191 protein-coding genes, 3 tRNA genes and 7 pseudogenes (2 of these 201 running past the window's edge) are annotated in these 226738 nt (G+C 65.7%); 101 read left to right on the top strand and 100 right to left on the bottom strand.

Features of this window, described 5'->3' with window-relative positions; genetic code table 11:
- Window positions 1–537 carry the 3' portion of a universal stress protein gene (locus ABNX08_RS26945; RefSeq protein ID WP_022538756.1) on the top strand. The gene continues 297 nt to the left of window position 1, outside the view, so only the last 537 of its 834 coding nucleotides appear in the window; its start codon lies beyond the left edge, outside the window; its stop codon occupies window positions 535–537.
- 39 nt (window positions 538–576) lie between these two features.
- On the opposite strand, the gene paoC is transcribed toward ABNX08_RS26945, so the two are convergent.
- The 3 genes from paoC to paoA are packed head-to-tail and all read right to left on the bottom strand — an operon-like array spanning window position 577 to window position 4368.
- Window positions 577–2772 carry an aldehyde oxidoreductase molybdenum-binding subunit PaoC gene (gene paoC, locus ABNX08_RS26940; protein ID WP_022538755.1) on the bottom strand — a complete coding sequence of 732 codons (2196 nt, stop codon included), beginning with the start codon at window positions 2770–2772 and terminating at the stop codon, window positions 577–579.
- A 4-nt stretch (window positions 2773–2776) separates the two neighbouring features.
- On the bottom strand, window positions 2777–3727 hold the full coding sequence (locus ABNX08_RS26935) for a xanthine dehydrogenase family protein subunit M (RefSeq protein ID WP_022538754.1): 951 nt from the start codon (window positions 3725–3727) through the stop codon (window positions 2777–2779).
- Window positions 3724–4368: an aldehyde dehydrogenase iron-sulfur subunit PaoA gene (paoA, locus tag ABNX08_RS26930; RefSeq protein WP_349605906.1), complete on the bottom strand. Its 645-nt coding sequence runs from the start codon at window positions 4366–4368 to the stop codon at window positions 3724–3726. Before paoA ends, ABNX08_RS26935 begins: the two co-directional genes overlap by 4 nt.
- A gap of 455 nt (window positions 4369–4823) precedes the next feature.
- Here paoA and ABNX08_RS26925 point away from each other — a divergent pair, with 455 nt between their 5' ends.
- Complete coding sequence (locus ABNX08_RS26925; RefSeq protein ID WP_022538752.1) at window positions 4824–5726, top strand: LysR family transcriptional regulator; 903 nt, start codon at window positions 4824–4826, stop codon at window positions 5724–5726.
- Window positions 5727–5732: 6 nt separating this feature from the next.
- On the opposite strand, the gene ABNX08_RS26920 is transcribed toward ABNX08_RS26925, so the two are convergent.
- The 7 genes from ABNX08_RS26920 to ABNX08_RS26890 all read right to left on the bottom strand — a co-directional run bounded on the left by ABNX08_RS26920 (window position 5733) and on the right by ABNX08_RS26890 (window position 12326).
- Complete coding sequence (locus ABNX08_RS26920) at window positions 5733–6050, bottom strand: non-heme iron oxygenase ferredoxin subunit (protein WP_022538751.1); 318 nt, start codon at window positions 6048–6050, stop codon at window positions 5733–5735.
- A 9-nt stretch (window positions 6051–6059) separates the two neighbouring features.
- Window positions 6060–6530, bottom strand: a complete 471-nt coding sequence (locus ABNX08_RS26915) for an aromatic-ring-hydroxylating dioxygenase subunit beta (protein ID WP_022538750.1) — start codon at window positions 6528–6530, stop codon at window positions 6060–6062.
- Between the two features lie 2 nt (window positions 6531–6532).
- Window positions 6533–7786: an aromatic ring-hydroxylating dioxygenase subunit alpha gene (locus ABNX08_RS26910; protein WP_022538749.1), complete on the bottom strand. Its 1254-nt coding sequence runs from the start codon at window positions 7784–7786 to the stop codon at window positions 6533–6535.
- A gap of 85 nt (window positions 7787–7871) precedes the next feature.
- A complete protein-coding gene (locus ABNX08_RS26905) occupies window positions 7872–8861 on the bottom strand; it encodes a 2Fe-2S iron-sulfur cluster-binding protein (RefSeq protein WP_022538748.1) in 990 nt (329 codons plus the stop codon).
- 96 nt (window positions 8862–8957) lie between these two features.
- Entirely contained in the window at window positions 8958–9923 is a 966-nt protein-coding gene (locus ABNX08_RS26900) for a D-2-hydroxyacid dehydrogenase family protein (RefSeq protein WP_022538747.1), read from the bottom strand.
- Window positions 9924–9925: 2 nt separating this feature from the next.
- Window positions 9926–11296: an MmgE/PrpD family protein gene (locus ABNX08_RS26895; protein WP_022538746.1), complete on the bottom strand. Its 1371-nt coding sequence runs from the start codon at window positions 11294–11296 to the stop codon at window positions 9926–9928.
- A gap of 49 nt (window positions 11297–11345) precedes the next feature.
- Complete coding sequence (locus ABNX08_RS26890) at window positions 11346–12326, bottom strand: tripartite tricarboxylate transporter substrate binding protein (protein WP_041681792.1); 981 nt, start codon at window positions 12324–12326, stop codon at window positions 11346–11348.
- Window positions 12327–12465: 139 nt separating this feature from the next.
- On the opposite strand from ABNX08_RS26890, the gene ABNX08_RS26885 reads away from it, so the two are divergent.
- Complete coding sequence (locus ABNX08_RS26885) at window positions 12466–13413, top strand: LysR family transcriptional regulator (RefSeq protein WP_022538744.1); 948 nt, start codon at window positions 12466–12468, stop codon at window positions 13411–13413.
- Between the two features lie 105 nt (window positions 13414–13518).
- Here ABNX08_RS26885 and ABNX08_RS26880 read toward each other — a convergent pair whose 3' ends face one another.
- Both ABNX08_RS26880 and ABNX08_RS26875 read right to left on the bottom strand, forming a co-directional pair.
- On the bottom strand, window positions 13519–14298 hold the full coding sequence (locus tag ABNX08_RS26880; protein WP_022538743.1) for a DUF2182 domain-containing protein: 780 nt from the start codon (window positions 14296–14298) through the stop codon (window positions 13519–13521).
- An 8-nt stretch (window positions 14299–14306) separates the two neighbouring features.
- Window positions 14307–15086, bottom strand: coding sequence for a DUF899 domain-containing protein (locus ABNX08_RS26875; protein WP_022538742.1), 780 nt, complete (start codon window positions 15084–15086; stop codon window positions 14307–14309).
- A gap of 116 nt (window positions 15087–15202) precedes the next feature.
- On the opposite strand from ABNX08_RS26875, the gene ABNX08_RS26870 reads away from it, so the two are divergent.
- The 3 genes from ABNX08_RS26870 (at window position 15203) to ABNX08_RS26860 (ending at window position 17821) form a co-directional block, all read left to right on the top strand.
- Window positions 15203–16423, top strand: a complete 1221-nt coding sequence (locus ABNX08_RS26870; RefSeq protein ID WP_041681791.1) for a hypothetical protein — start codon at window positions 15203–15205, stop codon at window positions 16421–16423.
- Window positions 16424–16436: 13 nt separating this feature from the next.
- Complete coding sequence (locus ABNX08_RS26865; protein ID WP_041681790.1) at window positions 16437–17123, top strand: PQQ-binding-like beta-propeller repeat protein; 687 nt, start codon at window positions 16437–16439, stop codon at window positions 17121–17123.
- 104 nt (window positions 17124–17227) lie between these two features.
- Window positions 17228–17821 (top strand): NYN domain-containing protein, encoded by a 594-nt coding sequence (locus ABNX08_RS26860; protein ID WP_374063716.1) that lies wholly within the window; start codon window positions 17228–17230, stop codon window positions 17819–17821.
- On the opposite strand, the gene ABNX08_RS26855 is transcribed toward ABNX08_RS26860, so the two are convergent.
- Window positions 17740–19890, bottom strand: a complete 2151-nt coding sequence (locus ABNX08_RS26855; RefSeq protein WP_041681789.1) for a phosphocholine-specific phospholipase C — start codon at window positions 19888–19890, stop codon at window positions 17740–17742. The genes ABNX08_RS26860 and ABNX08_RS26855 overlap by 82 nt on opposite strands.
- A gap of 354 nt (window positions 19891–20244) precedes the next feature.
- On the opposite strand from ABNX08_RS26855, the gene ABNX08_RS26850 reads away from it, so the two are divergent.
- On the top strand, window positions 20245–21096 hold the full coding sequence (locus ABNX08_RS26850) for an HAD-IIA family hydrolase (RefSeq protein WP_022538738.1): 852 nt from the start codon (window positions 20245–20247) through the stop codon (window positions 21094–21096).
- On the opposite strand, the gene ABNX08_RS26845 is transcribed toward ABNX08_RS26850, so the two are convergent.
- The 10 genes from ABNX08_RS26845 to ABNX08_RS26800 all read right to left on the bottom strand — a co-directional run bounded on the left by ABNX08_RS26845 (window position 21083) and on the right by ABNX08_RS26800 (window position 32290).
- The gene (locus ABNX08_RS26845; protein ID WP_041682092.1) at window positions 21083–21916 is read right to left on the bottom strand and encodes a MurR/RpiR family transcriptional regulator; all 834 of its coding nucleotides are present in this window, start codon (window positions 21914–21916) and stop codon (window positions 21083–21085) included. The two genes, ABNX08_RS26850 and ABNX08_RS26845, sit on opposite strands and share 14 nt — an antisense overlap.
- Window positions 21917–22084: 168 nt before the next feature.
- Window positions 22085–23221 (bottom strand): DSD1 family PLP-dependent enzyme, encoded by a 1137-nt coding sequence (locus ABNX08_RS26840; RefSeq protein ID WP_041682091.1) that lies wholly within the window; start codon window positions 23219–23221, stop codon window positions 22085–22087.
- A 30-nt stretch (window positions 23222–23251) separates the two neighbouring features.
- Window positions 23252–24790 carry a M81 family metallopeptidase gene (locus ABNX08_RS26835; RefSeq protein ID WP_022538735.1) on the bottom strand — a complete coding sequence of 513 codons (1539 nt, stop codon included), beginning with the start codon at window positions 24788–24790 and terminating at the stop codon, window positions 23252–23254.
- A 14-nt stretch (window positions 24791–24804) separates the two neighbouring features.
- On the bottom strand, window positions 24805–25788 hold the full coding sequence (locus ABNX08_RS26830; protein ID WP_022538734.1) for a tripartite tricarboxylate transporter substrate binding protein: 984 nt from the start codon (window positions 25786–25788) through the stop codon (window positions 24805–24807).
- Between the two features lie 159 nt (window positions 25789–25947).
- Window positions 25948–26919: an ornithine cyclodeaminase family protein gene (locus ABNX08_RS26825; RefSeq protein ID WP_022538733.1), complete on the bottom strand. Its 972-nt coding sequence runs from the start codon at window positions 26917–26919 to the stop codon at window positions 25948–25950.
- Entirely contained in the window at window positions 26909–27538 is a 630-nt protein-coding gene (locus ABNX08_RS26820) for a transcriptional regulator (protein WP_022538732.1), read from the bottom strand. The genes ABNX08_RS26825 and ABNX08_RS26820 overlap by 11 nt, the downstream gene beginning before the upstream one ends.
- 117 nt (window positions 27539–27655) lie before the next feature.
- Window positions 27656–28873: a cystathionine beta-lyase gene (gene metC, locus ABNX08_RS26815; protein WP_041682090.1), complete on the bottom strand. Its 1218-nt coding sequence runs from the start codon at window positions 28871–28873 to the stop codon at window positions 27656–27658.
- 57 nt (window positions 28874–28930) lie between these two features.
- A complete protein-coding gene (locus ABNX08_RS26810; protein ID WP_022538730.1) occupies window positions 28931–29929 on the bottom strand; it encodes a tripartite tricarboxylate transporter substrate binding protein in 999 nt (332 codons plus the stop codon).
- A gap of 43 nt (window positions 29930–29972) precedes the next feature.
- Window positions 29973–31595 (bottom strand): rhodanese-like domain-containing protein, encoded by a 1623-nt coding sequence (locus tag ABNX08_RS26805; protein WP_022538729.1) that lies wholly within the window; start codon window positions 31593–31595, stop codon window positions 29973–29975.
- A 107-nt stretch (window positions 31596–31702) separates the two neighbouring features.
- Entirely contained in the window at window positions 31703–32290 is a 588-nt protein-coding gene (locus ABNX08_RS26800) for a hypothetical protein (protein ID WP_022538728.1), read from the bottom strand.
- Window positions 32291–32415: 125 nt separating this feature from the next.
- On the opposite strand from ABNX08_RS26800, the gene ABNX08_RS26795 reads away from it, so the two are divergent.
- The 5 genes from ABNX08_RS26795 to ABNX08_RS26775 all read left to right on the top strand — a co-directional run bounded on the left by ABNX08_RS26795 (window position 32416) and on the right by ABNX08_RS26775 (window position 36884).
- The gene (locus ABNX08_RS26795; RefSeq protein WP_022538727.1) at window positions 32416–33282 is read left to right on the top strand and encodes a LysR substrate-binding domain-containing protein; all 867 of its coding nucleotides are present in this window, start codon (window positions 32416–32418) and stop codon (window positions 33280–33282) included.
- Between the two features lie 224 nt (window positions 33283–33506).
- A complete protein-coding gene (locus tag ABNX08_RS26790; protein WP_022538726.1) occupies window positions 33507–35516 on the top strand; it encodes a response regulator in 2010 nt (669 codons plus the stop codon).
- A complete protein-coding gene (locus ABNX08_RS26785; RefSeq protein WP_022538725.1) occupies window positions 35513–36145 on the top strand; it encodes a response regulator transcription factor in 633 nt (210 codons plus the stop codon). The genes ABNX08_RS26790 and ABNX08_RS26785 overlap by 4 nt, the downstream gene beginning before the upstream one ends.
- A gap of 172 nt (window positions 36146–36317) precedes the next feature.
- Window positions 36318–36557 (top strand): hypothetical protein, encoded by a 240-nt coding sequence (locus ABNX08_RS26780; protein WP_022538724.1) that lies wholly within the window; start codon window positions 36318–36320, stop codon window positions 36555–36557.
- A 90-nt stretch (window positions 36558–36647) separates the two neighbouring features.
- A complete protein-coding gene (locus tag ABNX08_RS26775) occupies window positions 36648–36884 on the top strand; it encodes a hypothetical protein (RefSeq protein ID WP_349605915.1) in 237 nt (78 codons plus the stop codon).
- Window positions 36885–37208: 324 nt separating this feature from the next.
- On the opposite strand, the gene ABNX08_RS26770 is transcribed toward ABNX08_RS26775, so the two are convergent.
- Window positions 37209–38141, bottom strand: a complete 933-nt coding sequence (locus ABNX08_RS26770) for a substrate-binding domain-containing protein (RefSeq protein WP_349605916.1) — start codon at window positions 38139–38141, stop codon at window positions 37209–37211.
- 225 nt (window positions 38142–38366) lie between these two features.
- On the opposite strand from ABNX08_RS26770, the gene ABNX08_RS26765 reads away from it, so the two are divergent.
- Window positions 38367–41192 (top strand): PAS domain-containing protein, encoded by a 2826-nt coding sequence (locus ABNX08_RS26765; RefSeq protein ID WP_022538721.1) that lies wholly within the window; start codon window positions 38367–38369, stop codon window positions 41190–41192.
- A gap of 57 nt (window positions 41193–41249) precedes the next feature.
- Here ABNX08_RS26765 and ABNX08_RS26760 read toward each other — a convergent pair whose 3' ends face one another.
- Both ABNX08_RS26760 and ABNX08_RS26755 read right to left on the bottom strand, forming a co-directional pair.
- Window positions 41250–43259, bottom strand: a complete 2010-nt coding sequence (locus ABNX08_RS26760; protein WP_022538720.1) for an alkaline phosphatase — start codon at window positions 43257–43259, stop codon at window positions 41250–41252.
- Between the two features lie 267 nt (window positions 43260–43526).
- Complete coding sequence (locus tag ABNX08_RS26755) at window positions 43527–45050, bottom strand: Fic family protein (protein WP_022538719.1); 1524 nt, start codon at window positions 45048–45050, stop codon at window positions 43527–43529.
- Between the two features lie 354 nt (window positions 45051–45404).
- On the opposite strand from ABNX08_RS26755, the gene ABNX08_RS26750 reads away from it, so the two are divergent.
- Together ABNX08_RS26750 and ABNX08_RS26745 are read left to right on the top strand one after the other, a co-directional pair.
- The gene (locus ABNX08_RS26750) at window positions 45405–45788 is read left to right on the top strand and encodes a hypothetical protein (protein WP_022538718.1); all 384 of its coding nucleotides are present in this window, start codon (window positions 45405–45407) and stop codon (window positions 45786–45788) included.
- Between the two features lie 317 nt (window positions 45789–46105).
- Window positions 46106–46684, top strand: a complete 579-nt coding sequence (locus ABNX08_RS26745; RefSeq protein WP_022538717.1) for a cysteine peptidase family C39 domain-containing protein — start codon at window positions 46106–46108, stop codon at window positions 46682–46684.
- 56 nt (window positions 46685–46740) lie between these two features.
- On the opposite strand, the gene ABNX08_RS26740 is transcribed toward ABNX08_RS26745, so the two are convergent.
- The gene (locus ABNX08_RS26740; RefSeq protein ID WP_022538716.1) at window positions 46741–47451 is read right to left on the bottom strand and encodes a DUF899 family protein; all 711 of its coding nucleotides are present in this window, start codon (window positions 47449–47451) and stop codon (window positions 46741–46743) included.
- Window positions 47452–47822: 371 nt separating this feature from the next.
- Between ABNX08_RS26740 and ABNX08_RS26735 the strand changes: the two genes are divergently transcribed.
- The 5 genes from ABNX08_RS26735 (at window position 47823) to ABNX08_RS26715 (ending at window position 53081) form a co-directional block, all read left to right on the top strand.
- Window positions 47823–50150 carry an FdhF/YdeP family oxidoreductase gene (locus ABNX08_RS26735; protein WP_022538715.1) on the top strand — a complete coding sequence of 776 codons (2328 nt, stop codon included), beginning with the start codon at window positions 47823–47825 and terminating at the stop codon, window positions 50148–50150.
- Between the two features lie 108 nt (window positions 50151–50258).
- The gene (fdhD, locus tag ABNX08_RS26730) at window positions 50259–51131 is read left to right on the top strand and encodes a formate dehydrogenase accessory sulfurtransferase FdhD (protein WP_022538714.1); all 873 of its coding nucleotides are present in this window, start codon (window positions 50259–50261) and stop codon (window positions 51129–51131) included.
- Window positions 51125–51301: a hypothetical protein gene (locus tag ABNX08_RS26725; protein WP_022538713.1), complete on the top strand. Its 177-nt coding sequence runs from the start codon at window positions 51125–51127 to the stop codon at window positions 51299–51301. Before fdhD ends, ABNX08_RS26725 begins: the two co-directional genes overlap by 7 nt.
- Before the next feature lie 66 nt (window positions 51302–51367).
- Window positions 51368–52828, top strand: coding sequence for a PLP-dependent aminotransferase family protein (locus ABNX08_RS26720; protein ID WP_022538712.1), 1461 nt, complete (start codon window positions 51368–51370; stop codon window positions 52826–52828).
- Window positions 52815–53081 (top strand): Rrf2 family transcriptional regulator, encoded by a 267-nt coding sequence (locus tag ABNX08_RS26715; protein ID WP_022538711.1) that lies wholly within the window; start codon window positions 52815–52817, stop codon window positions 53079–53081. Before ABNX08_RS26720 ends, ABNX08_RS26715 begins: the two co-directional genes overlap by 14 nt.
- A gap of 18 nt (window positions 53082–53099) precedes the next feature.
- Here the strand turns inward: ABNX08_RS26715 and moaA are convergent, their stop codons facing one another.
- From moaA to ABNX08_RS26670, 9 genes are all read right to left on the bottom strand, one after another.
- A complete protein-coding gene (moaA, locus tag ABNX08_RS26710) occupies window positions 53100–54209 on the bottom strand; it encodes a GTP 3',8-cyclase MoaA (RefSeq protein WP_022538710.1) in 1110 nt (369 codons plus the stop codon).
- 150 nt (window positions 54210–54359) lie between these two features.
- Window positions 54360–55187 carry an HlyD family secretion protein gene (locus ABNX08_RS26705; protein WP_022538709.1) on the bottom strand — a complete coding sequence of 276 codons (828 nt, stop codon included), beginning with the start codon at window positions 55185–55187 and terminating at the stop codon, window positions 54360–54362.
- Window positions 55184–55396, bottom strand: coding sequence for a DUF1656 domain-containing protein (locus ABNX08_RS26700; RefSeq protein ID WP_022538708.1), 213 nt, complete (start codon window positions 55394–55396; stop codon window positions 55184–55186). Before ABNX08_RS26700 ends, ABNX08_RS26705 begins: the two co-directional genes overlap by 4 nt.
- The gene (locus ABNX08_RS26695) at window positions 55383–57467 is read right to left on the bottom strand and encodes an FUSC family protein (protein ID WP_022538707.1); all 2085 of its coding nucleotides are present in this window, start codon (window positions 57465–57467) and stop codon (window positions 55383–55385) included. The genes ABNX08_RS26700 and ABNX08_RS26695 overlap by 14 nt, the downstream gene beginning before the upstream one ends.
- Before the next feature lie 4 nt (window positions 57468–57471).
- On the bottom strand, window positions 57472–57609 hold the full coding sequence (locus ABNX08_RS26690; protein ID WP_022538706.1) for a DUF2474 family protein: 138 nt from the start codon (window positions 57607–57609) through the stop codon (window positions 57472–57474).
- Window positions 57609–58616: a cytochrome d ubiquinol oxidase subunit II gene (gene cydB, locus ABNX08_RS26685; protein ID WP_041682086.1), complete on the bottom strand. Its 1008-nt coding sequence runs from the start codon at window positions 58614–58616 to the stop codon at window positions 57609–57611. Before cydB ends, ABNX08_RS26690 begins: the two co-directional genes overlap by 1 nt.
- 13 nt (window positions 58617–58629) lie before the next feature.
- Window positions 58630–60078, bottom strand: coding sequence for a cytochrome ubiquinol oxidase subunit I (locus ABNX08_RS26680; protein WP_022538704.1), 1449 nt, complete (start codon window positions 60076–60078; stop codon window positions 58630–58632).
- Window positions 60079–60322: 244 nt separating this feature from the next.
- Window positions 60323–60445: a hypothetical protein gene (locus tag ABNX08_RS26675; RefSeq protein WP_022538703.1), complete on the bottom strand. Its 123-nt coding sequence runs from the start codon at window positions 60443–60445 to the stop codon at window positions 60323–60325.
- A gap of 38 nt (window positions 60446–60483) precedes the next feature.
- Window positions 60484–61914 carry an OFA family MFS transporter gene (locus tag ABNX08_RS26670; protein WP_022538702.1) on the bottom strand — a complete coding sequence of 477 codons (1431 nt, stop codon included), beginning with the start codon at window positions 61912–61914 and terminating at the stop codon, window positions 60484–60486.
- A 308-nt stretch (window positions 61915–62222) separates the two neighbouring features.
- Between ABNX08_RS26670 and ABNX08_RS26665 the strand changes: the two genes are divergently transcribed.
- The 4 genes from ABNX08_RS26665 (at window position 62223) to ABNX08_RS26650 (ending at window position 67432) form a co-directional block, all read left to right on the top strand.
- Entirely contained in the window at window positions 62223–63626 is a 1404-nt protein-coding gene (locus ABNX08_RS26665; protein WP_022538701.1) for a sigma-54 dependent transcriptional regulator, read from the top strand.
- Window positions 63599–65653, top strand: coding sequence for a cache domain-containing protein (locus ABNX08_RS26660; protein WP_349605919.1), 2055 nt, complete (start codon window positions 63599–63601; stop codon window positions 65651–65653). The genes ABNX08_RS26665 and ABNX08_RS26660 overlap by 28 nt, the downstream gene beginning before the upstream one ends.
- 175 nt (window positions 65654–65828) lie before the next feature.
- On the top strand, window positions 65829–66587 hold the full coding sequence (locus ABNX08_RS26655) for a ChbG/HpnK family deacetylase (RefSeq protein ID WP_022538699.1): 759 nt from the start codon (window positions 65829–65831) through the stop codon (window positions 66585–66587).
- A 347-nt stretch (window positions 66588–66934) separates the two neighbouring features.
- Window positions 66935–67432, top strand: coding sequence for a VOC family protein (locus ABNX08_RS26650; RefSeq protein ID WP_022538697.1), 498 nt, complete (start codon window positions 66935–66937; stop codon window positions 67430–67432).
- Window positions 67433–67591: 159 nt separating this feature from the next.
- On the opposite strand, the gene ABNX08_RS26645 is transcribed toward ABNX08_RS26650, so the two are convergent.
- Window positions 67592–68944 (bottom strand): dicarboxylate/amino acid:cation symporter, encoded by a 1353-nt coding sequence (locus tag ABNX08_RS26645; RefSeq protein WP_022538696.1) that lies wholly within the window; start codon window positions 68942–68944, stop codon window positions 67592–67594.
- A 583-nt stretch (window positions 68945–69527) separates the two neighbouring features.
- Between ABNX08_RS26645 and ABNX08_RS26640 the strand changes: the two genes are divergently transcribed.
- On the top strand, window positions 69528–69935 hold the full coding sequence (locus tag ABNX08_RS26640; protein WP_022538694.1) for a PPC domain-containing DNA-binding protein: 408 nt from the start codon (window positions 69528–69530) through the stop codon (window positions 69933–69935).
- A gap of 45 nt (window positions 69936–69980) precedes the next feature.
- Here ABNX08_RS26640 and ABNX08_RS26635 read toward each other — a convergent pair.
- Window positions 69981–70229: pseudogene (locus ABNX08_RS26635) on the bottom strand (LysR substrate-binding domain-containing protein); the annotation flags it as partial.
- A 670-nt stretch (window positions 70230–70899) separates the two neighbouring features.
- On the opposite strand from ABNX08_RS26635, the gene ilvD reads away from it, so the two are divergent.
- Entirely contained in the window at window positions 70900–72759 is a 1860-nt protein-coding gene (gene ilvD, locus ABNX08_RS26630; protein WP_041681785.1) for a dihydroxy-acid dehydratase, read from the top strand.
- A 407-nt stretch (window positions 72760–73166) separates the two neighbouring features.
- Here the strand turns inward: ilvD and ABNX08_RS26625 are convergent, their stop codons facing one another.
- Together ABNX08_RS26625 and ABNX08_RS26620 are read right to left on the bottom strand one after the other, a co-directional pair.
- Window positions 73167–73784, bottom strand: coding sequence for a LysE family translocator (locus ABNX08_RS26625; RefSeq protein ID WP_022538691.1), 618 nt, complete (start codon window positions 73782–73784; stop codon window positions 73167–73169).
- A 79-nt stretch (window positions 73785–73863) separates the two neighbouring features.
- Window positions 73864–74487, bottom strand: a complete 624-nt coding sequence (locus ABNX08_RS26620; protein WP_022538690.1) for an FMN-binding negative transcriptional regulator — start codon at window positions 74485–74487, stop codon at window positions 73864–73866.
- Window positions 74488–74572: 85 nt separating this feature from the next.
- Between ABNX08_RS26620 and ABNX08_RS26615 the strand changes: the two genes are divergently transcribed.
- Complete coding sequence (locus ABNX08_RS26615; RefSeq protein WP_022538689.1) at window positions 74573–76108, top strand: PLP-dependent aminotransferase family protein; 1536 nt, start codon at window positions 74573–74575, stop codon at window positions 76106–76108.
- A 30-nt stretch (window positions 76109–76138) separates the two neighbouring features.
- Here the strand turns inward: ABNX08_RS26615 and ABNX08_RS26610 are convergent, their stop codons facing one another.
- The gene (locus ABNX08_RS26610; RefSeq protein WP_022538688.1) at window positions 76139–77473 is read right to left on the bottom strand and encodes a PLP-dependent aminotransferase family protein; all 1335 of its coding nucleotides are present in this window, start codon (window positions 77471–77473) and stop codon (window positions 76139–76141) included.
- Between the two features lie 86 nt (window positions 77474–77559).
- Here ABNX08_RS26610 and ABNX08_RS26605 point away from each other — a divergent pair, with 86 nt between their 5' ends.
- Entirely contained in the window at window positions 77560–78177 is a 618-nt protein-coding gene (locus tag ABNX08_RS26605; RefSeq protein WP_022538687.1) for a DJ-1/PfpI family protein, read from the top strand.
- A 187-nt stretch (window positions 78178–78364) separates the two neighbouring features.
- Here the strand turns inward: ABNX08_RS26605 and ABNX08_RS26600 are convergent, their stop codons facing one another.
- The 4 genes from ABNX08_RS26600 to ABNX08_RS26585 are packed head-to-tail and all read right to left on the bottom strand — an operon-like array spanning window position 78365 to window position 82342.
- Window positions 78365–79423, bottom strand: coding sequence for a VWA domain-containing protein (locus ABNX08_RS26600; RefSeq protein ID WP_022538686.1), 1059 nt, complete (start codon window positions 79421–79423; stop codon window positions 78365–78367).
- On the bottom strand, window positions 79420–80415 hold the full coding sequence (locus ABNX08_RS26595; RefSeq protein WP_022538685.1) for a DUF58 domain-containing protein: 996 nt from the start codon (window positions 80413–80415) through the stop codon (window positions 79420–79422). Before ABNX08_RS26595 ends, ABNX08_RS26600 begins: the two co-directional genes overlap by 4 nt.
- The gene (locus ABNX08_RS26590) at window positions 80393–81406 is read right to left on the bottom strand and encodes a MoxR family ATPase (protein WP_022538684.1); all 1014 of its coding nucleotides are present in this window, start codon (window positions 81404–81406) and stop codon (window positions 80393–80395) included. Before ABNX08_RS26590 ends, ABNX08_RS26595 begins: the two co-directional genes overlap by 23 nt.
- 12 nt (window positions 81407–81418) lie before the next feature.
- Window positions 81419–82342 (bottom strand): S1C family serine protease, encoded by a 924-nt coding sequence (locus ABNX08_RS26585; protein ID WP_022538683.1) that lies wholly within the window; start codon window positions 82340–82342, stop codon window positions 81419–81421.
- A 74-nt stretch (window positions 82343–82416) separates the two neighbouring features.
- On the opposite strand from ABNX08_RS26585, the gene ABNX08_RS26580 reads away from it, so the two are divergent.
- The gene (locus ABNX08_RS26580) at window positions 82417–83481 is read left to right on the top strand and encodes a VWA domain-containing protein (RefSeq protein WP_022538682.1); all 1065 of its coding nucleotides are present in this window, start codon (window positions 82417–82419) and stop codon (window positions 83479–83481) included.
- A gap of 136 nt (window positions 83482–83617) precedes the next feature.
- Here the strand turns inward: ABNX08_RS26580 and ABNX08_RS26575 are convergent, their stop codons facing one another.
- Window positions 83618–85324, bottom strand: a complete 1707-nt coding sequence (locus tag ABNX08_RS26575; protein WP_041681784.1) for a sigma 54-interacting transcriptional regulator — start codon at window positions 85322–85324, stop codon at window positions 83618–83620.
- A gap of 209 nt (window positions 85325–85533) precedes the next feature.
- On the opposite strand from ABNX08_RS26575, the gene ABNX08_RS26570 reads away from it, so the two are divergent.
- The 4 genes from ABNX08_RS26570 (at window position 85534) to ABNX08_RS26555 (ending at window position 94075) form a co-directional block, all read left to right on the top strand.
- Complete coding sequence (locus ABNX08_RS26570; protein ID WP_022538680.1) at window positions 85534–87081, top strand: acyl-CoA carboxylase subunit beta; 1548 nt, start codon at window positions 85534–85536, stop codon at window positions 87079–87081.
- A 102-nt stretch (window positions 87082–87183) separates the two neighbouring features.
- Window positions 87184–90501 carry a carboxyl transferase domain-containing protein gene (locus ABNX08_RS26565; RefSeq protein WP_022538679.1) on the top strand — a complete coding sequence of 1106 codons (3318 nt, stop codon included), beginning with the start codon at window positions 87184–87186 and terminating at the stop codon, window positions 90499–90501.
- Window positions 90502–90538: 37 nt separating this feature from the next.
- Window positions 90539–93010 (top strand): CoA transferase, encoded by a 2472-nt coding sequence (locus ABNX08_RS26560; protein ID WP_022538678.1) that lies wholly within the window; start codon window positions 90539–90541, stop codon window positions 93008–93010.
- Window positions 93011–93055: 45 nt separating this feature from the next.
- Complete coding sequence (locus tag ABNX08_RS26555; RefSeq protein WP_022538677.1) at window positions 93056–94075, top strand: tripartite tricarboxylate transporter substrate binding protein; 1020 nt, start codon at window positions 93056–93058, stop codon at window positions 94073–94075.
- A gap of 166 nt (window positions 94076–94241) precedes the next feature.
- On the opposite strand, the gene ABNX08_RS26550 is transcribed toward ABNX08_RS26555, so the two are convergent.
- On the bottom strand, window positions 94242–95192 hold the full coding sequence (locus ABNX08_RS26550) for a LysR family transcriptional regulator (protein WP_022538676.1): 951 nt from the start codon (window positions 95190–95192) through the stop codon (window positions 94242–94244).
- Window positions 95193–95350: 158 nt separating this feature from the next.
- On the opposite strand from ABNX08_RS26550, the gene ABNX08_RS26545 reads away from it, so the two are divergent.
- The 12 genes from ABNX08_RS26545 (at window position 95351) to fba (ending at window position 108002) form a co-directional block, all read left to right on the top strand.
- Complete coding sequence (locus tag ABNX08_RS26545; protein WP_022538675.1) at window positions 95351–96811, top strand: form I ribulose bisphosphate carboxylase large subunit; 1461 nt, start codon at window positions 95351–95353, stop codon at window positions 96809–96811.
- Between the two features lie 47 nt (window positions 96812–96858).
- Window positions 96859–97290 carry a ribulose bisphosphate carboxylase small subunit gene (locus ABNX08_RS26540; RefSeq protein WP_022538674.1) on the top strand — a complete coding sequence of 144 codons (432 nt, stop codon included), beginning with the start codon at window positions 96859–96861 and terminating at the stop codon, window positions 97288–97290.
- A 151-nt stretch (window positions 97291–97441) separates the two neighbouring features.
- On the top strand, window positions 97442–98374 hold the full coding sequence (cbbX, locus tag ABNX08_RS26535; RefSeq protein WP_022538673.1) for a CbbX protein: 933 nt from the start codon (window positions 97442–97444) through the stop codon (window positions 98372–98374).
- Window positions 98375–98377: 3 nt separating this feature from the next.
- The gene (locus ABNX08_RS26530) at window positions 98378–99142 is read left to right on the top strand and encodes an HAD family hydrolase (RefSeq protein ID WP_022538672.1); all 765 of its coding nucleotides are present in this window, start codon (window positions 98378–98380) and stop codon (window positions 99140–99142) included.
- Between the two features lies 1 nt (window position 99143).
- Entirely contained in the window at window positions 99144–99869 is a 726-nt protein-coding gene (gene rpe, locus ABNX08_RS26525) for a ribulose-phosphate 3-epimerase (RefSeq protein ID WP_022538671.1), read from the top strand.
- 48 nt (window positions 99870–99917) lie between these two features.
- Entirely contained in the window at window positions 99918–101012 is a 1095-nt protein-coding gene (locus tag ABNX08_RS26520; protein WP_022538670.1) for a class 1 fructose-bisphosphatase, read from the top strand.
- 11 nt (window positions 101013–101023) lie between these two features.
- Window positions 101024–101902: a phosphoribulokinase gene (locus tag ABNX08_RS26515; protein ID WP_041682083.1), complete on the top strand. Its 879-nt coding sequence runs from the start codon at window positions 101024–101026 to the stop codon at window positions 101900–101902.
- A 26-nt stretch (window positions 101903–101928) separates the two neighbouring features.
- A complete protein-coding gene (tkt, locus tag ABNX08_RS26510) occupies window positions 101929–103941 on the top strand; it encodes a transketolase (RefSeq protein ID WP_022538668.1) in 2013 nt (670 codons plus the stop codon).
- On the top strand, window positions 103941–104630 hold the full coding sequence (gene gph, locus ABNX08_RS26505) for a phosphoglycolate phosphatase (protein WP_022538667.1): 690 nt from the start codon (window positions 103941–103943) through the stop codon (window positions 104628–104630). The genes tkt and gph overlap by 1 nt, the downstream gene beginning before the upstream one ends.
- Before the next feature lie 49 nt (window positions 104631–104679).
- A complete protein-coding gene (gene gap / locus ABNX08_RS26500) occupies window positions 104680–105690 on the top strand; it encodes a type I glyceraldehyde-3-phosphate dehydrogenase (RefSeq protein ID WP_022538666.1) in 1011 nt (336 codons plus the stop codon).
- 9 nt (window positions 105691–105699) lie between these two features.
- Window positions 105700–106923, top strand: coding sequence for a phosphoglycerate kinase (locus ABNX08_RS26495; RefSeq protein WP_022538665.1), 1224 nt, complete (start codon window positions 105700–105702; stop codon window positions 106921–106923).
- A gap of 41 nt (window positions 106924–106964) precedes the next feature.
- Complete coding sequence (fba, locus tag ABNX08_RS26490) at window positions 106965–108002, top strand: class II fructose-bisphosphate aldolase (protein ID WP_022538664.1); 1038 nt, start codon at window positions 106965–106967, stop codon at window positions 108000–108002.
- 83 nt (window positions 108003–108085) lie between these two features.
- Here fba and ABNX08_RS26485 read toward each other — a convergent pair whose 3' ends face one another.
- From ABNX08_RS26485 to ABNX08_RS26455, 7 genes are all read right to left on the bottom strand, one after another.
- A complete protein-coding gene (locus tag ABNX08_RS26485; protein WP_022538663.1) occupies window positions 108086–109567 on the bottom strand; it encodes a M81 family metallopeptidase in 1482 nt (493 codons plus the stop codon).
- 49 nt (window positions 109568–109616) lie between these two features.
- The gene (locus ABNX08_RS26480) at window positions 109617–110891 is read right to left on the bottom strand and encodes a Zn-dependent hydrolase (protein WP_051370019.1); all 1275 of its coding nucleotides are present in this window, start codon (window positions 110889–110891) and stop codon (window positions 109617–109619) included.
- Between the two features lie 56 nt (window positions 110892–110947).
- A complete protein-coding gene (locus ABNX08_RS26475; RefSeq protein ID WP_022538661.1) occupies window positions 110948–111664 on the bottom strand; it encodes an ABC transporter ATP-binding protein in 717 nt (238 codons plus the stop codon).
- Window positions 111661–112428 (bottom strand): ABC transporter ATP-binding protein, encoded by a 768-nt coding sequence (locus ABNX08_RS26470; RefSeq protein WP_022538660.1) that lies wholly within the window; start codon window positions 112426–112428, stop codon window positions 111661–111663. Before ABNX08_RS26470 ends, ABNX08_RS26475 begins: the two co-directional genes overlap by 4 nt.
- On the bottom strand, window positions 112425–113420 hold the full coding sequence (locus tag ABNX08_RS26465) for a branched-chain amino acid ABC transporter permease (RefSeq protein ID WP_022538659.1): 996 nt from the start codon (window positions 113418–113420) through the stop codon (window positions 112425–112427). The genes ABNX08_RS26470 and ABNX08_RS26465 overlap by 4 nt, the downstream gene beginning before the upstream one ends.
- The gene (locus ABNX08_RS26460; protein WP_022538658.1) at window positions 113420–114277 is read right to left on the bottom strand and encodes a branched-chain amino acid ABC transporter permease; all 858 of its coding nucleotides are present in this window, start codon (window positions 114275–114277) and stop codon (window positions 113420–113422) included. The genes ABNX08_RS26465 and ABNX08_RS26460 overlap by 1 nt, the downstream gene beginning before the upstream one ends.
- A gap of 125 nt (window positions 114278–114402) precedes the next feature.
- On the bottom strand, window positions 114403–115605 hold the full coding sequence (locus ABNX08_RS26455) for an ABC transporter substrate-binding protein (RefSeq protein ID WP_022538657.1): 1203 nt from the start codon (window positions 115603–115605) through the stop codon (window positions 114403–114405).
- A gap of 379 nt (window positions 115606–115984) precedes the next feature.
- Here ABNX08_RS26455 and ABNX08_RS26450 point away from each other — a divergent pair, with 379 nt between their 5' ends.
- The 3 genes from ABNX08_RS26450 (at window position 115985) to ABNX08_RS26440 (ending at window position 117800) form a co-directional block, all read left to right on the top strand.
- Window positions 115985–116809 carry a FadR/GntR family transcriptional regulator gene (locus tag ABNX08_RS26450; RefSeq protein ID WP_022538656.1) on the top strand — a complete coding sequence of 275 codons (825 nt, stop codon included), beginning with the start codon at window positions 115985–115987 and terminating at the stop codon, window positions 116807–116809.
- Between the two features lie 204 nt (window positions 116810–117013).
- Window positions 117014–117340, top strand: coding sequence for a hypothetical protein (locus ABNX08_RS26445; RefSeq protein ID WP_022538655.1), 327 nt, complete (start codon window positions 117014–117016; stop codon window positions 117338–117340).
- Window positions 117341–117446: 106 nt separating this feature from the next.
- Window positions 117447–117800: a DOPA 4,5-dioxygenase family protein gene (locus ABNX08_RS26440; RefSeq protein WP_022538654.1), complete on the top strand. Its 354-nt coding sequence runs from the start codon at window positions 117447–117449 to the stop codon at window positions 117798–117800.
- A gap of 40 nt (window positions 117801–117840) precedes the next feature.
- Here ABNX08_RS26440 and ABNX08_RS26435 read toward each other — a convergent pair whose 3' ends face one another.
- From ABNX08_RS26435 to ABNX08_RS26425, 3 genes are all read right to left on the bottom strand, one after another.
- Window positions 117841–118611: a ferredoxin--NADP reductase gene (locus ABNX08_RS26435; RefSeq protein WP_022538653.1), complete on the bottom strand. Its 771-nt coding sequence runs from the start codon at window positions 118609–118611 to the stop codon at window positions 117841–117843.
- 383 nt (window positions 118612–118994) lie between these two features.
- Window positions 118995–119753: a cell envelope integrity protein TolA gene (gene tolA / locus ABNX08_RS26430; RefSeq protein WP_022538652.1), complete on the bottom strand. Its 759-nt coding sequence runs from the start codon at window positions 119751–119753 to the stop codon at window positions 118995–118997.
- A gap of 42 nt (window positions 119754–119795) precedes the next feature.
- Window positions 119796–120329, bottom strand: a complete 534-nt coding sequence (locus ABNX08_RS26425; protein ID WP_022538651.1) for a hypothetical protein — start codon at window positions 120327–120329, stop codon at window positions 119796–119798.
- A gap of 355 nt (window positions 120330–120684) precedes the next feature.
- Between ABNX08_RS26425 and ABNX08_RS26420 the strand changes: the two genes are divergently transcribed.
- Both ABNX08_RS26420 and ABNX08_RS26415 read left to right on the top strand, forming a co-directional pair.
- On the top strand, window positions 120685–121833 hold the full coding sequence (locus ABNX08_RS26420; RefSeq protein WP_022538650.1) for a CaiB/BaiF CoA-transferase family protein: 1149 nt from the start codon (window positions 120685–120687) through the stop codon (window positions 121831–121833).
- 94 nt (window positions 121834–121927) lie between these two features.
- Window positions 121928–123181, top strand: coding sequence for a CaiB/BaiF CoA-transferase family protein (locus tag ABNX08_RS26415; protein WP_022538649.1), 1254 nt, complete (start codon window positions 121928–121930; stop codon window positions 123179–123181).
- 212 nt (window positions 123182–123393) lie between these two features.
- On the opposite strand, the gene ABNX08_RS26410 is transcribed toward ABNX08_RS26415, so the two are convergent.
- On the bottom strand, window positions 123394–123840 hold the full coding sequence (locus ABNX08_RS26410) for a nuclear transport factor 2 family protein (RefSeq protein WP_349605926.1): 447 nt from the start codon (window positions 123838–123840) through the stop codon (window positions 123394–123396).
- Between the two features lie 751 nt (window positions 123841–124591).
- Here ABNX08_RS26410 and ABNX08_RS26405 point away from each other — a divergent pair.
- From ABNX08_RS26405 to ABNX08_RS26395, 3 genes are all read left to right on the top strand, one after another.
- The gene (locus ABNX08_RS26405; protein WP_041682079.1) at window positions 124592–125017 is read left to right on the top strand and encodes an organic hydroperoxide resistance protein; all 426 of its coding nucleotides are present in this window, start codon (window positions 124592–124594) and stop codon (window positions 125015–125017) included.
- A 19-nt stretch (window positions 125018–125036) separates the two neighbouring features.
- Window positions 125037–126452 (top strand): epoxide hydrolase family protein, encoded by a 1416-nt coding sequence (locus ABNX08_RS26400; protein WP_022538646.1) that lies wholly within the window; start codon window positions 125037–125039, stop codon window positions 126450–126452.
- A 112-nt stretch (window positions 126453–126564) separates the two neighbouring features.
- Window positions 126565–127041: a DUF6130 family protein gene (locus ABNX08_RS26395; protein ID WP_022538645.1), complete on the top strand. Its 477-nt coding sequence runs from the start codon at window positions 126565–126567 to the stop codon at window positions 127039–127041.
- A 100-nt stretch (window positions 127042–127141) separates the two neighbouring features.
- Here the strand turns inward: ABNX08_RS26395 and ABNX08_RS26390 are convergent, their stop codons facing one another.
- Entirely contained in the window at window positions 127142–128101 is a 960-nt protein-coding gene (locus tag ABNX08_RS26390) for a GlxA family transcriptional regulator (RefSeq protein WP_022538644.1), read from the bottom strand.
- A gap of 251 nt (window positions 128102–128352) precedes the next feature.
- Between ABNX08_RS26390 and ABNX08_RS26385 the strand changes: the two genes are divergently transcribed.
- Window positions 128353–129798 (top strand): amidase family protein, encoded by a 1446-nt coding sequence (locus tag ABNX08_RS26385; RefSeq protein WP_041681783.1) that lies wholly within the window; start codon window positions 128353–128355, stop codon window positions 129796–129798.
- A gap of 144 nt (window positions 129799–129942) precedes the next feature.
- Here ABNX08_RS26385 and ABNX08_RS26380 read toward each other — a convergent pair whose 3' ends face one another.
- Both ABNX08_RS26380 and ABNX08_RS26375 read right to left on the bottom strand, forming a co-directional pair.
- A complete protein-coding gene (locus ABNX08_RS26380; RefSeq protein ID WP_022538642.1) occupies window positions 129943–131370 on the bottom strand; it encodes an MmgE/PrpD family protein in 1428 nt (475 codons plus the stop codon).
- Window positions 131371–131455: 85 nt separating this feature from the next.
- Window positions 131456–132427 (bottom strand): tripartite tricarboxylate transporter substrate binding protein, encoded by a 972-nt coding sequence (locus tag ABNX08_RS26375; protein ID WP_022538641.1) that lies wholly within the window; start codon window positions 132425–132427, stop codon window positions 131456–131458.
- 335 nt (window positions 132428–132762) lie between these two features.
- Here ABNX08_RS26375 and ABNX08_RS26370 point away from each other — a divergent pair, with 335 nt between their 5' ends.
- The 8 genes from ABNX08_RS26370 to ABNX08_RS26335 all read left to right on the top strand — a co-directional run bounded on the left by ABNX08_RS26370 (window position 132763) and on the right by ABNX08_RS26335 (window position 140417).
- Window positions 132763–133614: an IclR family transcriptional regulator gene (locus ABNX08_RS26370; RefSeq protein ID WP_022538640.1), complete on the top strand. Its 852-nt coding sequence runs from the start codon at window positions 132763–132765 to the stop codon at window positions 133612–133614.
- Between the two features lie 44 nt (window positions 133615–133658).
- Window positions 133659–134600, top strand: a complete 942-nt coding sequence (locus ABNX08_RS26365) for a LysR family transcriptional regulator (RefSeq protein WP_022538639.1) — start codon at window positions 133659–133661, stop codon at window positions 134598–134600.
- A gap of 192 nt (window positions 134601–134792) precedes the next feature.
- The gene (locus ABNX08_RS26360) at window positions 134793–135941 is read left to right on the top strand and encodes an acyl-CoA dehydrogenase family protein (protein ID WP_022538638.1); all 1149 of its coding nucleotides are present in this window, start codon (window positions 134793–134795) and stop codon (window positions 135939–135941) included.
- Between the two features lie 29 nt (window positions 135942–135970).
- Entirely contained in the window at window positions 135971–136486 is a 516-nt protein-coding gene (locus ABNX08_RS26355) for a MaoC/PaaZ C-terminal domain-containing protein (RefSeq protein WP_022538637.1), read from the top strand.
- Window positions 136487–136498: 12 nt separating this feature from the next.
- Window positions 136499–137710 (top strand): thiolase family protein, encoded by a 1212-nt coding sequence (locus ABNX08_RS26350; RefSeq protein WP_041681782.1) that lies wholly within the window; start codon window positions 136499–136501, stop codon window positions 137708–137710.
- Between the two features lie 18 nt (window positions 137711–137728).
- Window positions 137729–138136 carry a Zn-ribbon domain-containing OB-fold protein gene (locus tag ABNX08_RS26345; RefSeq protein WP_022538635.1) on the top strand — a complete coding sequence of 136 codons (408 nt, stop codon included), beginning with the start codon at window positions 137729–137731 and terminating at the stop codon, window positions 138134–138136.
- 39 nt (window positions 138137–138175) lie between these two features.
- Complete coding sequence (locus ABNX08_RS26340; RefSeq protein ID WP_022538634.1) at window positions 138176–139192, top strand: tripartite tricarboxylate transporter substrate binding protein; 1017 nt, start codon at window positions 138176–138178, stop codon at window positions 139190–139192.
- A gap of 67 nt (window positions 139193–139259) precedes the next feature.
- Complete coding sequence (locus ABNX08_RS26335) at window positions 139260–140417, top strand: CaiB/BaiF CoA-transferase family protein (RefSeq protein ID WP_022538633.1); 1158 nt, start codon at window positions 139260–139262, stop codon at window positions 140415–140417.
- 56 nt (window positions 140418–140473) lie between these two features.
- Here ABNX08_RS26335 and ABNX08_RS26330 read toward each other — a convergent pair whose 3' ends face one another.
- Together ABNX08_RS26330 and ABNX08_RS26325 are read right to left on the bottom strand one after the other, a co-directional pair.
- Complete coding sequence (locus tag ABNX08_RS26330) at window positions 140474–146005, bottom strand: ATP-binding sensor histidine kinase (RefSeq protein WP_022538632.1); 5532 nt, start codon at window positions 146003–146005, stop codon at window positions 140474–140476.
- Between the two features lie 371 nt (window positions 146006–146376).
- Window positions 146377–147450, bottom strand: coding sequence for a porin (locus ABNX08_RS26325; protein ID WP_022538631.1), 1074 nt, complete (start codon window positions 147448–147450; stop codon window positions 146377–146379).
- A gap of 257 nt (window positions 147451–147707) precedes the next feature.
- On the opposite strand from ABNX08_RS26325, the gene ABNX08_RS26320 reads away from it, so the two are divergent.
- The 6 genes from ABNX08_RS26320 (at window position 147708) to ABNX08_RS26295 (ending at window position 154657) form a co-directional block, all read left to right on the top strand.
- On the top strand, window positions 147708–148487 hold the full coding sequence (locus tag ABNX08_RS26320) for an IclR family transcriptional regulator (protein ID WP_022538630.1): 780 nt from the start codon (window positions 147708–147710) through the stop codon (window positions 148485–148487).
- Between the two features lie 238 nt (window positions 148488–148725).
- On the top strand, window positions 148726–150666 hold the full coding sequence (locus tag ABNX08_RS26315; protein WP_051369965.1) for an AMP-binding protein: 1941 nt from the start codon (window positions 148726–148728) through the stop codon (window positions 150664–150666).
- A gap of 89 nt (window positions 150667–150755) precedes the next feature.
- Entirely contained in the window at window positions 150756–151586 is an 831-nt protein-coding gene (locus ABNX08_RS26310) for an enoyl-CoA hydratase/isomerase family protein (RefSeq protein ID WP_022538628.1), read from the top strand.
- 125 nt (window positions 151587–151711) lie between these two features.
- Complete coding sequence (locus ABNX08_RS26305) at window positions 151712–152308, top strand: hypothetical protein (RefSeq protein WP_041682074.1); 597 nt, start codon at window positions 151712–151714, stop codon at window positions 152306–152308.
- A 171-nt stretch (window positions 152309–152479) separates the two neighbouring features.
- Window positions 152480–153664 (top strand): CaiB/BaiF CoA-transferase family protein, encoded by a 1185-nt coding sequence (locus ABNX08_RS26300; protein ID WP_022538626.1) that lies wholly within the window; start codon window positions 152480–152482, stop codon window positions 153662–153664.
- Window positions 153665–153877: 213 nt separating this feature from the next.
- Window positions 153878–154657, top strand: coding sequence for an IclR family transcriptional regulator (locus ABNX08_RS26295; protein ID WP_022538625.1), 780 nt, complete (start codon window positions 153878–153880; stop codon window positions 154655–154657).
- 27 nt (window positions 154658–154684) lie between these two features.
- Here ABNX08_RS26295 and ABNX08_RS26290 read toward each other — a convergent pair whose 3' ends face one another.
- Window positions 154685–155464: an IclR family transcriptional regulator gene (locus ABNX08_RS26290; RefSeq protein WP_022538624.1), complete on the bottom strand. Its 780-nt coding sequence runs from the start codon at window positions 155462–155464 to the stop codon at window positions 154685–154687.
- A gap of 299 nt (window positions 155465–155763) precedes the next feature.
- A complete protein-coding gene (locus ABNX08_RS26285) occupies window positions 155764–156630 on the bottom strand; it encodes a tripartite tricarboxylate transporter substrate binding protein (RefSeq protein WP_374063715.1) in 867 nt (288 codons plus the stop codon).
- Between the two features lie 349 nt (window positions 156631–156979).
- On the opposite strand from ABNX08_RS26285, the gene ABNX08_RS26280 reads away from it, so the two are divergent.
- A complete protein-coding gene (locus tag ABNX08_RS26280) occupies window positions 156980–158137 on the top strand; it encodes a CaiB/BaiF CoA-transferase family protein (RefSeq protein WP_022538622.1) in 1158 nt (385 codons plus the stop codon).
- On the top strand, window positions 158134–159117 hold the full coding sequence (locus tag ABNX08_RS26275) for a tripartite tricarboxylate transporter substrate binding protein (protein WP_022538621.1): 984 nt from the start codon (window positions 158134–158136) through the stop codon (window positions 159115–159117). The genes ABNX08_RS26280 and ABNX08_RS26275 overlap by 4 nt, the downstream gene beginning before the upstream one ends.
- Before the next feature lie 99 nt (window positions 159118–159216).
- Here the strand turns inward: ABNX08_RS26275 and ABNX08_RS26270 are convergent, their stop codons facing one another.
- Together ABNX08_RS26270 and ABNX08_RS26265 are read right to left on the bottom strand one after the other, a co-directional pair.
- Window positions 159217–159918 (bottom strand): nitroreductase, encoded by a 702-nt coding sequence (locus tag ABNX08_RS26270; protein ID WP_022538620.1) that lies wholly within the window; start codon window positions 159916–159918, stop codon window positions 159217–159219.
- Between the two features lie 65 nt (window positions 159919–159983).
- A complete protein-coding gene (locus ABNX08_RS26265) occupies window positions 159984–161396 on the bottom strand; it encodes an MmgE/PrpD family protein (RefSeq protein ID WP_022538619.1) in 1413 nt (470 codons plus the stop codon).
- Between the two features lie 318 nt (window positions 161397–161714).
- Between ABNX08_RS26265 and ABNX08_RS26260 the strand changes: the two genes are divergently transcribed.
- From ABNX08_RS26260 to ABNX08_RS26230, 7 genes are all read left to right on the top strand, one after another.
- Window positions 161715–162674 carry a LysR family transcriptional regulator gene (locus ABNX08_RS26260; protein ID WP_022538618.1) on the top strand — a complete coding sequence of 320 codons (960 nt, stop codon included), beginning with the start codon at window positions 161715–161717 and terminating at the stop codon, window positions 162672–162674.
- A 136-nt stretch (window positions 162675–162810) separates the two neighbouring features.
- A complete protein-coding gene (locus ABNX08_RS26255; protein WP_022538617.1) occupies window positions 162811–163281 on the top strand; it encodes a MaoC family dehydratase in 471 nt (156 codons plus the stop codon).
- Window positions 163282–163509: 228 nt separating this feature from the next.
- Window positions 163510–164400 (top strand): CoA ester lyase, encoded by an 891-nt coding sequence (locus ABNX08_RS26250; protein WP_041681781.1) that lies wholly within the window; start codon window positions 163510–163512, stop codon window positions 164398–164400.
- Window positions 164401–164445: 45 nt separating this feature from the next.
- Complete coding sequence (locus ABNX08_RS26245) at window positions 164446–164901, top strand: MaoC family dehydratase (RefSeq protein ID WP_022538615.1); 456 nt, start codon at window positions 164446–164448, stop codon at window positions 164899–164901.
- A 22-nt stretch (window positions 164902–164923) separates the two neighbouring features.
- Complete coding sequence (locus tag ABNX08_RS26240) at window positions 164924–166117, top strand: acyl-CoA dehydrogenase family protein (protein ID WP_022538614.1); 1194 nt, start codon at window positions 164924–164926, stop codon at window positions 166115–166117.
- A gap of 71 nt (window positions 166118–166188) precedes the next feature.
- Window positions 166189–167433 (top strand): CaiB/BaiF CoA-transferase family protein, encoded by a 1245-nt coding sequence (locus ABNX08_RS26235; RefSeq protein ID WP_022538613.1) that lies wholly within the window; start codon window positions 166189–166191, stop codon window positions 167431–167433.
- A 193-nt stretch (window positions 167434–167626) separates the two neighbouring features.
- Window positions 167627–168592: a tripartite tricarboxylate transporter substrate binding protein gene (locus ABNX08_RS26230; RefSeq protein WP_022538612.1), complete on the top strand. Its 966-nt coding sequence runs from the start codon at window positions 167627–167629 to the stop codon at window positions 168590–168592.
- 21 nt (window positions 168593–168613) lie between these two features.
- Here ABNX08_RS26230 and ABNX08_RS26225 read toward each other — a convergent pair whose 3' ends face one another.
- Entirely contained in the window at window positions 168614–169261 is a 648-nt protein-coding gene (locus ABNX08_RS26225) for a TetR/AcrR family transcriptional regulator (protein ID WP_022538611.1), read from the bottom strand.
- Between the two features lie 219 nt (window positions 169262–169480).
- Between ABNX08_RS26225 and ABNX08_RS26220 the strand changes: the two genes are divergently transcribed.
- The gene (locus tag ABNX08_RS26220) at window positions 169481–170383 is read left to right on the top strand and encodes a LysR substrate-binding domain-containing protein (protein WP_022538610.1); all 903 of its coding nucleotides are present in this window, start codon (window positions 169481–169483) and stop codon (window positions 170381–170383) included.
- 23 nt (window positions 170384–170406) lie between these two features.
- Here ABNX08_RS26220 and ABNX08_RS26215 read toward each other — a convergent pair whose 3' ends face one another.
- The 5 genes from ABNX08_RS26215 to ABNX08_RS26195 all read right to left on the bottom strand — a co-directional run bounded on the left by ABNX08_RS26215 (window position 170407) and on the right by ABNX08_RS26195 (window position 176807).
- Entirely contained in the window at window positions 170407–171939 is a 1533-nt protein-coding gene (locus ABNX08_RS26215; protein ID WP_022538609.1) for a class I adenylate-forming enzyme family protein, read from the bottom strand.
- A 161-nt stretch (window positions 171940–172100) separates the two neighbouring features.
- Window positions 172101–173258, bottom strand: a complete 1158-nt coding sequence (locus ABNX08_RS26210) for an acyl-CoA dehydrogenase family protein (protein WP_022538608.1) — start codon at window positions 173256–173258, stop codon at window positions 172101–172103.
- A gap of 39 nt (window positions 173259–173297) precedes the next feature.
- Window positions 173298–174506: an acetyl-CoA C-acetyltransferase gene (locus tag ABNX08_RS26205; RefSeq protein WP_349605932.1), complete on the bottom strand. Its 1209-nt coding sequence runs from the start codon at window positions 174504–174506 to the stop codon at window positions 173298–173300.
- A gap of 49 nt (window positions 174507–174555) precedes the next feature.
- Complete coding sequence (locus tag ABNX08_RS26200) at window positions 174556–175857, bottom strand: acetyl-CoA hydrolase/transferase C-terminal domain-containing protein (protein ID WP_041682070.1); 1302 nt, start codon at window positions 175855–175857, stop codon at window positions 174556–174558.
- A 47-nt stretch (window positions 175858–175904) separates the two neighbouring features.
- Complete coding sequence (locus ABNX08_RS26195; protein WP_022538605.1) at window positions 175905–176807, bottom strand: MaoC family dehydratase; 903 nt, start codon at window positions 176805–176807, stop codon at window positions 175905–175907.
- A 298-nt stretch (window positions 176808–177105) separates the two neighbouring features.
- Between ABNX08_RS26195 and ABNX08_RS26190 the strand changes: the two genes are divergently transcribed.
- The 4 genes and pseudogenes from ABNX08_RS26190 to ABNX08_RS26175 all read left to right on the top strand — a co-directional run.
- Window positions 177106–177456: an AraC family transcriptional regulator gene (locus tag ABNX08_RS26190; RefSeq protein ID WP_349605934.1), complete on the top strand. Its 351-nt coding sequence runs from the start codon at window positions 177106–177108 to the stop codon at window positions 177454–177456.
- A gap of 72 nt (window positions 177457–177528) precedes the next feature.
- A complete protein-coding gene (locus tag ABNX08_RS26185; protein WP_022538603.1) occupies window positions 177529–177819 on the top strand; it encodes a hypothetical protein in 291 nt (96 codons plus the stop codon).
- A 207-nt stretch (window positions 177820–178026) separates the two neighbouring features.
- A complete protein-coding gene (locus ABNX08_RS26180; protein ID WP_022538602.1) occupies window positions 178027–179262 on the top strand; it encodes a bifunctional alpha/beta hydrolase/OsmC family protein in 1236 nt (411 codons plus the stop codon).
- 183 nt (window positions 179263–179445) lie between these two features.
- Window positions 179446–180201 (top strand): annotated as a pseudogene (locus ABNX08_RS26175) (ISNCY family transposase); the annotation flags it as partial.
- Between the two features lie 41 nt (window positions 180202–180242).
- Here the strand turns inward: ABNX08_RS26175 and ABNX08_RS26170 are convergent.
- The 3 genes from ABNX08_RS26170 to ABNX08_RS26160 all read right to left on the bottom strand — a co-directional run bounded on the left by ABNX08_RS26170 (window position 180243) and on the right by ABNX08_RS26160 (window position 183530).
- Entirely contained in the window at window positions 180243–182300 is a 2058-nt protein-coding gene (locus ABNX08_RS26170; RefSeq protein WP_022538600.1) for a recombinase family protein, read from the bottom strand.
- 286 nt (window positions 182301–182586) lie between these two features.
- Window positions 182587–183054 carry a helix-turn-helix domain-containing protein gene (locus tag ABNX08_RS26165; RefSeq protein ID WP_022538598.1) on the bottom strand — a complete coding sequence of 156 codons (468 nt, stop codon included), beginning with the start codon at window positions 183052–183054 and terminating at the stop codon, window positions 182587–182589.
- Between the two features lie 170 nt (window positions 183055–183224).
- Window positions 183225–183530 (bottom strand): DUF5372 family protein, encoded by a 306-nt coding sequence (locus tag ABNX08_RS26160; protein ID WP_161564139.1) that lies wholly within the window; start codon window positions 183528–183530, stop codon window positions 183225–183227.
- Between the two features lie 38 nt (window positions 183531–183568).
- On the opposite strand from ABNX08_RS26160, the pseudogene ABNX08_RS26155 reads away from it, so the two are divergent.
- From ABNX08_RS26155 to ABNX08_RS26125, 7 genes and pseudogenes are all read left to right on the top strand, one after another.
- Window positions 183569–184263, top strand: a pseudogene (locus ABNX08_RS26155) (ISNCY family transposase); the annotation flags it as partial.
- Window positions 184264–184407: 144 nt separating this feature from the next.
- A pseudogene (locus ABNX08_RS26150) lies at window positions 184408–185105 on the top strand (ISNCY family transposase); the annotation flags it as partial.
- A 36-nt stretch (window positions 185106–185141) separates the two neighbouring features.
- A complete protein-coding gene (locus ABNX08_RS26145) occupies window positions 185142–185381 on the top strand; it encodes an MEKHLA domain-containing protein (protein ID WP_374063728.1) in 240 nt (79 codons plus the stop codon).
- 190 nt (window positions 185382–185571) lie between these two features.
- Entirely contained in the window at window positions 185572–186051 is a 480-nt protein-coding gene (locus ABNX08_RS26140) for a carboxymuconolactone decarboxylase family protein (RefSeq protein WP_022538595.1), read from the top strand.
- Between the two features lie 206 nt (window positions 186052–186257).
- Entirely contained in the window at window positions 186258–187763 is a 1506-nt protein-coding gene (locus ABNX08_RS26135) for an efflux transporter outer membrane subunit (RefSeq protein ID WP_041682068.1), read from the top strand.
- The gene (locus tag ABNX08_RS26130) at window positions 187760–188938 is read left to right on the top strand and encodes an efflux RND transporter periplasmic adaptor subunit (RefSeq protein ID WP_022538593.1); all 1179 of its coding nucleotides are present in this window, start codon (window positions 187760–187762) and stop codon (window positions 188936–188938) included. The genes ABNX08_RS26135 and ABNX08_RS26130 overlap by 4 nt, the downstream gene beginning before the upstream one ends.
- A gap of 27 nt (window positions 188939–188965) precedes the next feature.
- Window positions 188966–190489 (top strand): MFS transporter, encoded by a 1524-nt coding sequence (locus ABNX08_RS26125; RefSeq protein ID WP_022538592.1) that lies wholly within the window; start codon window positions 188966–188968, stop codon window positions 190487–190489.
- 76 nt (window positions 190490–190565) lie between these two features.
- Here ABNX08_RS26125 and ABNX08_RS26120 read toward each other — a convergent pair.
- From ABNX08_RS26120 to ABNX08_RS26100, 5 genes are all read right to left on the bottom strand, one after another.
- Window positions 190566–190640 (bottom strand) — tRNA-Thr (locus ABNX08_RS26120).
- Window positions 190641–190673: 33 nt separating this feature from the next.
- Window positions 190674–190749: transfer RNA gene (locus ABNX08_RS26115), tRNA-Gly, on the bottom strand.
- A gap of 5 nt (window positions 190750–190754) precedes the next feature.
- Window positions 190755–190830, bottom strand: a tRNA-Asn gene (locus ABNX08_RS26110).
- A gap of 146 nt (window positions 190831–190976) precedes the next feature.
- A complete protein-coding gene (locus ABNX08_RS26105; protein WP_041682067.1) occupies window positions 190977–196481 on the bottom strand; it encodes an AAA family ATPase in 5505 nt (1834 codons plus the stop codon).
- Between the two features lie 364 nt (window positions 196482–196845).
- A complete protein-coding gene (locus ABNX08_RS26100; protein ID WP_022538590.1) occupies window positions 196846–197883 on the bottom strand; it encodes a LysR family transcriptional regulator in 1038 nt (345 codons plus the stop codon).
- Window positions 197884–198314: 431 nt separating this feature from the next.
- On the opposite strand from ABNX08_RS26100, the gene ABNX08_RS26095 reads away from it, so the two are divergent.
- Window positions 198315–198686 carry a response regulator transcription factor gene (locus ABNX08_RS26095; RefSeq protein ID WP_022538589.1) on the top strand — a complete coding sequence of 124 codons (372 nt, stop codon included), beginning with the start codon at window positions 198315–198317 and terminating at the stop codon, window positions 198684–198686.
- Between the two features lie 29 nt (window positions 198687–198715).
- Here the strand turns inward: ABNX08_RS26095 and ABNX08_RS26090 are convergent, their stop codons facing one another.
- The 6 genes from ABNX08_RS26090 to ABNX08_RS26065 all read right to left on the bottom strand — a co-directional run bounded on the left by ABNX08_RS26090 (window position 198716) and on the right by ABNX08_RS26065 (window position 204026).
- Complete coding sequence (locus ABNX08_RS26090) at window positions 198716–199390, bottom strand: response regulator transcription factor (protein WP_022538588.1); 675 nt, start codon at window positions 199388–199390, stop codon at window positions 198716–198718.
- Between the two features lie 166 nt (window positions 199391–199556).
- Window positions 199557–200402, bottom strand: coding sequence for a class II glutamine amidotransferase (locus ABNX08_RS26085; RefSeq protein WP_041681779.1), 846 nt, complete (start codon window positions 200400–200402; stop codon window positions 199557–199559).
- A 244-nt stretch (window positions 200403–200646) separates the two neighbouring features.
- Window positions 200647–201432: a 3-oxoadipate enol-lactonase gene (pcaD, locus tag ABNX08_RS26080; protein ID WP_022538586.1), complete on the bottom strand. Its 786-nt coding sequence runs from the start codon at window positions 201430–201432 to the stop codon at window positions 200647–200649.
- 93 nt (window positions 201433–201525) lie between these two features.
- Window positions 201526–202539, bottom strand: a complete 1014-nt coding sequence (locus tag ABNX08_RS26075) for a tripartite tricarboxylate transporter substrate binding protein (RefSeq protein ID WP_022538585.1) — start codon at window positions 202537–202539, stop codon at window positions 201526–201528.
- Between the two features lie 37 nt (window positions 202540–202576).
- Window positions 202577–202855, bottom strand: coding sequence for a muconolactone Delta-isomerase (catC, locus tag ABNX08_RS26070; RefSeq protein ID WP_022538584.1), 279 nt, complete (start codon window positions 202853–202855; stop codon window positions 202577–202579).
- Between the two features lie 34 nt (window positions 202856–202889).
- Window positions 202890–204026, bottom strand: coding sequence for a muconate/chloromuconate family cycloisomerase (locus tag ABNX08_RS26065; protein ID WP_041682065.1), 1137 nt, complete (start codon window positions 204024–204026; stop codon window positions 202890–202892).
- Window positions 204027–204138: 112 nt separating this feature from the next.
- Between ABNX08_RS26065 and ABNX08_RS26060 the strand changes: the two genes are divergently transcribed.
- Complete coding sequence (locus tag ABNX08_RS26060; protein WP_022538582.1) at window positions 204139–205035, top strand: LysR family transcriptional regulator; 897 nt, start codon at window positions 204139–204141, stop codon at window positions 205033–205035.
- A gap of 4 nt (window positions 205036–205039) precedes the next feature.
- On the opposite strand, the pseudogene ABNX08_RS26055 reads toward ABNX08_RS26060, so the two are convergent.
- Window positions 205040–205321 (bottom strand): annotated as a pseudogene (locus ABNX08_RS26055) (LysR substrate-binding domain-containing protein); the annotation flags it as partial.
- Between ABNX08_RS26055 and ABNX08_RS26050 the strand changes: the two are divergent.
- Both ABNX08_RS26050 and ABNX08_RS26045 read left to right on the top strand, forming a co-directional pair.
- Window positions 205308–205526: pseudogene (locus ABNX08_RS26050) on the top strand (NADH oxidase); the annotation flags it as partial. The pseudogenes ABNX08_RS26055 and ABNX08_RS26050 sit on opposite strands and share 14 nt — an antisense overlap.
- Window positions 205527–205549: 23 nt before the next feature.
- A pseudogene (locus ABNX08_RS26045) lies at window positions 205550–206343 on the top strand (1,6-dihydroxycyclohexa-2,4-diene-1-carboxylate dehydrogenase).
- 23 nt (window positions 206344–206366) lie between these two features.
- On the opposite strand, the gene ABNX08_RS26040 reads toward ABNX08_RS26045, so the two are convergent.
- Window positions 206367–206762, bottom strand: a complete 396-nt coding sequence (locus tag ABNX08_RS26040; RefSeq protein ID WP_349605982.1) for a cupin domain-containing protein — start codon at window positions 206760–206762, stop codon at window positions 206367–206369.
- 55 nt (window positions 206763–206817) lie between these two features.
- The gene (locus ABNX08_RS26035) at window positions 206818–207216 is read right to left on the bottom strand and encodes a DUF1801 domain-containing protein (RefSeq protein WP_041682064.1); all 399 of its coding nucleotides are present in this window, start codon (window positions 207214–207216) and stop codon (window positions 206818–206820) included.
- Window positions 207217–207392: 176 nt separating this feature from the next.
- Between ABNX08_RS26035 and ABNX08_RS26030 the strand changes: the two genes are divergently transcribed.
- On the top strand, window positions 207393–207890 hold the full coding sequence (locus tag ABNX08_RS26030; RefSeq protein WP_022538578.1) for a hypothetical protein: 498 nt from the start codon (window positions 207393–207395) through the stop codon (window positions 207888–207890).
- Window positions 207891–207928: 38 nt separating this feature from the next.
- Here ABNX08_RS26030 and ABNX08_RS26025 read toward each other — a convergent pair whose 3' ends face one another.
- The gene (locus ABNX08_RS26025; protein ID WP_022538577.1) at window positions 207929–208945 is read right to left on the bottom strand and encodes a 1-aminocyclopropane-1-carboxylate deaminase; all 1017 of its coding nucleotides are present in this window, start codon (window positions 208943–208945) and stop codon (window positions 207929–207931) included.
- Between the two features lie 180 nt (window positions 208946–209125).
- Between ABNX08_RS26025 and ABNX08_RS26020 the strand changes: the two genes are divergently transcribed.
- Entirely contained in the window at window positions 209126–209641 is a 516-nt protein-coding gene (locus ABNX08_RS26020) for an Lrp/AsnC family transcriptional regulator (protein WP_022538576.1), read from the top strand.
- A 78-nt stretch (window positions 209642–209719) separates the two neighbouring features.
- Entirely contained in the window at window positions 209720–209911 is a 192-nt protein-coding gene (locus ABNX08_RS26015) for a hypothetical protein (RefSeq protein WP_374063714.1), read from the top strand.
- A 53-nt stretch (window positions 209912–209964) separates the two neighbouring features.
- Here the strand turns inward: ABNX08_RS26015 and cyoD are convergent, their stop codons facing one another.
- From cyoD to cyoA, 4 genes are all read right to left on the bottom strand, one after another.
- A complete protein-coding gene (gene cyoD, locus ABNX08_RS26010; protein ID WP_022538575.1) occupies window positions 209965–210402 on the bottom strand; it encodes a cytochrome o ubiquinol oxidase subunit IV in 438 nt (145 codons plus the stop codon).
- Window positions 210399–211058 (bottom strand): cytochrome o ubiquinol oxidase subunit III, encoded by a 660-nt coding sequence (cyoC, locus tag ABNX08_RS26005; protein ID WP_022538574.1) that lies wholly within the window; start codon window positions 211056–211058, stop codon window positions 210399–210401. Before cyoC ends, cyoD begins: the two co-directional genes overlap by 4 nt.
- On the bottom strand, window positions 211051–213054 hold the full coding sequence (gene cyoB, locus ABNX08_RS26000; protein WP_022538573.1) for a cytochrome o ubiquinol oxidase subunit I: 2004 nt from the start codon (window positions 213052–213054) through the stop codon (window positions 211051–211053). Before cyoB ends, cyoC begins: the two co-directional genes overlap by 8 nt.
- A gap of 107 nt (window positions 213055–213161) precedes the next feature.
- The gene (gene cyoA, locus ABNX08_RS25995; RefSeq protein WP_022538572.1) at window positions 213162–214211 is read right to left on the bottom strand and encodes a ubiquinol oxidase subunit II; all 1050 of its coding nucleotides are present in this window, start codon (window positions 214209–214211) and stop codon (window positions 213162–213164) included.
- 144 nt (window positions 214212–214355) lie between these two features.
- On the opposite strand from cyoA, the gene ABNX08_RS25990 reads away from it, so the two are divergent.
- The gene (locus tag ABNX08_RS25990; RefSeq protein WP_022538571.1) at window positions 214356–215675 is read left to right on the top strand and encodes an MFS transporter; all 1320 of its coding nucleotides are present in this window, start codon (window positions 214356–214358) and stop codon (window positions 215673–215675) included.
- A 60-nt stretch (window positions 215676–215735) separates the two neighbouring features.
- Here the strand turns inward: ABNX08_RS25990 and ABNX08_RS25985 are convergent, their stop codons facing one another.
- Window positions 215736–217073: a D-serine ammonia-lyase gene (locus ABNX08_RS25985; protein ID WP_041681776.1), complete on the bottom strand. Its 1338-nt coding sequence runs from the start codon at window positions 217071–217073 to the stop codon at window positions 215736–215738.
- 93 nt (window positions 217074–217166) lie between these two features.
- Here ABNX08_RS25985 and ABNX08_RS25980 point away from each other — a divergent pair, with 93 nt between their 5' ends.
- The gene (locus ABNX08_RS25980; RefSeq protein WP_022538569.1) at window positions 217167–218117 is read left to right on the top strand and encodes a LysR substrate-binding domain-containing protein; all 951 of its coding nucleotides are present in this window, start codon (window positions 217167–217169) and stop codon (window positions 218115–218117) included.
- Between the two features lie 51 nt (window positions 218118–218168).
- Here the strand turns inward: ABNX08_RS25980 and ABNX08_RS25975 are convergent, their stop codons facing one another.
- From ABNX08_RS25975 to ABNX08_RS25960, 4 genes are read right to left on the bottom strand one after another with little or no spacing between them, the layout of a single operon-like run.
- Window positions 218169–219197 (bottom strand): hypothetical protein, encoded by a 1029-nt coding sequence (locus ABNX08_RS25975; protein WP_041682062.1) that lies wholly within the window; start codon window positions 219195–219197, stop codon window positions 218169–218171.
- Between the two features lie 45 nt (window positions 219198–219242).
- Window positions 219243–220418, bottom strand: coding sequence for an acetate/propionate family kinase (locus tag ABNX08_RS25970; protein WP_022538567.1), 1176 nt, complete (start codon window positions 220416–220418; stop codon window positions 219243–219245).
- Window positions 220419–220422: 4 nt separating this feature from the next.
- Entirely contained in the window at window positions 220423–221361 is a 939-nt protein-coding gene (locus tag ABNX08_RS25965; protein WP_022538566.1) for a phosphate acetyltransferase, read from the bottom strand.
- Between the two features lie 49 nt (window positions 221362–221410).
- Window positions 221411–223729, bottom strand: a complete 2319-nt coding sequence (locus tag ABNX08_RS25960) for a DUF3141 domain-containing protein (protein ID WP_349605943.1) — start codon at window positions 223727–223729, stop codon at window positions 221411–221413.
- Window positions 223730–224291: 562 nt separating this feature from the next.
- On the opposite strand from ABNX08_RS25960, the gene ABNX08_RS25955 reads away from it, so the two are divergent.
- From ABNX08_RS25955 to ABNX08_RS25945, 3 genes are all read left to right on the top strand, one after another.
- A complete protein-coding gene (locus ABNX08_RS25955) occupies window positions 224292–225626 on the top strand; it encodes an MFS transporter (RefSeq protein ID WP_022538564.1) in 1335 nt (444 codons plus the stop codon).
- Window positions 225627–225653: 27 nt separating this feature from the next.
- On the top strand, window positions 225654–226223 hold the full coding sequence (locus tag ABNX08_RS25950; protein ID WP_022538563.1) for an alpha/beta hydrolase: 570 nt from the start codon (window positions 225654–225656) through the stop codon (window positions 226221–226223).
- A gap of 116 nt (window positions 226224–226339) precedes the next feature.
- Window positions 226340–226738: the 5' portion of a porin gene (locus ABNX08_RS25945; protein ID WP_022538562.1), read on the top strand. The gene runs 765 nt beyond the window's last position; 399 of the gene's 1164 nt are visible here — the first part of the coding sequence; the start codon lies at window positions 226340–226342; the stop codon falls past the right edge of the window.

Genomic DNA, 226738 nt, shown 5'->3' with positions numbered 1-226738 from the left:
GCCGGATGGGCGCTTGCCGATGAAGGCCGCTATGCCGACCTGATCCTGCCCGGTCCGCCCGGCGGCGACGCGGGCATTCCGGCGCCGATGGCGGGCACCGCGGAATACGCGCTGCTGCATGCGGGCCGGCCGGTGCTGCTGATTCCCGGTCGTGCCTGCCCGGTGCTGCCGGGCCGCGTTGCCATCGCCTGGAACGGCGGGCGCGAGGCCGCCAGGGCGGTGGCTGATGCACTGCCCTGGCTGGCCAGTGCCACTGGCGTGTCGATCATAGTGGTCGAAGGCGGCGCGGATGGGCCGGACCGGGCCAGCGGCGTGCGCCTGGCGGACTGGCTCGCCAGTCATGGCGTCAGCGCCGACCTGCATGTCGAGCCGGGCGGCAACCCTGACGAGGTCTTGCCGCGAATGGCCATGGACCTGCAGGCGGACGTGCTGGTCGCGGGTGGCTATGGCCGGGCACGGCTGCGCGAGCTGGTGCTCGGCGGCACCACCCGGGCGTTGCTGCACCAGGCGGCGCTGCCGGTGTTCCTGTCCCGCTGAAGCCCGGCCCGAGGTCGCACCGACGTCGGGCCGGCCGCATCAGACCACCAGCGGCATCTTCCCGATCAGCTTGTCCAGCGTGATCGGATAATCCCGCACACGCACTCCGGTAGCGTTGTAGACCGCGTTCGCCACGGCCGCCCCAACGCCCGAAATCCCCAGCTCCCCCACACCCTTGGCCTTCATCGGCGATGAAGCCGGATCGGTCTCGTCAAGGAAGATGACCTCCTGATGCGGAATATCGCCATGCACCGGCACTTCATAACCCGCCAGGTCATGGTTGACGAAGAAGCCAACACGCTTGTCGACCGCGAGTTCCTCCATCAGCGCCGCACCCACGCCCATGGTCATCGCGCCGATCACCTGGCTGCGCGCCGACTTGGGATTCAGGATCCGCCCCGCCGCACACACCGCCAGCATGCGCCGCACGCGGATCTCGCCGGTGGCCGCATCGACCGCGGCTTCAACAAAATGCGCCCCGAAGGTGGACTGCTGGAAACGCTTGTCGAGGTCGCCGAACTCCAGCACATCCTCCGCCACCATGCCGCCTTCACCCGCCACGCTGGCCAGTGGCACGCTGCGGCCGCCGGCGCGGATCTGGCCGTTGTCGAACACCGCCTCCTGCGGGGCAAAGCCTGCCTTCTGCGCCACCGTGTCGCGCAGCTTGACGCAGGCCGCATAGACCCCGGCGGTGGAACTGTTGGCGCCCCACTGGCCGCCCGATCCCGCCGAAACCGGGAAATCCGAATCCCCCAGCCGCACCAGCACCCTGTCCAGCGGCACGCCCATCATTTCCGCCGCGGTCTGGGCGATGATGGTGTAGCTGCCGGTGCCAATATCGGTCATGTCGGTTTCCACCGTGACGATGCCATTGCCATCGACCCGCACCCGCGCGGCTGACTTCATCACCTGATTGTTGCGGAACGCCGAAGCCACGCCCAGGCCGACCAGCCACTGGCCCTCGCGCCGCGCGGCGGGCCTGGCGCTGCGGCCCTGCCAGCCGAAACGCTCGGCGCCGATGCGCAGGCAGTCGACCAGGCGCCGCTGCGAGAACGGGCGTCCCGGCTTCTCCGGATCGACCTGGGTGTCGTTGAGGATGCGAAAGGCGATCGGGTCCATGCCCAGCTTCTCCGCCATCTCGTCCATCGCGACTTCCAGCGCCATCATGCCGGGCGCCTCGCCGGGCGCGCGCATGGCATTGCCTTCAGGCAGGTCCAGTGACGCGAGCCGCAGCGTGCTCAGCCGGTTGGGCGCCGCATAGAGCAGGCGGGTTTGCTGGATCGCGTTCTCCGGCTTGCCGCCCGGCAGGTCGCCCGACCAGCTGTCATGCCCGATCGCGGTGAGCTTGCCGTCCAGCGTCGCACCCAGCCGAATGTGCTGGATCGTGGCCGGGCGGTGCGTGGTGTTGTTCATCATCAGCGGGCGCGTCAGCGCCACCTTCACCGGCCGGCGCACCGCGCGCGCGCCGATCGCGGCGAGCAGCACATCGGCACGCAGGAACAGCTTGCCGCCGAAGCCGCCGCCGATAAACGGCGACACAACGCGCACGTTCTCCCTGGGGATGCCAAGCGTGGTGGCCAGGTCGGTGCGGGCCCAGTCGATCATCTGGTTGGAGGTCCAGACCGTCAGCTTGTTGCCTTGCCAGGCGGCTACGGTGGCATGCGGCTCCATCATCGCGTGCGACTGGTCCGGCGTGGAGTAGGTGGCGTCGAGCTTCACCGGCGCCGCCGCAAAGGCCCCGGCAAAATTCCCCACCGCCGAGTCGGGACGGTTGGCCACCTTCGCCGCGGCGTCGCGTGCCTGCGCCAGGTCATAGGCGCCGCGCTGCCGGTCGTAGCGCACGCGGATCAGCTGCGCCGCGGCGCGCGCTTGCTCGAACGTCTGCGCGATCACCAGCGCGATCGCCTGGTGGTAGTGCTGGATCTCCGGGCCACCCAGCAGCGTGGCGGTATTGCGGCCGGCCTTGGCGAGCTCGCCGGCATGTTGCGCGGCAATGATGTCGATGACACCGGGGGCGCGGCGGGCCTCGTCCAGGTTGATCGACGCGATGCGGCCCTTGCCGATGCCGGCGCCGACCACATAGCCGTAGGCGGCCTTGGGCGCGACATCGTGGCGCTCATAGGCGTAGGGCGCCGTGCCCGTGGTCTTGCGCGGGCCGTCGATGCGGTCGACGGGGTGGCCGACTACCTTGAGCTGGTCGATCGGGTTGGTGGTGGCTGGGGTATCGAATTTCATGTCGTCATCCCTTCGCCTGCGCCAGCGCGGCGGCAATCGTACGGTAGGCCAGCGTGAGCTTGAACTGGTTCTCCTCAGTGGGGCGGGCATCGGCCAGCAGGCGCTCGGTGACCGCGCGCGCGCCCTGCGGCATCTGCGCTTCGGCGGCTTCCACGCGCCACGGCTTGTGCGCGACGCCGCCCAGCGCGACCCGGCCGGTGCCGTCGGGCTGCACGATGGCCGCAACCGACACCAGCGCAAACGCATACGAAGCACGGTCGCGTACCTTGCGATAGACCTGTGCGCCGCCGATGGGCTTCGGCAGCGTCACCGCGGTGATCAGCTCGCCGGGCTCCAGTGCGGTCTCGATATGCGGCGTGTTCCCGGGCAGCCGGTGGAAGTCGGCAATCGGGATCACGCGGGCCTTGCCGTCCGGGCGCACGGTCTGCACCGTGGCGTCGAGCACGCGCATCGCCACCGCCATGTCGCTGGGATGGGTGGCGATACAGCTGCTGCTGCCACCGACCACCGCATGCTGTCGGCTGAAGCCGCCGATGGCCGAGCAGCCGCTGCCCGGCACGCGCTTGTTGCACGGCAGGTTGGTGTCGTAGAAGTAGGGACAGCGCGTGCGCTGCAGCAGGTTGCCGGCGGTGGTGGCGCGGTTGCGCAACTGCCCGGACGCGCCGGCCAGCAGCGCGCGCGACAGCACGCCATAGTCGCGCCGCACGCGCGCATCGGCCGCCAGGTCGGTATTGCGCACCAGTGCACCGATGCGCAGGCCGCCTTCCGGCGTGGCGTCGACGCGGTCCAGTGTCAGGCGGTTGACGTCGATCAGGTGGACCGGTGATTCGATGCCCAGCTTCATCAGGTCCAGCAGGTTGGTGCCGCCGGCGATAAAGCGCGTACCGGGCGTGCGCGCCGCCGCCGCGGCGGCCTCGGCGGGAGAACGCGCGCGTTCATAGGTAAAGGGCTTCATGCCTTGCTCCCGGCAACCTCGGTGATCGCGTCGACGATATTGGAGTAGGCGCCGCAGCGGCAGATATTGCCGCTCATGCGCTCGCGGATTTCCTCGGCGGTGAGCTGGGGGCGCGCCTTCAGGTCGGCACTGACGTGGCTGGGGATGCCGTCGCGGATCTCGCCCAGTACCGCAACGGCCGAGCAGATCTGCCCCGGCGTGCAATACCCGCACTGGTAGCCGTCATGTTTGACGAAGGCCGCTTGCATCGGGTGGAGCTTGCCCGGCGCGCCGAGCCCTTCGATGGTGGTGACCTTGCTGCCGTCATGCATCACCGCCAGTGTCAGGCAGGAATTGATGCGCCGGCCGTCGACGATCACCGTGCACGCGCCGCACTGGCCGTGGTCGCAGCCTTTCTTGGTGCCGGTGAGTTGCATATGCTCGCGCAGTGCGTCGAGCAGCGTGGTGCGGGTATCCAGTTGCAGCGTCCATGGCTTGCCGTTGACTTCGAGCGAGACGGCGCCGGTCACGCCACCCTGGGTGCCGCTGCCCGCCACGGCCTGGGCGTTGGCGACAGCAGGCAGGGCCACGCCGGTCGCGGAAACGGCGCCGACCTTGAGCAGGTCTCGTCGTGTGAGCTTGATGTCGCTGACGTCTTCCATGCGTTCGGGTCCTTGTCTGGTCGCTTTCCGTAGAAAAGCGAAACGCCGGCGGGGGCGCGGCGTTCAGGTTGTGGGGGTGCAGGCTTGCGAACTGCGGGGCCGTTCGGCACTGCCGGAAGCTGTCAGGATCTGGCCGGCGGTTGCGGCGGCACCGCGAGTTAAGGAGGCGCAGAAAAATGATAGATCGGATCGCTGACAGTGTTTAGATACGAAAATCCGAATGCGCTTTTAAGTTCTATTCATCAATCGGCCCCAAACGGGTGCGCGGCGAGCGGGAAGGTCGGTGAATTGTGATGGGGGCTGCTCCCGGGCGTTTGCAGTGCGCCACCCAGGTTGCTAGAGACCGGTACGGGTGCTCCGCAGGCAGCCCGCGCTTTCGCGCTGATTGAAATAGCGGCATAGAATGGCTGTCCAACCGTCCATTCACAAAATCAATAAGCCGTGCGGAGCGAGACATGGAGTTGCACAACGTCGACCTGAACCTGCTGGTGGTGTTCGAACACCTGCTGCGCCTGCGCACCGTCTCCGGCACGGCCAAGGCGCTGGAGCTGAGCCAGCCTGCGGTCAGCAATGCGCTGGCCAGACTGCGTCGCATCTTTGACGACGACCTTTTCGTGCGCAGCGCCAAGGGCATGCTGCCGACCCCGCTGGCACTGGAGCTGGCCGAGCCGGTGTCATATGCGCTGGATGCGCTGCACACCGCGCTCAACCGCAAGGTCGACTTCGATCCGGCGCGCAGCGAGCGTGACTTCCATATCGCGATGACCGATATCGGCGAAGTCCACTTCATCCCGAAGCTGATGGGCGCGCTGCGCGAGCTGGCGCCGGGCGTTTCCGTCGCCACGGTGCGCAACACCGCGGTGAACCTGGCCGAGGAAATGAGCCAGGGCAAGATCGACCTGGCCGTCGGCCACCAGCCTGAGCTGGCTTCCGAGTTCTTCCAGCGCCGGCTGTTCCGCCAGCGCTATGTCTGCATGTTCCGGCCCGGCCATGCGCTGGACAAGCGTACTGTCCGGCTGCGCGACTTCGAGGACGCGGAGCATGTGGTGGTGACCGCGGCCGGCACCGGCCATGCCCGCGTGGACGAGATCCTGGCCAAGGGCGCCGTACAGCGGCGCATCCGTTTAAGGGTGCCGCACTTTGTCGCGCTGGCGGACATCGTTGCCAGTACCGACCTGGTCGCGACGGTTACCCAGAAGTTTGCCGAGCGCAGCGCCAAATACTTCGGGCTGAAGTACGTCAAGCACCCGGTGGACCTGCCGGATATCCAGATCAACCTGTTCTGGCACGCGCGCTACCACCGGGACCCGGCCAACCAGTGGCTGCGCACGCAGGTATTCGACCTGTTCTCCGAATAGGCGCGCTCAGCCCAGGTCCAGCCAGACCTTGCCGCCGTCGATCCGCACCGGGTAGGCGCGGATATTCTCGGTCAGCGGCGCGCATAGGGCTTCACCATTCCTGACGTCGAACTTGCCCTGGTGCAGCGGGCATTCGATCTCGTGGCCGTCGAGGAAGCCGTCGCACAGCCGTGCATGGCCGTGGGTGCAGATGTTGTCGGTGGCAAAGATCTCGCCGTCGACACCGTACAGCGCGATCTCGCGGCCTTGGACCTCGATGGCGATCACATCGTCCTGCGGCACGCTGGCAAGCGCGGCGGCCTCGATCCAGGTTTCAGTCGTCATGGTTGTCTCCTAGATGGGATAGATCAGCGAGTTGGGGATCATCTCGCTGTCGAAGATGCAAAGGCGGGACGCAAAGCGCAGGCCTTGCGGCGTGCGCACGATGGTGTCCAGGTAGCGGCCGGTGTTGAGCACATCGGTGAGCTGGTCGGGCTTGGTGCGCAGCACCGCGTAGTTGGCTTCGGCAACGATCCGCTCGCCATCGGCCTGCCGCACCAGCGGCGCGCCGACGATATGGCGCTGGTAATACGGGTCATGGAACAGCGTTTCGCGGATGCCGAAGACGCGGTCCTTCAGCATGCCCTTGCTCTCGAACGACAGCGTCGCCAGCGGTAGGCCGCGCTCGTAGTTCTCGCGTGGCTGCAGGCGGTAGATGCAGTCGTCGGTGAAGAAGTCGGGCCATTTGTCCCACTCGCCGTTGTCCACCACGGCGGTGTAGTCGGCGTAGAGCGCAAGCAGGGCGTAGTAATCCTGGAAGTCCATGGTCAGATCTCCATCACCTTGCGCCAGTAGGCGTACATGCCGCGGATCAGCGTCTCGGTGACCATATGGTCGGTGTTCTCGGCGGTGGTGCCGCCCAGTTCTGCCAGCACGCGGTGCCACGGCTTTTGCGTAAAACCCTCCTGCGAGCATTCGATGACTTCGCCATCGTCGGCGGAGACAAAGCCCGCCGGCCCGAACAGGTTGGCCTGGCGCAGGCGGCGCCGCGTCATTTCCTCGGTGTCATCCTCGAAGCCGAAGTGCGTCCAGACAAAGTCGAACGAATCCGGGCCGTTCGGCTGGATATGCCGCGTGGACACCGAGTTGACCTGCTGCTGGAAGATCACGCTGGGGAAGACCGTCATCATCACCGCGGTGGGATCGCCCCACCAGGGCTCGTGCACGATGTCGAGAATGCGGTCGTCCTGCAGCGCCATCTGGTCCTTGAAACTGGCCACGCCCGAGGTCACCTCACCTTTACCGCCCTGGCCGCGCGTGGAAACCATCGCGGCGTGGCGGAACTGCTCGTCCATCACCAGGCGCGACTTGTTGTCGGCGCGCCAGAGGCCGAAGGTCACGAACCAGGTGTGGAGGAGGCCGGGGTGGTAGGGATCCTTGATGTTCTCCTGCATCAGCTTCCAGTTACCCGGGATGCGCTGCTTGTTGTAGCCGAGGATCTTGAGCTTGCGCCCGTGGAACAGGCGGTCGAAGTAGCCGGTGATGTCCGGGCCGAGGAAATCCTCCAGCGGCTCGACCTCATGGTCGAACGACGCAAACACCACGCCACCACGCACCGCGACCTTGAGGCGCGTCAGCCCGTGGTCCTGCGGCTTGAAATCCGCCGGCATGCCGCCATTGACCTTGCCGTCCTGCTTGACGCCGCGGCGGAACGGCACGCCCTGCAGGTTGCCCTTCAGGTCATAGTTCCACTGGTGGTACGGGCAGTGGAAATCCTTGCGGTTGCCGCTGCGCTCGCGGCAGAACTTCATACCGCGGTGGGCGCAGACGTTCTCGACCACGTTGATCTCGCCTTCCTGGTCGCGCACCAGGATCACCGAGCGCTCGCCGATCACGGTGCGCTTGAAGTCGCCGGGGTTGGGAATCTCGGCCTCCAGGCCGACGTAGTTCCAGTGGCCCCGGTAGAAGCAGCGTTCCAGCTCGCGCTGGTAGAGCTGCTGGTCGGTATACACGCGGAAGGGGATGCGGCTGATGCCATCGTCTTTCCAGACCGGCTCGGTCCGGGAGGATGTGGTGTCCATGGTTGTCTCCGGTTTCCTGTCAGGGGATGCGGTGTAGCGTCGCGCAGCCGGTGCGCAGGCGTTCGATGTCTTGAGGCTGCCGGGCTCAGGTGCCCGAGGCGTAGAAGGCGTCGGCGTAGATATGTTCGGGACGCACGCCCTTGTCGCGCAGCAGCAGCGTGGCCGCGTCGACCATCGGCGGCGCACCGCAGAGGTAGGCGCGCCAGCCGCCCAGCGCGCCGAAGTCCTGCGCCACGGCTTCGGTGACCAGGCCGGTGCGCAGGTCGCTGGCATTGCCGGGCACCGTGGACACGACTTCCACGCGCAGGCGCGGATGGCGCTGCGCGAGTTCGTCCAGCCAGTGCAGGCCGTAGGCGTCGCGCGGCGAGCGGATGCCGAAATAGAGATGGATCGGGTTGGGCAGTCCGGCTTCGATCGCGCCGCGCACGATCGACAGCACCGGCGCCAGGCCGGTGCCGCCGGCGATGCAGAGGATCGGGTCGTCGTTGCGGGTGCGCAGGTACGACGTGCCGAGCGGGCCGCTGACGCGCACCGTATCGCCGGCCTTCAGGGTGTCGCGGATATAGCAGGTGACGCGGCCGTCGGGGACCATGCGGACGTGGAATTCCAGCTCGCCGTCGCTCGCCAGCCGCGCCATGGAATAGGGGCGGCTATGGTCCGGCGCGAACTGCAGCATGGCGTACTGGCCCGGCGAGAAAGACAGCGGCTTGGCCGGGGCCAGCCGGATCATCCGGACATCGTGGCTCAGGTCTTCCAGTGCCGTGACGGTCGCCTTGACGATGCGGGCGGGATGGACGACGACTTCGTCCGGCTCGGGAATCTCGATGGTGCAGTCGCCGGCCACGACCGACTGGCACGCCAGCACATGCCGTTCAGCCTGGTGGTCGGCATTGTGGAAGGCATAGCCGCCGGCTTCATGAATATCGCCGTCGACGACGCGGCAGCGGCAGGTGCCGCAGCGTCCGGCCATGCAGCTGTAGGAAATGGGAACGCCGTTCTGCTGCAGTGCGGTCAGCAGGTTTTCACCGTGGGGGACATTCAGGCGTTGCCCTTGGGGGAGGACGAGGACTTCCATGCCGTCTCCATATTCGTTGTCGTAGTAGTGACGGAATAATGGTTCAGCATGGAAAATCAGCCAATAGAATCGCGGTTATATAGCCTATTCACCAGATCAATAAGGGTCGGCAGCGTCGCGCAGCCAGGCCTCCAGCGCGCCCACTACGCCCTTGGCGAAGGTCGCGAAGACCGGCTCGCTGACAAAGCCCATATGCGGCGTGATCACCACGTCGCGGCGCTGGCGTAGCGGGGCATCCGGCGGGACCGGCTCGGCGTCATACACGTCCAGCGCTGCCATCCCGGGGCGCTTCTGGTCGAGCGCATGGGGCAGGGCTTCCATGTCGACCAGCGCGGCGCGCGAGGTATTGACCAGGATCGCGTCCGGCCGCATCAGCGCCAGCCGCCCGGCATCGATCAGCCGCGTCGTGGCCGGCGTCGGCACCAGGTGCAGGCTGACGATGCGCGAGGTCGACAGCAGGGTTTCCAGGCTGACCGCGGTCACGCCTGCCTCGGCCGCGCGCTCGGGCGTCATGCGCGGGCTCCAGGTCACGACTTCCATGCCGAAGGCCTGGCCGACGCGCGCCACGCGCTTGCCGATCTCGCCAAGGCCGATCAGGCCCAGGCGCTCGCCGTGCAGCACGCCGGGCAGCGGCAGGCTGTCTTGCGGCCGCCAGCCGCCGGCGCGCATGGTTGCCATCTGCCCCTCGAGCTGGCGCACCGCCGCCAGGATCAGCGCCCAGGTCATCTCGCAGGTGCTTTCCTTGGACGGGCCCCAGCCGGTGTTGGCGACCGGGATGCCGCGCGCCTGCAGCGCCTCGGTGTCGAGGGTGTTGTTGCGCGTGCCGGTATAGATCACCAGCTTCAGGCGCTGTGCCAGTTGTAGGCGCGCTCCATCCAGCGGGGTGCGGTCGCGCACCAGCACCAGCACATCGGCGTCGCGCAGGACCGCATCCAGCGCCTCGCCGCGCAGCGGTTCATGGTGGAAGCCGACCTCGGCACGGGCCGAGATCGCCGTCCAGTCCGCCAGGCGCGGCAGCGCGCGCTCGTAGTCGCCGAGTACGGCAATGCGTGGACGGGTCATGGTCAGGGGCGCGCTAGGGCGGTCAGGGTGCGCACGTCGGCGGTGGCGCCGAGCTGCCAGCACGCGTCGATCAGCGCCGAGACCTTGCGCGCGCCCAGCACCGGGTCGGCCAGCGCATGGAACTTGGCGTTCAGGTTGGCATCGGTCATCGGCCGCTGCAGCGAGCCGATCGCGTGTTCGACATCGACGCTGACCTCGCGGCCGTCCTTGAGCACGGCGCGCACATGGGCGGCGGCCTCATCGACTTCCGCATCGGCGGTGGCCACGACCTTGCGGCGCAGCGCGACCACGTCGTCGCGCAGCACGACCTCGTCGGAGAACTCATCCTCGCCGGCGCGGCCGAAGATCAGCCCGGCGGCGCAGCCGTGGTAGACGCTGAACTTGGCGAGCAGGCCGTCGCTGGGCTCCTTCTTGCCGGTCAGTTCCAGCACCAGCGGATGCACGCGCAGCTCGATGCGCTCGACGTCCGCGGGGTTGACGCCTTGCTCGCGCAACTGCACGCAGGCGTCGATGCTCGGATGGATCACGATGCCGCAGGCGAACGGCTTGTAGGTGTTGAACGAAATCTCGAAGCGCTCGCCGAGCTGGTCGGTGATCTCGTTCCAGTCGGTCTTGGCGGAGATCACCTGCATAAAGCCGCGCGGCGCTTCCAGCGCCCGCGCGCTCGCGGTATAGCCGTGGCTGGCCATCAGGGCCGACATCAGCCCGGCGCGCGCGGCGCCGCCGGGATGGAAGGGCTTGGTCATGGTGCCGAACTGCTCGCGCAGGCCCACCGGCTGCGAGGCGGCGATGCCCAGCGCCATGGCGGCGCGCTCCTCGTCCAGTCCGAGCAGCCGCGCGCAGGCGGCCGCGGCGCCCAGCATGCCGGTCGAGCCGGTGATGTGCCAGCCGCGGTCGTAGTGATCCGGGTACATCGCATTGCCGACGCGGCAAGCCACTTCGATGCCGAGCACCACCGCATCGGCCACCGCGCGGCCACTGGCGCCGGTGTGCTCCGCCAGCGCCAGCGCCGCCGAGGCCACCGGGCCGGCCGGGTGGATGATGGTCTTGAGATGGGTGTCGTCGAAGTCAAAGGTATGCGAGGTGATGCCGTTGACCAGCGCCGCGCTGGCCATGTCGACCTTCTCGCCGCGGCCCAGCACGGTGGCTTGCGCCGACGGCTGCAGCATCGCCACCGCGGCCAGCGCCGCATCGGCGGCCTCATGGCGCGCGGCGCCGACCGCGCATCCCAGCCAGTTCATGAAGGTGCGATGGGCCTCGTGCTCGACCGCTTCGCTCCAGCCCTGGCTGGGATGGGTCGCGACAAACCGGCCCAGGATGCGGGTCACGGGCGGGGCGTTGTGGTCTGCGGCGACATGGGTGTTGCGTGCCATGAAATCTGTCCTTGTTCAGTAAAAGCGGATAGCTGGGAAGGGGGATGGCTCAGGCATCGAGCCGAATGCCGCGGTCGCGCGCCAGCTTGCCCCAGCGGTTAACCTCGTCGGCGATATAGCGGCGGAACTGGTCGGGCGTCATCGGCATGGGCTGCAAGGCCTCGGCGGAGAGCTTGTCGGCCAGGTCGGGGCTCTTGAGCACGGTGTTCAGCGTGCTGTTGAGGCGGGCCACCACGTTGGCCGGGATGCCGGCCGGGCCCACCACGCCATACCACTGCATGGCGTCGAAGCCCTTCAGGCCGGCTTCTTCCAGTGTCTGCGTGTCCTTGAGCAGCGGGTGCCGCGCCTGGCCGGTGACCGCCAGCGGCCTGACGCGGCCGGAACGGATATGCGGCAGCGCCGCCGACAGGCCCGGGAACATCGCCTGGGTCTGGCCGCCGATCAGGTCGTTGAAGGCAGGCGCGACGCCGCGGTAGGCGGCATGGGTCATCTGCAGCTTCATCTGCTGCGCGAACAACTCCATGGTCAGGTGCGTCAGCGAACCGGGACCGGCCGAGCCATAGGCGATCGCGCCCGGCTGCTTGCGGGCATATGCGATAAAGGCCTCCAGCGTGGTCGCCGGCACGTTCGCGCCTACCACCAGCACGTTGGGCGTGGCGCCGATCATGCCGACCGGCGTGAAATCCTTGAGCGGGTCGTACGGGACCTTGCGGGTGGCGGGGTTAGTGCCGTGCGTGGCGACGTAGCCCTGCATCAGGCTGTAGCCGTCGGCGGTGGCCTTGGCCGTCATCTGGCAGGCAATCACGCCCCCGCCGCCGGCCTGGTTCTCGACCACGATGGACTGGCCCAGCACGCGGCCCCAGCGCTCGGCCACGGTGCGGCCGATCAGGTCCGAGCCGCCGCCGGCCGAGACCGGCACCACGTAGCGCAGCGGCTTGTTGGGAAAGGGCTCCTGCGCCCTGGCAAGGCCGCCCGTGGTGGCCAGCAGCATGGCGCTGGCCTTGAGCAGGGTCCGGCGTGTCGCGTTCATCAGTCTCCTCCGGTGCGCCACTGTCGGGCGCTGTTCTCGGTCGGCCCCGGCCTGGCAGGCGGGAGCGGGTGAGCGAATGATGGCGTGCCGGTGCTAGACTGTGAATTGCAAATTTCCTTACGATTGATGCAAGGTCTGCATGAATTTGAATCTGTCCGATCTGCGCGCCTTTGTCGCCGTGGCCGAACACAGCAGCTTCCGCGCCGCCGCGGCGGAACTGCACCTGTCGCAGCCGGCGCTGTCGCGCCGGATCGAGAAGCTGGAGGATGCGCTGGGCGTGCGCCTGTTCGACCGCACCACGCGCTCGGTCGAGATGACCGCGGTGGGGCGCGAGTTCTCGCGCCGGGCGCGCGACCTGCTCAACGGGCTGGATGAGTCGCTGCTGGGCATCCGCGACGTCGCGTCCCGGATCGCGGGCGAAGTCACGGTCGCCTGCGTGCCGTCGGCGGTGCGCTATTTCCTGCCTGGCGTGCTGCGCGAATACCACGCGCGCTATCCGCGCATCGTGGTGCGGCTGGTCGACGAAGGCGCCAACGAGGTGCTCAACATGGTGGTGCGCAACGAGGCGGACTTCGGCCTCAACTACATCGGCACGCAGGAGCCTGACGTGGAATTCGAGCCGGTGCTGCGCGAGGCCTTCGTGGTGGCCTGCCCGCCCGGCCATCCGCTGGCGAAGAAGAAGCAAGCCACCTGGGCGGAACTGGGCCAGTACGACTATATGACGGTGGGCAAGGCCAGCGGCAACCGGCTGCTGCTGGACCTGGCGCTGTCCGAAGTGCCGGTGCGCCCGCACTGGTACTGCGAAGTGCGGCATGTGTCCACGCTGGTGAGCCTGGTCGAGGCCGGGCTGGGAATCGCCGCGGTGCCGCGGCTTGCAATGCCGCCGGGCGACCATCCCACGCTGAAGAGCGTGCCACTGGTCGATCCTACGGTGACGCGCACGGTAGGGCTGATCCGGCGCCGCGGCCGGTCGCTGTCGCCGGCGGCGCAGCAGCTCTACGACATGCTGCTGGCCACCAAGGTCGAGGCGAAGTCCGGGCTGAGCCGGGCAGGCAAGCGCAAGGCGCCGCGCGCCGCGGCCGGTTGAGCGCGGGCGGGCAATCAGCCTGCGCCAGCTCCCGCCAGTGCGCCCCTGCGTGCCACCATCGTCCTGCGTGCGATAGCGCGGTGACGCGCGAGCGGCCGGGATGCGCTAGCCGAGCCCGGCCGCTCGCGCGATCAGCAGTACTCCCGCGTTGACGGTAACGACGCCGATCCCCTTTGCGACCCGCGCGCCCGCCGGGGCGAGACGTTCGGCCGTGATGGCTGCCGTGACCGCGGCCATCACGCGCAGGTCCATCACGCCGACGGCCAGCAGGCTCGCCGTCAGCCCGGCGCAGCAATAGCTGCAATGCAGGCCAAGGCGCAGGCCATAGCGCCATGCCGCGCCGGTATAGGCTGGCATCGCGGGCGCGTACCGGCAGCACGCAAGCTGGCGGGCTTTCCACTCGGTGAACTGCAGCGCGCCGGCGCACAACACGACCACGCCGGCCAGCATCGGCATGGCGCGCGCCAGCGCCGGCCAGTGCATCGCAAGCGCCGCCAGCGCGGCACCCGGCGCAAAGACTGCCAGGCCCAGCATCGCCCACACGCAAAAGTAGGCAATGCCTGCCACCGCGTAAAACAGTTCTGGCCTGGCCGTGACGCGCCACAACACTGGCGCCAGCGACGGCAGCATCATTACCGCCATCATCACCACCCACATGCCGAGGAAGGATGCCGCGGCGCCGGCCCAGGTCTGCCCGCACATCCGCGTCCATGCCATCGACAGGGTCCAGCCGCCGGGCATCGGCATCGCGCCCATGGCGGACATGGCGTCGTGCAGCATGAATGTGGCCGTTGCGCAGGCGGCGAAGAGCACGGTGCAGATGCCGATGAAGACTCCCATGCCTGCGCGGACCTCGGGCGTTACGGTTGTGCCGGCGATCGCCATGGCTTGCCTCAACGCTCGCCATACTCATCATGGCGGCGCCACCAGACGCCGCCGGTCTCATTGCGCCCCTTTGGCGCGCGGTCGAGCCACTGGTACATGCCCCACAGTCCGTCGAGCCCGCGCGCATAGGTGGAATAGCAGTGGTAGACCACGCCGTCCTCCATCACAAAGGCGCTCATGCCGGGCCGGTCACGCTGGTAGGTGGCCGAGTCGGTGCCGCACATCGCCGCAAACTTGTCTTCCGCCGGCTGGCCGCCGGCTGCCAGCTCCGGGCGCCATGCGAACGCCGGCTCGCGCCGGTAGTTGTAATCGATATCGCCCTCACGCTGCTGCGCCGTGGTGAACGCGACGTGGAAGTCGCTGTTGAAATCGCTGTCGTCCGACGAGGCCCACGGGAAGGTCCATCCCATGCGTTGCTTGTAGGCCTGCAATGTCGCGAGCGGCGCGCGCGACACGGCCGTCAGCATGACGTCATGGTTGGCCAGGTGGACGGCGAAGCCGTTGAAGCCGTCGGCAATTGCCGAGCACGACGGGCAGCCGGCCTTGTAGGCGGGACCGAACATGAAGTGGTAGACGAGCAGTTGCGAGCGCCATTTGAACAGCTCGGCCAGCGTGGTGCTGCCTTCGTCGGTTTCGAAGCGGTACGCCTTGTCGATCCGCAGCCATGGCAAGGCCTGTCGTTGCTGCGCCAGTTCGTCGCTGCGCCGCGTCAGTGCTTTTTCCGCTTCCAGCAGTTCGAGCCGGGCGGCCAGCCAGTCTTCGCGCGTGGCGGTTGCATGTGTGGTCATCGTGGGTTCCTCCGTGGATGTCGTGCGGTATGCGATACGCCGCGTGATCGGGTAGTCGTGTGCTAGATTAGGCGCCGGCATCGACAGGTGGGAGTGACATGTGTGGCGCGATTCAGATGGACGCAGCGATCTCAGCCGCCGCACGCGCGCTCGCGGCCGGTGACCCGCTCGGGGCGCTGAACCGGGTCGCCTTGCGCGACGACGCGCCGGCGCTGGCGCTGCGCGGCATCGCCATGGCGCAGCTCGGCGACCTGATGCGGGCCAGGGCGCTGGTACGAAGCGCGGCGCGTGCCTTTGGCAGCAAAGCGCCGGTGGCCCGCGCACGGTGCGTGATTGCAGAGGCTGAAATCGCACTCGCGGCGCGCGACCTGGGCTGGCCGGCGAAGACTCTCGACGCCGCCCGGGCGACGCTCGAAGCGCACGGCGACTGGTTCAATGCCGCGCATGCGCGCTATCTCGGCATCCGGCGGCTGTTGCTGATCGGTCGCCTCGACGAGGCCGAGGACATGCTTGCCGGGCTCGCTCCCGCGCGCTTGCCACCTGCCTTGCGAACCACCCACGAGTTGATCCTGGCAGGCATCGCCATGCGGCGCGTGCAGGCCCGTATCGCGCGCGCCGCGCTCGCCAGGGCGGGCCGCGCTGCCATGCTCGCAGGCATCCCTGCGCTGGCAGCGGAAGTCGAAAACGCCGCCCGTATTCTCGATGCCCCCGCCGCACGCCTGATCGCGCGCGGCGAACCGCGGCTGCTGCGGCTCGAAGACGTTGAAGCCCTGCTGGCATCGAAGACGCTGGTGGTCGACGCCTGCCGCCTTGCCGTGCGCAACGGCGGGACGGTGGTGTCGCTGGCCACGCGCCCGGTGCTGTTCGCCCTGGCACGCGCGCTGGCCGAAGCCTGGCCGGAAGACGTGCCCCGCGACACCCTGATCGCGCAAGCCTTCCGCACCCGACACATCGACGCCTCGCACCGCGCGCGCCTGCGTGTGGAAGTGGGGAGGCTGCGCGCCGTGCTCGGGACGGAGGCGGACATCAGCGCCACCCCGAGCGGTTATACGCTGGTGCCGCGCCGCACACGCGAAGTCGCAGTGCTGGCGCAGCCAGTCGAGGACCGCAACGCGCCGGTGCTGGCGCTGCTCGCCGACGGCGAGTCATGGTCCAGTTCTGGCCTCGCGCTTGCACTTGGCGCCAGCCAGCGCACCGTGCAGCGCGCACTCGACGCGCTGGCCGCAGCCGGCAAGGTCCAATCGATCGGCCACGGCCGCGCGCGCCGCTGGATGACCCCGCCCGTGCCGGGATTCACGACGACTTTGTTACTCCCCACGCCGCTGACCGTTGACTAGGATGGAGAGCATGATGAAACGATACCCCGCACAAATCCTCCGTGAATACGGCCCGTTCCCCGGCGTCGACAACGTGCATGGCGTCTCGTACGACGGCCGGCATGTCTGGATCGCCACCGGGGACAAGCTCAATGCCTTTGACCCGGCGAACGGGCAGGTTGCGCGCTCGCTCGATGTGGCGGCCAATGCCGGAACCGCCTTCGATGGCAAGCACCTGTTCCAGATCGACGGCGAGCGCATCCAGAAGATCGATCCGCAGACTGGCGCCGTGCTCGCTACCATCCCCGCCCCGCCGGGCGGCGGCAACTCCGGGCTCGCCTGGGCAGAAGGGACGCTCTGGGTCGGCCAGTACAGCGAACGCAAGATCCACCAGGTCGATCCGCAGACCGGCGCGATCCTGCGCACCATTGCTTCCGACCGCTTTGTCACCGGCGTCACCTGGGTCGATGGCGAGCTGTGGCATGGCACCTGGGAAGACGATGCCAGCGAACTGCGGCACGTCGATGCGCGCACGGGCGCGGTGCTCGAGAGCATCGAGATGCCGGCGGGCGTGGGGGTGTCGGGGCTGGAGTCCGACGGAGGGGAGAAGTTCTTTTGCGGGGGCGGCAACAGTGGGAAGGTGAGGGCTGTGCGGCGGCCGGGGCGTGGGGCCGGTGCTGGCGGTGACTCAGAAATCGCTGTCGATGTTACGCGCAAGTGATTGTCGATCCCGATCGGTGGAAGCCTCTGAGGAGACGACATCAAGGCTCGTAGCCTGTCTTTATCGCGACCAACTGACTGAGTAGCAACCACGCAGCTCGCACTATGGTGCTCAGCCCGATAGTGCGTTTGATCGGTTGCGGGCCAAACGCAAGCTGGCTCTGCGGCTGTGTAGACATGCGAATAGGCATCGACGTCGCGTCACTTGCCTTCAAGAAGCAAGTGGATCAGATCGTTCTGATAGCAGGGGATGCTGACTTCGTGCCAGCCGCCAAGCAGGCCCGTCGCGAAGGCGTTGATTTCATTCTCGACCCGATGTGGCGGGCGGTTCCGCAAGGGCTGCAGGAACATATCGACGGTTTGCGTTCGTCATGCACGCGGCCCAAGCGAGATCACCTCGTACCGGATGCAAGCGACCTGACGGGGTTCCAGGAATACGGCGAGGCGCCGAACGTGGCTGGGAAAACTACAGGCTGGGCATCGCCGCGCACGCGGCGGCGCGGATATCAGGGGCATTCAGCCCCTCTAAAGCCGCCGCCGACGGCGGCGAATGTGCAAGCGGCCTGCACCAAGGCAGGCCGCCCGCTTCAAATCAAAAAGTCACCAGGCGCCGGCGGTCACGCACCGGGCATCGCCATGGCCGGATCGCTGACGCTGTCCTTGCCGGTTTCCAGGCGGCCGGCAAAGCGCCGCAGGTAGCTCGTGTCGTCCGCGCGCACCACACTGAAGTCGTACCAGCGCGCGCTCCTTTCCAGCGACCAGCGCTCTTCCACGACCTCGCCGCCCGCGGGTACGGTCAGCGTCCACGGGCCATCGTTCCGGTACGCGTTGGCCTTTACCGTCACCGTGCACGCGGCGTTGCCGGTGTTGCGCATATGCAGGTACAACTGGCCGTGCTTCGGGTCGTAGCAAACCTGGCACTCCGGCTGCGCGCCGCTGGCGGCCACAGTGCCGGTGAAATGCCGGACGAAGCCGTTCGGTCCGAGCACCCACAGGTCGTACTTGCCGTTGTCCGCGACGAGGTCCCACGCGTCCGACAAGGTCTTGTCCGCTTCCACGGTGTAGCGTCGCGGGATGCGGTCCAGGTGGAGCTTGTCGTAGACATGAAACACCGCGCCCTGCGCGCCGCTGTTGGCGAAGAGCAGGGTCACGCTGCGGCCGGCGCTGTCGACGCGCGCGCTGGTGTGCAGCTCGTAGGGCAGTGCGCGCGAGAAGCGGGTGCCGATTTCCTGGAACAGCGGCTGTGGCGTGGCGGGCGGCGTCGGCGCCGGCATGGTCTTCTGCTGGGCTTCGATGATCGCGTAGTCGCTGGTATCGGGCAGTGCGGGGAACTTCGGGTCGTTAGGCGTGGCGAAATCGAAGGCCGAGGTCAGATCGCCGCAGACCGCGCGGTGCCAGGGGCTGATGGCGGGAATGGTGATGCCGAAGCGCTGTTCGAGGAACAGCCCCACAGACGAATGGTCGAACGTCTGCGAATTGACCCAGCCCCCCTTGCTCCATGGCGATACCACGTACATCGGCACGCGCGGGCCCAATCCCCACGGGCGCAGGTTGCCGCTGATGGTGTCTTCGGGATGCAGGTACTTGCGTGCCGGGTCGGAGAAATACTCGCCTTCCAGCGGCAGCGTCGCCTTTCCGGCGAGCGTGCCATCCAGGTTGTAGGAGGGCACGGCCGGCGGCGGCAGGTGATCGAACAGCCCGTCGTTCTCGTCGAAGGTCTGGAAGAACACGGTCTTGCTCCAGACGTCCGGGTTCGACGTCAGTGCATTCAGCACCTGGGCGGTGAAGTTGCCGCCGTGCTGCGGGCTTGACGGCGCGCCGGGGTGTTCGGACTGCAGCTTGGTCGGCAGCACCCACACTACCTCGGGCAGCGTGCCGTTCATCACGTCGCGCTGCAGGTCCTCGATGGTCCACAGGCTCATGCCTTCCTTGTACGTCGGCGACTCCGGCTGCGCCGTGCGGAACGAATCGAAGGCCAGGCCACCGTGCATCGCGCCAGTCCAGTTGTCGTTCGGATTCTGGTAGATGCGCCAGCTGATGCCGGCCTTTTGCAGGACATCGGGAATCGTCGGCCAATGGAAGGACGAACCGGCATAGGTGTAGCCCGGCGTCGGCAGCGCGCCCTTGATCCAGCAGCGCAGGTTGTTCGGCTCGGAGTCCGTATCGGTGCAGTTGATGCCGCTCGCGCGGAGCTCAGGATTGAAGTTGGAACCCGAGAAGAAGACGATGCGGTTGGGATCCGTGCCGGTGGTGATGGAGCAGTGATAGGCGTCGCAGATGGTGAAGGCTTCGGCCAGCGCGAACTGGAAGGGGATGTCGTCGCGCTTGTAATAGCCCATCGAATACGGCTTCTTGAACTTGGGCCACAAACCGAACTTGCCCTGGTTCCATGCCGCCTGCGCATCCGAGAACGAGTGCGGCGTGCTCGGGACCAGCAGGGCGTTCATGGTCTGCTTGTCCAGGTGGAAGGGCGGAATCTCCTTCGTGCCATCCGACTGGTACCAGACCGGCTTGCCGTTTTCGAGCGGGATCGGGAAGCGGTCGCCGAAGCCCCGCACCCCTTTCATGGTGCCGAAGTAGTGATTGAAGGCACGGTTTTCCTGCATCAGGATGACGATGTGCTTGACGTCCTTGATGGTGCGCGTCTCTACGGCGGCGGGCACGGCAAGCGCGCGGCGGATGCTCGGCGGCAGCACCGTGAGCGCGGCGGCCGCACCCATGGCCTGGGTGGCGGTGCGGAGGAAATTGCGTCTGTCGTTGGATTGCATGTGGCTGACCTGTGGGCGATGGCGTGGGGAGGGGATCAACAGAGGCTCAGGGGGCGCAGCGCAGCGTGTCCGCCGGCTTCTTCTGCTCGTTCGCTTGTGCCGATGAAAGTTGCTGTGACGTTGCCGTGGATGCGGAGTCATCTCCGCCGCCGCAGCCGGCAAGCGCCGAGCTCAGTACAACGCCAGCCAGTACAGCGAGACATCTCGTTCGCAGGGTGTTCATGGAGGTTCCGTGTCGCGTGGTGGGGGATGGGACAACACGGATGCTAGAAGACCTACATGACAATCAAATGAACAGTGCTCAATAAAAAGTGTATGTAGAATGAGCGTTGTTCAAAATGATCGAACGCAAAGATGACAGATATCAGGCGGTTCCCCTCCGGCCAACGTGCCACCGACGATGTCCCCATCCCGCGGCCGGCGCTGCCGCCCTGGCGCGCGCCGGCATGGCGCTACATCGTCGACCTGGACGGTACGCTGATCCGCAACGGCGCGGCCATGCCGGGCGCGGCCGCGCTGCTCGAGGCGTTGCAGGGCCGCTATGCCATCGTGTCGAACAACTCGACCGACACGGCGGCCGGCATGTCGCGCAAGCTGCGCCGCATGGGCCTGGCCGTTGCACCGGAGCAACTCGTGCTTGCCGGCGAAATGTCCGTGGACTGGCTGCGCCGCACCTCCCCAGAGGCGCGGGTGCTGTTGTTGGGCAGCCCGGCATTGCGCCGCCATGCGAAGCGGATCGGTTGCCAACTGGTGGAACAGGGCCCTGACGTGGTGCTGCTGGCGCGCGATCCCGACTTCAGCTACGGCAAGCTGGCGCTGGCGGCGAACGTGCTGCGCGCCGGCGCCAGGCTGGTGGTCACCAATCCCGACCTCAGCCATCCCGGCGACAACGGCACCTGCGTGCCGGAAACCGGTGCGCTGCTCGCCGCGCTGACAGCCTGTGCCGGCGTGCATCCGGAGTGCATCATCGGCAAGCCCTCCGATGCGCTGTTCCACGAAGGACTGCGGCGGTTGCAGGCGAGGCCGGCGCAGGCGCTGATGATCGGCGACAACCCGGCGACCGATGCCGCGGGCGCGGTCGCGATGGGCATGTCATATCTGCTGCTTGGCACCGGCTCCGGGGCGGAGGCGGAGACCCCGGCCCAGTTGCTGGACACATGGTGTGCCGGCCGCACGGCCCTGCACGCCAGGCTCAATAGCGTTTGAGCGACAGTACGTCGAAGGTGTGGCGGATGGTCTTGACCGCGCGGTCGTAGTCGGTCAGCGCCAGGCAGGCGATCAGCACATCGATGATCGCCAGTTGTGCCAGGCGGCTCGTCATCGCCTCCGTGCGAAAGTGGGTCTCGCGTGCCATTGTGAGCAGCACCACATCGGAGAAGGCCTGGATCGGCGATTTGCCGAAGTTGGTGATGCAGATGGTGTGCGCGCCGGCCTCCTTCGCCAGTCGCGTCGCCGTCACGGTTTCATACGTGCTGCCGGAATGCGAGATGGTCAGCACCGCGACATCCGGCCCCGTCAATGCCGCGCTGATGACCTGCACATGCGAATCCACCACGGCCTTGGCGTTAAGGCCGATGCGCAGCATGCGGTAATGCGCGTCCTCGGCGATGGTGGCCGCGCTGCCGATGCCGTAGATCTCGATGCGCTTGGCTTTCTTCAGGATATGAACCGCGCGCTGCAGCGCCGCCACATCCAGGGTTGACTGGGTATCGCGCAACGTCTGCACATTGCTCTGGAAGATCTTGCGCACGACTGCCGCCGCATCGTCCTTCGGTTCCAGGTCTTCGTGGATCATCTGGACCGGCTGCACGATCTCCTGCGCCAGCACGATCTTCAACTGCTGGAAGCCGGTGGCGCCGAGCGTCTTGCACAGCCCGACCACGCTGCCTTCACTGGCGCCGGTGCGCTCGGCCACTTCGCTGACGGACATATGGACCACTTCTTCCGGATGACCAGCAATGAAGTCGGCAATGCGCTGGCCGGTGACGCCCAGCGTGTCGCGGATGCTGTCGATGCGCGCCACGATGGCGCTCAGCGTGGCTTGCTGCGGATTCGGGGCGGCCTTGCCCGGGGCGGCCTTTCCCGGGAGTTTCTTCTTCGCTGGCATGGATGGTTTTCCGTCGCGCGTCCGGCGCTGCGGACACATGGCCGCCATTGTAGAAGACTTCCGCGTTCGATCCTTGCCGCGCCCGTGTCACCAGCCATGGAAGCGCTCCCATAGCGCCAGTTCACCGCCTTTGGCGAGCGCCCGGTATTCGGGGAACTGCGCGCCGGTCGCACACGCGTGATTGGGCAGGATGCGCAGCCGCGTGCCAACCGGAAAACGCCCGGCGATGTCACCATCAGGCACGCCTTCGCGCGACACGATGCCGTGCTCCTGGTTGGCGCCGCTCAGCACGTAGCCTTGCAACACCGTGCCGTCGATCGTGCAGACCAGCCCATAGCCATAGTCCCGCTTCTGCTTCTGGGTGCCGCGATCGCGGCTCATCGCCATCCACCCGGCGTCGACAATGGCCCAGCCCTTGTCGGTCTGGTGGCCGATCACCGTCGTCAGTACGCTGAGCGCGATGTCATCGGTGGTGCAGACGCCCACGTTGCTCATCACCAGGTCAAACAGAACATAGACGCCGGCCCGCACCTCGGTGACACCATCGAGCTGCGCGGCGGAAAGAGCCGTCGGGGTCGAGCCGACGCTGACCACCGGGCAGGGCAGGTGTGCCGCCCGCAGACGCTCGGCCGCACGCACGCAGCCGGTGCGTTCTTGCTCGGCCATGGCGCCCAGGGCCTCAGCGGTGTCAAGCTCATAGCTCGAGCCAGCGTGGGTCAACACCCCGCCCAGCCGCATGCCCCCATCGTGCAGGGCGCGGCCGACGTCCAGCAGCGCAGGGTCCTCGGGCTGGATGCCGGAGCGGTGGCCGTCCGTGTCGATCTCGATCAGGACCTCGAAGACTTCTCCGTTCGCTCGCCCGAATTCTGCAATCGCTTCAGCGGAGGCCACGCTGTCGGTGAGGATCTTCAGGTCGCAGCCTCGCCGGCGCAAGGCCAGCGCCTGGGGAAGCCGGTGCGCGGCCATGCCAACGGCATAGAGGATGTCGGTGACGCCCTCGGCGAGAAAATATTCGGCTTCCTTGAGCGTAGAGACCGTGATACCCGTCGCGCCGGCGGCGAGCTGGGCACGCACGACCGGCGTGCACTTGGAGGTCTTGACGTGGGGGCGGAAGCGTACGCCGAGCGCATTCATGCGCTGCTGCATCCGATCGATGTTGTGCTGCATGCGCGTCACGTCGATGACGGCTGCGGGTGTATCGAGGGTGTCGAGAGTAGAGTGCATGTCGAACCGGATGGTCATGGGTGGGAGCGGTCAGCTCAACAGGCGGATGTGCGGTGTCCACTCTGTCATGGTGTCCAGGGGGACGACGGGCCGGGGCAGACGCCGGAAGTCGAAGCGCGACAATACCGGCGAGGTCAGGCCCGGCGCGTCGACGCTGAAGATCTGTTCGGGGGCGAAGAATTCGTCGAAGGCGGCGCGGAAATGGCCGCGCGATTTCACTACCACCGTGCGTGCCGCTGCGATATCGATGCCGAACATCTCGAAGAAAACGGGCTCGTGGCATTGATGGCGATTGGTGATCACCACGACCTGCACGCCGCCCACTCGCAGCAGGGCTGACGGGCCCAGGTTAAAGCTGCATCCGGCCAGCTGCCCCCGGCGTCCAATGCCTTGACCCGAATGCAGCCGTAGTACCGTGGCGGGCGCGCTGAAGGCTTCGGAACAGGCGGTGCTTTCGCCGCGATTGAAGTGGGCGGTGAATTCAGTGCCCATGCCGAGGGCATGGGCCTGCGCGCTGAGCTCGGGATCCGTGACCACACCCAGCACGGCATCGCGCACGCCGGCGCGCAATAACGCGTCCAGCAGGAAAGGGGTATTACCGCGTCCGCCGCCGCCGGGGTTGTCTGCCACATCGGCCAGCAATACGGGCGGGCGCGCGTGGTCCTCGCCGGCGGCCTTGGCCAGCGCGACCGCCTCGTCAAGCGACGTCAACTCGGGCGTGAAGGCTGCGCGCCCAAGCCAGGCTGGCGTCACCAGCGCCTGGGCGGTCTCGCGGGCGAACCCGGCATCGCCGCGGGTCGAGACAATCACCGTCAGGCCGTTCTTGGGCGTATCGCCGAAGGCAAAGCCGCCGACCACCGAAATATTGACGATGCGCGGGTCGTCCAGCGCTTCCGCTTGCTGGATCATGTCGGCGTAAGGCCCGGTGCCGGGCGCGGTCAGCAACTGGGTCGGCGGCGCACAAACCGGCATGCGCACATGCGCGACGCAGAAGCGCGCGCCGCGCATCAGCTCCATGAGTATCTCAGCCGCTTCCGTGCCGCGTTCTGCCATGTCGGTATGCGGATTGCGGCGATAGGAAACAAGCGTGTCGACCGCGTCGACCATGCGATCGGACACATTGGCATGCAGGTCCACCGTGGCGACGACCGGCACCGACGGTCCCACGATGGCCCTTACCGTCTCGAAGACCACGCCATCGGGATCATCTTCTTCGGTGGTGATGGCGGCACCGTGCTCGCAGATGTAGACGGCGTCCAGCGGCAAGGCGGCGCGCAGTTCCCGTTCAAAGACAGCGAGGGTCTCAAGGAAGAAGGCGTGATCGACGGGGCCGCCCGATTCTGCGTTGGCAAAGAGGATCGGCACCGGTGTCCACGGGCCGCTGGCATCCATGCGGCGGACAAAGGCCGGGATCTCCGGGGTCATCGCGGGTGCGGCAGCGCGGGCATCGGCCAGCAGCGCACTGCCGGCAAGGTAAGCCCGGTCCACGAAGTCGGCGCGCGTGGACACGGGAGCAAAACGGTTCGATTCGATGGCGAAGCCGAGAATCGCAATGCGGGAATTGGACATGGTCGGCGGAATGCTCAGTTCTGCTTGGGGATCTTCGCGGTTTCGACCAGGTCGGCCCACTTCTTCTGCTCGCTGGCGATAAAGCGCAGGAAGTCGTCGCGGTTGCCCGTGGCCGCGACGGCGTTGGCATTGGACAGGTCCTGGCGCAAGCCGTCGGACTTCAGCACCTTTTCCAGCGCCGTGCCAACCTTATCGACAATCGGCTGCGGCGTGCCCTTGGGAAACACCAGGCCGCCCCACGAGACGTTTTCATAGCCCTTCAGCCCTGACTCATTTAGCGTCGGCACGTCGGGATACAGCGCAACGCGTTCGCGGCTGGTGATCGCCAGCGCGCGCAGCTTGCCGCTCTTGACCAGTGGCCACGCCACCGATGCATTGGTAATGGTGTAGTCGAGCCGGCCGCCGGCGAGGTCGGTCAGCGACGCCGGGTCGCCGTTGTACGGAATGAACAATACGTCGATGCCGGCCATCTTCTTTAGCAGTTCGCCGCCCATATGGCCGCTGCTGCCGGTGCCGGCAGCAGCGTATGAGAGCTTGCCGGGCGACTTCCGCGCCAGTGCGAGCAGCTCGCCAACGTTCTTGACCGGGGAGTCGGCGCGTACCACCAACAGGTTGTAGATGGAGAACATGCGGCCCACAGGCACGAAGTCCTGTCGCACATCGTAGGGCAGCTTGTTGAACAGGGCCGGGTTGATGGCCAGCGTGTTGATGTTGCCGTAGCCCAGCGTGTACCCGTCCGGCGCAGCACGCTTGACCTGGGCCATGCCGATGTTGCCGGCGGCGCCCGGGCGATTGTCGACGACAAAGTTGGCGTGGGTCTCTTTGGCGAGGTGCGTCAGCACGATGCGGGTCAATACGTCGGCCGATCCGCCGGCAGCGGAGGCAACGATGACGGTCACCGGCTTTTGCGGCCAGGCGTTGTCGGCGGCGCGGGCAGGCGCAGTGAAACTACAGGCGGCAATCAGTGCGAGAGCCGTGAAGGCAGTGGTGGGGCGCATGAAACCATCTCCGGACAATAAAGGAAGGAATGGAGGTCCTTGGCCGTCCGGATGCGCATCATTGGCGTGCGGGGGGCAAGGCGCCGAAGCCGCGCAGCGGCTGCGGTGACATCATCGAAAGCAAGCAAGGCCTACATCGTGCAGACTCCGCTGAACGCATTACCAGGACCACGCGATGTCGGAACCCACGCGGGCCGCGCCGGCGCGCTGAAGGAGCATGCGTGCGACGGTCAGGTCCTGCAGCGCGAGCCCGGTCATGTCGAAGACCGTGATGTCGGTCGGTTGCCGCTCCACGAGGGCCTTTCCCGTCAGCACATCGCCCAGTTCCGTGCACGGCGTATCGGGGGCCCACTGGGTTTCGCCGATCTGGCGCGCTTGTGCCTGGTCGTCGACGAAAAGGCGCACCCGCTCCAGCAGGCCCTGGGGTAGTTCCCGCTTGCCTTTGGTGTCGGCGCCGACGCAATTCAGATGCGTACCGGGTTGCACCGACTCCGCTTCAAACAATGCACCGCCGCCAGGGGTTGCGGTGATCACGACATCGCTCTCAGCCACCGCGGCATTGCCATCGCCGGCATGCGAGATGTCGCAGCGGTGCGCGAAGTACGCTTCAAAAGCAGCGTCGGGCTTGCCGGCCGCGGTGGCATAGCGGACCTGGCACAGCGCCGGCAACAGTTGCAGCGCGAAGTTGAGTTGCACGCGCGCCTGCACACCGGTGCCGAACAGGCACAGGCGGGTACTGTCCGCTCGCGCGAGCTGCTGCAGCCCGAGGCCACCCGCCGCACCGGTGCGCATGGTCGTGACCGCATTGCCGTCGATGATGCAGACCGGCCGACCGGTAGCGGGGTCGATCAGCATGATGGTGGCCTGGTGCGGCTCACCGCCGAGCCGGCGGTTGTCCGGCCAGAATCCCGCCGCCTTGAAGCCGAGCAGGCCTTGCGCCTGCACATCCCCGGACTTGATGCCGAATACGCCGCCCGTTGCGAGCGGCTCGCGCACCACGGGGAAAACGCGGCCCTCGCCCTGACTATGCAGCACGAAGGCCTCGCGCACGGCTTGCAGGACATCGTCGGGCAGCAGCAGGGCCTCGACCTCGTTCTTGTCGAGCAGCAGCAGGCGGGCGTCACTTGGCATCGCTGTACACCGTTGCCCGCGATACGCCCAGGTGCATCGCGACGATTTCCATGGCCCGGCGCACTTCCATGCAGCCGGCTTCCTTGAGCTCGCGTATCAGTGCGCGCCGCTCTGTCGCCTTGAGCGAACGGGGCGTCGTGGCGAGCCGCGCCGCAAACTGGTCAATGCGATCCCGGATGGCGTCTGCGCTGATCGGATCGAGCGATTCGGTGACGCCGGCCGCAGCGCCAACGCTGCCAAACTGTCCCAGCATGCTCTGCAAGCCGCGGAAGAGGGTCAGGTCCACGTTCAGGCACAAGGCGGCGATATATCTCCCGCTCGAATCCTTGATGCCGATGGACGTGCTTTTCGCCTGGCGGCCATCGGCGAACTGGTTCGCATAGTTGGCGATGACCTGCTGGTATTGCGGATCGGCAATGCGGGCCAGACCGAGTTCTGTGGCCGGATCGCCAGGCTGGCGACCGGACAGATTGTTGTGGATCGCCAGGATGGCTTGCTCAGGGTGCAGGAGGTCGTGAACAACGACTTCGCAGAACGGCGCCAGGGTCTCGCCGAGGCCCTGCGCCACTTGCTTGAGCTGCTCGAGCAGCGCTTGCTGCTCCGGGGTACGTTTCGTCATGTGGACATATTATCCAGCATTAGACGATTTGTAAAGGATGAATTTTGCCTGGCTTTATGTGATGCCGGCGTTCCCCGACCCGGCCTCAAGCCAGGCGCGCTGCCCGCGTGCCGCCAATTACCGATACTGCGTATCGGCGCGCGCGTCCCCTTCCTCGTTCCCGATCTCCACGATCGCCGCAAACGCCTGCTCCAGGTCGGCCAGCAAGTCGCCGACCCCCTCCAGCCCGATATGCAGCCGGATCATCTGCCCGTGCGTTGACCAGTCAGTGACGCTGCGCGCGCGGCGCATGTCTGCCAGCACGGCCAGGCTTTCGAAGCCGCCCCATGAGGCGCCGATGCCGAACAACCGAAGGCTGTCGACAAAGCGCTCCGCCGCCACCGGCGCCGTGCTCCGCAGCGTGAACGAAAGCAGGCCGTTGGTGCCATGGCAGTCGCGCAGCCACAGCGCGTGGTTGGGATCGTCCGGCAGAGCCGGGCAGAACACGCGCGCGACTTCGGGCCGGGCGCGCAGCCAGCTTGCCGCGGCGATGGCGCTTTCCTGGTGTTGCGCGAGCCGTGCGCCAAGGGAGCGGATGCCGCGTTGCACGAGGTAGGCATCGTCTGGGCTCACCGTCATGCCGAAGGCGTCGGCCGTAGCGGAAAGCTCGGCCCACGCGCCTTCGGTGGTACACACCGTGCCCATCATCACATCGGAATGGCCGCTCAGGTACTTGGTCGCGGCCATCAGCGAGATGTCCGCACCCAGTTCCAGCGGCCGGTACAGCAGTCCCGAGCCCCAAGTGTTGTCGGCGGCGACCAGCGCGCCGTGCGCATGCGCCAGCGCCGCGACGGCGGGCAGGTCACACATTTCATAGGCCAGCGAGCCCGGCGCCTCGACATAGACCAGCCGCGTCTCTGGCCGCAGCCGCGCGGCAAGATCCGAGCCGTCGGCCGCGTAGAAGTCGGTAGCGATGCCGTGCCGGCGCAGGAAGCCGCTGGCCAGGTTGCGTACCGGCTCGTAGACGCAATCGGGTAGCAGCACGTGCTGGCCGGGACGCACAAAGGCCAGGATCACCATCGTCGCGGCACAGAGTCCCGTGGGGAACAGGCGCGTACGGTAACCACTTTCGAGCACGGTCACCATGTCTTCCAGCGCGAAGTTGGTCGGATTGCCGCGCGCGCCGTAGGTGAAGAGCCGGTCATGGTCGCGGCGGGCGCGCATTTCGCGCTGCTGCGCGACGGACTCGAACAGCACGGTGCTGGCGCGCACGACCGGCGGGTTGACCGGCTGGCCGCCGGGCACGTTGGGCGCACGGCCGGCGTGCGCCAGGCGGGTAGGGAGGGAATGCGTCATGGCTGGCATGTCGGGGTGGCTGCGGACGGGGCTGGCATCGCAAGGACCGTGCCGCGTTCAGTCGACGTGGGCGCCGGACAGCTTCACGATCTGGGACCAGCGCGAGATGTCCTGCTTCAACTGCTGGGCAAAGGCCTCGGGGCTGCTGGCGATGACATCGCTGCCGCCGTCGTTAATCAGCTTCACCACCTCGGGCATCTGCAGCACCTGCACGATGGCGCGGTTCAGCAGCGCTACGCGTTCCGGCGCGGTGCCGGCGGGCACGAAGAAGCCATACCAGTCCTCGAAGCGCGCGTTGCGGTAGCCGAGTTCCTCCAGCGTGGGCACCTTGGCAAACACACCCAGCCGGCGCGGGCTGGTCACCGCTAGCACGCGCATGCGGCCGGCCTGGACAAAGCCGGCCACGGATGAGGTCGACGTGACCAGCACGTCGACTTGGCCGCCGAGCAGGTCATTGATCGCCGGCCCGGCGCCCTTGTACGGCACGTGCTGCAGCGACACGCCGCTGTCCTTGTCGAGCACCACGCCCACCAGGTGCGACAACGTACCGTTGCCGGGCGTGGCGTAGGTGATCTTCTGCGGCTGGGCCCTGGCCTGCGTGGCGAGTTCGGCAAAGGTCTTCCACGGCGCGTCGGCGGCGACGACGATGGCCAGCGGCGCGGCATTGATCTGCGTGACCGGCACGAACTGCTTAACCGGATCGAAACCCGGCGAGCGGTACAGCGTCGGGTTGACCGCCATCACCGATACCTGCGAGGTCAGCACCGTATAGCCGTCGGCCTTGGCCTCGGCCACATGGCGCGTGCCGATATTGCCGCCGGCGCCGCCGCGGTTGTCCGTCACCGCGCTCTGGCCGAGCACCTGCGATAGCCGCGTGGCAACGATGCGCGTGACCGCGTCGTTGCCGCCCCCGGCCGGGAACGGCGAGACGATCCGCAACGGCTGCGACGGAAAGCCGCCCACCGGCGCCACCGGCTGTTGCGCGGAAGCCGCCGGGCCGGCGCCGAGCAGGGTGAGCGAGAGCAATACGGACAGGAACTGCGGAATGCGGGACATGGGGCGACCTCGTTCTTGTATGGGACAGGGGAGAAGGAACCAATCAGGCGGCGGGCGGGAAGCGGAACGTCGCCAGCTCCTGGGCATCGAGCTGGCCGACCAGGTTGGTTTCCCAGGCCAGGTATTGCCGTGCCGCCGCCTTGTTGCCGTCATGGCGGTCGTGCACGAAGAAAAGGAAGTCGATGCAGCGCACGTCGGGCAGCGCGTGCTCGCCCTCGGCAAGCGGATAGCCGGCGCGCTGCCAGGCCGCGAGGCCGCCGCGCAAACGGCGCACGTCGGCAAAGCCCAGCGCGCGCAGGTCGGCAAAGGCGAGTTCGGCAGGATCGTCGGCACCGGCGGCGCCGATCAGTACGACGGTGGTGTCGTGCGGCACCCCGGCCAGGTCTTGTGCCAGGCGCGGGCGGATCGACCAGCGGCTGCCGGCGATATGGCCGGCCCGGTAGGCCATGCTGCCGCGCAGGTCCAGTGCCAGCATCGAGCGGTCCTGCAGGCCGGCGGCCAGGGCGGCGGCTTCGACGGCGGGCGGCGCGACGACCTCTGCCAGCGGCCCGTGCGTGGCGGCGACGCCCGCGTCCAGGCCGGCCCGCAGGCCGCCTTCCAGCACGACCGCGTCATGGCCCATCTGCCGCAGCCAGCTCGCGACGACCGGGGCACGTACGCCGTCGGCATCGAACAGCACCAGGCGCGCGCGCCGCACGCCCACGTACTGGTCCGTGGCCTGCATCAGCTGCCCGCCGGGGGTGTGCTGGGCACCGGGCAGGGTGGCGGCCGCATATTCCTCGGCGGTACGGACATCACACAGGAAGGTCGTGCGTGCCGGATCGGCCAGCCAGGTCGCGGCCTGTGCCGGGGCGATATGCGGAACCGAAAAACGCTGCGCCAGCGCCCGGGCGGCAGCGCGCGCGTCATCGAGCCCGCTTGGGGGGGCGTTGTCCGGATAGCGCGCCGTGCCCCCGTGCTCCAGCCTGAAATCGTTCAGGTACCAGCCCTGCGTACCGTTCTCCAGCGCATAGACAGGATTCGCCACGCCGAAGTTGATCAGCGACTGCGCACCGAGGATGCTGCGCGTGCGGCCCGCGCAGTTGATGACGATGGGCGTGTCGGCATCGGGCACCAGGTCGCGCAGCCGGTAGGCCAGTTCGCCGTTGGGGCAGCAGATCGCGCCCGGGATGTTCATCTTGTGGAATTCGGACGCGGGCCGGCCGTCGAGCACCACCGGCACGCGCGTGCCGGCGCGGCCGGCCTGCATCGCGGCAAGCTGATCGGCCGACACGCGCGGGGTGCCGTAGTGGTGCTCGGCCAGCTCGCCGAAGGTCTTGGACGGCACGTTGACGCCGGCAAACAGCGTGTAGCCCGCCGCGCGCCAGGCGGGCATGCCGCCATCGAGCACGAACAGGCTGGTATAGCCAAGACGGGCCAGCGCCTGGGCGGCGGCAGTCGCCACGCCGTCGCCGTCGTCGGCCAGCACGATGCGCACATCGGTGCGCGGCGCAAGCCGGCCGACATCGAGTTCGAGCCGGCTGTAGGGCAGGGGCACCGCGTAGAAGGGGTGGCCTTCGCCATACTGGCCGTGCTCGCGCACGTCGAACAGGGCGATTTCGTCGGCATCGTGCAGCCAGCCCTTGAGCGTGACGGCATCGACGGTGGTGAAGGAAGGCGTCGGCATGGAATTCCGGGCAATAGGGGGCCGTCCTTCCCGCGCGGGGAAGGGGATCGGCTGGCTTGTCGGGGAGGGCGGCGAGAACTGAGAAGCGCCGCCCGGGTCAGGTCAGGTCAGCGGCGCGTCTGCACGCCCACGCTCATGACCTGGCAACGCCCGGTCTCCAGGTCGAACGACAGGCGCTCGGTCAGCGTTTCCAGCGAACGGCCATACATGTGCAGGTGGCGGATGACGTCCTCGCCACGGATCTCCACGGAATGGATGTCGTCCGGCAGCAGCGCGATGCCGTGGCGCGGTCCGACTTCCACCGTGTGCGAGAACGCCAGGGTGCCCACGCCGGGCTGGCTGCCGTCGTCGGTGCGCACATAGACGTCGTTGAACTCGATGCCGCTCACGCCCGCCACGCAGGCCCAGGTCGTATGGTTGTGCGGCGGAATGCGCTTGCCCGGGTGCATCACGTTCAGGTACAGCGCGTAGGTCTGGCCGGCGTCCTCGGCGATCAGGTAGCGCGCCTGGCGCTCGCCCGGCTCCGGCGGCGGGTAGTCGGCCTCGTTCCACAGTTCGGTGCGGGCCCCCAGATCCTCGACCCGGGTCAGGACCTCGGCCAGGGCGTCGCGTGTGACACCGCTCCTGGCTACGATTTCCCTAATGGATTCGATGGCATCTCCTACGGCTGCCTGGCGTTGTTGTGCGATGGACATAGAGGGGTCGATCCTTGCAATCTCTGTTTTTGAGGGGTAGAACGATGTTTCTTGTTTCACTGTAATGAACACCTGCCCTGAAAACCACTTAATGCCTGATGAAAACCCATTAACACCTCTAATGAATGCGTAACCTCGACCTTGACCTGCTCCGCACCCTGGTGGCCATTGCCGACCACGAGACCTTCGGCGCCGCCGCCGGGAATGTGCAGCGCACCCAGTCGGCGGTCACGCAGCAGATGCAGCGGCTCGAGGAGCAGCTCGACCTGACGCTGTTCGAGAAGCACGGCCGCGGCAAGCAGCTGACCCGTCACGGCAAGAAGCTGGTCGAATACGCGCGCCAGCTGCTGACGCTCAACGACGAGGCGCTGCGCGTGCTGCGCGAAGGCGATCTCACCGGTTCGGTGCGTATCGGTGCACCGCACGACGTGGCCGACACCATCCTGCCGGTGCTGCTGTCGCATATCGCCCGCACCTCGCCGGCGCTGCGGCTGGAAATCCACGTGGGCCGCAGCCCCTTCCTGATGGAGTCGCTGCGCCGCGGCGAGATCGACCTGACCGTGTCCACGCGCGAGGACACTTCGCTTGACGGCATTGCGCTGCGCACCACGCCCACGATCTGGGTTTGCGCGGCGGACTTTGTCTATGAGCGTGGCACGCCGGTGCCGCTGATCCTGGCCGACGAGCCCAGCCTGTTCCGCAAGCTGTCGCTGGACGCGCTGACGCAGGCCGGTGTGCCGTGGCGCATCGCCTACCTGGCGCCCAGCCTGATCGGCATCAAGGCCGCGCTGCGCGGCGGACTCGGGATCACGGCGCGCAGCATCGACCTGCTGGCCCCGGACATGCGCATCCTGGGCGAGAGCGACGGACTGCCGCGCTTGCCGGACGTGACGTATTACCTCTGGGCGCGGCCCAACGCGGTCAATCCGGTGGCGCGGCATGTGTTTTCGATGCTCAAGACGGCGTTGCAGCGGGGGCTGGTCAGTGCCTGAGGGGGGTGTGGTCAGGTTGGAAGGCGAGATCGCAGGCCGGCATGGGCGGCGGCGGAACGAAGAAGTTTGCGCATCGATATGTGCGTCGCGATGACGGCGATCGGGTAAGGATTTCCCTATTTTCCGTTCAGGAAACCCTTGATTTAAGGGAGTGATGTGGAGGCCATGTGGGGTAGTGGGATGCGGTGATATGCTGCACCCGCAATAACGTCAGCCAAGCAACCGTGGGTCAAGACACCGACGAGCCGCAAGAGCGGCGCACCATCCTGATCGTGGACGATGTGCCCGCCAATATCGCCATCGTTGCGCAGCACCTCGAGGCGCAGGGGATGTGCGTGCTTGTCGCGCAGGATGGTGAAGAAGCCCTCGAGCGCGCCGGTTTTTCCCAGCCCGACCTGATCCTGCTTGACGTCAGGATGCCGCGCATGGACGGGCTCGAGACCTGTCGTCGGCTGAAGACGATGCCGCAGACGCGGGATATTCCCGTGATCTTCATGACGGCGCTGTCCGCCACCGCCGACATGATGGATGCCTTCGCGGCGGGCGGCGTGGACTATGTCATCAAGCCATTCCAGCTTGCCGAGGTCATGGCGCGCGTCAATACGCATTTGTCGCTGCGGATGATGCACCGACGGCTGGCGCAGCGGAACGCCAGCCTGCAGGAAGAAATCGCCATCCGGCGCGCGGCGCAGCAGGAGGCGATGCGCGCGCGCGACGAACTCGAATACCGGGTCATACAGCGCACGCAGGCGCTGGCGCGGGCCAACGCGAGCCTGACGCTGGAGATCTCCGAGCGCTGCCGCGCGGAGGCGGCGCTATCGGCCAGCGAAGCCCGCTTTCGCTCCATCGTCGAATCCAGTCCGGTACCGCTGGTGATTACCGCGATCGACGAAGGCCGGATCCTGTTCTGCAACCAGCCCTTCCGTGACCTCTTCGGGCTGACCGAGGCGCAGGCAACCGGGTTTGACATCCGGGAATGCTATGCCAATGCCGAAGCCCGGCAGGCGGCCGTACAGGAATTGCGTCGCGATGGCCGGATCACGACGCTCGAGATCGAGGCGCGCCATCGCGATGGCACCGCGTTCTGGGTCGTCGTCACGACGAGCCTGATCACATTTGGCGAGACCGCTGCCGCCTGTGTCGGCCTGTACGACATCACCGCCCGCAAGCGTGCCGAACTGAAGGTGGTGGCCAGCGAGGCAAGCCTGGCAAATGCGCAGCGCCTCGCGCGGCTGGGCGACTGGGAGTGGAACGCCGCGGACGGCGCGGTGCGACTGTCCAGGGAGATGTGCCGGATCCTGGGCGTCGACGAATGCCGGGTCCGGTCGCTGCGCGCACTATTGCGTCATGTGCACGTGGAGGACCGGCGCACGATCCTGGCCACGCTCAGCCAGTTGATGAAAGCGCCGGGAAGCGCCAGCATCGACGTGCGTCTCAGGTATCGGGGCGTGAGCGATCATATCGTGCAGTGGCAGGCCGAGCAGCGCGGCGACGAGGCAGGCCATTGCATCGGCCTGGTCGGCACGCTCCAGGACATTACCGAGCGCAAGCGCATCGAGCAGGAACTGCTGGCCTCGCGCGAACAACTCAGGGAACTGTCGGGCCACCTGGAGGCCGCTCGGGAGGAGGAGCGCAAGCGCATCGCGCTGGAAATCCATGACGAGCTGGGCCAGCTGCTCACCGCGCTGAAGATGGATGTGTCGCTGCTGCGCATGAAAATCGCCGGCAACCATGCCGCCGAGCAGAAGGCCGACGAGATGCGCGAGCTGGTCGAGCGGACCATCAGCATGGTGCGCCATGTGGCCAGCCACCTGCGCCCGGCTGCGCTGAACTACGGCATCGTGTCGGCGCTGGAATGGCTCACCGAAGACTTCGGGCGCCGCCATCACGCGCATTGCCGACTCACTGTCGACGGGCCCGAGCCGCAGCTGGACGATGCGGTGGCGACCGCCGCGTTCCGCATCGTGCAGGAGTCGCTGACCAATGCCGCCCGCCATGCGCGCGCCGCGCGGGTAACGGTGTCACTGAGCAACCGGCCCGACGGGCTGCTGCTGTGCGTCAGCGATGACGGGCAGGGCTTTGAGGTGGCGGCCGCGCTGCAGGGCGATTCCTACGGCCTGCTCGGCATGCGCGAGCGCGCGCGCATGATCGGCGGCAGCCTGAATATCGACAGCCAGCGCAGCACGGGCACCACCGTTTCCATTCATATCCCCCGCCAAGCGAGTGCAGCATGATTCGAGTTCTGATTGCGGACGACCATGCCATCGTCCGCAGTGGCCTGAAGCAGATCGTGGCCACCACCACCGATGTAGTGGTTGCGGCCGAGGCCGCGGACGGTGGCGCAGTGCTCGAGCAATTGCGCGCCGGCGAATTCGACCTGCTGCTGCTCGACATGACCATGCCGGGCATCAGCGGCATCGACCTGATCCGCCGCGTGCGGGCCGAGTGGCCCGATCTTGCCATCCTGATCCTGAGCATGCACAACGAAGCACAGGTCGCCTCGCGGGCGCTGCGTGCCGGGGCATCGGGCTATGTGACCAAGGACAGCGACCCGGAAATCCTGCTTGGGGCGATCCGCAAGCTGGCTGCAGGCGGCAAGTTCATCGACCCTGCGCTGGTCGACGCCATGGTCTTTCACCAGCGCGGTGCGGACGCTCCCGCGCACGAGGTGCTCTCGGACCGGGAATTCCAGGTGCTGCAGCGGCTCGCCGCCGGCCAGACTGTCAACGAGATTGCGGAGTCATTTTCGCTGAGCGCCAAGACCATCAGCACCCACAAGATGCGGTTGATGCAGAAGCTGGGCCTGCAGAACAACGCCGACCTGATCCGCTATGCCATCAAGCATGGCTTCACGCAGGAGTAGGCGGCGCCACCCAGCCGGCCGGTGTCAGGATTTTCCTACGATTGATTCAGGGAGTGCTGAACGCCCTTTCATCGTCCGCTGAATGCGGTGGCCGCCCGACCCGCCTACGATGGAATCATGGAAGCTGCAACGTCGGCCGGCAGTGCCGGGGCAGCCCGCAAGTGGAGGAAGCATGGGAGCAGAGAAGTCGTTGCGGTCGATGGTGGATAAATGGCTGGGACCAGCCGTGGCGTATCCACCGCGCGTTGCCGCCATGGGGCGGATGCGGGACTGCGGCAGTCGATTCGTATGTGTGGAAGCCGACCGCGTGACCGGCAAGCTGTCGATCGTGTTTTTCAGGCATGGCGACGGGGCCTGGTATGTCTTCCCGCCCATGACGAGCAGGGCGGGGTTGGCCGCATATGGCGCGTGAGGCAGGGCGTGTGAGGCAACCGCGCCCCCGTCACGGCATCGCAGACCAGCGCGCCGGATGCAGGATCCGGCGTTCTTTCAGGGGACTGGCTTGTTTGACGACCAAGATGGGTACGACGCCGACAGTGGCGCGGGCCCGCAGGGTGCGGCCACGGCACCCTTCGATATCTACGCCTGGGCTGCAGCCCTGCATGACTACGCACTGAGATCCGGCCTCGTATCCAGTGCTTACGTGCCCGACTACCTTACGCTGGAACGCCTGCGCATATATTTCCGCTCGGGCCTGACGCCCAGCGAGGCGGCGCGGGCGTGTTTCATGCCCTGCTAGCCTGCAGGTCATTCTCTCGCGGGTGCCGATAAGAGAAAGAGAAGAGAGGAGGACGGCTGGCTACCCCGCGCTAGCCGCATGCCGTCCCAAAGCCCCACGCACTGGCCCGAAGCCGGCACAGTCACCGCGTCGCGGCGCTTGATGCGCCGTAGTCCTGGATTTGCGTTGATCTCCTGCGGCCGGCTTTTCGTATATCAGAGCTTGTTATGTGGCGATTATCGGAGGCGCCGTGGTGGCCGGCCAGTCAGCCAGCGCTGAATTGCGCTTCGGATTTCCCTGACAGCGCTGGTCATCAACTCATTCGCGCGGTGCCTTGGGCGATTTCTAGTAGCGCGCAAGTTCCTCGCGTACATCGGCATCATCAAGACGCGCCGCCGTCACCACGAGCGTGCCGATACGGATATGACGCGGCGGCCGGTTCGCGCGCATGGATTCGGCCAGCTCGCGCATTGCCTCGTAGCCCATGTTAAATGGCCGCTGAATAACGATGGCGTGGAGTTCGCCATTGCGCAGGCTGGGCGCAAAGCTCGGCCAATAGTCAAAACCGACCTGCAGGGGGCGCTTGCCTTTCGGCAGCGCGTTGATCGCACGCACCACGCTGAAAGTCGAGATGTCATGCGGCGTGAACACGGCATCGAGCGCCTGCGCGTGCTTTGCGAGTGCCGCGGCGGCAGCGGTCTGCATGCCGCGGATGTCATAACCCAGGTAGGTTTGCAGCACCACCCGGAATCCCAGTTCCGTAGCGGCGGCGATAAACCCGTTTTCGCGCGCGGTGGTGGCCTGCAGATCCCGCGCCACGCGGAAGACGCCGATGCGGGCACCGCGGGGCAGGGCGCCGCGCAAGGTTTGCGCAGCCCGGCGGCCAGCGGCGTAGTTGTCCGTGGCAACCAGGGGCGCGGAGTAATCGGCCCCCTCCCTGTCGATCAGGAGGAAGGGAACGCCAATGACCGGAGGGGCCGCGGGCGCCGCGACCGGCATCGGCGCGAGAATCAGGCCGTCCACCTTGCGCTCCAGCATGGACTGGATCATCCGCACTTGCAGGTTGTCCCGGATCGCCTGCGGGTCATCCTCATTGGGAGCGCGGATGATCACGTTGACCTTGGCGTCGCTTGCGGCCTTGCGCACGCCTTCGGCGAGCACCTGCCAGAACTGGCTGCGGTTGCCCGCGAGGACGACGCCAATCTCCGTGGCGCTGGCCACGGTGTGGTGAATGACTGCCAGCAAGCCAGCCAGGCAGATCACCAGGATCCGAACCATGCGCACCATCTCCGACTTTCCGATCGATAACCCGCGCGCCATTGTCGCACGCGCCTAGGTGTTTGTACCTGCCGTCAGCAAAAGCGCGCCCACAGCCGTTAAAGTTCGGACTGGTCTTTCGGTCGGGCGTTGGTGAGAAATCCGGGAGTACGTCAGTTGAAGTCGGTCATCCCTGCATGGTTGTTGCAGCTGTGGCATGCCCCGCGGGAGAGGATCGCGGTAGTCTTGCTGACCCGTGTCGTGCTGTTCAGCACCCTCATCACGCTGGTCCTGACCGCCATGCAGCTTGCGCTCAGCTACCAGGCTGAAGTGGCCGGCATCCAGAATCGCTTCCGCGAGATGGAGGAAGGCTACTCCGGCGCGCTTGGCAGTTCGCTCTGGTCCCTCGACAGCCGCCTGGTCCAGGAACAACTGGAGGGCATGCTGCAATTGCCCCATATCCGCTACGTCGAAGTGCGTGAAACGGCGCAGACCACGCACCCGCTGGTGGTGCATCGGGGCACGCATGCCGAGCGCAATGTGGTCGCGCGCGAGTTTCCCATCTATTGCTGCGACGGCGACAAACGCCAGGTAGGCGTGCTGCGCGTGGAGGCCAGCCTCGACGAGGTCTATCGCGACATCCTGCGCCAGGCGGTTGTCATCCTGGCCAGCAACGCAGCCAAGACCTTCCTGGTTGCGCTCTTTATTCTCTGGATTGTCCATCGCGTTGCCACGCGCCATATCGTCGATCTCACCACGGGGTTGCGCAAACGCGTGCCCGGCGTACCGTCGGCGCCGTTGAGCCTGCGCCGGTCCCGGCACGGGCAGGATGAAATCGAAGAGCTGGTCGAGGCGCTGAACCTGATGTTCGCGCGCATCGACCGGCATACGGCGGAAATTCGCGATGCCAATACCAGGATGGCCGCGATCCTCGACAACATTCCCGACCTGGCCTGGATCAAGGGTACGGAAGGGCGCTATGTGGCCGCAAACCGCGCCCTGGCGGTGTCCCTGGGCGTGGCGCACCCCGCCGAGCTGATCGGCAAGACCGACCACGATTTCTATCCCCACGATCGGGCGCTGGCGTACCTGGCCGACGATGCCCGGACCATGGCTTCAGGCGAGCGGCAACGCATCGAAGAGCCGCATACGCAGGCGAACGGTTCGCGGACCTGGGTCGAAACCATCAAGACTCCGTATTCCGATGGGTGCGGACGGCCGGCCGGGACGGTCGGCATTGCCCGCGACATTACCGAGCGGCGGCGCATCGAGGACCAGTTGCGGCGCAGTGAAGCCTTGCAGGCTGCCGGCCAACGGCTCAGCCGGACCGGGAGCTGGTCGTGGAATGTCAGGACCGGTGCCGTCGTCTGGTCCGACGAGCACTACCGCATCTATGGATTTACGCCCGGCGAAGTCGAGCCGACCGCGGACATCTTCATGAGCCGCATCCACCCCGAGGACCGGCCCGCCATGCAAGCCTTTGTGGCCGACAGCCTGCGCGATCCGCGCGAGCTCGAACACGAGATGCGCCTGGCCCTGCCGGACGGCACCATCCGGCATGTCGGTGTGCTTGCGCACCCGGTACGCAACAAGGACGGCGGGGTCGATGAGTATGTCGGCATCGCGGCGGACAAGACCGCCGTGCGGCTTGCGGAAGCCGAGCGCGAGGCGCGCCGTGCCGCCGAGGCGGCAAACCGCGCCAAGACCGAGTTCCTGGCCACGATCAGCCACGAGCTGCGCACGCCGCTGAACGGCATCCTCGGCTATGCCCAGCTGCTGATGCGCGACAAGGACAGCGTCCCGGGCGTGCGCGAGAAGAGCGAGGTCATCAAGCGCAGCGGCGAGCAGTTGCTGAAGCTGATCGACGATCTGCTGAATTTCTCCAAGATCGAGGCAGGGAAGCTGGAACTGGCGCCGACGGAATTCGGCCTGGCCGAATTGCTCGCCTCCATCGAGGAACTGATACGGGTCAAGGCCGAGCAAAAAGGCCTGGCCTTCGAGTGCCATGCGCCGCAAGCCATGTCGACCACGGCCTGCGCGGACGTGGGCAAGCTGCGCCAGGTGTTGCTGAACCTGCTGTCGAACGCGGTCAAGTTCACGGACCGCGGCTACGTGCGGCTGGACGTGAAGGTCGCGGAAGCGGGGCCGGGCAGGTCGCGCCTGCGCTTCGAGGTCAGCGACAGTGGCGTGGGCATTGAAGCCCGGCAGCAGCGGCGGCTGTTCCGACCGTTCGAGCAGCTCGGCGACGCGAGGCACCGTCTGGGCGGCACCGGCCTGGGACTCGCCATCAGCCAGAAGCTGGTGGGCCTGATGGGAAGCGAGATCCGGCTGCATAGCGAGCCGGGTGCCGGCAGCACCTTCTGTTTCGAGATCGATGCCGCCACCGGTGCGACGCCGCTGCGCCATGAAGACCACGCAGCCGTTGCCGTCGGGTATGCCGGAGCGCGCCGCCGCGTGCTCGTGGTGGACGACATCGCCGAAAACCGTGCGGTGCTGGTGGACCTGCTGCGGTCCCTCGGGTTCGTGCCGGAAGCCGCGCCCGACGGGCAAGCGGGCCTCCGGCAGGCGCTGAGGGCGCCGCCTGACCTGATCCTGATGGATGTCCATATGGCGGGGATCAGCGGCCTTGATGCCATCCGGCAGTTGCGGCGCGATCCCAGGCTGAAGCGGGTGCCCGTGATTGCGACCTCGGCAAGTACGCGGGGCATGGACGAAACCAGTTCGATCGACGCGGGCGCCGATGTCTTCCTGCCCAAGCCGATCGATCACGATGCGCTGCTGGTCCAGATCGCCAGGTTGCTTCAGATCCAGTGGGACTACGAGGCCGCGACCACCGGGGCCCGCAGGCAACCGTCACCCGCTGCCGTGGTGGTGCCGCCTGTCGCGGAAATCGAGAAGCTGCACTACCTCGCCAAGCGCGGCAGCATGCGCGAGATACACGCCTGGGCGCAGCGGATCGTAGAGCTGGACGACCGCTACAGTCATTTTGCCGCCAGGCTCAGGCAACTGGCCAATGCCTACCAGTCGCGCGAAATCCTGCGCCTGGCCCGCCAATACCTGATGAAGCCCTGAGCGCAAGGGCCGTTGCGCGACAGGATGGTGGCGCCGGCCACCCCGCCACTCCCGGCACTACAGCACACTCACATCCGGCGTGCCTGCGGCCACCTCCAGCACCTTCGTACTCGCCGTAGCGGGCAGGGCAGGCGCGATGCCGCCGTCGAGCGGCTTGAGCGTATGGAAGGTGCAGCTGAGCTTGTCCGGCGTCAGCGTGACCAGTGCATAGCCCTCCGTGTTGGAATCGGCGTGGCGGAGCCACGGATTGAACGTGCGCAGGGTGGCATCGAAGGTGTTCACCACCGCGCCGCCGACATTGCTGTAAACGAGCTCTCGCAGCGCGGCGAAGGCCTGGTCGTTGTCCACGATCGCGCGGAACCCGCTGAGCAGCGAGTTGCTCGACAGCCCGGCGGTGACCAGGTCCACCATCACGGGTGCCTGCGTCGCGGCATCGTAGTCGTCCATGACCTGCCCGGCAAAGAAGGCATGGATATCGCCGCTCAACCCCACCACGTTGCGGACGCTGTTGGCCTTGAGGAAGGCCATCAGGTTCTTGCGCTCGGCGTTGTAGCCATCCCATTGGTCGGCATTGAGGATAAAGCGGTCGAGCAGCGCGATGGCCGGCAGCCGGCTCTCGATGAACGGCTTGATGTTCGCATCGAAGGCGGCAGCGTCGATGCCGGCCTGCGACAGCACGTTGCGCAGCGCCGTGTATGCGAGGTTGGCATAGCTGCCGGCGGCCTTGGCGGCACGCAGGTCGCTCGCCAGCGCGTCGGCAATCGCGGCTTGCAGTGAAGACAGGGCGCTGTTTGCCAGCACCAGCCCCCGGGCGATCAGGTTCGCCACCGCCTGGGTGACGTCGACCTGCATGCGCAGCAGCGACAACTGGTTGCCCCACAGCTTCCACGTCGTGTTGGCTCCGCCGACGCGGTCCTGCCACCACGCGCGCTGCGTGTCGCCCAGCATCGAAACCGGCGTCAGCGCATTGCCGGCGCCAGCGATCTTCTCTGCCTCGGCGGCGGCCAGCATTGCCGCCGGCACGAAGTACAGGCTTCCGACCGCGCGGCCGGTGGATTCTTCCGGGATGATGTGGTCGGCGCGATAGAGTCGCTCGTCGGTCATCAGCAGCGTGGCGAGGTTGCCGAAGGTGAAGGCGCGATAGATCTGGATGTTCTGGAACGACGGGTTGTTCGTGTCCAGGCTCACGTCTGCCGGCAGGTATTCGAACCACGCCTGGCTGGCCGCGCGCCGGCGTGCGGTGTGTGGCGTCAGGTCATCGTCCGAATCGTAGGTCTGGCGATCCTGCCAGCAGTTGTCCGAGAACTCGTGGTCGTCCCAGATGGCAATCATCGGGAACGCGGCATGCAACGCCTGCAGGCGTGCGTCGCTGCGATAGCTGCGGTACAGGTAGCGGTAGTCGTCCAGCGTGGTGGCGTAGACACTGCCATCCGGCAGCGGGGTGCCATTGGGCAACGTCAGCACAGTATGGCGATCCTCCACGTTGCCGGCACGCGAGCCACCCGGCACGGCCTCGTAGATGTAGTCGCCGACGTGGACGATAAAGTCCAGATCCTGCTGCATCAGCTCTTCCATGCCGGCCCAGTGGTTGGCATTCCAGTCCTGGCAGCTGACAAAGGCGAAACGCAGCTGCGCCAGGGGCGTGCCGGCGGCGGCCGCGGTGCGCGTGCGCCCCACGGTGCTGGGGCGGTTGCCCAGCAGGAAGCGGTAGTAGTAGCGCGTGCCCGCGTCAAGGCCGGTGACCTTGTTGCGGATCGTGTAGTCCCACTCCGGCAGCGCCATCAGCGGTTCGTTGACCAGCAGGCTCGACGGCGCGAAATCCTGCTGCGTCGACACCTGCAGCCGCACCACCACCGGCCGCTTGCCGTTGTTGCCCTCGATGCGGGTCCACACCACCACGCTGTCCGGCTTCGGGTCACCCGAGGCAACGCCATGCAGGAAACCGAAGTTCTCCGGATTGCCCGTGTCGGGCGGATCGTCGCCGCCGCCACCGCAAGCGGCCAGGCCGCCGGTGGCAATGGAGACGGTCAGGAAACTTCCCCATTTGAGAAACTGGCGGCGGTCCATGGCTGTTCTTCCTGTTCGGGTTGCGAGGTGCGCAGCGTGGCCCTGATGCCGTTCGCGGCATCAGGATGGGGGCGCTGGCGGCCGACTTGTATCTGGATACTAGTGTCTCGCCGGCACGCTCGCTGTCGGTGACTCGCCGACATCGATATAGGAAGAAGATGACTGGGCTGGCTGCCTTTCCGTCTCTCGCGCAATGCGCGCGCAGTGAGCGTGTGTGCGCTCCGCGTATTAAGGACAGGGCGAGGATCGGGCGTGATGCCCGGCCAGTCAGGCGTTGGCGTGGAGATCGAGATATTCGGCAAACTCGTCGCGCACCACGCTCTCGATGCGTGCGAGTTCATCGTCCGTGACGTCTTCGAACAGCTTGCGCTTGCGCTTCGACAGCTCGCCGTGGTTCTGGACAATGAGGTCGATCAGGTTGGACAGGCGTGACTGGCGCAGGTCGAGCCAGCTTTCCAGGCGCGTGACACTGGCGTCGTAGGCGCGCAGGTACTGGATCTCCTGCGCGAGGTCTTGCTCCACGCATTGCTCGATACACTCGAAGACGAATTCGCACAGCGCCGTCGCATCGAAGGACGCGTAGAGCCAGCAAGGCTGCGGCGACTTGATCAGGATCGTGTCGCTGTCCGAGTCCAGCGCGTAGTTGAGCAAAGCCGTGCGCGGCGCAGAGTAGGACTTCAGTAGCGCCGCATAAATATCGATCTGCTTGAGCATCCGCGCGGACACCGGCAGCACCACACCCTCGGGCGTGACACCGGCCTGGCGCAGCAGATGATGGATGAGAAATCGATGGAGCCGGCCATTGCCATCGTAGAACGGGTGCGCAAACACGAAGCCAAAAGACACGCAAGCCGCGATCACGATCGGGTTGGCCGCCTGTGCCGGCGCAAGCTCGGCGACCGTGGCAATCCCATCCATCATCGCGTCGAGTTGTTCCGGCGGCGGAGGGATGTAGTCCGCGATATTGCGCATGCGCCCGCCGCGGGAGAGCCAGTTCTGCGTATCGCGAAACGCGTATTCAGCCCGCAGCCCGGAGATGATTTCGTTCTGCCATTCGCACAGGCGCTCTTCGGTGAGACGGCCCGGTTCGCCGGCGTACTCGAGCAAGCGCCGGAATTTGGCGACCCGCTGGTTATCGGGAACCTCGTGCTCGATGGAATAGGTCGATCGTGTTTCCGCGAGATACAGGTAGTCGACCGCGCGTGCGAGCAATTCCGGCTCCAGCCGCTTGATTGCCGCGGACACCCGGCCCGGGAGATCGGCGGCAATCAACGACGCCAGTTTCCCGGTGCGTCGCACCAGCGGGCAAAAGGCGGCCGGGCCCAGGTGGTTGTTCTGGATCCCGAACTGCAGGTCCGTCGTCACCGGGCCGGTCACGTACTCAGCCTCGTCGAGCGCCAGTATCCGGGGCGCGCCGGTGGGCAGCTTGTAATCGAACTGCGCGCCGGCGAGCCATTTTGCATAGAACGCGCTCAACCTCGCATAACGGGAGGAGGGCGTCGCCGCCAGCCACGCCCGGACCGCCTCCACCGCCTCCTCGTGCTCGAACAGGGCCGCGAGCACGGTCAGGTCCAGTTGTTCCTTCTTCAACGCGAAGGTCAGGTGGTCGACGGTCGTGTCACCGCCGCGGTAGCGGTTCCTGGGATAAACGGTGCGCGTGGTGCCGTCCGGGCCGGTGTGCGTGCTGAGAACGCCGGTTTTGTCGGCCAGGGCGGAGGTGGAGCGCAGAGGCGGGACGCGCAGGCCGAACTTGCGGATCAGGGCGTCGTAGCCGAGTGGCGCATGGGCCATATCAGGGGTGGTTGGTGGGGTTCTGGGGTGCTCCGGAGCTTACCAGAGTTTCTACCCGAATTACCAGACTATCTATTTTTTGCGCTTTTGATTGAAGATCTGTCTATGTCATTCGCGGGGGCTGCGAGGTCTGCGCAGCTTGCCAAAGCTTCTACCTCGCTTACCGTTTCGTCTATTTTTGCGGGCGGCATAGGCGATTCAGTCTACGTGACCGGTCAGGCCGGGGTTCGGAACTGCAGTCAGCAAAGTTGTATTCTTTGATGAACAGCGTGCCGGACGCATCGCGCGGCCGGGCTGGCATCAAGGCCTTCAGCACGTTCTCAGTCACGGCACAAAAAGTACGGCGGTGTCGACATGAAGCGTGCTCACGCACTGATTGTGACTTGCGTCATGTTGGTTGCCTGTGTATCGACAGGCGTCGACGTGAAACCGGAGCATATGTCGAACTTCATGCTCGGCTTCTCGACGCTTGACGACGTTACCACCCAGCTCGGGAAGCCCTCATCCCAGACGACGCTGAAAAACGGAGCCACGATACTGATCTATTCCTTTGCGACCTCCAGGCCTAACCCTGAGAGCTTTATTCCATTCATTGGCCCGCTGTTTTCCGGAGGCGAGATCCGCTCGTCGACGGTCCTTTTCGAGTTCGACGAGAACGGTGTCCTCAGGAGTCAGCGCAGGACGACCTCGAGCGGGGCTTCAGGCTGGACCGTAGTACCTCCCGGAACGCTGCAGTAAGGCGCTTGGACCAAGCCGCCGCCGGCAAGCCAGCGGCGTGTTTCAGCGCTGAATCAGTCTTGCCCGGCTGTACTTCTAGCCTGTTCGAATGATGGGCCCGCGCTTGCCGATGCACTACGCTCGTAGCAAAGATCACACCACTGAAACCGGGGGGAGTCATGGGTGAAGGGAATCCGTGCGGAGGGCACGAGTCGGCTGGCCTTGCGCTATGCGAGGCGCCGGCACAAGACATAGAGGGCGCATCAACGCCGTGGCGGCGGACACAGCGAATCAAGACCACGCCCGCCGCGCATCCAGGGACCTCCAACTTGTCCCTCATGGCTGGCCGCGGGGAGCCGGCTGCCGCCATAGACCAGCTGACGGGTGCGGATGATCCGCTGCTGGGCAGCCTGCTGTTGCTGAACCGGGCCTTGCACCGGCCGGTTCCGTCCGCAGTTCTGCTCGAAGGGCTGCCGCTTAAAGGGCAGGGCATGACGCTGCCGCTGCTCTTCGCCGCGGCGGCGCGCGCTGGGGTGTCGACCTGGCTGGTGGAGCGGGATCTCGACGGGATCCCGGATAGCTCGCTGCCGGCCATCCTGTTGCTGGACAAGCGCAAACCCTGCGTACTGTTACAGCGCCGCGAGCACGAACGGTTTCTCGTCGCGCTGCCAGGCTGGGGCGGCGGGGAGCAGGAAGTCAGTCGCGAGGAACTGCTGGCCCAGTACAGCGGGTACGCCGTCCTTGCGCAGCCCGCGCTGCAAGCGGAAGTGTCGGCCGACACGGCGCCGGCGCAGCCGTGCCAGTCGCCGCGCGCCGCGATGCGGCCATCATGGTGGCGGCTGGCAGGTTCGACGCTCAGGGGGCTGTGCCTGCGTGGCAGGCAGCCGGCTGGAGACGCGGCCCGCGTCGGTGGCTGACTGCGCAGGGGAGGGGCCCTTACGTTGACTTCGTCTCGCCGCCGACGTTGCAGACGCTAATTCTTCCCCGGGTATTCCAGCTCCGGATACCAGTCGGTGCCGCGGCCTTCCGGCGTGGTGTCCAGCAGGGTCCACAGCGGGTCCAGATCCGGCGCGCCGCGTGGGTCCTGGCCGGGGTCTGACGGGACGCCGTAGATCTCACCGCTCCAGAAATGGCGGATCTTGCCGTCCCGCCGCGTAAACACCGTGTAACCCGGGACATCGGCATCCTCGCGACTGACATAGTCGCGGGTGAAATTGCCGTCGACGTCCGCGTAGACCTTCAGCTTGGTCCAGCCCCGCGCCTTCCTGGCCGCCATAAGACGATCAATGGGCGAGCGAGCAACCATCGCCAGCGCCACGCGCTGCTCAATGTCCGGAACCTTGTGATCCCACGATGCCATTATCGACGTGCACATGGGGCAAGGCTGTTCCCGCTGCGGTCCGAACATATAGCTGTAGATGACGAGCGTGTCCTTGTCGCCAAACAGCTCGGCAAGCTTGACCGGCCCGTGTTCGCCCTGGAAGGTGTAGGGTTTGGTGACCTCGCCGCCTGGGGGCAGCTTGCGGCGCTGTTCGGCCACGCGCTCAATGTGGCGCCGTAGCTCGATCTCCTCTGCAAGCAGCGCATTGCGCGCCTTGCGATACTCCGCGCTTTCATTGGGCAACCGGATGGGGTTGCCTCGCGCCAGTTCAGTTGACGGGATGAGTTTTGCCGTTGCGTTCATATCGGCCCTCCTGCAGGATAAAGTCCCCGTGAATGGCCGGGAATGTGAGCTTGCCGCCGCCGGACGGGCTCAACATTTCCACGGCCCTGTCATGGTTCGTGTCAGCCCAAGGCGAATCGTTCCGCACCATGCAGCGCGCAGAACCGGCCGGCTCCCGACCCGAGGCGTTCCGGGAAAGTTTTCAATGGCGAGACCGAAGGTCATCAAACGAGGCGGCGTCTGGCCCGAATGGGACTGTGCTCCCCGGTCAGGCTGCAGTTTGTACGTACCCGGACACACCCGGGAGCCCTAATCTGGTGTCACCGCAACCATCCAGACCCAACCCACGGGCCGGGCCGGACGCGGCTCCAGCGGTTACAGGACACCACGCAATGAGCTCCCCGACACCTGAAAAAGGCCACATCGCCCCCTACACTCACCCCGCCGCCGGCTGGGGTGCCCTGAAGTACGTTGCCATCAACCTGATCAAGGAGAAGGTTGCCGGTGGCAAGTACAAGATGCTGTTCAAGCAGAACCAGGCGGATGGCTTCGACTGCCCCGGCTGTGCGTGGCCGGACCGGCAGCACGCCTCCACCTTCGAGTTCTGCGAGAACGGCGTCAAGGCCGTGGCCGCCGAGGCCACCAGCATGCGCGTCACGCCGGAATTCTTCGCGCAGCACACGGTCACGTCGCTGATGGCGCAGACGGATTTTGAGCTGGAGCAGCACGGACGGCTGACGCACCCCATGGTCTACGACCCGCAGACCGACAAGTACCGCGCGATCGCCTGGGACGAGGCCTTTGCGCTGATCGGGCACCACCTGCGCGCACTGCCGGACCCGAACCAGGCCGCCTTCTACACGTCGGGACGTGCCAGCAACGAGGCCGCGTTCCTCTACCAGCTGTTCGTGCGTGCCTATGGCACCAACAACTTCCCCGACTGCTCGAACATGTGCCACGAAGCTACCAGCCGCGGCCTGCCACTGACGATAGGCGTGGGCAAGGCGACCGTGGTGCTGGACGACTTCGAGCATGCCGACACCATCCTGCTGTTCGGCCACAACGCGGCGACCAACCACCCGCGCATGCTGGGCGAACTGCGCGAGTGCGCGCGGCGCGGTGCCACCATCGTTTCGATCAATCCGCTGCGCGAACGCGGGGTGGAACGTTTTACCAGCCCGCAGCACCCGGTGGAGATGCTGACCGGTTCCAGCACGAAGATCGCCTCGATGTTCGTGCAGCCCACGCTGGGCGGCGATTTTGCGCTGATCAAGGGCATCGCCAAGCGCCTGGTCGAGCTGGACGACGATGCGGTAAGGCACGGCCGCGCGCGCCTGATCGACGTCGACTTCGTACGCGAGCACACCATCGGCTTCGGCGACTTTGTCGAAAACCTGCGCGCGGAAAGCTGGACGGACATCATCGCGGAGTCGGGCGTATCGCAGGAGGATATCGACGCACTGACCCAGGTCTACGCCAGGAGCAAGCGCGTGATCGCATGCTGGGGCATGGGCCTGACGCAACACAAGAATTCGGTGCCGACGGTGCAGATCCTGTCCAACCTGATGATGATGCGCGGGAACATCGGGCGCCCCGGTGCCGGGCTGCTGCCGGTGCGCGGGCATTCGAACGTGCAGGGCGACCGCACGGTGGGCATCGAGGAGCAGCCGGACGATGCCTTCCTGGACCGCCTGGGGGCCGCCTTTGGTTTCGAGCCGCCGCGCGAGCATGGGTATGACGTGGTCAACACCATCTCGGCGATGCTCGCGGGCAAGGTCAAGGTCTTCATCGGCCTTGGCGGCAATTTCTCCACCGCCACGCCCGACACGCCCCGCACCTTCGAGGCGTTGCGCCAGTGCGATCTGACCGTGAACATCGCTACCAAGCTCAACCGCAGCCACCTGGTGCACGGCAAGGCGTCGCTGATCCTGCCCACGCTGGGCCGCACCGAGATCGACCAGCAGGACGGCGTGCCGCAGGGCGTGACCGTCGAGGATTCGGTCTGCATGGTCCATATTTCCTTTGGCATGAACGCGCCGGCGTCGCCGCAACTGCTGTCGGAGATTGCCATTGTCGCGCGCATGGCCGCGGCCACGCTCGGCTCGGAGAAGATCGACTGGCTGTGGTACGCGCAGGACTATGCGCGCATTCGCGATGCCATCGAGCAGGTCGTCGAGGGCTTCGACAACTACAACGAGCGCGTCGCCGTTCCGGGAGGCTTCCACCTGACGCCCGCGTCGCGCAACCGCGTCTGGCAAACGCCGTCGGGCAAGGCGCAGTTCCTGGTCAATCGCATCGACAAGGACACCCCCATCCACCGTGCCCGCGAGCAGTATGGCGACAAGCTGATGGTGCTGATGACCACGCGCTCGCACGACCAGTACAACACCACGATCTATGGCCTGGACGACCGCTACCGCGGCGTGTTCGGCCTGCGCCGGGTGGTCTTCATCAATCCCGCCGACCTGGCCCGGCTTGGCCTGAAGGCAGGGCAGCACGTGGACATCACCAGTGTCTGGGATGACGGCGTGCGACGCCATGTCGAGGACTTCGTGCTGGTCGAATACGATATTCCGCAAGGGTGCCTGGGGGCGTACTACCCCGAAACCAATCCGCTGGTGCCGCTGGAAAGCACTGGCGATGACTGCGGCACGCCTACATCGAAGTCGGTACCAGTGTTGCTGACCCCGTCCCGTCGCCAACCTGCGGCGGCGGCCTGACCGCATCTACAGAGCCATGAGTTTGGACAGAAAGCCCGGCGCCCGGCCGGGCCAGGGCCTGGTGCGCGCTCCCCGAGCCGGTGTGCCATCAACCTTCGCGAGATTTCCATGCATTGCACCGAATTGATCGAACACCCAGGCTATGAAGCGCGCAGCATCGTGCGGCACAAGGACAGCGCGGCGCGGCAGGCCACCGACAACGTGGCGGAAGAACTCCCGGTCGCCCTGGTGTACAACGGCATCTCACACGCCGTGATGATGGCAACGCCGCTGGACCTGGAGGCGTTCGCGGTCGGTTTTTCGCTGACCGAGGGCATCGTCAGCCGTAACGCACAGATCTATGACGTCGACGTGCGCGTGCACCGGCACAGCGCCGAAGTGCAACTGCAGATCAGCGAGCATGCCTTTGCCGCCATGAAGTCACGCCGGCGCGCGCTGGCGGGCCGCACCGGCTGCGGCGTCTGCGGCATCGAAAGCATCGAGCTGCTCGACCTGGAGCCCGCGCGCATGCCCTTGCCGGCAAAGCGGCTGACGCCGTCGCGCGAACTGATCGAGCGCGCCGTCGCGGCGCTGCCGTCGCACCAGCGGCTGATGCGGGCCACCGGTGGCGTCCACGCCGCGGCCTGGTGCAATGCGCGCGGCGAGATCCTGCATGTCTTCGAGGATGTCGGCCGGCACAACGGCCTGGACAAGCTGATCGGCCACCTGGCGATGCAGCGCGTGGCGATGGACGACGGCTTCGTGCTGCTGTCCAGTCGCGCCAGCTATGAACTGGTACGCAAGGCGGCACGCATGAATATCCAGATGCTCGCCACGATCTCGGCGCCGACCTCGCTGGCGATCCGGATCGCGGAGCAGGCCGGCCTGCACCTGCTCAGCTTCTGCCGCAAGGACGGCTATGTCGACTATACCGGCGCCGCATTGGGCGTCGGCAACGATGCGCAATCCCCGGGCGCTCCTGAGGGCGGCGCCGCATGCTGAGCTTCGACGAGGCGCTCGCCGCGGTCATCGACACGCAGGCGGCGGACCGCAGCGCCACCGATGGCTACGCGGTCCGCTCCAGCGGCTTTGTGCGCGTGGGGCCGCACAGCGCCGGGCAACTCCATCATGTGCCGCAGCCATACTATGATTCCCATCGTTGGCGCAGCTGACGGCAGCCCGCTGGAGGGCAGCCCCGGCGCGGGCGGAAGGGAAACGGCAGGCAAGGGGGGCGCGGCGTGAAGCTATATGAAAAACTGGCTGCGGATATCGAGGCGTTGGTGCAACAGGGTGTCCTGCTGCCCGGCGAGCGGATTCCCTCGGTGCGGCAGACAAGCCAGCACCACCGCATGAGCATCACGACGGTGATCCGGGCCTATGTCATGCTGGAGAGCCGCGGCATTATCGAAAGCCGGCCACAGTCCGGGTACTTTGTGCGTGCGCGGCCGGGCGAGCCGGCGATCGAGTTGCGGCCGTCCAAGCCCAGTGCCAAGCCTTCGGCGGTGGACGTCAGCGCCCTGGTCCTGTCCACGCTGCGCTCGATCCGTTCCGATGACGCCGTACCGCTCGGTTCGCCCTATCCGGACCCTTCGTTGTTTCCCTGGCAGCGCATCAACCAGTACGCCAACAATATCGCGCGCCGCTATGCCAAGTGGACCATGCTGGACGACCTGCCGCCCGGCAGCCCCGAGCTGATCCGGCAGATTTCGCGCCGCTATCTGGAGAACGGCTACGCCATCGATCCCAACGAGGTGATCGTCACGATCGGTGCCACCGAGGCCATCAACCTCTGCCTGCAGGCGGTGGCCAGGCCGGGCGACACGATCGCGGTGGAGTCCCCGACTTTTTACGCGATGCTCCATGCGATCGAACGCCTGGGCATGCGCGCCATCGAGGTGGCGACCGATCCGGTGGAGGGGATCGATATCGACGCGCTGGCGCGACTGATCGACGAGAAGGGCGTGAAAGCCTGCATGGTGATGCCCAACTTCCAGAACCCGCTCGGGTTCCAGATGCCCGATGACAAGAAGCGCAGCCTGGTGGCCATGCTGACCGGGAAGGATATCCCGGTCATCGAGAACGACGTCTACGGCGAGCTCTACTATGGCGAGGCCCATCCCAGCTCGCTGAAGGCCTACGACACGGCCAGCATCGTGCTGCATTGCGCTTCTTTCTCCAAGACGCTGACCAATGCCTACCGGATCGGCTGGGCGCTGCCGGGCCGCTACCGCGAAGCGGTGGAACGGCTCAAGTTCCTCAATACGCTGACGACGCCTGCGATCCCGCAACTGGCGATCGCGGAGTTCCTGAAGAACGATGGCTACGACTTCCACCTGAGGCGGGTGCGCAAGAACTATGCTCAGCAGGCCAACATCATGGCCGCTGCAGTGCGCCGGTTTTTCCCCGAGGGCACCACTACCTCGCGGCCTGCGGGGGGCTATGTACTGTGGGTGCAGTTGCCGGAGGGCATCGATGCCATGGAGATGTACCACGCCGCGCTGGAGCATCGCATCACCGTTGCACCGGGGCATATGTTCGCGCCCGGCGCCACTTACAGCAACTGCATCCGGCTGAACTACAGCGGGGAGTGGTCGCAAGACATCGAGTCCGCCGTGCACACGCTGGGCAAGATCGCCCAGCACCTGCTTGCGCGCGGCCGCCAGTCGGATGAGGACAACCAGGACCATGCAAGACACTGATATCGATCCCGCCATCCTCGCAGTCCTCCAGGTCCTGTGCCAGGCCGGCCGCGAGGGCGGCGCCAGCCCATGGTCGCTCGCCAAGATCGCCAAACGGGCGCAACTGCCGATGAGCGTGCTGCGGCGCGTGCTGACGCAGCTCCAGGCCGCCGGACTGGCCGACTTTGAGACCGACGAGGAAGGCCGCGGCCACGCCAGCCTGTCGCAAGCCGGTGCGGAGCTTGCCGCGCAAGTTTTCCCGGATACAGCCTGAGACCTGCGCCCCGGCGGCTCAGCCGCCCACCAGCGACATGCGCACCGTGGGGTACTGCCGCTTGCCGCTGGCCACGCGGGTCGCGCGCAGCTCGGAATAGCGGTCGCTGCGAGCCTGCCACGCTTGCCGGATTGCATCGGCCACGGCTTCGGCCGGACGGGCGGCAGACAGGTGCCGGCGCAGGTCGACGGAACGCGTGGCGAACAGGCACAGGTGGAGCCGGCCGTCGACCGAAACGCGCGCGCGCGTGCAATCGCCGCAGAAGGGGTGCGACACGCTGGAGATAAAGCCGAGCTTCAGGCTGCCGTCCGCCAGCGCATAGTTGCTGGAGGTCTCGCCGTCCCGCCGGGCTATCGGCACCAGCGCATGCGCGCGCTCGACCATGCCGCGGATCTCTTCGGAGGGGACCACGCGTGACTGTGACCACGCGCTCGGACCTTCCACATCCATGTATTCGATGAAGCGCAGCGTGACGCCGCTGCCGCGGAAGTGTTCGACCAGCGCCAGCACCTGCGCGTCATTGGTGCCGCGCTCGACCACGCAGTTGACCTTGACCGGCGCCAGCCCCGCCGCGCACGCCGCCTCGATCCCCTCCAGCACGCGCCTGACCGGGAACTCCACGTCGTTCATGGAGCGGAAGATGCCGTCGTCCAGGCTGTCCAGGCTCACCGTGACCCGGCCGAGGCCCGCGTCCCGCAGCGAGCGGGCCTTGCGGGCGAGCAGGCTGCCATTGGTGGTCATGGCCACCTCCACCTGGCCGCCGTCGAGGGTGCGCATGGCGGCAATGCCTTTGACCAGCGACTCGATACCCTTGCGCAGCAGCGGCTCGCCGCCGGTCAGGCGCACCTTCTGCACGCCAAGGCTGACAAAGGCGCGCACGATCCCGAGCAGCTCCGTATCAGACAGGCGTTGCTGGGGCGACAGGAACGGATAGTCGCGCCCGAAGCGTTCCTTGGGCATGCAGTAGGTGCAGCGGAAGTTGCACTGGTCGATCACGGAGAGCCGCAGGTCGCGCAGCGGACGGCCCAACTGGTCCCGGCATGCGGCCGATGCCTGGTCCGGTACGAGCGCCTCAAGGCTGTGGGGGCCGGAGGCGGCGGGCACTTCTTGCACAAGCGCGGCTTGCATGGCGAATCTCCCTGGACAATGGCGTGGAGGCGGGGCGCGGCAGCCGGGTGCCCCTGCCATGGCGTCCATGGTAGGGACGGATGCCTGCCCGGCAGGCGCACAAATTGGCGGAACTGGCAGCAGAACAGTTCGGGCGGTGCAGGCGCTGCCTCATTCGCGCGGCTCCCGGATGCGGACCGAGGCGGTCTGGCCGACGATCAGTTGTACCCCGGGCGGCACCTGGTCCAGCGCGATGCGCACCGGTATGCGCTGCGCCAGGCGTACCCAGTTGAAGGTCGGACTGACGCTGGGAAGCAGGTTCGGCCCGCTGCTGCGGTCCTGGTCCTCGATGCCGGGCGCAATGCTCTGCACATGCCCGCGCAGGGGCGCGCGCTGGCCAATGATGTGCACTTCGGCAGCGCTGCCGACGCGAATCGCGGGCAGCTTGGTCTCCTCGAAATAGCCCTCCACGTACTGCGAGCCGCTGGCCACGACCGACAAGGCGGGCTTGCCGCGGGTGGCAAAGTCGCCCGCCCGCGGCAGGCGGTCGCTGACGTAGCCGTCCACCGGGCTGGCCACGCGGCAGCGGGCCAGGTTGAGCCTTGCCACTTCCACTGCTGCGTCGGCTTCTTCCACGCGCGCCAGGGCGGCTGCCACGGTGTCGGCGGCGCCCGCCCGGGTGCGCCGGGCCTGGACCAGCGCGGCGCGCGTGGATGCCGCCAAAGCCTGCGCCTGCCTCAATGCCAGGGTGAAGCGGTCCTGGTCGACCACGAACAGGACCTGGCCGCGTTGCACCCGGGCGTTGTCGCCGATGAGCACGGCCGTGACCAGGCCGGAGACGTCCGGGGCCACCTGGACCACGTCCGCGCGCACATGGCCGTCGCGCGTCCAGGGGGCTTCGGTGTAGTACCGCCACAGCTGCCAGGCGGTCAGCGCCGCGGCGGCAACGGCCGCCAGGGTCACCGCGGCGGTACCGAGCAGCGAAAGCTTGCGTTTCATGATAGAGCCTGCCAGACGAGCGCGACGATCGCGCCGAGTACGAGGATGTAGAGCGAAAAATTGAACAGGGACCGGTGCCACACGATGCGGTAAAAGCCGATCCGGGCGAGCATGGCGCGCACGCCGGCGGTGATGGCGAACGCGGCCAGCATCCACACCACGGTGGCCGGCACGAATACGCCGTACAGGTCGAACTCAGTGGCGTGCATGGCGGTCTCCGTCGGTCTGTGGGTACAGGGCAAGCCGGATGGTGGCGAGCGCCGCCAGCGTCGGGCGGAGGCTGCCGTGCCCCGTCGCGGGCAGTGCCGCGAAGGCTGCTTCGACCTGCGCGGCCAGGGCCGGCGCGGGCGTGGAGGCATGGCCCGCGCGCGCGGACTGGCGGTAGTGGCGCGCGACGCCTGCCAGCACCCGCTCCACGGCGCGCCTGCGCGGCGCCGGCAGGGTTGCGCAGGCGCGCCGCAGCGCGAGCGCGGCGGACTCGACCAGGAAGTCGGCGACGGCGCTGTCGGCCTGCTTGCCAGTCGGACTATTCCGGCGTGTCAATGGTGGCCACTGGCGCAGCAGCCGGTCCAGCATGCGCCCGCGCAGCCGGGCGCTGTTGACTGGCGCGCGCGGATGCGCGGCCAGCGCGATCTCGTCCCAGTTGGCCCTGGCCAGCCGGTACGCCACCAGCTGCTGGCCGAAGGGTTGCATCAGCACGGCCCACCATGCGGCGAAGGCCAGCGCTGCCAGGCTCGCCAGGCTGCTGTTGAAGATGTTCGCAAAACTGGCGGCATCCAGGTGCTGCGGCCCTGGGAACGACGCCGCCGTGACCGCCAGCAACACCCCGAACAGCGCGAAGCGCGGCTGCGTCGTCATCGCGCCGATGAACAGGTAGGGGCCGAACAGCAGGGCGGCCAGCGAGCCAAAGTCATGCGCCAGCGCCAGCACCACGAACTGGTAATACCAGGACAGCAGCGTACAGGCGACGCTCCAGGCGATTACCCGGCCGGCAACCAGCCGCGGCTCCTCGGTGGTGGCAATGAAGCAACTGGCGAGGGCGGCCAGGCCGACCGGGCCGGCGCCGTCCTGCCAGCCCGACACCATCCACAGCAGGCCCGCCACGAACGTGGCCGTGCCAGCCGTGGCAGCGCGGATTAGCAGCCGGGCGTGATCATGGTGCCGTGCCTGGCCGGCGGGTTCCACGCGATAGCGCAGGGCGGCGGGCTCGTTCCCGCCCTGGCGCAGGCTGGCCTGCAGCAGGCGGCAGTCGTGCCAGAGGTCGGTCAGCTCATCGAGGTAGGTACTGGTAGCCGTGACCAGCTGTGCGTGCCAGTCCGCGGGCTCGGTCTGTGCCGTGCCCGGCGCATAGGGGAAAGGGACAGGCCGGCACGCGCCTTGGTCGCCGGCGATCCATGCCAAGGTGGCGCGCATTCGCTGCGCGACGGTGTCGGGCATGCCCGCGGGATGCCGGCGCAAGGCGCTGGCAGCATCGGCAAGTGCCAGCACCAGCGGCAGCATGGCCGTCATGCGCTGGTGCAGGGCCCGTGCGCGCCGCAGTGTCGCTGCGCCGTCGGATTCATAAGACAGCTGGGCAATCTGTGTTTCCATCGCCAGGATATCGGCGGCAAGCAGGCTAAAGCTGTCATGGCGCTGCGCCGCACTCGCACCGGCGACCAGCATGTCGCTGACCCAGCGCGAGGCGTGGACCAGCCAGGCGCCGGCGCGCGCGGCCAGCGCCGGCGTCGTTCTGGCGGGAAACACCACCGCGCTGACCACGCTGGCGCAGACGATGCCGATCACGATTTCCTCGATGCGGGCAAGCGCCATGTCGAAGACGCTCGCCGGGTTGGATACCGTCGGCAGTGCCACGATCGGCAGCGTATACGCGGCCAGCAGGCAGATGTAGTTGCGCGGCGCCGGTTCCAGCAAGGACAGGTAGAGCAGAGTGCCGGTCCAGCACGCGATCGCCGCCATCAGCAGCACGGGTTCGTCGACCATCAATGGCACCAGCGCCACCGCGCACACGGCGCCCAGCAGCGTACCGATGACGCGGTAGGTGCCCTTGGCATGGGTGGCGCCGGCCAGCGGGCTGGACACCAGGTAGACCGTGGCCATGGCCCAGTAGGGCCGCGGCAGGCCGAGCGCCAGCGCCACGTAGAGCGCCAGCATCGCGGCGCCGAACACCTTCAGCGAATGCATCCACGGCAAGGGACCCGGGCTGCCCGCGCAAGCTGACGCGAGCAAGTCGAGCATGCTGCGCGCATTGCGCGCGGGCAGCGTGGCACGGGAGAGCGGCATGGCTTCAGCTGGCCAGCCCGGCCGCGCGCATCGCCAGCCGCATCAGGCTGGCGCAGGCGAAGACCGTGCCCACGCCCGCCAGCCAGAGTGCCAGCAGCCAGCCAAGGCGGGCCGCCAGCCGTGCGCGCAGGATCCTGGCCATCAGTGGTACCCCTCCCCGCGCTTGACCTTGCCGCGGAACACGTAATAGGACCAGGACGTGTAGGCCAGGATGATCGGCACGATGAACAGGGTGCCGACCAGTGCGAAGCCCTGGCTTTGCGGGGCGGACGATGCATCCCAGATCGAGATCGACGGCGGGATGATGTTGGGCCAGACGCTGATGGCTAGCCCGGTATAGCCCATGAAGATCATCAGCAGCGCGTACAGGAATGGCGACACGTTCGGGCGGCTGCGCAGGGCCCGGTAGATGCCGGCGGCCGAGGCCAGCACCAGCAGCGGCACCGGCAGGAAGAAGAACAGGTTGGGCAGCGCGAACCAGCGTTGCGCGATTTCGGGGTGGGTCAGGGGTGTCCACACACTCACGGCCGCGATCATCGCCAGCATCACGCCCGTCAGCACGTTGGTCACGCGCAGCATGGTCCATTGCAGCCGGCCCTCGGTCTTCATGATGAGCCATGTGACCCCGAGGAAAGCGTAGGTGATCACCACGCCCACGCCCGCGAAGATGGGGAACGGCGCCAGCCAGTCGAGCGCGCCGCCGGTGTAGGTGGTGCCTTGCATGGCAATGCCGTCGATGTAGGCGCCCAGCGTCACGCCCTGGAAGAACGCGGCGACCACCGAGCCCCACGTGAAGGCGGCATCCCACCAGGGGCGGCTGCGGTCGCTGGCCTTGAAGCGGAACTCGAAGGCCACGCCGCGGAAAATCAGGCCGAGCAGCATGAACATCAGCGGCAGGTAGAACGCGCTCAGCAGCACCGAATACGCCAGCGGGAAGGCACCGAGCAGCGCCGCGCCCCCGAGCACCAGCCAGGTCTCGTTGCCGTCCCAGACCGGCGCCACGGTATTCATCATGACGTCGCGGTCATAACGGTCGCCGACGAAGGGAAAAAGAATGCCGATGCCAAGGTCGAATCCGTCCATGATGACGTACATCATCACGCCGAAGAAGATCAGGCCGGCCCAGATAACGGGAAGATTGATGCCCATGTCGATCACCTGTTCAGAATTTGCGCTGGCCGTGCGGGGCCATGGCGCTGGATGCGGAAGCCGCGGTGATGGCGGCAGGAGCGGCACCGAGGCTGCCCGGCCCGTAGGAAGGCGGCACTTCGTGCGGGTGCGGGTCAGCCACGGGGCCGGCGCTCGCCAGCTTGAGCATGTAGCGGATGCCCACGCCGAAGACGATGAAATAGACCACCACGAACAGCGCCAGCGACAGCGCGACCGGGCCCGCCGCATGCGCGGAAACGGCATCGCTGGTGCGCATCAGTCCATAGATCACCCACGGCTGGCGGCCGATCTCGGTGGTCATCCAGCCGGCCAGCAGCGCGATCAGGCCGGTGGGCCCCATCAGCACGGCGAACCGCAGGAACGCGCGGGACCGGTACACGACGCCGTTGCGGCGCAGTACCCATCCAAGCAGGCCGAACAGGATCATCAGCACGCCCAGGCCGACCATGGCGCGGAAGGTGAAGAACAGCACGGTGGCATTGGGGCGGTCTTCCTTCGGGAAGTCCTTCAGGCCGCGGATCTGCCCGTCAAGGCTGTGTGTGAGGATCAGGCTGCCAAGGCGCGGGATCTCGATGGCGTAGCGCGTTTCCTCGCGTTCCATGTCCGGGATGCCGAAGACGATCAGCGGAAACCCGCCCTTGTCGTCCCTGGCGGCGGTGTTCCAGTGCCCCTCCAGCGCCGCGATCTTGGCGGGCTGGTGCTCCAGCGTGTTCAGGCCGTGGGCGTCGCCCACCACCGCCTGCAGCGGCGCCGTGACCAGCACCATCCACAGCGCCATCGACAGCATCGTGCGGGCGGCGGGTACGGCGCGGTCGTGCAGCAACTGCCAGGCCGAGGATGCCGCCACGAACAGTGCCGTGGACAGCAGCGCGGCGATGACCATGTGCGCGAGGCGGTAGGGGAACGAGGGATTGAAGATCACGGCCAGCCAGTCGGTAGGCACCACCTTGCCGGCGACGATGGCGTAGCCCGCGGGCGTATGCATCCAGCTGTTGGAAGCCAGGATCCAGGTGGAGGAAATGATGGTGCCGAGCGCGACCATCACGGTGGAGAAGAAATGCAGCCCCGGACCGACGCGGCTCCAGCCGAACAGCATCACGCCGAGGAAACCCGCTTCCAGGAAGAAGGCGGTCAGCACCTCGTAGGTCAGCAGCGGGCCGGTGATGCCCCCGGCAAACTGCGAGAAGAACGACCAGTTGGTGCCGAACTCATAGGCCATGACCAGGCCGGAAACGACCCCCATGCCGAAGTTCAGGGCGAAGATCTTGATCCAGAACTGGTACAGGGTCCGGTATACGGTGTCCTGGGTGCGCAGCCAGCGCGCTTCCAGGAACGCCAGGAAACATGCCAGCCCGATCGTGATGGCAGGAAAAAGGATGTGAAAGGAAACCGTGAATCCGAACTGGATTCGAGCGAGTTCCAGCGCTGTGAGTCCGTGCATCGATGTGCTCTCCGTGGGGTTGCCGCCGGCACGACGGCGTGTCGCGCGACACTACGGACAATGTACGGATGACAGCCTGCCTGCGAGGGATACAGTTCTGGCGCAACCGCTGAAGCTCAGTTTGCGTTGGTGAGCCGCACTTGCCATGCGCAATCGCGCCACCAGTACAGATGGCGCGATTGCACAGGATCACAGTCATGGATGGACCCCGCCGTATCGACGATCCGGGGCCCGGCGCGGGTGCTCAGCTAAACAGGGTCATGGCCTTCCCGAGGGTCGACCAGATCCCCGCGCCCAGCGGGATAAGCACGTAGGCCCAGAACGCGAGCAGCAGCATGGTCTTGCCGAAAGTGCGGTCGTTGTGCATGGTTGGGTGTTCCTGTGTATTGACGGCAGAGGATGCATTCAGGCTGCGCTGGTCGCTTCGCGCAGGTGATGCCGCGCATGCACCGGCCGGATCAGCAGGTTGCAGACGAAGCCCGCCACCAGCAGGCCCGCCATGATGTGCAGGGTATCGACATAGACCTCTGACCTGGGCACGCCCAATGCCAGCTTGTGCTCGCGGATGTAGTTCACCAGCGCTGGTCCGGCGATACCGGCGGCGGCCCAGGCGGTCAGCAGGCGGCCATGGATGCCACCGACGTAGGCCGTGCCGAACATGTCGGCCAAGTAGGCGGGAATGGTGCTGAAGCCGCCGCCATACATGGTCAGGATCAGGAAGTAGCAGGCCACGAACAGGGCCACGTTGCCGGACGCGCCGATGGCCGGCACGGCCAGGTAGAGCGCGGCGCCGCAGGCGAAGAAGATGGCGTAGGTGGTCTTGCGGCCAAAGTAGTCGCTGGCGGAGCTCCACAGGAAGCGCCCGGTCATGTTGCCGATGCTGAGCAGCCCGACGAAGCCGGCCGCGGCCGCGGCGGTAATGCTCCCCTTGAAGGTTTCCTGGATCATCACGGCCGCCTGGCCCAGCACGCCGATGCCGGCCGTGATGTTCAGGAACAGGATCAGCCAGAGCAGGTAGAACTGCGGCGTCTTCAGCGCCTGGTCGATGTGCACGTTGGCGTGCGTGACCATCTTGCCGGCCTTGGCGGTGGGGACATAGCCCGCGGGCGCCCAGCCCGGGGCAGGGATGCGGATGGCCAGCGCGCCAAGCGACATCGAGATGAAGTAGACCACGCCCATGACGAGGAAGGTCTGCGCCACGCCCGCGCTGGTTGCGCTCTTGAAGTAGTTCATCAGGGCGACGGACAGCGGCGCGCCGATCATCGCGCCGCCGCCGAAGCCCATGATCGCCAGCCCGGTGGCCATGCCGCGGCGGTCCGGGAACCAGCGGATCAGCGTGGAGACCGGGGAAACGTAGCCCAGCCCGAGCCCGATCCCTCCCAGCACGCCGTACCCCAGGTACAGCAGCCAGATCTGGTGCAACCAGATACCCAGCGCCGAAACCAGGAACCCGCCGCCGAAGCAGCACGCCGCCGTGAACATGGTGCGCCGCGGCCCGACCTTCTCCAGCCACTTGCCGGCAAAGGCGGCCGAGATGCCCAGGAAGAAGATCGCCAGCGAGAACACCCAGCCCAGCGTGGTCAGTTGCCAGTCGCCCGGCGCGGATTGCGTGACGCCGAGGATCCGGGTCAGCGGTTCATTGAAGACCGAGAAGGCGTAGGCCTGGCCGATGCACAGGTGCACCGCCAGCGCGGCAGGTGGCACCATCCAGCGGTTGAAGCCGGGACGGGCGATGATGGCTTCTTTGGAGAAGGGCGACGGCCGCGACGTTGGCCGGGATGGCGATGCGTGTTGGGACTTTTGCGATGGCGTTTGCGCTTGCGCGGGATATGACATGAACTTGTCTCCTACCTGGAAGTGGCAGCCTCTTCTTTCGTCGGGTGCGATGGGCTGGGTGCGCATCGTTGAGCAAGGGCCATGCCCATGGCGGATTCCGTTTGCCGTCAACGGCTTGCAGCGCGTAGCCCGCGCGGTGAGGCGAGGCCATGGACAAAATGTCCAGGCAGCGGCCCGGCGCGCGGGCCAAACTGTCCATCTCCGGGCCGCGGCATCGAAGGCTGGCTCGGTTTACTCCCAATACTGCCGAATAGCGCACTGTCGCTAGACTGCTCCTTCGCCCTGACCGGGCCGTAACAGCCAAAGTGATGAGCGAACGACAAACCAACGCAGCCGAATCCGACAACTGGCAGCGCCGCACGATCCTGGTGGTGGACGACGAGGCCGGCATGCGTTCGTTCCTGTCCCGGGCGCTGGAAGGCAAGGTGGACAGCGTGGTGACGGCTGACAGCGCCGAAGCAGGCGCCGCGCTGTTGGAGCAACGCCATTTCGACCTGATCCTGCTGGATGTGGCGCTGCCCGGTGCCAGTGGGATGGAGTGGCTCAAGGCGCTGCGCGCAGCCGGCAACCCCGCCGATGTCATCCTGATGACCGCCTTCGCCGACATGGACACGGCCATCGCCGCGCTACGCTCGGGCGCAGCGGACTTTGTCGTCAAGCCGTTCCGCGTCGACCAGATGCTCAACGCCATCCGGCGCTGCTTCGACCGGACCCGGCTCGCGCGCGAGAACTACCTGCTGCGCCGCGAGCTGGACAAGTACACCATCCACAAGGACTTCATCGGCGAATCGGAAGCCATGAAGAAGGTGATGGCGCTGGTGGCACGGGTGGCACCGATGCCGTCGACGGTGCTGGTGACGGGCGAGTCCGGCACCGGCAAGGAAGTGGTGGCGCGCGAGCTGCATCGGCTCAGCGGCCGGCAGGGCCAGTTCGTGCCGCTGAATTGCGGTGCGATGGCGCCCGAGATCGTCGAAAGCGAATTGTTCGGCCACGCCAAGGGCGCCTTCACCGGGGCGGCCGGGGCACGCCACGGCCTGTTCCTCTATGCCGACGGCGGCACGCTGTTCCTGGACGAGATCTCGGAGCTGCCACTGGCCATGCAGGCCAAGCTGTTGCGGGTGATCGAGGACCGGCGCATCCGGCCGCTCGGTACCGAGCGCGAGATCGCCGTGGACGTGCGCATCGTCGCGGCCTGCAACCGCAACCTGGCCAACGAGGTCGCCGCCGGGCGCTTCCGCCAGGACCTGTACTACCGGCTCGACGTGGTATCCGTCGCGATCCCGCCGTTGCGCACGCGCCCGGAAGACATCGTGCCGCTGGCTGAGCATTTCTCGGAGCAGTTGTCCGCCCAGCTCGGGCTGCCCATGGTGCCGCTGTCGCCTTCGCTGGCGCGCCTGCTCAAGGGCTACGACTGGCCAGGCAATGCGCGCGAACTGCGCAACCTGGTGGAGCGGGCCTTGATCCTGGGCGAATACCCGGTTGAACTGCTGGCGCAGCCGGCCGATCCGGCGCAGGCCAGCCTGCTGGCAGCGGCCGGGGAGGGCACGGCCACGCCGGCGGATGAAGCCACGCTGCTGGAGACGGTGGAACGGCTGCACATCCTGCAGGTGCTGGCGGCGGAGGGCGGCAACCGGGTGGAAGCCGCGCGCCGGCTGGGCATCTCGCGCCGCACGCTGGACCGGAAATGCCTGCAGTGGGGCCTGCGTCCTTGAGCCTCATTCGCCCGCTTGGCCCGGCCGGGCTGCTGCGTCGTTATCGCGCCTCGTTGCGCGCCAAGCTCGTCTCCATTGTCATCGCGCCCTTGCTGGTGGCGCTGGTGGCACTGCTGCTGCTGATGGCGCTATGGGGCGATCGGGTGTTCCAGGCGCTGCTGACGTACAAGGTCAACAGCGACCTGCTGGTCGCCCACGAGTACTTCGAGCATATGGTCGGCGGTGTGGAGGACCGGGTCCTGCAGGAGGCCAGGTCGCATGCGCTGGTGAATGGCCTTGGCCGCGGCGGCGCCATGCCCGGCATCCTGGCCGAAGCGCGGCGCACGCACGGGCTCGATTTCCTGCAGTTGCTCGATCCGCAAGGGCGGCTGCTTGCCGCTGCGCCGGCCAGTGCCGCGGGTACGGACTACGCCGCCTGGCGCGTGGTGGCCAGTGCCACGGCCGGCCGCGCGGAGGCCGCCACGGATGCGTGGTCCGCCGCGCAGCTGGCTGCCGTTTCTGGCGACCTTGCCCGACGCGCACAGGTGGCGCTGCGCCCCACAGCCAATGCGGCGCCCACCGACAGGACCCTGGAAACCCGCGGCATGGTGGTGCACGCGGCGGCGCCGGTGTTCGATGAAGCGGGCGCACTGGTGGCAATCCTGCACGGCGGCACGCTGCTGAACAACAACCTCGGCTTTATCGACACGATCAACGCGCTGGTCTACCAGCCGGAATCCCTGCCCCGGGGCAGCCAGGGCACGGCGACGCTGTTCCTGGACGACACGCGCATTGCCACCAACGTGCGGCTGTTCCATGGCGAACGCGCGCTGGGGACGCGGGTCTCCCGCGAGGTACGCGACAAGGTGCTGCTGCGCGGCGAGAAATGGCTCGACCTGGCCTTCGTCGTCAACGACCGGTACATGAGCGCCTATGAGCCGATCGCGGACAGCCGTGGCCAGCGCATCGGCATGCTCTACGTGGGCTACCTGGCCAGGCCGATCAGCCAGGCCAAGGACCTGGCGCTGGGCGTGCTGGTGGGATTGTTCCTGTTGCTGGCCGTGGCGGGAGCGTTGTTCTCGCTGCTGTGGGCCAGGCGTGTGTTCACGCCGATGACGCGGATGGTCGGCACCATGCGCGCGCTCAAGGCCGGCAATGCCGAGGCACGCGTAGGCCCGGTGGGCAGCGAGGACGAGCTGGGCCAGCTCGCCGGCCAGTTCGACCAGTTGCTGTCGGACCTGCAGCAGCGCAATGCCGAGCTCAGGGACTGGGCCGACTCGCTCGATCGCAAGGTGGCCGAACGCACCCGGGAGCTGGAGGATGCCAACACCGTGTTGCGGGCCACCCGGCAGCAACTGATCACGTCGGAGAAGCTGGCGGTCGCAGGACAGCTTACGGCGGGCGTGGCCCATGAGATCAACAATCCGATCGCGGTGATCCAGGGCAACCTTGACGTGGCCCGCGAGATCCTCGGCCCGGCGGCGGAGCCGGTCCGGCACGAGCTCCGGCTGATCGACGAGCAGGTGCGGCGCATCTACCTGCTGACCAACCGGCTGCTGCAGTTCATCCGGCCGGAGGAGTTCGCCGGAAATATGGAGCGGCTGGACGTGGGCGAAGTCGCGGCCGGTTGCCTGGACCTGGTCCGGCACCTGATCAAGGGGCCGGAGATCCGGATCGAGCAGGACTGGCAGGCCACGCGCCACGTGCGCATCAGTCGCGGCGAGCTGCAGCAGGTGGTCGTCAACCTGCTGACCAATGCCATCCACGCCATGCCCGAGGGCGGCACGCTCACGCTGGCCACGCGGGACTGGGAAGGGCACGGCGTGACGCTGCATGTTCGCGACACGGGCCGCGGCATCAGCGAAGAAGACCTGCCCAATCTGTTCAATCCGTTCTTCACCACCAAGAAGCAGATGGGAACCGGCCTCGGATTGTCCATCAGCTTTGCGCTGGTGGAGCGCTATGGCGGCCGCATCACCGTGGAGAGCGAGGTGGGGCAGGGCGCCGAGTTCATCGTGTGGCTGCGCGAAGACGGGGCGCCGGCGTAGCACTCCTGGCGGCAGCTGTGCTGGCTCTTATTGTATTGAAAATAATGCAATCAGGGCTGGCATAAATGTATGGCATCACACTCAGCGCCGTTGATGGTGCCCGCCGCAGCGCCAATAATTACGCTGTGATGCACGCCATGTGCCATTTATCCAAACGAACCCGGAGCGCCAGACCATGCGAAGCCTGATCGTGAATGCCGACGACTTTGGCTACAATGACGATACATTCGACGCCACGGTTTCCTGCTTTGAGGGCGGCCTGTTGACCAGTGCCACCATCCTCGCCGGCATGCCTGCATCAGCCCTCGCGTACGACTACGCCAAGCAGAACAGGAAGCGGTTCTCCTTCGGCCTGCACCTCAATCTCGCGGAAGGCCGACCCCTCTCTGGCCACCGCCGTTCGCTGTGCCATTCGGATGGGACGTTCCGAAACGAACGTGCACAGCGCTTTCGCGGCATGTTTGGTCTGCTTTGGGAGCGCGATATCCGGACCGAGTTTCGCCACCAGTTGACTGAGTTGTTGGACCATGGCGTCAAGGTAAGCCATGTCGACGGGCATTTTCACCTGCACAAGCTCCCGTTCGTGATTCGCGCTATCAAGAAGGAGATGCAACACTTCGGTATCCACTGGGTTCGCCGGCCCCAGAACCTGTATCCCGACAAGCAGCGGCGCGGCGCGATGAACAAGCTCCTGCTCCAGCAGTTCCGGGGCTTGCGCTACCCGGACTATTACATTGGCGCGGATACGCGCGGCACCGACTGGCATCAGAGGATCCCCGACGTGCTACCGGCCGGTGTCACGGAGATTTCCATTCATCCGGGATATCGCGTACCCTGGCGCAAGAAAGAGGCAGAGCCCTTCCTCCAGCCTGACGACTTGAGGAAATGCCTGGCCCGCCATGGCATTGCGTTAAGGCGCCACGGCGCCGTTTAGGGGCACCGCCAAAGCAGTTGCCGCTGATCCATGGCAACAAGGGACTGAAGCTGGGCGGCGCCGGCGGTAAGGATCGCTTTGATCTCGCGATACAGTCCGGCCTGCTGCAAAGCCTCCGAACGACCCTAAGCGGTCATTTCGGCCATCGGATTCGATGGCCGAATTACAGCCCTTCGCGACAAGGGTTCACCCTTCAAGCTGCCTGCGCCCGCCGCGAGAGTGTGAGACATTGGAGTCTCGACAACGGCATCGGTCTCATTCGACAGGCCAAGGTCACCCGATGTGGACGATTGGAGTTGTTTTGACGGTGGCGGATGCCCGGTGCTCAACTTTCCAGGAGACACAGAATGAGTAGCAAGAACACGATCTGTTTGTGGTACGACGGCGACGCCCTTGACGCCGCAAACTTCTACGCCGAAACATTTCCCGACAGCGCTGTCCGCGCCGTCCACCGCGCACCGGGCGACTATCCCGACGGCAAGCAGGGCGATGTCCTGACGGTCGAGTTCACCGTCGCCGGCATTCCCTGCCTCGGGCTGAACGGCGGCCCGCATTTCAAGCACAACGAGGCCTTCTCTTTTCAGATCGCGACGGACGACCAGGCCGAAACCGACCGATTGTGGAATGCGATTGTCGGCAATGGCGGCCAGGAAAGCGAATGCGGCTGGTGCAAGGACCGGTGGGGCTTGTCATGGCAGATCACCCCGCGCGCCCTCACCGCGGCGATAACCGACCCAGATCGCGCAGCGGCCAAGCGCGCATTCGAGGCGATGATGACGATGAAAAAAATCGACATCGCCGCGATAGAGGCGGCACGGCTGGGCCGGAACTCATCCTCAAATTGATCGTTGAAATAACGCTGGCTCACCGGTCGAAATTGACGGTGAGCCTTTACCTGCCCATCGCGCGATGAGCTAGCTTCGAGGCACTAAGACATTCAAAAGGGCGCGACCAGGTAGTGGCCACAGCCCGCTTTGTGGTGATGTGTGTTTGCGCGCTGCCGCTCACCGGCTTACCGTGGTGTCGGCGACCGGCATATGGGTCGCGACTTGGTCGAGCACCACTTCCGGCTCGTCGGCCTCAATGTCCGACTCGGCATCAAGCCTGCGCCGCATCCGCTCGATATCGAGGTCGCCGGTCCATTTCGCCACCACCACCGTGGCCACGCCGTTGCCGATCAGGTTGGTCAGGGCGCGCGCCTCCGACATGAAGCGGTCAATGCCGAGGATCAGGGCCAGCCCCGCCACCGGAACATGCCCCACCGCCGAAAGCGTGGCCGCCAGCACGATGAAGCCACTCCCCGTGACGCCGGCGGCGCCCTTGGAGGTCAGCAGCAGCACGCCGAGCAGGGTGATCTGCTGCGTCAGGCTCATGTCGGTGTTGGTTGCCTGGGCGATGAACACCGCCGCCATGGTCAGGTAGATAGAGGTTCCATCCAGGTTGAAGGAGTAGCCAGTCGGGATCACCAGTCCGACGACGGACTTGCGGGCGCCCAGGTTCTCCAGCTTGGCCATCATCCGCGGCAACACGGATTCCGACGACGACGTGCCCAGCACGATCAGCAGTTCCTCCTTGATGTACTTGATGAACTTCCAGATCGAGAAGCCATGCAGCCGCGCGATGGTGCCCAGCACGACGAAGATGAAAAGCAAGCAGGTGGCGTAGAAGGTCGCCATCAGCTGGCCAAGCTGCAGCAGCGAGCTCACGCCGTACTTGCCGATGGTGAAGGCCATGGCGCCGAAGGCGCCAATCGGCGCGACCTTCATTATGTAGCCGACGATGGTGAACAGCACGTGTGAAAACTTCTCGATAAAGTCGAACACCAGCGTGCCGCGGCCGCCGAACCTGTGCAGCGCGAAACCGAACATCACCGCGAACAGCAGCACCTGGAGGATCTCACCCTTGGCAAAGGCATCCACCACCGTGTTCGGGATCACGTGCAGCAGGAAATCGACCGTGCCTTGCATCTTGCCGGGCTCGGTGTAGGCGGCGATGCCCTTCGTGTCGAGGGTGGCTACGTCGACGTTCATGCCGGCGCCGGGCTTGACGATGTTGATGATCAACAGGCCGACCAACAGCGCAATGCTGCTCACGATCTCAAAGTACAGCAGCGCCAGCCCGCCGGTCTTGCCGACCTTCTTCATGTCCTCCATGCCGGCGATGCCCACCACGACCGTGCAGAAGATGATCGGCGCGATGATCATCTTGATCAGCTTGATGAAGCCATCACCCAACGGCTTCATCGCCTCGCCCGTCTGCGGATAGAAATGGCCGAGGATGACGCCGATGACAATGGCGGTGATGACCTGGAAGTAGAGGGATCTGTAGAACGGCTTCGGGTGATCGTCTTTATCCATCATCGTCTCCATGGCTGGTTCACCGACGGCATCCGGATGCCCGGCCGGGTCAATCGAGGGTACATGCCTGAGCGCGCGGCGCGTTGGCATCAACCGTCGCCACCGCCCAGGTTGGCGATGCGGCGAACGGTCGAGGATGATGTCAGTATATGCACGGGGCGCACGGCGCCAAGAAGGATGCCGCCCACCGTGATGCCGCGGAAGGGGAGACTAGCCGTGCTTTTCGACCGTGATCGTATGCTCTGCTGATTCACTAACACTGAACGCGAGCACGGATTCATAGAACTCTCGCGTTTGCTTGAGGTCGCTGCAACGGAGCAGAAGGGGCAGAGGCATTTGCACTCCATAGTCAATGGCCAGGATCATGTTCCCGGCACGGCAACGCGTCGGCGTGTTCCGCCATGGGTCACATTCTGGCTGCCGGCGACAAAGGTCACTGGCCGGACCCGGCACGATGCCGAACCTCCCCAGTTGCCCGTTTGTCGCCCCTACGACGCCTGTTATGCGCGAGTGCTGGCGCTCGATTGCGATCGATCTCAATTCGCCTTAACCTGTCACGGAGCCCCCTACCTGGAACCGCGCGATGCAAGCACATCCTCTGCGCCTCGCTCCCGGCGCCGATCTGCGTGTCGCACTCGAAGACGTGCTGCGTCAGCTCAGGTTGCGTGCGGCCTTCGTAATCCAGGGCATCGGGAGCCTCAGCGTTGCCCAATTGCGATTTGCCGGGGACGAGGATCCTACCGAGCTGCGTGACAGTCTGGAAATACTGACGCTCGCCGGGTCCATATCAGCTGATGGAGCGCACCTGCACATGTCGGTTGCCGACCCGCGCGGTCGCGTGTTTGGTGGTCATGTGGCACGCGGTTGCACGGTCCGTACAACCGCGGAGATATTGCTGGCGCTTCTTCCCGAACATCGTTTCTCCCGGGAGTACGACCTGAGTTCAGGGTTCATGGAACTGGTGATACGAAATGAACCGCCCCAGGAGTAGGCTCGAAGCATACACCCGGGGCGGCGTGGATGAATGTGGCATTTCTCACCCGGTCTGGAACATCTGGCCGAAATCGCAGTTCTCCTGAGCTAGCGCGGCGATGGCCGATACAAGCATGCTCTTCCTGTCGCTCTTGCAGATGGCGGCATACGGCGCCGGCGGCAACGCGGGGCTCACCGTAAGAACCTCCAGCGCACCAGAATCGACCATCGGTGCAAGGCACTTCCTGGGCAGGTAGCTGATGCCCATGCCCGAGACCGTGAGGCCGATGATGGCAACCAACGCTGTTGGTGAACAGCGCTTACGTCGACGTGCGGCTCAATGATCACTCGCGAATAACCGACCTGGATCGCGCTCATCAGGCATCTGCTAGGTCCCAGTTTCGGCCGTTCAACTGCCAGCAAGCCGGTGACCCGCGTATGCGGCGTATGTCCGTGATCCCGACGGGAACAAGATCTGTACCTACTGCTTTGCCCCTGCGTAACTTGCCTGCCGCCTCCGGGGCTACCCGTCCGGACGCGGAGGCGGCACCCCCGTGGAGGTATATCCACCACTGATGCCTCCCGGCTCATTCTTATTTGTCTCCCGAAGCCCTGCGGGGAAGAGTGTTGCTGGCAGGCCAGTTATCGGCCGATAGGTTTGATGCAGTGTGCGCTGTCCCGAAGGCAGGTACGTAGCTGGCGCATTGGCATGACGCGGTGATGTCCATCTGACCGGAACGCAAACCGAGGAACATGCCATCCTACGGGCGCTTCTCACCACCAATCCTCACCACCTTTGGGCGCGCGGCCTGTTTTTCCTCATGGCTCAGGCGGGCAGGTGCGTCGCGGTTTGACAGACCGAGGGGTGTGGGATAATGCCGCCTTTGCCCAGAGCGCAGCTCAAGAGGTTGTTCGCAAGGGCGCGCGAGGGGCCTATATTCCCGTGGCCCGCTTCCTTTCTGCGATATTTCTTTAGCAACACGATGCCCGCATACCGTTCCAAGACCTCCACCGCCGGCCGCAACATGGCAGGGGCGCGCTCCCTGTGGCGCGCCACTGGCATGAAAGACGAAGATTTTTCCAAGCCAATCATTGCGGTGGTCAATTCGTTCACCCAGTTCGTGCCTGGACACGTGCACCTGAAGGACCTGGGCCAACTCGTCGCGCGCGAGATCGAGGCCGCGGGCGGCGTGGCCAAGGAGTTCAACACCATCGCGGTCGATGACGGCATCGCCATGGGCCACGATGGCATGCTGTATTCACTGCCCAGCCGCGACATCATCGCGGACTCGGTGGAGTACATGGTCAACGCGCACTGCGCCGACGCCATGGTGTGCATCTCCAACTGCGACAAAATCACGCCGGGCATGCTCATGGCTGCCATGCGGCTCAACATCCCGGTGATCTTCGTCTCCGGCGGCCCCATGGAAGCCGGGAAGACGCGCCTGGCCAACCCCATCACCAAGGCCATGGAGTTCAAAAAGCTCGACCTGGTGGACGCCATGGTGATCGCCGCCGACAGTGCCTATTCCGACGCCGACGTCGCCGAGGTGGAGCGCTCCGCCTGCCCCACCTGCGGCTCGTGCTCGGGCATGTTCACGGCTAACTCCATGAACTGCCTCACCGAGGCGCTGGGCCTGTCGCTGCCGGGCAACGGCACGGTGGTGGCCACGCACGCAGACCGCGAGCAGCTCTTCAAGCGCGCCGGCAGCCGCATCGTGGAGCTGGCACGCCAGTACTACGAGCAGGAGAACGGGTCCATCCTGCCGCGCGCGGTGGGCTTCAAGGCGTTCGAGAACGCCATGACGCTGGACATCGCCATGGGCGGCTCGACCAACACCATCCTGCACCTGCTGGCGATCGCGCGCGAGGCGGGCATCGACTTCACCATGACCGACATCGACCGCCTCTCGCGCGTCGTGCCGCAGCTGTGCAAGGTGGCGCCCAACACCAACAAGTACCACATCGAGGACGTGCACCGCGCGGGCGGCATCATGGCGATCCTGGGCGAGCTGGAGCGCGCGGGCAAGCTGCACACCGACGTGCCTACGGTGCACGCCGCCACGCTCAAGGATGCCCTGGAGCAGTGGGACATCACCCGCACGCAGGACGAAGCCGTCAAGAACTTCTACCTGGCCGGCCCGGCGGGTATTCCCACGCAGGTGGCATTCAGCCAGAACACCCGCTGGCCCAGCCTGGACCTGGACCGCGCCGAGGGTTGCATCCGCTCCTACGAGCACGCCTTCTCCAAGGAAGGCGGTCTGGCGGTGCTTACGGGCAACATCGCGCTCGACGGCTGCGTGGTGAAGACCGCCGGGGTGGACGAGAGTATCCTCGTGTTCGAGGGCACGGCCCACGTCACCGAATCGCAGGACGAGGCGGTGGAGAACATCCTCAACGACAAGGTCAAGGCCGGCGACGTGGTGATCGTGCGCTACGAAGGCCCCAAGGGCGGCCCCGGCATGCAGGAGATGCTCTACCCCACGAGCTACATCAAGTCCAAGGGCCTGGGCAAGGCCTGCGCGCTGCTGACGGATGGCCGCTTCTCGGGCGGCACCTCGGGCCTGTCCATCGGCCACTGCTCGCCCGAGGCGGCGGCCGGCGGCGCCATCGGCCTCGTGCGCGATGGCGACAAGATCCGCATCGACATTCCCAACCGCACGATCGACGTGCTGCTGTCCGACGAGGAACTGGCGCGCCGCCGCGAGGAGCAGAACGTCAAGGGGTGGAAGCCCGCCAAGCCGCGTCCACGCAAGGTGTCCGCCGCCCTCAAGGCCTACGCCAAGCTGGTCATGTCGGCCGACAAGGGCGCGGTGCGTGACGTGTCGCTGCTGGACGATTGACGCTGCGGCGAGCTTCGCGTTCGTTTGCCCAAGGGTCACCTGCCGATGGCGGGGCCCAAGGGCGCACCGGCATCTCGACGCCGTAGGCCGCGTTGCTCGTGAACTGACCCGGAAATGTCCTTGTGAAAGAAGGGCTGGCGCGGCGGGGCGCCTACATCCTCAGCATCACTGCCTTGACCTGGGTGTAGGCGTCGATCGACTCTTGCCCGAATTCGCGCCCCCAGCCTGATTGCGCGCATGCCGTTGGTCACACCGTCGAACACGGTCGGCTCGACGAAGTAGCCGCCGCTGTTGGCGGGGGAGATTTCGTCCGGCTTCCTTCGGTCAGCACCAGCGCGCTAGGCGGCGACGCTTTTTGCCCGCGTCTTGAGGTAATCGAGAGCTACTTTTAGCCGAACTGCCCATATTTATGCGTCGCGCCGAGCCAGCGCCAGGAAGGCGCCCAGGCCCAGCATCGTGACACCCGACACACGGGTCATCAATCGGGCGCGTGCCGTGCGGGCGGCGCCAGACTTGAGCAAACGATGAGCGGCAAACACTGCAACAACGTCCACCAGCGTGTTGAGCGCAACGCAAGTGCTGCCCAGCAGCGCTAGCTGCGGCATCAGGGGTTCGCCCGGCGAGACAAACTGCGGCAGGAACGCCAGAAAGAATAGTGCGGTCTTGACATTCAGGACCTCGATCACGACGCCCTCGACCAGGGCGCGGCGCCCACCTTGAGACGGCACGGCATCGACCGTGATCGGCTGTTCCTTGCGCATCAACATGCGAATACCCAGGTACACCAGATAGGCCGCACCAAGGTACTTGAGCAGGTTGAACGCCATGGCGGACTGGGCAATGACCAGCGACAGGCCCAAGGTCCCCGCGAACACATGGAGCAACCCTCCAAGGCCGGTGCCGAAGCATGAAGCCAAGCCCTCTGATCGGCCGCCAGCCACCGTTCGGGCAACGACATAGGCGATGCCCGGACCAGGGGTGATGGCAAGAACGACGGCAGCGATCAGGAAGGGGATGAATGACATGGTGTGGGGGGTCTTCAATGGTGAAGTGTTGCTTTGCCCGGACCGGGCCAGTCATGCACGGATTTCAATGGCCGCTTACTCATCCAGCCTTGCGCATGGACTGCGCCAGTTCGCCGTACCCCCGCACCTCCAGGGTGTTGGCGGCACTGAGGCGATCACGCGGCTCCCTGTTCTGGCTGAGCTTGATCTTGCCCACCAGCGAATTGATGGCGATCTCGATGCCAACGATGTTGCGCAGCATGCTGTCGATGAACTCGGGCGCGGAGTCCCCCATCTTCCAGGGCTTTGGTTCAGCCGCCTCATGTCGCCGTGTCAGGCGCGCGACGAGACGGCGAACGAAGCGCTCGTCGTCATGCACGGCGAGCGTGCCATGCGCGTGTACCACCTCGTAGCTCCAGGTCGGCACCTGGCGGTGCGCCTCATGCTTGCTCGGGTACCAGTTGGGCGAGATGTAGGCCTCTGCGCCGCGAAACACGACCATGACCGGCGTGCCCGTGGGGCAGCGCTGCCAGAGCGTGTTGGCACGGGCCACGTGGGCTGTGAGTACGCCGTGCGTTCCCTCGCCGGCATCGAACTCGAACGGGATGTGGTCGGCATCCAGCCCGTCGCTTCCTTGTGTGACCAGCATCCCCAGCGGGTGCTCGCGGATGATGCGGGCGAGTTCCTCTGGTCGGTTTTCAGCAAAGTGGGCAGGGATGTACATGGTGGGCGAACCAGGGGGCGATGGAAACATCGATACTTTCGCCAACAACTGGCACAATCGGAAGGTCCAGTTTTCAGGATTTTTTATGGGCCAGTCTCGCCAGCCGACCGGTAACCGTCCTGGAGCCACGGGGGCGGGACGCCGCATCTACGGCCTGCTGCGCGCTCAGATCGCAGACGGCACGCTCTACCCGGGAGCACGGGCGCCGTCCACGCGAGCCCTGGCGGCCGAGCTGGGGGTGTCGCGCACCACCGTCACCGCCACCTACGAACAACTCGCGGCCGAGGGCTTTCTCGTCACGTCCATGGGGCGGGCGGCCCGGATCGCCAGCCCGCTCGTGGCGCCGGCACCCACCGGGGTGGCCGCGGGCCGGCGTGCCAAATCTGCCCCAACCCTGTCCGAGTTCGCGCGCCGCGTGGCGGGATCCGGCATGCCGGGACTGCCTCAGGCCGAACCGGTTCGCTTCGACTTCCTGTATGGCGCGGTGGCTTCCCGGGACTTTCCAATCCTGGCCTGGCGGCGTGCGTACCAGGCCGAACTGCTGCGTCAGCAAAACAGCCTGTACTACGCCCCGCCCGAAGGTGACGCGTCGCTGAGACGCGCCCTCCAGGGATATTTGCGGCGTGCCCGGGGACTTGCCTGCGAGGCCGAGCAGATCGTGGTGGTGCATGGCTCGCAGCAGGCCATCGACCTGTGCGCCCGGCTGCTGCTCGATGCCGGTGATGCTTTCGTCTTCGAAGACCCGGGTTACCTGATAGCGAGGCGCTGCTTCGAGGCCACCGGCGCCAAGTGCCTGGCCACGCCAGTGGACGGGCATGGCCTGGATACCGCCAGCCTTCCCCGGGGCGATCGTGTCCGCCTGGCGTACGTAACGCCTTCGCACCAGTTCCCACTGGGGGGCGTGCTGCCGATCGGCCGGCGCCTGGACCTGCTGCAATGGGCCCAGCGCCATGACGCCTGGATCATCGAGGACGACTATGACGGCGAGTTCCGCTACGGCCAGCGCCCGATCGACACGCTGCAGTCGATCGATACCGACGGCCGCGTGATCTATATCGGCACCTTCTCCAAGGCGCTGTCTCCGCAACTGCGGCTCGGCTACCTGGTGCTGCCGCCTGAGCTGGTGTCGGTGTTCCGGCAGGCCAAGCGGCTGGCGGACCGCCATGCGCCCGTGCTGGAGCAGCGTGTGCTGGCGTCACTGATCGAAAGTGGCGCCTACGAGCGCCATGTGCGGCGCATGCGTCGGGAGAACGAGCGCCGCCGTGCGGCCTTGCTGGATGGCATTACGCGCCACCTGCCTCGGGACGCCGAGGTCAGCGGTACGGCGGCCGGGCTGCATGTGATGCTGTGGTTGCCGTCCCTGCGGCCCCAGGACGAGCCGGCGCTGGTGGCCGCTGCCCGCAGCAAGGACGTGGGCGTCTACCCGGTATCACCGTTGTTTGCCAGGCCTCAGCCGCACAGCCAGTCTCGGCCTGCCGGGTTGGTTCTGGGCTATGCCAGCCTGACGACCGAGCAGATTCAGCAGGGAATGTGCACTATGGGCGCAGTGATTGCGGCGATGGGCCGGGGTGAGCTGGCAGGCGAGGCGAGTTTCCGCAGTCGGCGCATTGGTAGCTTGTAGAAACAGGGAATCTTCGCCGCTTTCCGAGGCTTAGTACGAGTACGCACCGATTACTCGTTTCACCTTCTCCAGCGCCTCCCTTAGCGACTCCAGCTCCACGGATCCGAGGGCCAGACGGACAGCATGCGGGACATTTGCGGATGTCGCAAACGGTTCCGCGGTCGAGACGGAGACGCGGTCGCGCATAAGAGCCATAGCCACCTGGTCGGCGCGGACCTCGTTTGCCAGCGGCAACCACAGGAAATAAGACGCAGGATGGCGAATGCACCGAAGCCCGGCGAGGATGCCGGCAGCTACCGATTGCCGGATTGCCGCATCCCGTCGTTTTTCTGCCTCAAGCCGACTGACCGTTCCATCCTCCAGCCAACCACAAGCGATCGCTGTCATCACACCGGGTGTGTTCCATGTGGTCGCCCTGATTGCTCGCTCGATCTCGGGGACCCATTGCCTGGGGGTGGCAACGAAGCCGACGCGCAATCCGGTGGCGACGCTCTTGGAAAGCCCTGAGACGTAAATCGTAGTCTCCGGTGCCAATGCTGCGAGCGGCGCCGGCGGCGCCTCTGCAAGAAAGGCATACGCCGCATCTTCTATGATGATGAGCCCGTGCCGGCGTGCCATCGCAACCAGGTCATGGCGCTGGGTCTCACTCATTACCCATCCGAGCGGATTATGGATTGTGGGCATGGCGTATACCGCGCGTACCCGACGGCTCTTGCACAATCGATCGAGTGCATCCAGGTCTGGACCATTGTCTGTCACAGGAATCGATGCCAGACCCAGGCGGTGCACAGCCGCCAAAACCTTGAATCCGGGATAAGTCAGCGCATCGATCGCTACAACGTCGCCGGGTTGCAGCAGAGCCATTACCGATGCGGCCAAACCATGTTGCGCCCCGTTGACGATCAACACCTGGTCGGCAGCTACGGTCAGCCCGCGGGATTCAAGGTGGCGCGCCACCGTAGCACGTTCGTGCTGGCGCCCGCCGTGTGCCTGGTAGCGCAGGAGAGCCTCCAGGTCGCCGGACGCGGCAACCTGCCGTAGCGCGGCACGCAATAACTCCGCTTGGCCAGGCAGGGAAGGGTAATTGAAGTTCAGGTCCAGCATGCCAGCTGCTGTCGCATGCTGGTCAATGCCCAGGCCACGAGGCAAGATGGTTTCTCTGACGAATGTACCGCGCCCGACCTCTCCGCTGACCAGGCCCATGGCTTCCAGCTCCGCGTAGACGCGTGTCGCGGTAACCAGTGCCAGCCCTTCCTTGGTCGCCAACTGGCGGTGGGTCGGCAAGCGTGTTCCCGGCGGCAGCCGCCCCGAGCGGATATCGGCGGCAAATGCATCAACCAGCACCTTGTAGCGGGCAACTGCCATGCTGACTTGTATCCATGACAATTATTTGATTGTAGCGTGTGGTGGTCATACGATGCGTCATCGCAATCCCTTAGGACGACGACACCATGCATATCGCCATACTCACCTTCGAGGGCTTCAATGAACTCGATTCAATCATTGCGCTGGGCACCCTCAATCGCGTGAAGAAGCCGGATTGGCGCGTGTCGATCGCCAGCCCGACTGCCCGCATTACATCGATGAACGGGTTGGTCATCGAAGCACAGGCTTCCCTTGACGATGCAAGGGCTGCCGACGCGGTCATCGTAGGTAGCGGGGTGCAGACGAGGGAAGTTGTCGCGGACGCCAGGCTGATGTCGCAGCTCCAGTTCGATCCGGCCAGGCAACTGCTCGGCGCCCAGTGCTCGGGCACACTGGTGCTAGCCAGGCTTGGCCTGCTTGATGGCGTTTCTGCCTGCACGGATCTGATGACGAAACCCTGGCTTCAGGAAGCCGGTGTCAACGTGCTGAATCAGCCGTTCTTCGCCAGAGGGAACATCGCCACGACCGGTGGTTGTCTTGCGTCGCATTACCTCGCCGCGTGGATCCTTGCGCGCCTGGAGGGTGTCGAGGCCGCTGAAAGCGCGCTTCACTATGTCGCTCCGGTTGGCGAAAAGGAGGAGTACGTTTCGCGCGCAATGCGACATATCACGCCGTTCCTGAGCGCTACGCCGGCTGCTGTCTGAGGATGCGGGCAAGGCCTGCGTACAGGCGCGTGCGAGACGACGTGACACGCACCATCGGATAACACCGGCGTTAACCGCGTGCTTGAAAATGGGGAGTACGCCGCGCAGAACCTTCAGCCAGTGTTCCACCGGTCGTGGCATCAGGAATTTCGGAAAGCCAAATCGCGCGCGACGACTGGCGATCGGGCTACATCACGCGCCCGAACCACCACAGTGACAGCAGCCCTGCGCAGGCCGCCAGCAGCGCGCCCAGCGCGGCGAAGAGCGCGGTGATTTCGACTTGTTCGCGCTTGTCGAACGCCAGTCTCGCGTGGAGCGCCCGGTACACCTTCTTCAGCTTGGAGGCATCCTCGAGACGAAAGTACTCGGCCCCGGTGGCGTCGGCGACTTGCTTCAATACCTTCTCGTCCAGCCTGACGCGGGCCGACCAGCCGTCGACCCTGAGCACGACGCCTTCGGTCGTGCCGACACCCACGGTATAGATGCGCACGCCGTGCGCGGCGGCAAGTTGGGCCGCCTGCATCGCGCCCGGGCCGGCGTTGCTTTCGCCGTCGGAGAACAGGACGATCGCACCGGCAGCATAGGAGCCGGGCGTAACGGTGTCGCCGCCGTCGGATGTCTCAGGCTTCTTCGGCGGCGTGGCGTCGTCGTTCATCAGGCGCTCGGCGTCGTCGCCCGCCTGCGGCAGCAGGGTCGTGAGCGCGATGAGCAGGCCGTTGCCGAGGGCGGTGCCGCCTTGCGGCTGCAGGCGGTCGATCGCCTTGGTCACGTCATCCTTTCTGCGGCTGGGAGCCTGCGCCACACCGGCTGTGCCGGCCATCGCGACCACGCCCACGCTGACGCCCGCGGGCTGCGCGTCCAGCAGGACTTTGGCTGCCTGTTGGGCGGCGCGGATGCGGCTGGGTTTAACATCCTGCGCTCGCATACTGCCGGACAGGTCGATGACCAGGATCACGGTTTCGATGCGAGAGGGCAGCGTCATCACGGCCTGGGGACGGGCGATGGCGAAGATCAACGCGGCCAGGGCCAGCAGGGTCAGCGCGGGTGACACGTGGCGGCGCCAGCTCGCGCCGCCCTTGATGGCGAGGCCGACGGTTTTCAGGGCGGGATAGTGCGCCGTCGGGCGCCGCCGGTGCGCATCCAGCCAGACATAACCAGCGGCCAGCATGAGGACGAACGCCAGCAACCACAGCATGCCGGGCCACAGGAAGCTGAAGACGGGCAACCGACTCATCGCATCGATCATGCGACCCCCTTGGCGGCGCCTTGCTGACGACGGCGCCGGCAGGCGAATTGCAACAGGGCCAGGTCCAGGCGGGCGTAGGTCGACAGCGTCAGGCACTCCACGCCGGCCAGCGTGAAGCCCTGGCGCAGTTCGGCCTCGCGCGCCTCGGCGGCGGCGGCGAAGCGTTTCCTGAAGGCCGGGTCATGCGTGTCGACGAACATCTGCTCTCCGGTCTCGGCATCCTGCATCACGACCAGGCCCAGGTCGGGCAGGGCCATCTCCAGGGGATCGACCAGCCGCACGGCGACGACTTCATGACGCCGGGCCAACATGCCGAGCGACGCTTGCCAGCCCGGGGCGCTAATGAAGTCGGAGATGACGAACAGCACCGATCGGCGTTTGGCGACAGCCCGTGCGCACTCCAGCAGGTCGCGCAAGCGGGTGTCGCCCGGGGACGCGGCTGGCGTGGCGTGCATGCGGTCGAGCAGGTGCAGCAAGTGGCGACGCCCCGCGCGCGCCGGTACCACGGACGCGGCCATGTCTGTGGCCCCGCCATAGAGCACTGCGCCGACCCGGTTGCCATAGCGCGTCAACAGGAGCGCCATGACGGTGGTGAAGTCGCTCAGCAGATCGCGCTTGCGCACGCTGCCGGAGCCGAAATCGACCGATCCGCTCAGGTCCAGCAGGAACCAGGCGCAGACCTCTCGGTCTTCCTGGTACTCACGCACGTGCGGCGTCTGCAGCCGCGCTGTCACGTTCCAGTCGATGTGCCGCACGTCGTCGCCGGGACGGTATTCGCGCAGGTCGGCAAGGTCCAGCCCAAAGCCGCGAAACAGCGTGCGATAGTCGCCCTGCAGCAGGCCATCGAGGCGGCGGACCACCGTCCATTCCAGGCGGCGCAACAAGGCCTCGGTCTGGTTTGGGCCGAGGCGGGCAAGCGCCCCGTCGACAGGTGCGCCGTCGGGTGCGGCGTCCGGGCCGCGCCGGCGCCTAGCCCGCAGCCGCCCGAACATGGGATTCCAGCGGCCGCTCGGGGACCGGCAGGGCCTGCGAGATGCGGGTGACGAGCTGGTCGGCGGTCACGCCATCGGACATGGCCTCGTAAGAGAGCGCCAGGCGGTGGCGCAGTACGTCTGGCACGAGGTCGATCACATCTTCGGGCAGGGCATAGTCCCGGCCGCGCAGGAACGCCAGGGCGCGCGCGCCTTCGATCAGGCCGATGGTGGCGCGGGGGCTGGCACCGAAGGAAATGTAGCGATCCAGGTCGGCCAGGCCGTAGGTCCCTGGTTTGCGGGTGGCCGCCACCACGCGCACCGCGTACTGGATCAGGCCCGGATCCACGTAAACCTTGCGGCATTCTTCCTGCAGGCCGGCCAGGTGCTCGGGCGTGGCGATCGGGCTCACGCTGATCTGGGGGCCGGTGACGCGGTTGACGATGACGACCTCCTCCTCCTCGCTGGGATATCCCACCAGGACCTTCATCATGAAGCGGTCGACCTGCGCCTCGGGCAAGGGGTAGGTGCCTTCGGTTTCTATCGGATTCTGCGTCGCCATGACGAGGAAGGGCGTGGGCACCAAATGGGTTTCGCCGGCGATGGTGACCTGCTTTTCCTGCATGACTTCGAGCAATGCGCTCTGCACCTTGGCCGGCGCACGGTTGATTTCGTCGGCCAGCAGCAGATTGGCGAAGACCGGCCCCCGCACGGTGGAGAATTCGCCCGTGCCCTGGTTATACATGCGGGTGCCGATCAGGTCGGCTGGCAGAAGGTCCGGCGTGAACTGGATGCGCTTGAAGGAGCCGCTCATGGTCCTGGCCAGCGTGTTGACCGTCAGCGTCTTGGCCAGGCCCGGCACGCCTTCCACCAGCAAGTGGCCGCCGGCAAGGATGGCCACTAGCACCCGTTCGAGAAAGTGGTCCTGACCGACCACCACACGCTTCACCTCATACAGCAGGCGTTCCATCAAGTTGGCGCTGTCCACAGCGCCCCTGGTCTGGTCGTTCATAGGCCTCCGCGTTTAGAAAGGAGAAGAACCGATGGCAACGCCGGCGCTTTCGATCGTGATGGCAAAGCCAATGCCGAGGAAGGTGCCGCTCTTGTTGGGGTTGAGGATGGCGGTGACGATCCCGATCACCTCGCCATCCATATTCACCAGCGGTCCGCCGGAGTTGCCTGGATTGGCGGCGGCGTCGAACTGGATGAGCCTGTCCAGGTTCTGCTTGTTGTCTGGTGAAACGAACTTGCGGTCGAGTCCGGACACCACGCCGGCAGATACCGACGGGCCGATGCCGAACGGAAAGCCGACCGCGACGACTTCGGTGCCGGGCGCGAGACCCCGGCTGGAGCCGAGCGTCGCCGCCGGCAGGTCGTCGGGGATGGACTTGGCCTGGATGATGGCGAGGTCTTTCTCCGGGTTCGTCTGCAGCACCGAGGCCTCGGACGTGTGACCGTCATGGAACCTGATCTCCAGGCGTCGGGCGCCGGCGACGACGTGGTAGCAGGTGAGGACGATGCCGCTTTCGGTCACGACCACGCCCGAACCGATGTGGCGATCTTCGGGCTGGCCCTCGGCCTCGTCCTTGCCACCGGGTCGGTCGCCCATGGCGAACTCGTCGCGCGGGGTGGATGGGGCTGGCGGGGAGGATTCGGGACGTTTGGCAGGGGGAGCACGCCTGGCCTGGGGAGAGGACGCCGCCTCCGCTTTCTTTTCCGCTGGCGTAAAACTGCGAATTTCCACCACCGATTCGCGAACCGCCTCGGCCGCCCTGGCCGTGCGCGACGGCAGGCTCTTGGTTTCCAGCGTGTGCAGCACGGCCGCGTCGATGTCTGCTTGCGTGAGAGCGCGCTGCTTCGGCTGCAGCAGCCAGGCGGAGCCCACGCCGGCAGCGAGAACCAGAGCGACGGCTGCCGAGACCCATCCGTAGATCGCCACCCGTTTCATCGCAGCCCCCGAGGTCCCGTCCCGCCTTGGAAAATACAGTACCATCCTCTTACCCACGCGCCAAGGAGCAGGGCATGCAGTTTCTCTGGCCGCAAATGCTCTGGCTGCTGCTTGCGCTCCCACTGCTGGCAGCCGCTTACCTGTATCTGATCGCGCGGCGCAAGAAAGCCGCCGTGCTCTATGCAAGCCTTGCATTGCCCCGCGCGGCCCTGTCTCCCGGCCAAAGGCTGCGGCGCCACATTCCTCCCTTGCTCTTCCTGTTCGCGTTGGCCACGGCCCTGCTGGCATGCGCCCGCCCCAGCGCAACCGTCACCCTGCCGGCCGACACGGTCACCCTGGTGCTGGCCATGGACACCTCCCGCAGCATGGAGGCGGCCGACGTTGCTCCCACGCGAATCAGCGCCGCCCAGCAGGCCGCCCGGGACCTCATCGTGGGCCTGCCGGCCAGCGTGCGCCTGGGCATCGTTTCCTTCGCCGCCACGGCGACCGTGGTGCTGCCCCCCACCAACAACCGGCAGGACATGCTCGACGCGATCGATCGCTTTCAGCTCCAGCGCGGCACGGCGACCGGCAGCGGACTGATCCAGGCGCTGGCAGTGTTGTTTCCCGACGATGGTATCGATCTGGAGGCGATCCTGTTCGGCAGCGTTTCGCCCCGTTCCGGGCGTCGGGCCGAATCGCTGGACGAGGCCGCAGCGGCCGACGCCGCCCGCAAGCGAGAGCAGGAGCGGCCGCCGGCGCAGCCCGGCACGTATCGGCACGGTGCGGTGATCCTGCTCAGCGATGGTCGCCGTACCGCCGGCCCGGACCCGGTGGACGTCGCGCGCATGGCCGCCGAGCGTGGCGTGCGTGTCTATACGGTGGGCTTCGGTTCGCCGCAGGGTGGGGCCGCAGGCGAGTCGAGCCTGTCTTACTTCATGCAGCTCGATGAAACCGCCTTGCGCGCGGTAGCGACGATGACGGGTGGCCAGTACTTCCAGGCAGGCTCGGCTGCCGACCTCACCCAGGTGTATCGCCAGCTCAGCGCCCGCTTCGCGCTCGAGCGCAAGGAAACCGAGCTGGGTGCCTTGCTTGCGGCAGCCTCGGTCCTGCTGCTGGTGGCGGCGTGCGGGCTCTCTATGTTGTGGTTCCGGCGGTGACCATGGTGCTCAAGCGCAGGTGACGTCACCCAGCTTGCCACGGCCGACCCGATGAAACGCCTTGCCCCTCGGCAAAGGGTAGCGGAATGAACGTCTGCCCTCCGGGCATAGACTCGGCAGTGCGCGACCAGGCTGGTTACCGAGCCGCCCCCCGTTCCAGGATCTTGTACAAGTGCGACCGCGATATCCGCAATTGCTCCGCGGCCCGCTTCTTGTTGCCACCATGGCGCGCGATGGCGTCGACCACCGCTGCATAGGCGAGCTCGCTCATGCCGGCACCAGCCTCGCTCGATACCCCCGGCTTGGATGAGTGGGATGGCAGGTCCCCCTCGTCGATCTCCTCATGCGGATACGCTTGCGCCGGTGGATTCACACTGAGTTGGCTTTCCATGCTCACTGGCCCGCGTGCCGCTTCCCCACGTGCAAAATCCGCCACGCGCAGCGTGCGGCCATCGCAGAACACCAGCGCCTCCTCGATGCGCTGGCGCAACTGGCGCACATTGCCGGGCCAGGGCTGGCTGGCCAGGTGTCGGGCTACGTCGTGATCGACCTTAGGCACGGGCACGGCATTGCGCGCGCAGAAGGCGCCGACGAAGTGCTGCAGCAGCGCCGGGATATCTTCGCGCCGCTGACGCAAGGCCGGAATGCGCAGCACCACGCCGCTAAGGCGGTAATACAGGTCGAGGCGGAAGCGCCCGGCGTCGACCAGGGTGGGAATGTCGCGATTGGTGGCAGAGATCAGGCGGAAGTCCACACGCTGCGCGCGGCGGCTGCCAAGGCGTTCGACCATGTGGTCCTCCAGCACCCGCAACAGCTTGACCTGCATTTCCATGGGGATGTCCGCGACCTCGTCCAGGAATACGGTGCCGCCGGCCGCCAGTTCCAGCTTGCCGGCCTGCCCCTGGCGCCGGCTTCCGGTAAAGGCGCCGGGCGCATGGCCGAACAGTTCGGATTCGATCAGCGTGGCAGGCAGGGCAGCCAGGTTAAGGCTGACCAGCGGCCTGTCGCTGACCGGCTCCTGGCCCGCGCTGTGGATGGCGCGGGCCACCAGTTCCTTTCCGGTGCCGCTTTCGCCGAGGATCAGCACGGGCACGTCCAGGCGTGCCACGGTCTGGATCTCGCGGCGCAGCCGCTGCATCGGTGCGCTTTCGCCGATGAGCGCGAGCAGGGGCTGGCTTTCTCGCAAGCCGTCCAGTTCGCGTTGGTAACGCGCCACCTGCGAGCGCAGTTCCGACAACTCCTTGTGCATGCGCACAAGCGCTTCCGGTCCCTTGAACATGATCTGGCCGATGGCCCCGACCACATTGTCGTTCTGTCGGACGGGGATGCGGTTGACCACGCGGGTGACGCCGTTCATCTCCTGCAACTGCCCGATCTCCGCCTTACCGCTCGCGACAACCTGCGGTAGCCGTGAATTCGGGATGACGCTGGCGGCTGGGCGGCCGATGCCCGCGCCGGCTTCCAGGCCCAGGAACTTCTCGTGCACCGGGCTGATAAAACGCACCAGGCCGTCCTGGTCGACCACCGTGATGGCCTGGTACGGGTCGGTCAGGAAGTGGTCGAGGATGGCGCCTGCAAAGGGCACCGTGCCAATGAAGTCGAACAACACCGTTTGCGTCTCGGCAGGGTGCAGGAGGATCAGCTGATGGCTGCCGTCTTCCAGGCACAGGCCGATGTAGCGGTGATCGCCGGCCTCGACAGGAAAAAGCCTGCGCCCGTTGGCCAGGTCCGTTGCGCGCTTGCAGGCGGATTCCGCCGCGTCCGCAATGGCGGGGTCCGCACAGATCCCTACCGTGGCGACCCTGCCGCCGGACGAACGCACTACGGCACCCAGCGCAGCCATTTTGGCTGCCGTTCGTGGTGTTGTTCCTGAGGACACTGCTTGTCTCCGTGGGTGTCCTCAATGCGGACGCCTCATGTCTTTAATGCGGACATGGTACGCGAGCGTCGGAAATTTCTCAATAAATTCAAGGGCATTGCAAGTGTCGTCAGGGTGGCACGGGTCGTGCGGTATGGAAGCCAGCATGTATCCGTCAACATCGAGACAACACCATGACCTGGCAACCCGAAATCGACGAACTGGCCTACCGGCGGCGACTCGCCGCCCGTATGGGAGGCGAAGACAAAGTGGGGCGCCATAAGGCGGCCGGAAAGCTCACGGTGCGAGAGCGCATCGATGAGATTTCCGACCCTGGATCGTTCCGGGAGGTGGGCGGGCTGACCGGCAGTGGCCGCTATGACAGCAACGGGCGGCTGGTGGACCTGGTCCCTTCGAACCTGGTGATGGGCCGGGCCCAGGTCGGCGGGCGGCCGGTTGTGCTGGTGGGCGACGACTTCACCGTGCGCGGCGGTGCCAATGATGGCGCAATGGGCGACAAGCTGATCCACGGCGAGAAGATGGCGCACGATCTGCGCCTGCCGATGATCCGGCTGGTCGACGGCACCGGCGGTGGCGGCTCGGTGCGCAATATCGAGATCAAGGGCCACACCCTGATCCCCACCATGAAGGTCTGGCAGCACGTGGTGGAGAACATGTCCGTGGTGCCGGTGGTGTCCCTGGCGCTCGGATCCGTTGCGGGCATGGGGGCGGCGCGTGTGGCAGCCAGCCATTATTCGGTGATGGTCAAGGAGACTTCGCAACTGTTCAATGAAGGTCCGTCTGTGGTTGCGCGCCTTGGCCAGAACCTGACCAAGAACGAACTGGGAGGCAGCCAGATCCATACCCGCAACGGCGTGGTGGACGACGAGGTGGCCACCGAGCAGGAGGCCTTCGAGCGCGCACGTCGATTCCTGTCCTACCTGCCGGGGTCCGTCCATGAACTGCCGCCGCGGATCGAGCCGGCCGACGATCCGGCCCGTCGCGACCAATGGCTGCTGTCGGCTATTCCGCGCGACAGCCGTGCCACCTACAAGATCCGCCCGATCGTGCAGGCACTGGTGGATGCCGATTCCTTCTTCGAGATCGGCATGAACTGGGGCTGCGCAATTATCACCGGCATGGCCAGGCTGGATGGCTGGCCGGTGGCTGTCATCGCCAGTGATCCGTCCTTCCATGGTGGCGGCTGGGACAGCGAGAGCGCGGAGAAATTCACGCGTTTCGTCGACATGGCCCAGGCTTTCCACCTGCCCGTGGTCAACCTTGTCGATATCGCCGGGTTCCAGATCGGCCTGGAAGCCGAGCGGGCAGGCACCATGCGCTACGGCGTGCGCGCGCTGGCCGCGGTCTACCAGAGCACGGTGCCGTGGTGTTCGGTGATCCTGCGCCGCGCCTATGGCGTCGCGGCAGCCGGCCACCAGCATATGGGGCGGTTCAATTTCCGCTATGCCTGGCCATCGGCCAACTGGGGCTCGCTGCCGATCGAAGGCGGACTGGAAGTTGCCTACAAGGCCGAGATTGAAGGCGCCGACGATCCGGTGCAGAAGCACGCCGAGATAGAGCAGCGCGTGCGCAGCCTGACGTCGCCGTTTCGCAGCGCCGAGGCGTTCGTCATTGAAGACATCATCGATCCGCGCGACACGCGCACGCTGCTGTGCGAGTTCGCCAATCTGGCGGCACCGCTGCGTGAAACCGGCATCAGCCGATTCGGCATCCGGCCTTGAGCGCTGCACAGCCCGCAAGCCGCCCCACTGCTCAGTACTTGCCGCCAGGCCGCAATCGCGGCCTGGCACGGCTCTGACTTAGAAAACCGAAGGAGACATGAATTGAAAAAACTGCTGATCGCCAATCGAGGGGAGATCGCGCTGCGCGTCCAACGCGCCGCACGCGACCTGGATATCCGCACGGTCGCGGTCTATTCGCAGGACGACGCCAGTTCGCGGCATCGCATGCTGGCTGACGAGGCGCTTGCTCTCGACGGGGCCGGGCCGCCGGCGTACATCGACATTGCGGGCATCATTGCCGCGGCAAAAACATCCGGTTGCGATGCAATCCACCCAGGCTATGGCTTCCTGAGCGAGCGTGCCGATTTTGCCCAGGCGTGCATTGACGCCGGCATCACGTTCGTCGGCCCCACCGTAGAGCACCTTGCCCTGTTCGGGGACAAGGGCAGTGCGCTGCAACTGGCGGCCGAGTGCGATGTCCCGACCATGCCGGCAACGCGGGGCGGAGCGTCTCTCGATGAAATCGCCAGCTTCTTCGATGCGCAAGGCGAAGCCGGCATCGTCATCAAGGCCGTTGGCGGTGGCGGCGGCCGCGGCATGCGCGTGGTCCGGCGGCGCGAAGACCTGGCGGAAGCCTACGCGCGCTGCCGCTCCGAGGCGAGCTCCGCGTTTGGCATCGATGCCCTGTACGCCGAGCGGCTGGTCAGCCGGGCGCGCCACATTGAAGTGCAGATTGCCGGCGACGGGGCGCGAGTCATCGCGCTCGGCGAGCGGGACTGCACCTTGCAGCGCCGCTTCCAGAAGCTTGTGGAGATCGCTCCCAGCCCGGCACTCCGACCGGAGCTTCGCGAGCAGATCATCAAGGCCGCGCTGAAGCTGGCGCGCCGCGTCAACTACCTGAGCCTGGGAACCTTCGAGTTCCTGGTCGAGGAAACCGAGTCTGGTGCGCAGAAGGATTTTGTCTTCATTGAAGCCAATCCCCGCTTGCAGGTCGAGCACACCATCACGGAACAAGTCACCGGCGTCGATCTCGTGGCGCTGCAGATCGGGCTTGCCGCAGGGCAGACCCTGGGTGACCTTGGCCTCAACCACGCTTCGCCGCCGCAACCGAAGGGATACGCGATCCAGGTGCGTGTGAATGCGGAAACGACCGACGCGCAGGGCCTTGCACGCCCGGCCCAGGGGCGCCTGGAACGCTTCGACCCGCCTTCAGGTCCGGACGTTCGTGTCGACACGCACGGCTACACCGGGTATGAGCCGTCGCCCAACTTTGACACGCTGCTGGCAAAGCTGGTTGTCACCAGTGCGACGCCTAGGTTCGAGGGCGCCGTGCGGCGTCTGCAGCGCAGTCTTGCGGAATTCCGGATCGTTGGGGTACCGACCAACCTTAACCTGTTGCGGGCCCTCACGCAGCGCGCCGAATTCCTCAGCCAGGATGTCCACACACGGCACTTCGAAGCGATCTTGCCGGACCTGACTGCATCGGCAGAGGACATTGCAAGGGCCGAGCGTGCGCAAGAATCCCTGCTCGGCGCCGCGGCGCCAGCGGCCACTGTAAGCGCGCCGCGCCTGGCGGATGCCGAGGAGGCCGTGGGCGAAGGGGCCGTGGCGATCCGTGCGCCATTGACCGGCCGCGTAGTCGAGATCTCGGTGAATGTGGGCGACATCGTCCAGCCGGGGAAGACGGTTGCGGTTCTCGACGCAATGAAGATGGAACACGCCGTGACGGCTGAATGCGGCGGCCGTGTCATCGACCTGCGGCTGGAGGCAGGCGCCCTGGCGCGGGAAGGCCAGATCCTGATGGTGTTGGAGCAGGTCGAGGCCAATGGCGAGTCAGCGGACGTCGCCCGGGACGTCGACCTTCATGCGATCCGTGCGGACCTCCAACGCGTGCTCGACCGGCATGCCTACCTGTATGACGAGGGGCGCTCCGATGCGGTAGCGAAGCGCCGTTCCCGCGGCCAGCGCACGGCGCGTGAGAACGTCGCGGACTTGTGCGATCCGGATACCTTCGTGGAGTACGGCGCGCTTGCTGTTGCGGCGCAGGCCTCCCGCCGTACCCAGCAAGACCTGATTGCCAATACCCCGGCTGACGGACTGGTTACCGGCATCGGCGACATCAACGGAGAACTTGTCGGCAAGGACAAGGCGCGCAGCGCGGTGATGGCCTACGACGCCACGGTCCTGGCGGGAACGCAAGGCAAACGCAACCACATCAAGACCGACCGCATCGTGGAAGTCGCGCTGCGTGACGAGCTCCCGCTGGTGCTCTTTGCCGAAGGCGGTGGCGGGCGACCCGGTGACGTGGATTTCCCCTCGGTGTCCGGCCTGTATCAACCGTCGTTTGCCGCATTTGCCGATCTGAATGGGCATGTCCCAGTCGTCGGCATCGTGTCGGGTCGCTGCTTTGCCGGCAATGCGGCCTTCCTGGGCTGCTGCGACGTGATCATTGCCGACAAGTCAGCGAATATCGGCATGGCAGGGCCAGCCATGATCGAGGGCGGGGGTCTTGGGATCTTCCGTCCGGAGGACGTCGGTCCGGCTTCGGTGCAATTTGCCAATGGCGTGGTCGATGTCCTCGTTGAGAACGAAGCGCAGGCGGTCCAGGTGGCGAAGCACTACCTGTCGATGTTCCAGGGTCGCGTGGCGCACTGGACCGCACCGGATCCCCTCGACTTGCGCCACGTCGTGCCCGAGAACCGGCTGCGCGTGTACGACTCCCGCAAAGCTATCGAGGGGATCGCCGACGTCGGCAGCGTGCTGATGCTGCGCGGTGGTTTCGGCGCAGGCATTCACACCGCTCTCGCCCGCGTGGAGGGGCAGCCGGTCGGGATCATGGCCAACAACCCGCATCATCTCGGGGGCGCCATCGATGCCGATGCTGCAGACAAGGCGGCGCGCTTCATGCAGCTGTGCGACGCGCACGGACTGCCGATCATCTCGCTGATCGACACCCCGGGGTTCATGGTCGGGCCGGAGGTTGAGGCTCGCGCGCAGGTGCGCCATGTGTCGCGCATGTTCCTCACGGCCGCCAAGCTGCGCGTTGCCTTGCTGGGCGTCACGCTGCGCAAGGGGTATGGCCTTGGCGCTATGGCCATGGCGGGAGGCGGCTTCCGCTCGGCAAATTTCGTCATTTCGTGGCCGACCGGAGAATTTGGTCCGATGGGTCTGGAGGGTGCCGTCACGCTGGGCTTCAAGAAGGAGCTGGAAGCGATTCCCGACGGGCCGGAGCGGAAAGCGCTGTTCGACAAGCTGGTTGCCCACGCCTACGAGCGTGGCCACGCGATCAGCACGGCCGCCGCGGTGGAGATCGATGCCGTGATTGACCCCGCGCAGACGCGGAAGTGGATCGTCCAAGGGATCGCATCAGCCGACATCCGACGCCGCCGGGAGCGCCGTTCGTTTGTCGATGCGTGGTGAACCCTGGCCCTGGATAGTCCATATACAAGAGGTTCCTATGACGATGAATGGTCCTGACACGGCTCGACTGGCGCTGCGCGGCCTGCGCGTGCTGGAGGTCGGCACTGGCCCGGCACTTGCGTACGCGGGCAAGTTGTGCGCCGATTTCGGCGCCGAAGTCATCAAGGTGGAAAGTCCTGCGGGTGACGCCTGGCGGCAGATGCCGCCTATGGTCTGCGCTCCTGGGGCAGAGCAGCCTGAAAGCGCGCTCTTTGCATGGCTCAACACCAACAAACGCAGCGTCACGGTCGATGGCGACAGCCCGGAGGACAGGGCATGGCTGGCACAACTGGCGCGGACCTGCGATGTCGTGCTGGATGCGCGGGCGCTGGCAGCAGGTGCGGGCATTTCCGCCAAACCTGTCTGGCCCGGTAGTACCGGCGACAAGCAGGAGCACGAGCCGATCGAGGTCGTACTTACCTGGTTCGGGGAGAGCGGACCCTACAGCCAGTATGCAGGCGCGGAAGCCGTGTGCCGGAGCCTCGCCGGTGCCGTGCATGGCAGTGGCCCGGTCGAGGGGCCGCCACACATGCCGCACGACGTGCAGACGGCAGTGGTATTCGGGCTGATTGCGTTTTCGGCGGCTGTTGCGGGCCTGATCGGCGCAACGGATGGCAGCCGTCGCTATGTGCTGAGTGCGCATGAGGCCAGCCTCAGCGTCGTCGAAATGGAAGCCGGCATGGTCCCGGACCAGCGCCATCCGCTTCGGCGTCTCGGCGTTAACCGGTTCTGTGGCACGCACCCAGCCGGGATCTACCGGACCTCGGCAGGGTGGATCGGCATCTTCACGCACACGCTGCCGCAGTGGAAGGCGCTGTGCGAAGCGATCGGGCAACCGGAGCTGGCTGACGACCCTCGCTTCGCCAACGGCCAGGAGCGCATGGCCCGTGCGGACGAGATCGACGCGCTGCTTGAACGCGCGTTCCTGTCGCGGTCGGCCCAGGAGTGGTTCGAGATCCTGGGCGCGAAGAAGCACCCGACTGTCATCGTTCCGACGATGGAAGAGTTGCTCGGGCAGGACGTTCATCGGCAGCGTAGCGCGTTTGTCCAGGTCGCTGCAGGCGGCGTGACCTTCGAAGGCCCTGTGGTACCGCTGCGCCTCGATGCGGCCGGTCCGTTGCTGGGGGGAACGGCACCGGCGAAGGGCGCGCATGATGTTCTCTACCGGGCATCGGGCCTGGCATACCGCCCCCGTCTGCAGCGCCAGCGAGCATCTACTGACCAGTTGCCGTTGCAAGGGATCCGCGTCATCGATCTGACGATGGGTTGGGCGGGACCGCTCGCTTCCCGGACCCTGGCCGATTTTGGCGCGGAAATCATCAAGGTCGAGAGTACCGGCTATCCCGACTGGTGGCGCGGCGCCAACTTCACGGAGGCGTTCTATCGGGACCGGCTGTACGAGAAGAACTCAAACTTCAACCTGATGAACCGCAACAAGCTGGGGATCACCCTGGACCTGACGCGCCCCGAAGGAAAGCAGTTGCTGCTGCAGCTGGTGCAAGGCGCGGATGCGGTGATCGAGAACTACTCCGCGGAAGTCCTGCCGAAGCTGGGCCTGGATTACGAGGCACTGCGGGCCGTGAACAAGCGGCTGGTGATGCTGTCGATGCCGGCATTCGGGCTGGGGAACGCGTGGAGCAACACGCGCGCCTACGGCGGCACGCTGGAGCAAGCCAGTGGGCTGCCGCTTCACACCGGACACCCGCAGGGGCCGCCGGCCATGACGTCGTACGCCTATGGCGATCCGATTGGCGGCTTGAATGCGGGGGCCGCGATGTTGTTGGCGCTATTCGAACAGCAGGCCACCGGCGCGGGCCGACATGTGAACCTGTCACAAGTGGAGGCCATGTTGCCGATGGCGGCGCCGTTCATCCTGGAGCAGTCTGTCCGCGGAACGGTCTCCCCTCGCCAGGGCAATCGTCATCCGATGCATGCCCCCCACGGGTGCTTCCGCTGCGCGGGCGAGGACGCGTGGATCGTCCTGACTGTTACCGACGCGCATTGGCCTGCGCTGTGTCGTGCGATCGGAAGGGAGGACCTCGCCGCGGATGCGCTGCTTGCGCGAGCATCGGGGCGCCGTGCGCATCAGGACAGGATCGACGCGGCGATCTCCGCCTGGTGCGTGGATCGGGGCGCGGACGATGCGATGCGCCTGTTGCAACAGGCCGGCGTTCCCGCCGGCGTGGTGCGAACCATGGCGCAAGTCCTGCAGGATCCCCACCTGCGCGCGCGGGGATTCTGGCGCGAAGTCGAGCGCGCCCACATCGGCCGCTACACGGCCAGCACCGCCTGGTTTCGCACCGGCATCCACCCCATGCCGATCCGCAACGTCGCGCCGACCCTGGGCGAACACAACGAGGAAGTGCTGGCTCGCGTGCTGGGGCTGAACGCTGCGCAGATTGCCGACCTGGAGCAACGGGGGATCACCGGCAAGACGGCGAAGCCCAGGCAATCGAGAGAGGTGCCGTAGGCCAGCTTGTGTTTCGAATACGACTAACGACAATCAGGAGACGACATGAAGGAACTCAATTTTGCGACGCGCTGCGTTCAATCCGCGGGCAAATTCAGATTTGCTGTGGCACTAAGCGTCTTGCTTTGCGCAATCTCCGGTCCGGCCGCGGCCCAGGATGCAAACTGGCCGAGCAGGCCGGTCAGGATGATCGTTCCGTTCCCGGCGGGTTCATTCACCGACACCGTGGCACGCATTGTTTCAGACCATCTCAGCAAGTCCTTGGGTCAGCCGGTGATCGTGGAGAACAAGGCGGGCGCCAATGGACTGATCGGCGTGGCAGAGGCTGCCCGGGCGGCGCCGGATGGGTATACCTTGTTGCTGACGAACTCCAGCAGCATCACCATCAACCATCAGGTCTACAAGAAAAGCAACTACAAGCCGAAGGATTTCACGCCGGTCACGCTGGTTCTGGAGGCACCCTTCATTCTGGTAGCGAATCCTGAATGGTCCCAGAAGAACTCGGTAGGGTCGGTAACGGACCTGGTGCGTTTTTCCTCGCAATATCCTGGCAAAGTCAGCTATGGATCGGCAGGCCCAGGCAATATCGCGCATCTCAGCTTCGCCATGTTGAACAACAGGGCGAAGATCAAGACCACGCATATTCCGTACAAGTCGTCTGCGCAGGCGCAGCTGGCAGTGGTCAGTGGCGAGCTGGATGCGGCATTTGACACGTGGACCGCGCTGCCTCAAATCAAGGCAGGGAAGCTGAAGCCGCTCGCGATCAGTGCATCGAAGCGAATGACACAGTTACCCGAAGTGCCTACTCTGGAAGAGGTCGGGATCACGCCGTTCAACGTGACGTTCTGGATCGGCATGCTTGCTCCGGCCGGCACGCCGCCGCAGATCGTTCAACGACTCCATTCGATCACGCGTGGCGTGCTTGATGACGGCAAGGCACGAGCCGCGTTGAGCCTGCAGGGCGAGGTCGTCATGGTTGACCCTGCGAACTTTGCCAGGCGCATTGAGAAGGAGGATTCCAGTTGGGCAGCTGTGATCCAGCGCGAAGGCATCACGCTGGATTGAACCCTGCTTGCACAAGCCTGTTGGCCGGCCGTCGCGAACGAATATTCCGGAACCAGGATTTCGTGACGGCCGGTCGGGGACAACGTCAACTCTCAGCGGCAAGCCATTGGCACAAGCGCACTCAATGCGGCTGATTGCTTCCGAACACTGACCAATTCACTTGGCCTCAGGCCACACGCCGCCCGGGCAGCAGCCCGGCATATTCCTTCCCCAGGAACTCCGCGGTGTGCTCGAGCAGGTAGGCGCGGCAGCTCTCGCCGGCGGGAGACAGCCGTTTGCTTGCCATATGCGCCACATGCCAGACGCGCTCGATCGGCGTGCCGGTCACGTCCAGCAGCGCGATCTCGCCGGTGCGCAGTTCCAGCGACAGGGTGTGCAGCGACAACAGGCTGATGCCCATTCCCGCCATCACAGCCTGCTTGATGGTCTCGTTGCTGCCCAGCGTGATCACCTTGGCCGGCGCGAACAAGTGGTCCCTGAACATGAACTCCGCCACCGTACGGGTACCCGAGCCCGGCTCGCGCAGCAGGAAGGTCTCGTGACGGAGTTCCTGGAGGTCGAATCCCTTCTCGCCGTGCAGGGGGTGCCGCGTCGAGGCCACCAGCACGTACGGATGCGCGGCGATGGGCTCCGACACGGCGTCCAGCTCGCGCGGCGGACGGCCCATCAGCGCGAGGTCGATCGCATTGTCCTGCAGCAGCTGCAGCAGCGTTTCACGATTGCCTTCGGCGATGCGCAGGTCCACGCCCGGGTGCAGCGCGGTGAAGCCGGCGAGCAGCTTGGGCGCGAAGTACTTGGCTGTGCTGATCAGCCCGATCGTGATCGAACCCTGTTCGACGTCCTTGACTGCCTGCAGTCCTTCCTCCGCGTCTCTCACCTCGCCGAGGATCCGCGAGGCATGGTGCAGGAAGCGATCGCCGGGCTCGGTCAGCGTGAGCTGCCCCCTGACCCGTTCGAACAGCGCCAGGCCCACCACGGATTCGAGCTGCTTGACCTGCATCGAGACCGCCGGCTGGGTCAGGTGCAACTCCTCGGCCGCGCGCACGAAGCTGCCGTGCCTGGCCACCGTGACGAAGATCTGCAACTGGCGAAGGGTAAGGGCGCGCAGGAAGGACATGGGCAGTGGGGGCGGGTTTTAGTTGATGTGCGGCTTGGTGCGCACTTAAGGGATTGCTTATGCAGGGGCTAAGAATATCTGAATTTACCTTATGTGGGTCGGCGGATATCTTTCCAACAACGCAGCCACGCCGTCAATCCACGCAAGGGAGACCAGCAATGAACGCACCTGAGACGATCCAAGCCAAGCCGCGCAAGCGCTACGACGCCGGCGTTATGAAGTACAAGGAAATGGGGTATTGGGATGGCGATTACGAGCCCAAGGACACCGACCTGCTGGCGCTGTTCCGCATCACGCCGCAGGACGGCGTGGACCCGGTCGAGGCCGCCGCCGCGGTCGCCGGCGAATCCTCCACCGCCACCTGGACGGTGGTGTGGACCGACCGCCTGACCGCCTGCGACATGTACCGCGCCAAGGCCTACCGGGTCGATCCGGTGCCCAACAACCCCGAGCAGTTCTTCTGCTACGTGGCCTATGACCTGTCTTTGTTCGAGGAAGGCTCGATCGCCAACCTGACCGCGTCGATCATCGGCAACGTCTTCAGCTTCAAGCCGATCAAGGCCGCGCGCCTGGAAGACATGCGCTTCCCGGTCGCCTACGTGAAGACCTTCGCCGGCCCGTCGACCGGCATCATCGTCGAGCGCGAACGGCTGGACAAGTTCGGCCGCCCGCTGCTGGGCGCCACCACCAAGCCCAAGCTCGGGCTGTCGGGGCGCAACTATGGCCGCGTGGTGTATGAGGGCCTGAAGGGTGGCCTGGACTTCATGAAGGACGACGAGAACATCAACTCGCAGCCTTTCATGCACTGGCGCGACCGCTTCCTGTTCGTGATGGATGCGGTCAACAAGGCCTCGGCCGCCACCGGCGAGGTCAAGGGCAGCTACCTCAACGTGACCGCCGGCACCATGGAGGAGATGTACCGGCGCGCCGAGTTCGCCAAGTCGCTGGGCTCGGTCATCATCATGGTCGACCTGATCGTCGGCTGGACCTGCATCCAGTCCATGAGCAACTGGTGCCGCCAGAACGACATGATCCTGCACCTGCACCGCGCGGGCCATGGCACCTACACCCGGCAGAAGAACCACGGCGTGTCCTTCCGCGTGATCGCAAAATGGCTGCGGCTGGCAGGCGTGGACCACATGCATACCGGCACCGCGGTGGGCAAGCTTGAAGGCGACCCGCTTACCGTGCAGGGCTACTACAACGTCTGCCGCGATGCCTACACGCAGACCGACCTGACGCGCGGGCTGTTCTTCGACCAGGACTGGGCTTCGCTGCGCAAGGTGATGCCGGTGGCCTCCGGCGGCATCCACGCCGGCCAGATGCACCAGCTGATCAGCCTCTTTGGCGACGACGTGGTGCTGCAGTTCGGCGGCGGCACCATCGGCCACCCGCAGGGCATCCAGGCCGGCGCCACCGCCAACCGCGTCGCGCTGGAAGCGATGGTGCTGGCGCGCAACGAAGGGCGCGACATCCTCAACGAAGGGCCGGAAATCCTGCGCGACGCCGCGCGCTGGTGCGGACCGCTGCGGGCGGCGCTCGATACCTGGGGCGACATCACCTTCAACTACACGCCGACCGACACCTCGGACTTCGTGCCGACCGCGTCGGTGGCCTGAACCTGATACGACGCAACCACAGCGACCCCAAAGAACGAGAGGACATCATGCGCATTACTCAAGGCACTTTCTCCTTCCTGCCCGACCTCACCGACGCGCAGATCACCAGCCAGCTCGAATACTGCCTGGGCAAGGGCTGGGCGGTCGGCATCGAATACACCGACGACCCGCATCCGCGCAATACCTACTGGGAGATGTTCGGCCTGCCGATGTTCGACCTGCGCGATGCCGCCGGCATCCTGCTGGAGATCAACAACGCCCGCAGCACCTTTCCCAACCACTACATCCGCGTCACGGCCTTCGATTCGACCCATACGGTGGAGTCGGTGGTGATGTCCTTCATCGTCAATCGTCCCGCCGACGAACCCGGCTTCCGCCTGGTGCGGCAGGAGGAGCCCGGCCGCACGATGCGCTACTCGATCGAGAGCTACGCCGTGCAGGCGAGGCCGGAAGGTAGTCGCTACCGCGGCATCGACTGAGCCGCTGCGCAGCGCTGCCACGGCGCTGCTGCCGGCAATTTTCCTGAATGTGCCATCCCACGGCTGCGCCGCCTGACGGCCGCGCACCGGGGGAAAGCTGCGCCCCGAATTCATCGAACCGATTGACCGATTGATCTTCACGGAGCCTGCCATGTCCGCACCCGAAACGACCGCACCGCTGCAGCGGCCTGCTGCCCTGGCCGGATCGCTGGCCGAATCGCTGGCCAGCTCGGGCATCACCGAGCTGCTGGCCCAGCTCGACCGCGAGCTGATCGGGCTGAAGCCGGTGAAAGCGCGCATTCGCGATATCGCCGCATTGCTGCTGGTGGACAAGCTGCGCGCCGCACGCGGCTTCAGCGCGGGCGCGCCCAGCCTGCATATGTGCTTCACCGGCAATCCCGGCACCGGCAAGACCACCGTGGCCATGCGCATGGCGCAGATCCTGCACCAGCTCGGCTACGTGCGGCGCGGCCACCTGGTGGCCGTGACCCGCGACGACCTGGTCGGCCAGTACATCGGCCATACCGCGCCCAAGACCAAGGAGATCCTGAAGAAGGCCATGGGCGGGGTGCTCTTCATCGACGAGGCCTACTACCTCTACCGCCCGGAGAACGAACGCGACTATGGCCAGGAGGCCATCGAGATCCTGCTGCAGGTGATGGAGAACAACCGCGAAGACCTGGTGGTGATCCTGGCCGGCTACAAGGACCGCATGGACCGCTTCTTCGAATCGAACCCGGGCATGTCCTCGCGCGTCGCCCACCATATCGACTTCCCCGACTACCAGCTCGACGAGCTGCGCCAGATCGCGGATCTCATGCTGGACGAGATGCAGTACCGCTTCGACGAGCAGAGCCGCGCCGTCTTTGCCGACTACCTGGCCCGGCGCATGGCGCAACCGCATTTCGCCAATGCCCGCAGCGTGCGCAATGCGCTCGACCGCGCGCGGCTGCGCCATGCCTCGCGCCTGCTGGACGATGCCGGCGCGGTCGCCGACGACCAGACCCTGACCACCATCACGGCCGCCGATCTGCTTGCCAGCCGCGTGTTCGCACCGGCCGCGCAAACCTTGGCGAGGGAGTAAGCCATGCAAGCCCTGATCTTCGATGTAGACGGCACGCTTGCCGATACCGAGACCGCCCACCTCCAGGCCTTCAATGCCGCCTTTGCCGAAGTCGGCCTCGACTGGTGCTGGGATGAGGCGCTCTACACGCGCCTGCTCAAGGTGGCCGGCGGCAAGGAGCGCCTAATGCACTACTGGCGGATGGTCGATCCGGAAGAAGCCCGCGGTTGCAAGGTCAAGGAAACGATCGACGCCGTGCATGCCATCAAGACCCGCCACTATGCCGAGCGCGTCAGCAGCGGCCGGCTGCCGCTGCGGCCGGGCATCGCCCGCCTGATCGAGGAGGCTGGCCGCGCCGGCATGCCGCTCGCCATCGCGACCACCACCACGCCGGCCAACCTCGATGCGCTGCTGCAGGCGCCGTTGGGTGCCGGCTGGCGCGAGCGTTTCGCCGCCATCGGCGATGCCGGCACCACCGCTGTCAAGAAGCCGGCCCCGGATGTGTACCTGGCCGTGCTGGACCGGCTTGGCCTGGAGGCCGGCGATTGCCTGGCCATCGAGGATTCGGAGAACGGGCTGCGCGCCGCGCAGGCGGCCGGCATCCCCACCGTGGTCACGCCCACCGCCTACACCGCGCAGGACCGTTTCGACGGCGCGCTGCTGGTGCTGCCGCACCTGGGCGACCCCGAGCGGCCGATTCCGCAGCACCTGCCGGGCGCGGACCAACGCTGGGCCGACCTGGCCGCGCTGCGCCGCTGGCATCGTGGCACCCTGTTCGAGGCAGCCTGATATGCACGCCACCGACCACCACACCGACCACGGCAGCCAGCGCGCCATCCGCCTGGCGCCCTCCATCCTGTCAGCCGACTTCGCGCGGCTGGGCGAGGAGGTGCGCGCAATCGAGGCAGCCGGCGCCGACCTCGTGCACTTCGACGTGATGGACAACCACTACGTGCCCAACCTGACCATCGGCCCGCTGGTGTGCGAGGCGATCCGGCCGCACGTTTCGATCCCCATCGACGTGCACCTGATGGTGGAGCCCGTGGATGCACTGATCCCGCTGTTCGCCAAGGCGGGCGCAGGGATCATCAGCTTCCATCCGGAGGCCAGCCGGCATGTGGACCGCACCATCGGCCTGATTCGCGACCACGGCTGCAAGGCCGGCCTGGTGCTGAACCCGGCCACGCCGCTGGGCTGGCTGGACCACACGCTGGGCCAGCTCGACCTGGTGCTGCTGATGAGCGTCAACCCGGGCTTCGGCGGCCAGGCGTTCATCCCCGGCGTGCTGAACAAACTGCGCCAGGTACGGGCGCGCATCGACCGGCAGCTGGAGGCCGGCGGGCGGCCAGTCTGGCTGGAGATCGACGGCGGCGTCAAGGCCGACAACATTGCCGGGATCGCCCGCGCGGGTGCCGACACCTTCGTCGCCGGCAGCGCCGTGTTTGGCGCGCCGGATGCCGACGGCGGCTACCGGGGCATCCTGCGCCGCCTGCGCGAGGCTGCCACGTACATGTAGCCCCCAGCGCCACACAAAAACACACAGCAAACCATGAGGAGACCTGTCATGCCCGAAGTCCAGAGGATGACCCTGACGCAGTTCCTGATCGAAGAGCGCCGCCGCTATCCGGACGCCAGCGGCGGCTTCAACGGCCTGATCCTCAACGTTGCCATGGCCTGCAAGGAGATTGCGCGCGCGGTCGCATTCGGCGCGCTGGGCGGCCTGCACGGCCGCGCCGGTAGCGAGGATGGCAATGGCACCGCTGTCAACGTGCAGGGCGAGATCCAGCAGAAGCTCGACGTGCTGAGCAACGAGGCCTTCCTGCGCGTCAACGAGTGGGGCGGCCACCTGGCCGGCATGGCCTCGGAGGAAATGGCCGAGCCGTACCAGATTCCCGAGTGCTACCCTCGCGGCAAGTACCTGCTGGTGTTCGATCCGCTCGACGGCTCGTCGAACATCGACGTCAATGTCTCGGTGGGCAGCATCTTCTCGGTGCTGCGCGCACCCGAAGGCGCCACCGCCGTCACCGAGCAAGACTTCCTGCAGCCCGGCACGGCCCAGGTGGCGGGCGGCTACGCGCTCTACGGGCCTACCACCATGCTGGTGCTGTCCGTGGGCAACGGGGTCAACGGCTTCACTCTCGATCCCAACCTGGGGGAATTCTTTCTCACCCATCCCAACCTGCGCGTGCCGGTCGATACCCAGGAATTTGCCATCAACGCCTCGAACAGCCGCTTCTGGGAAGCGCCAATCCAGCGCTACATCTCCGAGTGCATGGCCGGGAAGAGCGGGCCACGCGGCAAGGACTTCAACATGCGCTGGATCGCCTCGATGGTGGCCGAGGCGCACCGCATCCTGATGCGTGGCGGCGTCTTCATGTACCCGCGCGACAGCAAGGACCCGGCCAAACCCGGCCGCCTGCGGCTGCTGTACGAGGCCAACCCGGTCGCCTTCCTGATGGAGCAGGCCGGCGGGCGCGCCAGCACCGGCCGGCAGCCGCTGATGTCGGTGGCGCCGGGCGCGCTGCACCAGCGCATCGGCGTGATCTTCGGCTCGCGCAATGAAGTGGAACGGATCGAGCGCTACCACACCGACCAGTCCGATCCCGACCTTCCCAATCCCCTGTTCAACGAGCGCAGCCTGTTCCGCGCATCTGCCTGAGGTGCATGGCCATGTCAGAACGTTATCCCATCATCGCCATCACCGGCTCCTCCGGGGCCGGTACCACGTCGGTGACCCGTACCTTCGAGAACATCTTCCGCCGCGAGGGCGTGAAGTCGGTGGTGATCGAAGGCGACAGCTTCCACCGCTACGACCGCGCCGAGATGAAGGTCAAGATGGCCGAGGCCGAGCGCACCGGCAATATGAACTTCAGCCACTTCGGCCCGGAGAACAACCTGTTCGGCGACCTGGAGAACCTTTTCCGCTCCTATGCGGAGTCCGGAACGGGCCTGCGCCGGCGCTACCTGCACAGCATGGAGGAGGCGGCCCCGTTCGGGCAGGAGCCCGGCACCTTCACCGAGTGGGAGCCGTTGCCGGCCGACACCGACCTGCTGTTCTATGAAGGTTTGCATGGCGGCGTGGTGACCGACGAAGTCGATGTCGCCCGGTACCCCAACCTGCTGATCGGGGTGGTGCCCGTCATCAACCTGGAGTGGATCCAGAAACTGTGGCGCGACAAGAAGCAGCGCGGCTATTCGACGGAGGCCGTGACCGACACCATCCTGCGCCGCATGCCGGACTACGTGAACTACATCTGCCCGCAGTTCTCGCGTACGCATGTGAACTTCCAGCGCGTGCCGTGCGTGGACACCTCCAACCCCTTCATCTCGCGCGAGATCCCCGCGCCGGATGAAAGCATGGTGGTGATCCGCTTTGCCAACCCGAAGGGGATCGACTTCCAGTACCTGCTGAGCATGATCCACGACTCCTTCATGTCGCGCGCCAACACCATCGTGGTGCCGGGCGGAAAGATGGAGCTGGCCATGCAGCTGATCTTTACGCCGTTCGTGCTGCGCATGATGGAGCGCCGCAAGCGCGCCGCCCTGTGAACCGCCGTGTTGCAAGGACACCCTAGATGAACGCACCCGAACGCATCGATTCCGCAGCGCGCTGCGCCAACGCGCTGCGCTTCCTGGCCGCCGACGCGGTGGAGCAGGCCAGGTCCGGCCACCCCGGCGCACCCATGGGCATGGCCGAGATGGCCGAAGTGCTGTGGCGACGCCACCTGCGCCACAACCCGGCCAACCCGGCCTGGCCCGACCGTGACCGCTTCGTGCTGTCCAACGGCCATGCTTCCATGCTGCAGTATGCGCTGCTGCATCTCACCGGCTACGACTTGCCGATTTCGCAGTTGCGCCAGTTCCGCCAGCTGCACGCGGCCACGCCGGGTCATCCCGAGCGCGGCGTGACGCCGGGCGTGGAAACCACCACCGGGCCGCTGGGGCAGGGCCTGGCCAATGCGGTCGGTATGGCGCTGTCCGAGAAGCTGCTGGCCGCCACCTTCAACCGGCCCGGCTTCGACATCGTCGACCACCACACCTATGTCTTCCTCGGCGACGGCTGCCTGATGGAAGGGCTCAGCCACGAGGCCGCCTCGCTGGCGGGCACGCTCAAGCTGGGCAAGCTGGTCTGCCTGTACGACGACAACGGCATCTCCATCGACGGCGACGTCGCCGGCTGGTTTGCCGACGACACCCCGAAGCGCTTTGCCGCCTACGGCTGGCATGTGATCGCCGGCGTCGACGGGCACGATGCGCAGGCCGTCGATGCCGCGCTGCACTCGGCCAAAGCCGAGCGCGAGCGGCCCACGCTGATCTGCTGCCGCACCGTGATCGGCAAGGGCGCGCCGGCCAAGGCCGGCGGGCACGATGTGCATGGCGCGCCGCTGGGCGCGTCGGAGATCGCCGCCATGCGCGAGGCGCTGGGCTGGGAGGCCGAGCCTTTCACCGTGCCGCCAGACGTGGCCGACGCCTGGGAGGCGCGCGCACAAGGCGCCGCGCGCGAGGCCCACTGGGAGGCGCGTTTCGCCGGCTATCGTGCCGCGCATCCGGAACTGGCCGAGGAATTCCTGCGCCGTATCAACGGCCGCCTGGCGGAAGGCTTCGATGCGGAACTGATGACGTTGCTGGACGCGCCCTCCGCACTGCAGGGCAAGATCGCCACGCGCAAGGCATCGCAGCTCTGCCTGGAGGCGCTGACGCCCGCCTTGCCCGAGCTGCTGGGCGGCTCGGCCGACCTGACAGGTTCCAATCTCACCAATGTCAAGGCTTCGGTCTGGGTCAACCACGCCGGGCACGGCAACTACGTCAGCTACGGCGTGCGCGAGTTCGGCATGGCCGCGGTCATGAACGGCATTGCGCTGCATGGGGGGCTGATTCCCTACGGCGGCACCTTCATGACCTTTTCGGACTATTCGCGCAATGCCATCCGCATGGCCGCGCTGATGCGGCTGCGCGTGGTGCATGTGCTGACGCATGATTCCATCGGCCTGGGCGAGGATGGTCCCACGCACCAGCCGGTGGAGCACGCCGCCAGCCTGCGTCTGATCCCCAACAACCAGGTCTGGCGCCCGTGCGATGGGACCGAGACCGCGTATGCGTGGCTGGCTGCGCTGCGGCGCGAGCAGGGTCCTGCCTGCCTGGTGCTGTCGCGGCAGGCGCTGATGCCGTTCGAACGCGATGCGGGCCAGCGCGCAGCCATCGCGCGCGGCGGCTATGTGCTGCGCGATACCGTGGCGCCGCGCGTGGTGCTGGTGGCGACTGGCTCCGAGGTGGAGATCGCGCAGCGCGCTGCGCTTGACCTTGCCGAGGCAGGCATCGCCGCGCGCGTGGTGTCCATGCCCTGCGTCGAGCTGTTCTACGCGCAGGAAGCGAGCTACCGGGACACGGTGCTGCCACCGGGCCTGCCGCGCGTCAGCGTGGAGGCGGGCGCCACCTGGTTCTGGCGCGGCGTCGTGGGCGAGGGCGGCGTGGCGCTGGGCATTGACAGCTTCGGCGAATCGGCGCCGGCCGAGGCGCTGTACCAGCACTTCGGCCTGACCCCGGCGCATGTCGCCGCTGCCGCGCGTTCCCTGCTGGAGGACAAGTGATGCCCACCGTATCCCTGCCTTGCACCGCGGTGCTGATCGACCTTGACGGCACGCTGGTCGACAGCGCGCCTGACATCGTCGAGGCCGCCAACCGCATGCTGGCCGAGCTCGGCAGCCCGCCGCTGCCGTTCGACACCGTGGCCGGCTTCATCGGCCGTGGCGTGCCCAACCTGGTGCGGCGCGTGCTGGAAACCGCGCAGCTTTCGCCGCGGGTGGAAGCCGCCGCTGCCGAGGCGCTGTTCCATCGTCACTATGCCGAGACCAATGGCCGCCTTGGGGCAGTGTTCCCGGGCGTGGAAGCGGGCCTGGCCGCGCTCAGGCGCGAGGGCTACCGGCTTGCCTGCGTCACCAACAAGCCGCGCGCACTGGCGGCACCGCTGCTGGCGCTGACCGGGCTGGCAGCGTACCTGGAAGTCCTGGTGGCGGGCGATTCGATTGCGCAGATGAAACCGCATCCCGAACCGCTGCGCCATGCCTGCCGGCTGCTAGACGTCGACCCCGCGCAGGGCGTGCTGGTGGGGGATTCGCCGGTGGATGTTGAAGCGGCACGCGCGGCCGGCATGCCGGTCTGCCTGGTGCGTTACGGCTACGCCGGCCCCGGCGGGCCCGCGGCGCTGGGCGCCGACGCGCTGGTCGATTCGATGGAGGCATTGCCGGCGCTGCTCACGCCGGCGCGGCTGGCTGCGTGATGTTTGGCCAACGCCGGAAAAGATACCAAGACAAGCACAAGGAGACATCATGACCATCAAGGTTGCCATCAACGGCTACGGGCGCATCGGCCGCAATGTACTGCGCGCCCACTATGAAGGCGGCAAGCGGCACGATCTCGAGATCGTCGCCATCAACGACCTCGGCAACGCCGGCACCAATGCCCACCTGACCCGGTACGACACCGTCCACGGCCGCTTTCCGGGCGAGGTCACGGTCGACGGCGATGCCTTCCGCGTCAACGGCGACCGGATCCGCGTGCTGGCCCAGCGCAACCCGGCCGAGCTGCCGTGGGGCGAGCTGGGCGTGGATGTGGTGATGGAATGCACCGGGCTCTTCACCAGCAAGGACAAGGCATCGGCCCACCTGAAGGCCGGCGCGAAGAAGGTGATCATCTCCGCCCCCGGTGGCAAGGACGTGGACGCCACCATCGTCTACGGCGTGAACCACGGCGTGCTGAAGGCGAGCGACACGGTGATCTCCAACGCCTCGTGCACCACCAACTGCCTGGCGCCGCTGGTCAAGCCGCTGCATGAACAGCTGGGCGTGGTGAACGGCCTGATGACCACGGTGCATGCCTATACCAACGACCAGGTGCTGACCGACGTCTACCACGAAGACCTGCGCCGGGCGCGGTCGGCGACCATGTCGATGATCCCCACCAGGACCGGCGCCGCCGCCGCGGTCGGGCTGGTGCTGCCCGAGCTGGACGGCCGGCTGGATGGCTTTGCCGTGCGCGTGCCGACCATCAATGTGTCGCTGGTGGACCTGTCCTTCGTGGCGGCGCGGCCGACCACCGTGGAGGAAGTGAACGGCATCCTGAAGAGCGCGGCCGAAGGCGAGCTCAAGGGCATCCTGGACTACAACACTGCGCCGCTGGTCTCGGTGGACTTCAACCACAGCCCGGCCTCTTCGACCTTCGACGCCACCCTGACCAAGGTCAACGGCACGCTGGTCAAGGTGTCGGCCTGGTATGACAACGAATGGGGCTTCTCCAACCGCATGCTGGATACCGCGGTGGCGCTGGCCCATGCCCGCTAGCAGGTTGCCATGATGAGCCTATCCCATCCGAAACCCACGGCGCCCCACACGCTGTCCGCGCTGCTCGCCGCAGGCGGGCTGGCCGGCAAGCGGGTCTTTATCCGCGCCGACCTCAACGTCCCGCAGGATGCCGCGGGCCATATCACCGACGACACCCGCATCCGTGCCTCCGTGCCCGCCATCGCGGCCTGCCTGCAGGCGGGCGCTGCGGTGATGGTCACCTCGCACCTGGGCCGGCCGCAGGAAGGGGAGCCGGACCCGCGCCACAGCCTGGCGCCGGTGGGCCGCCGCCTGTCAGAGCTGCTCGGCCGCCAGGTGCCGCTGCTGTCCGGCTGGACCGAGGGCGGCTTCCAGGTCCCGCCCGGGCAGGTGGTGCTGCTGGAAAACTGCCGCATGAACCGGGGCGAGAAGATAAACAGCGGCGAGCTGGCGCAGAAGATGGCCAGGCTGTGCGACGTCTACGTCAACGACGCCTTCGGCACCGCCCACCGCGCCGAAGCCACCACCCACGGCATCGCCAGGTACGCCCCGATCGCCTGCGCCGGCCCGCTGCTGGCCGCCGAGATCGACGCGCTGGGCAAGGCGCTGGGCCAGCCGGCGCGTCCGCTGGTGGCGATCGTGGCCGGTTCCAAGGTCTCGACCAAGCTGACCATCCTGAAGTCGCTGGCCGACAAGGTCGACAACCTGATCGTCGGCGGCGGCATCGCCAATACCTTCATGCTGGCCGCCGGCCTGAAGATCGGCAAGTCGCTGGCCGAAGCCGACCTGGTCGGCGACGCCAGGGCCATCATCGACATCATGGCCAGGCGCGGCGCCTCGGTGCCGATCCCAGTCGACGTGGTGTGCGCCAGGGAATTCAGCGCCACCGCCGCGGCCACCGTCAAGGACGTCAAGGACGTGGCCGACGACGACATGATCCTGGACATCGGTCCCAGGACCGCCGCGCAACTGGCCGGGCAGCTCAAGGCCGCCGGCACCATCGTCTGGAACGGCCCGGTGGGCGTGTTCGAGTTCGACCAGTTCGGCAACGGCACCAGGGTGCTGGCCCAGGCCATCGCCGATTCCAGGGCCTTCTCGATCGCCGGTGGCGGCGACACGCTGGCTGCCATCGCCAAGTACGGCATCGCCGACCGCGTGGGCTATATCTCCACCGGCGGTGGCGCCTTCCTGGAGTTTCTCGAAGGCAAGACGCTGCCCGCACTGGCCGTGCTGGAGCAGCGCGCCGCCACCTGAACCGGCCTCACCGAATCCCCATCGAGTAAAGGAGCTTCACCATGTCACTCATATCCTTGCGCCAGTTGCTGGACCACGCGGGAGAGTTCGGCTACGGCGTGCCGGCTTTCAACGTCAACAACCTCGAACAGATCCACGCCATCATGGAAGCGGCCGAGGAAACCGACAGTCCGGTCATCCTGCAGGCCTCGGCCGGGGCCCGCAAGTATGCCGGCGAGGCTTACCTGCGGCATATGGTGCTGGCCGCCGCCGAGACCCATCCGGACATCCCCATCGTGCTGCACCAGGACCACGGCTCCAGCCCGGCGGTCTGCCAGGCTTCGATCCGCTCCGGCTTCACCAGCGTGATGATGGACGGCTCGCTTCGCGAAGACATGAAGACCCCGTCCGACTACGACTACAACGTCGACGTCACCCGGCGCGTGTGCGAGATGGCACATGCGGTCGGCGTGTCGGTCGAGGGCGAACTGGGCTGCCTGGGCTCGCTCGAAACCGGCCAGGCTGGCGAAGAGGACGGCGTGGGCGCAGCCGGCACGCTGTCGCACGAGATGATGCTGACGGACCCGGCGCAGGCGCGCGACTTCGTTGCCCGTACCGGCGTGGACGCGCTGGCCATTGCCATCGGCACCAGCCACGGCGCTTACAAGTTCTCGCGCAAGCCCACTGGCGACATCCTGGCGATGGACCGCATCCGTGAGATCCACGAGCAGATTCCCGATACGCACCTGGTGATGCACGGCTCTAGCTCGGTGCCGCAGGAATGGCTGGAGATCATCCGCCAGTACGGCGGCGACATCAAGGAGACCTACGGCGTGCCGGTCGAGGAGATCCTGCGCGGCATCAAGACCGGGGTGCGCAAGGTGAATATCGACACCGATATCCGCCTCGCCATGACCGGGGCCATCCGCAAGGCCCTGTCCGAGGACCGCAGCGAGTTCGATCCACGCAAGGCGCTGCTGGCGGCCAAGAAGGGCGCGAAGGGCGTGGTGAAGCTGCGCTTCGAGGCCTTCGGCTGCGCCGGGCAGGCCTCGCGCATCAAGCCGGTGGCGCTGGAGAAGCTGGCAGAGCGCTACCGTTGACTGGCGCGCTTGCCGCGGGCAGACCGGCTGGCCGGTCATTGCCCGCGGCAAGCCTGCTCAGGGACGTGCACCCATACCCGCAATCAGGTGCCCCACGCCGTGCCGGCATCCAGCGGATAGACCGGGCGCGCGACGTGACGGAACGGGAAGCGCTCGTAACGGGAACTGGTGACCCCTTCGCCATCACATTCCACCACGGCTTTCGCGATCGGAACGAAAACCGGGCGGCAGTACATGCGGGACTTGAGCAGCAGGAAGCGCGCCTTGAGCGGATCGATGCCGATATGGGTGAAGATGCCAAGGTCCCAGTGCTCCTGCGGCGTCTCCGTCACGATGACCTGCGCCGCCCCGATATCCAGCAAGGCGGTGCGTCCCATGCGGATGCGCTGCCCGGTGTAGGTCGGGCCGCTGATCACATACTCGCCGTCGCTGATCGCGGCAAGCTTGCCGGTCAGCAGCCTGGATTGCGGGAACACATCCAGTTGGGGCAGCGGTACCTTGTCGCCGACCGGCAGTGTGATGCTGGTGCCCACGCCGGCTGCCACCAGCGCCGCAACTGCCTGCGGATCGCAGACAGGCCCCACCGCAATGCCGATCAACCCCTGTGCCAGGGCCTCGTGAAGCACTGCCATGTTGTCGCAGGTGCCGCCGGACATGCAGTTGTCGCCATGGTCAAGCAGCAGGACCGGCCCTTCGCCGGGAGCGTCCGCAAGCCGTGCCGCACGCGCAATCGAATCGCCGAGCGGCTCGGCGTGATAGCCGAAGCCATCGCGCTCGGCCCAGGCCAGTGAGGCAATCCGCGCGGCCACGGCGTCGGCCCTGGCCTGGTCGCCGTCGCCCACCACGATCACGCTCAGGCATGGCGCTGCAATGTCGGCCAGGCCGAAGCCGGCCAGGACCGAGACGGCAAGCATGCCTTCCTGCTCTGCCTCGCGCGCCAGCGCTACGGCGCGCTGCATCGCGCCTTCGTCGGTACGGCTGCGCAAGGTGTGGGTGACCAGCGGTGGACGCCGCCACGCCATCACCGGCCGTGTGCGGCCCGCGATCATGTCCAGCAGCAGCCTGCCCGCATGCTCCCCGGTTTCGTACATGTCCACATGCGGGTAGGTCTTGAAGCTGACCGCAATGTCGGCATGGTCGATCAGTGCCTGGGTGATGTTGCCGTGCAGGTCCAGCGCCACCGCGACCGGGGCATCCGGCAGCACCTGCCGCAGGCGCATGAGCAAGTCGCCTTCGCCGTCGTCGCTGTTCTCGGCCACCATCGCGCCATGCAAGTCGAGCATCACGGCGTCGCAGCCGGCGGCGGCCGAGACGATGGTGTCGCTCAGGTGCGTGTAGGCGTCGGCCGCCACGCGGCCACTCGGGTTGGCGCCCGCGATCACCGGCACCACGATCTGCGCGCCCGCCGCCTCGGCCAGGTCGATGAACGCAGCCGCCGCGGTGCGGGTGCCCTTGGCGGCGCGATAGGCGTCCTGTCCGTAGCGCGGATCGAAAGACGCCAGCGGCGTCGGCACCGGGGAGAAGGTGTTGGTTTCGTGATTGAGGCGGGCAATCAGGATCTTCATTGGCAGGTCCGTTCAGGTGAGGGATGCGCGGGGTCCGCTTGCTACCGGCTCAAGGCCGCGTCGCCGCATCGAGCATGGCATGCAGCAGCACATTGCAGCCGGCTTCGAGGTGCTCGGGCCTGGCGTCCTCGATCTCGTTGTGGCTGATGCCGTCCTTGCACGGTACGAAGATCATCGCCGCGGGCGCCACGCGCGCCAGGTAGACCGCATCGTGGCCGGCGCCGCTGATCACGTCCATTTCGGAGAGCCGGAGCCGCCGTGCGCCCCCACGCACCGCCGCGACCAGCCGGTCGTCAAAGTGCTGCGGCGGGAAGTACACCACCTGGCGCACGTCGATGGCGATGCCGCTGCGCGCGGCCAGCGCTTCGGTCGCGGCATGCAAGGCCGCGTCCATGGCGGACAGGACGGTGTCGTCGGCGGCGCGCAGGTCGACCGTCATCGAGACCTTGCCGGGGATGACGTTGCGCGAGTCGGGATGCACCTCAAGGCAGCCAACCGTGCCGCGGCCGTGCGGGGGATGGTCCAGCGCGATGCGGTTCACGATACCGACCAGCTCCGCTGCGGCGAGCAGCGCATCCTTGCGCAGGCTCATCGGCGTCGGCCCGGCATGGGCTTCCATCCCGGTCAGCACCACGTCGTACCAGCGCTGGCCAAGAGCGCCGGTCACCACGCCGATGGTGGTGTCGTTCGCCTCCAGCACCGGACCTTGCTCGATATGGGCTTCGAAGTAGGCGCCCAGCGGCCGCCCGCCGATCGGCTCCGGACCGGCATAGTCAATGGCCTGCAGCGCGTCGCCAACGCAGACGCCGTCGCGGTCGCGCTGCGCGAGCAGATCCGGCAGCGCGAACTCGCCGATGAAGGCGCCGGAGCCCATCATGACCGGGACAAAGCGTGAGCCTTCTTCATTGGTCCAGACCGCCACCTCGATCGGCGCGTCGGTCACGATGCCGGCATCGTTCAGCGTGCGCACGACTTCGATGCCGGCGAACACCCCGTAGTTGCCGTCGAACTTGCCGCCCGTGGGCTGGGTGTCGATATGGCTGCCGGTCATGACCGGCGGCAGCGTGTCGTCACGCCCCGCACGGCGCGCAAAGATATTACCGATCGCATCGACGCGGATCGTGCATCCCGCGGCCTTGGCCTCGGCGACAAAGAAATCGCGGCCCTGGCGATCGAGGTCGGTCAGCGCCAGTCGGCATACGCCGCCCTTGGGCGTGGCGCCGATCTCGGCCAGGCGCATCAGCGTGTGCCACAGGCGTGCGCCGTCGATACGCAGGTCGTCCCGTGTTCCCGCAGAGGCTGGGGGCGTACGGGTGGCTGGCATGGTAGTCATGGCATCTCTCTTGTCGGTCGGCCGGCGCGCCGGCCAGCTTGATGGGTTCAGGCCGCCAGGCCCACGCCGAGATAGCGGTCCTTGACCGCCTCATCGGCGCGGAACGCGTCATTGCTGCCGGTGTAGACGACCCGGCCTTGCTCGATGATCACGTGCCGGTCGGCCAGTTGCGTGCAGACCTGGAGGTTCTGCTCGACCAGCAGGATCGGCACGCCCGCGGCCTTGATCACCTTGAGCTGGGCCACGATCTCTTCGACGATCACCGGGGCCAGTCCTTCCACCGGCTCGTCGAGCATCAGCAGGCGAGGGTGGTTCATCAGCGCGCGGCCGATGGCGAGCATCTGCTGTTCGCCGCCGGAAAGCTGCGCGCCGCCATTGCCGCGCCGCTCCCGCAGCCGCGGGAAAATGCAGTACACGTCATCGAGCTGCCACGGCGAATCGCGGCGCGCGGCCAGCTTGAGGTTCTCCTCGACGGTCAGCAGCTTGAAGATGCCGCGGTGCTCGGGAACGAAGCACAAGCCTTCGGCGGCAATCCGGTGCGGCGGCATGCCGGCGACATCCTTGCCGCGAAAGACGACCCGGCCGCCGCCCTTTGGTCCCTTCGGCGCGACGATGCCGGCAATCGCCTTGAGCGTGGTCGACTTGCCGGCGCCGTTGCGCCCGAGCAGCGTCACCAGTTCGCCTTCGCCAACGGCCAGCGATACGCCCTGCAGCACATGGCTCTTGCCGTAGTAGCCATGGATGTCCTGTACGTCGAGCATCATCCCTGGCCCCCGGTGATCATGTTACCGAGGTAGGCGGCCCGCACCCGCGGGTCGCCGCGCACGACCGCGGGCGCGCCTTCCATCAGCACCTTGCCCTGCTGCATCACAGTGATGGTGTCGGAGATGTCCATGACGATATCCATGTTGTGTTCGATCAGCACGACCGTGTGGTCCTGCGCGAGGCCGCGGATCAGCCGCTTCATCGCGCCGAGATCATCGACGCCCATGCCCGAGGTGGGCTCATCCAGGAAGATCGCCCGGGGGCGAGCGGCCAGCGCCATGCCGACTTCGAGCCGCCGCTGCTGGCCGTGCGAGAGCACGCCCGCCGCACTGTCGGCGACACGGGTCAGCTCCAGGCGTTCGAGCACCTGGTCAACCACCTCGGCGCAAGCCAGGTCGCCAGCCGGCAGCCGCCACCCGTTCATCGCCTTGCGCGGCGACGTGCCCAGTGCGGCCAGCCGCAGGTTTTCGCGCACGGGCAGGCTGGGGAAGAGGCTGGTGACCTGGAACGAGCGGGCAATGCCGCGCTGCACCCGCTGGTAGTCGGTTTCGGCGGTGACGTCCTTGCCGTCGAACACGATGCGGCCCGCGCTGACCTCGCGCGTGCCGGTCAGCATGTGGAACAACGTGGTCTTGCCGGCACCGTTGGGGCCGATCACCGAGTGGATGGTGCCGGGCATCACGCGCAGGTCGACCCCGCCCAGCGCCATGAACTTGCCATACTGCTTGACGATGCCGGTGGCTTCGAGAATCGGGGTGCTCATGCGCGTTCCTCCTGCGTCACTGGGGCGCGGCGCGCGCCGCGCAGGCGATCCGAGATGGTGGCACCCAGCCCCCACAGCCCGCGCTGCATGAACAGGCTGACCGCGATCAGCAGGAAGCCGAGCAGCATCAGCCAGCGCGGCCAGAGCGTGGAGAGCCAGTCCGCCAGCAGCACGTAGAAGGCCGCACCGAGCACCGAGGCGAAGATATTGCTGGTGCCGCCGATCACGGTCATGACCAGGATCATCTCGCTGGCGTGGTAGTCGATATTGGTCAGCGGCGCGATGCCGGTCAGCATGGCATGCAGCGCGCCGGCCAGGCCGGTTACGGCGCCGGAGATCATGAAGGCCAGCAGCTTGAACAGCCGGATGTTGTAGCCTACCGCAAGCGCGCGCTCCTCGTTGTCGCGGATCGCAAGCAGCGTACGGCCGAGCACCGACTCCGTCACGCGCAGCACGAGGAAGAACACCAGCAGGAACAACACGGCGACGAAGCCATAGAACTGCCAGGGCGACGCCAGCGAGAGGAGGGCATTGCCGCCCACCGACAGCGGCGGACGCGGGATGTCGAGCAAGCCGTTGTCGCCGCCGGTGATCGCGGGCGCGGTGTAGGCCAGGAAATAGAACATCTGGGCGAACGCCAGCGTCAGCATCACGAAGTACGTGCCGCGCTGGCGAATCGAGAACCAGCCGACCAGGGCGGCGGCGGCCGCACCGACCACGATCGCCAGCAGCAGGGCGACCGGCATCGGCAGGTCGGCACGCGTCAGCGCCAGCCCGACCGCGTAGCTGCCCAACCCGAAGAAGATCCCCTGGCCGAACGACAGCAGCCCGGTGTACCCGAGCAGCAGGTTACAGGCCATTGCCGCCATCGCATAGATCAGCACCTCGGTCGCGAGCGTGCCGGACCGCATCGTCAGCGGCAACAGCAGCGCGACGCCCAGCGCGAGCCACCAGAAGCGGTAGCGCACCAACCATTGTTTGCCCGATGCCATCATCCCCTCCCAAGCAGGCCATGCGGACGCAGCAGCAGGACCGCGGCCATGGCGACATAGATCATCAGCCGCGCGCCTTCCGGCCACAGCGTACTCATCAGGCTCTGCACGATACCGACGAGCAACCCGCCCACCAGCGCCCCGGTAAAGCTGCCCATGCCGCCCACCACGACCACGATGAACGCCACGCCCAGCGCCTCCACGCCCATGAAGGGCTCCGCGCCGCGGATCGGTGCCGCCAGCACGCCGGCGATCGCAGCGGTGGCCGCGCCCAGCGCGAACATCAGGCTGAACAGGCGGAACACATTGATGCCGAGCAGCGACACCATCTCGGTGGATTCACTGCCGGCGCGCACGGCGCTGCCCAGCCGCGTGCCTTCCAGCAGCCACCACAGGCCCAGCGCGAGCAGGCCGGTGAAGCCGATGACGAACAGGCGGTATTTCGGATAGACGAAGTCGCCCCACATCACCACGCCCTGCAGCGCATCCGGCGGCGGCACGTCGACGCCCAGCGGTCCCCAGCCGACGATGATGAGTTCCTGGATGGCCAGGGCCAGGCCAACCGTGACCAGGATATGGAATTCATGCGGTTGCGCGTAGACGTAACGCAGCATGACCTTCTCGGTCAGCCATGCCAGCGCGCCAATCACGAGCGGCGCGACGATCAGTGCCACCCAGAAGTTCAGCCCGAACTGCAGCACCTGAAAGCAGAGGTAAGCGCCCAGCGCATAGAACGCGCCGTGCGCGAAGTTGACGAAACGCAAGAGGCCGAACACGATCGACAACCCTACAGCCAGCAGGAAGTAGAGCATGCCGATCCCGACGCCGTTGATCACCTGCAGCAGATAGACGTTCATGGGTTCGTGCGAATGAAGGAAGCCGCCGCGCCGTGCGTCGCTGCGCAGCGCGGTGCTTCAGTAGTGCTTCGGTGTGCCTTGTCAGCGGGGCGGGCGCCCCGCCCGCGTGAGGCCAGTCAGGCCAGTCAGGCCATCTTGCATTGGGTCTGGTCGACTGGCAGGAACGCCTTGCCCACGCTCACCACCTCGGCGTAGTCGTCCTTGTCCTTCATGCGCGCTTTGGCCTTGCCCTTGAGCAGGTAGTAGTTCTTCAGCACCTGGTGGTCGGCGGCGCGGATTTCTTCCGGCCCGGTCAGGCCTTCGAATTTCATGCCTTCCAGCGCGGCGACCACCGCCTTCGGATCGGCGCTGCCGGCCTTGATCATGCCGTCGACCATGATCTTGGTGCAGATGTACGAGCCGGCCAGGCTGTAGTTGGGATTGGCCTTGAACTTGTCATTGGCACGCTTGACCAGCTCGCGGTTCAGCGGCGTATCGACGCCGTGCCAGTACTGCGCCCCGAAATAAACGCCTTCGCACAGGTCAGCGCCGAGCGATTCAAACTGCTCCAGCCCCGATGCCCACGCCACCAGGATGGTGGTGTTCTTCTTCATGCCGAAGCTGATGGCCTGGCGCAGGGTGTCGGACGATTGCGAGCCGAAGTTCAGGATCAGCAGCACGTCCGGCTTGGCTGCCAGCGCATTGGTCAGGTAGCCGCTGAACTCTTTCTCGGTGAGGGCGTGGTAGCTGTTGCCGACATGCTCGATGCCCTTTTCCTTGAAGATCGTCTTGGCTGCGGACAGCAGACCGTCGCCGAACACATATTGCGGCGTGATGGTGTACCAGCGCTTGGCCTTCGGCATCGATTCGATCAGCGGGCGCACGGTTCGCTCGATCGCGCCATAGGTCGGCACCGACCAGCGGAATGTCGCGCGGTTGCAGTCCTTGCCGGTGATCTCGTCGGCGCCGGCGGTGGTCACGAACACGCCGCCGAATTTCTCGGCCTCCTTGCCCATGGCCAGCGACTCGGACGACAGGATGCCGCCGGCGAAATAGCGCGCGGTCTTCTGCTGTGCCAGTTCCTGCACCTTGCGCACGGCGGTGGCCGGCTTGCCCTCGGTGTCCAGCACGCTGTACCGCAGCGGCCGGCCCAGCACCTGGCCGTACTGCTCGATGGCGAGCTTCATCCCCAGGTCCGCGAACTTGCCGTTGGCCGCGAAGGCCCCGGACATCGGCACCGGGCAGCCGAATTCCAGCGCTTCGCCCGCTGCGAACACGTTGCGGCCATGGATGAGGGAGGCAGGGACGGCAGACAGCGCCGCCAGTTTCAGCAGGTCACGACGATTCAAGGCTCACTCCTCGGTGTGTGGGGGATCGGGCTGCGCGGGGCGAAAGCCTGGGACCCGCCGTGTCACCGGCGCTCCACCGTCTCCCCGACATGCATTCGGTGATTTCCGCCCGGCGCCGACTTGCCGAGCAAGAATCGAACCTGTTTATCCTATTTATCATGATAAATAGAATAGAATCATCTTAGGAGTGGGCCAAAGTCGTTGTCAACAAAAGGGATCTCAGGGTTTACGCACCCGCGTTGGCGGCGTTCGGTGGATGGCGTTCAGCTGGACAACCGGCATAGTCCGCCTCAAAACGGCGCACGCAGGGCACTAGAATGGGAGCGCCGCAATTGGGGGGACTGCCTGCGGTGCGCAAGTAATTTCAAGGAAAGAGGCAATGGCGATGTTTCGCGAGGGGACGAGTGGCGCCATCGAGATCCGCAAGCAGAAGCGCGCGGACCTGGTGGCGGAGGAACTCAAGAGACTGATCACCCAGCGCAACCTGCGCCCCGGGGACAAGCTGCCGCACGAAGTCAAGCTGCAAGCGATGTTCTCAGTCAGCAAGAGCACCATCCGCGAGGCCTTGAAATCACTCGAGGTGCAGGGGCTGATCAGCGTCACCACCGGACCGGCCGGCGGCGGCACGATCGTGGAAGTGCCGCTGGACCGCACGTTCCAGCTGATGCAGAACTACCTGTTCTTCAAGGACGTGGGGATTGCGGATATCTACACCGTGCGGCGCCTGCTCGAACCCGAGCTCGCGGCGGGAGCGGTTCCCCACCTGACGGAGGATGACTTCCGGGCACTGGAGCGTACGATCGATCTCTGCGACCCGGCATCCGCCGCGGCCGCGACCCCGCTGCTTGACCAGCGGCAGGAAGACCTGACCTTCCACGACATTCTTGCGGCGGCCAATCCCAATCCGATGCTGCGCTTCTGCTGCGAACTGATCAATGAAATGATCCGCCAGCTGGTGGTGTTCGGTAACGACACGCCCGCCTGCGAGCACGAGCGCTTTGGCGCGGCCAACGTGGTTTTCCACAAGCGCATCGTCGCAGCTGCCCGCGACCGTGATGCGGAGACGGTACGCTCCCTGATGTCGGCCCATATGGAAGAGTGCACGCATTACGTGACACGTATGAACGGCCGCATCCATGGCCGCCTCGTGCTCGATTCCGAAATGCCCAGGCGCGGCCGCGTGGTGCGGACAGACGAGGCCTGACGCCCGGGCCCCGGGGACACATCGGAGCAGGCGACCGATCCTGACCTACACTAAAAAAGCGTCTTTCGCGTGCTCGGGTGCCGCTTTGACGCTATGCAACGTCGCTGGCAACCGATTGAAGCGGGCGAATGACGATGGCTCGGGCAACACACCATCACTTGCTGCCTGAATTCATCTGGAACTGATGTTCAAGAAGGGGGCATCATGTTGCAAGCCAGTGAAATCCAAAAGCGTTTTACTCATCTACAGCAAACCATCAGCGAGACATCACAGACCTGCCACGCCGACGCGACGACTCCAACAGACTTGATGAACTGGGTGGATGAGCTCGATAAGGAATGCAAATCGGCAACGAAAGTCATGTCGTCCAAGGATGACGATCGGATCCGGCAGTGGGTCGATGATCTCGAACGCATCGGTGATCGTGCAGAGCGCGCTTGCCTACAGGCCGGCGGGCTCGACGCAAAGGTCAAGGATGCAATTACCTCGATGCATTCGGAACTCTCCGACCTGAAGCACCAGCTGCACTGACCCGCCTGATCGCCCCGGCCCAGCCCGCCGGGGCGATTTTTACCTCGCCGCCGTCAACCGGAGTGAATGCAGGCAGAATTGCAGCATTCACACACTCGAGCTCACCATGACCAGCCTCGACCCAGCGGCAATCGTCAACTGGCACGCGCATGTGTACTTCGATGCTTCAAGCCGCGATGCGGCGTGGGCGCTCAGGGAAGTCATCGCGGTACGCTTCGGAGCCGTAGCGCAGATAGGCCGTTTCCATGAACGCCCGGTAGGTCCCCATCCGCTGTGGTCGTATCAGCTCGCGTTCGACCGCGCACACTTCAATGGCATTGTCGAATGGCTGACGCTGAACCACGGCATGCTGGATGTATTTCTCCATCCGAACACGGGTGAGGCCTTGCGCGATCATCGCGATGCCGCCATGTGGATCGGCCACTCACATCCGTTGAACCTGGCGGCGCTGGGCGGGTAGCAAGACCGACAGCTTCCCAGCCGCAGCCCCTGCCAGCCGCTCAGCCGACAAAGGCCTTTTCCAGCACGAAGTGGCCCGGCTCGCTCATATTGCCTTCGAGGAAGCCGCGCGCCTCCAGCAGGCCCCGCACTTCCTTGAGCATATCGGGGCTGCCGCACAGCATGACGCGGTCGTTTTCGATGGAGAACGAAGGAACATCGATCCGCGCGAACAGTTCGCCCGATTCGATCAGTTCGGTGATGCGGCCGCGATTGTGAAAGTCCTCGCGCGTGACCGTGGGGAAATAGACCAGCTTTTCGCGGACCAGGTCGCCCAGGTATTCATGCTGCGGCAGATGCTGGGAAAGCAGTTCGCGATAGGCCAGTTCCTCGACATAACGGCAGGTGTGGGTGAGCACGATCTTGTCGTAGCGCTCATACACCTCAGGGTCGCGGATGATCGACAGGAACGGCGCCAGGCCGGTGCCGGTGGCGAGCAGCCAGAGGGTCTTGCCGGGCAGCAGGTTGTCGACCAGCAGCGTGCCGGTCGGCTTCTTGCCGACGAAAATCTGGTCGCCCTCGCGCAGGTGCTGCAGGCGCGAGGTCAGCGGGCCGCCCGGCACCTTGATGCTGAAGAATTCCAGGGTGTCTTCGTAGTTGGGGCTGGCAATGCTGTAGGCCCGGAGCAGCGGACGGCCATTGACTTCCAGGCCGAGCATGGCGAACTGGCCATTCTCGAAGCGAAAGGCCGGGTCGCGCGTGCAGGTGAAGCTGAACAGCGTGTCGGTCCAGTGGTGAACGGAGAGTACGGATTGCTGGTAGAGATTGCTCATGGAAAAAAACGCCAGAGCCTGCCGGCAAGGCCGGCGGGCGAGGGTGGTGACCAGGAGGCCGCGCCAGTCAGCGCGGGCCCGCGAAACGGCGGATCACAGAGATGAATGATCCACTTGCTCGGGCGTATTGTAGAACGCCAGCGAGGGACGCATCGTGCCAGCCACGCATCGCCGCGAGATTGTGCTGGTCAGTACTGGACCGGAGCGCGCAGTTTGGCGTTGGCAATCCTGCTTCCTGGCCAAGTGGTTCGCCAGATGGTTTGCGACCGGGCCGGGTTCGAATGAGAGGAGGGCGTAACATACCTGCGCGCGATTCGGATCGCGCCATCCCGATGGGGGCAGGTACTTTGCGCTGACTGACAGCGATGTCGCCCCGGCGGGCACTACGAGCCGCGCAGGTCCTTGGGCCAGAAGGTAATCAAGATGTTGGCCGGCGCGACGCCGTTTTCGTCGCGCGGCAGCGGGTCGGATCGCGACACCGCGCGGAGGACAGCGTTATCCCAGGCCGTATTGCCGCTTGACTTGGCGAGCCTCGTCGACAGCACCGAGCCGTCCGGCGCCATATGCACGGCGACTACCGCTGCCGGATTGCCGCTGACTTCTTCATTGAAGATGATGTTCGGCTTGACCCGTTGTCGCACCCGCTCGGCATACCCGGACGAAGCCTTCGCGGCGGAGCCGGTGCCGGCCCCGGAGCCGGCACTGCCTGCCTGCGCCTGCGCCTGCAGCCGTGCCAGTTCGCTTTGGCGCTGGGCCGTGCTGGCCTGGCGCTGCGCTTCCGCCGCCTTGCGCTGTGCCTCCTTTCGTTCAGCCTCTGCGCGGGCCCGGCTCTCGCGCAGCGCTTGTGCTTCCTCTCGCGCGGCACGCTCGGCCTTGCGCTGTTTCTCCTGCAGCGAGATGTCGGCCTCTTCCTCTTCGACCGGCTTCGCGCTCGGCACCGGGGTGGTTGGCGGCTCTGTCATTGCCGTTTCCGGGATGGCCTCCCACAGTTCGGCCGTGACGCCCTCCGGCGCCGCGCTGCGCCAACGCACGCCGTAATAAAGCAGGGCACCCAGCAGCAGGTGCATGAGCAGGGCCAGCAGGAAGCACGTCAAGGTGCCCCGTTCACGCACGGGCTGATAGGGATAGGCGACGTTCTGCATGGATCGCACGTCTTGCCGCTGCTCGTTTCCGGGCTTCCTTGCCTATGCACCGGTCGAGACGCCAGCTCCGCCGGCGGGCTCGTCTACGTGCCGCTCCAGTTTCAGGTACGAGTCGGCCGCGACCAGGCCGAACACGATGTGGGCAATGGCGGTCACCCAGCCTCGCGCTTCAGCAAACCATGGGAAGGCCGCGGTCATTCCGTGGAAATTGACCAGGTACAAGACCAGACCGAAAAGCGCTCCCACCAGCGAGGCCATACCGACGCTCGAATCGAAGCGGAAGGGCGCCATGATCGTCGCCAGGATCAGCGCGAACACGACGGAGAGAACGAAGTGGACCACGACGGCTGCGACCAACACGCTCATCTGGAAGGTGGCAGCTTGCGTCAACACGTCAGGGCCCAGCATGACGGCGGCGATCATGGTCAGCGGTTTCCAGGCGCTGACCCCCATCAACATAGCCGCAAGCAGGTCGAGTACGAGGAATACCACCCCGGCAACGATGCCTGCCAGCGCCGCCGCACGCCAGTCCGGCCACCGGTGCGCGTAGCGATGCGATTGCATATGAAGTTCCATGACATCCTCCTTTGATGCGGCAGAAACCAAAGCCGCTTTCCAAGGCGCAACTTCATTTTATGGGGTGCAACCGCATGAACCAAGGTGGGAGGCAAACTAAAAGAGTTTATAACAGCACTTTTTGTGAATGGTCACGTCGCTTGGCGCGTTGATGAAGCCACTGGCCTGGGGGCCGCGGACAACGCAGCCGCGCCTGAGCAGGCGGGTCGTGGCGGCGCTCCCGTTTCGATCCCTCCGAATCGCCGCTTCGGAAAAGGCCAGTTGGCCGGATGGCGGCTCGCCTCTACTCTTCCCGCATGCATCCGACCCAAGCAGATGCAACACAACGCATATCAATCCAAGGAGCGTATCAGCAATGCATGACTTGCCTCTCGACGGTGTGGTGGTGGTCGAGCTGAGCGACAGCGCTTCGGCGCCGTTCGCCGGCCAGATCCTGGCAGCGCTCGGCGCGGACGTCTGGAAGATCGAGCGGCCAACGGGGGATTCGGCGCGCGGCTGGGGACCGAGCAAGTGGAAGGGCAGCGGCGCGGCCTTCCATGCCATCAACCGCGGCAAGCGCTTCATCAGCCTTGACATCAAGGACCCCGGCGAGCTGGCCAAGCTGCACCAGCTGATCGCGGAGCGCGCCGACGTTTTCTTCCACAACCTGCGGCCCGGTTCGGCGGCGCAGTACGGGCTCGATGCCGACAGCCTGCGCGTGACCAAGCCGGAGCTGATCTGCTGCGAAGTCGGCGCCTTCGGCCACCAGGGCCCGCTAAATACCGCGCCGGGCTATGACCCGCTGATGCAGGCCTTCGCGGGGATCATGAGCATCACCGGCGAGGAGGGCCAGTCGCCGGTGCGCGCCGGGGTCTCGATCGTCGATTTCGGCACCGGCATGTGGGCTGTGATCGGCATCCTGGCGGCGCTGATGCGCCGGCAGAAGAAGCACGTGGGCGCGACCGTGCACAGCTCGCTGCTGGAAACCGCGATTGCCTGGATGTCGATCGGCGTCGCCAACTACAACGCCGACGGCGAGCCGGGCTCGCGCCATGGGTCTGGCGTCGCCTTTATCGTGCCGCATCGCGCTTACCCGACTGCGGACGGTGATCTGATCATCAGTTGCGCGAACGACGCGCTGTTCGCCCGGCTTAGCGAGACGCTGGACCGGCCCGAATGGGCGCGTGACGAGCGCTTTGCCACCAATGCGGGGCGCCTGCGTAACCGCGCCCTGATCGACGGGCTGATCGGCGAGCGCCTGGCCGAGCAGCCGCGCGCCTGCTGGCAGGAGCGGCTGGGCGCCGCCGGGCTGCCGTGCGCCCCGATCCAGACGACCGAGGAACTGGTGCACCACGCGCAGACGGAGGCGCTGGGCATCATCGGCAAGCCGTCAGAGGATGAGCTCGCTGTCGTCGGCTTGCCGCTGTCGTTCAACGGCAAACGTCCGCCGCCATTGTCGGCGGCGCGGGAAGTCGGCTACGACAACGCGGACCTTGAGTTCCTGGCCAGGCGGCCCAAGGCTTGACGACCAGGCGACATTTCACAACGGGGAGAGACATGACCGACGTTCCGCAAACGACGCGTCTCTTCGCCGAGATGCATGACCAACCCGAGTAACCATGAACGCCAACGCGAATGCTGCCGCCGCAGCCACCACGAACAAAACTGAGCGACCCCTGAGCGGCGTGCGAGTCCTGGCGGTCGAGAATTTTGTTGCCGGACCGTTTGCCTCGATGTGGCTCGCCGATGCCGGTGCCGAGGTCGTCAAGGTGGAGTCGCGCGACGGCGGGGATTTTGCGCGCAGTACCACCCCGGTGAAGAGCGCCGGGGACGGCTCCTTGCAGAGCTTGTCCTTCCTGCGCAACAACCGCAACAAGAAGAGCGTCACGCTGGACCTCAAGCATCCCGAAGGCAAGCGGATATTCACGCAACTGGCATGCGAGGCGGACATCGTCCTTGAGAACCTGCGGCCCGGCGTGATGGACCGTCTCGGCATTGGCTATAGCGCGCTGCGGGAGCACAACCCGCGCCTCATCTATGTCGCAATCTCCGGGTTCGGGCATGAAGATGTGATGCCGAGCCCGTACACGGACTACCCGGCCTTCGACATCATCGGACAGGCGCTGAGCGGGCTGATGTACCGGCCCGAGCGCCAGGGAGACCGGCCGACTTACCTCGGATTCTCGATGACCGACCTGCAGGGCGGCATCCTTGCCGCACAGGGGGCGCTGCTGGCTCTTTACCAGCGCGAACGAACCGGGTTGGGCAAGAAGGTCGACATTTCGCTCTATGACGCCTCGCTGGTGCAGAACGAGATCTCGGTGGCGATGTACTCCGCATTCCATCAGCCGGCGCCGCCCGGGCTGCACGCCGTGACCGCGCCGTTCGGCACCTTCCGCGCCAGCGACGGGTATATCGTCATCGCCGTGCTGGGGGATCATATCTGGCAGCGCTTCTGCCACGTGATCGGCATGCCGGCCCTGCTGGAGGATGCGCGCTTCCAGGACGGTATGGCCCGCAGTGCCAACAGCGATTTGCTCAACCCGCATATCGACGCATGGCTGGCCACGCGCACCCGCGCCGAGGCCGTCGAAGCACTGCGCGAAGGCGGGGTTCCGGCCTCCGCGGTCAATGACATTGCGGATGTCTTCGAATGCCCGCACGTTGCCGCGCGCCAAATGCTGATGACCCTGCAGGACCCGGCATGGGGCGCCATCCAGGTCGCGGGCAATCCGATCAAGATGTCGGAGACGCCCGAGCCGGAGGCTGGCCTGCCACCCCGGCTGGGTCAGCACACCGAGAGCGTGCTGGGCGACTGGCTGCGCATGAATGCGCAGCAGCTCGAGGCACTGTACTCGTCGAAGGTCGTCTGACCAACGTAGGGGCATCTGGCTCGAAACCATCAACGTCTCAACGGATAGGGGGTCCCCGAAGTGACAAGTCTTGAAGGAAAGGTCGCCATCGTCACCGGCGGTACAGGCGGGATTGGGAAGAGGGTCGCGTTACAGTTGGCTGCTCACGGTGCCATCGGCGTGCCCGGGCGCTTGATCTTCGTTCATCGGATTCTCTCGATGGTGGCCGCCCGCTACTGAATCGGTGGCACCTCAGGTGTCGGGGAAAAGTGGTGCTGAAGGATTTGCCATACCCCTTGACGCCTGACAAGCACCCACGTCGTCCTTAGTTCGGAGAAGGTCTCGCGTCCATCCGCGAGCACGAAGCGGAATTTCGCGTGCCCTTGCGCCAGCAGCATATCCGTGCCGAGTTCGATCACGGTTTGATCGACAAGGGACATGGATGCCGAAAGGAGCGTTCCGGCATACGAGCTGAAGTAGGCCAGGATCTCCGGCTGGCCGACGGCGTGGCCTGGGCGGCCGCCGAAGAATAGCGCCTCAGGCGCATACATGGACGTCAGCGCGTCGACATTCCACTCCCGTGCGGAGGCATTCCACCGGCGCTCGACGTCTCGCAATACTGCGTGCGCTTGCTCGGAAGCTGCGCTCGCGGTGGATTGGTGTCCGGTGCTGGTTGCCATGTCGTTGCCTCGCCTGGCTGGGGCGTTCCCCGCCATTGTCTTCCTCCCAGCTTTGGAGGCAATGCTACGACGACGGCGCAAGGCGGCACAGCCGGATCGATACAGTGTTCCGTACCCTGAAATTCGATTGCGATAGCGATAGCCGCGCCACGACGGTTGTCAGCAAGGGCGCTGTGCTCATCGCCATGACTTCATCGGGCAGGCTGTGGGCCAGGGAACCGTTTCAAAGTACGGGAGACTTCGTGCAAAGCCATTGGTTATCTGCCGGAGGTACAGCATAGTGAAAGCGTGCATGCCGGAAGTCGGTAGCCGCTGTCTCCATGCTCACTGCTGAGTGAGCTTAAGCCCCGAACGGCTTGCCGCGGGGCTCTTTTTTTGCAGTCGAAGAACCTTCCAATCCCCGTCCGAGAACGCGCGTGTGGCCGCGAGCGACGACGCGCGTATCGCCCCGCGCACCTTGATGCCTGCGAACGGATTGGCGAGCACGCAGCGCAGCGCTGCTGCATGAGCCATCGATACCAGAGGTGAGGTCGGACATCTCGAAGTCCGAGGCGGCCGCCGTGTGAACCCTATGGAAGCCGGGAAACACTTCCGAGCCCGACGCACTTCATGTTGGCATAAAAGGAGGGAAGTTAGTCCGTCAAGCCAAAGCCCAGGCTCCTATCATCATGTCCATCGCACCCGATTAAAGCGGAACCGATGTATGCGCTTCGGCGACGAAGCATTGCTCAAACCATGTAAGGAAATCATCATGCCCAACAAGCTCGATCTAGTGCTCTACACGTCATATACCCGCGTCACCGGCGGCCGCGAAGGCGCCGGCCGTTCCAGTGACGGCGCCATCGACGTCAGGCTGAGCACGCCCGGCTCCGGCCGGCCTGGTACCAACCCCGAACAGCTGTTCGGCATCGGGTACTCAGCCTGCTTCATCGTTGCCGTCGAAAGCGCCGGCAAGCAGTTGGGTGTCAAGCTGCCGAAGGACGCGGCCATCGACGCCGAAGTGTCGCTGGGCAAGACCGACGGCGGCGCCCACTATGGCCTCGGCGTGACGCTGAAGGTCAGCCTGCCGGGACTGGATGCGGCCGTGAAGAGGCAACTGGTGGAAACCGCCCACCAGACCTGCCCATACTCGCGCTCCCTTCGCGGCAACGTCGACGTGGGGTTCGAGATTCTTTAAGCACCGCGGAGCTACGTCCATGACTCACCCAAAGACTCAGAACCCGCCCGGAAGCGACCAGTTAGCTCCATCGCTTCCCGATACAGCTGCGTCCTCGCCGTTCAGCCGGCGCAGCTTCCTTGCCGGTTCGGCAGCCGCGCTTTTCGTCAGTCCATTCGCGTTCGCCTCTCGCAGCGCCGCCGCGACCAGCGCTGACGGACTCGCGGTGTCGGCGGCATTGGCCTCACGCCAGGCGGCCGACAACGAGGCGATCCGCCCCTTCCGCGCGCACGTGCCCGACGCCGACCTCGCAGATCTCCGCCGCCGCCTCGCGGCGACCCGCTGGCCAGACAAGGAGACTGTCGCAGATCCGTCGCAGGGCGCGCAGCTTGCGAACCTTCAGGGACTCGTCCGCTACTGGGCGACTGATTACAACTGGCGCAAGGCCGAGGCGAGGTTGAACGCCTTCCCGCAGTTCATGACGAGGATCGACGGGGTCGACATCCACTTCATCCACGTCAAGTCGCGCCACCCGAACGCGCTGCCGGTCATCGTCACGCACGGATGGCCGGGCTCGGTCTTCGAGCAGATCAAGCTCATCGGCCCGCTCACCGACCCCACCAGATACGGCGGCCGGGTGGAGGATGCCTTCGACGTCGTGATTCCGTCCCTGCCGGGCTTCGGCTTCTCGTCGCGACCGACCGAGACAGGCTGGGGATTGGATCGCATCGGCCGGGCGTGGGACGTGCTCATGAAGCGGCTGGGATACACGCGCTACGTAGCGCAGGGCGGAGATTGGGGGGCGGGCGTCGTCGAGAGGATGGGGCTGCAGGCGCCGGCGGGACTGCTCGGCATTCACACCAACTTGCCGGCGGTATTGCCTCCCGACGCAGCCGAGGCCTTCGCCAGCGGCGGACCCGCACCGGCGGGACTCTCCGACAAGGAGCGCGCGGAATTTGACGCCCTTAGAAACTTCACCAGGAACGGGGGCTGGACTTACCTGACCATGATGAGCTGGCGGCCACAGGCCGTCGGCTACGGGCTGACGGACTCCCCGGTTGGCCTCGCAGGGTGGATGCTCGTGCATGGCGGGTTCGGAAAGTGGGCGTACGGCAAGGACCCGAAGCAGACACCGACGAAAGACGACGTGCTGGACAACTTCTCGCTGTACTGGCTGACGAACACGGCGGTCTCGGCAGCGCGGCTTTACTGGGAGAACCGCGAAGAGAACCTTGTCAGTGCTGCCGCGCAGAAGACCCACGAGATCGTGCTCCCGGTGGCCATCACGGTGTTCCCAGACGACGATCTCTATCGAGCCCCGCAGACGTGGGCCCGCCGGGCTTTTCCCAACCTGGTCTACTTCAACGAGGTCGACCGAGGAGGTCACTTTGCCGCCTGGGAGTACCCGGGGCTCTTCGCGGCAGAGATGCGTGCGGCGTTCAGGACGCTGCGATGAGCTCGAGGACGCGGACGACCCTCGCGCTCCACTCGCGCCCCGTCCGCGTCTTCACTTCGAACCGCGCATTGATCCGCACAACCGCAATCCAAATTTTGAACGAGAAACTACAATGATCATGCTTATAAAGACGCTTGCCGTAATCGCGGCTGGCACCGTGCTCGCCACGAGCGCCTTCGCCCAGAGCGCGAAGGACATCCGCGGCGCTTCGCCGTACGTCGCGGTCGAGAATGAACCTGCCCCGAAGTTGATCGTGGATCCCCCGCTTCCCGAGGGGCTGGCCCACGGCATCTTCTGGGCTCAGTACCGAGTGGAGAACTTGCGCATCGCACCCGTGTTCGGGCCGGAGGCCGCCAAGGTATCTCCACGTGTCGGGCATCTGCACATCACGGTCGACGACCTGCCCTGGTGGTGGGCGGATCCGAGCGACGACAACACCGTCGACATAGCCGGGCTGCCGCCCGGCCAGCACAAGGTGAAGATCTCGCTGGTTGACGCTAACCACAACGTCTTCCCAGGACAGGTGGTGACACTGGAGTTCACCGTACCTGACCAGAAGGGCGCGAAAGCGCACTCACATAAAAGCTGAGCCCGAGGACGTGGACGCGCGCTCCACTCGTGCCCGCCCGCGTCCTCACTACGGTTCCCGCATCAATCCGCACAACCGCAATTCCCCGGCAGTCAGCCGTTCACGTCAGAGCCGAATCTGCTGCATGTCGCGAGCGGGCCGCTCGCTTCAACGCCTGGGGCGGTTCGCCGAAGACGCGCAGGAACGCCCGCCTCATTCGCTCCGGGTCGGAGAAGCCAGTTTCACTCGCGATGCGCTCGATCGTGAGTCGATCCGCCTCGACAAGAATCCGAGCCGTTTCCGCGCGCAGCCGCTCGACGGCGCGCGCAGGAGACTGACCGGTGTTCAACCGGAACTCGCGGCTGAAGTGGCGCTGGCTCATGTGGACGGCATGGGCGAGCCGCTCCACCGACAGGTCTTCGCGCAGGTGGTTCTTGGCGTAGGTCAGTGCCGCCTGGATGCGATCGGACTTGGATTCCAGCTCCGACAGCGCCGAGAACTGGGACTGCCCACCCGAGCGGCGATGGTGAACGACGAGCTGTCTTGCGACCGCTCCCGACACGTCGCTGCCCAGGTCGCCCTCCACCAGCGCCAGCGCGAGGTCGATGCAGGCGGTCATGCCGGCCGAGGTCCAGACGGTGCCGTCGCGCACGAAGATCCGGTCTTCTTCGACCCGGATCGACGGATAGCGGCGCTGAAGCTCCCGCGCATGGGCCCAATGCGTTGTCACGCGACGGCCCTCCAGGATCCCGGCCTCGGCCAGGACGAAGGCGCCGGTGCAGATGCTGGCCATGCGCCGAGTGGGCTCGAGCGCGCGCGAGAGCACCCGCAGGAGTTTGGGCGACGACGGCTGCGGCGTGGTCGCCCCGGCCACGATGAGCGTGTCGTAGACGCTCGGATCCAGCACAATCGTGTGAACCGCCGTGCCCAGCGAGCTTTTCACCGCACCGCCGCTTTCGGAGACGACATGGATGTCATAGGCAGCCTTGGGTGCAGCAAGGTTGGCCATCTCGAACACCGAGATGGCCACTATGTCCAGGATCTGGAAGCCGGGGAACACCACGAGTCCGACGCGTTTCATGTTGGCCTAAAACGAGGGAAGTTCGTCATTCAAGCTAAAGCCTAGGCCCTTATCCTTGGTCTGTCAAAGACATCCATTGCTTCCCATCCGCCCCCTCAGGGCATACGACATTCGAAGGTAGAGTAATGAGCTCAAAACACTCCCCATCTGCGGCCCAGAACCCCGACCAGTCCGGGCGCACGCTCGCGATCGACCGACGCCAGCTCCCTGGGGCGGCCGCCGCAGCGGCTTTCGGTCAGACTGGAGAACTCATGGCCGCAACGCGTTCGGCCAGCGCCGGTGAATTGCACGAGCTCGGGCTCGCAGCTGCAGCACGTGCAATTCGAAACGGGGAGATTTCCTCGGAGGCATATGTCGGGAAGCTGCTGGAACGAGCGCGTGAGCACGCCGACTTGAAAGCGTTCATCACAATCGATGGCGCCTCAGTGCTGGAGGCCGCAAGGCAAGCCGATCGATCGCTTCGAGCAGGACGCAGTGCTCCCTTGCTTGGCGTGCCCCTGGCGGTCAAGGACAGCTACCTGACCAAGGGGCTGACCACCACCGTCGGCACTTCCGTGCTGGCCGCCTTCAAGCCGACGCGGGACGCTGAGGCGATTACAGGTGTGAAAGATGCGGGGGCGATCATCTTCGGAAAGAACAACCTGGTGGAGATGTCGTACGGCCTGACGGGGCTCAATGCACACCATGGCCAGGTGAAGAACCCCTACAACAAGGCCAACGTCACGGGCGGCTCCTCCAGCGGGGCAGGCGCGTCGGTGGCTGCTCGCATCGTTCCCGCTGCGCTCGGGGGCGACACTGTCGGCTCGATCCGTGTTCCCGCCTCGTTGTGTGGTGTGGTGGGATACAAGCCGACGCCGGGCCGCTGGCCGGCCCAGGGCGTGGCCCCGATATCCGACACCCTCGACACGACGGGTCTCCTGGCGCGCAGCGTGGAAGACTGTGAGCTCGTGGACGCCGTGCTCACCAGGAGCCCTGTCCACAGCTCCGACGTAAGCGGCAACCTGAAGGGCGTCAAGTTCGCCTACGCGCCTCGGCAGTACCTGGCCGACGTGGACGGTGAGGTGGAGCGCGCGTTCCGCGAGACCTTACGACAGCTTAAGGACGCAGGAGCCGAGCTGGTGGAGGTCGATCTAGGGGAGGACTTCCTTGCCCTTGCCGATAGCACGACGTGGCCCATCTTCTTCCATGAGACGATGCCCGCCGTTCGCAGATTCCTCGCTGCCAACGCGCTGCCCGTTTCCTTCGAGCAGATCTATGCGGGGTTGGGCGAGAACATCATGAGTGGCTGGTCGCACTTCGTCGTGTCCTCCGGCGCAGGCTACGTGTCCGATGAGAAGTACCTCGCCGCACTTAACGTGGGCAGAAAAGAGCTGAGCCGCCGGCTTGCGGCGATTGCGTTCGGACAGGCCGATGCGCTGCTCTTCCCGACCACGCCGTGTGCAGCGCCTCGTATCGAGAATCAGTGGAAGTTCCGAGTCGGCGGCAAGGACTTCACGGACCTCTTCCTGTCCCGGAACACGCATCCGTCGAGCTCCGCCGGCGTGCCCGGTATCAGCATTCCGATGGCACTGCACTCGGAAGGGCTTCCACTCGGGCTCGAGCTCGATGCGGCCGCCGGTCGTGACCGTGAGCTGCTCACCCTGGCTCGCCGAGTCGAACAAGTCATTGGGCGCCTTCCCGGACCCACTGGGTTCTGAGCTGCACCCACAGTGACGCGAAGGCCGAGAGGCCTTCCTGGCCAACTGCGAACTGTACAATCTGCATGAAAAGGACGATCCCCCCATTTCGCGCTCAGAGAAACGGGGGGCTGCCCGCCAGTGCAGGCCCCGGCTTCTGCGTCGCTATTGCTTTCCCGGCCGTACGTCAGCAAGAATAGACGCGATGTTCCCCACGTTCTCCAGGTCCAGCACCGCGTCGATGACGCGAGCGATGTTGGCGTCGGGAATGACATCCCGCGCGTTGTCACGGAACTTCTGCACCAGCTCATCCGTGCTCATGTAGCTGTCCGGATCGGGGGAGGGGCTCCCCTTCGGGTAGCGCCGCTCGCCGGCAAAGGTCTGGCCGCGCGCCGACACCTCGATCCTGGCCGGCCGGCTGGCGGCATGGCCGGTCAGCAGCGCCACGTAGTCGGGGTGCACCGCATGCTCGACCTTGCTCATCAGGCGCATCACGGATTCGCCAAACACCAGTTCCGGATCCTGCCAGGCCTTGCCCGGCGGCACGCGATGCGCACCCAGCGCGATCCCGTGCGCGATGCTGAACTGTGCGTCGTGCACATGCCGGATCTCACGGTTGAGCCAAACCGGCTGCTCGACGAAACCCTCGACCCAGACCTTGATGCCGTCGATCTCGTCCGGCCGCAGTTCGTTCTGGTCGACGATCTCGTTGAGGCTGTCCAGCAGCGCATGCAGGATGCGGCAGTGCGGGTAGGGCTTGTAGGCCTGCTCGGTGGGAAACTGCCAGTCGGTGCCGAGTGCCGCGAGGATGCGGTCCGGCTCCCAGCGCGTGGTGCCGATGAAGCGCGGGAAACCGTATTCGCGGTCATCGAGGATCTGCAGGTCGCCACGGTGGCCGAACTCGGCCATGTGCGCGGCGGCCATGGCCGCCTGCGTCAGCGCGCCGGCAAGCAGGTACTTGATGGTGGAGCTGGGCGCATGCTGGAACCAGGCGACCTGCGAGTTCACCGGGCTGATGCTGCCGGCAATCCCGAGCGCATGCGCTGTCGTCTCCGCGCCCAGTCCCTTCAGCTTGACGATGGCCGCCGTCGCGCCGAAAACGGTGCTGCTGTAGCCATAGATCTTCGGCGGCGAGACCTTGCCGTCCTTGGTGTCGCGCAGGTAGTCCATGGCCTTGCCGAGCCGGTACGACATCTCGTGCGAGACCGCCAGCGCGGCAATCAGGTCCTGGCCGGACCGGCCCATGGCTTCGCCGACCGCCAGCGCACCGGGCAGGACATAGGGCGTCACGTGGCCCGGCGGCACCACCGCATCCATGTCGAGCGCGTTGATCAGTTCGCCGTTGGCAAAGGCCGCGCCGACGACCGACACTCGCTGGTCGGTGCCGATGATGGTGGCGTCGCCCGCGGCGCCGCCCATCAGTGCGCCGTAGTCGATGCCGATCTTGCCCTTGGGCTGGTCGACGGCGGCCAATGCGCATCCCAGCGAATCGAGGACGATGCGCTTGCATTCGTCCACGACGGCAGAGGGCAGCGTGTCGTAGGTGCCTTGTTGGCTGAAGCCGGCCAGTTGCTCGACGATGGTTGTTGCCATTGCATTCTCTCCAGGTAAGGTGTCGGGCCCCTGCGGCAGGGGCTGGCAGGGGCCGCTCGGCTTGTAGTTCGGCTTGTCGTTCGGCTTATTCCTTCGGGATGCCCAGGTCCGCCACGACCTTGATGTTGCGCTGCAGGTCCTGGCGCAGGAACTCGGTGAATTCCTCCGGAGACATGTTGCCGGCTTCGGCGCTGTCCCTGCGGAACCGCTCGCGCACGGCTTCGCTTGCCTGCGCCGCCTTCAATGCCTTCGCCAGCCGCATGACCACCGGCGTTGATGTACCGGCAGGCGCCGCCAGGCCCATGTAGACATGGAAGCTGTAGTTGGGCAGGCCCTGTTCGGCCAGTGTCGGAATATCGGGAAACGCCGCCAGGCGCTTGGGTGACGAGACCGCGAACGCGCGCAGCTTGCCGTCCTGGACGTACGGGCCCGACGAGTTGGCGCCGTCAAAGATCATGTTGACGCGGCCGCCAAGCACGTCCGGCATGGCGCCGGCGTTGCCCTTGTAGGGTACGTGGAGCATCTTGATGCCGGCCTGGTGCACGAACAGCGCGGCGGCCATATGGGTACTGGTGCCCATGCCTGCGGTGGCATAGGACATCGTGCCCGGGCTGGCTTTCGCATGCGCGATCAACTGGGGCAGGGTCTTGTCCGGCTGGGCGGAGAAGCCCACCATGATCAGCGGGGCCTTGTTCATCATGCCGATGCCGGTGAAGTCCCGCGCCAGATCATAGCCCGGCTCCAGCTTGGTGGCCTGCGCCAGCGCCAGGGTATTGGCGGTGGCGAGGATGGTGTAGCCATCCGGCTTCTGGGCTTTCACATAACGGATGCCAAGCATCCCGGCGGCCCCTGCCATGTTTTCCACGACCACGGGCTGGCCGAGATTCTCGGCCATCTGCTGCGCCACGGCGCGGGTCGTGACGTCGAGCAGCGCGCCCGGCGCCGAGTTGACGATGATCCGCACGGGCCTGGCCGGGTAGGCGTCCGCTGCGAATGTCGGGGCTGCCGCCAGCGCCATGATGATCGCGCCGCACAGGCGTTGAAGGGGATGGGTCATTGCTGCGGTCTCCTGTCTCGATATCTTTATTGGCAGCCCTGCGTGCAGGGTGCGCGTATGCATGCATGGTCGGAATGCGGGGCAGGCGAGGTCAATGCCGGGCTTGCAGGCGTTCCGTGCAATGAGCGGGCAAGGCGGACCGGGCCGCGCGGGCGCCGGGATGTGGTGACCGCGGCGCGTGGGTGCCGCGCGCGCAAAGGGGGTTAACCCCCATGGAACTCCACCGATCCCGCGCTCAGACTCTACCTAACGTTCGTCAGGTACGGGCGCGTCGGCCAGGCGCCGCGTGCAGGTGGGTATCGGGCGCAAGCACACCCAAGGATACGGAGACGCCCATGTTGCAGCAAGCAGGCGCGAGGCCGCGAGACCATCAACCCGGCATCGGCGCGATCTGGCCCAGGCCGGGCCGGTCCGCTACGGCGGAAAGCCAGGTGCGGGTGGTGCCGCTGGCACGCGGCCTGGCCGTGCTGGCCGCCTTCGGCCCGGAGCAGGCCTGGCTGGGCAACCAGGAAATCTCGCTGGAAACCGGCATCCCCGCGCCCACGGTCACGCGGCTGCTGCAGTCGCTGGTCGCACTGGGCTACCTGCACCACGACGAGGTGCGGCGCAAGTACCGGCTTGCGGCCGCCTCGCTGGCGCTCGGCTATGCGGCGATCGCCGATCCTGCCGTGCAGCGCGAGGCCAGCATCGAGATGCGCAAGTTCGCCGAAGCGACCGATACCTACGTGGTGCTCGGCACGCGCGACCGGCTCGATGTGATCGTACTGGACAGCCGGGTCGGCAGCCAGGCGGTGCTGGACCTGCGCCTGACGCCGGGAACGCGCCTGCATATCGCGTCTTCGCTGATGGGATCGGCGCTGCTTGCGGCGATCCCGGAACTGGAGCGCTGCTACCTGCAGGGCAATGTGGAGCGCAAGGCCGGCCGCGACTGGCCTATGCTGCGGCGGCGCATGGCCGAGAAGATCTCGCAGGTCCATGAGCTGGGCTTCTGCATGTCGCTCGGCGAATGGGAGCCTGAGCTGGCCAATGTTGCCGTGCCGGTGTGCGTGCCGGAGCAGCCGCCGCTGGTGCTGGCCTGCATCGGCCGCACCGCGCGCATGGCGCGCGCCCGCGTCGAACGCGAGCTGGGGCCGCGCCTGCTGGCGATGGCGCAGGTGCTGCAGGAGCGGCTGGCATCGCGCGAATAAGGCGGGCAAAATAGGCTGGCCCCTTACCATCCCGCCAGCCTTTCATGACCGAATTCAACCGCCTGCACCTGATCCGGCAAGTCGACCTGTTTACCTTGCGGCTGTTCCTGTCCGCTGTCGAAGAGCAGCAGATCGGTCGCGCCGCGATCCGCGAGAATATTGCCGCTTCAACGGCGACCAAGCGGATCCAGGACCTGGAAGATATTGCCGGCGTCAAGCTGCTCGAACGCGGACCCAAGGGCGTCGTGCCCAGTCCCGCGGGCGCGGTGCTGGTGCGCTACGCACGCGAGATCCTGGACAGCATCGAGAACCTGCGCTCCGAGATCTCCGCCTTCACCGAAGGCATGCGCGGCAAGGTGGTGGTGGCTTCGGCACGGTCGATCATCGCTCCCTTTCTTGCCCGTGAGCTGGGCGACTACGCGCGCGATTTCCCGCTGGTGGAGCTGGTGGTGCGCGAAGTCGAGAACGCCGCGATCATCGAGGCGGTGTCGCGCGGCGATGCCGACGTAGGCGTGTTCGCCATGGCCCACGAGCTTGAGCTTGGGGGCGTCGACGTGACGCCGTACCGCCGCGATCGGCTGGTCGCCGTGGTGCCCAACACGCACGCGCTCAGCGCGCGCGAAACGGTCAGGTTCGAAGACCTGCTGCCGGAACGGCTGATCCCGGTGGAATCGATGCTGGGCATGTTCCGCGCCGCGGCCAAACGCCTGGGCGCAGAGTTCGCCCCACCGTTCCACGTCGTCAGCGCCGGGGTCGCGACCAGTCTGGTGCAGGCCGGACTGGGCGTGACCGTTCTGCCCGAATGCCTGCTCAGCCACGATATGTTCGACCAGGTCACCAGCGTTGCCATCGACGAGTCATGGGCCGTGCGCACCACCCATATCGCCACGGCACGAGGTCGTGTCCTGAGCCCGCCTGCCGCCGCACTGATGAAGCAGCTGCTCGACCGCCCGCACGGCGAGCCCGCCGTTTCAGGGCAGGGCTAAGCGCCACCGCGCACCACTGCGCGGCTGCGCATCCGGGCGCCTCCTCCGGCTCACTTCGATCCCACCGAATCGCCGCTTCGGAAAAGGCCAGTTGGCTTGCCGGCTGCACATCACTACGCTTCCAACACGCATCGCAGCAAGGGTTCGCTGCAATGCAGGCAGATGCCAACGCAAACCAATGGAGGCAATACAGTGCAATCGAATTTCCTGAATGAATCGCAGGCCTTGTGGCTGGATACCGTGAACCGTTTCATGGACAACGAGGTCACGGTCGAGTACGTGCGCAAGTGCGACCAGAACCGTGACTATCCCTACGAGGCCTACGACAAGATTGCCAGGCAGGGCTGGCTGGGGCTGCTGTTCACGGAGGAAGAGGGCGGTGCCGGCGGTGACATCTTCGACTACACCCTTATGGCCGAAGGCCTTGGCAAGTTCGGCTTCGATTTTGCTGCAGCGGTCCTGGTGCCGACCTTCACGGCGATGAACATCGCAAAGTACGGCACGGCCGCGCAGAAGGACAAGTACATCCAGCCATTTATCGAGGGCAAGATCCGCTTCTCCGTGTCGATCTCCGAGCCCGACGCCGGCTCCGATGCCTCCAACACGAAGACCCGCGCCCGTCGCGACGCGAACGGCGACTGGATCGTTTCCGGGCAGAAGCTGTGGTGCAGCGGCGCGGCGGCCAATGATACGGTCATCGCCATGCTGGTACGCACGGATGCCGACAACAAGCACGGCGGCCTTTCCGTGCTCCTGATTCCGAACACCACGCCGGGCCTCGTGATCAACAAGCTGCCGACGCTGTCGCGGCATGCGACCGGCACCACCGAGATCTTCCTGGACGAAGTGCGCGTGCCGGGCGATGCGATGCTCGGCGAGGAAGGCCAGGGCTGGGAAATCATCACCAAGCACCTGGAACTCGAACGTTGCTCGGTGGCAGCGGCCTACGTCGGCAACGCGCAGACGGCGGTGTCGACGGCGGTGCGCTATGCCCACGAGCGTATCCAGTTCGGCAAGCAGCTTTGGGACTTCCAGGTGCTCAAGCACATGCTGGCCGATTGCCAGACCCAGGTGGATGCAGCACGCCTGCTGTGCTACCGGGCCGCGCAGATGGCTGCCGCGGACGTGCCTTGCAGCCGTGAAGTGTCGATGGCCAAGCTGTACGGCTCGGAGACGCTGAAGCACTGCGCGCTGACCGGCATGCAGGTGCTGGGCGGCTACGCCAACCTGCCGGAAGCCGACATGGAGCGCTACCTGCGCGAAAGCGTCCAGTCCACCATCGGCGGCGGCACCTCGCAGATCCAGAAGACCATCATTGCCAAGTCCATGCGGATGGGCTGACAGCGCCAACACTTCAAGGAACCAGCAAAATGACCGACACGACCAAGCGCGCTATCAACAACCGCATCGACCAGACCTTTGACGAGCTGCAGGTAGGCCAGATCTTCCGCTCGGGCGGGCGCACCGTCACCGAAGCCGACGTGGTCAACTACTGCGCACTGACCGGCAACTGGATCGAGATCCACTCCAACACCCACTACGCCTCCAAGACCCGCTTCGGCCAGCGCCTGGTGCAGGGTTCGCTGACCTACTCGATCGTCACCGGCCTGATCCAGTTTGGCCTGGGCATCCAGGCGAACTACGGCATCGACAATATGCGCTTCCGCAGCCCGGTGTACATCAACGACACCATTTACGCGGTGTGCGAGGTGATCGGCAAGAAGGAGAAGGACGAGAAGTATGGCGTGATCAAGTTCCTCATCAAGGCGATCAACCAGAACGGTGACCTGCTGCAGCAGGGCGAATGGAGCCTGCTGATGCTGCGCAGCCGCGAAGACCTCGACGCGCTGATCGCGTCGTCGCTGCCCGAACTCAAGGCGGCCTGAGGCGTGGCGGCCATGTCGACCAAGCCAGTGGCAGCCATCGTCGGGATGGGCGACGCCTACGCGTCCCGCGCGAATCGCAAAGACCCGCTGCAGCTCGCCGCCGAAGCCACGCGGCGCGCGCTGCAGGACGCGGGCATCAGCAAGGACCAGGTCGATGCCGTGTACACCGGCCGCTCGCCCTGGGCGGACAAGCGCTCGCAGTGGAGCAACATCTTCATCTCGCATATGCAGATGCCGGTTAAGCGCACCAGCGAGATCACCATGCACGGCGCCGGGCTAACGGCGACGCTGGCGGTGGCCTCGGAGATGATCGCTGCGGGCCAGGCAGAGTACGTGCTGTGCCTGCAGAGCGACGCGACCGAGCTGTTTGTCGATGCCGTGGCGATGGGTGCCGAGGCCGATGCCGATCCGCAATTCGAGGTGCCGTATGGCCCGATCATCCCTGCGCTATACGGCCAGGCTGCGTGCCGCTACCTTCATGAGTTCGGCCTGACCGAGGCGGACCTCGCGGAGGTGGCGGTGGCCAACCAGCGCTGGGGCGTGCATCACCCGCATGCTGCCAAGGCGCGCTTCGGCGAGATCGACCGCGAGACCGTGCTGGCCTCGCCCTATGTCGCCACGCCGCTGCGGCGCTGGATGTGCTCCACCTGGGGCGGCGGCACCGGCGGCGCGCTGGTGGTCACCTCGCCGGAACGGGCAAAGGCGGCGTGCAACCCCATCTACCTGATGGGCTACGGATCAGCCACGACGCACGAGTACCTGGGCGATCGCATGAACATGCGGTCGTGCAAGTTCCCCGAGCTCGGCCCGATGCCCAACCTGACCTACACCGCAACGGCGGCGGCGGCGAGGCAGGCCTATGCCATGTCGGGGCTGTCGCCGGCTGACATCGACATGGCGCAGATCTCGGTGAACTTCGCGCACATGGGGCCGATCGTCATGGAAGACCTGGGCTTCGCGAAGAAGGGCCGGGGAATCGACCTGTACCGCGAAGGACGCACCGGTGTGGACGGCGACCTGCCCACCGACACCAACGGCGGCTGGCTGTCGTTCGGCCAGCCGGGCATCTCCTGCAACATGGACAGCATGGTCGAGGCCGTGCGCCAGTTGCGCGGCGAAGCGCTCGGGCTGGCGCCCGCGCGCCGGCCGAAGACAGTGCTGGTGCAGGGTGCCGGGGGCATGCTGGCCGCTGGCAGCGTGCTGCTGCTGTCTTCCTCCACCTGATTTCCATCGGAGCCAGTGATGATCCAAACGCAAGACGGCTGGCCGCAGCCGTACCAGCTTCTCGATGCCAGGCCCTACTGGGAAGGCCTGGGCGCCGGACTGCTGAAATACCAGCGTTGCGGCGGATGCGGCCAGGCGGTCTGGCCGGCCCATTCCTTCTGTCCGCACTGCAGCGCCGACCAGCTCGCATGGGAAGTCTCCGCCGGACGCGGCAGGCTGTATTCGTACAGCACCGTGATGCGGGGGCCGACGCCGGCCTTTGCCGCGATCGCGCCGTACACGGTCGGCTTTGTCGAAATGGACGAAGGCTATTTCCTGTTCACGCAGATCGAAGGTCCGCCCGAGTCGATGCAGATCGGCAACCGCGTGCACGCGCGCATGATCGAACGCGGCGGGCAGGCGCTACCGGTGTTCGCCCAGGACTGACGCAGCGCACGACATATAACGCATAGAACGGAGAGAGACATGACAGTACGACTAGCAGCGGCCGGCCGCCGCCGCTGGCTTCGGCTGGCGGGTGCCGCCGGCCTGGCCGCCTGTGCGGCGCTATCCCTTCCCAGGCCGGCCGCGGCCGCGGAATGGCCGACCCGGCCTGTGAGGATCGTGATCGCGGTCGCGGCGGGCTCCACCGGCGATATCCTGGCCCGGACCCTGGCGCAGCGCCTCGAAGGCATCTGGAAGCAGCCGGTGATCGTCGAGAACAAGCCCGGAGCGGGCGGTGTCATCGGCACTGAATATGTCGTCAACGCCACAGATGGCCATACCCTCCTGCTGGGCACGCAAAGCTCGATCCTGCCCAAGTTCACCACCAGGAACCTGAAGTTCGACCCGATGACCGACCTGGTGCCGGTGTACAAGGTCATCAACTACCAGCTCGTCATCGCGGTGAATGCAGAAACCGCCCCGAAAGCGAAGACGCTGCGCGAACTGGTCGACCTGAGCAAGGGCAGCCCCAACGGGCTGTTCTTCGCCGGCACGGGCCAGACTTCGGTCTTCAACCTGACCATGGCCCTGCTCAACAAGTCGCTGGGCCTGAAGTACACGCCGCTGGACTTCAACAGCATCGGCGCCATGAATCTCGCGGCAATGCGCAACGACGCGCAGTTCCTGGTCAACACGCCGAGCTCGATGAAGTCGCAGATCGACTCAGGCAAGCTCAAGCCGCTGGCTGCCATCAGCGCCGAGCGTTACGCCAGCTTCCCTGAGCTGCCGACACTGGCCGAGGCGGTGGGCTACAAGGGCTACTTGCCGCTGCTGTGGGCTGGCATCTTTGTCCCGAAGGGAACGCCGGCGGCGGTGGTGGACCGCATTGCGCACGACTTCAGCACGCTGGAAGCGGACAAGGCATTCCGGAGCAGCATCGAGTCGCGCCTGAGCGGCCGCATGGTGGCGTCGTCGCCGTCTGCGTTTGCGAAGCAACTTGCTGAAGAGGCCAACGTCTGGAAGAACCTCTTTGCTGAAATGAACTACAAGCCGGAGTAGCCATGTCTGACAGAGGCCCGGCCCGCCGGGCCCGGAACAGGCCAGCGATTCCCAGGAGACAAAAGCCATGGCGCAAACGCCAGCCGGGCCCCTTGCGGGCATCAAGATCGTGGAACTGGGCGGCATCGGCCCGGGGCCGTTCTGCTGCATGTTGTTGTCGGACCTGGGCGCCGACATCATCCGCATCGACCGTCCGTCACCCTCCGACGGCGGCGCGCCGGTCGAGGCACGCTTCGACCTGCTCAATCGCGGCCGCCGCAGCGCGGCCATGGACCTCAAGCAGCCAGAAGCGGTCGCAACGGTGTTGCGGCTGGTCAGCCAGGCCGACGCCGTAATCGAGGGCTTCCGCCCCGGCGTGGCCGAACGGCTCGAGCTGGGCCCGGACGATTGCCACAAGGTCAACCCGCGACTGGTCTACGGCCGCATGACCGGCTGGGGGCAGGACGGGCCGCTGGCCCAGGAACCGGGGCACGACATCAACTACATCGCGCTGACGGGCGTGCTGCATTCCGTCGGCAAGGCCGGCGAGGCGCCGTCGATCCCGCTCAATCTCGCGGGCGATTTCGGCGGCGGCTCGCTGTACCTGGCGCTGGGCGTGGTGAGCGCCATCCTCGAGAGCCGCATGTCGGGGCGGGGCCAGGTGGTGGATGCCGCGATGGTGGACGGATCCGCATCGCTGATGACGCTGATCTACGGCCTGAGGGCAGCAGGGTACTGGACCGACGAGCGCGGCACCAACCGGCTCGATTCTGGCGCGCCCTGGTACAACGTGTACGAGACGAAGGACGGCAAGCATGTCGGCATCGGCGCCAATGAGACGCGTTTTTATCGCAACGCCGTGAAGCTGCTCGGGCTCGACGTCGACAAGCTGCCCGGCCAGCACGACCGCGCCGGCTGGCCGGCGATGCGCGGGCAGTTCGCCGCCGCGTTCCGGACTCGCACCCGCGATGAGTGGGCGGCGCTCGCTGGCGGTGCCGAGACCTGCATCACGCCCATCCTGTCGATGGGGGAGGCCCCCCACAGCATCCACCTGCAGGCGCGCAAGACCTTTGTCGAAGTCGAGGGCGTGGTGCAGCCCGCGCCGGCGCCACGCTTCAGCCGCACGCCGGGAAGCATCCAGCGGCCGCCGGCCCGCCCCGGACAGCACACGGACGAGGTGCTGGGCGACTGGGGGTTCTCCGCGCAGGAGCTTGCGGCGCTGCGCGACGCGGGTGCGATCCGCTGACGCCTGCTGCGGCAGCGGCCGCTTTCGGGGCCGCTATCTGGCCCGTTCGCTGCGTATCACGCTGAAACGGCTGGATGGGCGGGCACCGTGAACCGAAAGATCGCGCCGCGGGGCACGTTCGCGCTCGCCCACAATCGGCCGCCGTGTGCTTCGATGATCGAACGGCAGATGGACAGCCCCATCCCCAAGCCGGTGGACTTGGTCGTGTAGAAGGGGGCGAAAATGTGCTCGGCGCTGTGTGGGGCAAAGCCCGGCCCCGAATCGCTCACCGCCACGAGCACGCAGCCAGCGTCCGCGTCATCCCCCGTACTGATCAGCAATTCCCGCACGCCGTCGCCGACACCCCCCATAGCCTCCATCGCGTTGATGAGCAAGTTGAGGAGGACTTGCTGCAATTGGACCCGATCTCCTTGAATGAGCGGTAATCGGTCCGCGAGATGCGTCTGCACTGAGGCGCCGTGCTTCCGTGCTTCCCCACGGGTGAGCTCAATCACTTCGTGGATTGCCTTGTTGATGTCCAACGGTTCCTTCAGTGGTGGCGCTTTCTTGACCAGTTCACGGATGCGGCCAATCACGGCAAGCGCTCGATTGCCGTCGTTGACGATACGGCTGAGCACCTGCCGAATCTCCTCCAGGTCAGGCGGCTGGGCGCTCAGCCACCGCAGCGCAGCCTGGGCATTGGTCACCGTCGCGGCGATCGGCTGCTTGATTTCGTGAGCAATCGAGGACCCGAGCTGCCCCATCGTGGCGACGCGGTTCGCATGTGCCAATTCCGTCTGCACCTCGCGATAGCGTCGCTCGCTCTCGCGGACGCTTTCCTCCGCCTGCTTGCGCTCGGTCAGATCGAGCACGAAAGCGACACCTTCCTTCCGACTTGCTTCGAACGTGGCCGCACCGACCATGACGGGCACGCGGCTGCCGTCCTTTTTGACAAACTCTTTCTCGAAGGGCTGCGCGCGCCCCGTCTCCCCGATCTCTCGTAGCGCTCGTTCGTCGCCCTCGCGCCATTCCGGCGGTGTCAGATCCCTCCAGCGTACGCAACCTGCGACGAGATCGTCACGCGCGTATCCCACCATGCGAAGAAATGCGTCATTGGCCTCAAGGATGTCACCACCGGCATTCCAGACGATGATCCCGATGATGTTGGCGTCGACGAGGCGCCGGATCTTCGCTTCGCGCTCCACGAGTTCGTGGTACAGATGGGCGTTTTCCAGCGCGATCGCGGCCTGCGAGGCCACCAGCCTCAGTACGGCGATGCGAGCGGGGGTGAACACGCGCGTAGTGAGATTGTTTTCGAGGTAAAGCGCACCAGTGAGCTTCGCCTGATTCATCAACGGCAAGCAGAGAATGGAACGAGCACGTTGCTGACCAATGTAAGGATCTGCAGCAAACGATGGATCGGCCACGGCATCGTCGAGGATCACGCTCTCCCGGGTCCGCAGGACGTAATAGAGGACAGACTCCGGCAGCACCGCCGCGGTCACGGGCTCGTCCTGTAGATGCACGACGACAGTTTCGCCGCCAGTCGTCGCTTCCGCGGTTATCCGTTGTTCGCCGCCGTCCGGAAGAATCAACAGACCTCGTTCGGCGCCTGCCTGTTCAATCGCCGTACGCATGACCATCTCGATCAGCTTTTCCAGGACGATGTCTCCCGAGACCGCCTGCGACACCTTAATCACGGTCGCGAGATCGAGGTGTTCGACCGGCGTCGCGATCGTGCCCGTTGGGCCGGGCGCGAGCTCTTTCGTTCTGAGGTGCGGATACATCTGCTCGAGTTGCCGCACCTTCCCCTCGGCTCGCCAACGCAGGTAGCAGTAGCGAGCGTTGTGCAAATAGGTCTCGGCGATGACCTCGAATTCACGCGCCGCGTAGAATCGCGCGGCGAGTTCGTTGGCAAGCGCCTCGATGTGCAGAAAGCCGTTTGCGCGTGCCGAGCGGATGGCCTGTTGGTAAAGGCGCATCGCATCAAAATTGCGGTCTTCGATCCGGGCAATCTCCGCGCCCACCAGCGCGGCGCGGTTCTCGAAATTTTCCGGGCAATTCTCCGCCCAGACCTTCAGTTGCCTGTGATGCGTAGCCAGAGCATCCAGGTGTTGTTGTCGCTCGTGGGCTAGTCCGGAATCGCAGCAGGCGGCGTGGGACAACGCGCCGTAGAAGTGATATTCGGCTTCCTCGAAGAACGAGGCCGTGGTCCAGAGCAGCCCTTGCGCCATCGCTGCGGCGTCCATGGCCGTCGCATGGTCGCCGGCGATACAGCGCGCCTGCAACTTCCGGATCCAGTACCAGCACGCGGCAATCGCCAGTTCCGGATTCTCTGAAAAACGGCGCTCGATCCGAAGTTCATCAAACTGACTATCGTCAAAGCAACCAAATTCTGGCGTGAGTCCCCGGAGAGTCCGAATCAGCGCGACTTGCGTTGAGATGATGTCAATGGCAAGGCCGAACCGCGACTTCTCCGCGAACGCGAGGCCGTGTTCGGCTTCGGTTTGCGCCTCGGACAGCGACTCGCCGGAAAAAATAAGGTTCGAGTTCAGATCGTTGCGCGTGTAGGCGGCATACTGGAGATCACCGACGCGGTTCGCCGCTTCGAAAGCGCGGCGCTGCAGATCACGGCAAGCCCCCACGTGTTTCATCCAGGGCACGACAAAAAGCGCGAAGCAAACAAAGGTTCTCGCCTCGAGGCGTTTTAGCCCGCGCCGTTCGACGAGGTCGTAGCCTAGCTGGCCGAATCGGAATCCGGCCTTGTAGTCGCCGAAATGCGGTCCTGCGATTCTGATGAGAATGACATAGGCGAAACAGGAAGCATCGCAGTTGCCGCGCTCAAGGCTCAGACTGACCGCCTTGCAGATGGTCAGGGAAGCCAGGTTCTCATCGGTGTACAAGGCCGGCGTCCAGAGCTTCATCAGAACATCGATGGTTGCCAGGGACGCCGGGTCCTCCATCAGCGGCAAATCGATAAGATCGTCGATTGCCCGGTCCCCAAGGGTTGACCAGATGCGCTCGTATTCGCGTCGTACCGCTTCGTCTTTCGGATGGGGCGACCACTCGATACCGAAGTGCCGGAGGCAACTGAGGCCGACGATAATGGCGCGGCTGCTCTGATCGAGGACCAGGCAGACATCCATGTGCAAGCACGCGACGATGGCTTGTTCGACCGTCGTCGTGGCGTGATCTGACAGTGCCGCCAGGCGCTCGTCCGCAACAGATAACTCGCCGGTCAAGAATTCGCATTCGGCCCGGTTCAGCTCCAGCGCGAAGATTATCTCGTGGTGGCGGTCCCAGCTATCCTCCGCCAAGAGCGCCACGCCGATATTGAGATAGGTGAGCGCCGAGGCATAGGCGGTGGACCCCTTGGCCCGCTTTCCCGCAATCAGGTTGAGCTCGGCGAGTTGGTCCCGTTCCTCTTGCTGCGTGATCAGCGCAGCGCCGCGGTTGAGCTGATTGACGATCTCGAAGATCGCCTCCTCCCGCTTCTCGGCGGGAGTTCGCGTGACGAGCAGGCGACCGATCCGGAGATGGACCTCAGCGCGCATTGCTTTCGGGATCAGTGAATAGGCGGCTTCCTGGACACGGTCATGAATAAACTTGTAAGAGCCCTCCAGGCGCTCGACCAGTTCCTGACGGACGGCCTCCCAGAGAACCGTATGGACCTGCTTCTCCGAGGTCGCGAGAACGGTCGACAATATCGGGATCTCGGCGATGTTGCCGAGGCAGGCAAGCTGCTGCACCGCGTGTTGTGTTTCGACTGGCAAGCGGCTCAGTTTGCTGACCATCAGATCCACGACATTGTCGGTGTAACCTTTGGCGTGAATGCGATCGAGATCCCAGGCCCAGCACATCGCGTCATGATCGAAGTGGAACAAGCCCTCTTCGGCGAGCGAGTAGAGAAACTGAATCACGAAGAACGGATTGCCGGCGGTCTTCTCATGCACCAGCTGCGCCAGCGGCGCGACGCGCGCCGGTTCGCAGCAAACCGAATCCGCAATCAACTGCCCGAGATGTTCACGGGCAAGCCGTGCAAGCGCGATCTCCTCTACCTTCCCGCCAGCGTTCCTGATGGCTTGCAGCTTGCGCATCAACGGATGCGCGGCATCGACTTCATTGTCCCGATAGGCGCCGATCACCATCAGGTGCTGCAGGTCCGACCGTGTCAGCAGATCCTCCAGCAAGTCGAGCGTCGCCGCGTCGAGCCATTGAAGATCATCGAGGAAGAGAGCCAGCGGATGTTCCGGCCGGGCGAAAACACCAATGAATCGGCGAATCACGAGCTGAAAGCGGCTTTGCGCCTGCTGCGGCTCAAGCTCCGGCACCGGCGGCTGGTCACCCGTGATGAGCTTCAGCTCGGGGATGAGGTCGGTCATGAGCCGCGCATTCGGCTCCAGGGCCTCCAGCAGCGCGCCGCGCCAGCTCGCCAGTTCGGTGTCCCGCTTGCCGAGCAGCGGCCGCACCAGGCTCTGGAAAGCCTGCACCAGCGTCGAATAGGGAATGTCGCGCTTGTACTGGTCGAACTTGCCGGATGCAAAGAGCCCCCGCGGCGGCACCAGCACCTTGTGCAACTCATTGACGACGGAGGTTTTTCCGATGCCGGAATACCCCGAGACCAGCACCAGTTCCGTTGCGCCGCTTGTGACCACGCGGTCGAAGGCCGCGAGCAACGTATCGACCTCGCGCTCCCGGCCGTACAGCTTCTCGGGGATCACCAGCCGGTCGGGCGTGTCGTGTTCCCCCAGCGGGAACGCATCGACCTGGCGATCGCGCTCCCAGCCAGCGAGGCAGCGTCGCAGATCCTGCTCGGCGCCGGCCGCGGTCTGGTAGCGCTCCTCGGCCGTCTTGGCGAGCAGCTTCATGACGATGTGGGAGAGCGGAGCCGGTACCGGCGTCAGGCGCTCGCTGGGCGGCACCGGCTTTCGGGCGATATGGCAGTGCACCCATTCCATCGGGTCGGCCGCCGAAAAAGGCAGCGCGCCGGTGAGCATCTGGTAGAGCACGACGCCGAGCGAATAGAGGTCGCTGCGCGAATCGATGGAGCGATTCATCCGACCGGTTTGTTCGGGCGCCATGTAGGCGAGCGTGCCGGCAATGGTTTCGGGCGGCTCGGGCGCCTGGTGCTCGCGCGGCAGCCGCGAGGCGATGCCGAAGCCGGTGAGCCGCGCCCGTCCGTCCGTGCAGTTCACGAGGATATGGGCGGGCTTGAGGTCCTTATGGACGAGGCCGCGCTGATGGAGTTGGCCCAGCGCCGCCGCGATGCCGACGGCGAAGTGCAAGACACTCCCCACCTCCATGGGCGCGGCGAGCAGCCGCTCGAGCGGCTCCCCCCCCGGATCCTCGAGCACCAATAAGGTCCGGCCGTCTTCGCGCAGAAGCTCCAGCGGCCGCACCGCCCACGCGCTATCGAGTTCATCCTTCAGCCTGAATTCGTGAGCGAGGCGATCGAGGCTGGCGGACGATGGATAGTCGGCGGCGGGCCGCACAATCAGAACGTTGTCGGCGCCGCTATTGCCCGGGCGCTGGCCTCGACAGAAGACGCGCTCGCCGTCCTCCCACAAGATTTGAAGGCTTAGGCTGTTACCCATCGGCGCTGAAACCATGTGAAGGGTTCATCTTGCACTTTGCTGCAGGCTGCTGCCCGGCGTTGGGCCAAGAGGACGCCACATTCGTCCGCCACAACCGGGCAGGATGCGCTCAGAACGCCATTTGCGCCACGGCATTTACGCAGCATCGACGCTGCAGCGGTAGGCGTCTCCCTAGATTACACCTTGATGATTCGTCCACCGGCCGGGTTGGGTCGGCAAGTGACCTTCGTTCACGCCGGAAATCGGTGACGAGCCCAAAAAAATTGCGCCTGGTCGCGGTATGACACGCGAGCAGGCGCCAGTTCCCTTTACCTCTTCCCTTTTCTGCTTCTTGTCTGGTTGCCCCGGTCGCGCCGCATTGAAGCGACACGGCCGGAGCCAATCCGTCAGAACTTATGGCGAATATTGACCATGACCCCCGTCTGGTTCTCGCCCGGCGTGATGGTGCTGCCGAAGCCGTTCAGGCCAAGGTTGGAGTTGTCCTTGTTGCGCACGTACCCCACGTTCAGGAAGGCATCGGTGCGCTTGGACAAGGCGTAATTGGCCGACGCGACCAGCATCCACGGATCCTGTCCGTTACGCCGGTTATTCAGGTAGTAGCCCGCGCCGGTCAGGGTGAGGGCGGGCGTGGCCTGGAAACGGTAGCCCAGCCAGAACAGGTCGTTGCGACGCGCGACACCGATATCGCCGTTGAACCAGCGATAGCCGGACAAAACCGTCGAGCTGCCGAAGCTGAAGTTGGCCGCCGCCGCGATGCGCCGGTCGGTCTGGCCGGAGCTCTGTCCGGTGATGCCACGCGTGCCTTGTTGCTGGTCATAGATCACGGTGGCGCCGAAGTTGCCGCCGGCGTATTCCAGGCCGCCGCCAAACGCACGGTCGCTCTTGACGTCGCCGGGTACCTCGGTGCCGAGCGACGTGGTGCCGCCGCTGGTGATGCTGGTACCGCGGGCAAAGCTGTACAGGGCGGTTGCGGTGACGGGGCCGAACTTGCCCGTGTACTTGGCCGTGTTGTCGTAGCGGCCCGCAAGGTTGGTATCGATCGACAGCGCCGAATAGCGTGCCGCCAGCACCATCGGTTCATAGTTGATCAGCAGGTCGAAGAGGGCGTTCTGCTGCCGGCCGAGCGTGACGCGGCCCCACTTGTGGTCCAGGCCCACGAACGCCTGGCGGCCGAACAAGCGGCCGCCCTGGCTGGATACACCGCTGTCGAGATCGAAGCCGCTCTCCAGCGCGTAGACCGCTTTCATGCCGCTGCCCAGGTCCTCCACGCCGCGCAAGCCCCAGCGCGAGCCCGACACGTTGCCGGACGTCATGCGAAACAGCTTGTCGCCGGCGGCATTGGCGTGGCTCAGGTATTCCAACCCGATATCCGCGACGCCATACAGCGTGACGGACGATTGCGCGGCGGCGAATGGTGCAGCCATGGACAACAGCACTGCTGCGTAATACCGACTCTTCATAGGGCTCCTCCGTTGTGGTCTTGTATGTGTGCGGAGTCTGTGAGATGTCGTGCGATGGCGTCAAAGCCCATGCGACAACTGTGCCGTGCAATGAAATTGAAGACACTTGGAGTACCTGCCGGTGCGGGTAAACCTCATGGAAGCTGGCGGTCCTTGCTGCCAGAATGGACCTAACAACCGTAAGGGACGAGGGGTGCGGATGCAGGCGCGTGCGCGCGCGTGACGATGTTCCCTTCTGCAAGCTGTACGGAGTCGCAATGAATCCTTCCTCACCCGTCACCATGACGCTGGAGCGTGGCCTCCAGGTACTGCGCGCCTTCCGCGCGGAGCGCGTGCCCCTGACCAACGGCGAACTGGTGCGCCGGACGGGCCTGTCCAAGTCCACGGTGTCGCGCCTGACCATGACGCTGGTCAGCATGGGCTTCCTGCGCCGCGTGGCGGGCGGGCCGCAATTCGAGCTGGCCAGCGGCCCGCTCGGCATTGGCCACGCCTACCTGGAAACCAACGCGGTCACGCGGCTGGCCCATCCGTTCATGCAGCAGCTGGCCGACCGCCTCAACGTTTCGGTGGCGCTGGCGGTGCCCGACCAGCTCGACATGCTCTATGTCGCGTATCGCACCAGCACGCGCATCGCCACGCTGCGGCTGGGCACAGGATCGCTGTTGCCGATGGGGCTGACGGCGATCGGGCGGGCGTGGCTGTGGGGATTGCCCGAGGACACCCGGGCTGGCTACATTGCATCCGTGGTAGAGGCAGCGGGGCCGCAGGCCGAAGAGGTGCAGAAGAACATCGAGGCGGCGTTCGAGGACCTGCGCACGAGCGGCGTGTGCATGTCGGTCGGCGAATACCAGCGCAATGCCTATGGCATCGCGCTGCCGCTCAGGGTGGGGCGCGCGGACACGCTGATGGCGCTGAACTGCGGGGCGGTCGAACTCCGGCCGGACGTCGATGCGATCCGGGCGCGCATCGTGCCGGAACTGACGACCGCAGCGGTGGAGCTGATGGTGCTGCTGCGCGATGTCGGCAGTGAGGCTTAGCGGGCCGGGGCCGGGGCCGCGTTCCGTGCTCTGGAAGCCATTGTCCGGGCCGCGGGCAGGCGCGGCGCTCCGGACCGCGCCACGGCATTCCAAAGTACGGCACAACACCGCTGCGTTGATTGACTTGCCTCGGTGCGTCGCGCACGCTGGACCTATGCGATGGCGCTCCTGATACAGCATGAACTGTCTTGACCACATCGCGCCGCAGCAACCGTGCAACCCATACGCTGGATTTTCGATGAGTGACTCTCTGCACAATGACTGGATCCCTACGGGAGACGATATCGCCACGGCGAACGTGTCGGCGCTGGTCGCGCGCCTGGGCCTGAAGGATTACGACGAACTGCTGGCCTTCTCCAACGAGAAGCCCGACGCCTACTGGGACGCCGTCATCGACTTCTGCGGGATGGTGTGGGACGTTCCGTACGTGCAGTACGTGGACGCTTCCAAGGGCAAGCCGTTCCCGAAGTGGTTCCCGGGCGGGCAGCTCAACTGGGTCAAGTCCGCGCTCAAGTGGGCGGACGATCCCGCGATGGCATCGCACACCGCCGTGGTGGCCGAGAAAGAGGGCGGCGCGGTCGAGCAACTGAGCTATGCCGAGCTGGCGCGCAAGGTGGCCGGCTTTGCCGGCGGCCTGAAGGCGCTCGGCGTCAAGCGCGGCGACCGCGTTGGCCTGCTGATGGAAAACGGCGTCGAGGCGACAGTGACCTCGCTGGCCATCGCCTGGATCGGCGCGGTGACCGTGCCGCTGTTCAGCGGCTTCGGCGTCGATGCGATCGTGTCGCGCCTGTCGTCGTGCTCGGCCAGCGCGCTGGTGGCCACCACCGGCTTCTCCCGCCGGGGCAAGTGGGTTGATACGCGCAGCCTGGTCGACGAGGCGCTGTCGCGCCTGCCGGACATCGGCACCACGGTCTGGAAGCATGCGGGCGAAGCGATCGCCTTCGGCGACAAGGTACTGGACTGGCGGCAGGTGGCCAGCGCGCAGCCGGATGCCGCGCCCGAGCGGATGTCGCCGGACGATCCCTTCATGATCATCTATACCTCCGGCACCACCGGGAAGCCCAAGGGCACCGTGCATACCCACGGCAGCTTCCCGATGAAGATCGCGCACGATTCGGCCATCCATTTCAATGTCAGCCCGAAGGATGTGTTCTGCTGGCCGGCGGACATGGGTTGGGTCGCCGGCACGCTGGTGATGTCGTGTGCGCTGCTGCGCGGCGCGACGCTGGTGTGCTATGACGGCGCACCGGATTACCCGGACTGGTCGCGCATGTCGCGCATCGTCGAACGCTACGGCGTGACGCACTTCGGCTCGGCGCCGACGCTGATCCGGGGCCTGGCCGCCAACGAGGCCATCGCCACGCAAGGCGATACGTCGACGGTCAGGCTGCTGATCACGGCCGGCGAGGGCATCGATCCTGAACACTTCCTCTGGTTCCAGAAGGCGTTCGGCGGTGGCCGCCGCCCGGTCATCAACTACACCGGCGGTACCGAGGTATCCGGGGCGCTGCTATCCAGCGTGATCGTCAAGCCGATCAGCCCGGCCGGGTTCAATACCGCCTCGCCGTCGGTGGCCGCCGACGTTGTGGATGCGGATGGCAAGTCGCTGACCAACACCGTGGGCGAGCTGGCGATCCGCCGGCCGTTCGTCGGCATGACGCAGTCGTTCTGGCAGGACGACGAGCGCTATCTCGACACCTACTGGCACACCGTGCCGGGCATCTGGGTGCACGGCGACCTGGCGCTGCGCCGCGACGACGGCACCTGGTTCATGATGGGCCGCTCCGACGACACCATCAAGCTGGCGGGCAAGCGCCTTGGCCCGGCCGAGATCGAGGACGTGCTGCTCGAACTGCCCGAGATCGCCGAAGCCGCCGCGATCGGCGTGGAGGATCCGGTCAAGGGGCAGAAGCTGGTCGTGTTCCTGGTGCCATCGGCTGCCATGCCGCAGTCGAACGAGGCACTGGCGGCCGCTGTCAGCAAACATGTCGACGGCCGGCTGGGGCGCCCGTTCCGCCCGTCCGTGGTCCACGTGGTCGCGCAGCTGCCGAAGACGCGCAGCTCCAAGATCATGCGCCGCGTGATCCGCAGCGTTTACACCGGCCTGCCTGCCGGCGACCTGTCCGCGCTGGACAACCCGCCGGCACTTGAAGAGATTCGCGCCGCTGCCGCGCATTGACGCCGCCGTGAGGGCGTCATTGATTGACGGGAGCGTGTGTATTTCCTTGTTCGCTGGACACGCCCCCGCACTTTTATTCAGGAGATTCCATGTCGAAAAGCAATGCCGCCGCGGGCGCGGCCTATGAGAACTATTCGAGCCTGGCGTTTGACCGCCCCGGCGAGGGCGTACTGCGCATCACGCTGAACCGTCCCGAGCGCCTGAACGCGCTGGATGCGCGCGGCCATGACGAGATTGCCCGCGTGTGGCGCGATATCGATGCCGACCCGAGCGTGAGCGCGGTGGTGCTGTGCGGCGCGGGCAAGGCCTTTTCCGCCGGTGGCGACTTCGAGATGGTCGAAGAGATGATCGACTCCTTCGACGCGCGCGCCCGCGTCTGGCGCGAGTCGAAGGACCTGGTCTACAACATCATCAACTGCTCCAAGCCGATCGTTTCGGCCATCCACGGCTCCGCTGTCGGTGCCGGGCTGGTTGCAGCGCTGCTGGCTGATATCTCGGTGGCGGCGCGCACCGCGCGGCTGGTCGATGGCCATACGCGCCTCGGCGTTGCCGCCGGCGACCACGCCGCGATTGTGTGGCCGCTGCTGTGCGGCATGGCCAAGGCCAAGTACCACCTGCTGCTGTGCGAGCCGGTGAGCGGCGAGAAGGCGGAGCAGATGGGCCTGGTGTCGCTGGCCGTGGATGAGGCAGAGCTGCAGGACACGGCGGTGTCGATCGCCACGCGTCTGGCCAATGGCGCGCCGTCGGCGATCCGCTGGACCAAGTATGCGCTGAACAACTGGCTGCGCCAGGCAGGCCCGACCTTCGATGCTTCGCTGGCGCTGGAGATGTTCGGCTTCGGCGGCCCCGAGGTCAGGGAAGGCGTTGCCTCGTTCCGCGAGAAGCGCGCTCCGGTGTTTCCGCGCACGACCACGGCCTGAGCGGGAAGGGCGCGGCACGCTGTGGTGGCGGCGAACGGGGCGTTCGGAAATTGCACAGGCAGGAAATCGGCCTTGCGGCGATGATATCCATCGTCGCATCGTCCCTCACCACCTTCCGAGCCAACATGCGCGTTCATCTGCAATCCCACATGCACGTCAGCCTGCAGCGGCTGTTGCTGGCCTTTCCGCTAACGGTCGCCGTCACGCACGGCAGGCTGGTGATCAGGCGGCGCGGGTACGAACGCCTGCTGTCGCCGGGGCAGGAGGCTGCCATCGCCCCCTTCGAAGCCATCGACCTGCACCTGGACGGAAGCAGCGTGCAGCCAGCCGCCTGTAGCCTGGAGATCCAGGGCATGGTGCCGGCCGCCGTGCAGGCATCGCTGCATCACCGCATCTGCAAGCGGGTATTCCTGCAGCCGCAGTACGCCTGGAGCGCGGCCTTTATCGCCGAACGGCTGGATATTTCGACTGCGCAGGTGCGCCGCACGCTGTTCTCCCAGGGCACGGCCCTGACCGATCTTTGCCGCACGCAACGGCTGATGCGGGTGCTGTTCGAAGCCATGGCGGGCGACGTCGCGATGTCCAATCTTGGGCGCTTTGCCGGCTGGCCTGCCAATAGCGACCTCGACTCTGCTTTCTACGATCGCTTTGGCTTGACGATGGATGCCGCGCGGCGGCTGGCACTGCATCGCTCGCCCGAGCAGCGCCGCTCGGTGGCCTGATCCGGGCGGCGCGGCGCGCCCGTTTCCGCATCGCCCCGGCGCGGCATTTCCGAAGTACGGAACGCCTCGGGCGCCTTGATTGACTGGCAAGGGGCCGACGGTCACGATCGATTCCACCAGGCCCCGCCTTATGCGGGCGCGGCAGCCAGTCAAATATGGAAACGAACAAAGATGTCCAAGGTGCTTGAAGGTATCCGCGTCCTCGATTTCGGACGCTTCATTGCCGGCCCTTTCTGCGCAGCGCTGCTCGCGGACTACGGTGCCGACGTCATCCGCATCGATCGGGTAGGTGGCAGCGAAGACCGGTTCATCGTGCCGGTCACGGACTCGGGGGAGGGGGCGCTGTTCCTGCAGTGCAACCGCAACAAGCGCTCGATCACGCTGGACATCGACAGCGAGGAGGGCCGCGAGGTGGTGCGCCGCCTGGTGGAGACGGCCGACGTGGTGGTGGCGAACATGCCGCCGAAAACGCTGGCGAACCTGGGGCTGGATTATGCGACGCTGAGCGCGATCAATCCGGGCATCATCCTGACCGCTTCGACGGCCTTCGGCTCGCATGAAGGCGCGGGCCACCGGGTCGGCTTCGACGGGGTGGGGCAGGCGATGAGCGGTGCAGTCTATATGTCGGGCACGCCCGACAGCCCCACCAAGGCGATGGTGCCTGTCGTCGACTTTTCCACGGCTTTGTCGTGCGCGCTCGGCACGGTGATGGCGCTCTATGAGCGGCGCAACAGCGGGCGCGGGCAATGCGTCGAGGCGTCGCTGCTGCAGACGGCGCTGAACCTGTCCAGCGGCGCGCTGATCGAGGAAGCGGCGCTTGCCATCGACCGGCAGGCGATGGGCAACCGCAGCCCCTCCTATGGGCCCTCGGACATCTTCCGCGTGGCCGACGGCTGGATCATCGCCCAGGTGATCGGGCAGCCGCTGTTCCGGCGCTGGGCCAACCTGATCGGCGCGCCGGAGCTGGTGGACGATCCCCGCTTCAGCGACGACCTGCGGCGTGGCGAGCACGGTGAGTTCTTGAGCGACCTGATGGGCAAATGGTGCGCCAGCCGCACCCGCGATGACGCGCTGCGGGAACTGGAGAAGGCCAAGATCCCGGCAGCGCCGATCTATTCCCCGCGCGAGGCACTGGATGATGCGTCGATCCAGGAGTCCGGCGCTTACATCTGGCTCGACTATCCCGGCCTGCCGCGCAAGGCGCCGATCGTGGCCCCGCCAGCGGTGCTGTCGCGCACCCCGCCTGAGGTTGCGCGGCGGCCGCCCACGGTCGGTGAGCACACCGAAGAAGTCCTTGCCGAGGTCGGCTTTGACCGCGCGCAGGTGCAAGCCATGCGCAAGGCAGGCATCGTCTGACAACGCCGTCGCACCATGGCAATTCGCGCTACGCGATTCCCCGGTTCGCCAGTGACTACTTGAGCGCAACCGGGCCGCTCCACTAGCATCGATTCAGAGTAAGCGGGCTCCGCCTCCAGGGAACGACGAACAGGTCCGGCAGCGCATGTCGCATGCAGGCCAGCTTCATCCGGCGTCCGCAAGCTACCTGACGTGTGTGACGGAGACGCAGCCATGATGCAAACGAGACGGGATGTCGCCAAGGGAGACGTGAGGGTGGTTCCACTGGCCCGAGGCCTGGCTGTGCTGTCCGCATTCAGTGCGGCACAGCCGTGGATGGGCAATCATGAGATTGCCGTGGAGACGGGCCTGCCGGCACCCACAGTGTCCCGGATGGTGCATTCCCTGGCGGCGTTGGGGTATTTGCGCTATGACGAGACCCAGCGCAAATACCGGCTCGCCGCGGCCGCATTGACCCTTGGCTACGCGGCTGTGGCAGGCGATGGGGTGCAACACGCCGCCCGCGTTGAAATGCAGAGGTTTGCCGATGCCAGTGATACCCACGTCATTCTGGGAACGCGCGACCGGCTCGATGTCATCGTCAACGAATCGCAGGCTGGCAAGAACGTGCAGCTCGACACCCACCTTGCGACAGGGATCCGCGTGCCGATCGCTTCGTCCCCGATGGGCTGGGCGCTTCTTGCCGCGTTGCCTGAACAGGAGCGCTTCTACCTCCAAAGCAACGTCGAACGCAAGAGCGGCCGGGACTGGCCAGCGCTGCGCAGGCAGATGGCCGAAGGCATGTCACAGCTTCACGAGTTCGGCTTCTGCATGTCGTTTTGCGGTCGCGAGCTGGCTTCGGTTGCGGTGCCCGTCCGCGTGCCCGGGCATCCGTCGGTGGTGCTGGCCTGTGTCGGCCGCAGCATGAACCGCGCGAGGGTGGAGAGGGAACTGGGCCCCAGGCTGGCCGCGACAGCGCATGCCCTGGAGGAGCGGCTCAGCGTGCATCACTGATGGCGCGATGGTGGACCCCGTCCACCATCAGATCTGTGCATCGGTATCCCGAAGCAGGTCGACAAGCTCGGCTGCCGCGGCTTTCAGCATTGGCGCGATACGTTGTGTAATGGCGGTCATGTCCGGCTCAAGCGCAACGGCGCCGCAACTCAGCGACATCAGTGTTGCCGAACGTCCCACCGTGACCGGAAGTGCAATCCCATATGCGTTGCGCTGATAGGTGCCCAGGGACGTGCATACGCCAAGGGTCTGGAGATCCTGGAAGGCCGCCCCGATGCCGCGTTCGAGTTCGCCGGCACGCGCGCCGGCGGCATGCTTGAGGGCTTCCAGATAGTCATGCCGGTCGTCAGTCCGCAAGCCCCATAGCCAGGCTCGGCCGCTCGCCGTCCAACCCATCGGAAGCAGCGATCCGACGCCGAGGCGCAGGGTCGAAATGCGGGAACTGGTCCGATGCGCGATGTACAGCATATCGAGCTGGTCGGGCACGGCGAGCGAGACGGACACGTTGAGCCGGTCCGCCAACGCCTGCATGAATGGATGCACGCGCTCGGTGACGGGGTTGGTTTCCAGGTAGGTGTCCCCGATGTCGAGAGAACCCGATGCCAGTTCGAACTGCGTGCTGCCGGCTACGCGGCGAATAAAGCCCAGCGCGACCAGGGTGGTGGTCAGGCGCGATACCGTTGCTTTGGACAAGCCAGTGCGCCTGACGAGTTCGGCATTTGTCAATGGCGTACGTTCGGCACGGAAGGCGCGAAGCACATGCAGGCCCCGCTCCAGGGTCATCGTGATTTGCGCGGGACGTGTCATGAATGCTTGCCCTTTCCGTGCGCCGCTGCCGGTGGCGTGCTTATCGGTTCTCTTTTCCGCGCCGGCGTGCGCTGCGTTTTCCATACCGCTGAGACTGATGGTAAGGGCGCCAACCGCGCGGCTCAAATGCCGATTGGCGAGGCCACGATTACCGGAATGCGAACGCACCGCGTGCCACGGATTCGCGGGTAACGAATCGGGACTTCGTGGTTTGTCATTTGATGCGGCGCGGCAAGGCTTTTACGATTCCAGTACTCATTGATCCGGCCTTGACGCCGGTTCGCCTGCGGGTCGCAACGTCAGGATTCTTTCGAAAGTTGCGAGATTCGCTTCCAGTGCGCATCCTCCTTCGGCAACTCAGAGAGAAACTGGCGGCGATCCGCGATGTCGACGTACATCGACTGATGCGCGCAGAACGCCTTGAACGCGGACGACTGGGCGATACGAACCAGTTCGTCGGACAGGCGTTCCACGACTGGCGCCGGCGTCGCCACAGGTGCCAGGGCCGCGATCCACGACGCCACCTGGAAGCCCGCAACCCCAGCCTGCGCCGCGGTCGGAACATCCGGGATCTCGAGCCATCGCCCGGGGCTGGTGACGGCGAGCCCGCGCAGCTTCCCTGCCTTGACCATCGGCACCACGCTTGGTGCCCCCTGGCTGGTGAAGTCCACCTGGCCGGCGATGACGTCTGTCACGGCGGGGCCGTTACCCTTGTAAGGGACATGCTTTGCGCGCGTCTTCGTCAGGTCGTTCAGCATCACGGAGCAAAGATGAGAGGTGCTGCCCGCTCCCCCGGATGAAAACGTGATCTCGCCCGGCTTGCGCTTCATGGCCGCGATCAGGTCGCCCAAGGTCTTGTAGGGCGAATCGGCCTTGACCACGATGCACAGCGCGGAACTGCTCACCCTGGCAAGCGGAACAAAGTCCTTGACCGGATCGAATGTGACCGGGCCATCGACAAACCACCGCGTGGTCAGGTGCGGAACACCGGCGAACAGCAGCGTATGCCCGTCACCGGCCGCCTTGGCAACGGCGTCGGTGCCGATAAGGCCGCCGGCGCCGGCGCGGTTGTCCACCATGACCGGGGTCTTCAGGCTCTTTGCCAGCGCCTCGGCGACGAATCGCGCGGTGATGTCGACCGCCGTGCCCGGCGAGGCCGGCACCACAATGCGAATCGGCCGCGACGGGTATTGCTGTGAAAAGGCCGTCGGCGCGCAAACGGCGGCCCCTAGTGACGCCACGGATGTCAGGAAATGCCTTCTGCTGAACATACAGTCTCCTCTGCTATGCCTCGAAGATAGGCCCGGCCAGCGGGCCCGGCAATCAGCGCTGGCGCACCGTTCCGTGCTTTGAGTACAGGCGGACGTTTCGATGCACGGAACGCCGTGGGCTGGCAAGTTGAGTTCCGGGGGGACTGGGCGCACGATCGGAACGTGCCGCCTCTCGGAGGCGCGGACGCTTTCGCGCCCATTGCAGTCGTGCGCGAAAACACGATCCAGATACCAGGAGACAATAGTGGGACCACTTGCTGGAGTGCGCATCGTGGAGCTGGCGGGAATCGGGCCGGCTCCCTTTTGCGCCATGTTGCTTGCAGACCTCGGCGCGACCATCATCCGCGTTGACCGGAAAGAGCCATCGGGGCTGGGCCTGTCACGGCCGCTGCAGTTTGATCTGGTGTTGCGCAACCGCAAGTCGATTCAGGTCGACTTGAAGGATCCGGCGGATCTGGAGTTGGTGCGTTCCCTGATCGACAAGGCTGACGCCCTGATCGAGGGGTTCCGCCCCGGTGTCACCGAGCGGCTCGGGCTCGGTCCTGACGCGTGCCTTGCGCGCAATCCGAAGCTGGTATACGGCAGGCTGACGGGCTGGGGCCAGGATGGGCCGCTGGCCCAGACGGCAGGGCACGATATCAACTACATCGCCATCACCGGACTGCTCAATGCGATCGGGCGCGAGGGCCAGGCGCCGACGGTACCGCTCAATGTCGTTGGCGACTATGCGGGCGGCTCGGTCTATGCCGCACTCGGTATCGTGAGTGCCCTCCTGGAGGCACGTTCCTCCGGCAAGGGCCAGGTCGTGGATGCCGCCATCGTCGATGGCGTGGCGTCGCTGCTGACCGTGCATACCGGGCTGCGCGCGGCAGGCCTGACGGGGCCGGACCGGGGCACCAACCTGCTGGATTCGGGAGCGCCTTTCTACGATGTCTACGCGTGCGCCGACGGCAAATACGTGTCGATCGGTCCGATCGAGCCCAAGTTCTATCAGCAGCTTCTCGAGCGGCTGGAACTGGATGCGTCTGCGCTGGGCAAGCAGGCGGACCGTGCCGACTGGCCGACCGCCCGCCGCGTGTTTGCGGCGCAGTTCATGACGCGAACCCGTGCGCAGTGGACCGAACTGCTGGAAGGCAGCGACGTGTGCTTTGCGCCCGTGCTCGACCAGGAAGAAGCCTTTGCGCATCCGCATCTGAAGGCGCGCGGCACCTTCGTTGAGGTGGATGGCGTGATGCAGCCGCGCCCGGCGCCGCGCTTTTCGCGCACCAGCCCGGCCGATCCGGTTCCCCCGGCTGCCGCGACGCCGGAGAACGCCGCGCAGGCACTGGCGGAATGGCTTTCCAAAGAGGAGCTCGATCACCTGGCCGCCGCTGGCCTCTTCCAGAAGGAGGCAACGCGATGATGACACGCCGCACCTTCCTGCAGTCGCTGCCGGGGCTGGCGGCTGTACCGGTATCGTTCCCGGCTTCGGCGCTGGCCCAGGCCTATCCGTCCCACCCGGTGCGAATCATCGTGCCGGTCAGCCCCGGCTCGGGCAGCGATGTCGTGGCGCGCTACATGAGCGCTGAGTTGACGAAGCTCCTGGGCTCACCGTTTGTCGTGGAAAACCGCCTTGGCGCAAGCGGGATCATCGGCACCGATTTCGTGGCGAAGGCGCCCCCGGATGGCTACACGCTGCTGTGCACGTACGCCGCGCACTATTCGAACCAGTGGGTCGAAAAGACGCCGTACGATGCGGTCAGGGACTTCGAGCCGGTCGCCCGGCTGGGCATGTCGGCGTTGCTGCTGACTACCGCGGCCAATTCGCGGTTCCGCACGGTTCAGGACGTCATCGCAGCGGCCAGGCGCAAGCCCGGGAGCGTGTCCTTCGGATCCTCCGGAAACGGCACCACGTCCCACATGGCGGCGGCGCTGATGAGCAGCATGGCCGGCATCGAAATGACCCACGTCCCGTACAAGGGGCCGGCGCAGGTCGCGGTCGATACGGCGAGCGGCCAGGTCGACGTCGGCTTCGGCGGCGTGGCCTCGTCGCTGGCGCTGGTCAAGGCGGGCCGCCTGCGCGTGCTGGCGGTCACCAGCCTGCAGCGCTCGAGCCAGCTTACGAGTGTCGTGACCATGGACGAGGCCGGCCTGAAGGGCTATGAGCTGATCTCGCCGATCTGGGTCATGGCCCCGCGGGGCACACCGCCTGCCATCGTCACGCAACTGTCCAAGGCCATGACGGCGGCTGCCGCGACGCCCGCTTTCAAGTCTTACTGTATCGGGCAGGGACTGGAGGTCGACATCGCGGATGCTGCCGCGGTTCGCGCCAATGCACCGGCTGAACTGGAGCGGTGGAAGAAGCTGGTAGCCCTGACGGAAGCCAAGGCAAAGGCCGGGTGATATGGAGTGCGAGCCGACGCAGGTCGGCTCGCTCGTTTGCTTTGATGGTTTGTCCGATTCGACGAATCCCGGCGCCTGCTTGCCGGGCAATGTCGGCCGTTACACCAGGCGCATGATCTCTTCGTCAGGCGCCCGGCTCGTCCGGAAGCTGTTCGCTGCGTGATCGGGATCTGCATAGCCAAACGAGATGGCACAGATCATCTTGCGGTCGTCGCCGATGCCGAAGTGCGAGCGGACGAACCCGGCGTGCCGTGCCAGTGCCGCCTGTGGCGTCGTGGCGACACCGTGCGCATGCGCAGCCAGCAGGAAGGAAGCGACAAAGCCGCCGCAATCCACCGCCCCGTATGGTCCGAGATCCGCAGCTGTGGTAACGATCGCCACGTGCGGCGCCCCGAACATCCTGAAGTTCTCGAAGCTCTGGCTGGCGCGGCGCTCGCGGTCGTGACGCTCGATCCCGAGCGCTTCATAGAGCCGGTATCCCGTTTCCTGCCTGCGCTGCGCGTGGACCCCGCGATATTCCTCAGGGAAGGGCAGGTCCGAGTCGACCTCGGGGGCATCGGCGGCGTGCTCGACCAGTGCGCTGCGAAACCGCTCCGTGGCCGCCACCGAGCCGATGACCAGGTGCCAGGGCTGCACGTTGCACCAGGAAGCGGTCTTCTTCGCAACGTTGACGATGCTTCGAATCACCGGCTCTGGCACAGGTTTGGCCAGGTATGCCCGGCATGTGAACCGATTCGACATCAACCGCTGGAGGGTGTCGACGTCGCTCCCGGACGGGATGCTGGCGGTGTCGTGCTGCATTGCTTGTCTCCTAACAATCGTGAAGCGGCCGCCCCGGCCCATCCGGACAGGGCGGCGGGTCTTGCCTAGTGCGTCAGGGCCATCAGGTCGGCGGCCTTGATGCGTGGATCCATCTGCCTGAGCGTGGCCAGGAGCGTCTGCGCCCGGTCTTCGCCAAGCACGCCGGAGGTCAGCTCCATGAACTTCGCGTCCTGCTCGCTTTCCGGCATCGGGTTCGCCAGTGAGCCGATCGGGTTTTCAACGAACACCTGCTCGGACGTGCCATCGCGGAACGCCACCGTCACATCGGCGACGAACTTGCCTGGGTAACGCTGTTCGAGTTCCGGCGCTTCGGTGATGCCGATGCCGCGCGCGGCTTCCGCTACCGGGCCCATGTCGAGCTTGCCGTCCAGGTAGTCGCGGTGCACCTTGTAGCCATTGCCCAGGCCGAGCACGGCGAATGCCATCTGCGTTGGCAGGCTGAACTGGACGTGCTCGATGTTCTTCGGCTCGTAGGCGTTGGCATTGGCGGTACCGACGACCACGTTGAAGGCGGGCTGGATGCGGACCTGGATGTCGGCAATGTCGGCGCGGCGCGCGGCGAACGGGCGGATGGCGTCGATATACGCATGGGTGCAATAGCAGGCGCAGTACGCCTTGAGCCAGACCGTGCCGATCTCGAATGGCTGGTCGAGGCCGAAACGCGCCTCGGGGCGTTCGCCGGCGCCACGCTGCAGGAACGTACGGAAGAACCCCTTGTTGCCGCTCAGGAAGGAGCGAGGCCCCGTGATGCCAGCTTGCGCCATATCCGCGGAGACCATGCCGTTGCGCGTGCCGATGCCGGCGTGCACCCGCTTGACCGATCCGCCGGTAGAGGTGTACTCCGTAGTGCCAGCCGCATGGCTCAGCGCGATGGAGAGTGCGTGCAGGGTGGTCTCCGCATCGAACTTGCGCAGCTTGGCAACGACCGCCGCGGCACCGAAGCTGGACAGCACGGCGTGCGGGTGATAGCCGCGTTTGAGCAGGTCCGGCGCTGCCAGGACGCCGATCCGGGTGTAGACCTCGTAGCCGGCCACGATCGCGGTGATGACCTCTTCCAGGCTCGAGCCCAGTTCCTCGCCAAGCGCGAACGCCGCGGGGATCACGCAGCTGCCGGGATGACTGGCGCTGGCCCCGTGCGCATCGTCGTACTCGAAGCCATGCCCATAGGCCGCGTTGACGAATGCGGCGTCCGCGGCACTCATGGTGGCGGTGCTGGCGGCTACCCGGCTGCGGCCGGGGCGTTGCTGGGCGGTGGCGAACGACAGCACCTGGCGCGACCAGGGCATCTGTGATGTGCCGATCTGCAGGGCGAGCTGGTCGCGCATGAGGCGGCTGACCCCTGCATGCGCAGCAGCGTCTAGCTGATCGAACGTCAGGTCCTGGATGAGGCGAACCACGGCGTGCTCAAGGGGAGGGCAGTTGGTCGGCGTAATGGAATCGGGTTGGGTGGTAGTCACGGGAGTTTCCCCTGGCGAAGTGTTGGACGCGTCTGGCCCGCGCTCAATGGCGATGCGGTCTGGTTTGGTGAGCAGATTCCTCGTGAGCATCCGGCGTGTCAATCCGGGGCGCGATCCGGTTCCGTACATTGAGCGGGCGCCGCGGCCCGCTCGAGAGGCAGCCGCGACTCGCCGGACATCACGCTATACTCGCTTTGCGATTCGCAGCTCACGTAAACCGGCGCCCCCGACGTCAGGCATGCTCTCTACGCTGCAATGCAGCGAGGGCGCGACGCCTGGCCCGGGCGACAGACCGGTTCCCGGATTGGAGGAGACACAATGAGCACGCTGAGCGTGCATGGCCTGACCCGGCGGGTCGACCTGTTTACCCTGCGGCTGTTCCTGACCGTGGTGGAAGAGCGCCAGATCCGGCGCGCGGCCCTGCGCGAGAACATCGCCGCGTCCGCGGCGACCAAGCGCATCCAGGATCTCGAAGACATTGCCGGGGTGCAGCTCTTCGAGCGCAATCCCAATGGCGTGGTGCCGAGCGCGGCCGGCGAAGTCCTGGCGCGCCATTTGCGCCTGCTGTTCGAGAACCTGGAGGACATGCGCCGGGAGCTCGGCGAATTCTCCGAAGGCATTCGTGGCCATGTCACGGTGGGCACCACGGGCGCCGTCATCATCCAGTACCTGGCACGCGAGATTGGCGAGTTCTCACGTAACTTTCCGCTGGTCGAACTGGAGCTGAAACAGGACGCCAATACCAATCTCGTGCGCGCGGTGGTGGCGGGCGATGTCGACCTGGCCGTGTATATCGTCAGTCCGGATATCGACGATGAGCCACTGGACAGTCTCCCGTATCGCATCGACCGCCTCGTCGCGCTGGTCCCGCGTGGTCATCCGCTTGGGGAGCAGCCCGAGGTCGCATTCGCCGACCTGATCCGCGAGCCGTTCATTGCCATGCACCCGAACACCACGCTGATGTCCGACGTGAACCGCGCAGCGCGCGCGCTCGGCCAGGTCGTGCACCCAAGGTTCACGATCAATGGCCCGGAGGCCGCGCGCAGCCTGGTGGAGGCGGGTCTTGGCGTGACCATCCTGCCCGAATGCATGGTGCCGATCGAGGCCATGACACGCTCGACCGTGCTGCGGATTCCGGAGCCGTGGGCTACGCGCAGCGTGCGCATCGGCACGCGCAAGGGCAAGGCGATCACTTCGGCAACGCGCGCGTTGATCCGCCAGCTGACCGAGCAGCCTGAGCCGGCACCGTCCGAATCCAGCCCCACCGCAGGCGGTTGATCCAGATCGCCGATCGCGAATCGCCGCGTCGCGGAACATCACTTGGCGCGGCTTCTCGTTGCTGATTACCCTTGAGACGTGACGGGGCTTTGGCGTCCTACGGACGCGTAAGCCCCGCCTTTCAGGGGAACGCATCATGTCCGACGCTGTTACCGGCCGCTACTTCGAGCAGTTTGTCATCGGCGACGCCTGCCGGCATGCCATCCACAGGACAATCACCGAGGCCGATAACCTCCTGTTCAGCACGCTGACGTACAACACGGAGCCTTTGCACGTGGACCAGGCGTACGCCGAAGCCGCGCTGTACGGTACCCGCGCCGTCAACAGTATCTTCGTGCTGGGGCTGGTATCCGGCATCGCTGCAGCCGAACCGGCGCAGGGCCTGGTATCAGGGAACCTTGGATTCAGCGAGGTGCGGTTCACGCGGCCCGTCTTCATTGGCGACACCATCCACGCTGAGAGCGAGGTGGTGGACAAGCGCGACGACCCCACGCGCCCCGACGTCGGCATCATAGAACTGGAGCGTCGCGCCTATAACCAGCGAAACGAGGTAGTGGCCAAGTTTCGCAGTCTGCAGTGGTGGCCGAGGCGCCATCCCGCGGCCTGAGTGCCGGAGTGTTCCGCCATGCACGCGCAAGGAAATCCCGGCTGGTTCGCGCAATGCGAACCGGTGGTTCGCCAGTCACTACTTGAGTGCGACCGCCTGGACAACCTAGCATCTAGTCAATCCCGGGACATTGGCGGCCACTGCAAAATCCGCCAGGTTCGCGGTCAAAAAATTTTCGATGTTTATCTAACGTTTGTAAGGCGTTTCAATCGTGACCAGGAGACGAGGATGAGTGTAAGTGCCATGAAGCCGATGCGATCCATGATGTTCGTGCCGGGCAACAAGCCAGACTGGATCGAAAAATCGGTAGCAGCCAGTGCGGATGCGCTGATCCTGGATCTGGAAGACAGCGTGCCGCACGACCTGAAGGTCGAGGCGCGCGGCATCGTGCGCTCCAGGCTGGCGTGGCTGGCGCAGCAGGGCCAGCGCCTGTTCGTGCGGATCAACCGCAGCCCGCACCTTTATGACTTCGAGGACATCGTCGCCGTGGTCGGGCCCCATGTGGAAGGCATCGTGATCTCGAAGCCCATCGGGCCGGAGGATGTCGACTGCGTGTCGATGATGCTGTCGGAGGCGGAATACCGCAACGGCGTGGCACTGGGTTCGACCCGTGTCATTCCGCTGCTGGAAACCGCGCGTGCGCTGGAGCTGGCCTATGAGATCGCCAAACGCGACCGCGTCGGCGCCATCTGCGGCTGCACCGCCAGGAACGCGGATGTGGCGCGTGCGCTGGGCTATGTCTGGACCCCGGACGGCCGCGAAACGCTGTACCTGAAGTCGCGTGCGGTGATGGCGGCGCGCGCCGCCGGCAAGCTGCCCATTGGCGGCGTGTGGCAGCAGGTGCGCGACCTGGACGGCCTGAGGAAGTCGTCGCTGCTGGACCGCAACCTGGGCATGAGCGGCGAGCTGGTGCTGCATCCGTCCAATGTCGCCACCGCTAACGAGGTCTACAGCCCGTCGCCGGAAGAGGTGGCCTACTACGAAGGCATGATCGCCGCGCTGGAGCAGGCGCAGGCCAACGGGCGTGCCTCAACCATCTACGACGGCGAGCACATCGACATCGCCCACGTCAAGACGGCGCAGGACATTCTTGCGCTCGCCAAATCCTTTAGCGCGTGAACCAGCGCTTGCATTCACACCTGATTTGCCCAAGGAGACAAGAACATGGCCGGACTTTATTTCGAAGATTGCCGTGAGGGCCTGGTGGTCGAACACGCGATCCGCCGCACCGTCACTGAGACCGACAACGTGCTGTTCTCGGCGCTGACGTACAACTGCGCGCCGCTGCATATCGATGCCGAGTACTGCAAGGACTCGATCTATGGCCAGCGGCTGGTCAACAGCATGTTCCTGCTGGCACTGGTGGCGGGTGTCACGGTCTACGAGACCACGCTGGGCACCACGCTGGGCAACCTGGGCTTCCAGGAAATCAAGTTCCCCAAGCCGACCTTCCATGGCGACACCATCCGCGTGCGTACCGAGATCGTCAACGCGCGCCTGTCCAAGAGCCGCAACGACTCCGGCATCGTGACCTTCCGCCACGTCGGCATCAACCAGCGCGACGAGGAAGTCTGCGTGGCCGTGCGCACCGGCCTGATGAAGCTGCGCCCGCAGCAGTAAGACACGAATCCGGAGAACGAAGATGGCAGAGATTCTTTCCGCATCCTACGCCGCGCAGCGCCAGCGCGAACAGGAACTGGGCGAGGTCCGCGAAGCGGCCCGCACGCTGGCGAACAAGTTCCCGCTGTCCTACTGGCGTGAGTGCGACAAGGAAGAGAAGTACCCGTGGGAGTTCGTCAAGGCCTTCGCCGCCGCCGGCTGGATGGGCATCATGATGCCGGAGGAGTATGGCGGCATGGGCCTGGGCGTGACCGAGGCCGCGGTGATGCTGCAGGAGATCGGCGCCTCGGGCGCCGGCATGAGCGGCGCCTCCGCGATCCACTTCTACGTCTTCCCGCCGGCGCCGATCCTGCGCCACGGCTCGGAGGAGATGAAGAAGCGCTATCTGCCCGCGCTGGCGCGCGGCGAGATCCTGATGGCCTTCGGCGTGACCGAACCCACCTCGGGCGTCGACACCTCGCGCATCCGCACCCGTGCCGAGAAGAAGGGCGATCGCTGGGTCATCAACGGCCAGAAGGTCTGGAGCACCAACGCGCAGAACGCCAACAAGTACCTGATCCTGGCGCGCACCTCGCCGCGCGACGAGGCGCGTCCGCTGGACGGCATGACGCTGTTCTTTGCCGACATGGACCGCAAGCACTGCGACGTGCGCGTGATCGACAAGCTGGGCCGTGCCGCGGTGGACTCCAACGAGGTGTTTATCGACGGCCTGGAAGTGCCCGAGGAAAACGTCGTCGGCGAAGTGGGACGCGGCTTCCACTATCTGCTCGACGGCCTGAACCCGGAGCGTGTGGTGGTGGCGATGGAGGGCATCGGCATCGGGCGTGCGGCGCTGGACCTGGCGGTCGACTACGCCAACTCCCGCGTCATTTTCGACCGCCCGATCGGCAAGAACCAGGCCGTGGCCCACCCGCTGGCCGAGTGCTGGATGCGGCTGGCCGCCGCCGAAGCGGTGGCCCTGCGCGCCGCCACGCTGTACGACAACCACCAGTCCTGCGGCGCCGAGGCCAACACCGCCAAGTTCCTGGGTGCCGAAGCCGGCTTCCTGGCCTGCGACCAGGCGATGCAGACCCACGGCGGCTACGCCTATGCCAAGGAGTACCACATCGAGCGCCTGTGGCGCGAAGTGCGGCTGCTGCGCCTGGCGCCGATTTCGCAGGAGATGGTCTGCAACTATATTTCCAACAAGGTGCTCGGTCTGCCGAAGTCGTACTGAAGCCCCTGGCAGGCGGTTTGGAACAACGGCCCGGCCGCAGGACGGCCGGGCCGACAAGAAAGGAGACTGCAGTGGCAGCACATCAATCGCGGCCGCTCGAGGGCATCCGGGTACTGGACCTGACAGTGGCGCTTGCCGGGCCCTATGGCTCGCTGATGCTTGGCGGAATGGGCGCGGAGGTGATCCGCGTGGAAGCGCCCGGCGGCGGGGACATCGCACGGACCAACCCGCCGTTCGTGGGCAGCCATGGCATCCACTTTGGCCAGCGTGAAGACGACGAGGTATCGCTGACGGTGCTGAACCGGGCCCGCAACAAGAAGAGCATCACGCTGGACCTGAAGTCCGAACAGGGCCGCGAGCTGTTCATGCGGCTGGCGGAGGAATGCGACGTGGTGCTGGAGAACTTCAGCGAGGGCACCACCGCCAAGCTTGGTATCGACTACGAGCAGGTCAGGCGGCGGAACCCGCGCATCGTCTATGCGTCGATCAAGGCAATGGGCGAACCCAGTGCTTTCCCCGGCCTCAAGGGCATGGACATCATCGTCCAGGCGCTCAGCGGCCTGATGGAAGTGACCGGCTACGCCGACGGCCCGCCGACGCGCTGCGGCCTGCCGATCGCGGACCTGGTGGCACCGATGTACACCGTCAATGGCATCCTGGCCGCACTGATCCACCGCGGCCGCACCGGCGAGGGGCAGCGCGTGCAGGTGTCGATGCTGGATTGCCTGGCGTCGTGGGTGGCAGAAGAGCACTTTGACGTCATGGGGCGGGAAGGCTATCCGTCGCGCACCGGCAACTACCACGACCGGCTGGCCCCGTTCGGGGTGTACCCGACGCAGGACGGGCATGTGGCGATCGTTGCGTTCCAGCCGGACTGGATGCGCGGGCTGCTGGAGTCGATCGGCCAGCCCGAGTTGCTCGACGACCCGCGCTTCAGCAGCCGCGGGCCGCGCATGCGCAATGCCTCGGTGCTGAACGAGGCGATCGCAGGCTGGACCAGCCAACGCAGCACTGCCGATGTGGTGGCCGAGCTGCTCGACAAGCGCGGCGTACCCTGCGCGCCGGTGCGCAAGCCCAACGAGGTGCTGCACGACCGCCGCCTGCATGACAGCGGCGCGTTGATGAACCTGGCCCACCCCCAGTTCGGCCCGGTGGATGCCGTGGGCATGGGCCTGCCGATCCGGTTCTCGGCCACGCCCTCGCAGTTTGACAAGCCTGCGATGGCGCTGGGCGGTGCGAATGAAGAGATCTATGGGGGCTTGCTCAAGCTCAGCCGGGAAGAGATTGCCGTGTTGCGAGAAGAGGGGGTAGTCTAGCGGCCGCCCAACGGCAGCTTGTTTGCTCCCCTCTCCCATTTATGGGAGAGGGGCCGGGGGAGAGGGCAGGCGTGTCTGGACGCGACGCGCCGCGCTTCGTGGAAGCTCCTGCCATCTCCCCCAACCCCTCTCCCGCAAGCGGGAGAGGGGAGAAAACCGCCGGCCGATCCCGGAACATAAGGAGACAAGAACCATGATGTCACGCCGTACCTGCCTGCAGCTCTTCCCGGCGCTGGCCACGCTACCGCTTACGGCGCTTGCGCAGTCTTACCCGGCGCGCCCGGTCCGCATCATCGTGCCGCTCAGTCCCGGTTCGGGTACGGACGTTGTTGCGCGCTACATGAGCAGCGAGCTGTCCAAGGCGATGGGCGGCTCGTTCGTCGTCGAGAACCGTGCCGGCGCAAGCGGGATCATCGGCACGGACTTTGTCGCCAAGGCGCCCGCCGACGGCTACACCATCCTGTTCAATTACGCCGCCCACTACTCGAACCAGTTCGTCGACAAGACGCCGTACGACGCCGTCAGTGACTTCGAGCCGATCGCGCGCCTGGCGACCTCGGCGATGGTGCTGGTCACGGCCGCCAATTCGCCGCTACGCACGGTGCAGGACCTGATCGCCGCCGCCAGGCGCAAGCCGGGCGGGCTGACCTATGGTTCGCCAGGCAACGGCACCACGCCGCACATGGCGGCGGCCCTGATGAGCAACATGGCCGGCATCCAGATGACGCACGTTCCCTACAAGGCGCCGGCGCAGGTCGTGGTCGATGTGGCGGGAGGGCAGCTGGATGCCGGCTTCGGCGGCGTGGCGACATCGCTGCCGCTGGTCAAGGCAGGGCGCCTGCGGGTGCTCGCGGTCACCAGCCTGCGCCGGTCGAGCTATTTTCCGGACGCGCCCTCACTGGATGAGGCTCGCCTGAAAGGCTATGAGCTGGAAACGCCGATCTGGGCGTTTGCCCGGCACGGTACGCCGCAGTCCATCGTCACGGCTTTGTCCGGCGCCATGACCAGGGCTGCCGCCACGCCCGCCTTCAAGGCGTTCTGTACCAGCCAGGGACTTGAGGTTGACATCCAGCCCGCCGCGAAAGCCCGCGCCAATGCGCCGGCCGAACTCGAGCGCTGGAAGAAGCTCGTGGCGTTGTCCCAGGTGAAGGCGGGATGACGCGCCACTGTAGCGGCCGGCTTACGAAGCCACGGCCTGCGCCCGCCGCGCTGGCTTGCGCACTTCCCTGGGCCGGACGCCTTCAAACAGGATCGTGCACAGTTCGTCGATCACCTTCTCGGGCGAACCCTTCTTCGGGTTGAACCAGGTTTGCACCGAGGTAATCGTGCTCAGGATGAAGACCCGGCACAGGGCGATGTCGATGTCCTCGCGCAGGCGGCCTTCGGCGCGCAGGTCTTCCAGCATGCCGTTCCAGAAATCCTGATGCTGGGCCCGCCGCTTGATCTGCCGCTCGCGCACCTTGTCCGGCAACTCGGCGAGCTGGCGCCCGTGCGCCAGGGTGTAGTCGCCATACTTGATCATCGCGCCGATGAGGCCGAGCAGGCCGGCGCGGAAGCGCTGTTCGGCGTCGGCGCCTGGCGTGAGCGCCGCGATGCGCGCCCGCGTGTGCGCAAAGATGCTTTGGGCCCCGTGCTCCATCACCGCTTCCAGCAACTCTTCCTTCGAGGAGAAGTGGTAATAGATGCTGGCCGCTTCGATGCCGGCCTGGTCGGCAATCCCGCGCATGGTCGTGGCGGCATAGCCTTGCGTGCCAAAGGCGCGTGCCGCGAGGCGCAGCAGCTTCTCGCGGGTGTCCACAGGGGTGGCATTGACCTGGCGTTTTGTCATGGTAGGTGAGGGCCTGGAAGCGGCGTATGCGCCGTGGGGTTATTCCCCATGGAAGTTACTCCATCGGGCGTCCAAAATCTACCTAACGTTTGTGAGAGGACGCCCGCAATGGCTGGCCGGGCCCCGGTCCGCCTCGAAGGAGGGCGGAAATTCACGCCGGGCGGGTCCGGAAATCGCTGCTTTGGGAGATAATCCGGTACGACGCTTGGGAAGGATGTGATGCGCTTTGATCTGGTCGATCTGAAACTGTTCACCCATATCGCGGAGGCCCAGAGCCTGACCGGCGGTGCACAACGCTCTCACCTGTCCCTGGCCGCGGCCAGTACCCGCATCAAGAACCTGGAGGAACACGTTGGCGTCAAGCTGCTGAGCCGCAGCAGCCAGGGCGTGAAAGTGACCGGAGCGGGGGAGACACTGCTGGCCCACGCGCGCCGCGTACTCCGCCAGCTGGAGCAGTTGAGCGGCGATCTGCAGGAATACGTGTCGGGCGTGAAGGGCCATGTGCGCGTCTTCGCCAACACGACGGCGATGAGCGAGTTCCTGCCTGCCGTGCTGCGCACCTACCTCGTCAACCATCCGGACGTGACCATCGACATGCACGAACGGCTGAGCCCGGACATCGTGCGCGCGGTCCAGGAGGGGATGGTGGACATCGGCATCATTGCCGGCAACGTGCGTACCGAAGGGCTGGAGGTCATGCCATACCGGCGCGACCGCTTGGTGCTTGCCGTCGCGCTGAGCCACCCGCTGGCCGAGCACAGCAGCGTGGATTTCATTGATACGCTGGACTACGACTTCATCGGCCTGCCAGAGGCGAGCGCGATCCACAATTTCCTCAAGCGGGCCGCCGCGGACTTGCAGCGTGAGCTGCGCTGGCGCGTCCAGGTCAGCAACTTCGAGACCGCCTGCCGGATGATCGAGGCGAATGTCGGCATCGGCGTGCTGCCGGAGAGCACCGCCGCCCGGCACGCGGTTACTATGGCGCTGCGGATCATCCAGCTCAACGACGAGTGGGCCGAGCGCAAGCTGCAAATATGCGTCGCGGACCTCGGCGCATTGCCGCTGTTTGCGCGCAAGCTGGTGGACCTGCTGGTGGAGGATGGCCTCGGGCGCCAGGACTGAAGGCGCCCCAGATACCTATCCTGCTATTTCTGCTCGGCGACCATCTGCCTGAGCTGGTGCTTGAGCAGCTTGCCGCTGGCCGTCGTCGGGATCGTGGCCACGCGCAGGATTTTCTCCGGGCGCTTGTATGGCGACAGGCGCTCGACCAGGTAGGCGTGCAGCGCCGAGGCATCGAACTTCTCTCCGTCCCTGATCTCGACGAAGGCGATCACTTCCTCGTTGCCGTCCGCGGTGGGCTGTCCGACCACGGCCGACAGGCGCACGGACGGATGCGTGTTGATGACCGATTCGACCTCGATCGGATAGACGTTGAAGCCGGAGCGGATGATCAGGTCCTTGGTGCGGCCGACGATGAACAAGGCGCCGTCCTGGCCGAGCCGGCCAATGTCGCCGGTGTTGAGCCAGCCTCCGGGGCGCAAGGCTTCGGCGCTCAGTGCCGGCGCGCGGTAGTAGCCGCGCATGACACCTGGCCCTCTTACCCATAGCTCGCCCGGCTCGCCCTCCGGCACCGGCTTGCCGGCCGGCCCGACCACCTGCAGTTCGGCGCCCTCGACGATCTCGCCCGCCGCGCAATCGGTGCGCGGCCGGTCCATACGCGTCACGAACAGTGAGCCCGCGTACTCGGTCATGCCGTAGCCATGGTGCAGCGGCTGGCCGAACAGCGCCTCGACCTCGCGCTTGAGCGTCGGATCGAGCGGGCCGCCACCTGTGTAGAGATAGCGCAGCCTGGGCGACGGCTCCAGTGGCATGCCGCTCGCCCGCACGTACGCGACGATGCGGTTGAACATCGTCGGCACGCCCTGCAGCAGCGTAATCGCGCCCTGCCGGATCGCTGCGCTAACATCCGCCGCATTGAAACGCGCGCTCAGGTACAGGCTCGCACCGGCCTGGAACGTCGAAACCAGCAGCGTCCCCAGCCCGAAGACGTGCGACATGGGCATGACCGCATAGGCGCAATCGTCGGCCTGCATGCGGCGGGAGTCCACCGTGACGCGCGCAAAGTGCAGCAAACCCCGATGCGTGACCATCACGCCCTTGGGCTGTGCCGTCGTGCCGGACGTGTAGATCAGCGCGGCGACCTCGCGCGCGAGCGCTTCAGGTTCGCGCTCGCTGGTCTCGTCGACGGCGCCGGCCATCAGCGGGCCGAGCCCGGCGGGCGCAATCTCCCGTGCCCGATAACGCACGCCGTGCCGCAGTGCATCCGGCGACGCAGCGTGGGTGAACAGCATCAGGCGCGGCAGGCAGTGCGCCCGGATCACCTCGATTTCCCGTTCCGAAAGGCGGGCGTTGACGACGACCGGCCACGCCTCCAGTTCCGACAGCGCGAACACCAGCGTGATCACCGCCAGGCAGTTCTCGGACACGATCAGCACCCGGTCGCCGGTGCCGACGCCCTGCGCTTGCAGGTAATCCTGCGCATCCTCGATGCGTGCCCAAAGCTGCGAAAAGGTGACGGTGCGGCCATCCTCGAAGACGGCCACATGGTCGGGCGTCTCCGTGGCCCAGTGGCGTGGGATGTCGCTGATCCGTTGGGTGGTGTCTCGGTCCGGGGGCATCTCGCGGAAATCCTTGTGCGGGGTAAAAAGCCGTTCGGCAAGGCGGACGCAAGCCGAACGACGCCAGTGTATGTGCGCCGGAAGTGAGGTGCAATCCCGGCGCTACACCACGCGCCTGACGCGCAAGGCTTCCGGTTGCTGCGGGCTGACCACGGCGACCATCAGGCGCCGCGCGCCTCGCGGATCATGTTGCGGGCAATGATGACCTGCTGGATCTGCGTGGTGCCCTCGTAAAGGCGGAACAGGCGCACGTCGCGGTAGAAGCGCTCGATGCCGAATTCGGAGATGTAGCCGGAACCGCCGAGGATCTGCACCGCGCGATCCGCCACGCGGCCCACCATCTCCGTGGCGAACATCTTGCAGCACGAGGCCTCGGTGGAGACGTTCTTGCCCTCGTCGCGACGGCGCGCGGCGTCGATCACCATGCATTCGGCCGCATAGAGCTCGGCCTGGCTGTCGGCCAGCATGGCCTGGATGAGCTGGAATTCGCAGATCGGCTGGCCGAACTGCTGCCGCTCCATCGCATAGTTCAGCGCGTCGCGCAGGACGCGCTTCGCCACGCCGACGCTGACGGCCGCGATATGCAACCGGCCCTTGTCGAGCACTTTCATCGCGGTCTTGAAGCCCTGGCCTTCCTTCAGGCCGATCAGGTTGGCGGCCGGCACGCGCACGTTCTCGAAGATCACGTCGCAGGTGTGGGCGCCTTTCTGTCCCATCTTGACGTCGCGTTTGCCGAAGCTGATGCCCAGCGTCTTCGCGTCGACGATAAACGCCGACACCCCGGCCGAACCCTTGATGTCAGGATTCGTCCGCGCCATCAGCGTGAACATGCCGGCCTGCGGCGCGTTGGTGATAAAGCGCTTGGTGCCGTTGACCACGTAGTGGTCGCCATCCCTGATCGCCGTGGTGCGCAGCGAGCCGGCGTCCGAGCCGGCGTCCGGTTCGGTCAGCGCAAACGATGCCAGGATCTCGCCGGTGGCCAGGCGCGGCAGCCAGGCGGCCTGCTGTTCCGGTGTCCCATCCATCAGGATGCCTTGCGAGCCGATGCCCACGGTCGTGCCCAGCAGCGAGCGGAAGGCCGGCGAGGTCTGGCACAGCTCCATGACCACGCGCACTTCCTCTTCCATGGTCAGTTCCAGGCCGCCAAAGCGCTCGGGAATGGTCATGCCGAACAGGCCCATCTCGCGCATGTCCTGCACGATGTCCTGCGGGATTTCGTCGGTCTCGGCGACGAGCGCCTCGGCGGGCACCAGGCGCTCGCGCACAAAGCGGCGCACGCTGTCGAGCAAGGCTTCCAGGGTTTCGTTATCGCGGATCATCTCAGTCTTCCCAAATGACGGGCCGGTGTGCTGGCTCGCTCAGCAGCGCTCAAAGACAGCGGCGATGCCCTGGCCGCCGCCGATGCACATGGTTTCCAGGCCATAGCGGCCGCCACGGCGCTGCAGTTCGTGCAGCAGCGTGGCCAGGATGCGCACGCCCGTGGCGCCGATCGGGTGGCCCAGCGAGATGCCCGAGCCGTTCACGTTGAGCTTGTGCTCGATTGCATCCTGGTCATTCCAATCCCAGCCCTTGAGCACGGCCAGCACCTGGCAGGCAAAGGCTTCGTTCAGTTCCACCAGGTCCATCTGGTCGAGCGTCAGGTTCAGGCGCGCCAGCAGCTTCTTCACCGCGGGCACCGGGCCGATGCCCATGTGCGATGGCTCGCAGCCGGCGGCGGCCCAGCCCACCAGCGTGGCCATAGGGGTGAGGCCCAGTTCGGCCAGCTTGTCCTCGGCCACGATCAGGCAGGCGGCCGAGGCGTCGTTCTGCTGGCTGGCGTTGCCGGCGGTGACGGTGCCGTTGGGCATCAGCGCGCGCAGCTTGCCAAGGCTTTCGCGCGAAGTATCGGCGCGGAAACCTTCGTCGCGCGCGAACTGCAGCGGATCGCCCTTGCGCTGGGGCACCTGCACGGGCACCACCTCGGCATCGAAGCGGCCGGCCTCCCAGGCGGCCGCGGCGCGCGCGTGGCTGCGCACGGCGAAGGCGTCGGCCTGCTCGCGGGTAATGCCGTAGTCGCGCGCCAGGTTCTCGGCCGTTTCGATCATCCCGGAGATCTTGCCAAAGCGCTCGACCGGCTGGGAACGTTCGCGGCCGCGGTCAAGGCGGTCGTAGAAACGCACATTGCCCGAGCGCGCGCCCCAACGCATGTCGGTGGTGTAGTACTCGATGTTGCTCATGCTCTCGACGCCGCCTGCGATGACCACATCGGCAGCGCCGCTTTGCACCATCATCGAGGCCGTGACGATGGCCTGCAGGCCGCCGCCGCAGCGGCGGTCCAGCTGCATGCCCGGCACTTCCACAGGCAGGCCGGCCTGCAGCGCGGCCCAGCGGCCCACGCAGGGTGTTTCGCTGTTGGCGTAGAACTGGGCAAAGACCACGTCATCGATGCGCGCGGGGTCGATGCCGCTGCGCTGCACGACGGCGCGTACTGCGGTGGCGGCCAGTTCCTCGACAGGCACGGGGCGCAGGCTGCCGCCGAAGGTGCCGACGGGGGTGCGAAGGGGGGTGACGATGGCGGCTCGGCGCATGGAAGTCTCCTTGGAAATCTGTCTTGGGTAGGCGACGAAGGGCAATTGGTCAATGCGTGCCCGGAAGGGCAACAAAAGCGGCGCCGCACTGGCGCAGCAAGGCGTGGGCCTGGCGCTCCAGGTCCTCGCGGTGTCCGGGGGCGGCGATGTCCAGCATGCGGCGCACGCGCTGCGACAGCGTCTGGCCGCGCAGATCGGCCACGCCGTGCTCGGTGACGATCAGGCCCGCGTCGCTACGGGGCGTGCTCACCGGCCCGGACAACTGCGCGACGATGCGGCTCGCACCCTTGGCGGTCGCCGGCAGGGCGACGATGGGCAAGCCCCCGCGGCTGCGCGCCGCGCCGCGCAGGAAGTCCACGGCGCCGCCGACCGCGCCGACATAGACCCCAGCGGCGACTTCGGCGTTCACCTGGCCGGTGAGGTCGACCTCGATCGCGGAGTTGATGGCGGTCAGCTTGTCGATGCTGGCGAGCACCTCGGGGTGATGGGTATAGCTGGTCTCGCGCAGCTGCAGCTGCGGATTGCGGTGCGCCCAGCGCCGCAGCCGTTCGCTGCCCATCAGGATGCCGGCGATGCCGACGCCGGTATCGATGCTCTTGCGCGCGTTGGTCAGCACGCCGGCTTCAGCCAGCGCCGCAATGCCGTCGCCGACCGCGCCACTGTGCAGGCCCAGGTCGCGGCGGTCATGCAGCGCCGCCACCACGGCCTCCGGGAGGTTGCCGATGCCCATCTGCAAGGTGGCGCCGTCCTCCACCCAGCGGGCGATGTGGCTGGCGATGGCCTGTTCGGCCGGGCCGGGCGCACTCCGGTCAAGGCTGATCGGGGCGTGCAGCGCTTCGACCTGCAGGTCGATATCGTCCGCGGTGAGGTAGCGGCTGCCGTGGGTCCATGGCACCTCCGGGTTCACTTCGGCGATGACGACGCGGGCCCGGTCGAGTGCCGCGGGTATGTATTCATGCACCAGGCCCAGGCTGTGGCGCCCCTGTTCTTCGGCGGGCGAAACCTGCACCAGCACCACGTCCGCGCGCAGGCTGCCCTGGCGAATCAGCCCTGGCAGGTGGGAATAGTGGCTGGGCACGATGTCCAGCACGCCGGCCTTGGCCAGCAGCCGGTGCGGGCCGCTGGCGGCGTAGCCGAAGAAGTCGAGCACGTCGGCCTGGTCCGGCTGCAATGTCTCCGACTGGCCGATGCCGACAAAGACACTGAGGCGCCCGCCTTGCGCGATCGCATGCCGGTGTTCGACCAGCGCGCGCGTCAGCGTCAGCGGCTCCGCGGTCGCCTGTCCCCACCAGACGTGGTCCCCGGGGCGGATCAGGGCTTGCAGCTGTGAGGCCAGGGTGTGCGTGTCCACGTTACAGGAGATCATCAGGCAGGAGTCAGTCGGCAATCGGGCGCGTTTCAGGCAATCTCGGCCCAACCGTGGCTAAGCACGACCTTGTCGCGCTCCAGCACCCTGGCGCGCAACTGGTAGTGGGACGGGTTCTCCGGCATGCGCCAGATTTCCGTGACCAGGGTTTCGCCGGGAAACACGGGGGCGGCAAAGCGGATGTCCAGCGCGCGCAGCCTGGCCGGGTCGTAACCCGCGCATTGGCGCACCAGTGCGTGCGCCACCAGGCCGTAGCTCGCCAGCCCGTGCAGGATGGGGCGCTCGAACCCCGCCGCCTTCGCCACCGCCGGGTCAGCGTGGAGCGGGTTGAAGTCGCCCATCAGGCGATACAGCAACGCGGCCTCGGGGCGGATCGCCTGGGTGTCGGTGAAGTCGGGCGCACGGTCCTCCGGCGTCGGGCGCAACGCCGGCAGCGGCGCATCGCTGGGCTGGCCGCCATCCAGCTGGCTGTAGCCGCCGTCGCCGCCGTCGCCGCGCAGGAACGACACCTGCTGCACCGTCGCCAGCAGTTCGCCCTGCACGGTTTCCAGGCGTCGCTCGGTGACCATGATGGCGCCTTTGCCTTCGCCCTTGTCGGTCAGGTGGGTGATGCGATTGTGGCCGACGATCTCCGCACTGGCCGGCAGTGGACGGTGCAGGCGCATGCGCTGTTCGCCATGCAGCAGCTTGACCCAGTCGATGCCGGTGTCTGCCTCGCGTGCCCAGAAGCCCGGGTAACCCAGCACTACCGCTTGCGAAGGCAGGGTGCGCAGCCCCCCGGCAGCGCCTTCGAAGACAAAGGGCAGGGCAGCCGCGTCCAGCGGATCGGCGCCCAGCCCCAGGCTGAGCGCGTACAGCATGGTGTCGCGCTCGGTGTAGCACTGGCGAACGGGGGCGAACGGACGTTGCTTCAGATGGTGGTAGCTGACTGCCATGTCGTTGTTCCTATGTCCTCATCAGGAAATTGTGCAAAGCATGTCGCCAAAGCGGGTTTTGCGCTATTTGACAATGCCAATGGTCGACTTTGGCGATTGCGAAAACGGGGCTTTGGCGAGAAGGAAGGCGCGCTGTCAAAGGGTTGATTGCCGAAGTAACTGCCGGGGGAGAGGGCAGGCGGTGCGGGGACCACGCTGGCATCAACTGACCCAGTCGCAAGGAGACAGATGATGCAGCCCTACAGTGGTTCCGGCGTCGGTGTGCCGGACACCCTACGCCCACATCCAGGATGCGCGCGTGCGCCAGGCCGCCCATTTCATCGAGCAGCGCATCGACAATCCGCCCTCGCTCGATGCCATTGCGCGCTATGTCGGCCTGGGACGCCGTCAGCTCGAGCGCGCCTTCCATGAAGCCCTGAGCATGTCGCCGATGAGCTTCCAGCGCTCGCTGCGACTCGAATACGGCAGCTGGCTTCTACAAAATGGGCACAGCAATATCACCCAGATCGCGCTGGATTGCGGATTTTCCGACGGCGCGCATTTCTCGCGCGATTTCCGCACGCGCTTCGGCATGACGCCGCGCGAATTCCAGCGCCAGTGGCGTTCGGCGGCCCAGCCATCGTCATCGTGCACTTCTCCCGCATCGTAACTAGACTGGTGCCATCACACCTTCTCTGCGCGACTGCGCGAAATCCGGGGCCATTCATTGGAGGGACGGATCATGCACTCTGTTATCAGAGCCTATTCTGGAAGCGGCGCCAGGGAGCTGTTCGATCTGCTCGAAAAGCGGACATCGGAAATTGAATCCCTGATGCGTTCGGTCCAGGGTTTTGTCAGCTACACGCTTGCGCGGACCGCCGATGGCGGCTTTTCTGTCACGACCTGCAATGACAAGGCGGGCGTGGATGAGAGCGTCAAGATGGCGAAGGACTGGATCGCCGCGAACGCTGCCGGCACCGGCGCGAGCGCGCCGACGATTTCCGAGGGGACCGTCATCCTGCATGCGAAATAGCAGCATTGGCTGGCATCGCCTTCGCGCTTGCGTCGTCGTCATCCTGAGTGCTGCTTGCTGTCGAGCGGCACAATTGCTGCGACTGGCGGCAGATTTAGTGAAAGTCTCCAATACAAAGAATGGAAATTTCCACAGCGTAGTGCTGCGCGTGTAAGCGTGATCTGCAAGCGAGGCCGGCCGTCGATCGGACGGGGGCGGGAGGAAATCATGAATTCCCAGCGTTTGACCTTTCCCGGAAGCAACGGCCAGCAACTGGCCGCTCGGTTGGACACGCCGGAGGGGCCGGTTCGGACCTTCGCGCTGTTCGCGCATTGCTTCACCTGCAGCAAGGACACTCTGGCCGCAAGCCGGGTTGCGCAAGCGCTCACGGCGCACGGCATTGCCGTCCTGCGCTTTGATTTCACAGGTCTTGGCGGCAGTGGAGGGGATTTTGCCAACACGAATTTCTCTTCAAACGTCGCCGACCTGCACGCGGCATCAGGCTATCTGAGAGAGAACTTTCAGGGTCCTGCCTTGTTAATAGGCCATAGCCTTGGCGGCGCGGCAGTGCTGAGCGCAGCCGGGGGAATACCTGAGGTCAAGGCGGTCGTGACCATCGCCGCACCGAGCGACCCAAGCCATGTGGTCGGCCTGTTTCAAGACCATACCGCGCGAATTGAAAGCGAGGGCGAGGCGGAGGTGATGCTTGCCGGACGCCCATTCCGAATCAGGCGTCAATTCATTGATGATGTGAAAGAACAAAGCCTGCTGGCTAGTGTCTCCAGGCTGCACAGAGCCCTGCTGGTCATGCACGCACCACACGATGACACCGTCGCCGTCGAGAACGCTACGCATATCTTCAGTGCTGCCAAACATCCTAAAAGCTTCATTTCCCTTGATACGGCAGACCACTTGCTGACGCGAAAGGAAGATGCAGACTATGTAGCCGACACGATCGCCGCGTGGAGTCAGCGGTATCTCGGTATCGATACCTCCAGTCTTCCCGCCGCCGTGGCCGAGGAGGGGCTGGTACGCGTAGAGGAGAACCACGTTGGACGATATCAGCAGCGCGTAATTGTCGGCCCGCATCGCCTGGTGGCTGACGAACCGGTTTCCTTCGGCGGTCTGAACGGCGGCCCTGGACCTTACGACCTCCTGCTTGGCGCGCTAGGCGCATGCACGGCGATGACGATGCGCATGTACGCGGAGCACAAAGGACTGCCACTGGAGCACGTGGCCGTGTCCCTCCGGCACGAAAAGATTCATGCGGCGGATTGCGGGGATTGCGCAACGAAGGAAGGGAAAATCGATTGGATCGAGCGGGAAATTCACATGAAAGGCCCGCTCGACCAGGAACAACGCGCCGCATTGCTTGCGATTGCTGAGAAGTGCCCGGTACATAGAACGCTTCACTCGGAAGTGGTAGTACGAACGCGCGATGCAGAGGCTGGAGCAGGCAAGTAGTGGCTTTTGCCAGCAGTATCGCGCCCGCAACTCCATACCGAGGGCGGCACATCATTTTACATAAGATAGATTATGCGTCTTTTGACTGTAGCGGCTAAGCGGTAATGTCCGGTTCTGGCTAAGTTCAAATGTCCGAGTTTGGCAGGCGTAAGCTTGACGGCTTCCAGCGCCCGGGAGCCCGTCATGCCAGCAGGAGCCATTACCATGACGATACGGCAGATCGACCGGCTCAAGGTCGTTCAAGCGCTGGCCGACGGCTATCTCAAGACCGGGATTGCCGCCTCCAGGCTGGGACTGAGCGCCCGCCAGACCCTGCGCCTGCTGCGGCGCTACCAACAGCACGGCGCTGCCGGCTTGCTGAATCGCCACCAGGGTCAGCCGGCCAACAACCGGACCCCACCGGGCCTTGCGGCGCGAGCGCTCGGGCTGATCCGCGACAGCTATGCCGACTTCGGCCCGACCCTGGCCGCCGAGAAGCTGCGCGAGCGCCATGGCCTCAGCCTGGCCAAGGAGACGGTGCGCCGGCTCATGATCGACGCCGGCTTCTGGGTGCGGCGGAAGCTGCGTCCGCCCAGGGTGCACCAGCCGCGCAATCGCCGTGCCTGCCTCGGCGAGCTGGTCCAGATCGACGGCAGCGACCACGCCTGGTTCGAGGACCGGGCGCCGGCCTGCACGCTGCTGGTCTTTGTCGACGACGCCACCAGCCGGCTGATGGCGTTGCGCTTCGTGCCGACGGAATCCGCTTTTGCGTATTTCGAGGCGACCCGGGCTTACCTGGCGTGCCACGGCAAGCCGGTCGCGTTCTACAGCGACAAGGCCAGCGTGTTCCGGGTCAACCGGCCCAATGCCACTGGCGGCGACGGTTACACGCAGTTCGGGCGCGCGCTGTTCGAGCTCAATATCGATAGTCTGTGCGCCAACAGCAGCCAGGCCAAGGGCTATGCTTCACAATGCACCTCATGGGTCGAGTGGGATGATGTTTACGCGGCGACTGCGTGTTTACCGCGGGTTTTGCATTGATGGCGATACTTCACTGGCGCATCCGCGCCAGGTTGTTCGAAGAGACACTGCCCCTTGTCATCGTAGCGGTGCGCCACGAGCAGGCCGGCACGGCGCCATATCTTGACGGTAGTCGGTGTGACATCGAGGCACTTTGCAATCTCGTCCAGCGTGAGCAAACCACGCGCGCGCAGCCTGTCGTAGCGACTTCGCAGATCGTAGGAGAGCCGAATCCGGGTGACCATTGCGTGGTGAAACGGTTTGCCCTGACCTGACGTGAGTCCCTGGCGATTGAGCAGCTCTGCCGCTTCACCGTCGGTGTGGTCTTCCAGAAGCCGGTCGATCTCAGCGACGACGGCTGGCGGGGTCTGCCGCAACATCCACGCGGGCTTGGATAGTGGCACGTGCAAGGTGTGCGTTGCACCGCCGTTAAAGCGTATCTGAGCGCTGACGTCCGTGCCTTTTAGCAGGGTCACGTCGGTGATGAGTAGGCGTGCCATGCGCTTGCGCTCACGATCTGGCGTGTGGGGATCGTTCCACAGGCGAGGAAAGTCCTTCGCAAGTGCCATGATGCTTGTGCGCTGTGCGTCGTCAACTCCGGCGCGATCAGCTTCGCGCTGCTTCTCGTAGCGTTCCTGGGCCTCACTGAGAGCGCGGAGCGCATGGTTCCATTCCGCTTCCAGCGAGTCCGCAACCAATCGATGTTCCGGATCGACTTGCATGTAACGACGGCGCGCCAGATCGGTCTCGTAGCGCGCTCGCTCGACCTCTTGACGGCGTAGTCTGTCGCTCTCCTCGGTACGGCTCTCAAGCTCGTTCTGCACGGCCAGAGCGACCTCAAGCGTTACCGGCGTGACCAACTCCACGAGCAACCGGCCAATTGCATCGTCAAGCTCACCACCATGGACACTCTGGCACACAGGGTGCGCGTGCTGAATGCCCCGGCGCTGGCACATGTAATCCGGCACCCTGCGCGTGCCTTGGATGTGATAGCGCACGGTCATTCGCTCGCCGCATTTGGCACAGATCGCCAAGCCTTGCAGCAGCGCCGGCCCCTCGCGAGGTGCCCCTCTCTCACGGTCGAGGCCAAGTGCGTGGGCATTGTCGCGTAGGATTTGAACGTTCTGTTCGAACTCCTCCCAGCTCACGTAAGCCTCGTGCGCATCGCGAATCAGCGCCGTCCACTCCTCGGGCGGCAGTCGCAGGCAGACGTTCTGACCATCGGGATGCTTGCGTTGCCGCGTGCGCCCAAAGCAGAATGCACCAGCATAGCGCGGATGATGGAGGGCCCACAGCACGCGTGAGTGTTCGAGCTCGGTCCACAGCACATCGCCTTTGCGCTCTCCGCGGTGAATCCGGCGCGGGAACTGAAGACCCTGGTCACGAAAGGCCTTGACGGTCGCAGTGGCTGAGCCCGTGCGACGAAACGTGCGGAAGAGCTGACGAACACTCTCCTGGATACGTGCATCCGGGTCCAGGCGCACACGCCCCTCGGTGTCGTAGACAAAGCCGATCGGCAGCCGCATCTCGAGTTCTCCGCGGCGCGCCTTGTTGAGGATGCCACCGCGTAGCCGTGCCCGCATGACGTGCAACTCTGCCTCGCTCATCGTGCCTTTCAGGCCGAGCAGCAACCGATCATTGAAATGCGCAGGGTCGTAAATTCCATCTTCGTCAAGAATTAGGGAGTCGGCGAGTGCACAGATCTCCAATAGCCGATGCCAGTCGGTTGAGTTGCGCGCCAGCCGCGACACCTCCAGACCCATCACGATCCCGGCCCGTCCCAGGCTCACCTCGGTGACGAGGCGCTGGAAGCCCTCGCGCTCGACCGCCGATGCACCGGATAAGCCGAGGTCCGAGTCGATGACCACAACTTGATCGTTGCGCCATCCGAGCGCGATGGCGCGCTGTCGCAGATCATACTGGCGCTTGGTACTCTCAGTATTCTCGAACATCTGCCGCAACGAGGACTGCCTCACGTACAGATAGGCGTTCCTCTTGAGGTGTCTTGCCTGTACTTTCGAGTGGGTCTCTGCAGTCATCTCATCCCCTCTAGCGCTGTCGCGATCGCCATGGTTGCCACGATGTCAACCAGATTCTGTTCGATACCTACAGGCAGACTCAGCCCGCTCGTCGCGACTACAGGCACCGGACGAGGCGAGCAGTCTTCGGCCGCACACTTCATCCAGGCGGCCATCCCCTTGAACATGACGAGTGCGCGACCGCGCATCATCGTGTGGCCGCGTCCGCCCAACTCGACGACGTCTTTTCGCAACGCCTCGTAGTATCTGGTCAGCGCATGAACATCGAGCGCTGCAGTGGGGACTTTTATGGCCGTTTTTTTTTCGATCGCGCCAGGGCGCGTTCTACGGTGCGTCGATGCACTGTCAAACCGAAGCGTTCTGCAATCCGCTCGACAAGAACTTGAGCATCGAGACCGTCCTCCGCGGCACGTGCTTCTTCGATGAAGCGCATCACGTCGTCGGTGATCTTGTGTGGTCCGTGAGGACCTCGCTTGTCTGGCAGCAGCCCGACCAGGCCCTCTCGATCGAAGTCGGCCTGCGCCTTGTAGAACGTCGGTCGGCTGACCCCAAAGTGCGCGGCGGCATCGGCGATGGCCTGACCATCGACACGTACGCGACGCAGCATTTCGTAGCGGGCCTGTACCAGATCGCGCGGGTCGAAGAAATCGCCGGCGATAAAAGCGGGATCATCGATGCCCTGCGAGTGAGGATTCACCGTGCCGCTCTCTTCGAGCGCTGCAAGCTTGGGGTCGGATTTTCGGATGCGGGTCATATGTAATCTAAATTATGCCCACGTATTGCCGATGTCAAGGATTTTATACGGACAAAGAATAGCAGTGCCCCTGTAACGTCCCTGCTCTATGCCCGCCCTTGAATCATGCGCCCATGGAGAGGTATAGGCACGGATACTAAAACGGCATAAATATCTTTACATCAACGGCATCATTCCCTTGACACCTTGCGCTTGCGCGCTCGCGGCCCTCCAGATCTCTTAGCCTCCCGCTGTCGGGCAATCAGCGCAACAAGTTGCAACAGGTCCTCGACCCGGAAATGCGATCGTCCGGCCGACGTTACCTCGAATGCGTTTGGCGCCGCTGCGCTCGTCCAGGTCGCCGGCATGCGCCTGAGGTTGCCCATTTCGTCGTAGAAATAGACGCGGTCCTCTCCCCACGCATTGCGCCATTCCAGCAGCGCGAATTCTCGCCCGTAAAGCGGATGGAAGGGATGGGTAACCCGGAAGGATTGCATCCCACCGGTCAGATCACGTGTAGTTGACTGCTTTTGAGAAGGGCCGGGTCGAACGGATGAACGGCACGCTGCAGGACCGCCTGGTCAAGGAGTTGCGGCTGCGCCGGATCTCGTCCCAGGCCGACGCCAACGCCTTCGTGGCGGTCTTTGTGGCTGACTTCAACGCCCGCTTTGCCAAACCGCCCAGGAGCGACTTTAATGCACATCGCCCAGTGCGCGCCGATGAGGATCTGGCGCGGATCTTCACCTGGCGCGAATGGCGCAAGGTGTCGGCCAGCCTCACGCTGCAGTACGACAAGACGCTGTACCTGCTGGCAGACCAGCCCGCGCATCGCGCTCTGATTCACCGCTACCTCGAGGTGGCCGAGTATCCGGACGGCCGGATCGAGCTGTGGGCCGATGGCGCTACCCTGCCCTACACCACCTATGACCGCTTGGCCGAGATCGACCAGGGCGCGATCGTCGAGCACAAGCGGCTCGCTCACGTCCTGCGCGTGGCGCAGGAGATGCAGGCCAAGCGCGATAGCCGGCGCAGCGCCAGCGCACCCGCGCGGACCGCCACCGGCACGCCCCCGCGGCCTCGGGCAAGAAACCGCAGCGGCAGCTCAGCCCTGCAGACCTGCAGGCCGCCATCGAAAAGACCGTCAAGGCACCACTGCCTTACGGGAAACCCTTGAAATACAAGCCACCGAACCTCAACACCAGCCCGTCCAAATCGGACATTTCAGCTTAGCTGAGCGCCGGACATTTGAACTTAGCCTAGACATTGACTGTTAGCCGTTTTTTCTAATGTCGTACTTGGGTTAAGTTCAAATGTCGTACCCCGTCCCGGAGCGTGCCAAGCTGGCGGCTTTGCCGTCTAGCCTGGAGCGCGACCATGGGCCGACCCGACACGATCACCATGAGTATGCGGGAGCTGGACCGCTGCAAGGTCATCCAGACCGTCGTCGAAGACGGTCTGATGGTCTGGCGCGCCGCCGAGAAGCTCGGCCTGTCCAAGCGCCAGGTTGAGCGCGGCTGGTGCAGCGGTACCGGCAGGACGGCCCCCAGGGCCTCGTCTCCCGTAAATGGGGTCAGCCGGGCCACAATCAGTTGCCTCCGGGTCTGGAATCCCGCGTGCGGGGCCTGATCCGCGACCGTTACGCCGACTTCGGCCCGACCCTGGCCGCCGAGAAGCTGCGCGAGCGCCATGGCATCGAGATCTCGCCGGCATGCGTGCGCCGAATCATGATCGACGCGGGGTTCTGGGTGCCGCGCAAGCTGCGCCCGCCCAAGGTGCACCAGCCGCGCAATCGCCGCGCGTGCCTCGGCGAGCTGGTGCAGATCGACGGCAGCGACCATGCCTGGTTCGAGGACCGGGCGCCGGCCTGCACGCTGCTGGTCTTTGTCGACGATGCCACCGGGCGGCTGATGGCGCTGCGGTTCGTCCCCTCGGAATCGACGCCGGCGTACTTCTCCGCCACACGCGCCTACATTGAGCGACACGGCAAGCCAATGGCGTTCTATTCGGACAAGGCCGGCATCTTCCGCGTCAACCGGCGGGACGCGGCCGAGGGCCGCGGCTACACGCAGTTCGCGAGTATCCGGACGGCCGGATCGAGCTGTGGGCCGATGGCACTTCCCTGCCCTACACCACCTATGACCGCTTGGCCGAGATCGACTCGCGAGGAGCGGCAGCAATTCCTCGCGCGAGTACAACGGCTCGGCTACGAAGCTGGCTACAAGGGCGTGCGTATCACCAAGTCAGGCCAGCGCTTCATGATCGAGGAGGCGACGCTGTGGCAACTTCTCAATGCGGACGGCAAGCAGCACGGCCAGGCGGTCGTCATCCCGCGCACGCGGAACATCTGATTGCGCATGCTGGCTGATTACCGCTTCAGACTGACCGTGCGATTGGTGCCAAAGCGACAACATTGTGCGCGCCGTGACGGCACTACCGGCATCCTGAGCCGAAGCCTAGGATTCACTCCAAGCTGTCCCTGCGGCAAAAGATTCAACGCAGGTTCGATGAGCGAAATTCCCGAGGTCACCAGGAAAGATCATGACGCAACGCATTAACTACTTTCAGCAATCCCCGGAACTGTCCAAGAAGCTCATGGAGTTCGGCGCGCTGTTCCAGAAAACCACGATCGAGGAGCCCGTTCGCGAGCTCGTCGAGATTCGCGCATCGCAGCTCAATGGCTGCGCATTCTGCGTCGACATGCATATCAAGATGGCAAAGATCCACGGCGAGCGCGAATTGCGCCTGCACCACGTGGCGATCTGGCGCGAGTCGACGCTGTTCTCGCCGCGCGAACGCGCCGCGCTGGCCTGGACCGAGGTGCTGACCAACATTCCCGCCCATGGCGTGCCCGACGAAATTTATGACCGCGTGCGCACCCAGTACAGCGAGAAGGAGCTGTCGGATCTCACGTTTCTCGTGGGGGCGATCAATACCTGGAACCGCCTGAACGTGGCGTTCCGCATGGTGCCCGGTTCGTCAGACAAGGCGTTCGGGCTCGACAAGGCCAATCTGGAGTGATGCGATAGAAGGGGGGGCTTTGCGTCACGGCAACCATGCTGTTGTCGTGCCTGATGGAATTTGCAGGCAAGGAGGTCCAGATGATCGCCAACGCCGGTGCCACTTTCCACAAAGGACCCAACGCGATCCACACCGTCGGGCAAAACGCCAGCGACACGCCGGCCAGATTTGTGCCCAGGCATATTTGGGCTGGCCGGAGAAAGGCGATGACTATTCCACTTAAGGCGCGTGCCGTCCCGGCCTTGCGGTGTCTCGGCGTACTGGGCGCAGCCGTGCTGCTGGCGAGCTGCGCCAGCATGAAGGGGCTGAAAACGCAGGCCACGGTCGATGATGCCAACCGCCTTGCCGCGAGCGCGTCGCTGGGCGCTACCCCCGTGTCGCCGGCGGCATGGCCGGAGCGCGCATGGTGGCAGGGCTTTGGCGACCCGCAGCTGGATGCGCTGGTCGAGGCGGCCCTGGCCGGAGAGCCGACGCTGCGCATCGCCGCGGCGCGTGTGCGCCAGGCGGATGCGCTGGCGGGCGGTGCCGAAGCCGCGCTGTCTCCGCAAGTCAACCTGAACGCCCGGAGCACGCGCCAGCGCTTCAGCGAGAACGGCCTTGTGCCGCGGCCGCTGGCAGGCAGCTGGAAATGGGCCAGCGACGTGCAGCTTGGCCTCGGCTACGAACTGGACTTCTGGGGCAAGAACCAGGCGACGTTCGACGCCGCGCTCGACCGCGCCCGCGCCGCGGAAGTCGACTACCACGCGGCGGAACTGATCCTAACCACGTCCGTGGTGCGGACCTACCTGAAGCTCGACGCCGCCTATGCGCAGCGCACGCTGACCGAACAAACCTATCGCCAGCGCCAGAACACGCTGGACCTGACACGCCAGCGCGTGGCCGCGCAACTCGACTCGCGGCTCGACATGAAGCAGGCCGAAGCGGCGCTGCCGGCCACGCGCGAGCGCCTTGCCGCGATCAACGAGATCATTGCGCTGACCCAGAACCAGCTCGCCGCCCTGGTTGGCAAGGGCCCGGACGCCGGCGCCGATATCCGCCGCCCGCAGCTTCGCGATGACTACGCGGTAGCAGTCCCGGCTTCGCTGCCAGCCGAGCTGATCGGCCGCCGGCCGGACGTGGTCGCGCAGCGCTGGCGCGTGGAAGCCGCCAGCCATGACATCAAGGCGGCCAAGGCCCAGTTCTATCCCAACATCAGCCTGACCGCGTTTGCCGGCCTGCAAAGCCTGAGCCTGTCGGACCTGCTGACGGCGGGCAGCCGCACCTTCGGCATCGGCCCGGCGATCTCGCTGCCCATCTTCGATGGGGGCCGGCTGCGCTCCAACCTCGGCGCGCGGCAGGCGGAGTACGACGCCGCCGCGGAGCAATACAACGCCACGCTGGTCACCGCCCTGCACGACGTGGTCAGCCAGCTGGTGTCGCTGCGCTGGCTGGCCGAGCGCGCCGGCGAACAGCACCAGGCGCTGCAGCTGACGCAGGAGGCCTACGACATGGCCGTGTCGCGCTATCGCAGCGGCGTCGGCAACTACCTGCAGGTGCTGTCGGCCGAAGGCCAGGTCCTGCAGCAGAAGCAATTGCTGATCGATCTCGAAACCCAGGAACGCACGCTGCACCTGGAACTGATCCGCGCCCTCGGCGGCGGATACGAAACGGCTGCCGCGACCGCCAACGACACGGGCACGGCCAAAACCCCCGTGGCAAGGAGCGCATCATGAACCCCGCCAGCCAATCCAAGTCTGCCATCGACACACCGACGGAACAGGCTGACGTCCGCCCGGCGCGCCGCTGGCGCATCGTCGCCGCCGCCTCGGTCGCCGTCGCTCTCGCCGCCGCAGCCGGCTACTGGCTGCAATACGCTCGCTATTGGGTATCGACGGAAGACGCCTATGTCGAAGGCAATGTGGTGCAGGTGACGCCGCAGGTAGGCGGTGTTGTCACCGCGATCCTCGCTGACAACACCGACCTGGTCGACTCCGGCAAGACGCTGGTCGAACTGAACGGCGTCGATGCACAGCTCGCCCTCGCCGCGGCGCAGGCCCAACTGGCCCGCACGGTGCGCCAGGTGCGTGGCCAGTTTGCCGCCGCCGGCCAGGACCGGGCCAACGTGGAACTGCGCTCGGCCGACCTGGCGCGGGCCCAGGAGGACATGGCGCGCCGCTCGGCGCTGGTCGCCAGTGGCGCGATCTCGGGCGAGGAACTGGTCCACGCCAGGCACGCCGTGCGCAGCGCGAAGGCGTCGCTGGCCATGGCGACCGAGCAGCTCAAGCGCAACCAGGCACTGGTCGAGCGCACCTCGGTGGACTCCCACCCCGACGTGCAGGCGGCAGCCGCCCAGGTGCGCAATGCCCGCATCGCGCTGTCGCGCACGCGCATTCCGGCGCCGGTCGGCGGGGTGGTCACCAAGCGCTCGGTGCAGGTGGGGCAGCGTGTTAGCGCCGGGGTGCCGATGATGTCGGTGGTGCCGCTGGACCACCTGTGGGTTACGGCCAACCTGAAGGAGTCGCAATTGCGCGATATCCGCCTGGGCCAGCCGGTCACGCTGACCACCGACCTGTACGGCGACGGCGTGGTGTTCCACGGCCGTGTCATCGGGCAGGACGCCGGCACGGGCAGTGCCTTTGCATTGCTGCCGGCGCAGAACGCCACCGGCAACTGGATCAAGGTGGTGCAGCGCGTGCCGGTGCGTATCGCGCTCACCCCCGCGGAAGTCGCGGCCCACCCGCTGCAGATCGGCCTGTCGATGAAGGTCTCCGTCGATACGCGTTCGCGCGACGGCAAGCGGCTGGTCGCCGTCGATGCGTCGGGCCAGAACTACCGCACCACGGTGTTCGCCGACGAACTGGCCCGCGCCGACGAACTGGTGCGCCGCATTGTCCAAGAGAACCTGTAGGCACCGCCATACAACGGAGACGCCGGCATGAAACCCGCTAAACCCCAAGGCCTGCTGTTGCTGACGATCGGCGCGCTGACCTCGATCGACTTCCTGCAGAACGGCATGGTGGCTTTCGCCGCCACCCCCATCATGGGCGAGATCGGCGCCAGCCCCGAGGAGTACAGCACCGTCGCGGCGGCCTACGCCAGCGTGGCCGTGGTGGTGATCGCGCTGCAGCGCTGGATGGTGGAGCGCGTGGGATGGCGCCGCTATGTCCAGGCCGCGCTCGGCGTGGCTGCGACCGGTGCGATCCTGTGCGCGAATGCCGAAAGCTATCCGGCCTTCCTGGTTGGCCGCATGGTGATGGCGCTGGGCTGCGCGGGCATGGTGACTTCGTCTCGGCTGGCGGTGAATCTGATTCCGCCCAGCCCTGCGCGCTTTCTCGGCATCAAGGCGCTGGCCACGGGCGTGTGCGGCGGCATGGCGCTCGCGCCCTGGCTGGCCTCGGCCATCGTCACCTCGGACCGCTGGCCGTTGATCTTCTGGCTGGCGGCCGCGGCCGCGCTGGCGCTGCTCCCCGCCACCAGAGTCCTGCCCACGGCCACGCTGGCGCCGGCGCAACGCTCGGACGCCCATCCGGTGCGGCTTGCCGCGCTGGCAGTGGGCAGCTTCCTGCTCCTGTTCGTGCTGCAGCGTTCCTACTACGACTTCTACGCCGACCGGCTGTGGCTCGTGATCGGCGCCGCCACGGGCGCCAGCGCCCTGTTGGCATTCATCTGGACCGAATCCAAAAGCGCACGTCCGCTGCTCAAGCTGCGCAGCCTGGTCGAGCCGCGCTACCTGAGCGGCCTGGCGCTCTTTACTTTCTGTTATGTCACGCTCGGTTCGAACGGCTATCTGCTGCCGATCATGCTGCAGCGCTCGCTGGGACATTCATGGGCCACCACCGGGCAGTTCTATGCGCTTGGCCTGGCCGCCGGCGTCGCGACCTGGCTGACAATGACGCGCCTGCTGCCGCGCTGGCCCAGCCCGCGCAAGTACTTTGTCGCGGGCTTCCTGGCGCTGGCGGCCTCAGCCTGGCTGATGAGCCGGACCCCGCCCGCGCCTGACCTGTGGGGCCATGTGCTGCCCGCGCTCGCGCTCTATGGAGTTTTCATCATGACGCTGATTCCCGTCACGGCCATGCAGACTTTCAACGGCGTCATGCACGACGAGTCGGTGTTCTCGCACGCGCAGCAGACCAAGAACATGCTGGGGCAGATGGGCCAGGCGCTGGGCGTGACGCTTGCCACGGTCGGGCAGCAGTGGTTGACGACGTTGCACTACGGCACGCTGCATGGCGCGATCAATCCTGCCAACCCGCAGTACCAGGAGACCTACGCGCGCTTCACGGCGGCGTTCTCCGCCTCGATGGAACCGGTTCGCGCCGCGGAGCTCGCCACGGCGCAGATCGCGCAGGTGCTGGCGCAGCAGTCCGCGCTGCTGGCCAATCTCGACCACTTCCGCGCGCTGGCGGCAGTGGCGGTGCTGGCGATCGCGGTGAGCCTGGTCCAGAAGGTGATCCGATGAGCGCTCACCCGCGGCACCGCGTGCACGAGCATGGCACCACGCAGGTCTTGCGCGATGCCGAACCAAACAAGTGAGATGGTGCCCATGGGCAGGATCGAACTGCCGACCTCTCCCTTACCAAGGGAGTGCTCTGCCACTGAGCCACATGGGCATACGCGCCGGATGCGAGACAACCGGAACGATCTGGAGCGGGAGACGAGTCTCGAACTCGCGACCTCAACCTTGGCAAGGTTGCGCTCTACCAACTGAGCTACTCCCGCATGCATGGCTCCCCGACCTGGGCTCGAACCAGGGACCTGCGGATTAACAGTCCGTCGCTCTACCGACTGAGCTATCAGGGAATACATCGCCTTTCAGCGAAGCGCGGATTCTACAACAACGCGATGCGTCGGGGCAATAGGTCGCGCCAAGACTCACTTCAATTCTGTGTCGTGCGTTCACGCTGGCCAGCGCAACGCCCGGACGTCCGCATGGGGCTGCGTGGCGATCACGAAGCAGCGGCCGGATGGGTGGGCACGGTGAATTGAACGATGGCGCCGCATGGCAGGTTCTCGCTCGCCCACAATCGGCCGCCATGCGCGTCGATGATCGACCGGCAGATCGACAGCCCCATCCCCAAACCGGCGGGCTTCGTGGTGTAGAAGGGAGCGAAGACGCGCTCGGCGCCGTCCGGAGCAAAGCCGGGCCCCGAATCTCGCATTGTCACGAGCACGCAGTCAGTGTCGTTCCCTGTGCTGATGAGCAATTCTCGTTCGCCGTCGCTGACGCCTCTCATTGCCTCGAGCGCGTTGATGGTCAGGTTGAGGAGCACTTGTTGCAGGCCGACACGGTCTCCTTCGATGCATGGCAAACCGTCCGCGAGTTGCGTCTGCACCGCGGCCCCGCTCTTCGTGGCTTCGCCACGGGTGAGCTCGATCACCTCGCGGATCGCCGCGTTGATGTCCACCGATTCCTTCCGCGGTGGCGTCTTCCTGATCAGCTCACGGATCCGGCCGAGCACGTCCCCCGCTCGATTGGCATCCTTGATAATACGGCCAAGCACCTGCCCGACCTCTTCGACATTAGGAGGCTGGGCGCTGAGCCACCGCAGTGCAGCCTGGGCGTTGGTCACCGTCGCGGCGATCGGCTGGTTGACTTCGTGAGCGATCGAGGCCGTGAGCTGCCCCATGGTTGCGACGCGGTTCGCATGTGCCAGTTCCGTCTGCACCTCGCGATAGCGCCGCTCGCTCTCGCGGACTCTTTCCTCCGCCTGCTTGCGCTCGGTCAGATCGAGCACAAAAGCGACCCCCTCCTTCCGGCTTGCTTCGAAAGTGGCCGCACCGACTATGACGGGCACACGGCTGCCATCCTTCCTGATGTACTCCTTCTCGTAGGGCTGGGTGAGCCCCGTCTGCCCGGCCTCTGCCACGGCGCGTTCGGTGCCCTCACGCCATTCCGGCGGTGTCAGATCCTTCCAGCGTACGCGACCCGAGACAAGATCCTCCCGTTCGTATCCCACCATGCGAAGAAACGCGTCATTGGCCTCAAGAATGTCTCCACCGGCATTCCACATGATGATCCCGATGATGTTGGCGTCGACGAGGCGCCGGATCTTTGCCTCGCGTTCCGTGAGGTCGCGGTACAAACGGGCATTCTCCAGCGAGATCGCGGCCTGCGAGGCCACCAGCTTCAGCACGGCGATGCGGGTCGGGCTGAACACGCGCGCAGTCAGATTGTTTTCGAGGTAGAGCGCGCCGGTGAGCTTTGCCTGATCCATCAAGGGCAGGCAGAGAATGGAACGGGCGCGATGCTGACGGATGTAAGGATCTGCGGCAAACGGGGACTCGGCTGCGGCATCGTCGATAAAGACGCTCTCCCGGGTGCGCAGGACATGGTAGAGGATCGACTCCGGCAGCATCGCCGCGCTCACCGGCACATCGCGCAGCTGCAACTGGGTCGCGTCGCCGCCGGTCGTCGCTTCCGCTGCGATCCGTTGTTCGCCGCCGTCCGACAGGATCAACAGACCTCGTTCGGCGCCGGCCTGTTCAATGGCCGTACGCATGACCATATCGATCAGCTTTTCCAGGACGATGTCGCCCGAGGCGGCCTGCGACACCTTGATCACGGTCGCGAGGTCGAGGTGTTCGACCGGCGTTGCGATCGTGTTCGTCGGGCCAAGCGCGGGCTCTTCCGTTCTCAGGAACGGATACCTTTCCTCGAGTTGCCGCACCTTCCCATCGGCTCCCCAACGCAGGTAGCCGTAGCGGGCGTCCTGTAGATACACACGGGCGATCTTCTCAAGCCCGCGCGCCGCGTAAAAGCGGGACGCGAGTTCGTTGGCGAGCGCCTCAGTGTGGACAAAGCCGCATTCCTGCGCCAGGTGGATCGCCTGCTCGTAAAGCTGCTCAGCATCCACCACGCGGCCTTCGAGGCGGGCGATCTCGGCCCCGACCAGCACGGCGCGGTTCCCGAAATTCTCCGGGCAGTTTTCCGCCCAGACCTGGAGCTGCCGGTGATGCGCAGCCATGGCGTCCAGGTGCTGAGGCTGCACGTCGACCGGGGCGAAGTCCCAGCAGGCGGCGTGGGCAAGCGCGCCGTAGAAGTGATATTCGGCTTCCTCGAAGAACGAGGATGAGGTCCAGAGCAGCTGTTCCGCCTTCGATGCGGCATCCATGGCCGCCGCATAGTCGCCGGCGAGATAGCGCGCCTGCAGTTTCCGGGTCCAGTACCAGCATGCAGCGAGCGCCAGGCCAGGGTTGCTGGACAGATGGGCTTCGTTGCGAAGCTCATTGAACTGCCCGTCGTCAAAGCAGCCGAACGTCGGCGTCAGGCCGCGGAGCATCCGGATCAGCGCGAGTTGCGTGGCGATGAAGTCGATGACAAGACCGAACCGCACCTTCTGGGCGTACGCCAGTCCGTGTTCGGCTTCGCTTTGCACCTCGGGCAGCGGCTCGCCGGCGAAGAGCAGGTCCGAGTTGAGGCTGTTGCCCGCATAAGCGCCATACGGGAGGTCTCCGATCCGGTTCGCCGCGGCGAATGCGCGGCGCAGCAGATCGCGGCAAGTCCGCACGGGTTTCAGCCAGCGTACGACAAAAATCGAGAAGCAAAGATAGGTCTTGGCCTCAAAGCGTTTGAGCCCGCGTCGATCGACGAGTTCGCAGCCGAGCTGGCCGAACCGATATCCGGCCTGGTAGTCGCCGAAACGCCGTCCGGCAACCCTGCCGACATTGGCATATAGCACACAGGAAGCATCGCAGTTGCCCCGCTCGAGGCTGAGACTGACCGCCTTGCAGATCGTCAGGCAAGCCAGGTTCGCATCGGTCTGCAAGGCCGGCGCGAAGAGCTTGCTCAGCGCCTCGACGGTCCCGAGGGAGGCCGCGTCCTCCATCAGCGGCAAATCGATGAGGTCCTCGATGGCACGGTCCCCTAGCCGTGACCAGATGCTGTCGTATTCGCGCCGCACCTCGTCGTCGTCCGGATGGGGTGACCACTCGATTCCGACATGCCGGAGGTAGGCGAGACAGACCGCGACCGCGCGCTCGCTCCGATCGAGGACCAGGTAGACATCCAGTTGCAGGCACGCGACGAGGGCTCTTTCGACCGTTGTGGTGGCGCGATCGGACAGCGCCGCCAAACGCTCGTCCGCAGCCGCCAACTGCCCTGTCAGGAATTCGCATTCGGCCCGGTTCAGCTCCAGCGCAAAGATCAGGTCATGCCGGCGCTCCCAGCAATCGTCGCCCAACAGTTCCGCACCGGTGACGAGATAGGAGAGCGCCGAGGCATAGGCCGTCGACGCCTTGGCGCGCTGGCCGGCGATCAGGTTGAACTCGGCCAGCTGCTCCCGCTCGTCCTGCCCGGTGATCAGCGCGGCGCCGCGATTGAGCTGGCCCGCGATCTCGAAGATTGCCTCTTCCCTCTTTTCCGGGGCCGTCTGCGCGGCGAGCAACCGCCCGATCCGCAGATGGGCCTCGGCGCGCGAAGCTTCGGGGGTCAGCGAATAGGCGGCTTCATGAACCCGGTCGTGAACAAACGCATAGGCGCCGTCCGGGCGCTCGACCAGTTCCTGGCGAATCGCCTCCCACAACGCCGCGTGGACCTGCGCCTCCGGGGTGCCGAGAACGGTCGAAAGTGTCGCGATCTCGGCGACGTTCCCGAGACAGGCAAGCTGCTGCAACGCCTGCTGCGTCGCAGCCGGCAGGCGGGTCAGCTTGCCGACCATCAGGTCCACCACATTGTCGGTGTAGCCCTTGGCATGGATGCGATCGGGATCCCAGCGCCAATGCCCCGCGTCATGATCGAAGGTGAGGAAATCCTCTTCGACCAGCGCGTGCAGGAACTGTATGACGAAGAATGGATTGCCGGCGGTCTTGTCATGCACCAGTCGAGCCAGGGGCTCGATGCGCTCCGGCTCGCAGTGAAGCGCCTCCGCGGTCAGCTGCTGGACGTGCTCACTGGCAAGCGGCGCCAGCCTGATTTCATCGATCTTGACGCCCGCGTTCCTGATGGCCTGAAGCTTGCGCGTCAGCGGATGCGTGGCATCGACCTCGTTGTCGCGGTAGGCGCCGATCAGCATCAGGTGCCGCAGATCCGAACCGGTCAGCAGATCCTCGAGCAGGTCGAGCGTCGCCGCGTCGAGCCACTGCAGATCGTCGAGAAAGAGCGCGAGCGGATGTTCCGCCCTGGCAAATACACCAATGAAACGCCGGAACACGAGCAGGAAACGGCGTTGCGCCTGTTGTGGCTCAAGCTCCGGGACCGGTGGCGGCTCACCGATGATGAGCTTCAGTTCGGGAATGAGGTCGGTCATGAGGCCCGCATTGGGGTCCAGCGCCTCCAGCAACGCACTGCGCCAGCTCGCCAGCTCCGTGTCGGACTTGCCAAGAAGCGGCCGCACCAGGCTTTGAAATGCCTGCACCAGCGTCGAATAAGGGATGTCGCGCTTGTACTGGTCGAACTTGCCGGACGCAAAGAGCCCCCGCGGCGGCACCAGCACCTTGTGCAGTTCATTGACGACTGAGGATTTGCCGATGCCGGAATAGCCGGAGACCAGCACCAGCTCCGGCGCGCTGCTCCCGACGATCCTGGCGAACGCGGCGACCAGGGTGTCGACCTCGTGCTCCCGCCCGTACAGCTTCTCGGGAATCAGCAGCCGGTCAGGCGTGTCGCGTTCGTGCAGCGGGAAGTCATCGACGCGGCGCTGACGCTGCCAGTCGGCCAGGCAGTGCTGCAGATCATGTTCAACACCGGCGGCAGTCTGGTAACGCTCCTCGGCCGTCTTGGCGAGCAGCTTCATGACGATCTGGGAGACCGCGGCAGGGACGGTCGTCACCCGTGCGCTGGGCGGAACCGGCTTTCTGGCGATATGGCAGTGCACCCATTCCATGGGCTCGGCGGCCGTAAACGGCAGCGCGCCGGTCAGCATCTGGTAGAGCGTGATGCCGAACGCATAGAGGTCGCTGCGCGAATCGATCGAGCGATTCATCCGGCCGGTCTGCTCGGGCGCCATATAGGCAAGCGTGCCGGCGATGGTCTCGGGCGGCTCGGGCGCCTGCCGCTCGCGCGGCAGCCGCGAAGCGAGGCCGAATCCGGTGAGCCGCGCCTTTCCGTCGGTGCAGTTCACCAGGATATGGGTGGGCTTGAGATCCTTATGGACGAGGCCGCGCTGGTGGAGCTTGCACAGCGCCGCAGCGATGCCGGCGGCGAGCCGCAAGAAATTTTCCATCTCCATGGGCGCGCCGAGCAGTTGCGCCAGCGGCTCGCCACCGGGGTCATCGAGTACCAGCAGGGTCCGGCCGCCTTCGCGCACCAGCTCCAGCGGCCGGACCGCCCACGCGGCATCGAGTTCGTCCTTCAGCCCAAGCTCGTGTGCGAGGCGATCGAGGGTGGCGGGTAGTGGATGCTCGGCGGCTGGCCGCGCAAGCAGGACGTTGGGGCCGCCCTCCTCGCCCGGGCGCTGCCCGCGACACAAGACGCGCTCGCCATCGTCCCACAAGATCTGGAGTCTGTTACCCATCGGCGCCGGAACCATATGTAGGTCTTCATCTGCCGCACGCTGCCAGCAAACTGCCGCCCGTTATTGGGTTGGACGCTATGTTCGTCCGAGCATAATCCGGGCAGGGCACGCTCCGAAAGCGACTTACAACACGGCAGCTCCGCGATTACCAATCGCTCTCCAGAATACACCGCGGCGCCATCGGGAGTGGTCGGAGGGACGGGATGGGGCAAGCGCCGTTGAGGCCACTTCGTCGAAGGCGATACCCCGCGTGAAGTCTGAGGAAAAGGCGGAGGGTCACGACCAATAGCGCCTGTCTGGCGCGAACTTGTGGCATTGCCTTCACATGTTTGACGATCCGCTGCTGGTGCGACCGAAACCAGATTCAGGCCGCCAGCTTTTCTGTCGAAGTCCCGGTGTCATGCGTGTCGAAGTCGGTCAGGTAATTCAGATCGAGCGCGCGGATCTGCTCAGTCATGAAATCGACAAACACACGAATGCGTGACGGCAAATGCTGTCGGCAGAGGTAGCAGATGTAGTGGCCCCGGTCGTCCGGCACATACCGCCTTAACGCCATGACGAGCTCATGGCTCGCGATGTGATCGCGAATCAGATACGCCGGCATCTGGGCAATTCCGCGGCCATCCAGGACTGCCTTCAGTACCAGGTCTGCGTCATTGAAAGTCAATCTGGCGGTCGGCAGATACTTTCGCATATGGCCGTCAACCTTGAACTCCCAATCCAGGACGCGACCGCCGGCGAATCTTAAGTTGATACAGTCGTGCTGCCTCAGCTCTTCCAGCGTAGAGGGCAGTCCCCGCGTCTCGGCATAGGAACGGGACGCGCACAGTACCATCTGCATCGGAATCAACTGTTTCGCAATGATGCTGGAATCCTCGATGCGGCCGTCGCGAAATGCGACATCGATCTGTTCGGAAGCGAAATCTGTTGGCCGGTCATCCAGAAGCAGGTCGACCGCGATATCGGGGTAGACCTCGGAGAACCTGGAAAGCAGCGGCGCAACCACCTTGCGTCCGAACCCGACTGTCGAGCTGATGCGAAGCAAGCCACGAGGCGGCCCCTGGCGGAGCTCCAGCATGTCGTTCATTGCCTCGACAATATGGGTCACGCCCTGGTTGCAGTTCTCGAAGAATCTCTCGCCCTCTCGCGTCAGCTGTGTTGTCCTCGTGGTGCGGAGAAACAGGCGCGTACTTAGCTGCGTTTCAAGCTTCTGGACATTTCGGCAGACCGCCGAGCGCCCGATCCCCAACCGCTCCCCCGCCTTGGCGAAGCTTCCCTCCGTGGCGACCGCCATGAACGCGATGATTCCGGTGTAGCTCGTCGCGAAACAGGCGGACAAAGTATCAGCGCTATTTGGCAAGCCAACGCGAAAGCCACGCTGCGATGTATCCGATTGTTCCATTGAGAGCCCCCACCATTTGGCGCACTGCGCAATCGCACCGGCCATGAGACTAGGGTAGGCGCGCGGGCGCTACAAACCCATTCTACGGACGGGTAGCGCTGCCCCTACATAGGCTTCGAACGCTCATACCAGGGTATGACCCGCGGGACCGGGGCACGCGCCCACGGCTGAGATGTACGGAACGCCGGAACTCCTATTACGGACCGCCGGGACTCATATCAAAGTATGTATTCGCCGTTTCAGCGGATCTGCACGATACCTGGCGTAGACGGTCTTCGGGGCAGGCTTTGGCGATCTGCTTGCGGCGCGCCTATACGTTTGTATGATTCTCGGCCGCTGATATGAGAATTACGCTGGGTATCGTAGACGCACGTGAAGCACCCGGCGCCGTTCTGGCTGCGTGCGCTCTTTCCTGAAGGTGGAGGGGTCCCTTGTGTTCCGCCCAGCTAGTTTCGATTGTCGATGACGACGAGGCCGTCCGCCTCGCGACGGCGAGTCTCGTACGCTCGTTCGGCAGGCAAACATGCCTGTTCGCATCGGCAGAGGAATTCCTGCAATCCGGCCAAATCGCCGCGACGTCATTCCTGATTTCCGACGTCATGATGCCCGGCATGTCGGGGATTGCGATGCACGACCGCATCCTGGCACTCGGATATGCGCCGCCGACCATTTTCATCACGGCGTTCCCGACGGACGACCTGAAGGCGAAGGCCCTGGCGAGCGGCGCGCTGGCTGTACTCGACAAGCCGGTCGATGCCGATGCCATTGCGCATTGGCTCAGCGTCGCGCTGGACCAGCCGTAGCGGAAATCGACGATCCGACGCCGCCGATCTCAAGGCGACTTCTGCGGCTGCGGATCGACGCCCAGTGATTCTGATTTTCTGACGAGATCCGCGACGGATCGCGCCGCCATTTTCTTCATTACCTGCCCACGGTGAATCTTCACGGTAATCTCACTGAGATTCATCTCGGAGGCGATTTGCTTGTTCATCAGGCCGGCCACGACGAACCCCATGACTTCTCGTTCGCGCGGTGTCAGCGAGCCGTAGGCAGCACGAAGCGCCGCGATCGATTGTTCGGCCGCGAGACGTTCCCCGTCGCGCGCCAACGCATTGGCAACTGCGTCAAGCATGTCCTGGTCGCGAAACGGCTTCGCGAGGAAATCGACTGCTCCCGCTTTCATGGCCTTGACTGTCATCGCGATGTCGCCATGCCCTGTCATGAATACGATCGGCATGCGCACGCCGCTCTTCGCAACGTGCTCCTGGAAGGAAAGGCCGCTTTCGCCGCGCAGCCTGACATCGAGAATCAGGCAACTGGGGGCGTCGGTCTTCGGGAAAGCAAGAAAGTCCTGCGACGATTCGAATGTCTCCACGCGCAGCCCGACCGAGCGCAGCAGACCGCCAAGGGCGAGTCGCATCCCCTCGTCGTCGTCGACCACATAGACCACTGGCTCCTTGCCGTCGTGTGGGCTTTGTGCCGAAGTCGAATTCGACCCCGAACTCATCTCGCCTCCTCTTCCCGGCCGGTGCATGCGGCATGCACATCACCGCCGGAGATCACGATAGCTATTCTAGTTGATCTGAAGTGCGCACGACGTACCCTGGCGCCTGCCAGGTCCGACGCCACCCGCCTCGCGGCGCCCCTGACGCTGCCCCTTCGCTGCCCCTTACTTATGTCGAACGGTTCGGCAGCCGCGGCAAGAAGCGGTTGTGCTCGATCTCGCCATTGCGGGCAATCAGGATGGTCGCCTCGGGAATCTCCTCCCACACGCCCTGCACGTCGATCAGCGGCTCGGACAGCACCAGGAAGGCATTGTCGCCGGCGGCGATGATGCGCGGGTCGTCCGGATAGAGCGCGCGCAACTGCCGGAACGAGGTACTGTGGAACAGCGTGCGCGAGTCGGCCTCGCTCGAGTAACGCGCCGCCACGATCTGCTGGCCATCGGTCACGCAGACGGTCATGTTGAGCGGAAACTGCACGTCGTAGCGGTGGCCGACGTCCTCGATCAGCCCCGCCATCTGCTCCAGCGCGCCGCGCGGGTCGCGCTCCAGGCCAAAGCTCAGGGCCAGGAAGAACATCACCTCGGAATCGGTCGATCCCTCGATCCAGCGGAACAGGTGCGGCGCCACGGCCATCATCAGATCGCGCCGCACGAGGGGGTATTCGCGGATCAGGCCGTTATGGACGAAGAGCCAGCGGCCGAAGCGGAACGGATGGCAGTTGGTCTCCTGCGTCGGCGTGCCGGTGGCCGCGCGCACGTGGGCGACGAACAGCGGTGCCCGCACCGCCCGCGCCGTCTCGCGCAGGTTGGTGTCGCTCCAGGCCGGGTGCAGGCAGCGGTAGCGGAACGGCACTTCCGAGTGACGTCCGTACCACCCGACGCCGAAACCGTCGCCATTGGTGGTGGTATGACCCAGCCGCGAATTCAGGCTCTGGTCGATCAGCGAGTGTTCCGGCTGGAACAGCACCGTTTCCAGCGCAACGGATTTGCCCGAGTAGGCCAGCCAGCGGCACATGATGCTCCTCCTCGAATGCGGTCCGGTGCCTTCCGGCCCACACTCCAGTTGTAGGACGGCAAGGCGCGAAGGGCAAAGCGGCCGAGGCCAATCATGCACCGCGTGAGGAAAGTGTGGGAAACCGCGGCCGCGGCGCGGCCGCAGCTTGCAGCGCCGCCATTCAGCCCGGGCCCGCCCTGCCCCGCCCGCTCTCAGAACGAGGCCGTCGCACATTCTGAAAGTGCTCCATTCGCCGCAAAATAAGTCAGCGGCTACGCTGCAGGAAAGCGGTCACAGCATCCGCAAACTCGCCGGGCAGCTCCCAATTGGAAAGGTGAGCCGCATTGAGCGACAGATAGGCCGCGCGAGGAATCAAGTCAGCCACGGCTCGCCCCTGCTCAGGCGTGGTCGCCGCATCCTGAAGACCGGCAATGACCAGAACTTCAGCCTCGATAGCCGGCAGCAACTCGCGCAGGTCCGCGTCCCGCACCGCCGCGCAGTTGGCGATGTAGCCCGACCCATCGGCCTGTTCAAGCATGGCGCGCACAGGAGCGACACGGGTGGGATCGCCCGCCAGCCAGGCCGGCGTGAACCAGCGTGCCAGGACGCCTTCGACAATGGCAGCCATGCCGTCGCGCTGCACGGTCTCGATGCGGGTGTTCCAGCCAGAGGCCGGCCCGATCAGCGCAGCGGTGTTTGCCAGCACGAAGCGTCCGAAGCGATCCGGGTGATGCCGCGCGAGCCACATGCCGGTCATGCCGCCCATCGACAGGCCACAGAAGTGAGCGCGCTGCACGCCCGCATGGTCCATTACCGCCAGCACATCTGCGCCGAGTTCGGCCATGCCGAATGGCTGCACGCTCACCGACGAGGCACCATGACCGCGCGTGTCGTAGCGCAGCACGCGAAAGTGCTGGCGCAGTAGCGGCATTTGCGGATCCCACATTGCCAGCGTGGTGCCGAGCGAGTTGGACATGACCAGCACCGGCGCATCGGCCGGTCCCTCGAGTTCGTAGTGGAGGCGAAGATCGCCGCGTGTCGCGATACTCATACGTTCGTGTTCCTTGAAAAAATGCCGAGGCGGCATGCATCGCTGCATGTCCGCCTCAACTAGACCATGGTGACGCGGCGCCCGGCCGCGTCATCAATCCGCGTGAATGCCGCGCGCCCGGATCAGCTCGCCCCACTTGGCGGTCTCGCGGGCCAGGTGGTCGCGCAGCGCTGCCGGCGTGCTGCCGATGGGTTCCGCGCCGATCGCCGCCAGCCGCTTCTGCACGGCAGGCTTGCGCAGCGCCTCGAGCATGGCGCGGTTCAGCCCTTCGATCGCGGCGGACGGCGTGCGCGCCGGCACGAAGGCAGCGAACCAGGGCGACAGCTCATAGCCGGGCAGGCCCGACTCGGCCACGGTGGGCACATTGGGCAGCGCCGTCGAGCGCTTGCTGGTCGTTACCGCGATGGCGGTGAGCTTGCCGGAATCGATATGCGGCTTGGCCGAGGTAATGCTGTCGAACATATAGTCGACCTGGCCGCCAAGCAGGTCGGTCATGGCCGGGCCGCTGCCCTTGTAGGGAACATGCAGCAGGTCGACGCCCGCCATGGAAGTGAACAGCTCGCCCGCCAGGTGGATCGAGGTGCCGTTGCCCGCCGACGCATAGGTGTACTTGCCCGGCCGCGCCTTGGCATTGGCCACCACCTCCGCCACCGTCTTCGCGGGCGTCTTCGCCTTGCTGGCCACCAATACATTGGGTACCACCGCCAGCAGCGACACCGGGGCAAAGTCCTTCACCGGATCGTAGCTGAGCTTGCCGTACAGGGCCGGATTCACCGCCATGCCGTTGGCGACGATGATCAGCGTGTAGCCGTCGGCCGGCGCGCGCGCGACCAGCTCCGCGCCGATATTGCCGCCGGCGCCGGGGCGATTCTCCACCACGATGGCCTGGCCGAGCGTGCGCGACATGTCTTCACCCAGCGTGCGGGCGATATTGTCCATGGCGCCGCCGGCGGGAAACGGCACGATCCAGCGGATCGGGTGGTCGGGCCAGGCGGCATGGGCGGGCGCGCTGGCCGCGGCCAGGGCCAGCATCACCGCGGCAGCGCCGGTGCGGGCGCCAGGTGTCGTCGATGGCCGCAGGAACAGCCGGTGCAGCAGGGATTTCATCGTCTCCGGTCCTTTCTTTTAATGTCGAGCAGCGCGTTCAGCGTATCGACGACGGATGCTTCGCCAGCGGCGTCACCGCGAGCTTCATATACGGGAACAGCGGCAGGCCGGCCAGCAGCGTGTGCAGTTCGTCGTTGGATTCGACATCGAAGATGCTGTAGTTGGCGTATTCGCCCACCACGCGATAGAGCTGCTGCCACTTGCCCTGGCGCTGCAGGTCCTGCGCGTAGGCCTTCTCGCGCGCCTTGATCTCATCGGCCTGGGCCGCGGGCATGTCGTGCGGCAGGTTGACGTCCATCCGTACCAGATAAAGCATGAGGGTTCCTCCGATCGTGTTGGGGGGCTGATGTTCAGCCTTGCTTGCGGCGATAGTGCGCCAGCTTGTCCTCGTCCAGCGCGAGCCCGAGGCCCGGCCCCTGCGGCAGGTGCAGCGCGAAATCCCGGTACTCCGGCCGCGTGGCGACCACATCGTCCTTGAGCAGCAGCGGCCCGAACAGCTCCGTGCCCCACGCGAGCTGTGGCAGCGTGCAGAAGCCGTGGGCCGCGGCGATGGTGCCCACGCTGCCTTCCAGCATGGTGCCGCCATAGAGCGCGATGCCGGCGGCATCGCCGACTGCCGCGGTGCGCAGCATGCCGAAGATGCCGCCCGACTTGGCGATCTTCAGGGCAAACACGTCGGCGCCGCCGATGCGCGCCAGCTCCATCGCGTCTTCCGGCCCGCACACCGCCTCGTCGGCCATGATCGGCACGACAAAGCGCGCGGCCAGGCGGGCCAGCGCGGCCCGCTGCTCGCGTGGCGTGGGTTGTTCGATCAGGTCGATGCCGGCGGCTTCCAGCATGGCGATGCCGGTGGCTGCCTCGGCCTCGTTCCAGGCCTGGTTCACGTCCACCGTCACGCGGGCGCGATCGCCCAGCGCGCGCTTGATCGCCGCCACGTGGGCCACGTCGTCGCGCACGGCGCGCCGTCCGATCTTGAGCTTGAAGGTGTTGTGGCGACGCGCTTCCAGCAGTTGCTCGGCCTCTGCGATATCGCGCCCGGTATCGCCGCTGGCCAGGGTCCACAGCACCGGCAGCGTGTCGCGCACGGCGCCGCCCAGCAGCGTGGCCAGCGGCACGCCCAGGCGCTTGCCCTGCGCATCCAGCAACGCGGTTTCCAGCGCTGACTTGGCGAAGCGGTTGCCGCGCGCGACCTTGTTCAGGCGCGCCATGGCCGCATGCACGTTGGCGGCGTCCTGGCCGGCCAGCGCGGGGGCCAGGTAGGTGTCGATGGTGAGCTTGATGCCTTCGGGACTTTCGTCGCCATAGGACAGGCCGCCGATGGTCGTGGCCTCGCCGATGCCTTCGATGCCGTCGCTGCACTGCAGCCGCACGATGACCAGCGTCTGCTGCTGCATGGTCGCCATGGCGAGCTGGTGCGCCCGGATGGTCGGCAGGTCGACCAGGATTGCCTCGACTGCCGTGATCGTCGCTTGGTTGCTCACTTTGATACCTTTTGGATGCAATTTGATATTGCACCGGAGTATGCGCCTTGACTTTATTGGAGTCCAAGACCGATGATGTCTGATCCCATACCCAGAAAGTATGAATAAAGGTCATGACATGGAACTCCGCCACCTGCGCTATTTCCAGACCGTCGCCCAGGAGCTGAATGTGACGCGGGCGGCGTCTCTGCTGCATATGGCCCAGCCGCCACTGTCGCGCCAGATCCGGCAGTTCGAGGAAGAAATCGGCGTGGCGCTGTTTGACCGCATCGGCCGCGGCCTGCGCCTGACCGAGGCCGGGCGCTTCCTGCTGGAGCAATCTCTGCAACTGACCCAGCGGCTGGACGAAGCCATCGAGGGCACGCGCCGCATCGGCCGCAACGAGAAGCGCTGGTTCGGCATCGGCTTCGTGCCCTCGGTGCTGTATGGCTTCCTGCCCGAACTGATCCGCGAGCTGCGCGGCGCCGACAGCCAGGTGGAGGTCGGCCTGAGCGAGATGATCACGGTGCAGCAGGTGGCGGCACTGAAGGCCGGGCGCATCGACCTGGGCTTTGGCCGCATTGCGCTGAACGATCCGGCCATCACGCAACAGGTAGTGATGGCCGAGCCGCTGGTTGCCGCCCTGCCCGCAGCGCAGCCGGTACCGCGCGATGGCTCGCTGACCGCCGAGACCCTGGCGCACCACCCCTTCGTGCTCTACCCTGCCCGGCCGCGGCCCAGCTATGCCGACCATGTGCTGTCGCTGTTCCGCGCACAGGGGTTGCAGCTACGCGTGGTACAGGAAGCCAACGAACTGCAGACCGCGCTGGGGCTGGTGGCGGCGGGACTGGGCATTACGCTGGTGCCCGCCTCCGTGCAGCGCCTGCACCGCGACGACGTGCGCTACTGCCCCATCGACGCACCGGGCTTCGTCTCGCCCGTGATCATGAGCCAACGTGCGGGCGACACCTCGCCCTTCCTGGCGCGCGCGGTGGCCTGGGTACTGCAGCAGGGCCAGCCGGACGCGCTGGCATAGTTCCCTACTCTTGCGTCGGCGGCAGATAGGCGATGCCCGCCTCCTCGTACAGCCGATAGATCATTTCCTGCATGGCGCGCAGGTCGGCGGACTCGTCGAGCATGCGCATGCTCATGATGATGGGTGACACCAGGTTGGGATCGTCCAGTTCCACGTAGGTGACATCGTCGCGCTTGAGGCCATGCACGCTGCTCGGCAGCACCGAGATCCCTTCGCCCGCGGCCACCAGGCCCAGCGCGATCTGCAGCTCGCGCACTTCCTGGATACGCCGCGGCTTGAGCGCGCGCACCTGCGTCGCCGATCCCGCCAGCGCGCATCCGCGCAACGGCTACGTGACCGCGCACGTGGATGACACCTGGCTCAATGGCGGCGATGTCGACGTGTACCTGTGCGGCCCGGTCGCGATGGTCGAGGCCGTACGCAGCTGGCTGCAGCAGGCGGGGATCACGCGCGCGGGCTTCTACTACGAAAAATTCTCGGCCAGCAAGGCTGGCCTGACTGCAAGGAGGCAAGCATGCAAGCAAGGGACCGCAATGCCCGCTTCGCGGGCAAGGTCGTCGTCGTTACCGGTGCCGCGCAAGGCATCGGGCGCGGCGTGGCGCTCGCCACGGCGGCCGAGGGTGCGTCGGTGGTGCTGGTGGACCGCTCTGACCTCGTGCACGAGGTCGGCGGCGAGATCGCCGCCGGTGGCGGCAAGGTCGTCGCCGTTACCGCGGACCTGGAAACCTATGCGGGCGCGTCCGAGATGGCACGGGCCGCGCTGGACGCTTGGGCCCGCGTCGATGTGCTGGTCAACAACGTCGGCGGCACCATCTGGGCCAAGCCCTACCACCACTACGAGGAAGACCAGATCGAGGCGGAGATCCGGCGCTCGCTGTTTCCCACGCTGTGGTGTTGCCGCGCGGTGCTGCCCGGCATGGTGGAGCGGCGCCACGGCGCGATCGTCAACGTGTCGTCGATCGCGACGCGCAGCATCCACCGCGTGCCCTACGCGGCGGCCAAGGGCGGCGTCAACGCGCTGACCGCGAGCCTTGCGTTCGAGCATGCGGCCGAAGGCATCCGCGTCAACGCGGTGGCCACCGGCGGCACCGAGGCGCCACCGCGCCGCATCCCGCGCAACGCCGCGCCCCAGTCGGAGCAGGAGGCGGCCTGGTACCAGGCCATCGTCGACCAGACCGTGGCGTCGAGCCTGATGCGCCGTTACGGCACGATCGACGAGCAGGTCGGCGGATTCTGTTCCTGGCGTCGGACGAGGCCTCGTACATCACCGGAACCGTTTTGCCAGTGGGCGGTGGCGATCAGGGCTGAGCAAGGTGCCGGCCGCTGCGGCCTCAGGGCGCTGGCGTCGCCAGCGGCTTGCCCTTCTCGACCACATACACGCCAATCACGCGCGTCGGCGAACTGCCTGGATTGTGCGCGTCATGAACGACCCCGGCCGGAACCACGAAGGATTCTCCGGCCTTGACCAGCCGGGGCGGCTGCCCGTCGATCAGCAGTTGGGCCTCGCCCTCCATTACATAGCTGATCTCGTCGCCTGGATGCATGTGGCGCCCGGCACGGGCGCCCGGTGCCACTTCCACACGCGCCACCACGGCTTCGCGTCCCGGAACGGAAACGTCCGCGCGACCAACAACCGTGCGGGACAAGCCGCCGGTCTGCGCCAGCACGGCGCCGGAGGCGATCCAAAGCCCGGCGGCCGCCAGGATACTCGGTATCTTGGAATTCATCATTTGTCTCCCTCCTGGGTTGTTCTTGTCTTGCTGGTGTACCCGCTCGCGTGGATCAGCTTTTGGCTTTTGACTTGTTCAGGCTCACGGCGGCGCGAACGAGAGTCTTCAGCGCTTCCTCGTCGATCTTCTCGCCCTCGTGGAAGTCGATGGCACGCCTTGTGTTCCCGTCAAGACTGGAGTTGAAGAGGCCCGATGGGTCCTTCAGAGCCGCCCCTTTGGCGAAGGTCATCTTCACGACGCTCTTGTAAGTCTCGCCTGTGCAGATCAATCCGTCGTGCGACCATACCGGAACCCCTCTCCACTTCCACTCCTCGACGACCTCGGGATCGGCGTCCTTGACCAGGGTACGGAGCCGGCTGAGCATCGTGCCCCGCCAGTCGTCCAGTTCCTTGATTCTCGCGTCTATCAGCTGAGAAGCAGACTGGCTTTCCTGCGTGTCGTTGTTCTTCATGCCCATTTCTCCTCAAGCGCGAACGCTGGACCAAGGGGGTGCCAGAGCCAGATTATGCGCGATGTGGGTGTCAGAGCCGATTCTAATGTCGGCTTACAGGCGGATTCAATGCCCGTTCACGCGCCCCACCCATGGTGTTGTATGCTCGCGGGTCCCCGACCAGTACGACGAAATTGATGCACCACACCGACGACGCTCTTTCCGAGCACGAATCTTCCGCCATCCACGAGCCCCGGCTTTGGCGAGACAAGGGCTGGACCGCCCGGGTTATCAAGAACGAGGATGGCGACGGCTGGGCGGTCGAAATGATCCGGGACGGCAGCGCCGAGCCGGCGCTGGTCGGACCCTGGACCATGGGGCGGAACAAGGTCGATCCGAAGCCGCTCGATGCCACGGCCCACCAGACGCTGGTCAAGACCGCCGCGGAAGTCATCCGGCGGCACGAGCAGCAACTGCACGCTCAACTCAACAAGCAGTGCAGCATCGAGACCGAATCCGGAACCGTGACCGTCAGGCTGGTCATCACGCCAGATGAATTCGAGCCCTTCGGCACGCTCACGGCACTGGATCCCTTCGGGGATGAGTTGGCGACCGTCAAGGTGCGGCCCGACTTTCGCCTGACGCGCGAAACCGCCGACCGCTGGGCGGCTGGCGGGTTTGACAAGATTCGCTAGCCGGCTGCTACGGCAGCGAATCCGGGCCGTGGATCGCGTCAGCCGTCCTTGAACAGGAAGCTGTAGGCGTTCAGCGCGGGCGCGCCGCCAAGGTGGGCGTACAGCACGCGGGAGCCCTGCGGGAACTCGCCGCGGCGCACCATGTCGATCATGCCGTGCATGGATTTGCCTTCGTAGACCGGGTCGGTCATCACGCCTTCAAGCCGCGCGCAGAGGCGGATAGCCTCGAGCGTACCTTCGGACGGCAGGCCATATTCCGGACCGCCGTAGCGCGTATCCAGCACGACATCCTCTTCGGCGATATCGCGGCCCAGGTCCACCAGCTCCGCGGTATGCCGCGCAATGCGCAGGATCTGGGCGCGCGTCTGCGCCGGTTTCGCGGAGGCGTCGATGCCAATGACGCTGTCGGCGCGGCCATCCGCCGCGAAGCCGACCACCATGCCAGCCTGCGTGCTGCCCGTGACCGAGCAGACCACGATGTAGTCGAACTTAAAGCCGAGCTGGGCTTCCTGCGCGCGCACTTCCTCCGCGAAGCCGACAAAACCCAGCCCGCCGAGCGGGTGCTCCGAGCAGCCCGCGGGGATCGGATATGGCTTGCCGCCCGCGTCGCGCACGCTCTGCATGGCATCCTCCCAGCTCGGGCGGATGCCGATGTCAAAGCCGTCCGCCACCAGCCGCACGTCGGCGCCCATCATCCGCGACATCTGGATATTGCCCACGCGGTCGTACACGGCGTCCCAGTAGTTCACCCAGTTCTCCTGCACCAGCACACACTTCATGCCGAGGTGGGCCGCCACGGCGGCCACCTGGCGCGTCTGGTTCGACTGGATGCCGCCGATCGACACCAGCGTATCGGCGCCCTGCTCCAGCGCATCGGGCACGAGGTATTCCAGCTTGCGCGTCTTGTTGCCGCCAAAGGCCAGACCGCTGTTGCAGTCTTCGCGCTTGGCATAGAGATGCACCTTGCCGCCCAGGTGCTCGCTCAGGCGTGTCAGCGGGTGGATTGGCGTGGGACCGAACGTCAGCGGGTAGCGGGGAAAGCGGTCGAGGTTCACGGCTTCGTCTCCGGATGGTGGCGTTGAGGGGTGGTGTGGCACCGCCCTCCCTGGAAAGGTGAGGCGCTGCGTTCAGTGAAATGGTAGGCAATTGCCGGCGAAACGTGCTTGCAAAGATTGCTGTTCCAACACATCATCCCGATGTCACCCTACTTCGCTGCCTACGGTAGTTGCACAGAAATGGCTATCCGCAAAATAAAAGTTCGCGGTGATATCGCCCCGGCCCCGGAACCCGCGCCGGCGCTGGATCGCACGGACAAGGCCATACTCCGCCTGTTGCAGAAAGACGCCTCGATTTCGAACGTGGCGCTGGCGGCCAAGGTGAACCTGAGCCCGCCCGCCTGCCTGCGGCGCGTGGAGCGGCTGAAGGAAGCGGGGATGATCCGGAGCGTGGTGGCGCTGCTGAACCCGGTCGCGCTGGACGCGGGCATGCTGGTGATCATCGGCGTGGTGCTGGACCGCTCCACGCCGGAATCCTTTGCGGCATTCGAGAAAGCCGCGCAGAAGGTGTCCGGTTGCATGGAGTGCCATGTGGTGACCGGCGAATTCGACTACTTCCTGATGGTGCGCACCCGCGACAGCGAGAGCTTTAACCGGCTGCACGCGGAACAGTTGCTGTACCTGCCGGGCGTGAGGCAGATCCGCTCGTTCATGGTGCTCAAGCAGGTGTTGTCCACGACGCAGTTTCCGGTCTAGCGGGGGCCGCTCACCGAGAAACTTGCCTCTTTCCGCCGCGTCCAATGAAAGGCGTGTGCAAGAGACACGCCCACCACGATGGAGACCACCATGAAAGGCTCGGGACGGCAACCGCAAGGCCCGGCAAAGACGGCTGGCAAAGCCAAGCCCATGACGCAGCCTGATGCGTCACGGATCCAGTCAGCTACCGCAAAGGCCATGGGTGGTGGAGTACCGAAGGGCAGCTTCGCCACTCGCGCGCAACGCGCGGCTTCGACCCGCGGACGCTAAAGCGCAAGCGGCCTGGCTGTACAAGCCAGGCCGCTTCGCCCGATCCTGCTTCCCTACTTCGTCTTGGGCGGCAGAATCGCAGTCCCACTCCCCGCTTCCGTCGTCCGGTCATGCTGCATCGTCGGCATCATGTTGCTGTTCAGGTGGAACATCACCCATAGCGACCCCGTCAGCGTGATCACCACCAGCACCAGCGTGAACATCAGCGACAGCATGTTCCAGCCGCCCTCCGATTTCGCGTTCATGTGCAGGAAGTAGATCATGTGCACCACGATCTGTACCGCGCCGATCAGCAGGATGACGATGGCCGTGGTCGACGTCTTCTCGAACACCTCGCCCATCACCAGCCAGAACGGGACGGCCGTCAGGAAGACGGAAAGCACGAAGCCCGTCAGGTAGCCGCCCAGCGTGGCGTGCGGCCCCACGTCTTCTTCATGTTCATGTCCATGGCCGTGTCCGGGGACACCCAGCGTATCGTCGTGCGCGCTCATGGCAACGATCCCATCAGGTAGACGAAGGTAAAGACGCCGATCCACACGACGTCGAGAAAGTGCCAGAACATTGACAGGCACATCAGCCGGCGTTTGTTGGCCGTGATCAGCCCGTGCCGCGCCACCTGCGTCATCAGCACGATCAGCCAGACGATGCCGAACGTCACGTGCAGCCCGTGCGTGCCGACCAGCGAGAAGAACGAGGTCAGGAACGCGCTGCGCTGCGGGCCTGCGCCCTCGTGGATCAAGTGCCAGAACTCATACAGTTCGACGGCCAGGAACGCCGCGCCGAAAACGCCCGTGATGGCCAGCCAGATCTGCGTGCCGGCGATGCGGTTCTGCTGCATCTGCAGCATGGCAAAGCCATACGTGATCGACGATATCAGCAGGAAAGTGGTGTTCAGCGCCACAAGCGGCAATTCGAACAGCTCCGCCCCGGTCGGCCCGCCCGCGTACTCGCGGCCGAGCACGCCATAGCCGGCGAACAGGCACGCGAATACCAGGCAGTCGCTCATCAGGTAGAGCCAGAAACCGAGTAGCGTGCCGTTCTGCGGGTGGTGGTCTTCGGTCAGATAGAACTGGAAGCCACCCGGTGGTGCTTCACCAGCTACCGCGGTGGCTTCCACGTGGCGGGGAAAGGTCGTCGTCTCAACCATGGCCGGCCATCAGTTGTGTGCGCGCCGCTTCGGTCCGATCCACTTGCTCGGTCGGAAGATAGTAGTCGCGCTTGTAGTTGAAGGTATGGATGATCGCGGCGATGATGGTTGCCGCGAACGAGGCAATCGCTAGCCACCAGATGTACCAGATCAGTGCGAAGCCACATAGCGTGGACAGGCCCGCCAGCACGATGCCGGCCGCGGTGTTCTTCGGCATGTGGATCGGGATAAAGCCCTGTTGCGGCCGCTGGTAGCCATGCTGCTTCATGTGCCACCAGGCGTCGGTGTCGTGCACCACCGGCGTAAAGGCAAAGTTGTACTGCGGCGGTGGCGACGACGTCGACCATTCGAGGGTGCGGCCATTCCACGGATCGCCGGTCAGGTCGCGCAATTCCTCGCGACGCATGAAGCTGACCACCAGCTGGACCAGGAAGCACGCGATGCCGATAGCGATCAGCAACGCGCCGAACGCCGCCAGCTGGAACCAGATCTGCAGCGACGCATCCTCGAAATAGCTCATGCGGCGGGTCACGCCATGCAGCCCTAGCCAATACAGCGGCATGAACGCAAAGTAAAAGCCAATCAGCCAGAACCAGAACGACGCCTTGCCCCACGACGAGACCAGGCGATAGCCGAATGCCTTGGGGAACCAGTAGGTGATGCCCGCCATCAGCCCGAACAGCACGCCGCCGATGATCACGTTATGGAAGTGGGCGATCAGGAACAAGCTGTTGTGCAGCGAGAAGTCCGCCGGCGGCACCGCCAGCAGCACGCCGGTCATGCCGCCGATCACGAACGTGATCATGAAGCCGATCGTCCACAGCATCGGTACCTCGAAGCGGATCTTGCCGTGGTACATCGTGAACAGCCAGTTGAAGATCTTGGCGCCGGTCGGGATCGAGATGATCATGGTCGTGATCCCGAAAAACGAATTGACGCTGGCGCCCGAACCCATCGTGAAGAAATGGTGCAGCCAGACCAGGTATGACAGCACGGTGATCACCACCGTGGCATAGACCATCGACGCGTAGCCAAACAGGCGCTTGCGGCAGAACGTGGCAACCACTTCCGAGAACACGCCGAAGACGGGGAGCACGAGGATATAGACCTCGGGATGGCCCCAGATCCAGATCAGGTTCACGTACATCATCGCGCTGCCGCCCTGGTCGGCCGTGAAGAAGTTCGTGCCGACATAGCGATCGAGCGCCAGGAATGCCAGCGCAGCCGTCAGGACCGGGAACGCGGCGATGATCAGGACGTTGGTGCACAGCGCCGTCCAGGTGAAGATCGGCATGCGCATCAGCGTCATGCCTGGCGCGCGCATCTTGACGATGGTCACCAGCAAATTTATCCCGGAGAGCAAGGTCCCCACCCCGGCCACCTGCAGCCCCCAAATGTAGTAATCGACGCCGACGTCGGGGCTGTGGATGATGCCGGACAGCGGCGGATAGGCCAGCCAGCCGGTGCGCGCAAATTCGCCAACGAACAGCGACATCATGACCAGCACCGCGCCGCCCGTCGTCATCCAGAAGCTGAAGTTGTTGAGGAACGGGAACGCCACGTCGCGCGCGCCGATCTGCAGCGGCATGACGAAGTTCATCAGCCCCGTGACCAGCGGCATGGCCACGAAGAAGATCATGATCACGCCGTGCGCGGTAAAGATCTGGTCGTAGTGATGCGGCGGCAGGTAGCCGGCGTTGTCGCCGAATGCGATGGCCTGCTGGATGCGCATCATGACCGCATCGGCGAAGCCGCGCAGCAGCATCACGATGCCCAGGATCACGTACATGATGCCGATCTTCTTGTGATCGATGCTCGTGAACCACTCGTGCCAGAGATAGCCCCACTGGCGGTAATAGGTGATTGCGGCGACGAGCGCGAGCCCCCCTAGCACGACCACGATGAAGGTGCCGATCAGGATGGGCTCATGGAGCGGGATGGCATCCCATGAAAGTCGGCCGAAGATCAGATTGGCGAGTTCGGAGCGCTCGGGCATTGTTGTCACCTGGTGCCTGAATTGACCAATAGTGGCCGTAAGGGGCCGTTAGGGATTGGCGAAAACCTCAACGGAGGATCCTGAACGGGAAGATGCAACAGCGCGCCTCACCGCAGCAGCCGCCTGCCGTCGTTCGGCTTGGAATCCGACGCGAACACGGGTGCAACCACCCCGGTGTTGCTCGCGGTACAGATCTCGCCGGACGGGTCGAACTTTCCGCGGCTGCGGTCGAGCGCCATGGTGTCTGCCATGCAGGTCCCGCCACCCACGCAGCGGTTCAGGATCAGGTCATACAGCTCTGGCGCCACGCTGGCGTAGCGGTGCACCGGATCGCGCTCGCTTGGCTGCGCAAGCTTCTGGTAGATGTCCTTCGACAGGTCATTGCCGGATGCCCTGGCCTGCTGGATCCAGCGATCGAAGTCTTCGTTCGACAGGCCGTGGAACTTGAAGCGCATGTGCGAGAAGCCCGCGCCGCTGTAGTTGGCCGAGAAGCCGTCAAAGACGCCGGGCTTGTTGATGACCGCATGGAGCTTGGTTTCCATGCCGGGCATCGCGTAGACCATGCCGGCCAGCGAGGGGACAAAGAACGCGTTCATCACCGAGGTGGCGGTGATGCGGAATGCGATCGGGCGATCGACCGGCGCTGCGAGTTCGTTGACCGTGGCAATGCCTTGCTCGGGATACAGGAACAGCCACTTCCAGTCCATCGCCACCACTTGCACCGTCAGCGGCTTGACTTCGGCCGGAACGGGCCGCCCCGGCTCCAGCCGCGTCAGCGGCCGGTACGGATCGAGCTGGTGGGTACTGACCCAGGTCACGGCGCCGAGCGCGATGATGATCAGCAGCGGCGCGGACCAGATCGCCAGTTCGAGCACCGTGGAATGGTCCCACTCGGGGTTGTAGGGCGCGTCCGTCGCGCTTTCCCGATAACGCCACGCAAACAGCAGCGTAAGGAGGATCACCGGCACGATGATCAGCAGCATCAGGCACGTGGCGATGATGATCAGATCGCGCTGGCGCACGGCCATGTCACCGGATGGCGAAAGCAGCACTGCGCTGCAACCGGTCAGGCTTGCCAGCAAGGCGATCGCGGCACACCGAAGAAGCAGTCTTCCCGGGGCACGCAGCGGCGTCATAGCAGCGTCGAAGCGTCGCATGGTCTCGGAAGTGGCGTCAAAAGAATGTCGGTGATGTACCGACGAACCGACCTTTCGATTACCTATGGCAGTTTAGGCGCTATTCTTGTGAGTGCGGGACTTTAAGTGCAGTATCGAAGCACTCGGCGATAAGGAGCCTCTACGATGGCCAGCCTGACCCACCAGCATCGCGCCTCGCCCACGGCACCTCCGGCGCCTGGCCACCATGACGTGGCACCTGCGGAGATCGCCACAGGCGTGGTGATCGGGCGCGCCTCCGAGTACTTCGACTTCTTCGTGTATGGCATTGCCTCCGTGCTCGTCTTCCCGACGGTGTACTTTCCGTTCGCGGGCGAGCTGGCGGGACTGCTCTACAGCTTCGCGATCTTCTCGTTTGCGTTTATCGCGCGGCCGTTCGGCACGGCGCTGTTCATGCGTATCCAGCGGCGCTGGGGGCGCGGCATCAAGCTGACCGCGTCGCTGTTCCTGCTCGGCACGGCCACGGTGGGGATTGCCTTCCTGCCGTCGTACGCCTCGCTGGGTGCCACCTCGATCTACCTGCTGGCGCTGTTCCGCGTCCTGCAAGGCATTGCCTTTGGCGGATCGTGGGACGGGCTGCCGTCACTGCTGGCACTCAACGCGCCCCAGGACAAGCGCGGCTGGTACGCGATGGTGGGCCAGCTCGGTGCGCCGACCGGCTTTATCGTCGCCGGTGCGCTGTTCCTGTTCCTGCATGCCAGCCTGACACCGCAGGAGTTCATCGAGTGGGGCTGGCGCTATCCGTTCTACGTGGCGTTCGCGATCAACGTCGTGGCGCTGTTTGCAAGACTGCGCCTGGTGGTGACGCACGAGTACACGCGGCTGCTGGAAGAAGACGAGCTTGAGCCGATCAGCACCCTGCAGATGGTGAACGCGCAGGGATTCAACATCTTTCTCGGTGCATTTGCCGCGCTGGCCAGCTATGCGCTGTTCCATCTGGTCACGGTGTTCCCGCTGTCCTGGGTGATCCTGCACAAGACGCAGGACATCTCCGATGTGCTCGCCATCCAGCTCGTGGGCGGCTTCATTGCGTTCATTGGCACGCTGCTCTCGGGCTGGATCGCGGACCGCGTAGGCCGGCGCAAGACGCTGGCAACGATGGCCGTGCTGATCGGCATCTTCAGCCTGGTGACGCCGTGGCTGCTCGACGGGGGCGCAGTGGGCCAGGATGCGTTCATCCTGGTCGGCTTCGGTCTTCTGGGCTTGTCGTACGGGCAGGCTGCCGGCGTCGTGACGTCGAACTTCGAACGGCGTTTCCGCTATACCGGCGCTGCGCTGACCACGGACTTCGGCTGGCTGTTCGGCGCCGCCTTTGCACCGTTGGTGGCGCTGGGCTTGTCGTCGCTGTTCGGCCTGGTCGCGGTCAGCCTGTACCTGATGTCGGGCGTGATTGCCACGCTGGCGGCGTTGCGGATCAGCCGCGCGCTCGGTACGCCGGAGTTGTGACTACGCGGTGCCCTGGTCCTGGCAGGTCGGAGAAAGCGGGGCAAATAGCGGGGCAAATACTCAACGGCCCGATGCGGCCAGCGCCGCGCCGCGCTCGGCAAAGCGCGCATACGCCTCCGGCGGGACGAACAGCCCGCCTGTGGTCCACACCAGGTGCGTGGCCTGCGCCATCGTCCGCTCAAGACCGTGTTGCTTCAGGTAGGTGCGGCCGGCGTCGGTGCCGGTCAGCATGCCCGGCCCGCTGAAGCCGGCGGCAGCCGACGGCTCGATCTGCAGTCCCTCTGATTCGCGCAGGCGGTGCAGGTCGACGAACAGCGTGTCGTCGGGCACGGTGTAGACGCCGCCGAGCAGCGCACGCATGGCCTCGGCAGCCAGTTCCGATGCCTGGGGCACGGCCAGGCCGTCGGCCTCGGTGCGGTTCGTCAGGCCGAAGTCGTAGACCGACGCCCCGTGCGACAGCATTTCCACGAGAAAGCACGGCGACTGCGTGGGCTCGGCGAAGAATGCATGCACATGCGGCCCAAATAACTGCCGCAAGCCGAAGGCGATACCGGCAGGCGCGCCGCCGACCCCGCACGGCAGATAGACGAACAGCGGGTGCGCGGCATCCACGCGCACGCCTGCCGCATCGAACTGGCGCTGCAGGTGCAGTGCCGCGGCGCTGTAGCCCAGCAGCAACGACAACGAACGCTCATCGTCGACGAAATAGCTGTGCGGATCGGCATCGGCCTCGCGCCGCCCGGCCGCCACCGCTGACGCGTAGTCGCCGGTATGCTCCACCACCTCCACGCCGCGCGCCCGTAACCGCGCCTTCTTCCAGTCCTTGGCATCGGCAGACATGTGTACCGTGGCGCGCAAGCCCAGCGCCGACGCCATCACACCAATGCTCAGGCCGAGGTTGCCGGTGGAGCCCACCGCTACCTGATACTGGCCGAACAGCGCTCGCGCCGCCTGCCCGGCCAGCACGGTGTAGTCGCTGTCAAGCGTCACCAGGCCATGTTCAAGCGCCAGGGATTCGGCAAATTCGAGCACCTCGTGAATGCCGCCGCGGGCCTTGATCGACCCGGCCACAGGCAGGCTGTGGTCCGCCTTGAGCCAGAGGGCACCGGCCGACGAAGGCAAGCCGAGCGAGCGTTGCATGGCCGGCGCGGGCAGCAAGGCCGACTCGATATGCCCTTCGCTCTCCTTCAGTTCGGGAAACAGCTGTGCCAGCAGCGGCGCGAACCGGTCAAAACGCGCCTGCGCAGCGCGTACATCAGCTAGACTAATGCCGTTCCCGTCTACCACGATATGGATCGCCGGCGCCTCGCTGCGCTTGGGATTGCCCCAGAATACAGGCCGGGCGGCTTGCAGATCCTGGACCAGTCCGGAAAGTAATGCGGGGAAATCGATTGTCATGGAGCACAAGGGGAGAACTCGGATAGATCCATTCTTGCCCCAACGCCCACGCATGACAAACCATTTGTATTGATCCATCGATTAGTCAAACTAATGGCAAACACGCTTTCTGCATCGTTGTTGGGATGGCTGCGCTGTTTCGAGGCGGCGGCGCGCCACTGCAACTTCACGCAGGCGGCTGCCGAGTTGTGCGTGACGCAGGGAGCAGTCAGCCAGCAGGTCAAGCAGCTCGAGCAGTGGCTGGACCGCCCCCTCTTCCTGCGCCTGCCGCGCGCCCTGGTGCTGACGCCGGAAGGCGAGCGGCTGCGCCTCGTGCTGCGCGAGTCGTTCCAGGCCATCGAGAGCACGCTGACGCAGCTGCGCAAGCCCCGGGACAAGCAGCCCATCGCCCTGTCCTGCTCGCCATCGTTCGCCATGGCCTGGCTCACGCCGCGGCTCGGCAGCTTTTTCCGGCAGCATCCCGACATCGGCCTGCGCGTCTACGGCGAGTTCCACGCACTGGACCGCTCGCGCATGCTGCGCGACGGCACCGAGGCAGCCGTGCGCTTCGATCCCGGCGGTTACGAGGACCTGAAGGCACGCCTGTTCCTCACGGAATGGCTGATCCCGGTGGCAAGTCCCGCCTATCTGGTGGCACACCCGGAACTGCGCTCGCCCGACGGCCTGCGCGCCAGCATGCTGCTACACGACGTCAGCCCCTGGGACGGCGCCGGAGAGTCCGATGAGTGGCAGTGCTGGCTGCGCCATGCCGGCGTGGCCCCGCCCGACGTATCGGACGGCCAGCGATTCAACCTGTCGCAGCTGGCCATCCATGCCGCGCTGGCCGGGCAAGGCGTGGCCATCGGACGCTCGGCGCTGGTGCTCGAGGAAATCGAATCGGGCCGGCTCGTCGATCTCTGGGGCATCCACGCGCCCAGCGAAGCGTCATACCACTTCGTCTGCGCACACGGACAGACTACGCAGGTGGCCGAGGTAGAGACGTGGCTGGTGACAGAAGGCGCGGCGTTCGACGGCGCGCGCAGGCGCGTGCTTGGGGTGGGGTAAGGCGACGCTGACGTGCAATTAGCGTGCAATATTTGCCGAATTCCCGAGTGCTTAAAGCCCCCCAAGCAGGCGCTCCGCCTCATCGAGCAGGGCGGTGGCCGGCAGCATGTCGCCCCGCGCAATGCGCACCAGCGCGAAGGATCGCACCAGCGGCGGATCGCCCGGAACGTGGGCGGTGAGCAGGTCGATCTCGTGTGCCGGCACTGTGCTGTCCGGCGCGAGCAGCACGTTCATTGCACTAAGCCGCAGGTGTCTTTTCTCGAGGGAAAAGCAGGAGCGCGCGTCCGCGATTACCTCGGCCAGGCATTCCAGTTGACGGTCAAGCGCCCCGGTTTCGGGGCCAAGCTGCGCAAGTTCGCGCTCGTTCTCGGCAACCTGCTCGCTCAGCCTGCCCTGCTCGCCGGGCGTGGCTTCTCCATCGCCGCCAAACACCGAGCGCATGCCAGTGCCTTGCCGCCGGGCCAGGTTCAGGCGCGCCACAAGCAGCGCCTGCTCGCGCTCGAGCACGTCGCGGCGTGACTTGCCGGCAGCGGAACGGGCCAGCCCTTCCATGGCGAGCTGATCGAACATTCGCCCCACGATCTCCTCGCGCAGGGCGGCTTCGGTGCACGCGATGATCCTGACCTTGTGGTCGCCGAAACTGATGGTGGTTTGTGGCACTTCCGTGTGCATGACATCACCTTCCAGCGCAACGCCGAGCGTGCGCCGCTCGGTCATCTCCATCCCAAGTACTGCGAAGGCCTGCTGCGTATCCGGCGACTGCGCGAAGAACTCCCGCAGTTCGGGAGAGCGGCTGAGGGCCAGCTGCACGTCACGGGCCGTGCCGAAAAAGGCCTGGATGCAGGGATCGGTGCCCCATGCCTGCGGGCTGGCCTCGCGCGGGGCGGGAAGCGACTGGACGAGTTCGTGCACATAGTCCAGCGCCTGCCCGAGCGCAGGCCGAAGCCGCTGCTGGTGGCGCGACACCAGCCGCAAGCGCGGATTCAGCCGGGTGACGCGCTCCGTCAGCTCGGCCATCTCTTGCTTGTCGTGAGCATGGCCTCGCCCGTCGCGCCGGCGCATCCACCGTAGAAGTCCCATCGACATGCTCCCGCGTGGGCCCTTTCAAACCGACTCACGCCCCGTTCAGAGCGCCGCCTTGGTATGTCTGGCGATCATCAGCTCTTCATTGGTCGGGATCACCCACACCGCGACCTTGCTCGACGGGGCGCTGATTTTCGGTCCGCCGCTTGCATTTGCGCCGGCGTCCAGTGCCACGCCCAGCCATGCTGCCTGCCGGCACACCTGTTCCCGTATCGGGACGGCGTGCTCGCCAACGCCGGCGGTAAACACCAGCGCGTCCAGGCCTTGCGCGGCGGCCGCAAGCGAGCCGAGCTCCCGCCCGATCCGGTAGGCATACAGCTCGATCGCAAAGCGGGCACGCGGATCGTCGCTGGCAAGCAGCGCGCGCATATCGCTCGATATGCCCGAGACACCGAGCAGGCCGGACTTGCGGTAGATCAGGTCCTCGACGGCGCGGGCATCCATGCCCAGTTCATCCATCAGGTACAGGATCACGCCCGGATCCAGGTTGCCGCAACGCGTGCCCATGGGCAGCCCATCCACTGCCGTGAATCCCATCGTGCTGGCAACGCTGCGCCCTGCCACCAGCGCGCACATGCTGCTGCCATTGCCCAGGTGGGCAACGACGGTGCGCCCTGCCGCGGCCTGGGCATCCACGCCGGGCAGGACGCTGGCGATGTACTCGTAGGACAGCCCGTGAAAGCCATAGCGCCGCACGCCGCGCCCGGTCACTTCAGCCGGCAGCGCGAACGCCTGCGCGGTTTCGGGCTGGGCGCTATGGAACGCCGTGTCGAAACACGCCACCTGCGGCAGGTCCGGGCGCTGCTGCGCGAGGATCTGGATCGGCTTGAGGTTATGCGGCTGATGCAGCGGTGCCAGCGGGCTCAGGGATGCCAGCTCCGCAACCACCTCGGCGCTGATCTTCGCTGGCTGCGTAAAGCGGACGCCGCCATGGACAACCCGGTGCCCGACCGCGATCAGCCGGTGCCCCTCGCCATGTCCGCGCAGGAAATCGGCGAGATAGGCGATCCCCCCGCCATGTCCCAGTTCGGTACCTTCGCCCCACTGCTTCGCTTCGACCTCTTCGCCGGCCCCGTCAATGGCGCGGAAGGCAGGCGATGTGTAGAGCCCGTCGATGCTGCCGCGCAGGACCAGCCGGAGCGCATCGTCGCTGGCGTCGAAGGCGCTGAACTTGATGCTGGATGAGCCCGCGTTGAGTACCAGGATCACGTCGGCCATGGCGCTACCCCATCACCTTTGCGGACTCGCGCCTGGCTTTCGCCACCAGGGCGGCAACGGCGCAGGACGCCAGCCGGGTGGGCACGGAATCGGCCCGGCTGGTGAGAATGATCGGCACCCGCGCCCCGAGCACGATCCCGGCCGCGTCGGCGCCCGCCAGGAAAGACAGGCTCTTGGCCAGCATATTGCCGGCTTCCAGGTCCGGCACCAGCAGCACGTTGGCGCGGCCGGCCACCGGGGAGTCGATCTTCTTGATCCGGGCCGCCTCCAGGTCGATGGCATTGTCGAGGGCCAGCGGTCCGTCGACAAGCGCGCCGGTGATCTGGTGGCGGTCCACCATCTTGCATAGCGCCGCGGCCTCGATGGTGGACGGCACCTTCGGGTTGACGGTTTCCATGGCCGACAGCACCGCCACGCGGACTTCCTTGATCTGCAGCGCATGGGCAAGATTGATGGCGTTCTGCAGGATGTCCGCCTTCTCCTCCAGCGTGGGAGCGATATTGACCGCGGCATCGGTGATGATCAAGGCCTCTTCATGGCCAGGCACATCCATCACGAAGCAATGGCTGACGCGCCGGTCGGTGCGCAAGCCGGTCTCCCGCTTTACCACGGCTGCCATCAACTCGTCGGTGTGCAGGCTGCCCTTCATCAGCGCCTCGGCCTTGCCTTCGCGCACCAGTTCCACCGCAGCCGCCGCGGCTGCGTGGCTGTGTGGCGCGTCGACAATCGGATAGGGGCTTATATCCAGCCCACAGGCCTTCGCAGTCGCTTCAATGCGCTCACGCGGCCCCACCAGGATGGGAGCGATCAGCCCCATTCTTGCTGCCTCGACCGCCCCCTCCAGGGAACTCTGGTCGCACGGGTGCACCACCGCGGTCGGCGTTGGCGGGATGGCCTGGCAATACTCGATCAGCCGCTGGTACTTCTCGTGCTTGTTGTCCATCTACATCCTCCTGCTCCAGTTTGCATCGGTGTGGACACGCGCTGCGCAGTCACCCGGCCGCGCGGCGAATGCGCTCAGGCTTTCCCGCCAGTGCGGCACGGATGCGCGCCAGCATCGCCGCCTGATCAGGCGTGGGCTGGCTGCCAAGTACGTGTTCATCGGTGGACAGCTTGTCGAGCAAGGTCAGAAGCCGCTCGCGCTCGGCCGGATCATTGAGCAATGCCGGCAGCGTCTTGAGCGCCTGGTCCGGTGCGTACTGCACGATGATCTCCTGCACGCCCCGGATCCTGCGCCAGGCATCCGGCGCCAGCGCGGGCAGGTATTCGGCATAGTCGGTGACCAGTTCCTTGCGCAACTCGAGCCGTGAAAGCGGCAACGGTTCGCCGCTGTGCGTCAGCAGGAAGGCCACGCGGGCGAGCGCCTCGACATAGCCGCCTTCGCTGATGGCCGCGAGGGCCTGCTTGACCTCCGGCAACTCCCTGGGCTCGGTAATCACGGGCACGCCAGGCCGTGTTTCGGCCTTGTCGCCGAGAAACTGCGAGAACATATTGGCGTAGATGTTGAAGAAGGACGCTTCCGTCATGGCGTCGCGCACCGCGCGATAACTGTCCAGCATGGCACTTACCATTTCGGCACCTGCCTGCTCTTGCTGACGCAGCGGATTATCCGCCGCGAGCGCCTGCCGGTTGGCCCTGACCGCGTCGGCGGCGGGGCCCAGCCAGGCCATCCATGGATTCATGTCAGACAGGGCCCAGTTCTGTACCCGCAGGGGGTGGAAGGCGCGCAGCATGCGCGCCGACATATCGTTGGACATTGCCTGCACGAATGGCTGTGCGAACAGTTCATAAGCCCGCTGGTTGAAGTCGGACAATGCGGCCACGGCCTCGAACGGCCGTTCGTCGACACGCTGAAAGCGATTGAGCCGTGCCGCAATATCTTCCAGCCGATATTCGTGGAAGGCGACGTCATATTGCTTCTGGCCGTGCTCGTCCTTTTCCCTGCGCTCGGTGATGACCATGCCATACAGGCCGGGCGGCAACAGCTCAATGGTCTTCAGCACCGACACGATCTGCGCATGCTCCTTCTTGGCGACCTTGCCTGAAACGAAGATGCCGAGATGCCCGATGCTTTCATGCATCATGCCGACGATGACCTGGCCGCGCGCCTTGATCTCCTCGGTGCTCGCGTACTGGTCCACCACCCAGTTGAACGCTTGCTGCGGCGGGGTGATGTTGTCGCCCATCGAGGCGAACAGGACGATCGGCGACTTGATCTCGCGCAGGTCGAACCCCTTGCCACCCGCGTCCTTGACGTCGCCGGACCACAGCTTGTTGCCGACAAAGAGATTTCGGGTGATCCACTCGATCTCTTCGCGGTTCATCAGGTAGTAGCCGCCCCACCAGTGCTCGAATTCAAGGAAGCGCGGTGGCTCGGTGTCGGCCTTGTTGTAGAGGTTGTAATACTTGTCCCAGAGGCTGTTGGCCGGGTTCAGGTTCTCGAAGTTCTGGACCAGGTGAGCGCCGTCGAACTTGCCGTTGCCGAGGTCGGCGGTGAACGAAGCCAGCCAGGTTCCGCCTAGTAGGCCGCCCGCGTAGCGCATCGGGTTATCGCCCTCGCCTTCGCTCCAGGCGCCGCTCCAGTAGGACATCGGCGCGCCGTTGATGACAATCGGGCCGGTGTCGTCCGGGCTCGATGCCGCCAGCATGATGGCTGCCCAGCCGCCCTGGCAGTTGCCGACGATGGCCGGCTTGGGGCTATCCGGATGCAGTGCCCGTACCTTGCGCACGAAGCGCTGTTCGGCTTCGCAGACGTCCAGCAGGGTCTGCCCAGGCTCTGGGTCGCGGAAGAAGATGACGAAGTAGACCGGATGGCCGGCGCGCAACGCCACGCCCACCTGCGAATCGTCCTTGAAGCCGCCAATGCCGGGACCATGTCCGGCGCGCGGGTCGATGATGACATAGGGGCGGCGGGCGTTGTCCACCGTCACGCCTGCGGGCGGCGTGATGCGCAGCAGCGCGTAATTCACCGGCCTCTCGAACTGGCGGCCGTCGAGAACGAACTCGTATTCGAAGTGCAGGACCGGCTTCAGGCCCTCGGCGGCGTGCTCGACAAAACGATTTCCGCGCTGGCGCAGCGTGTCCCAGAAGAGGATGGCGCGCTGCGCGGCGTCCAACGCGTAAGCGAAGCCATTGTATGAATCGACATCGGACAGCGCCCCGGGGCCAGTCTCGCCGATTTCGACGTCCCCGGCAGCCGCCTGCATGCGCCGGCCTAAGGCTTCCTGCGCATTTTTCAGGCGCTTCTGGAGCACCAGCCCGGTCTTGATGCCAACCTCTTGGGCATGCACGAGTTGCTTGCCTGCGTCCATGGTCACCGCCTCGATAGCACGTCTTTGGAGCATCCGGCCAGGAGATCCCCTGGGATGATCGCGGCATTGGACTCCCCGGTAAGTCCGCGCCTACCGCTGGGATGAGATCCGGTCGCTGAGTGCGCCCGCAAACGCCATGCCATGCGCATGGGCGGTTCGGTGACACCGGGCTTTGCTGCAATGCCGCGTTTCGCTTGCCCTGATCAATCTATGACGTATCCGCGCTGTCCGCCAGAACTTTGACGCAACCTGATAGCGCCGCGATCAGGTGCGTCATGTCGCACTGGCCCGGGCCCGTCCATGCCGGGCAATCTCGGCAGCCTCCAGATTGCAGGTGACGCCTGCTTTGCCCACCGCCATTTCAGCCTCCGCCACCCACCTCTCGTTTTCCCCGACTGTCCCAAAATGCAAACAACTTGTCCCCGTTAGTCAAACCATCGATAGCCAATCCTAGATACTTCGCCAGTCGCGACAGGACTGTGGCCAGCGTCTCAAGGGAGGGTTTTGATCCCCTGGCCTGCGCAGCCATCGTCGCAGTCAAGCGTTTCCAGGAAAGGCATTCATGCTCGGGCAAATCTCCACGCATTCCCCCATCGCAGCCGGCGCGGCCGGTGCGAAGTCGTCACGTTCTTACGCATGGCTCGTCTTTGCGTTGAGCTTTGGCTTGCTGCTGTCGGACTACATGTCCCGGCAGGTGCTCAATGCCGTGTTTCCCCTGCTGAAGGTGGAATGGGCGCTGAGCGATACCGAACTGGGTGCGCTGGGCGGGATCGTGGCGCTGATGGTGGGCTTGCTGACGTTTCCGCTGTCGATCCTGGCCGACCGATGGGGCCGGGTCAGGAGCCTGATCCTGATGGCAGCGCTGTGGAGCCTGGCCACGCTGGGCTGCGCGCTGGCCAACAATTTCGGGCAGATGTTCGTGGCACGGCTTTGCGTGGGGATTGGCGAGGCGGCCTATGGCAGCGTCGGCATTGCCGTGGTGCTGTCGGTGTTTCCGCGCCACCTCCGTGCCAGCCTGAGCTCGGCGTTTATCGCTGGCGGCGCGTTTGGCTCCGTGCTGGGCATGGGGCTGGGCGGTGCCCTGTCGGCACTGTTTGGCTGGCGCTGGGCCTTTGCCGGCATGGCGATCTTCGGGCTGGTGCTGGTGGTGATCTATCGCCTCTTCATTACCGAGCCGCGCCTGCAGGCGCAGCGCCGTGCGCTGGGCGAGGAAGCGGACGGTGCCCCCCGGCACGAGACCGTGTCGCTGCGCCCGCTGCTGTCCGCCCTTTTCTCGGCGCGTTCGATCCTCTGTGCTTATGTGGGCAGTGCGCTGCAGTTGCTGGTCATGGGCGCCCTGCTTACCTGGATGCCGAGCTACCTGTCGCGCTACTACGGCATGGCGACGGATCGTGCGGGCGTGACCGCCGCGGCGTTCGTGCTGGCGGCTGGCGCAGGGATGATCCTGTGCGGCGCGCTGACCGACTGGGCCGCCCGCCACGCGCCCAGGCGCAAGTGGCTGATGGCAGTGGTCTACAGCGTGACCTGTTGCGCGCTGCTGCTCACCGCGTTCCGCTTGCCCGCGGGCACAGCGCAGCTGGTGCTGATCGGCGCCGGCATGCTGTTTGTCGGCGGCACGGCCGGCCCGGCCAGTGCCGTGGTGGCTAACCTGACCCACCCGGCCATCCATGCCACCGCGTTTGCCACGCTCACGCTGGCAAACAACCTGCTGGGCCTGGCGCCCGGCCCCTTTGTCACCGGCCTGATTGCCGATCGCATCGGCCTGCTGGGCGCGCTTCAGCTGATCCCGCTGGCCGGCGTGCTGGCCGCGGTGTGCTTCCTGGTCGGGCGGCGCACCTACACGGCCGACCTGCTTCGCATGGAAAGCCAGCGTGAGGCCCACGCGAAAAACGCCTGATTCTCTGACTTACTACCCCAAATACCGATGAACCTTCCCGCTGATACCACCTTCCTGATGGTTCCAGGCCTGCGCGACCATGTGGCGGAGCACTGGCAGACCCTGCTCCAGGCCGAGCTGCCGAACGCCCGCTCCGTCGCGCCGCTTGAACACGACAAACTCAGCCGCGACGCTCGCGTGGCCGCGCTGGATGCAGCCCTTGCCGACATCGACGGCCCGGTGGTGCTGGTGGCGCACAGCGCCGGCGTCATGATCACCGTGCACTGGGCGGCGCAGCACCACCGCAAGATCCGTGGCGCGCTGCTCGCCACCCCAGCCGATCTCGAAACGCCGATGCCGGCCGGCTATCCGGAAACCGCCACGCTGGCAGAACACGGCTGGCTGCCAGTGCCCCGGGCGCAATTGCCCTTCCCCAGCATCCTCGCCGCCAGCCGCAACGATCCGCTCGCCAGCTATGAGCGCGCTGCGCAGATGGCCAGCGACTGGGGCAGCCGGCTGATCGACCTCGGCGAGGTCGGCCACCTGAACCCGGCCGCGGGATATGGCCCGTGGCCGCGCGCGATCGAGTTGCTGGAAAAGCTGTTGCGCGCCAACTGAGGCCCGAGCCGGGCTTCGCGCAGCGCAACGCCACAACAGACATTGCAGTACCCGTAGTACTTACCGAGACGGATTCATCCGCATCGCAAACCAAAGGAAAAAGAGGAGAAATACCAATGAAGCTCAGGAGCATGGCCGCGGCCGCACTGCTCGCCTGTTCGGGAGGCGCCTTCGCGCAGACGAACGTCACGCTCTACGGCGTGGCGGACATCAACGTGGAGTACGTCAACCACCTCGGCGCGGTTCCGACCGCCGCCAACCAGTTCAACCGCGGGCCGGCCAACGACGTCTACCGCATGAACTCCGGCGGGGTCTCCGGCTCGCGCTGGGGTCTTCGCGGCAGCGAGGACCTCGGTGGCGGTCTGCAGGCGCTGTTCGTACTGGAAAGCGGCTTCAACCTCGACACCGGCACCTCGCAGCAAAGCGGCCGCCTGTTCGGGCGCCAGGCGTTCGTGGGCGTGCAGAAGGCCGGCATCGGGCAGATCAGCCTCGGCCGCCAGTACACGTCGATGTTC

The organism is Cupriavidus sp. DF5525, assembly GCF_040149425.2.
Classification (GTDB): domain Bacteria; phylum Pseudomonadota; class Gammaproteobacteria; order Burkholderiales; family Burkholderiaceae; genus Cupriavidus; species Cupriavidus pickettii_A.
The sequence above is the reverse complement of the archived record's forward strand: the minus strand, read 5'-3'. Positions and strand labels throughout refer to the sequence as shown.

Excerpts from the sequence above, each read along its gene's own strand:
- ABNX08_RS26465 (WP_022538659.1), bottom strand. The coding sequence starts at position 113,420 with ATGGCATCGGGCAAACAATGGTTGGTGCGCTACCGCTTCTGGTGGCTC.
- ABNX08_RS26855 (WP_041681789.1), bottom strand. The coding sequence starts at position 19,890 with ATGCAATCCAACGACAGACGCAATTTCCTCCGCACCGCCACCCAGGCC.
- ABNX08_RS26675 (WP_022538703.1), bottom strand. The coding sequence starts at position 60,445 with ATGCACAACGACCGCACTTTCGGCAAGACCATGCTGCTGCTCGCGTTC.
- ABNX08_RS26135 (WP_041682068.1), top strand. The coding sequence starts at position 186,258 with ATGACTATTCCACTTAAGGCGCGTGCCGTCCCGGCCTTGCGGTGTCTC.
- ABNX08_RS26300 (WP_022538626.1), top strand. The coding sequence starts at position 152,480 with ATGTCCAAGGTGCTTGAAGGTATCCGCGTCCTCGATTTCGGACGCTTC.
- gap (WP_022538666.1), top strand. The coding sequence starts at position 104,680 with ATGACCATCAAGGTTGCCATCAACGGCTACGGGCGCATCGGCCGCAAT.
- ABNX08_RS26545 (WP_022538675.1), top strand. The coding sequence starts at position 95,351 with ATGAACGCACCTGAGACGATCCAAGCCAAGCCGCGCAAGCGCTACGAC.
- ABNX08_RS26060 (WP_022538582.1), top strand. The coding sequence starts at position 204,139 with ATGGAACTCCGCCACCTGCGCTATTTCCAGACCGTCGCCCAGGAGCTG.
- ABNX08_RS26580 (WP_022538682.1), top strand. The coding sequence starts at position 82,417 with ATGCAGTTTCTCTGGCCGCAAATGCTCTGGCTGCTGCTTGCGCTCCCA.
- ABNX08_RS26665 (WP_022538701.1), top strand. The coding sequence starts at position 62,223 with ATGAGCGAACGACAAACCAACGCAGCCGAATCCGACAACTGGCAGCGC.
- ABNX08_RS26035 (WP_041682064.1), bottom strand. The coding sequence starts at position 207,216 with ATGAAGAACAACGACACGCAGGAAAGCCAGTCTGCTTCTCAGCTGATA.
- ABNX08_RS26290 (WP_022538624.1), bottom strand. The coding sequence starts at position 155,464 with ATGACACGTCCCGCGCAAATCACGATGACCCTGGAGCGGGGCCTGCAT.
- ABNX08_RS26740 (WP_022538716.1), bottom strand. The coding sequence starts at position 47,451 with ATGAACGCAACGGCAAAACTCATCCCGTCAACTGAACTGGCGCGAGGC.
- ABNX08_RS26090 (WP_022538588.1), bottom strand. The coding sequence starts at position 199,390 with ATGAGTTCGGGGTCGAATTCGACTTCGGCACAAAGCCCACACGACGGC.
- cyoC (WP_022538574.1), bottom strand. The coding sequence starts at position 211,058 with ATGGTTGAGACGACGACCTTTCCCCGCCACGTGGAAGCCACCGCGGTA.
- ABNX08_RS26255 (WP_022538617.1), top strand. The coding sequence starts at position 162,811 with ATGTCCGACGCTGTTACCGGCCGCTACTTCGAGCAGTTTGTCATCGGC.
- ABNX08_RS26165 (WP_022538598.1), bottom strand. The coding sequence starts at position 183,054 with ATGACCCGCATCCGAAAATCCGACCCCAAGCTTGCAGCGCTCGAAGAG.
- ABNX08_RS26365 (WP_022538639.1), top strand. The coding sequence starts at position 133,659 with ATGACCGAATTCAACCGCCTGCACCTGATCCGGCAAGTCGACCTGTTT.
- ABNX08_RS26890 (WP_041681792.1), bottom strand. The coding sequence starts at position 12,326 with ATGAACGCGACACGCCGGACCCTGCTCAAGGCCAGCGCCATGCTGCTG.
- ABNX08_RS26905 (WP_022538748.1), bottom strand. The coding sequence starts at position 8,861 with ATGGAAGTCCTCGTCCTCCCCCAAGGGCAACGCCTGAATGTCCCCCAC.
- ABNX08_RS26625 (WP_022538691.1), bottom strand. The coding sequence starts at position 73,784 with ATGTCATTCATCCCCTTCCTGATCGCTGCCGTCGTTCTTGCCATCACC.
- ABNX08_RS26760 (WP_022538720.1), bottom strand. The coding sequence starts at position 43,259 with ATGGACCGCCGCCAGTTTCTCAAATGGGGAAGTTTCCTGACCGTCTCC.
- ABNX08_RS26900 (WP_022538747.1), bottom strand. The coding sequence starts at position 9,923 with ATGACCCGTCCACGCATTGCCGTACTCGGCGACTACGAGCGCGCGCTG.
- ABNX08_RS26460 (WP_022538658.1), bottom strand. The coding sequence starts at position 114,277 with ATGAACGTCTATCTGCTGCAGGTGATCAACGGCGTCGGGATCGGCATG.
- ABNX08_RS26885 (WP_022538744.1), top strand. The coding sequence starts at position 12,466 with ATGAATTTGAATCTGTCCGATCTGCGCGCCTTTGTCGCCGTGGCCGAA.
- ABNX08_RS26860 (WP_374063716.1), top strand. The coding sequence starts at position 17,228 with ATGGTGCTCAGCCCGATAGTGCGTTTGATCGGTTGCGGGCCAAACGCA.
- ABNX08_RS26385 (WP_041681783.1), top strand. The coding sequence starts at position 128,353 with ATGGCCGCAACGCGTTCGGCCAGCGCCGGTGAATTGCACGAGCTCGGG.
- catC (WP_022538584.1), bottom strand. The coding sequence starts at position 202,855 with ATGCTTTATCTGGTACGGATGGACGTCAACCTGCCGCACGACATGCCC.
- ABNX08_RS26725 (WP_022538713.1), top strand. The coding sequence starts at position 51,125 with ATGCTGAGCTTCGACGAGGCGCTCGCCGCGGTCATCGACACGCAGGCG.
- ABNX08_RS26335 (WP_022538633.1), top strand. The coding sequence starts at position 139,260 with ATGGCGCAAACGCCAGCCGGGCCCCTTGCGGGCATCAAGATCGTGGAA.
- ABNX08_RS25955 (WP_022538564.1), top strand. The coding sequence starts at position 224,292 with ATGCTCGGGCAAATCTCCACGCATTCCCCCATCGCAGCCGGCGCGGCC.
- ABNX08_RS26650 (WP_022538697.1), top strand. The coding sequence starts at position 66,935 with ATGAGTAGCAAGAACACGATCTGTTTGTGGTACGACGGCGACGCCCTT.
- ABNX08_RS26305 (WP_041682074.1), top strand. The coding sequence starts at position 151,712 with ATGCGCGTTCATCTGCAATCCCACATGCACGTCAGCCTGCAGCGGCTG.
- ABNX08_RS26195 (WP_022538605.1), bottom strand. The coding sequence starts at position 176,807 with ATGGCAGTCAGCTACCACCATCTGAAGCAACGTCCGTTCGCCCCCGTT.
- ABNX08_RS26570 (WP_022538680.1), top strand. The coding sequence starts at position 85,534 with ATGACCTGGCAACCCGAAATCGACGAACTGGCCTACCGGCGGCGACTC.
- ABNX08_RS26220 (WP_022538610.1), top strand. The coding sequence starts at position 169,481 with ATGCGCTTTGATCTGGTCGATCTGAAACTGTTCACCCATATCGCGGAG.
- ABNX08_RS26245 (WP_022538615.1), top strand. The coding sequence starts at position 164,446 with ATGGCCGGACTTTATTTCGAAGATTGCCGTGAGGGCCTGGTGGTCGAA.
- ABNX08_RS26170 (WP_022538600.1), bottom strand. The coding sequence starts at position 182,300 with ATGACTGCAGAGACCCACTCGAAAGTACAGGCAAGACACCTCAAGAGG.
- ABNX08_RS26695 (WP_022538707.1), bottom strand. The coding sequence starts at position 57,467 with ATGCCGCTCTCCCGTGCCACGCTGCCCGCGCGCAATGCGCGCAGCATG.
- ABNX08_RS26880 (WP_022538743.1), bottom strand. The coding sequence starts at position 14,298 with ATGGCGATCGCCGGCACAACCGTAACGCCCGAGGTCCGCGCAGGCATG.
- ABNX08_RS26755 (WP_022538719.1), bottom strand. The coding sequence starts at position 45,050 with ATGGCCCATGCGCCACTCGGCTACGACGCCCTGATCCGCAAGTTCGGC.
- ABNX08_RS26230 (WP_022538612.1), top strand. The coding sequence starts at position 167,627 with ATGATGTCACGCCGTACCTGCCTGCAGCTCTTCCCGGCGCTGGCCACG.
- ABNX08_RS26295 (WP_022538625.1), top strand. The coding sequence starts at position 153,878 with ATGATGCAAACGAGACGGGATGTCGCCAAGGGAGACGTGAGGGTGGTT.
- ABNX08_RS26600 (WP_022538686.1), bottom strand. The coding sequence starts at position 79,423 with ATGATCGATGCGATGAGTCGGTTGCCCGTCTTCAGCTTCCTGTGGCCC.
- ABNX08_RS26800 (WP_022538728.1), bottom strand. The coding sequence starts at position 32,290 with ATGTCCATCGCACAACAACGCCAGGCAGCCGTAGGAGATGCCATCGAA.
- ABNX08_RS26780 (WP_022538724.1), top strand. The coding sequence starts at position 36,318 with ATGGGAGCAGAGAAGTCGTTGCGGTCGATGGTGGATAAATGGCTGGGA.
- ABNX08_RS26410 (WP_349605926.1), bottom strand. The coding sequence starts at position 123,840 with ATGGCAACCAGCACCGGACACCAATCCACCGCGAGCGCAGCTTCCGAG.
- ABNX08_RS26910 (WP_022538749.1), bottom strand. The coding sequence starts at position 7,786 with ATGGACACCACATCCTCCCGGACCGAGCCGGTCTGGAAAGACGATGGC.
- ABNX08_RS26125 (WP_022538592.1), top strand. The coding sequence starts at position 188,966 with ATGAAACCCGCTAAACCCCAAGGCCTGCTGTTGCTGACGATCGGCGCG.
- ABNX08_RS26585 (WP_022538683.1), bottom strand. The coding sequence starts at position 82,342 with ATGAAACGGGTGGCGATCTACGGATGGGTCTCGGCAGCCGTCGCTCTG.
- metC (WP_041682090.1), bottom strand. The coding sequence starts at position 28,873 with ATGACGCATTCCCTCCCTACCCGCCTGGCGCACGCCGGCCGTGCGCCC.
- ABNX08_RS26865 (WP_041681790.1), top strand. The coding sequence starts at position 16,437 with ATGAAACGATACCCCGCACAAATCCTCCGTGAATACGGCCCGTTCCCC.
- ABNX08_RS25950 (WP_022538563.1), top strand. The coding sequence starts at position 225,654 with ATGAACCTTCCCGCTGATACCACCTTCCTGATGGTTCCAGGCCTGCGC.
- ABNX08_RS26825 (WP_022538733.1), bottom strand. The coding sequence starts at position 26,919 with ATGCCAAGTGACGCCCGCCTGCTGCTGCTCGACAAGAACGAGGTCGAG.
- ABNX08_RS26275 (WP_022538621.1), top strand. The coding sequence starts at position 158,134 with ATGATGACACGCCGCACCTTCCTGCAGTCGCTGCCGGGGCTGGCGGCT.
- ABNX08_RS26935 (WP_022538754.1), bottom strand. The coding sequence starts at position 3,727 with ATGAAGCCCTTTACCTATGAACGCGCGCGTTCTCCCGCCGAGGCCGCC.
- ABNX08_RS26340 (WP_022538634.1), top strand. The coding sequence starts at position 138,176 with ATGACAGTACGACTAGCAGCGGCCGGCCGCCGCCGCTGGCTTCGGCTG.
- ABNX08_RS26085 (WP_041681779.1), bottom strand. The coding sequence starts at position 200,402 with ATGTGCCGCTGGCTGGCCTACTCGGGCAAATCCGTTGCGCTGGAAACG.
- ABNX08_RS26130 (WP_022538593.1), top strand. The coding sequence starts at position 187,760 with ATGAACCCCGCCAGCCAATCCAAGTCTGCCATCGACACACCGACGGAA.
- ABNX08_RS26390 (WP_022538644.1), bottom strand. The coding sequence starts at position 128,101 with ATGAAACGCGTCGGACTCGTGGTGTTCCCCGGCTTCCAGATCCTGGAC.
- rpe (WP_022538671.1), top strand. The coding sequence starts at position 99,144 with ATGCACGCCACCGACCACCACACCGACCACGGCAGCCAGCGCGCCATC.
- ABNX08_RS26415 (WP_022538649.1), top strand. The coding sequence starts at position 121,928 with ATGAACGCCAACGCGAATGCTGCCGCCGCAGCCACCACGAACAAAACT.
- ABNX08_RS26495 (WP_022538665.1), top strand. The coding sequence starts at position 105,700 with ATGATGAGCCTATCCCATCCGAAACCCACGGCGCCCCACACGCTGTCC.
- paoA (WP_349605906.1), bottom strand. The coding sequence starts at position 4,368 with ATGGAAGACGTCAGCGACATCAAGCTCACACGACGAGACCTGCTCAAG.
- ABNX08_RS26590 (WP_022538684.1), bottom strand. The coding sequence starts at position 81,406 with ATGAACGACCAGACCAGGGGCGCTGTGGACAGCGCCAACTTGATGGAA.
- ABNX08_RS26670 (WP_022538702.1), bottom strand. The coding sequence starts at position 61,914 with ATGTCATATCCCGCGCAAGCGCAAACGCCATCGCAAAAGTCCCAACAC.
- ABNX08_RS26240 (WP_022538614.1), top strand. The coding sequence starts at position 164,924 with ATGGCAGAGATTCTTTCCGCATCCTACGCCGCGCAGCGCCAGCGCGAA.
- cyoB (WP_022538573.1), bottom strand. The coding sequence starts at position 213,054 with ATGCCCGAGCGCTCCGAACTCGCCAATCTGATCTTCGGCCGACTTTCA.
- ABNX08_RS26250 (WP_041681781.1), top strand. The coding sequence starts at position 163,510 with ATGAGTGTAAGTGCCATGAAGCCGATGCGATCCATGATGTTCGTGCCG.
- moaA (WP_022538710.1), bottom strand. The coding sequence starts at position 54,209 with ATGCAAGCCGCGCTTGTGCAAGAAGTGCCCGCCGCCTCCGGCCCCCAC.
- ABNX08_RS25960 (WP_349605943.1), bottom strand. The coding sequence starts at position 223,729 with ATGGACGCAGGCAAGCAACTCGTGCATGCCCAAGAGGTTGGCATCAAG.
- ABNX08_RS26735 (WP_022538715.1), top strand. The coding sequence starts at position 47,823 with ATGAGCTCCCCGACACCTGAAAAAGGCCACATCGCCCCCTACACTCAC.
- cbbX (WP_022538673.1), top strand. The coding sequence starts at position 97,442 with ATGTCCGCACCCGAAACGACCGCACCGCTGCAGCGGCCTGCTGCCCTG.
- ABNX08_RS25965 (WP_022538566.1), bottom strand. The coding sequence starts at position 221,361 with ATGGACAACAAGCACGAGAAGTACCAGCGGCTGATCGAGTATTGCCAG.
- ABNX08_RS26575 (WP_041681784.1), bottom strand. The coding sequence starts at position 85,324 with ATGGCTGCGCTGGGTGCCGTAGTGCGTTCGTCCGGCGGCAGGGTCGCC.
- ABNX08_RS26830 (WP_022538734.1), bottom strand. The coding sequence starts at position 25,788 with ATGCGCCCCACCACTGCCTTCACGGCTCTCGCACTGATTGCCGCCTGT.
- ABNX08_RS25970 (WP_022538567.1), bottom strand. The coding sequence starts at position 220,418 with ATGGCCGACGTGATCCTGGTACTCAACGCGGGCTCATCCAGCATCAAG.
- ABNX08_RS26425 (WP_022538651.1), bottom strand. The coding sequence starts at position 120,329 with ATGGAACTTCATATGCAATCGCATCGCTACGCGCACCGGTGGCCGGAC.
- ABNX08_RS25975 (WP_041682062.1), bottom strand. The coding sequence starts at position 219,197 with ATGGGACTTCTACGGTGGATGCGCCGGCGCGACGGGCGAGGCCATGCT.
- fba (WP_022538664.1), top strand. The coding sequence starts at position 106,965 with ATGTCACTCATATCCTTGCGCCAGTTGCTGGACCACGCGGGAGAGTTC.
- ABNX08_RS26795 (WP_022538727.1), top strand. The coding sequence starts at position 32,416 with ATGCGTAACCTCGACCTTGACCTGCTCCGCACCCTGGTGGCCATTGCC.
- ABNX08_RS26260 (WP_022538618.1), top strand. The coding sequence starts at position 161,715 with ATGAGCACGCTGAGCGTGCATGGCCTGACCCGGCGGGTCGACCTGTTT.
- ABNX08_RS26160 (WP_161564139.1), bottom strand. The coding sequence starts at position 183,530 with ATGCAATCCTTCCGGGTTACCCATCCCTTCCATCCGCTTTACGGGCGA.
- ABNX08_RS26850 (WP_022538738.1), top strand. The coding sequence starts at position 20,245 with ATGACAGATATCAGGCGGTTCCCCTCCGGCCAACGTGCCACCGACGAT.
- tkt (WP_022538668.1), top strand. The coding sequence starts at position 101,929 with ATGAACGCACCCGAACGCATCGATTCCGCAGCGCGCTGCGCCAACGCG.
- ABNX08_RS26715 (WP_022538711.1), top strand. The coding sequence starts at position 52,815 with ATGCAAGACACTGATATCGATCCCGCCATCCTCGCAGTCCTCCAGGTC.
- ABNX08_RS26105 (WP_041682067.1), bottom strand. The coding sequence starts at position 196,481 with ATGGGTAACAGACTCCAGATCTTGTGGGACGATGGCGAGCGCGTCTTG.
- ABNX08_RS26145 (WP_374063728.1), top strand. The coding sequence starts at position 185,142 with ATGGCACTTCCCTGCCCTACACCACCTATGACCGCTTGGCCGAGATCG.
- ABNX08_RS26605 (WP_022538687.1), top strand. The coding sequence starts at position 77,560 with ATGCATATCGCCATACTCACCTTCGAGGGCTTCAATGAACTCGATTCA.
- ABNX08_RS26655 (WP_022538699.1), top strand. The coding sequence starts at position 65,829 with ATGCGAAGCCTGATCGTGAATGCCGACGACTTTGGCTACAATGACGAT.
- ABNX08_RS26620 (WP_022538690.1), bottom strand. The coding sequence starts at position 74,487 with ATGTACATCCCTGCCCACTTTGCTGAAAACCGACCAGAGGAACTCGCC.
- ABNX08_RS26835 (WP_022538735.1), bottom strand. The coding sequence starts at position 24,790 with ATGTCCAATTCCCGCATTGCGATTCTCGGCTTCGCCATCGAATCGAAC.
- ABNX08_RS26840 (WP_041682091.1), bottom strand. The coding sequence starts at position 23,221 with ATGCACTCTACTCTCGACACCCTCGATACACCCGCAGCCGTCATCGAC.
- ABNX08_RS26205 (WP_349605932.1), bottom strand. The coding sequence starts at position 174,506 with ATGCGCCGAGCCGCCATCGTCACCCCCCTTCGCACCCCCGTCGGCACC.
- ABNX08_RS26440 (WP_022538654.1), top strand. The coding sequence starts at position 117,447 with ATGACCAGCCTCGACCCAGCGGCAATCGTCAACTGGCACGCGCATGTG.
- ABNX08_RS26355 (WP_022538637.1), top strand. The coding sequence starts at position 135,971 with ATGACCGACACGACCAAGCGCGCTATCAACAACCGCATCGACCAGACC.
- ABNX08_RS26470 (WP_022538660.1), bottom strand. The coding sequence starts at position 112,428 with ATGAGCACCCCGATTCTCGAAGCCACCGGCATCGTCAAGCAGTATGGC.
- ABNX08_RS26820 (WP_022538732.1), bottom strand. The coding sequence starts at position 27,538 with ATGACGAAACGTACCCCGGAGCAGCAAGCGCTGCTCGAGCAGCTCAAG.
- ABNX08_RS26560 (WP_022538678.1), top strand. The coding sequence starts at position 90,539 with ATGACGATGAATGGTCCTGACACGGCTCGACTGGCGCTGCGCGGCCTG.
- ABNX08_RS26805 (WP_022538729.1), bottom strand. The coding sequence starts at position 31,595 with ATGCCGACGCCTTCCTTCACCACCGTCGATGCCGTCACGCTCAAGGGC.
- ABNX08_RS26925 (WP_022538752.1), top strand. The coding sequence starts at position 4,824 with ATGGAGTTGCACAACGTCGACCTGAACCTGCTGGTGGTGTTCGAACAC.
- ABNX08_RS26785 (WP_022538725.1), top strand. The coding sequence starts at position 35,513 with ATGATTCGAGTTCTGATTGCGGACGACCATGCCATCGTCCGCAGTGGC.
- ABNX08_RS26315 (WP_051369965.1), top strand. The coding sequence starts at position 148,726 with ATGAGTGACTCTCTGCACAATGACTGGATCCCTACGGGAGACGATATC.
- ABNX08_RS26875 (WP_022538742.1), bottom strand. The coding sequence starts at position 15,086 with ATGACCACACATGCAACCGCCACGCGCGAAGACTGGCTGGCCGCCCGG.
- ABNX08_RS26420 (WP_022538650.1), top strand. The coding sequence starts at position 120,685 with ATGCATGACTTGCCTCTCGACGGTGTGGTGGTGGTCGAGCTGAGCGAC.
- ABNX08_RS26530 (WP_022538672.1), top strand. The coding sequence starts at position 98,378 with ATGCAAGCCCTGATCTTCGATGTAGACGGCACGCTTGCCGATACCGAG.
- ABNX08_RS26895 (WP_022538746.1), bottom strand. The coding sequence starts at position 11,296 with ATGGCACGCAACACCCATGTCGCCGCAGACCACAACGCCCCGCCCGTG.
- ABNX08_RS26485 (WP_022538663.1), bottom strand. The coding sequence starts at position 109,567 with ATGAAGATCCTGATTGCCCGCCTCAATCACGAAACCAACACCTTCTCC.
- ABNX08_RS26540 (WP_022538674.1), top strand. The coding sequence starts at position 96,859 with ATGCGCATTACTCAAGGCACTTTCTCCTTCCTGCCCGACCTCACCGAC.
- ABNX08_RS25985 (WP_041681776.1), bottom strand. The coding sequence starts at position 217,073 with ATGACAATCGATTTCCCCGCATTACTTTCCGGACTGGTCCAGGATCTG.
- ABNX08_RS26810 (WP_022538730.1), bottom strand. The coding sequence starts at position 29,929 with ATGTCCCGCATTCCGCAGTTCCTGTCCGTATTGCTCTCGCTCACCCTG.
- ABNX08_RS26040 (WP_349605982.1), bottom strand. The coding sequence starts at position 206,762 with ATGAATTCCAAGATACCGAGTATCCTGGCGGCCGCCGGGCTTTGGATC.
- ABNX08_RS26660 (WP_349605919.1), top strand. The coding sequence starts at position 63,599 with ATGCCTGCAGTGGGGCCTGCGTCCTTGAGCCTCATTCGCCCGCTTGGC.
- ABNX08_RS26690 (WP_022538706.1), bottom strand. The coding sequence starts at position 57,609 with ATGGCCAGGATCCTGCGCGCACGGCTGGCGGCCCGCCTTGGCTGGCTG.
- ABNX08_RS26745 (WP_022538717.1), top strand. The coding sequence starts at position 46,106 with ATGGCTGGCCGCGGGGAGCCGGCTGCCGCCATAGACCAGCTGACGGGT.
- ABNX08_RS26610 (WP_022538688.1), bottom strand. The coding sequence starts at position 77,473 with ATGGCAGTTGCCCGCTACAAGGTGCTGGTTGATGCATTTGCCGCCGAT.
- ilvD (WP_041681785.1), top strand. The coding sequence starts at position 70,900 with ATGCCCGCATACCGTTCCAAGACCTCCACCGCCGGCCGCAACATGGCA.
- ABNX08_RS26350 (WP_041681782.1), top strand. The coding sequence starts at position 136,499 with ATGTCGACCAAGCCAGTGGCAGCCATCGTCGGGATGGGCGACGCCTAC.
- ABNX08_RS26870 (WP_041681791.1), top strand. The coding sequence starts at position 15,203 with ATGGACGCAGCGATCTCAGCCGCCGCACGCGCGCTCGCGGCCGGTGAC.
- ABNX08_RS26705 (WP_022538709.1), bottom strand. The coding sequence starts at position 55,187 with ATGAAACGCAAGCTTTCGCTGCTCGGTACCGCCGCGGTGACCCTGGCG.
- ABNX08_RS26225 (WP_022538611.1), bottom strand. The coding sequence starts at position 169,261 with ATGACAAAACGCCAGGTCAATGCCACCCCTGTGGACACCCGCGAGAAG.
- ABNX08_RS25980 (WP_022538569.1), top strand. The coding sequence starts at position 217,167 with ATGGCAAACACGCTTTCTGCATCGTTGTTGGGATGGCTGCGCTGTTTC.
- ABNX08_RS26680 (WP_022538704.1), bottom strand. The coding sequence starts at position 60,078 with ATGCACGGACTCACAGCGCTGGAACTCGCTCGAATCCAGTTCGGATTC.
- fdhD (WP_022538714.1), top strand. The coding sequence starts at position 50,259 with ATGCATTGCACCGAATTGATCGAACACCCAGGCTATGAAGCGCGCAGC.
- ABNX08_RS26330 (WP_022538632.1), bottom strand. The coding sequence starts at position 146,005 with ATGGTTTCAGCGCCGATGGGTAACAGCCTAAGCCTTCAAATCTTGTGG.
- ABNX08_RS26270 (WP_022538620.1), bottom strand. The coding sequence starts at position 159,918 with ATGCAGCACGACACCGCCAGCATCCCGTCCGGGAGCGACGTCGACACC.
- ABNX08_RS26450 (WP_022538656.1), top strand. The coding sequence starts at position 115,985 with ATGGCGATGTTTCGCGAGGGGACGAGTGGCGCCATCGAGATCCGCAAG.
- ABNX08_RS26400 (WP_022538646.1), top strand. The coding sequence starts at position 125,037 with ATGACTCACCCAAAGACTCAGAACCCGCCCGGAAGCGACCAGTTAGCT.
- pcaD (WP_022538586.1), bottom strand. The coding sequence starts at position 201,432 with ATGAGTATCGCGACACGCGGCGATCTTCGCCTCCACTACGAACTCGAG.
- ABNX08_RS26700 (WP_022538708.1), bottom strand. The coding sequence starts at position 55,396 with ATGCACGCCACTGAGTTCGACCTGTACGGCGTATTCGTGCCGGCCACC.
- ABNX08_RS26020 (WP_022538576.1), top strand. The coding sequence starts at position 209,126 with ATGGCTATCCGCAAAATAAAAGTTCGCGGTGATATCGCCCCGGCCCCG.
- ABNX08_RS26370 (WP_022538640.1), top strand. The coding sequence starts at position 132,763 with ATGTTGCAGCAAGCAGGCGCGAGGCCGCGAGACCATCAACCCGGCATC.
- ABNX08_RS26915 (WP_022538750.1), bottom strand. The coding sequence starts at position 6,530 with ATGGACTTCCAGGATTACTACGCCCTGCTTGCGCTCTACGCCGACTAC.
- ABNX08_RS26920 (WP_022538751.1), bottom strand. The coding sequence starts at position 6,050 with ATGACGACTGAAACCTGGATCGAGGCCGCCGCGCTTGCCAGCGTGCCG.
- ABNX08_RS26550 (WP_022538676.1), bottom strand. The coding sequence starts at position 95,192 with ATGTCCTTCCTGCGCGCCCTTACCCTTCGCCAGTTGCAGATCTTCGTC.
- ABNX08_RS26345 (WP_022538635.1), top strand. The coding sequence starts at position 137,729 with ATGATCCAAACGCAAGACGGCTGGCCGCAGCCGTACCAGCTTCTCGAT.
- ABNX08_RS26320 (WP_022538630.1), top strand. The coding sequence starts at position 147,708 with ATGAATCCTTCCTCACCCGTCACCATGACGCTGGAGCGTGGCCTCCAG.
- ABNX08_RS26180 (WP_022538602.1), top strand. The coding sequence starts at position 178,027 with ATGAATTCCCAGCGTTTGACCTTTCCCGGAAGCAACGGCCAGCAACTG.
- ABNX08_RS26375 (WP_022538641.1), bottom strand. The coding sequence starts at position 132,427 with ATGACCCATCCCCTTCAACGCCTGTGCGGCGCGATCATCATGGCGCTG.
- ABNX08_RS26310 (WP_022538628.1), top strand. The coding sequence starts at position 150,756 with ATGTCGAAAAGCAATGCCGCCGCGGGCGCGGCCTATGAGAACTATTCG.
- ABNX08_RS26210 (WP_022538608.1), bottom strand. The coding sequence starts at position 173,258 with ATGATCCGCGATAACGAAACCCTGGAAGCCTTGCTCGACAGCGTGCGC.
- ABNX08_RS26395 (WP_022538645.1), top strand. The coding sequence starts at position 126,565 with ATGATCATGCTTATAAAGACGCTTGCCGTAATCGCGGCTGGCACCGTG.
- gph (WP_022538667.1), top strand. The coding sequence starts at position 103,941 with ATGCCCACCGTATCCCTGCCTTGCACCGCGGTGCTGATCGACCTTGAC.
- ABNX08_RS26140 (WP_022538595.1), top strand. The coding sequence starts at position 185,572 with ATGACGCAACGCATTAACTACTTTCAGCAATCCCCGGAACTGTCCAAG.
- tolA (WP_022538652.1), bottom strand. The coding sequence starts at position 119,753 with ATGCAGAACGTCGCCTATCCCTATCAGCCCGTGCGTGAACGGGGCACC.
- ABNX08_RS26645 (WP_022538696.1), bottom strand. The coding sequence starts at position 68,944 with ATGGATAAAGACGATCACCCGAAGCCGTTCTACAGATCCCTCTACTTC.
- ABNX08_RS26015 (WP_374063714.1), top strand. The coding sequence starts at position 209,720 with ATGGAGACCACCATGAAAGGCTCGGGACGGCAACCGCAAGGCCCGGCA.
- ABNX08_RS26380 (WP_022538642.1), bottom strand. The coding sequence starts at position 131,370 with ATGGCAACAACCATCGTCGAGCAACTGGCCGGCTTCAGCCAACAAGGC.
- ABNX08_RS26435 (WP_022538653.1), bottom strand. The coding sequence starts at position 118,611 with ATGAGCAATCTCTACCAGCAATCCGTACTCTCCGTTCACCACTGGACC.
- ABNX08_RS26475 (WP_022538661.1), bottom strand. The coding sequence starts at position 111,664 with ATGATGCTCGACGTACAGGACATCCATGGCTACTACGGCAAGAGCCAT.
- ABNX08_RS26030 (WP_022538578.1), top strand. The coding sequence starts at position 207,393 with ATGCACCACACCGACGACGCTCTTTCCGAGCACGAATCTTCCGCCATC.
- ABNX08_RS26615 (WP_022538689.1), top strand. The coding sequence starts at position 74,573 with ATGGGCCAGTCTCGCCAGCCGACCGGTAACCGTCCTGGAGCCACGGGG.
- ABNX08_RS26185 (WP_022538603.1), top strand. The coding sequence starts at position 177,529 with ATGCACTCTGTTATCAGAGCCTATTCTGGAAGCGGCGCCAGGGAGCTG.
- ABNX08_RS26770 (WP_349605916.1), bottom strand. The coding sequence starts at position 38,141 with ATGGTTCGGATCCTGGTGATCTGCCTGGCTGGCTTGCTGGCAGTCATT.
- ABNX08_RS26520 (WP_022538670.1), top strand. The coding sequence starts at position 99,918 with ATGCCCGAAGTCCAGAGGATGACCCTGACGCAGTTCCTGATCGAAGAG.
- ABNX08_RS26325 (WP_022538631.1), bottom strand. The coding sequence starts at position 147,450 with ATGAAGAGTCGGTATTACGCAGCAGTGCTGTTGTCCATGGCTGCACCA.
- cyoD (WP_022538575.1), bottom strand. The coding sequence starts at position 210,402 with ATGAGCGCGCACGACGATACGCTGGGTGTCCCCGGACACGGCCATGGA.
- ABNX08_RS26480 (WP_051370019.1), bottom strand. The coding sequence starts at position 110,891 with ATGCCAGCCACCCGTACGCCCCCAGCCTCTGCGGGAACACGGGACGAC.
- ABNX08_RS26215 (WP_022538609.1), bottom strand. The coding sequence starts at position 171,939 with ATGCCCCCGGACCGAGACACCACCCAACGGATCAGCGACATCCCACGC.
- ABNX08_RS26555 (WP_022538677.1), top strand. The coding sequence starts at position 93,056 with ATGAAGGAACTCAATTTTGCGACGCGCTGCGTTCAATCCGCGGGCAAA.
- ABNX08_RS26595 (WP_022538685.1), bottom strand. The coding sequence starts at position 80,415 with ATGTTCGGGCGGCTGCGGGCTAGGCGCCGGCGCGGCCCGGACGCCGCA.
- ABNX08_RS26750 (WP_022538718.1), top strand. The coding sequence starts at position 45,405 with ATGAAGCGTGCTCACGCACTGATTGTGACTTGCGTCATGTTGGTTGCC.
- ABNX08_RS26100 (WP_022538590.1), bottom strand. The coding sequence starts at position 197,883 with ATGGAACAATCGGATACATCGCAGCGTGGCTTTCGCGTTGGCTTGCCA.
- ABNX08_RS26075 (WP_022538585.1), bottom strand. The coding sequence starts at position 202,539 with ATGAAATCCCTGCTGCACCGGCTGTTCCTGCGGCCATCGACGACACCT.
- cyoA (WP_022538572.1), bottom strand. The coding sequence starts at position 214,211 with ATGCGACGCTTCGACGCTGCTATGACGCCGCTGCGTGCCCCGGGAAGA.
- ABNX08_RS26445 (WP_022538655.1), top strand. The coding sequence starts at position 117,014 with ATGTTGCAAGCCAGTGAAATCCAAAAGCGTTTTACTCATCTACAGCAA.
- ABNX08_RS26515 (WP_041682083.1), top strand. The coding sequence starts at position 101,024 with ATGTCAGAACGTTATCCCATCATCGCCATCACCGGCTCCTCCGGGGCC.
- ABNX08_RS26405 (WP_041682079.1), top strand. The coding sequence starts at position 124,592 with ATGCCCAACAAGCTCGATCTAGTGCTCTACACGTCATATACCCGCGTC.
- paoC (WP_022538755.1), bottom strand. The coding sequence starts at position 2,772 with ATGAAATTCGATACCCCAGCCACCACCAACCCGATCGACCAGCTCAAG.
- cydB (WP_041682086.1), bottom strand. The coding sequence starts at position 58,616 with ATGGGCATCAATCTTCCCGTTATCTGGGCCGGCCTGATCTTCTTCGGC.
- ABNX08_RS25990 (WP_022538571.1), top strand. The coding sequence starts at position 214,356 with ATGGCCAGCCTGACCCACCAGCATCGCGCCTCGCCCACGGCACCTCCG.
- ABNX08_RS26640 (WP_022538694.1), top strand. The coding sequence starts at position 69,528 with ATGCAAGCACATCCTCTGCGCCTCGCTCCCGGCGCCGATCTGCGTGTC.